The organism is Oceanobacillus sp. FSL W8-0428 (assembly GCF_038004405.1).
Classification (GTDB): Bacteria; Bacillota; Bacilli; order Bacillales; family Amphibacillaceae; genus Oceanobacillus; species Oceanobacillus sojae.
On the sequence record NZ_JBBORB010000001.1, the window covers coordinates 980,413 to 1,211,098 of the forward strand.

The 230,686-nt window shown below is 37.9% G+C and carries 215 protein-coding genes and 2 riboswitches (2 of these 217 running past the window's edge); of the genes, 67 read left to right on the top strand and 148 right to left on the bottom strand.

Going from position 1 to position 230,686, the window contains the following annotated elements:
• The 9 genes from MKY30_RS04310 to MKY30_RS04350 all read left to right on the top strand — a co-directional run.
• A protein-coding gene (locus MKY30_RS04310) for a fructose-specific PTS transporter subunit EIIC (protein WP_341082891.1) crosses the window boundary here: on the top strand, positions 1–957 show its 3' portion. 942 nt of this gene lie to the left of the window's left edge; only the last 957 of its 1,899 coding nucleotides appear in the window; its start codon lies beyond the left edge, outside the window; it ends in the stop codon at positions 955–957.
• Positions 954–1,892 carry a tagatose-bisphosphate aldolase gene (gene lacD / locus MKY30_RS04315; RefSeq protein ID WP_156986138.1) on the top strand — a complete coding sequence of 313 codons (939 nt, stop codon included), beginning with the start codon at positions 954–956 and terminating at the stop codon, positions 1,890–1,892. The genes MKY30_RS04310 and lacD overlap by 4 nt, the downstream gene beginning before the upstream one ends.
• 130 nt (positions 1,893–2,022) lie before the next feature.
• Positions 2,023–2,520, top strand: a complete 498-nt coding sequence (locus MKY30_RS04320; RefSeq protein WP_339283539.1) for a hypothetical protein — start codon at positions 2,023–2,025, stop codon at positions 2,518–2,520.
• A 90-nt stretch (positions 2,521–2,610) separates the two neighbouring features.
• Positions 2,611–3,042 carry a (deoxy)nucleoside triphosphate pyrophosphohydrolase gene (locus MKY30_RS04325; protein WP_339283541.1) on the top strand — a complete coding sequence of 144 codons (432 nt, stop codon included), beginning with the start codon at positions 2,611–2,613 and terminating at the stop codon, positions 3,040–3,042.
• Positions 3,043–3,230: 188 nt separating this feature from the next.
• Positions 3,231–4,883 (top strand): AAA family ATPase, encoded by a 1,653-nt coding sequence (locus MKY30_RS04330; RefSeq protein ID WP_341082893.1) that lies wholly within the window; start codon positions 3,231–3,233, stop codon positions 4,881–4,883.
• Positions 4,884–4,930: 47 nt separating this feature from the next.
• Positions 4,931–5,389: a hypothetical protein gene (locus tag MKY30_RS04335; protein ID WP_156986141.1), complete on the top strand. Its 459-nt coding sequence runs from the start codon at positions 4,931–4,933 to the stop codon at positions 5,387–5,389.
• Positions 5,382–5,591, top strand: a complete 210-nt coding sequence (locus MKY30_RS04340) for a DUF2997 domain-containing protein (RefSeq protein ID WP_156986142.1) — start codon at positions 5,382–5,384, stop codon at positions 5,589–5,591. Before MKY30_RS04335 ends, MKY30_RS04340 begins: the two co-directional genes overlap by 8 nt.
• A 6-nt stretch (positions 5,592–5,597) precedes the next feature.
• Positions 5,598–6,338, top strand: coding sequence for a helix-hairpin-helix domain-containing protein (locus tag MKY30_RS04345; protein WP_156986143.1), 741 nt, complete (start codon positions 5,598–5,600; stop codon positions 6,336–6,338).
• Positions 6,338–6,940: a 4Fe-4S cluster-binding domain-containing protein gene (locus MKY30_RS04350; RefSeq protein WP_156986144.1), complete on the top strand. Its 603-nt coding sequence runs from the start codon at positions 6,338–6,340 to the stop codon at positions 6,938–6,940. The genes MKY30_RS04345 and MKY30_RS04350 overlap by 1 nt, the downstream gene beginning before the upstream one ends.
• 62 nt (positions 6,941–7,002) lie before the next feature.
• On the opposite strand, the gene MKY30_RS04355 is transcribed toward MKY30_RS04350, so the two are convergent.
• From MKY30_RS04355 to MKY30_RS04390, 8 genes are all read right to left on the bottom strand, one after another.
• Positions 7,003–7,881 (bottom strand): GNAT family N-acetyltransferase, encoded by an 879-nt coding sequence (locus tag MKY30_RS04355; protein WP_341082894.1) that lies wholly within the window; start codon positions 7,879–7,881, stop codon positions 7,003–7,005.
• Between the two features lie 259 nt (positions 7,882–8,140).
• Positions 8,141–8,986 (bottom strand): SDR family oxidoreductase, encoded by an 846-nt coding sequence (locus MKY30_RS04360; protein ID WP_341082895.1) that lies wholly within the window; start codon positions 8,984–8,986, stop codon positions 8,141–8,143.
• 3 nt (positions 8,987–8,989) lie between these two features.
• On the bottom strand, positions 8,990–10,063 hold the full coding sequence (uxuA, locus tag MKY30_RS04365) for a mannonate dehydratase (RefSeq protein ID WP_341082896.1): 1,074 nt from the start codon (positions 10,061–10,063) through the stop codon (positions 8,990–8,992).
• Between the two features lie 19 nt (positions 10,064–10,082).
• A complete protein-coding gene (locus MKY30_RS04370) occupies positions 10,083–11,099 on the bottom strand; it encodes a zinc-binding alcohol dehydrogenase family protein (RefSeq protein ID WP_147211859.1) in 1,017 nt (338 codons plus the stop codon).
• A 16-nt stretch (positions 11,100–11,115) separates the two neighbouring features.
• The gene (locus tag MKY30_RS04375; protein ID WP_339283554.1) at positions 11,116–12,390 is read right to left on the bottom strand and encodes a TRAP transporter large permease; all 1,275 of its coding nucleotides are present in this window, start codon (positions 12,388–12,390) and stop codon (positions 11,116–11,118) included.
• A complete protein-coding gene (locus MKY30_RS04380; RefSeq protein ID WP_339283556.1) occupies positions 12,387–12,863 on the bottom strand; it encodes a TRAP transporter small permease in 477 nt (158 codons plus the stop codon). The genes MKY30_RS04375 and MKY30_RS04380 overlap by 4 nt, the downstream gene beginning before the upstream one ends.
• Before the next feature lie 5 nt (positions 12,864–12,868).
• Positions 12,869–13,885, bottom strand: a complete 1,017-nt coding sequence (locus MKY30_RS04385) for a TRAP transporter substrate-binding protein (protein ID WP_147211862.1) — start codon at positions 13,883–13,885, stop codon at positions 12,869–12,871.
• Positions 13,886–13,913: 28 nt separating this feature from the next.
• Positions 13,914–14,588 carry a GntR family transcriptional regulator gene (locus MKY30_RS04390; protein ID WP_147211863.1) on the bottom strand — a complete coding sequence of 225 codons (675 nt, stop codon included), beginning with the start codon at positions 14,586–14,588 and terminating at the stop codon, positions 13,914–13,916.
• 94 nt (positions 14,589–14,682) lie between these two features.
• Between MKY30_RS04390 and allD the strand changes: the two genes are divergently transcribed.
• Complete coding sequence (allD, locus tag MKY30_RS04395) at positions 14,683–15,693, top strand: ureidoglycolate dehydrogenase (RefSeq protein WP_341082897.1); 1,011 nt, start codon at positions 14,683–14,685, stop codon at positions 15,691–15,693.
• A gap of 169 nt (positions 15,694–15,862) precedes the next feature.
• Here the strand turns inward: allD and MKY30_RS04400 are convergent, their stop codons facing one another.
• The 3 genes from MKY30_RS04400 to MKY30_RS24090 all read right to left on the bottom strand — a co-directional run bounded on the left by MKY30_RS04400 (position 15,863) and on the right by MKY30_RS24090 (position 17,200).
• Positions 15,863–16,306 (bottom strand): hypothetical protein, encoded by a 444-nt coding sequence (locus MKY30_RS04400; protein ID WP_341082898.1) that lies wholly within the window; start codon positions 16,304–16,306, stop codon positions 15,863–15,865.
• Positions 16,307–16,314: 8 nt separating this feature from the next.
• Positions 16,315–16,884, bottom strand: a complete 570-nt coding sequence (locus tag MKY30_RS04405; RefSeq protein ID WP_246145216.1) for an MFS transporter — start codon at positions 16,882–16,884, stop codon at positions 16,315–16,317.
• A 190-nt stretch (positions 16,885–17,074) separates the two neighbouring features.
• Positions 17,075–17,200 (bottom strand): hypothetical protein, encoded by a 126-nt coding sequence (locus MKY30_RS24090; protein WP_443093869.1) that lies wholly within the window; start codon positions 17,198–17,200, stop codon positions 17,075–17,077.
• Positions 17,201–17,492: 292 nt separating this feature from the next.
• Between MKY30_RS24090 and MKY30_RS04410 the strand changes: the two genes are divergently transcribed.
• On the top strand, positions 17,493–18,455 hold the full coding sequence (locus MKY30_RS04410) for an L-lactate dehydrogenase (RefSeq protein ID WP_445667730.1): 963 nt from the start codon (positions 17,493–17,495) through the stop codon (positions 18,453–18,455).
• A 64-nt stretch (positions 18,456–18,519) separates the two neighbouring features.
• On the opposite strand, the gene MKY30_RS04415 is transcribed toward MKY30_RS04410, so the two are convergent.
• The 3 genes from MKY30_RS04415 to MKY30_RS04425 all read right to left on the bottom strand — a co-directional run bounded on the left by MKY30_RS04415 (position 18,520) and on the right by MKY30_RS04425 (position 22,312).
• Positions 18,520–19,950, bottom strand: a complete 1,431-nt coding sequence (locus MKY30_RS04415; protein ID WP_341085590.1) for a four-carbon acid sugar kinase family protein — start codon at positions 19,948–19,950, stop codon at positions 18,520–18,522.
• 10 nt (positions 19,951–19,960) lie between these two features.
• Complete coding sequence (garR, locus tag MKY30_RS04420) at positions 19,961–20,863, bottom strand: 2-hydroxy-3-oxopropionate reductase (RefSeq protein WP_156986150.1); 903 nt, start codon at positions 20,861–20,863, stop codon at positions 19,961–19,963.
• 72 nt (positions 20,864–20,935) lie between these two features.
• Complete coding sequence (locus MKY30_RS04425) at positions 20,936–22,312, bottom strand: GntP family permease (RefSeq protein ID WP_147211866.1); 1,377 nt, start codon at positions 22,310–22,312, stop codon at positions 20,936–20,938.
• Positions 22,313–22,970: 658 nt separating this feature from the next.
• On the opposite strand from MKY30_RS04425, the gene MKY30_RS04430 reads away from it, so the two are divergent.
• A complete protein-coding gene (locus MKY30_RS04430) occupies positions 22,971–24,764 on the top strand; it encodes a discoidin domain-containing protein (RefSeq protein WP_341082901.1) in 1,794 nt (597 codons plus the stop codon).
• 249 nt (positions 24,765–25,013) lie between these two features.
• Positions 25,014–25,631, top strand: coding sequence for a GntR family transcriptional regulator (locus MKY30_RS04435; RefSeq protein ID WP_339283566.1), 618 nt, complete (start codon positions 25,014–25,016; stop codon positions 25,629–25,631).
• 101 nt (positions 25,632–25,732) lie between these two features.
• Here the strand turns inward: MKY30_RS04435 and MKY30_RS04440 are convergent, their stop codons facing one another.
• The 13 genes from MKY30_RS04440 to MKY30_RS04500 all read right to left on the bottom strand — a co-directional run bounded on the left by MKY30_RS04440 (position 25,733) and on the right by MKY30_RS04500 (position 36,945).
• Complete coding sequence (locus tag MKY30_RS04440; protein WP_341082902.1) at positions 25,733–26,500, bottom strand: 2OG-Fe dioxygenase family protein; 768 nt, start codon at positions 26,498–26,500, stop codon at positions 25,733–25,735.
• Between the two features lie 271 nt (positions 26,501–26,771).
• Positions 26,772–27,395, bottom strand: a complete 624-nt coding sequence (locus tag MKY30_RS04445) for a class II aldolase/adducin family protein (protein WP_339286345.1) — start codon at positions 27,393–27,395, stop codon at positions 26,772–26,774.
• Positions 27,396–27,428: 33 nt separating this feature from the next.
• Positions 27,429–28,451 carry a zinc-dependent alcohol dehydrogenase gene (locus MKY30_RS04450; protein ID WP_186813700.1) on the bottom strand — a complete coding sequence of 341 codons (1,023 nt, stop codon included), beginning with the start codon at positions 28,449–28,451 and terminating at the stop codon, positions 27,429–27,431.
• Positions 28,452–28,510: 59 nt separating this feature from the next.
• Positions 28,511–29,959: a PTS galactitol transporter subunit IIC gene (locus MKY30_RS04455; RefSeq protein WP_341082903.1), complete on the bottom strand. Its 1,449-nt coding sequence runs from the start codon at positions 29,957–29,959 to the stop codon at positions 28,511–28,513.
• Positions 29,960–29,965: 6 nt separating this feature from the next.
• Positions 29,966–30,253 carry a PTS sugar transporter subunit IIB gene (locus MKY30_RS04460; RefSeq protein ID WP_186813701.1) on the bottom strand — a complete coding sequence of 96 codons (288 nt, stop codon included), beginning with the start codon at positions 30,251–30,253 and terminating at the stop codon, positions 29,966–29,968.
• A gap of 20 nt (positions 30,254–30,273) precedes the next feature.
• Positions 30,274–30,735, bottom strand: a complete 462-nt coding sequence (locus MKY30_RS04465) for a PTS sugar transporter subunit IIA (protein WP_156986151.1) — start codon at positions 30,733–30,735, stop codon at positions 30,274–30,276.
• An 84-nt stretch (positions 30,736–30,819) separates the two neighbouring features.
• Positions 30,820–31,557, bottom strand: a complete 738-nt coding sequence (locus MKY30_RS04470) for a GntR family transcriptional regulator (RefSeq protein WP_147211874.1) — start codon at positions 31,555–31,557, stop codon at positions 30,820–30,822.
• A gap of 225 nt (positions 31,558–31,782) precedes the next feature.
• Positions 31,783–32,136: a PTS glucitol/sorbitol transporter subunit IIA gene (locus MKY30_RS04475; RefSeq protein ID WP_147211875.1), complete on the bottom strand. Its 354-nt coding sequence runs from the start codon at positions 32,134–32,136 to the stop codon at positions 31,783–31,785.
• Positions 32,137–32,180: 44 nt separating this feature from the next.
• Positions 32,181–33,215, bottom strand: coding sequence for a PTS glucitol/sorbitol transporter subunit IIB (gene srlE / locus MKY30_RS04480; protein WP_147211876.1), 1,035 nt, complete (start codon positions 33,213–33,215; stop codon positions 32,181–32,183).
• Positions 33,216–33,224: 9 nt separating this feature from the next.
• Positions 33,225–33,776 carry a PTS glucitol/sorbitol transporter subunit IIC gene (gene srlA / locus MKY30_RS04485; RefSeq protein WP_147211877.1) on the bottom strand — a complete coding sequence of 184 codons (552 nt, stop codon included), beginning with the start codon at positions 33,774–33,776 and terminating at the stop codon, positions 33,225–33,227.
• Complete coding sequence (locus tag MKY30_RS04490; protein WP_341082904.1) at positions 33,760–34,233, bottom strand: transcriptional regulator GutM; 474 nt, start codon at positions 34,231–34,233, stop codon at positions 33,760–33,762. The genes srlA and MKY30_RS04490 overlap by 17 nt, the downstream gene beginning before the upstream one ends.
• A 3-nt stretch (positions 34,234–34,236) precedes the next feature.
• Positions 34,237–36,120: a BglG family transcription antiterminator gene (locus MKY30_RS04495; protein WP_341082905.1), complete on the bottom strand. Its 1,884-nt coding sequence runs from the start codon at positions 36,118–36,120 to the stop codon at positions 34,237–34,239.
• 27 nt (positions 36,121–36,147) lie between these two features.
• Positions 36,148–36,945, bottom strand: a complete 798-nt coding sequence (locus MKY30_RS04500) for an SDR family oxidoreductase (RefSeq protein ID WP_341082906.1) — start codon at positions 36,943–36,945, stop codon at positions 36,148–36,150.
• Between the two features lie 176 nt (positions 36,946–37,121).
• On the opposite strand from MKY30_RS04500, the gene MKY30_RS04505 reads away from it, so the two are divergent.
• Positions 37,122–37,559 (top strand): pyridoxamine 5'-phosphate oxidase family protein, encoded by a 438-nt coding sequence (locus MKY30_RS04505; protein WP_156986153.1) that lies wholly within the window; start codon positions 37,122–37,124, stop codon positions 37,557–37,559.
• Positions 37,560–37,641: 82 nt separating this feature from the next.
• Here the strand turns inward: MKY30_RS04505 and MKY30_RS04510 are convergent, their stop codons facing one another.
• Both MKY30_RS04510 and MKY30_RS04515 read right to left on the bottom strand, forming a co-directional pair.
• A complete protein-coding gene (locus MKY30_RS04510) occupies positions 37,642–37,974 on the bottom strand; it encodes a general stress protein (protein WP_147211882.1) in 333 nt (110 codons plus the stop codon).
• A 167-nt stretch (positions 37,975–38,141) separates the two neighbouring features.
• Positions 38,142–38,984 (bottom strand): aldo/keto reductase, encoded by an 843-nt coding sequence (locus tag MKY30_RS04515; RefSeq protein WP_147211883.1) that lies wholly within the window; start codon positions 38,982–38,984, stop codon positions 38,142–38,144.
• A gap of 563 nt (positions 38,985–39,547) precedes the next feature.
• On the opposite strand from MKY30_RS04515, the gene MKY30_RS04520 reads away from it, so the two are divergent.
• The 6 genes from MKY30_RS04520 (at position 39,548) to MKY30_RS04545 (ending at position 46,320) form a co-directional block, all read left to right on the top strand.
• Positions 39,548–42,334: a sigma 54-interacting transcriptional regulator gene (locus MKY30_RS04520; protein WP_339283576.1), complete on the top strand. Its 2,787-nt coding sequence runs from the start codon at positions 39,548–39,550 to the stop codon at positions 42,332–42,334.
• 113 nt (positions 42,335–42,447) lie between these two features.
• Positions 42,448–42,861 carry a PTS sugar transporter subunit IIA gene (locus tag MKY30_RS04525; RefSeq protein ID WP_147211885.1) on the top strand — a complete coding sequence of 138 codons (414 nt, stop codon included), beginning with the start codon at positions 42,448–42,450 and terminating at the stop codon, positions 42,859–42,861.
• A gap of 109 nt (positions 42,862–42,970) precedes the next feature.
• Complete coding sequence (locus MKY30_RS04530) at positions 42,971–43,471, top strand: PTS sugar transporter subunit IIB (protein ID WP_147211886.1); 501 nt, start codon at positions 42,971–42,973, stop codon at positions 43,469–43,471.
• A gap of 27 nt (positions 43,472–43,498) precedes the next feature.
• Positions 43,499–44,248, top strand: a complete 750-nt coding sequence (locus MKY30_RS04535) for a PTS mannose/fructose/sorbose/N-acetylgalactosamine transporter subunit IIC (RefSeq protein WP_147211887.1) — start codon at positions 43,499–43,501, stop codon at positions 44,246–44,248.
• A gap of 1 nt (position 44,249) precedes the next feature.
• Positions 44,250–45,107 (top strand): PTS system mannose/fructose/sorbose family transporter subunit IID, encoded by an 858-nt coding sequence (locus tag MKY30_RS04540; RefSeq protein WP_147211888.1) that lies wholly within the window; start codon positions 44,250–44,252, stop codon positions 45,105–45,107.
• A 25-nt stretch (positions 45,108–45,132) separates the two neighbouring features.
• A complete protein-coding gene (locus tag MKY30_RS04545; protein ID WP_147211889.1) occupies positions 45,133–46,320 on the top strand; it encodes an amidohydrolase in 1,188 nt (395 codons plus the stop codon).
• A gap of 156 nt (positions 46,321–46,476) precedes the next feature.
• On the opposite strand, the gene MKY30_RS04550 is transcribed toward MKY30_RS04545, so the two are convergent.
• From MKY30_RS04550 to MKY30_RS04585, 8 genes are all read right to left on the bottom strand, one after another.
• Positions 46,477–47,487 carry a TolB family protein gene (locus tag MKY30_RS04550; RefSeq protein WP_341082909.1) on the bottom strand — a complete coding sequence of 337 codons (1,011 nt, stop codon included), beginning with the start codon at positions 47,485–47,487 and terminating at the stop codon, positions 46,477–46,479.
• Positions 47,488–47,491: 4 nt separating this feature from the next.
• Positions 47,492–48,364, bottom strand: coding sequence for a permease prefix domain 1-containing protein (locus MKY30_RS04555; RefSeq protein ID WP_147211891.1), 873 nt, complete (start codon positions 48,362–48,364; stop codon positions 47,492–47,494).
• Positions 48,361–48,684, bottom strand: a complete 324-nt coding sequence (locus tag MKY30_RS04560; protein WP_077602564.1) for a PadR family transcriptional regulator — start codon at positions 48,682–48,684, stop codon at positions 48,361–48,363. The genes MKY30_RS04555 and MKY30_RS04560 overlap by 4 nt, the downstream gene beginning before the upstream one ends.
• Before the next feature lie 183 nt (positions 48,685–48,867).
• Positions 48,868–50,127 (bottom strand): NCS2 family permease, encoded by a 1,260-nt coding sequence (locus tag MKY30_RS04565; protein ID WP_341082910.1) that lies wholly within the window; start codon positions 50,125–50,127, stop codon positions 48,868–48,870.
• A 145-nt stretch (positions 50,128–50,272) separates the two neighbouring features.
• Positions 50,273–51,592: a PTS sugar transporter subunit IIC gene (locus tag MKY30_RS04570; RefSeq protein ID WP_341082911.1), complete on the bottom strand. Its 1,320-nt coding sequence runs from the start codon at positions 51,590–51,592 to the stop codon at positions 50,273–50,275.
• Entirely contained in the window at positions 51,589–51,891 is a 303-nt protein-coding gene (locus MKY30_RS04575) for a PTS sugar transporter subunit IIB (RefSeq protein ID WP_339283583.1), read from the bottom strand. Before MKY30_RS04575 ends, MKY30_RS04570 begins: the two co-directional genes overlap by 4 nt.
• Positions 51,892–51,895: 4 nt before the next feature.
• Positions 51,896–53,293 carry a glycoside hydrolase family 1 protein gene (locus MKY30_RS04580; protein WP_339286347.1) on the bottom strand — a complete coding sequence of 466 codons (1,398 nt, stop codon included), beginning with the start codon at positions 53,291–53,293 and terminating at the stop codon, positions 51,896–51,898.
• The gene (locus MKY30_RS04585) at positions 53,293–53,625 is read right to left on the bottom strand and encodes a PTS lactose/cellobiose transporter subunit IIA (RefSeq protein ID WP_341082912.1); all 333 of its coding nucleotides are present in this window, start codon (positions 53,623–53,625) and stop codon (positions 53,293–53,295) included. The genes MKY30_RS04580 and MKY30_RS04585 overlap by 1 nt, the downstream gene beginning before the upstream one ends.
• 370 nt (positions 53,626–53,995) lie before the next feature.
• Here MKY30_RS04585 and MKY30_RS04590 point away from each other — a divergent pair, with 370 nt between their 5' ends.
• Together MKY30_RS04590 and MKY30_RS04595 are read left to right on the top strand one after the other, a co-directional pair.
• Positions 53,996–55,894, top strand: a complete 1,899-nt coding sequence (locus MKY30_RS04590) for a BglG family transcription antiterminator (RefSeq protein WP_339283587.1) — start codon at positions 53,996–53,998, stop codon at positions 55,892–55,894.
• A 509-nt stretch (positions 55,895–56,403) separates the two neighbouring features.
• On the top strand, positions 56,404–57,387 hold the full coding sequence (locus tag MKY30_RS04595) for a Gfo/Idh/MocA family protein (protein ID WP_339283589.1): 984 nt from the start codon (positions 56,404–56,406) through the stop codon (positions 57,385–57,387).
• A 206-nt stretch (positions 57,388–57,593) separates the two neighbouring features.
• On the opposite strand, the gene MKY30_RS04600 is transcribed toward MKY30_RS04595, so the two are convergent.
• A complete protein-coding gene (locus MKY30_RS04600) occupies positions 57,594–58,490 on the bottom strand; it encodes a macrolide 2'-phosphotransferase (RefSeq protein WP_445667708.1) in 897 nt (298 codons plus the stop codon).
• Between the two features lie 348 nt (positions 58,491–58,838).
• On the opposite strand from MKY30_RS04600, the gene MKY30_RS04605 reads away from it, so the two are divergent.
• The 4 genes from MKY30_RS04605 (at position 58,839) to MKY30_RS04620 (ending at position 62,338) form a co-directional block, all read left to right on the top strand.
• The gene (locus MKY30_RS04605; RefSeq protein ID WP_339283593.1) at positions 58,839–59,213 is read left to right on the top strand and encodes a DUF956 family protein; all 375 of its coding nucleotides are present in this window, start codon (positions 58,839–58,841) and stop codon (positions 59,211–59,213) included.
• Positions 59,214–59,595: 382 nt separating this feature from the next.
• On the top strand, positions 59,596–60,573 hold the full coding sequence (locus tag MKY30_RS04610; protein ID WP_156986167.1) for a mannose/fructose/sorbose PTS transporter subunit IIA: 978 nt from the start codon (positions 59,596–59,598) through the stop codon (positions 60,571–60,573).
• A 36-nt stretch (positions 60,574–60,609) separates the two neighbouring features.
• Positions 60,610–61,407, top strand: a complete 798-nt coding sequence (locus tag MKY30_RS04615; RefSeq protein WP_222595754.1) for a PTS mannose/fructose/sorbose transporter subunit IIC — start codon at positions 60,610–60,612, stop codon at positions 61,405–61,407.
• Between the two features lie 19 nt (positions 61,408–61,426).
• A complete protein-coding gene (locus MKY30_RS04620; RefSeq protein ID WP_156986168.1) occupies positions 61,427–62,338 on the top strand; it encodes a mannose/fructose/sorbose PTS transporter subunit IID in 912 nt (303 codons plus the stop codon).
• Between the two features lie 46 nt (positions 62,339–62,384).
• On the opposite strand, the gene manA is transcribed toward MKY30_RS04620, so the two are convergent.
• Together manA and clpP are read right to left on the bottom strand one after the other, a co-directional pair.
• The gene (gene manA / locus MKY30_RS04625) at positions 62,385–63,341 is read right to left on the bottom strand and encodes a mannose-6-phosphate isomerase, class I (protein ID WP_341082914.1); all 957 of its coding nucleotides are present in this window, start codon (positions 63,339–63,341) and stop codon (positions 62,385–62,387) included.
• A gap of 206 nt (positions 63,342–63,547) precedes the next feature.
• Positions 63,548–64,120, bottom strand: coding sequence for an ATP-dependent Clp endopeptidase proteolytic subunit ClpP (gene clpP, locus MKY30_RS04630; RefSeq protein WP_147211290.1), 573 nt, complete (start codon positions 64,118–64,120; stop codon positions 63,548–63,550).
• A 416-nt stretch (positions 64,121–64,536) separates the two neighbouring features.
• A riboswitch (purine riboswitch) is annotated at positions 64,537–64,638 on the top strand.
• 283 nt (positions 64,639–64,921) lie between these two features.
• Here clpP and MKY30_RS04635 point away from each other — a divergent pair.
• From MKY30_RS04635 to MKY30_RS04650, 4 genes are all read left to right on the top strand, one after another.
• Positions 64,922–65,785 (top strand): DUF3100 domain-containing protein, encoded by an 864-nt coding sequence (locus tag MKY30_RS04635; protein ID WP_147211291.1) that lies wholly within the window; start codon positions 64,922–64,924, stop codon positions 65,783–65,785.
• Positions 65,782–66,231, top strand: coding sequence for a hypothetical protein (locus MKY30_RS04640; RefSeq protein ID WP_341082915.1), 450 nt, complete (start codon positions 65,782–65,784; stop codon positions 66,229–66,231). The genes MKY30_RS04635 and MKY30_RS04640 overlap by 4 nt, the downstream gene beginning before the upstream one ends.
• 74 nt (positions 66,232–66,305) lie before the next feature.
• Positions 66,306–67,634: an amidohydrolase family protein gene (locus MKY30_RS04645; protein WP_341082916.1), complete on the top strand. Its 1,329-nt coding sequence runs from the start codon at positions 66,306–66,308 to the stop codon at positions 67,632–67,634.
• A gap of 119 nt (positions 67,635–67,753) precedes the next feature.
• Positions 67,754–68,530 (top strand): sulfite exporter TauE/SafE family protein, encoded by a 777-nt coding sequence (locus tag MKY30_RS04650; RefSeq protein ID WP_341082917.1) that lies wholly within the window; start codon positions 67,754–67,756, stop codon positions 68,528–68,530.
• Positions 68,531–68,560: 30 nt separating this feature from the next.
• Here MKY30_RS04650 and MKY30_RS04655 read toward each other — a convergent pair whose 3' ends face one another.
• Both MKY30_RS04655 and codB read right to left on the bottom strand, forming a co-directional pair.
• The gene (locus MKY30_RS04655) at positions 68,561–69,829 is read right to left on the bottom strand and encodes a cytosine deaminase (RefSeq protein ID WP_156986171.1); all 1,269 of its coding nucleotides are present in this window, start codon (positions 69,827–69,829) and stop codon (positions 68,561–68,563) included.
• Positions 69,819–71,093 (bottom strand): cytosine permease, encoded by a 1,275-nt coding sequence (gene codB / locus MKY30_RS04660; RefSeq protein WP_147211296.1) that lies wholly within the window; start codon positions 71,091–71,093, stop codon positions 69,819–69,821. Before codB ends, MKY30_RS04655 begins: the two co-directional genes overlap by 11 nt.
• A gap of 480 nt (positions 71,094–71,573) precedes the next feature.
• On the opposite strand from codB, the gene MKY30_RS04665 reads away from it, so the two are divergent.
• The 3 genes from MKY30_RS04665 (at position 71,574) to MKY30_RS04675 (ending at position 75,347) form a co-directional block, all read left to right on the top strand.
• On the top strand, positions 71,574–72,560 hold the full coding sequence (locus tag MKY30_RS04665; RefSeq protein WP_341082918.1) for a LacI family DNA-binding transcriptional regulator: 987 nt from the start codon (positions 71,574–71,576) through the stop codon (positions 72,558–72,560).
• A gap of 150 nt (positions 72,561–72,710) precedes the next feature.
• On the top strand, positions 72,711–73,994 hold the full coding sequence (hisD, locus tag MKY30_RS04670) for a histidinol dehydrogenase (protein ID WP_341082919.1): 1,284 nt from the start codon (positions 72,711–72,713) through the stop codon (positions 73,992–73,994).
• Positions 73,995–74,027: 33 nt separating this feature from the next.
• Entirely contained in the window at positions 74,028–75,347 is a 1,320-nt protein-coding gene (locus MKY30_RS04675; RefSeq protein ID WP_341082920.1) for a GntP family permease, read from the top strand.
• Positions 75,348–75,442: 95 nt separating this feature from the next.
• On the opposite strand, the gene pdxA is transcribed toward MKY30_RS04675, so the two are convergent.
• From pdxA to MKY30_RS04825, 30 genes are all read right to left on the bottom strand, one after another.
• The gene (gene pdxA / locus MKY30_RS04680; protein ID WP_339283607.1) at positions 75,443–76,447 is read right to left on the bottom strand and encodes a 4-hydroxythreonine-4-phosphate dehydrogenase PdxA; all 1,005 of its coding nucleotides are present in this window, start codon (positions 76,445–76,447) and stop codon (positions 75,443–75,445) included.
• Positions 76,448–76,450: 3 nt separating this feature from the next.
• Positions 76,451–77,734: a four-carbon acid sugar kinase family protein gene (locus tag MKY30_RS04685; protein WP_147211300.1), complete on the bottom strand. Its 1,284-nt coding sequence runs from the start codon at positions 77,732–77,734 to the stop codon at positions 76,451–76,453.
• Between the two features lie 55 nt (positions 77,735–77,789).
• Positions 77,790–78,776: a 2-keto-3-deoxygluconate permease gene (locus MKY30_RS04690; protein WP_147211301.1), complete on the bottom strand. Its 987-nt coding sequence runs from the start codon at positions 78,774–78,776 to the stop codon at positions 77,790–77,792.
• A 200-nt stretch (positions 78,777–78,976) separates the two neighbouring features.
• Positions 78,977–80,650, bottom strand: a complete 1,674-nt coding sequence (locus MKY30_RS04695) for a PrpR N-terminal domain-containing protein (RefSeq protein ID WP_341082921.1) — start codon at positions 80,648–80,650, stop codon at positions 78,977–78,979.
• A gap of 213 nt (positions 80,651–80,863) precedes the next feature.
• Positions 80,864–81,550, bottom strand: coding sequence for a copper homeostasis protein CutC (locus tag MKY30_RS04700; RefSeq protein ID WP_341082922.1), 687 nt, complete (start codon positions 81,548–81,550; stop codon positions 80,864–80,866).
• Positions 81,551–81,614: 64 nt separating this feature from the next.
• Positions 81,615–82,613, bottom strand: coding sequence for an asparaginase (locus MKY30_RS04705; RefSeq protein ID WP_341082923.1), 999 nt, complete (start codon positions 82,611–82,613; stop codon positions 81,615–81,617).
• Positions 82,613–83,122, bottom strand: a complete 510-nt coding sequence (locus tag MKY30_RS04710; RefSeq protein WP_246145181.1) for a DinB family protein — start codon at positions 83,120–83,122, stop codon at positions 82,613–82,615. The genes MKY30_RS04705 and MKY30_RS04710 overlap by 1 nt, the downstream gene beginning before the upstream one ends.
• 294 nt (positions 83,123–83,416) lie before the next feature.
• On the bottom strand, positions 83,417–84,430 hold the full coding sequence (locus MKY30_RS04715; RefSeq protein WP_341082924.1) for a sugar kinase: 1,014 nt from the start codon (positions 84,428–84,430) through the stop codon (positions 83,417–83,419).
• A complete protein-coding gene (gene dagF, locus MKY30_RS04720) occupies positions 84,423–85,175 on the bottom strand; it encodes a 2-dehydro-3-deoxy-phosphogluconate aldolase (RefSeq protein WP_445667709.1) in 753 nt (250 codons plus the stop codon). The genes MKY30_RS04715 and dagF overlap by 8 nt, the downstream gene beginning before the upstream one ends.
• Complete coding sequence (locus MKY30_RS04725) at positions 85,175–86,281, bottom strand: DgaE family pyridoxal phosphate-dependent ammonia lyase (RefSeq protein WP_147211308.1); 1,107 nt, start codon at positions 86,279–86,281, stop codon at positions 85,175–85,177. Before MKY30_RS04725 ends, dagF begins: the two co-directional genes overlap by 1 nt.
• Complete coding sequence (locus tag MKY30_RS04730; protein WP_341082926.1) at positions 86,259–87,362, bottom strand: amidohydrolase/deacetylase family metallohydrolase; 1,104 nt, start codon at positions 87,360–87,362, stop codon at positions 86,259–86,261. The genes MKY30_RS04725 and MKY30_RS04730 overlap by 23 nt, the downstream gene beginning before the upstream one ends.
• 252 nt (positions 87,363–87,614) lie before the next feature.
• The gene (locus MKY30_RS04735) at positions 87,615–88,964 is read right to left on the bottom strand and encodes a type VII secretion protein EssB/YukC (protein WP_175637117.1); all 1,350 of its coding nucleotides are present in this window, start codon (positions 88,962–88,964) and stop codon (positions 87,615–87,617) included.
• Between the two features lie 21 nt (positions 88,965–88,985).
• Positions 88,986–89,798: a serine/threonine protein kinase gene (locus MKY30_RS04740; protein WP_077602594.1), complete on the bottom strand. Its 813-nt coding sequence runs from the start codon at positions 89,796–89,798 to the stop codon at positions 88,986–88,988.
• 2 nt (positions 89,799–89,800) lie between these two features.
• Positions 89,801–90,661: a PP2C family protein-serine/threonine phosphatase gene (locus MKY30_RS04745; RefSeq protein ID WP_077602595.1), complete on the bottom strand. Its 861-nt coding sequence runs from the start codon at positions 90,659–90,661 to the stop codon at positions 89,801–89,803.
• The gene (locus MKY30_RS04750) at positions 90,658–92,091 is read right to left on the bottom strand and encodes a DUF6382 domain-containing protein (RefSeq protein WP_341082927.1); all 1,434 of its coding nucleotides are present in this window, start codon (positions 92,089–92,091) and stop codon (positions 90,658–90,660) included. The genes MKY30_RS04745 and MKY30_RS04750 overlap by 4 nt, the downstream gene beginning before the upstream one ends.
• A 37-nt stretch (positions 92,092–92,128) precedes the next feature.
• Complete coding sequence (locus tag MKY30_RS04755) at positions 92,129–92,647, bottom strand: A24 family peptidase (protein WP_339283623.1); 519 nt, start codon at positions 92,645–92,647, stop codon at positions 92,129–92,131.
• Positions 92,648–92,667: 20 nt separating this feature from the next.
• Positions 92,668–93,261 (bottom strand): TadE/TadG family type IV pilus assembly protein, encoded by a 594-nt coding sequence (locus MKY30_RS04760; RefSeq protein WP_147211315.1) that lies wholly within the window; start codon positions 93,259–93,261, stop codon positions 92,668–92,670.
• A 519-nt stretch (positions 93,262–93,780) separates the two neighbouring features.
• The gene (locus MKY30_RS04765) at positions 93,781–94,362 is read right to left on the bottom strand and encodes a DUF4352 domain-containing protein (protein WP_147211316.1); all 582 of its coding nucleotides are present in this window, start codon (positions 94,360–94,362) and stop codon (positions 93,781–93,783) included.
• 16 nt (positions 94,363–94,378) lie between these two features.
• Positions 94,379–96,526 (bottom strand): hypothetical protein, encoded by a 2,148-nt coding sequence (locus MKY30_RS04770; protein ID WP_341082930.1) that lies wholly within the window; start codon positions 96,524–96,526, stop codon positions 94,379–94,381.
• Between the two features lies 1 nt (position 96,527).
• The gene (locus MKY30_RS04775) at positions 96,528–97,151 is read right to left on the bottom strand and encodes a TadE/TadG family type IV pilus assembly protein (protein ID WP_147211318.1); all 624 of its coding nucleotides are present in this window, start codon (positions 97,149–97,151) and stop codon (positions 96,528–96,530) included.
• Between the two features lie 30 nt (positions 97,152–97,181).
• Positions 97,182–97,838, bottom strand: a complete 657-nt coding sequence (locus MKY30_RS04780) for a DUF4352 domain-containing protein (protein ID WP_339283626.1) — start codon at positions 97,836–97,838, stop codon at positions 97,182–97,184.
• Between the two features lie 253 nt (positions 97,839–98,091).
• Positions 98,092–98,268, bottom strand: a complete 177-nt coding sequence (locus tag MKY30_RS04785) for a Flp1 family type IVb pilin (protein WP_147211320.1) — start codon at positions 98,266–98,268, stop codon at positions 98,092–98,094.
• Between the two features lie 23 nt (positions 98,269–98,291).
• Positions 98,292–99,158: a type II secretion system F family protein gene (locus MKY30_RS04790; protein ID WP_147211321.1), complete on the bottom strand. Its 867-nt coding sequence runs from the start codon at positions 99,156–99,158 to the stop codon at positions 98,292–98,294.
• 30 nt (positions 99,159–99,188) lie between these two features.
• Positions 99,189–100,118 carry a type II secretion system F family protein gene (locus tag MKY30_RS04795; protein ID WP_147211322.1) on the bottom strand — a complete coding sequence of 310 codons (930 nt, stop codon included), beginning with the start codon at positions 100,116–100,118 and terminating at the stop codon, positions 99,189–99,191.
• A gap of 18 nt (positions 100,119–100,136) precedes the next feature.
• A complete protein-coding gene (locus MKY30_RS04800; protein WP_341085592.1) occupies positions 100,137–101,324 on the bottom strand; it encodes a CpaF family protein in 1,188 nt (395 codons plus the stop codon).
• A 106-nt stretch (positions 101,325–101,430) separates the two neighbouring features.
• Positions 101,431–102,531 (bottom strand): AAA family ATPase, encoded by a 1,101-nt coding sequence (locus MKY30_RS04805; protein WP_341082931.1) that lies wholly within the window; start codon positions 102,529–102,531, stop codon positions 101,431–101,433.
• Between the two features lie 665 nt (positions 102,532–103,196).
• Positions 103,197–104,321: a M20 peptidase aminoacylase family protein gene (locus MKY30_RS04810; protein ID WP_341082932.1), complete on the bottom strand. Its 1,125-nt coding sequence runs from the start codon at positions 104,319–104,321 to the stop codon at positions 103,197–103,199.
• A 313-nt stretch (positions 104,322–104,634) separates the two neighbouring features.
• Positions 104,635–106,437: an ABC transporter substrate-binding protein gene (locus MKY30_RS04815; protein ID WP_147211325.1), complete on the bottom strand. Its 1,803-nt coding sequence runs from the start codon at positions 106,435–106,437 to the stop codon at positions 104,635–104,637.
• A gap of 319 nt (positions 106,438–106,756) precedes the next feature.
• Positions 106,757–108,250, bottom strand: coding sequence for an ABC transporter permease (locus MKY30_RS04820; RefSeq protein ID WP_147211326.1), 1,494 nt, complete (start codon positions 108,248–108,250; stop codon positions 106,757–106,759).
• A gap of 17 nt (positions 108,251–108,267) precedes the next feature.
• The gene (locus MKY30_RS04825; RefSeq protein ID WP_341082933.1) at positions 108,268–109,680 is read right to left on the bottom strand and encodes an ABC transporter permease; all 1,413 of its coding nucleotides are present in this window, start codon (positions 109,678–109,680) and stop codon (positions 108,268–108,270) included.
• 380 nt (positions 109,681–110,060) lie between these two features.
• On the opposite strand from MKY30_RS04825, the gene MKY30_RS04830 reads away from it, so the two are divergent.
• Positions 110,061–111,770 carry an ABC transporter ATP-binding protein gene (locus MKY30_RS04830; RefSeq protein ID WP_341082934.1) on the top strand — a complete coding sequence of 570 codons (1,710 nt, stop codon included), beginning with the start codon at positions 110,061–110,063 and terminating at the stop codon, positions 111,768–111,770.
• 86 nt (positions 111,771–111,856) lie between these two features.
• On the opposite strand, the gene ltrA is transcribed toward MKY30_RS04830, so the two are convergent.
• Positions 111,857–113,146 carry a group II intron reverse transcriptase/maturase gene (gene ltrA / locus MKY30_RS04835; RefSeq protein WP_341085593.1) on the bottom strand — a complete coding sequence of 430 codons (1,290 nt, stop codon included), beginning with the start codon at positions 113,144–113,146 and terminating at the stop codon, positions 111,857–111,859.
• A 746-nt stretch (positions 113,147–113,892) separates the two neighbouring features.
• Between ltrA and MKY30_RS04840 the strand changes: the two genes are divergently transcribed.
• From MKY30_RS04840 to ade, 10 genes are all read left to right on the top strand, one after another.
• Positions 113,893–114,684 carry a DeoR/GlpR family DNA-binding transcription regulator gene (locus MKY30_RS04840; RefSeq protein WP_147211328.1) on the top strand — a complete coding sequence of 264 codons (792 nt, stop codon included), beginning with the start codon at positions 113,893–113,895 and terminating at the stop codon, positions 114,682–114,684.
• An 18-nt stretch (positions 114,685–114,702) separates the two neighbouring features.
• Positions 114,703–115,524, top strand: a complete 822-nt coding sequence (locus MKY30_RS04845) for a BtpA/SgcQ family protein (protein WP_339283633.1) — start codon at positions 114,703–114,705, stop codon at positions 115,522–115,524.
• 46 nt (positions 115,525–115,570) lie between these two features.
• The gene (locus MKY30_RS04850) at positions 115,571–115,849 is read left to right on the top strand and encodes a PTS sugar transporter subunit IIB (RefSeq protein WP_147211330.1); all 279 of its coding nucleotides are present in this window, start codon (positions 115,571–115,573) and stop codon (positions 115,847–115,849) included.
• Positions 115,850–115,869: 20 nt separating this feature from the next.
• Positions 115,870–117,213: a PTS galactitol transporter subunit IIC gene (locus MKY30_RS04855; RefSeq protein WP_341082935.1), complete on the top strand. Its 1,344-nt coding sequence runs from the start codon at positions 115,870–115,872 to the stop codon at positions 117,211–117,213.
• A 36-nt stretch (positions 117,214–117,249) separates the two neighbouring features.
• Positions 117,250–117,738: a PTS sugar transporter subunit IIA gene (locus MKY30_RS04860; RefSeq protein ID WP_341082936.1), complete on the top strand. Its 489-nt coding sequence runs from the start codon at positions 117,250–117,252 to the stop codon at positions 117,736–117,738.
• 23 nt (positions 117,739–117,761) lie between these two features.
• On the top strand, positions 117,762–118,445 hold the full coding sequence (rpe, locus tag MKY30_RS04865; protein WP_147211333.1) for a ribulose-phosphate 3-epimerase: 684 nt from the start codon (positions 117,762–117,764) through the stop codon (positions 118,443–118,445).
• Entirely contained in the window at positions 118,442–119,536 is a 1,095-nt protein-coding gene (locus MKY30_RS04870; protein ID WP_341082937.1) for a M42 family metallopeptidase, read from the top strand. Before rpe ends, MKY30_RS04870 begins: the two co-directional genes overlap by 4 nt.
• Positions 119,537–119,545: 9 nt before the next feature.
• Entirely contained in the window at positions 119,546–120,337 is a 792-nt protein-coding gene (locus tag MKY30_RS04875) for a Cof-type HAD-IIB family hydrolase (RefSeq protein WP_341082938.1), read from the top strand.
• 375 nt (positions 120,338–120,712) lie between these two features.
• A complete protein-coding gene (locus MKY30_RS04880; protein ID WP_341082939.1) occupies positions 120,713–122,026 on the top strand; it encodes an NCS2 family permease in 1,314 nt (437 codons plus the stop codon).
• 25 nt (positions 122,027–122,051) lie between these two features.
• Positions 122,052–123,818, top strand: a complete 1,767-nt coding sequence (gene ade, locus MKY30_RS04885; RefSeq protein ID WP_341082941.1) for an adenine deaminase — start codon at positions 122,052–122,054, stop codon at positions 123,816–123,818.
• 190 nt (positions 123,819–124,008) lie between these two features.
• On the opposite strand, the gene MKY30_RS04890 is transcribed toward ade, so the two are convergent.
• From MKY30_RS04890 to MKY30_RS04960, 16 genes are all read right to left on the bottom strand, one after another.
• On the bottom strand, positions 124,009–125,388 hold the full coding sequence (locus MKY30_RS04890; protein ID WP_341082942.1) for an Nramp family divalent metal transporter: 1,380 nt from the start codon (positions 125,386–125,388) through the stop codon (positions 124,009–124,011).
• Positions 125,389–125,745: 357 nt separating this feature from the next.
• Positions 125,746–126,846 carry a sialidase family protein gene (locus tag MKY30_RS04895; protein ID WP_341082943.1) on the bottom strand — a complete coding sequence of 367 codons (1,101 nt, stop codon included), beginning with the start codon at positions 126,844–126,846 and terminating at the stop codon, positions 125,746–125,748.
• Between the two features lie 128 nt (positions 126,847–126,974).
• On the bottom strand, positions 126,975–128,303 hold the full coding sequence (locus MKY30_RS04900) for an SLC13 family permease (RefSeq protein WP_341082945.1): 1,329 nt from the start codon (positions 128,301–128,303) through the stop codon (positions 126,975–126,977).
• A gap of 601 nt (positions 128,304–128,904) precedes the next feature.
• A complete protein-coding gene (locus tag MKY30_RS04905) occupies positions 128,905–129,855 on the bottom strand; it encodes a phosphoglycerate dehydrogenase (protein ID WP_341082946.1) in 951 nt (316 codons plus the stop codon).
• Positions 129,856–130,334: 479 nt separating this feature from the next.
• Positions 130,335–130,466: a four-carbon acid sugar kinase family protein gene (locus MKY30_RS24095; RefSeq protein WP_445667731.1), complete on the bottom strand. Its 132-nt coding sequence runs from the start codon at positions 130,464–130,466 to the stop codon at positions 130,335–130,337.
• 239 nt (positions 130,467–130,705) lie between these two features.
• Positions 130,706–131,875 (bottom strand): iron-containing alcohol dehydrogenase, encoded by a 1,170-nt coding sequence (locus MKY30_RS04910; protein WP_341082947.1) that lies wholly within the window; start codon positions 131,873–131,875, stop codon positions 130,706–130,708.
• A gap of 30 nt (positions 131,876–131,905) precedes the next feature.
• Positions 131,906–132,781, bottom strand: a complete 876-nt coding sequence (gene dapA, locus MKY30_RS04915; RefSeq protein ID WP_445667732.1) for a 4-hydroxy-tetrahydrodipicolinate synthase — start codon at positions 132,779–132,781, stop codon at positions 131,906–131,908.
• Positions 132,782–133,043: 262 nt separating this feature from the next.
• Positions 133,044–134,819, bottom strand: a complete 1,776-nt coding sequence (locus tag MKY30_RS04920; RefSeq protein ID WP_341082949.1) for a sigma-54-dependent Fis family transcriptional regulator — start codon at positions 134,817–134,819, stop codon at positions 133,044–133,046.
• Positions 134,820–135,381: 562 nt separating this feature from the next.
• Complete coding sequence (locus MKY30_RS04925) at positions 135,382–136,011, bottom strand: class II aldolase/adducin family protein (protein WP_341082950.1); 630 nt, start codon at positions 136,009–136,011, stop codon at positions 135,382–135,384.
• Between the two features lie 195 nt (positions 136,012–136,206).
• The gene (locus tag MKY30_RS04930; protein ID WP_147211337.1) at positions 136,207–136,854 is read right to left on the bottom strand and encodes a class II aldolase/adducin family protein; all 648 of its coding nucleotides are present in this window, start codon (positions 136,852–136,854) and stop codon (positions 136,207–136,209) included.
• Positions 136,854–137,774: a 1-phosphofructokinase family hexose kinase gene (locus MKY30_RS04935; protein WP_147211338.1), complete on the bottom strand. Its 921-nt coding sequence runs from the start codon at positions 137,772–137,774 to the stop codon at positions 136,854–136,856. The genes MKY30_RS04930 and MKY30_RS04935 overlap by 1 nt, the downstream gene beginning before the upstream one ends.
• A 1-nt stretch (position 137,775) precedes the next feature.
• Positions 137,776–137,994 carry a hypothetical protein gene (locus tag MKY30_RS04940; RefSeq protein ID WP_147211339.1) on the bottom strand — a complete coding sequence of 73 codons (219 nt, stop codon included), beginning with the start codon at positions 137,992–137,994 and terminating at the stop codon, positions 137,776–137,778.
• Between the two features lie 185 nt (positions 137,995–138,179).
• Positions 138,180–139,532, bottom strand: a complete 1,353-nt coding sequence (locus tag MKY30_RS04945) for a PTS galactitol transporter subunit IIC (RefSeq protein WP_147211340.1) — start codon at positions 139,530–139,532, stop codon at positions 138,180–138,182.
• 23 nt (positions 139,533–139,555) lie between these two features.
• Positions 139,556–139,834, bottom strand: a complete 279-nt coding sequence (locus tag MKY30_RS04950) for a PTS sugar transporter subunit IIB (RefSeq protein WP_077602637.1) — start codon at positions 139,832–139,834, stop codon at positions 139,556–139,558.
• A 1-nt stretch (position 139,835) separates the two neighbouring features.
• Positions 139,836–140,309: a PTS sugar transporter subunit IIA gene (locus tag MKY30_RS04955; RefSeq protein ID WP_341082951.1), complete on the bottom strand. Its 474-nt coding sequence runs from the start codon at positions 140,307–140,309 to the stop codon at positions 139,836–139,838.
• Positions 140,287–142,281: a BglG family transcription antiterminator gene (locus MKY30_RS04960; protein ID WP_341082952.1), complete on the bottom strand. Its 1,995-nt coding sequence runs from the start codon at positions 142,279–142,281 to the stop codon at positions 140,287–140,289. Before MKY30_RS04960 ends, MKY30_RS04955 begins: the two co-directional genes overlap by 23 nt.
• A 1,113-nt stretch (positions 142,282–143,394) precedes the next feature.
• Here MKY30_RS04960 and MKY30_RS04970 point away from each other — a divergent pair.
• Positions 143,395–144,723: a 2-hydroxycarboxylate transporter family protein gene (locus MKY30_RS04970; RefSeq protein WP_341082954.1), complete on the top strand. Its 1,329-nt coding sequence runs from the start codon at positions 143,395–143,397 to the stop codon at positions 144,721–144,723.
• 34 nt (positions 144,724–144,757) lie between these two features.
• Here MKY30_RS04970 and MKY30_RS04975 read toward each other — a convergent pair whose 3' ends face one another.
• Positions 144,758–145,621, bottom strand: a complete 864-nt coding sequence (locus tag MKY30_RS04975; RefSeq protein ID WP_341082955.1) for a LysR family transcriptional regulator — start codon at positions 145,619–145,621, stop codon at positions 144,758–144,760.
• A gap of 143 nt (positions 145,622–145,764) precedes the next feature.
• Here MKY30_RS04975 and MKY30_RS04980 point away from each other — a divergent pair, with 143 nt between their 5' ends.
• Both MKY30_RS04980 and MKY30_RS04985 read left to right on the top strand, forming a co-directional pair.
• Positions 145,765–146,697 carry a hydroxyacid dehydrogenase gene (locus MKY30_RS04980; RefSeq protein WP_341082956.1) on the top strand — a complete coding sequence of 311 codons (933 nt, stop codon included), beginning with the start codon at positions 145,765–145,767 and terminating at the stop codon, positions 146,695–146,697.
• Positions 146,698–146,718: 21 nt separating this feature from the next.
• On the top strand, positions 146,719–147,405 hold the full coding sequence (locus MKY30_RS04985; protein ID WP_341082957.1) for an RraA family protein: 687 nt from the start codon (positions 146,719–146,721) through the stop codon (positions 147,403–147,405).
• A gap of 328 nt (positions 147,406–147,733) precedes the next feature.
• Here the strand turns inward: MKY30_RS04985 and MKY30_RS04990 are convergent, their stop codons facing one another.
• Genes MKY30_RS04990 through MKY30_RS05025 form a run of 8 tightly spaced genes read right to left on the bottom strand, consistent with a single transcriptional unit; the run spans position 147,734 to position 154,363 of the window.
• A complete protein-coding gene (locus tag MKY30_RS04990; RefSeq protein ID WP_341082958.1) occupies positions 147,734–148,345 on the bottom strand; it encodes an AAA family ATPase in 612 nt (203 codons plus the stop codon).
• Between the two features lie 16 nt (positions 148,346–148,361).
• Positions 148,362–149,093 (bottom strand): GntR family transcriptional regulator, encoded by a 732-nt coding sequence (locus MKY30_RS04995; protein WP_341082959.1) that lies wholly within the window; start codon positions 149,091–149,093, stop codon positions 148,362–148,364.
• Between the two features lie 23 nt (positions 149,094–149,116).
• Positions 149,117–149,902 (bottom strand): SDR family NAD(P)-dependent oxidoreductase, encoded by a 786-nt coding sequence (locus MKY30_RS05000; protein ID WP_339283655.1) that lies wholly within the window; start codon positions 149,900–149,902, stop codon positions 149,117–149,119.
• Between the two features lie 13 nt (positions 149,903–149,915).
• Positions 149,916–150,389 (bottom strand): PTS system mannose/fructose/N-acetylgalactosamine-transporter subunit IIB, encoded by a 474-nt coding sequence (locus MKY30_RS05005; RefSeq protein WP_341082960.1) that lies wholly within the window; start codon positions 150,387–150,389, stop codon positions 149,916–149,918.
• Positions 150,358–150,804 (bottom strand): PTS sugar transporter subunit IIA, encoded by a 447-nt coding sequence (locus tag MKY30_RS05010; RefSeq protein WP_339283659.1) that lies wholly within the window; start codon positions 150,802–150,804, stop codon positions 150,358–150,360. Before MKY30_RS05010 ends, MKY30_RS05005 begins: the two co-directional genes overlap by 32 nt.
• Positions 150,805–150,819: 15 nt before the next feature.
• On the bottom strand, positions 150,820–152,472 hold the full coding sequence (locus MKY30_RS05015) for a PTS system mannose/fructose/sorbose family transporter subunit IID (RefSeq protein ID WP_147211353.1): 1,653 nt from the start codon (positions 152,470–152,472) through the stop codon (positions 150,820–150,822).
• A 26-nt stretch (positions 152,473–152,498) separates the two neighbouring features.
• Positions 152,499–153,503: a zinc-dependent alcohol dehydrogenase family protein gene (locus MKY30_RS05020; RefSeq protein WP_147211354.1), complete on the bottom strand. Its 1,005-nt coding sequence runs from the start codon at positions 153,501–153,503 to the stop codon at positions 152,499–152,501.
• 11 nt (positions 153,504–153,514) lie between these two features.
• The gene (locus MKY30_RS05025) at positions 153,515–154,363 is read right to left on the bottom strand and encodes a class II fructose-bisphosphate aldolase (RefSeq protein ID WP_147211355.1); all 849 of its coding nucleotides are present in this window, start codon (positions 154,361–154,363) and stop codon (positions 153,515–153,517) included.
• Positions 154,364–154,623: 260 nt separating this feature from the next.
• On the opposite strand from MKY30_RS05025, the gene MKY30_RS05030 reads away from it, so the two are divergent.
• Complete coding sequence (locus MKY30_RS05030) at positions 154,624–155,370, top strand: MurR/RpiR family transcriptional regulator (RefSeq protein WP_147211356.1); 747 nt, start codon at positions 154,624–154,626, stop codon at positions 155,368–155,370.
• Between the two features lie 117 nt (positions 155,371–155,487).
• Positions 155,488–156,402, top strand: a complete 915-nt coding sequence (locus tag MKY30_RS05035) for a carbohydrate kinase family protein (RefSeq protein WP_341082961.1) — start codon at positions 155,488–155,490, stop codon at positions 156,400–156,402.
• A gap of 221 nt (positions 156,403–156,623) precedes the next feature.
• On the opposite strand, the gene MKY30_RS05040 is transcribed toward MKY30_RS05035, so the two are convergent.
• The 6 genes from MKY30_RS05040 to MKY30_RS05065 form a co-directional block, all read right to left on the bottom strand.
• Positions 156,624–157,550 (bottom strand): nucleoside hydrolase, encoded by a 927-nt coding sequence (locus MKY30_RS05040; RefSeq protein WP_147211358.1) that lies wholly within the window; start codon positions 157,548–157,550, stop codon positions 156,624–156,626.
• A complete protein-coding gene (locus tag MKY30_RS05045; RefSeq protein WP_147211359.1) occupies positions 157,531–158,343 on the bottom strand; it encodes an energy-coupling factor ABC transporter ATP-binding protein in 813 nt (270 codons plus the stop codon). Before MKY30_RS05045 ends, MKY30_RS05040 begins: the two co-directional genes overlap by 20 nt.
• Positions 158,344–159,195: an energy-coupling factor ABC transporter ATP-binding protein gene (locus tag MKY30_RS05050; RefSeq protein WP_341082962.1), complete on the bottom strand. Its 852-nt coding sequence runs from the start codon at positions 159,193–159,195 to the stop codon at positions 158,344–158,346.
• Positions 159,192–159,932: an energy-coupling factor transporter transmembrane component T gene (locus MKY30_RS05055; RefSeq protein ID WP_147211361.1), complete on the bottom strand. Its 741-nt coding sequence runs from the start codon at positions 159,930–159,932 to the stop codon at positions 159,192–159,194. Before MKY30_RS05055 ends, MKY30_RS05050 begins: the two co-directional genes overlap by 4 nt.
• Positions 159,925–160,533: an ECF transporter S component gene (locus MKY30_RS05060; RefSeq protein WP_147211362.1), complete on the bottom strand. Its 609-nt coding sequence runs from the start codon at positions 160,531–160,533 to the stop codon at positions 159,925–159,927. The genes MKY30_RS05055 and MKY30_RS05060 overlap by 8 nt, the downstream gene beginning before the upstream one ends.
• Positions 160,534–160,830: 297 nt before the next feature.
• The gene (locus tag MKY30_RS05065) at positions 160,831–161,541 is read right to left on the bottom strand and encodes a Crp/Fnr family transcriptional regulator (RefSeq protein WP_147211363.1); all 711 of its coding nucleotides are present in this window, start codon (positions 161,539–161,541) and stop codon (positions 160,831–160,833) included.
• 431 nt (positions 161,542–161,972) lie between these two features.
• Between MKY30_RS05065 and MKY30_RS05070 the strand changes: the two genes are divergently transcribed.
• Positions 161,973–163,577 (top strand): FMN-binding glutamate synthase family protein, encoded by a 1,605-nt coding sequence (locus MKY30_RS05070; protein ID WP_147211364.1) that lies wholly within the window; start codon positions 161,973–161,975, stop codon positions 163,575–163,577.
• Between the two features lie 276 nt (positions 163,578–163,853).
• Here the strand turns inward: MKY30_RS05070 and MKY30_RS05075 are convergent, their stop codons facing one another.
• Genes MKY30_RS05075 through MKY30_RS05090 form a run of 4 tightly spaced genes read right to left on the bottom strand, consistent with a single transcriptional unit; the run spans position 163,854 to position 167,970 of the window.
• Complete coding sequence (locus MKY30_RS05075; protein WP_341082963.1) at positions 163,854–164,576, bottom strand: hypothetical protein; 723 nt, start codon at positions 164,574–164,576, stop codon at positions 163,854–163,856.
• Positions 164,577–164,593: 17 nt separating this feature from the next.
• Complete coding sequence (locus MKY30_RS05080) at positions 164,594–165,493, bottom strand: ABC transporter ATP-binding protein (protein WP_341082964.1); 900 nt, start codon at positions 165,491–165,493, stop codon at positions 164,594–164,596.
• Positions 165,494–165,520: 27 nt separating this feature from the next.
• On the bottom strand, positions 165,521–166,681 hold the full coding sequence (locus MKY30_RS05085; protein ID WP_339283676.1) for a hypothetical protein: 1,161 nt from the start codon (positions 166,679–166,681) through the stop codon (positions 165,521–165,523).
• Between the two features lie 59 nt (positions 166,682–166,740).
• On the bottom strand, positions 166,741–167,970 hold the full coding sequence (locus tag MKY30_RS05090; protein WP_341082965.1) for an ABC transporter permease subunit: 1,230 nt from the start codon (positions 167,968–167,970) through the stop codon (positions 166,741–166,743).
• 728 nt (positions 167,971–168,698) lie between these two features.
• On the opposite strand from MKY30_RS05090, the gene MKY30_RS05095 reads away from it, so the two are divergent.
• Positions 168,699–170,252 (top strand): histidine kinase N-terminal 7TM domain-containing diguanylate cyclase, encoded by a 1,554-nt coding sequence (locus tag MKY30_RS05095; protein ID WP_341082967.1) that lies wholly within the window; start codon positions 168,699–168,701, stop codon positions 170,250–170,252.
• Positions 170,253–170,365: 113 nt separating this feature from the next.
• Here the strand turns inward: MKY30_RS05095 and phnX are convergent, their stop codons facing one another.
• The 5 genes from phnX to MKY30_RS05120 all read right to left on the bottom strand — a co-directional run bounded on the left by phnX (position 170,366) and on the right by MKY30_RS05120 (position 175,692).
• Entirely contained in the window at positions 170,366–171,160 is a 795-nt protein-coding gene (phnX, locus tag MKY30_RS05100) for a phosphonoacetaldehyde hydrolase (protein WP_341082968.1), read from the bottom strand.
• On the bottom strand, positions 171,157–172,251 hold the full coding sequence (gene phnW / locus MKY30_RS05105) for a 2-aminoethylphosphonate--pyruvate transaminase (RefSeq protein ID WP_341082969.1): 1,095 nt from the start codon (positions 172,249–172,251) through the stop codon (positions 171,157–171,159). Before phnW ends, phnX begins: the two co-directional genes overlap by 4 nt.
• Before the next feature lie 77 nt (positions 172,252–172,328).
• Complete coding sequence (locus MKY30_RS05110) at positions 172,329–173,312, bottom strand: extracellular solute-binding protein (protein ID WP_222595738.1); 984 nt, start codon at positions 173,310–173,312, stop codon at positions 172,329–172,331.
• Between the two features lie 9 nt (positions 173,313–173,321).
• The gene (locus tag MKY30_RS05115; protein ID WP_341082970.1) at positions 173,322–174,947 is read right to left on the bottom strand and encodes an ABC transporter permease subunit; all 1,626 of its coding nucleotides are present in this window, start codon (positions 174,945–174,947) and stop codon (positions 173,322–173,324) included.
• Positions 174,940–175,692, bottom strand: a complete 753-nt coding sequence (locus MKY30_RS05120) for an ABC transporter ATP-binding protein (RefSeq protein ID WP_341082971.1) — start codon at positions 175,690–175,692, stop codon at positions 174,940–174,942. Before MKY30_RS05120 ends, MKY30_RS05115 begins: the two co-directional genes overlap by 8 nt.
• A 248-nt stretch (positions 175,693–175,940) precedes the next feature.
• Here MKY30_RS05120 and MKY30_RS05125 point away from each other — a divergent pair, with 248 nt between their 5' ends.
• Entirely contained in the window at positions 175,941–176,705 is a 765-nt protein-coding gene (locus MKY30_RS05125; protein ID WP_341082972.1) for a DeoR/GlpR family DNA-binding transcription regulator, read from the top strand.
• A 68-nt stretch (positions 176,706–176,773) separates the two neighbouring features.
• Here MKY30_RS05125 and MKY30_RS05130 read toward each other — a convergent pair whose 3' ends face one another.
• From MKY30_RS05130 to MKY30_RS05145, 4 genes are all read right to left on the bottom strand, one after another.
• Positions 176,774–177,340 (bottom strand): hypothetical protein, encoded by a 567-nt coding sequence (locus MKY30_RS05130; protein WP_341082973.1) that lies wholly within the window; start codon positions 177,338–177,340, stop codon positions 176,774–176,776.
• Between the two features lie 266 nt (positions 177,341–177,606).
• Positions 177,607–180,003 carry a penicillin acylase family protein gene (locus tag MKY30_RS05135; protein ID WP_341082974.1) on the bottom strand — a complete coding sequence of 799 codons (2,397 nt, stop codon included), beginning with the start codon at positions 180,001–180,003 and terminating at the stop codon, positions 177,607–177,609.
• Between the two features lie 239 nt (positions 180,004–180,242).
• Positions 180,243–181,568, bottom strand: coding sequence for a 6-phospho-alpha-glucosidase (locus MKY30_RS05140; protein WP_341082975.1), 1,326 nt, complete (start codon positions 181,566–181,568; stop codon positions 180,243–180,245).
• 24 nt (positions 181,569–181,592) lie between these two features.
• The gene (locus MKY30_RS05145; RefSeq protein ID WP_341082976.1) at positions 181,593–183,173 is read right to left on the bottom strand and encodes an alpha-glucoside-specific PTS transporter subunit IIBC; all 1,581 of its coding nucleotides are present in this window, start codon (positions 183,171–183,173) and stop codon (positions 181,593–181,595) included.
• Positions 183,174–183,322: 149 nt separating this feature from the next.
• Between MKY30_RS05145 and MKY30_RS05150 the strand changes: the two genes are divergently transcribed.
• Positions 183,323–184,081, top strand: a complete 759-nt coding sequence (locus MKY30_RS05150) for a MurR/RpiR family transcriptional regulator (protein ID WP_147211377.1) — start codon at positions 183,323–183,325, stop codon at positions 184,079–184,081.
• 174 nt (positions 184,082–184,255) lie between these two features.
• Here MKY30_RS05150 and MKY30_RS05155 read toward each other — a convergent pair whose 3' ends face one another.
• Positions 184,256–185,464 carry a hypothetical protein gene (locus tag MKY30_RS05155; protein WP_341082977.1) on the bottom strand — a complete coding sequence of 403 codons (1,209 nt, stop codon included), beginning with the start codon at positions 185,462–185,464 and terminating at the stop codon, positions 184,256–184,258.
• 361 nt (positions 185,465–185,825) lie between these two features.
• On the opposite strand from MKY30_RS05155, the gene MKY30_RS05160 reads away from it, so the two are divergent.
• The 7 genes from MKY30_RS05160 to MKY30_RS05190 all read left to right on the top strand — a co-directional run bounded on the left by MKY30_RS05160 (position 185,826) and on the right by MKY30_RS05190 (position 192,864).
• Entirely contained in the window at positions 185,826–186,695 is an 870-nt protein-coding gene (locus tag MKY30_RS05160; RefSeq protein ID WP_246145185.1) for a MurR/RpiR family transcriptional regulator, read from the top strand.
• A gap of 5 nt (positions 186,696–186,700) precedes the next feature.
• A complete protein-coding gene (locus MKY30_RS05165) occupies positions 186,701–187,849 on the top strand; it encodes an amidohydrolase (RefSeq protein ID WP_341082978.1) in 1,149 nt (382 codons plus the stop codon).
• Entirely contained in the window at positions 187,836–188,654 is an 819-nt protein-coding gene (locus MKY30_RS05170) for a GNAT family N-acetyltransferase (protein ID WP_147211380.1), read from the top strand. The genes MKY30_RS05165 and MKY30_RS05170 overlap by 14 nt, the downstream gene beginning before the upstream one ends.
• On the top strand, positions 188,651–189,757 hold the full coding sequence (gene menC / locus MKY30_RS05175) for an o-succinylbenzoate synthase (protein ID WP_147211381.1): 1,107 nt from the start codon (positions 188,651–188,653) through the stop codon (positions 189,755–189,757). The genes MKY30_RS05170 and menC overlap by 4 nt, the downstream gene beginning before the upstream one ends.
• Before the next feature lie 13 nt (positions 189,758–189,770).
• Entirely contained in the window at positions 189,771–190,823 is a 1,053-nt protein-coding gene (locus tag MKY30_RS05180) for a YkvI family membrane protein (RefSeq protein ID WP_147211382.1), read from the top strand.
• A 108-nt stretch (positions 190,824–190,931) separates the two neighbouring features.
• Positions 190,932–191,033: riboswitch (purine riboswitch) on the top strand.
• A gap of 208 nt (positions 191,034–191,241) precedes the next feature.
• Positions 191,242–192,312 carry a solute carrier family 23 protein gene (locus MKY30_RS05185; RefSeq protein ID WP_147211383.1) on the top strand — a complete coding sequence of 357 codons (1,071 nt, stop codon included), beginning with the start codon at positions 191,242–191,244 and terminating at the stop codon, positions 192,310–192,312.
• Between the two features lie 18 nt (positions 192,313–192,330).
• Entirely contained in the window at positions 192,331–192,864 is a 534-nt protein-coding gene (locus MKY30_RS05190; RefSeq protein ID WP_147211384.1) for a phosphoribosyltransferase family protein, read from the top strand.
• Between the two features lie 100 nt (positions 192,865–192,964).
• Here the strand turns inward: MKY30_RS05190 and MKY30_RS05195 are convergent, their stop codons facing one another.
• The 8 genes from MKY30_RS05195 to MKY30_RS05230 form a co-directional block, all read right to left on the bottom strand.
• Positions 192,965–194,068 (bottom strand): Gfo/Idh/MocA family protein, encoded by a 1,104-nt coding sequence (locus tag MKY30_RS05195; protein ID WP_147211385.1) that lies wholly within the window; start codon positions 194,066–194,068, stop codon positions 192,965–192,967.
• A gap of 63 nt (positions 194,069–194,131) precedes the next feature.
• Positions 194,132–195,514 carry an MFS transporter gene (locus tag MKY30_RS05200; RefSeq protein WP_147211386.1) on the bottom strand — a complete coding sequence of 461 codons (1,383 nt, stop codon included), beginning with the start codon at positions 195,512–195,514 and terminating at the stop codon, positions 194,132–194,134.
• Between the two features lie 347 nt (positions 195,515–195,861).
• Positions 195,862–196,962, bottom strand: coding sequence for a Gfo/Idh/MocA family protein (locus MKY30_RS05205; RefSeq protein WP_339286352.1), 1,101 nt, complete (start codon positions 196,960–196,962; stop codon positions 195,862–195,864).
• Positions 196,963–196,989: 27 nt separating this feature from the next.
• Positions 196,990–197,835 carry a TIM barrel protein gene (locus MKY30_RS05210; protein ID WP_198048631.1) on the bottom strand — a complete coding sequence of 282 codons (846 nt, stop codon included), beginning with the start codon at positions 197,833–197,835 and terminating at the stop codon, positions 196,990–196,992.
• A gap of 252 nt (positions 197,836–198,087) precedes the next feature.
• The gene (locus tag MKY30_RS05215; protein ID WP_147211388.1) at positions 198,088–199,071 is read right to left on the bottom strand and encodes a LacI family DNA-binding transcriptional regulator; all 984 of its coding nucleotides are present in this window, start codon (positions 199,069–199,071) and stop codon (positions 198,088–198,090) included.
• Positions 199,072–199,420: 349 nt separating this feature from the next.
• Positions 199,421–200,086: an LrgB family protein gene (locus tag MKY30_RS05220; protein WP_339286353.1), complete on the bottom strand. Its 666-nt coding sequence runs from the start codon at positions 200,084–200,086 to the stop codon at positions 199,421–199,423.
• A 5-nt stretch (positions 200,087–200,091) separates the two neighbouring features.
• The gene (locus tag MKY30_RS05225) at positions 200,092–200,460 is read right to left on the bottom strand and encodes a CidA/LrgA family protein (RefSeq protein WP_147211390.1); all 369 of its coding nucleotides are present in this window, start codon (positions 200,458–200,460) and stop codon (positions 200,092–200,094) included.
• A 105-nt stretch (positions 200,461–200,565) separates the two neighbouring features.
• A complete protein-coding gene (locus tag MKY30_RS05230; RefSeq protein ID WP_445667710.1) occupies positions 200,566–201,447 on the bottom strand; it encodes a LysR substrate-binding domain-containing protein in 882 nt (293 codons plus the stop codon).
• 176 nt (positions 201,448–201,623) lie between these two features.
• On the opposite strand from MKY30_RS05230, the gene MKY30_RS05235 reads away from it, so the two are divergent.
• From MKY30_RS05235 to MKY30_RS05260, 6 genes are all read left to right on the top strand, one after another.
• Positions 201,624–202,424 carry a MurR/RpiR family transcriptional regulator gene (locus tag MKY30_RS05235; RefSeq protein ID WP_339283705.1) on the top strand — a complete coding sequence of 267 codons (801 nt, stop codon included), beginning with the start codon at positions 201,624–201,626 and terminating at the stop codon, positions 202,422–202,424.
• Between the two features lie 444 nt (positions 202,425–202,868).
• Complete coding sequence (locus MKY30_RS05240) at positions 202,869–203,954, top strand: tyrosine-protein phosphatase (protein ID WP_341082980.1); 1,086 nt, start codon at positions 202,869–202,871, stop codon at positions 203,952–203,954.
• The gene (locus tag MKY30_RS05245) at positions 203,951–204,385 is read left to right on the top strand and encodes a PTS sugar transporter subunit IIA (RefSeq protein WP_147211394.1); all 435 of its coding nucleotides are present in this window, start codon (positions 203,951–203,953) and stop codon (positions 204,383–204,385) included. Before MKY30_RS05240 ends, MKY30_RS05245 begins: the two co-directional genes overlap by 4 nt.
• Positions 204,366–204,836: a PTS system mannose/fructose/N-acetylgalactosamine-transporter subunit IIB gene (locus MKY30_RS05250; protein WP_341082981.1), complete on the top strand. Its 471-nt coding sequence runs from the start codon at positions 204,366–204,368 to the stop codon at positions 204,834–204,836. The genes MKY30_RS05245 and MKY30_RS05250 overlap by 20 nt, the downstream gene beginning before the upstream one ends.
• Positions 204,837–204,838: 2 nt before the next feature.
• On the top strand, positions 204,839–205,642 hold the full coding sequence (locus MKY30_RS05255) for a PTS mannose/fructose/sorbose/N-acetylgalactosamine transporter subunit IIC (protein WP_222595740.1): 804 nt from the start codon (positions 204,839–204,841) through the stop codon (positions 205,640–205,642).
• Positions 205,642–206,466 carry a PTS system mannose/fructose/sorbose family transporter subunit IID gene (locus tag MKY30_RS05260; RefSeq protein ID WP_156986207.1) on the top strand — a complete coding sequence of 275 codons (825 nt, stop codon included), beginning with the start codon at positions 205,642–205,644 and terminating at the stop codon, positions 206,464–206,466. Before MKY30_RS05255 ends, MKY30_RS05260 begins: the two co-directional genes overlap by 1 nt.
• A 236-nt stretch (positions 206,467–206,702) precedes the next feature.
• On the opposite strand, the gene MKY30_RS05265 is transcribed toward MKY30_RS05260, so the two are convergent.
• From MKY30_RS05265 to MKY30_RS05340, 16 genes are all read right to left on the bottom strand, one after another.
• On the bottom strand, positions 206,703–207,719 hold the full coding sequence (locus MKY30_RS05265; RefSeq protein WP_341082982.1) for an oxidoreductase: 1,017 nt from the start codon (positions 207,717–207,719) through the stop codon (positions 206,703–206,705).
• 182 nt (positions 207,720–207,901) lie between these two features.
• Positions 207,902–209,422: a xylulokinase gene (xylB, locus tag MKY30_RS05270; RefSeq protein ID WP_147211436.1), complete on the bottom strand. Its 1,521-nt coding sequence runs from the start codon at positions 209,420–209,422 to the stop codon at positions 207,902–207,904.
• A 228-nt stretch (positions 209,423–209,650) separates the two neighbouring features.
• Positions 209,651–210,163, bottom strand: a complete 513-nt coding sequence (locus tag MKY30_RS05275; protein ID WP_341085597.1) for a D-lyxose/D-mannose family sugar isomerase — start codon at positions 210,161–210,163, stop codon at positions 209,651–209,653.
• Positions 210,164–210,183: 20 nt separating this feature from the next.
• Positions 210,184–211,281, bottom strand: a complete 1,098-nt coding sequence (locus MKY30_RS05280; protein ID WP_147211399.1) for a PTS fructose transporter subunit IIC — start codon at positions 211,279–211,281, stop codon at positions 210,184–210,186.
• A gap of 47 nt (positions 211,282–211,328) precedes the next feature.
• On the bottom strand, positions 211,329–211,643 hold the full coding sequence (locus MKY30_RS05285) for a PTS fructose transporter subunit IIB (RefSeq protein ID WP_147211400.1): 315 nt from the start codon (positions 211,641–211,643) through the stop codon (positions 211,329–211,331).
• On the bottom strand, positions 211,640–212,539 hold the full coding sequence (locus MKY30_RS05290) for a ketose-bisphosphate aldolase (RefSeq protein ID WP_341082983.1): 900 nt from the start codon (positions 212,537–212,539) through the stop codon (positions 211,640–211,642). Before MKY30_RS05290 ends, MKY30_RS05285 begins: the two co-directional genes overlap by 4 nt.
• Positions 212,540–212,541: 2 nt before the next feature.
• A complete protein-coding gene (locus tag MKY30_RS05295) occupies positions 212,542–213,033 on the bottom strand; it encodes a PTS sugar transporter subunit IIA (RefSeq protein WP_147211402.1) in 492 nt (163 codons plus the stop codon).
• Positions 213,033–214,508, bottom strand: coding sequence for a BglG family transcription antiterminator (locus MKY30_RS05300; RefSeq protein WP_341082984.1), 1,476 nt, complete (start codon positions 214,506–214,508; stop codon positions 213,033–213,035). The genes MKY30_RS05295 and MKY30_RS05300 overlap by 1 nt, the downstream gene beginning before the upstream one ends.
• 244 nt (positions 214,509–214,752) lie before the next feature.
• On the bottom strand, positions 214,753–214,911 hold the full coding sequence (locus MKY30_RS05305) for a hypothetical protein (protein ID WP_186813680.1): 159 nt from the start codon (positions 214,909–214,911) through the stop codon (positions 214,753–214,755).
• Between the two features lie 34 nt (positions 214,912–214,945).
• Positions 214,946–216,877, bottom strand: coding sequence for a BglG family transcription antiterminator (locus MKY30_RS05310; protein WP_341082985.1), 1,932 nt, complete (start codon positions 216,875–216,877; stop codon positions 214,946–214,948).
• 59 nt (positions 216,878–216,936) lie between these two features.
• Positions 216,937–218,397 (bottom strand): glycoside hydrolase family 1 protein, encoded by a 1,461-nt coding sequence (locus MKY30_RS05315; RefSeq protein WP_341082986.1) that lies wholly within the window; start codon positions 218,395–218,397, stop codon positions 216,937–216,939.
• Positions 218,394–219,641 carry a PTS sugar transporter subunit IIC gene (locus MKY30_RS05320; RefSeq protein ID WP_147211406.1) on the bottom strand — a complete coding sequence of 416 codons (1,248 nt, stop codon included), beginning with the start codon at positions 219,639–219,641 and terminating at the stop codon, positions 218,394–218,396. The genes MKY30_RS05315 and MKY30_RS05320 overlap by 4 nt, the downstream gene beginning before the upstream one ends.
• Before the next feature lie 5 nt (positions 219,642–219,646).
• Positions 219,647–219,973, bottom strand: coding sequence for a PTS lactose/cellobiose transporter subunit IIA (locus tag MKY30_RS05325; RefSeq protein WP_147211407.1), 327 nt, complete (start codon positions 219,971–219,973; stop codon positions 219,647–219,649).
• 2 nt (positions 219,974–219,975) lie between these two features.
• A complete protein-coding gene (locus tag MKY30_RS05330; RefSeq protein WP_147211408.1) occupies positions 219,976–220,293 on the bottom strand; it encodes a PTS sugar transporter subunit IIB in 318 nt (105 codons plus the stop codon).
• Positions 220,294–220,520: 227 nt separating this feature from the next.
• A complete protein-coding gene (locus MKY30_RS05335) occupies positions 220,521–221,258 on the bottom strand; it encodes a 6-phosphogluconolactonase (RefSeq protein ID WP_156986223.1) in 738 nt (245 codons plus the stop codon).
• A 70-nt stretch (positions 221,259–221,328) separates the two neighbouring features.
• Positions 221,329–222,924 (bottom strand): PTS transporter subunit EIIC, encoded by a 1,596-nt coding sequence (locus MKY30_RS05340; RefSeq protein WP_341082987.1) that lies wholly within the window; start codon positions 222,922–222,924, stop codon positions 221,329–221,331.
• Between the two features lie 601 nt (positions 222,925–223,525).
• Between MKY30_RS05340 and MKY30_RS05345 the strand changes: the two genes are divergently transcribed.
• Positions 223,526–224,782: a Zn-dependent hydrolase gene (locus MKY30_RS05345; RefSeq protein WP_341082988.1), complete on the top strand. Its 1,257-nt coding sequence runs from the start codon at positions 223,526–223,528 to the stop codon at positions 224,780–224,782.
• An 89-nt stretch (positions 224,783–224,871) separates the two neighbouring features.
• Here MKY30_RS05345 and MKY30_RS05350 read toward each other — a convergent pair whose 3' ends face one another.
• The 6 genes from MKY30_RS05350 to MKY30_RS05375 all read right to left on the bottom strand — a co-directional run.
• Positions 224,872–225,651, bottom strand: a complete 780-nt coding sequence (locus MKY30_RS05350; RefSeq protein ID WP_147211412.1) for a MurR/RpiR family transcriptional regulator — start codon at positions 225,649–225,651, stop codon at positions 224,872–224,874.
• 220 nt (positions 225,652–225,871) lie between these two features.
• Positions 225,872–227,059 carry a M20 family metallopeptidase gene (locus MKY30_RS05355; RefSeq protein ID WP_341082989.1) on the bottom strand — a complete coding sequence of 396 codons (1,188 nt, stop codon included), beginning with the start codon at positions 227,057–227,059 and terminating at the stop codon, positions 225,872–225,874.
• Between the two features lie 45 nt (positions 227,060–227,104).
• Positions 227,105–228,283, bottom strand: coding sequence for a M24 family metallopeptidase (locus tag MKY30_RS05360; RefSeq protein WP_077602695.1), 1,179 nt, complete (start codon positions 228,281–228,283; stop codon positions 227,105–227,107).
• A complete protein-coding gene (locus MKY30_RS05365; RefSeq protein WP_077602696.1) occupies positions 228,264–229,271 on the bottom strand; it encodes an ABC transporter ATP-binding protein in 1,008 nt (335 codons plus the stop codon). The genes MKY30_RS05360 and MKY30_RS05365 overlap by 20 nt, the downstream gene beginning before the upstream one ends.
• On the bottom strand, positions 229,272–230,258 hold the full coding sequence (locus MKY30_RS05370; RefSeq protein ID WP_077602697.1) for an ABC transporter ATP-binding protein: 987 nt from the start codon (positions 230,256–230,258) through the stop codon (positions 229,272–229,274). It lies immediately after the preceding gene.
• 18 nt (positions 230,259–230,276) lie between these two features.
• Positions 230,277–230,686: the 3' end of an ABC transporter permease gene (locus MKY30_RS05375; RefSeq protein ID WP_077602698.1), read on the bottom strand. 499 nt of this gene lie beyond the right edge of the window; only the last 410 of its 909 coding nucleotides appear in the window; its start codon lies off the right edge, out of view — the gene reads right to left on this strand; the stop codon is at positions 230,277–230,279.

Below are 230,686 nucleotides of genomic sequence, written 5' to 3' on the forward strand. Positions count from 1 at the left end.
GGCGGCCCGGTCAACAAGGCTGCTTATGTAACAGGAACAGCGCTACTTGCACAAGGTAACTTCTTATTTATGGCAGGTGTTTCTGCTGCATGTATCGTTCCACCTTTAGCAACAGGTTTCTCTGTATTGTTCGCCCGTCGTCAATACAGTCAGGCTGAAGCAAGTGCCGGTTATGTCAATTTCCTATTAGGTTCTACACACATTACAGAAGGTGCAATTCCTTTTGCAGCTAAAAGACCTTTTACCATTATCCCGATTATTATGGTAGGTTCTTCTATCGCTGCCATGCTGACCTATATGTTTAAAGTAGAAGTACCCGCACCACATGGAGGATTTATTGTTCTTCCTGTTGTAACCCATGCATTCTTATGGGTATTGGCAATTCTAATTGGTGCTGTTATTTCAGGATTCCTAATGGCATTAGAACAAAAAAGACATCAACGGAAAAACAATACTGAACAAGCAACTGCACCAGCGCCAAAAGAACAGCCTGCTTCCAAAGAGCAGGGCAGGCTTTTAGAAACAAATCAAATTCACCTGCAGCAAAAGCTGGGTTCCAAAGATGAAGTTCTGACATTTATAGCAGAAAAAGCGAAAGAATTAAATATTACAACAGATGCAAAAAAAGTAGTAAGTGGATTGCAAAAAAGAGAATCAGAAGGCTCAACAGGTATGGAGAACGGAATTGCTATTCCGCATGTGAAGAGCGATGCAATTCAACAGGCAAAATTAATGGTTGTGCAATTGGCAGAAGGTATCGATTGGCCTGCAATGGACGGAAAACCAACAGATTTTGTCATCAGTATTCTGGTGCCAGATGGAAGCAGCAACGAACACTTAGATATCCTATCGGCTCTTTCCAGAAAACTGATGAATCAGGAGTTTATTGACCAATTAAAGGCTTCTCAATCAGAAGCTGAAATAAAAGAATTATTACTTGGAGGCGTTAAAAAATGAAAAATTTAGATAAACTAATGAATGACCAGGGTATTATTTCCGCACTTGCTATTGATCAGCGTGGTGCACTAAGAAGAATGATGGGCGATGATATTTCCGGTGAGCAGATCTCTGATTTCAAACAGCTTGTATCTGAAAAGCTTACTCCTTATGCTTCTTCTATCCTGCTTGATCCTGAATATGGACTAGCAGCAGCGAAGAAAAGAGATACAAACTGCGGATTAATCCTGGCCTATGAACAAACAGGCTATGATAAGCAGGAGCCTGGACGTTTTCCGGATTTAATTCCAAATTGCTCCGTGAAAAATCTGAAAGCAGAAGGCGCTGATGCCATTAAATTGCTCATCTATATTGACGTAGATGAAAGCAAAGAAATTAATGAAGTCAAAGAAGCCTTTGTAGAGCGTGTCGGCAGTGAGTGTGTTGCAGAAGACATTCCATTGTTCTTAGAAATCCTTACCTATGACGATTCAATTGGCAATGAAAAAGGATTAGAATTTGCCAAAGTAAAACCAAAAAAAGTGATCGAAGCAATGAAACGCTACAGTGAACCAAGATTTAATGTGGATGTATTAAAGGTTGAGGTTCCTGTAAATATGAATTTTGTGGAAGGCTATGCAGAAGGTGAAACAGCTCAAACCCAAGCAGAAGCAAAAGCTGTTTTCAAAGAACAATCTGAGGCGACTGACCTGCCATTTATCTTTTTAAGTGCAGGAGTTACACCGGAATTATTCCAAGAAACATTGCGTTTTGCCAAAGAAGCAGAATCTACCTTTAATGGTGTCCTCTGCGGCAGAGCAACCTGGAGCGGTGCAACATCCGAATTTAAAAATGTTGATGGAGAAGCTGCTGCTAAGTGGCTGCAAACAGAAGGCGTTAAAAATATTCAAGAATTGGATAAAGTAGTTCAAGAAACAGCAACATCTATTTCTTAATAAATACAGAAAAAGCTCAGTGACCGTATTGGGCTTTTTCTGCATATCCTTTCTACTTCTTATTCATAGTATGTTATTATTCATTTTGTTACATGCTAATCATGGGACTATGTTATAAGGAGAGAAACCCATGCCTAAAAAATACATAATTATCGGAAGCACCCTTGCTTTCATTATCATTATTTTGCTCGTTTCTATTTTCTACTTTAAAATCTCCTTCACCTCCCTGCCGACGAATCTGCCAATTGTTCTGGCTGACGAGCTTACCAGTGACGGAGAGCGGAGACATGTTAATTCGATTACTATTATGAAGTCTGATTCCAGTCACATGAATAGTGATGAACCTGTACTTCCCGAAAGTGAGGAAGAAATTGTATTAAATCAATCAAATGACATCACCAGAATGCTTATTGAAGATGTCCGAATTTACAACGGCGGAAGAATCACCAATGATAGTCAGGAATATACCGTCGAAATGAGCCTGTCTGATGACACCCATCTATATCTCTATATCACTAACGAATATATCCGGATTGTTCCTCCTGACCAAAATGGAAAGTTATACAAAGTCCTGGATAAAGAAAATGCAGTTTATGTATACTTCCATTCTTTCTTTGAAGAAAAATAAAGCTCGTTTGCCAGCCTGTATCGTTCCAGAAACCATATAAACATGCTATCCTAGAGAGAGAGCATTATTAGAGGCAGGAGGGGTTTCAGGTTGAAGAAAACGGTACAGGTTGTTGCAGCGGTTATAGAGAATGAGCGCCGTGAGATATTATGTGCACTACGATCCGGCCAGATGTCTCTTTCAAACATGTGGGAATTCCCTGGAGGAAAGGTAAAAGAAGGAGAAAACCTATTTACTGCATTAGAGCGTGAAGTATATGAAGAAATGTCCTGCAGGATTCAAGCTCAGGAGGTTTTCCATGAGAATGTCCACGAATATGATACCTTTATTATTCAGCTTATTGTCATTAAAGCAGAATTAGTTCAAGGCGTCCCTCAAACAAATGAACATGCCAAGCTTATCTGGCTGCAGAGAGAAAATTTGCCTTCTTTACATTGGGCACCTGCTGATATGCCGGCTGTTGAGGCACTTATGAATGAACCTTTAAAAGAACAAACTGGCTCTTTTAAACGACAAAAATGAGAACTTCCGGTTTCGCCACCCAGAATGAAACATCTTGCCGGGAAACCCACATAAGCGATCAGATTGCTTATGTGGGTTTCTTTTTATTTTACGATAGGAGAAAGTATAAGAATCACATATACATTTTTATATACTATGCTAAAATAAGTTTAACTGACTATCTCGTATTGTAGAGGAGCGTTTGTTATATGGAAAAAGGAACTTTCACTGAGAAGCTGGCAAATTATTTACGGGCAAGATTTTCATTTCTGTCCATTTCAACTTGGGAAGAAGACCGTGTCATTCGTGATATTCAAAAAATTTGCTCTGATCCCCAGCTAATCAAAACTGTACGTAAAGTATATACATGGACAGTTACAGAGGGGCTGATGGATAACAACTATACCTCCATCAAAAATACCACACAGCCGATGCGTGCATTAGAACAAATTGAAAAAATAGAAGAACCCTCCGTATTTATATTGAAAGACTTTCATATTTATATGGGAGGAGAAAACAGACAGCCGGACTATACGCTTATCCGGCGTATACGAGACCTGGTATCTATTATCGAAAACAGTCCATTACAGAAAAATGTTATATTCGTCTCACCTGCCTTTTCTATTCCATTAGAATTGCAGAAAGATATTATGATAGTAGATTACGGACTTCCTACATACTCCGAAATAAAAAAAGTACTGCATCAAATGATAAAGATGAATGAAGGCAATTCCAGAATTACCATTGATTTGAATCAGGAGAATGAAGAAAAATTAATCAAGGCTGCACTCGGTCTAACGATACAGGAAGCGGAAAATGCTTTTGCCCTGTCAATGGTTACAGATGGCAGACTGGATATCAACAGTGTGGACCATGTTTTGGAAGAAAAACAGCAAATCATTCAAAAAAATGGCTTATTAGAATATATACCGCACGAACCAAGCATGAAGGATGTTGGCGGTCTGGAAAATATTAAACGCTGGCTGAATCGCAGAAATAATTCCTGGATGGACTCTGCCGGTGAATATGGACTTCCTGCTCCAAAAGGAATATTGCTTACTGGAATACCCGGCTGTGGGAAAAGTCTTATTGCAAAGGCTGTCAGCTCCTTATGGAAGCTCCCGCTCTTAAAACTGGACATGGGAAAAATTTATTCTGGACTTGTAGGAAGCAGTGAAGAAAATATGCGTGAAGCAATTCATACTGCAGAGGCCATCTCTCCTTCTATTCTCTGGATTGATGAACTGGAAAAGGGATTAAGTGGAACAAACGGGACAGGCGACAGCGGTACTTCCACCCGCATTTTTGGTACACTACTCACCTGGATGCAGGAAAAAAAGCAGCCAGTTTTTGTTGTTGCTACAGCAAATAATATCCAGTCCCTTCCACCAGAGCTGCTTCGGAAAGGACGTTTTGATGAAATCTTTTTTGTGGATTTGCCAACCAAAAGAGAACGGGAAGCAATCTTTAAAATTCATCTGAACAAGCGGCTTACATCTGAAAAGGTCAAAGGTGAGATGGCTGCAGACGATACTTTGTTCTCACACCTTGCCACACTATCAGAAGGATTTATCGGTGCAGAGATTGAGCAGGCTATTATTTCCGGTTTATTCGAAGCATATGCGGAACAGCGCGCCTTAAAAGAAACGGATATCGAAAAAGCAATTGAACATACTGTCCCGCTCTCTGTTACACAAGGAGAGCAAATTCGTGCGCTCCGGGAATGGGCGAATGTCAGGGCTGTCGCCGCAACCCCGAAAGACGACCGTGCAGACTACGGCAGTGATGCGGAGGAAAAACAAATCCCTGCTCCATCCAATGATATTCATACTTCTCGTGGAGGGCGAACACTTGACTTTTAATATACACTCAGCGGGAAAATTATCCGCTATAAAAGGAGGAAATACTGATGAGCCTGTCTTTTATATTAGTCCCAATTGCAATAGGAGCAACATCTGCAATCTCTTTAGCTATGTCGGAAAAGATAGAAGAAGGAGAATTTTATAAGATCACAACAAGCATGAAGGACAATACAATGCTGACAGAAGCATTGCAAAATTACGGATGCAACGTGACTATAGAGAACGAACGCATGCAGTCCTCGCTCGGAAATACACAGCTTGCTTTTCAGCAGGAGGAAAACGGAACATTCAGCGCAATATTCGCCGAGGATGTAGCCGTTGAGGATGCTAAAGAGCTACTGACTAATATTCAAAATGAATATACCAGCTTTGTTCAGAAACAAACCTATGATAAACTGCTCCAGCGTGCAGAAAAAGAAGGATTAATGCTTGAATCAGAAAATACCGATGATGAAGATACCATTGTGCTGACTTTCCAAGTAAGGGAGAATCGAAACTATGAGTAAAAAAATCCGTATTGAGATTACATCCGATGGAAAAATCAGAGCAAAAACACTGGGGATGAAGGGTGAAGAATGCTTGGATTATGTCGAGCTTGTAGAACAGCTTGTGGATGCAGAGACAATTGATTCCGAATTTACAGAGGAATATGCAGAAACAGCAATTTATCACCACACCACCCAGCAACAACAATTAAAAAAGGAGTAGGTAAGCATGGGTGATGCGATTACGCCATTGGGAAAGAAGTGGGAGTACCTTCATTCCATATGGATACTATGGCTAATTTTCCCTTTTGGATTTCTTTCTTTCATAAGTTTTTACTATATCAGTTTACGTGTCAGAAAATTAAAGTGGTTTATTGCGGGAAGTATTTATGCTCTGCTTGTTATTCAGTTTTTTGTTGTCGATGAATTTTATCCAAAGGAAAGTTTTATCTATGACGCTTCTGTCATGCTTATACTCGGCGGATGGATAGCAGCTTGGATAAACGCTGTTATTTCACGCAAAACATACTTACAGCTTCTTGTTAAGCAGACCAAATCAGAGGCACGCAGAATGTCTGCTCCTTCCTATGATATACAAGAAACTTATTCTTTGGATCCATCTGCTGAATCATCTCAGTCAGTAGACACCCCAAAACCAGTTGAGGAGCCAATTAACTATAACACGTCTCTTCCTGCTGAAAAAGTGAATATGAATACAGCCGCGCAGGAGGAAATCGCAGCCATTCCTTCACTCGGAAATATCCTGGCTGGGCAGATTGTAGAGATCCGTAAGCGGAGAGGTCCATTTCATAATTTCAGTCATTTTGTGGAACTAATGGATATAAAACCGCATATTCTAGCAAAAGCGAAACCATTTATGGTCTTTTCCAATGAAGATTTAGATGATAGAGAATCAGAACATTCTACAGACCATTCGAAGTATTCATCAGGAAGGGTTGTTGATTATTAATGCATATACAGCTGCATCGATTTTTACCATCTTCCATTGCAGAGGGACCTGGAAAACGGGCTTCTGTATGGGTTCAGGGCTGCCCTATTCATTGCAAGGGCTGCGGTGTCCCCTGGACCTGGAATCCGAGACTCGGAACTCCCTCTGATGTCGATACCATTTGGGAGAAAATTTTAGAGAGTAAAGAGAAAAATGATATTGAAGGAATTACCTTCCTGGGCGGCGAACCCTTTGAACAGGCTGAGTCTCTGGCTATCCTGGCAGAACGCGCACAAAATATCGGCTTAAGTATTATGACATTCAGCGGATACTATTATGAAGAGCTCGAGAAGCTGGATAAACCGGGCTGGAAGGAGCTTCTTGCTCATACGGATATCTTTCTGGAGGGGCCATTCGAATTGGATAAACCGGACTATATCCGTCCATGGATCGGTTCTACCAACCAAATCATTCATTTTTTAACGGATCGTTATATAAATCTGAAAGAAGAATTAGACAAGATTCCAGACCGACTTGAAATTTATATTAAAAAGGATGGGACTGTTGAAGCCAATGGCATGATTCCATCTGAATCCTGGAAGCAAATGTTTAATGGTATTTAAAAAGAAAAGCGGCAGCGGGCATTTTTATAATGTCAGCTGCTGCTTTTTCCCATTATTACTATTTATTTAAGAATATATGAATCCCATGATTTCCTCTTATTTAATTCCAAAAAATCAAATAAACCCATCGCAACAGGATTAGTAGAATCGACCTCTATTCCTACTGTCTGCACGCCATTATCTTTGAGCATCTGCAATTGACTGAATAACAGCTGCTTCAATAGTTTGATATCCTGTTTTGTTTGATCTAAGCCAACCCAGCCGATTTCATAATGATTTTCTGTATCACCAGGATGAAGCATGATATATGCGGCGATTTCTTCCTCTATAAATAAAACAGAACTCCTACTTTCATCCGGACAATCATTTCTTAAAATTTCTTCCCATTCAGTAAGTGTAAAGCATCCAACAGGGTTATCTGCATGTGTCTGTTCATAATCTGTTTTTATTTTGGATAAGAACTGCTGCTTCTTTTTCAAATCGGACATCACTTCTTTTAGAGGAGTTATCTTTTCATCTATAGTCTGGCTATCTAAATGCTGCAGCATCCATGTCACTCCAACTGTTTCTTCAAACGTCCTCCGGAATAGATGAAATCCTTTTTCTTCAACGATGGCAATGTTATCTTTTTCATTGGAGCAGCAGGAGTAGATCCACTTATCCTGGGTGGATCTACTCCCAAGCAGTGGAGTAAGAAGCTCATATATATACACATTTCTATCTTGCTCCTTCCCTGCAAAGAAGCGGATATATTTTGCTGATGGATGAAAAGAATTTAACCAGCTGAGTGCCAGTGCAATTGCATTTCCATCTTTTTCAGCAATAAATAATTCATGATACTTCTCAGATTGAAGGATTGATTGTACTGCCTTCAGCTTATCTTTTAAAGAAGGATGTATATCTATATGGGGAAAGTTTTTTACTTTTTTTATTTCTGCCACGGTTATCACCACGTTTTCTATGTTATTTTCAGTATAGCATTGTATTTGGAAGCAGGAGATTTATAGACAGTTAACTTTGATAAAATCATGCCTGCGCTTTCATTGTTTTATACAATTTTCTTCTAATGTGGATAAATTGAAATAAGACTTCTGCGTAAACATATCGTTGTTTGTTTATGCAGAAGTCTTATATTACTACTCTAGTGCCTTTGAAACAAATATTTTACCTTCATTCTTTTTATAAGTTCTGTACAATAATCTAAACACCTGAATAAGCCATAAATCCACCATCTACAGGTACGGTAATCCCTGTTACAAAGCCAGACATATTGTCGTCTGCCAGCCAAAGCAATGTTCCTAATAAATCTTCCGGCTTTCCAAATCGGCCTTGTGAAGTATGATTGATAATTTTCTCTGCGCGCTCGGATAAAGAACCATCCTCATCAAGCAAAAGTCCCCGATTTTGTTCTGTTAAAAAGAACCCAGGCGCAATCGCATTAATACGAATACCAGCATCAGCAAAATGAACAGATAACCACTTGGTAAGATTATCAATGCCTGCTTTGGCAGCACTATAGGCTGGAACTTTCGTCATTGGGGCTGGAGCTGCCATGGATGAGATATTAATAATATTCCCACCGTATTCAGTCATTTTTTTCGCAAATACTTGTGTTGGTATGAGTGAACCAATTAAATTCAACCGAAAAACATGATCAAAGCCACTCAACTGCAAATCAAAAAAAGATTTTAAAGAAGTATTTTCGATATCCCCTGCTTCAAATATTTCTTTATCCGTAATGGCATCCGGATGATTTCCTCCAGCTCCATTAATCAGCAAATCACATTCTCCTAATTCCTGCTTCACAACCTCATACGCTTCCTTCACATTTTCTTCATTTAATACATCACAAGATACTGCAATCGCCATACCGCCCTGCTCTTTTATTTCATCTGCTACCTTCTGTCCTTTTTCCACATTTCGATTTAATATTGCTACTTTCATCCCTTGGCGGGCTAGCTCCTTTGCCATAACTTGACAAAGAACGCCGCTTCCGCCTGTAACAACCGCTGTTTTTCCAGCTAGATCTTCATGAGTTGGTAACACTGTTTATGCACGCTCCTTTCTCTTCACTAATTCATAAGCATCCCAAAGACCCCAGAGATGCATGATGCCTAAAGCACGGTCATATAAACCATAACCCGGCCGGCATTGTTCATTCCATAAATGTCTACCATGATCTGGACGGGCATATCCTTTAAAACCTGTCTCATGATAAGCTTTGACAATATCATCAATTGGTACTGATCCATCCTTTGTTCGGTGAGATGTTTCGATAAAATCACCATTTTCATAGATTCGTACATTACGAATATGAGCAAAAGCAATACGATTATGAAACCTGCGGATGATAGCCGGAATATCATTATTCGGATTAGCTCCCAATGATCCGCTGCACAAGGTCAAGCAATGTGAGGGGCTGTCTGAAATAGACAGATACCTTTCAATGGCCTGCTCATTCGTAATAATTCGGGGAAGATTAAACACTGGCCAAGGCGGATCATCTGGATGTATAGCCAGTTTAATATCCTCCTCTTCAGCAACAGGAAGAACTTCCTTCAAGAAATACTCTAAGTTCTTCCATAATTGATCCTCGTCTACTTCTTCATACGACTTAAAAGATTCTTTAATTGTTTTCAGGCGTTCTGGTTCCCATCCAGGCATTGTATAGCCCGAATTGGTTATTTGCTCAATCAAATCATTGGGATTCATATCATTCACTTTTGATGTTTCATAAAATAATGCGGTGGAGCCATCCTCTAATTTTTTATATAAGTCTGTTCGTGTCCAATCAAATACGGGCATAAAATTAAAACAAACTACCTTCGCGCCTATTTTGGCAACATTCCTTAGACTCGTTTTATAATTTTCTATATATTCATTTCTTGTTTCCTTGCCTAATTTTATGTCTTCATGTACGTTAATACTTTCTACTACATCTAAATGAAAACCATATGCATCGGCTTGTTTTTTCACTTCCAATACTTCCTCTTCCGGCCAAACTTCACCTGCTGCACGATGGTGTAATGCCCAGACCAATCCTTCTACACCAGGAATCTGCTTTATTTGTTCCAGTGAAACAGAATCGTTATTTTCACCATACCACCTAAATGTCATTCTCATATCCTACCCACTCCTGCTGCTAAAATGTCAACACAATTTTTCTTACTTCCTCAGGTTTGTTTTCCAATAGATCAAATGCATCCTTAACTTGTTCCATCGGAAAACGATGCGAGATAATCTGACTTGGATCCAGTTTCCCTTTTTCCACTTTTTCAATAACGCCTTTAAATTGATGCGTCTGCAGTCTCGAACCTACAACTTTCAATTCCTTTTTTGTTAATAGCAGCGAAGGTATCGCAGAAGGTTGTTCGTTGAAACCTAATGTAACCACTGTCCCTGCAATAGATGCCAATTCAACTGCCTGCTGAAATGTTTGTGGAAGACCTACTGCATCAATCACCACATTTGCAAGTTCTCCGTCTGTTAATCTCTCTATTTCTTTTGCTACATCTGTTTCTTTCGGTTGAATTGTAACATCTGCACCAATTGAAGCAGCGTAATCTAATCTTGTTTGATTGAAATCAGAGATAATCACTTTCGCCCCATGTTCTTTAGCCAGCAAGAGGCAAGCAATTCCAGTTGGTCCGGCCCCGATAATAAATACCGTATCACCTTCCCTGACTTCTCCTCTATAGGTTGCTTGGGCACCGATCGTTAGCGGTTCAATTAAAGACGTTGCTTCTTCGGAAACACAATCCGAGACCTTATGCCAATTCTTTTCTTCAGCCTTAAGCCATTCACTCATACCACCGTCCCGATGGACACCGAAAACCTCTAATGATTTACAGACATTCGGCTGTCCTTTTCGGCAAGCATAGCATTCTCCACAGTAAAGGATTGGCTCTAGAGCCACTAAATCTCCTACCCTTACAGAAGATACTTCTTCACCAACCTCCTCCACAATTCCTGAAACTTCGTGGCCAATAATCCGAGGATAGACAGTAAAAGGGTTGCTGCCATGATAAATATGGACGTCTGAACCACATATACCGACATTTTTCACCTTAACAATAACATCCTGTAAACCTTCCAACTTCGGTTTTTCTATTTCTACAATTTCCAATTCACCAGGGTTTTCCACCTGTATAGCTTTCATAATGTATACACATCCTTTATTCAAATAAACTTGGTAAGAACAACGATAATGAAGGAACATAGGCTACAATAATTAATACCACCATCGCTACTGCAAAAAACGGTAGCAACTCTTTTACAGTTCTGGTAATCGGTACTTTAGCGAATGTCGATGCTACAAATAGACAGACTCCTACTGGAGGAGTAGATAATCCAATCATTAGAGATAATACCATTACCACTCCAAAGTGAATTGGATCCATTCCCACACTTTGTGCAACAGGCAGTAAAACTGGGAATAGAATAACCAATGCTGCAATTGTCTCCATAAACATTCCTACAAGTAAAAGTAATATAATTATTAATAAAATAACAATTATTGGATTTTCTGAAATAGATAAAATTCCGTCCGCAATAAGAAGTGGAACACCTTCACTAACTAAAATCCACCCGAATGTATTTGCAAAACCCACAAGTAAAAGGATAGAAGCAGTAGATCGTAAAGTAGTCAATAAAATACCAGGTATTTCTTTTAACTTCAGTTCTTTATAGACAAATTTGCCAACAATAAAAGCATACACAACACAAACTACTGCTGCTTCAGTTGGAGTAAAATAGCCGCCAAGAATTCCCCACAAGATAATAACAACCATTAACAGTGCCCAAAATGCACCAAAAAATGTCTTTCCAATTACAGAAAATGACTGTTTTTCTCCCTTAGGATACTGACGCTTTACAGAAATGGCATATGTAACAATTAAAAAGCCAATAGCTAGCAGGACACCGGGAATTGCTCCAGCTAAAAATAAGTCCCCAATAGAAATACTCGCCAATGTTCCGATGATAATCATTGGAAGTGAAGGTGGAAGCATTGGTCCAACTGTAGAAGATATGGATGTAACCGCAGCAGAAAACCCGGCGCCATATCCTTGTTTTTTCATTGCTGGAATCATGACAGATCCTATACTCGCTGTATCGGATAAGGCTGTTCCAGAAATTCCTGCAAAGCCTAAGGAGGAAGCCACGTTTGTTAAGCCTAGTCCACCTCTAATATGACCAACAACAGCATTTGCAAAATCAATAATACGATTAGTAATTCCTCCGGCGTTCATCAAATTACCGGCAAGAATAAAAGCAGGGATTGCCAGCATAACAAATGAATCTAGTCCGGCAAACATGGTTTGCGGAATGACTGTCAACGGCACTCCGGCTACAAGCAAATAAACCAAGGATGATATACTTAAACTAAAGGCTATTGGCACGCCGAAAGCGATTAATAACAGGAATAGTCCAAAAAGCAATAAAGCCATCATATTTGCTCACCCTCCTCGTCCTGATTCTTTCCAGTAAATTGATCAATAATGTAAACAACAGAATATATCATTAATAAAACCGCCAGTAAGGGAACCGCTGCATACGTGTAAGACATTGAAAATCCTAACGTGGGAGCATAAAAATCAGAACCTAGACTGACAAGTTGTATTCCATAGATAAATAATACGATAGAAAACAATAAAATCATTGTAGAAATAACACTTTCATATATTTTTCGGACACGGTCAGACAATCGTTCAATCAATAAATCTACCCGGATAAACTCTTGTTTTCTCAATGCCAGCGGAGCTGCTGTAACAATAGAATACACAAATAAATAGCGGGAAAGCTCTTCTGTCCACATAAAGTCATATGGGAAATAGCGACTTAAAATCTGAATAATAACTACTAGCAACAGAGCAGTAAATAACAGCATTGTCACTATTCCAAGAGTCTTATCAACTTTTTTCATTATATTCATTCTTCATCACCGCTTTCTTCCGCTGCATCTAAAATCTCAAGATACAATTCTAACTGCTCCTCATCAAAATACTCTTCTAACGCAGGCAGCATTGCTTCACGAAAAGCGTCTTGATCCACGTCTTCATTAATTTCCATTCCATTATCCAGCAATCTTTGGAGAACCGCTTCTGTTTCTTCTTCCAATAGACCTTGTGCATATTGCTCTGCTTCTGTTGCAGCTTCTTTTACCGCCTCCTGCTGTTCTTCAGGCAGCGCTTCCAATTGTTCTGTACCTACCACTACATAAATCCAGGAACGTACATGTTCTGTTAAATTCAAATAGTTTTGTACTTCATAGAACCCATTACTTTCAATAAGATCATTCGGATTCTCCTGACCATCAATGACACCTTGCTGTAAGCCGGTAAATACTTCATTTAAACTGATTACTTGAGGTTGAGCTCCTGCCGATGACCAGGAATCTAAAAATAATGGCACATTGGGCACACGCATACTAAATCCTCTTAAATCCTCAGGTGTTGAAATTGGATAATTAGATGTTAAATTTCTCGGAGCGCGCTCCATATAAAATAACGGTGTTAATCCAACATCTCTCTCAATATCCTGTTCGATTCTCTCTCCAATCTCCCCCTCAATCACATTACGCATATGCTCCTCACTTTCAAACGCATATGGAACCGCTAACATTACAGCATTAGGAGTCCATACTTCTAATGTCTCACCTGTAATTGTTAGATCCGTTGCTCCAAAACGAATGGAGTTAATATTATCTACCTCACTGCCCAACTGACTGTTGGGAAAAATCTCAATTACTACTTTTCCATTTGTTTTTTCTTCTACCCGATTAGCAAATTCAACAGCTGTACGATGCCAGAGATGACTTGCATCAGAGATATGTGTCATCTTCCAATGTGTAACATCATCTTCCTTTGCGGAACTCTCCTTTGCTGAAGAGCACCCGCTTAGAATAAGGAGAGTCAGCAAGCTGAATACAAACATTCTCTTTAACATGATGTTTAACCCCTTTATAACATTTTATTTAATTAAAATAGTCAGGATACCTATCCTTTAGTGCCTTTTGATCATATATAAGCAATGCCAGGTGCGCCCGAATCAAATCCTCCGCTTTTTTTTGATTCTTTTCCTTTATAGCCTCAACCATTGCCTCATGCTGTTCAACTAACTTCTTCCAGTTCAATTTTAACTCGATACTCAATTTACGAAGCCGCATAGAATGCGTGTCCATTTTTTGAATTGTTTTCCATACACGTCGCTTGTCTGCTCCCTCTGCAAGCAGCCTATGAAATTCTTTATCTAATATATATAAGGTATTTTCATCATCATCATCTCTTGCTTTTTTCTGTTCTATTACATTCATTTCTAATTTATTCAGACATTCATCAGAAAACTGTTCACATGCTAAACGAATAATTCCTGCTTCCGCCTGCTCTCGTAAAAAACGCGCTTCTTCCACATGATCTAAATCAATTAATGCCACAAATGATCCTCTTTGCGGAAGCACCGTTAAAAGTTCATCTTCTTTTAATCTTAGAAAAGCTTCTCTGACAGGGGTCCGGCTAACCTCCAGCTCTTCAGAAATTTCTTTCTCAGAAATAGCCGCACCAGGAGGCAACTCCAAATCCATAATAGATTCTCTCAATGAATCATAAACAAAATCTCTCGTTGAATGTTTAAATTTAGTTCGATTTAACATCTTCTTATCTCCTTTCTGAAATTTATTCTACCACACTACCATACAAGTATGCTAGTATAAATTTAAACGTTTTCAAGGGAAAGGAGAAATTTCTATGATTCCAAAAAAGGAGCTCCAAGATATAACAAAGAAAATATTTTTAAAGTATGGTGTAACAGAAGAGGCTGCCGAAGCAATTGCTGATGTTCTGGTGCACGCAAATTTAAGAGGTGTCGATTCTCACGGTGTTCTAAGGGTAGAACATTATATTAAACGAATTCAATCGGGAGGTATTAATCCTGCTGCTCAACCACGAGTAACCGAGACCTCCGCCTCAACTAGTGTTTTAGATGGGGATAATGGATTTGGACATTACATCTCTAAATCAGCAATGGATATAGCAATTAAACAAGCGGAAGGAGCAGGAGCCGGAGCTGTAGCGGTCAAAAATAGCAGTCACTGTGGCGCACTTTCTTACTTCGTTGAACAAGCTGCTCAAAATAATTTAATTGGTATAGCGATGACTCACACAGATAAAATTGTAGTTCCTTTCGGCGGATCAGAACCCTTCTTCGGTACTAATCCAATCGCTTTTGGCTTTCCAGCAAATAAGGAAGAACCTGTCATATTAGATTTCGCTACAAGCACCGTTGCCTTAGGTAAAATTTTAAATGCAAAAGAAAAAAAAGAAAGTATTCCCCACGGTTGGGGAGTGGACGAAAATGGTGAAGCTACACACGATCCGAATAAAGTAGTTGCATTATCACCTTTTGGCGGTCCAAAAGGATATGGATTAGCAATGGTAGTTGAAATATTCTCTGCTATGCTGACTGGAGCAGCTTTTGGCCCGCATGTCTCTAAAATGTATGGAGAATATGATAAAAATCGAGAACTAGGACACTTTTTTATGGCAATCGATCCAGCAAAATTTGTTTCCATTGATACATTTACATCTCGACTTGATCAAATGATTCAGGAATTAAGAGAAACTACCCCTGGTCCAAATATAGACAAAGTTTATATTCCTGGTGAGCTGGAGATGCTCAATGCCAAAAAAAGAGGGAAAGAAGGGATTCCATTGCCTGATTCAGTCCTTGCATTTTTGAAACAGGAAATTGTAAAATAAGGTTCAAGATTATAAACAAATAGTAGCTTAATCATCTGATAGAGGGAATTAACATAACCTTTCCCTCTATCTTCATTTAAATGATTCAATTTTTAATAGTTTTAATTAGCTTGATAACCCTTTCTTTGATACTTCTTTTGTATCAAAAAATTAAAACCAATTCCCAACCCTAAAAATAAGAAAGAGCCCCCAATCTAATTTCAATCAATTCAGCTGCTATTCCGATCGCCAAAGTAAATAAAACAATGAAAGCTGCTTCCACCAATCCAAAAACAGTAAAGAAACGCCCCATAATCTCCACTGGTATATTATTTTGATAAAAGGTCAGAAAGCCTGTGTTGGCAAAAGAAAGTGCAAATGTCAGCAGATAGAATCCTGTTGCAGCTGCCATAAAATTTGTGGAGAAGGCAAAAATTAAATAACCAATGGGCGTAAATATAACCCCGAATCCCATCAGTATATTAATTTTTAAAAGCTTAGCAAACAACGCATTAATCAAGGAACCAGCTACAATTCCTGCTCCTGCAATACTGACTAAAAATCCATAGGCGCTTTCATCCAGAAGCAGAACCTCTACTGCAAAAGCAGCCTCCATCGAATCAAGCCCTGTCATAAAAACAGTCACTCCACCAAACAAATATAAATCAAGATAATATATTTATGGTCAGCTCCATACTTTAGAATCTTCTTCCAATCCTGAATAACAGACTGCATATTAATCCTGCCATTTATTTGAGATTGCTCATGCAGATTAGGCAGAAAAAGAATAATTATGGCAGAAATACACAATGCTCCTGCATTCGTAAATATAGCAAGCGCAGGACTCCCAACCATAAATAATGCTCCAGCAATAGATGGCCCCAATATAAAAACGCAGGAATTAATAAAATTACGTAAGGCATTAAATCGCTGGCGATTTCCTTTTGGGACTAACTTAGTCATATAGACAACAGACGTCGGCTCGAACATGGCACTTGCAACATTTATTCCAAACACAATAATATAGATTACCAGTAATGAATCCAAAAAAGGAAGAACAAAAATAAGTCCTGTCCGGAATAAGTCCAGTCCAATCATCAGATGCTTTTGATTCAAATGATCAATAAATGAACCTGCCCAAAAGTTAGTGAACATTGCAGCTAATGGCATTAGAATATACAGTATAGAAACCGCAAGCGGGGATCCTGTCATTTCTAAAATAATTAAATTTAATGCAATCAGGTATATCCAGGCTCCTTAGATACGCCTATCCCCGTTAAAAGTAATGAGGTGTTTTTCCACCCTCCCCAATTTTCTTCCATAAAAAAGCCCGCGTCCTAAAAGTTATTTAAACTTTGAGGACGGGACTTCTTATATCACAGAAGATCGTGGTGCCACCTCATTATGTTTCTGCATCTCTGCAAAAACCTCTATAAGCAACAGAATCAATCATTGCTTCTCCCGATAACGGGAGAACCGGCACATCAACATCTGACAATCCTATGTGCAGCTTCGAGGCTTGGTTCAATATAATTTCGCACGCTCCTTCTCAGCTTCTGGAGTTCTCTGTAATGCTTTTCTTATATTTGCTCTTCTCTTCATCGCTTTTTTTTATAATTTTTATCAGCTTTGATTTTGTTTAGAAATACTATACACATTTCCAGTTAAAAGTAAATAGGATATCCTATTTACTTTTCCACTTCCTTCAAGTATTCTGAGCCTAAGAGAAAACTTATTAAAATACTATTGACTTATATTGTGAAATGATTCACAATATAAGAGTGGAGTATTAATTATAAAACCAAGGGGTGGGCAGAATGATGGAAACAAAATATCAAAAAGTAGATAGAGTTGTTTTAATCGGATCAGGGGCAGTTGGAATCAGTTACGCATTTGCTTTAATGAACCAAGGGGTAACGGAAGAGATAGCAATTATTGACTTAAATGCAGATAAAGCACTTGGAGATGTATGGGATTTAAACCATGGCAAGACTTTTGCGCCTTCTCTTACAAATATCTGGCAAGGGGACTACGAAGACTGTAAAGATGCGGATATCGTCTGTCTCTGTGCAGGAGCAAACCAGAAACCAGGTGAAACACGCTTAGATCTCGTTGAAAAAAACATGAAAATCTTTAAAAAAATTGTGGATGACGTCATGGCTTCAGGCTTTGATGGAATTTTCTTAATTGCAACGAATCCTGTGGATGTTCTAACACAGGCAGTAATTGAGTTTAGCGGTCTTCCTGCACATCGTGTTATTGGAAGCGGCACAACATTAGATACAGCACGGCTCCGTTATAAACTGGGAGAGTATTTTAAAATTTCACCTAAAGCTGTCCATGCATACATCATTGGTGAACATGGAGATACAGAGCTGCCGTTATGGAGCAGAGCAACGATTGGTCCTGTGCCGCTTCATACTTATCTTGAAACGCATGAAAACCACAAAGCTGAGGATCTTGATCAAATTTTTGTGGAAGTGCGTGACGCAGCTTATCATATCATTGAGAAAAAAGGAGCTACTTTTTATGGCATTGCCATGAGCCTCGTACGGATTACAGAAGCTATTTTAAAGAACGAGCATACTGTGTTAACTACAAGCAGCTATTTACAAGGGCAATATGGTGTGAAGGATGTATGTATTGGTGTCCCAACTATCATCAGCCGTAAAGGAGTTCAAGAAATCATTGAAGTACCAATGAACGAGGATGAACAGAAGAAATTCATGCATAGTGTACAGACTTTAAAGGACATTTATGAGCCTGCAATCAAGCATCTATAAATTTTAGATAAATATTAAAAGGTAATAGGAAGCAGATCATTCTGCTTCCTATTACTTTTTTCACCTACTCTTTATCTTCCAGCACTGCCACAACGTCTTTTAACGTTTCCGGCTCTCCGACATTTCCCGGGAAAATAATATAAGCAGCATTTGGAAATTTGCTCTCCGGTCCAGTCTTCCAAACAGGAATACCTGGTTTCACCTGTCCTGCTACTTCTGCACGTTTTACAGACAAGCCTTCTGTTCCGATACTGCTGGAAGTAATCCCTCCCTTAGCAACGACATAACTTGGCTGTACTGCCAAATCCTTCACAATACTCGTTACCGCATCTGAAATTTTTACAGATTGCTTTAATTCTTCCTCTTTCTTATTTTCTCCAAGATCCAGACGTTCTCTGCGCGTATAATAAACAACGGATTGACCATTTTTAATCGCTTCTTCACAAGCTAAACGAACCCGTTCTGTTTCTTTTTTAAACTTCTCTTCATCCTGAACAAGATGTACATCAAATTCAATTCCCTGCACCAGCCCGCTATCCAGCAGATGCTGTAATTGTTCTGTTGTTTTTTTCACATGAGAGCCGACTGCAATCAATCCACCATTTTCCCTGCTTTTAGAAATAAGCATTTCTTCTCTGGTTAATAAAGGTTTATCACTGATATCTCCAAGTACTTTCGTTAAAGAAGCGGCGCTGCGGCAAATAAAATACTTCCCGGCACGAATAGCTTTGATTAATGCCGTAGCAAAAACCTCTACATCCTCATAGCCGACTGCGTTCACTACGATTTTTTGAAAATCCTTAGCCAGCAGCAGCTGTTCTTTAATTTTATCTACTTTTTGATCACGTAAATCCTCTAAAGAGATATAAATGGTATTTTCTTTTGTATATCGGCCATTCGTTTTTTCCTCCACCCATTCACCAAGATCAGAAGCAGTAAATCCAAATGTTCTATCCTTCGCAAATTCTGTATCCCCGGCAGGAACCAGGACATCACCATCCTGAACATAATGGATATTATTTATGGTGAATCTTCCGCCCTCTTTAAAAAACGGGATAATAACCTCTCCATCAAAGGAAGCCGCTCCCTTTTCTTCGATAGTTTCTTTCAGAATCTCTGTTTCCAGCGGGTAATGCCCGCGCATCGTAGAATCTGAACGGCTAATTAAGATATATGGAATGTTTTTTTCCTCAGATACTGCCTGCACACGTTCAGCAATGTCTATATGACAGCGAATCGTTTCCTGTTCGGTAAATCCGCGTGAATTTGTTAAAATAAAAAACATGCTTTCTTTTTCTGCAAAACCTGCTTCAATCGAGGCTTTATCCCAATTTGTATATACTGATACACCATGCACCGTCTGAATTCCTGTGGGATCATCATCAAGGACAACAATTTTATACGGAGAATCTGCTAATTCTGCTTGCAGAGCGGATAGCGTTTGCTGTCTATCAACTGCTTTGATGCTTCTCAAAATCTCTTTCGCATTTAGCATTTCTGCCATATTACTCCACCTCTTCTCTTTTCACAGTCACATTTGCTAATTTTTCATAATGCTGCACAATACTTGCGTGGTCTAATGTTTCTTTTCCGTCACTTGCTAATGAATGGAAGATTTCTAATAGCTGACTGGATAAAGGAAGCGGTACATGCAAATCATGTGCTGTATTCATTACATTGGTAATATCCTTCATATTAATATCTACGCGGCCGCCAGCTGTAAAATTACGATCCAGCATCATCGGAACTTTTGCATCTAATACCGCACTTCCAGCCAAGCCGCCCCGAATCGCCTGATACATTTTCTCTATATCAATCCCCGCTTTTGTAGCAAGTGTAACCGCCTCTGATACAGCAGCAATATTTAAATTAACAATAATCTGGTTAGCTAATTTTGCTGTGGATCCGCAACCCGAATCACCAACTAAGACCACATTATTCCCCATTGCTTTTAGAACAGATTTTACATTTTCAAAATTTGCCGAATTTCCTCCGACCATAATAGCAAGTGTTCCATCAACTGCTCCTGTCTCTCCGCCACTTACCGGAGCATCTAAGAAGGCCACGCCTTGTTCTTTTGCATCAAGAGCTAATTGCTTGGACTCTGTTGGTAATACAGAGCTCATATCCACGATAACAGTATCTTCATTAGCACCTTCGATAACACCATTCAGACCAAAAATAGCTGCTCGGACATGATCTCCTTTTGGAAGCATGGTAATAACTACATCACTATTTTCAGCTACTTCTTTTCCAGTTGCTGCAGGTATTGCCCCTTCTGCCGCAACTGCTTTCACAGCCTCTGGATTCAAATCAAAAGCAGTCACTCTGAAGCCAGCTTTTAATAAATTCTTTGTCATTGGCATTCCCATAATTCCTAATCCAATAAATCCAACACTTTGTTTCATTTTTTCTCCACCTTTTCTTCGTATAGATTAAATATGTAAGGGGTATTGAACAACCCCTCTTATTTCTTATTATTAAAGACCTGGCAAGAAACCAGAAATAGCGTTCAATAGGTGTACCATTACCAGTGCTGTCACGCCAGCTGCAAATCCTCCTAAACTCCATATACGAATCGTTTCCGTTACAGATAATCGCCCGAATTTATTTACCACCCAGAACCCAGAATCATTTGGCAAGGATAGTCCAATACCACCTGCCGCTATTGCAAGTCCTAATAGAACTGGAGATGCACCTAAGTCTGCGGCTAGTGGCCCTAAAATCGTAGAAGTTGTAACTAGAGCTACTGTTGCACTTCCTAAAGAAGCCCTTAAAATTTGCGCAAAAACAAAGCCTAAAATCAACGCTGGCATATTAAACCCTGTCATCAAATTTACAAGTAAATCTCCTAGACCAGTTTGCTGAACAACTTGTCCAAAAGCTCCGCCAGCACCAGTAATTAACAATACCATCCCTGAAGATTCAAATGCTTCTTTCATGACCACTTCTGTTTTTTCTTTAATATATGGCTTTAATACGAACATTGCAACAATTACACTGATAAGCAATGCACTATTTTTATCTCCAACAACTGCAAAAATTTTACCAAGTATTGTTTCGGAAGAGTCTTGCAAAATAACATTATTAACGACTGTATTTGATAGAATTAATACAATTGGTAAAGCAAGCATAGCGTAGGCCAGCCATGTTGGCATTTCTTTGCGATTGGGACCTCTTTCCGCTTGCTCAACTGTTTGTAATTCCTCTTTCACATCTTCTAAACGGTTACCATTAGGAATACGTTTCCCAATTATTTTCCCATAAATCACTCCTCCAACTAATGTGGCAGGAATAGCTACGAGTAATCCATATATGAAGAAAACACCAATATCCACACCCATCTGGTCCGCTACTACTAACGGTCCTGGCGTAGGGATGATTAAGCTATGTGAAACAATCAATCCAATCGCAAGAATAGCTACAAATGTTGCTAAAGAAATTTTCGTACGCAACGACAAACTATAAATCAACTTATGTAAGATGATAAAAGCGGCATCAAAAAATACTGGAATAGCAACTGTTGTCGATGTAGCAGCTATAGCATATGGTGAATTTTTCACTCCAAACGTCTTCAACATTGAACTTGCAATCTTTTCTATTGCACCTGAAGCAGCTAAAAATTGTCCAAATATAATTCCTAAACCAATCAGAATTCCCACACCGGCCAGTGTATTACCAAAGCCTTCAGCAATCACCGCGGGTACTTCATTTGCCGGAATAGCAGAGACAATCCCAATACCAATTGCCACCACTAATAATGCAATAAAAGCATCCCATTTAAAACGTATAATAAGTACAAAAAGAATAATTAAAGCAACAACAAAACCAATAATTAATCCATTACCTGTTAACATAATTTATCTTCCCCTTTATGGTTTGCCCATGTACTTCTCCATCCTTGTCACAACTGAACAAAATTACTTTATTATAACTGCATTTGAAACGCTTTCATTAAAATATGTTCTTTCTTTTTGAAATCAATCTGCCCATTGTTTCAAAAACTAAATTTTTATCATTGTATTCCTGTTCCTCATTTTTACCCTGGTTCCTTTTGCTCCTTACCAGATAGCAAGAAATACTTCTCATCCAGCTTTCTAATGTTAAGGATTTTTTTAGTAAGCGATTTCTTTTTGTCAATTAAATATTTTTATCATCTGTACCCCCTCTCCAGTTTCATTACGGCAGTGATATGGTCACAACATAATGTCATATTTTTATTACTTTAAAGTCCTGCCCCATGAAAAATATTCTTTAAAGAACATGATCTTCGCAAATCACTTAAAAATTATTCTAGCATGATAATTAGCCATTGACAACAAATTGTATACAATTTATCATTTTTGGTATACATTATTGGAAAGCGATTACAAAATGATTCTCTAAAATTTATAAATAAAAATATAGAAGGAGATTGATACAAATACACATTCATTCCAATATATACAGGAAAATAAGTTACTAATCAGAAAGTCTATTCACTTTACTTATGTCTTTTTTAAAAGGAGCATTTACATGAAAAATATTTCGAATTATAAAATTATTATGCCGGTGTTAGTTATACTCGTTGCCCTCATTGTGGTACTAATTACAAATAACCAAAATGACGAAACCATTGACAGTGATTCAGAAATTTCTACAGTGAATTTACAAGATGCCCCTGCATTTGATGAACAAAAGATTGATGATATTTCTTACCTTTTATCCCTTCCGGACACTGTTGATGAAGAACTCGTTCCACTAATAATTATTTCCAGCAATAACCAACAGCAAGTTTTAAATGCGTTAGCGGACTCTTCTATTCAGACGGAGAAAAAAGCTGTACTTATCAATATCAGTACCTCCATTAGCAAAGATGATCTTAAAACGGTTGTTGATGAAATAAGAAGCACTTATTCTATAGAAGACTCAAAAGTATTTGGTATCAACATGGGAGATTCTTCAGCAATAACAGATCTAGAAGCTGATTTTAAAAAACTTTTCACCAACGTCATTACCATCTCTCCAGATAATATAGAAACAGAAAAAATTATTGCAGAAGTAGATAACCTGTTAGAACAAAGCAGAGGTATTATTTATAACAGTACTGTAAAACATCAGCATGTCTCAACAAACAGTAATACACCTGTTGTAGATGCCCTGGACGAGTCTCCTGATACAGTATGGGTCCCGGAAGAAAATGGAGAAAAGGAAGTTATTATTGCATTTGATAATGAAATAGTAGTTAGCCGATGGCAAGTAGAAGCCAATCAGCCAATTACATCCATGACTCTGCAAACGAGTTTAGATGGAGAAAAGTGGACAGACATCGACGTAATTCAAAGCAATAATCACAACAGAGTTGATCGAATATTACCTGCAACAAACGCACAATATGTGCGATTTACAACAGATGAAGATGATATTGAAATAGCTGAATTGGAAATATACGCAGAATATGCTGTTGCTGCATCATTTTCCTTTGAAGAATATACGAATGCAGCAGGAAATACCATGCCTTACCGTCTCTTTGTTCCCGATAATATTGACCAGCTAACAGATATACCCGTTATTTTGTCTCTTCATGGAAGTGGACAACGAGGTACTGATAACAATCAGCATTTAGGTATTACAAAAGGGGAGGGCACTATTTTATGGACATTGCCAGAAATTCAAAAAGAACATCCGGCTCTCGTAGTTGCGCCTCAAATTAGTCCTGATCAATTATGGCGTGATGAAGAAGTGATGAACTCCATAGAACATATATTAGAAAGCCTCAAGAAAACATACCCTGATATAGACACAAATAGAATTTACGCTACAGGGGTGTCTATCGGGGCAGAAGGCATCTATAATCTAGCTATTAAAAATCCCGATTTATACGCTGCCTTGCTTCCTGTGGCAGGCGGACCGAATAATCCGGTAGGTGATGCTCCACCAGTAGAAGAAACTGTCATCCCTAATATTTCAAAGTATGCTGACATCCCTGCCTGGCTTATGCAATCTTATGATGATAGTGTAAGAGCTCACACACTTACTAACGAATTAGTAAACGCCTACAGAGAACTAGGCTATAACCCAAAATATACAGTTTATTTACCAGGTGAAACAGAAAAAGTAGCCACAAGCACGCATAGCTCCTGGATATACGCTTATCAAGATGAACGAATTATTGATTGGTTATTCTCTCAATATAAAACAGATCGTGTTGTTCCGGAAAATAAATCTTATCAGCCTGTAGAAGAATATTCCGAAGAAGAAATCACCCAGTTGGAAACAGACAGAAGACACTATATTGATCTTGACGAATTTACCGAACTTGTGGAATGAAATGATATATTATTCTCTTAGAGAGTTATCTATATCTAAACGAAAGTTAATTAAAAAATAACTTTAATGCAATACACTTAAGTTTGTAAATAGGATGTAGAAAGTATGTGCTTTAAAACCTCTTTTGATATAATTATGAAAAGAGGTTTTTTTATTATAGATAAAGTTTCCTCTTTTTATAATTTACAAAGGATAAATGAACCTATACATAACAACACATTTTATTTGATTTAATAAGGAGAACGCGAAATGACAAACAAGAAAGCCAAAACTGCACAAATTTATGCTTATGAAACAGTTAGAGATCGTATCTTACAAGGTAAATACGAAGGACAGACAAAATTAATAGAAGATAAGTTGGCGAAAGAACTACAGATTAGTCGTACACCTGTCAGAGAGGCTATTCGTCGATTGGAGCAAGAAGGATTAATAAAAAATAAACGTATTATCAAACCTTCTCCAACAGATATTCGCCATATGTTTGAAATGCGTATCGTTATTGAGGGTTATGCTGCTTCAAAAGCTGCGAAATTCATGATACCTGATAATATTGCTATCATACGTTCAGCTATTGAAAAAGCAAAGCAATCCGAAGATCCTGAAGAAATTATTAACTTCAATAAACAATTTCATGACTATATCGTCAAAGAATCGCGTAATCCAATTATGATTGAGACAGTCGACCGGATGCAAGCCATTATCTATATGCTCAGCCATGCAGTCGTTTTTTATAACAGACCTTTTTTATTGGATGAACACAGCAACATTTGTGATGCTATTGAAAAACATGATCCAGTAGAAGCAAATAGGCTGATGCAGGAGCATTTACAGGCTGATTTGGAGTTTGTATTGAATATAACCGACTGACCAGCAATACAAACTTGATAATTTTTTGTAAGGACATTGTCTATATAAAAGAAATCTCTTCTTCCCGCTTGAATCCAGGTTGAAGAGTCTTCTTTTCTCGCTTATGATTCATCTACATCGGCTACAACAGTTTGCTGATAATCAATTAAGATTACAGAACGTACACCAGCTTCGTCACCGTCGCCTTTTTCAATAGGGCTGACATAATGCGAAACTGCCGAATCCGCTACACCATAGGATTCTAATGGCTTTGTGATTTCAAAAATCTCTTTCACATCTTCCTGATCAACCGTATCAAAATTCTCTCCTGCTGCTTTTGGAACACCAATGGCGTTGGTACCGCCTTTCACATTCGCTCTTTTAATTAAATGAGCAAAAGTAAACGGCTCTCCATCCTGATGAAAGCAGTTTGGTGAAGAAACAGCTTTATCTGTATCATTTTCCACATAGAGCTTTACAAAATGCACACCAACATGAATCGGCATAATGCGGTCTTCTTCCTTCCAAAATGTTTCATGATAATCAAACAGGATAATTTTTTCTAATAATTTATTTGCTTGTATTTCTTTATCAATACAAGCAAATTCACGATAAGATCCTGGATACTCTGGATTAAATTTACCTTGGAAGTACGCAGAGTACTCCTCTCCGTCTTTTGTCAGTGTTGGAAGCCATTCAATCTGACTAGAGGATGGCAGTACAAGTGCACGTGAATATCTTCTGTAGCGATTTAATCCTTTAGCATATTCGTCGGCAGGAAGGTCCTCAAAATAATTTAATAATGTCTGGTAGTCTGCTTCTATACCTTCATAGTTTAATTGCTGCATTAAATCATACCGCGCATAGCCATTGTTTTTTAAATTGCTCATCTATATTACTCCTTTATTGTGTAAACTTCTTGTTATTCAGGTAAGTTGGGTCTAAAAAATTATAGTCCCAACTTATAATTTTAGATGATTAGAACTGAAAAAACAAATGGGATAGTAGCTAAGTTAAGCAATATAATGATAGCAAATAAAAAGGTCTAAAAGCTATTCACGAATTAAAACACATGCTTACTAAAAAAGAGATAGTACTTTCATTTTTCAAGTAATAAACCGAATGAAATTAACTTACAAACTGATTTCATTCGGTCTATTTTTACCCACTCACATACGTTTTAAACCCTTCTAAAGCATTATCTAAATCCTGTTCAGTCAGAGGGTTCACGCTATTTAACGTGTAACTTCCATATGCCAGCAGCGCAACTTCCTCAATTACTTCTGCTCTACGATATGCATCCTTCAAATTACTTCCAACGGCTACTACACCATGATTAGCCAACAGGACTCCTTGATTATCTCCTAACGTCTCCACTGCATAGTTTGCCAGCTGCTCCGACCCATAAGTAGCATATGGAGCTACCGGAATTTCTCTTCCAATATCAGCAATCATATAATGAACTGGCGGTATCGGCTTATGCGCGCAGGCAAACATCGTAGCATATGTTGAATGTGTGTGGACAATTGCTTTAATCTCTGGACTTTTCGCATAAATATGGCTATGCATTGGTGTTTCTGATGATGGCTTTCGATGGCCATGTACGACTTCACCGCTTCGCAAATCCACCTCAAGTACATCCTCTTCTTTCATCTCATCATACGGTAATGCAGAAGGAGTGATATACATCATATCCCCATGTCTAATACTTACATTTCCCGATGTACCAACTGTCAGCCCGCTATTGGAACACATTTTTGCGTATTTAACTACTTCCTGTTTCATATTCAAGAGATATTCCTCCATTCTATTTTTAAATTACAATAACACCGCATTTTTTATAACTTTTCCTTCCTTATGGTTAATAATCGCCTGCTCCACTTCATCCAGTCCATATTCCCCATTCACAAAAATATCAGCTGTAATTGTTCCTTGTGTAATCAGATCAAAAGCTGCTTTTACATGCCGGGGTGTTGTATGGAATATCCCTTTTAAGGTCAACTGAGAGTAATGCAGTAAATTCGTTTGTGTTGTAATCGTTGTATTCGATTTTGGTCCGCCAAATAAATTAACCAGTCCCCCTTTTCGTGCCATAAGGATGGTATTTTCCCACACTTCAGGCATCCCTACTGCCTCAATGGCCACATCTACACCACGATTATTTTCTGTAAGACTTTTTACTGCTTCTACAATATCCTCTACCTTACTTATATTAATAGTTGCAGATGCCCCCAGCTCCTTTGCAACTTCTAATCTTTCGGAGTTCATATCCGTTGCTATGACATATGCTCCTTTTAAAGATGCTAATTTAATAAAAAACAATCCAATCGGTCCTGCTCCATTAACTACCACTCTATCTCCCAGTTTAATATTCGACTCTTCGATGCCATATACCGCGCATGATAAAGGTTCTGTTAATGCAGCACTTTTAAATGAAACTGAATCAGGTATTAAAAATGTGTTTTGATCTACGATTCGTTTAGGTATTCGTTGATATTCTGCATAAGCACCCCAGTTAATTAGTAAATCCTCACACATTGAATGCTGCCCTTGTTTACAGTAATAGCATTGATTACAAGGTGCAGAATTATGGGCTACTACTCTATCTCCTACTTTGAACTTAATTACATTTTCTCCAACAGCTTCTACCACTCCTGCTGCCTCATGCCCAAATAGTATAGGCGGCTCTAAAAGCGGATACCCTCTCACATACGTTTTTACATCTGTTCCACAGGTAAGAGCTACCTTATTTCTAACAATAATTTCTCCTTCATTTGGAGATGGTTTATCTACTTCTTCAATTCTTATATCCTCTGGTCCGTAAAAAGATGCTGCCTTCATTATATCTCTCCTCATTAGTTTTAAGTTATTGGGTTGTTGGGTCAAGTTATGATGAACTTTCACCCTGTTTTCTTCTCTTGTGACTTATTATCCTCATTTTTTTCAAATTCTTTTTTTCGTAACTTCGGTATAAAGAAGTAAATATAAGAAAAGATGGATACTGCTACTAAGATGACGATTCCAATCACAATTCCTAAAGTCCACTCTGAGCCACTGATAAATGGAAGCATCAATAGCCATGGAAGTAAAAATGAGCCGCCTCCCAGACTCGATATTAGAGAAGCATTTTCAGGTATATTAAAGCTTGCCGCCTCTGCCAATTGTGTTTGCAACGGTGCAATAAATGTAGCAATTAATAAAATCCCTGCCATAAAGAATGAGCCGATGAGCACACCCCTAATTAAATTCCCTCTGCTCCAGACTACTGCCCAAACAGCAAAGAATGGCAGTACAGCTAAATCTGTAAAAGGCAAAAGCTGATTAATTCCGGAAAAGCTTAATACTACAGCAAGTATTAGAGTAATAGGGACTAATAATAATCCGGTTGCTACTACACTGGGATTCCCTACAACAGTAGCTACATCCAAGCCAATAAGAAGCTCTCTTCCTGGAAATTTCTTATTCAGAAACTTCTTTGCTCCATCAGATATAGGGAGCAGCCCCTCCATAAGTAACCGGACCATCCTTGGAAAAATCATCATTACTGCACCTAAAGTTATAGCAGTGGTCAGTAATTGACTAATGCCACTTTCTAATTCTCCCGCCATAATTTGTGGAAAAAAGGCAAGTTCTCCAATTAATGCCCCCAGAACCGTTCCAATAAACAAAGGCTCTCCTAAAATTCCGTATTTCTTTTGAATCTTATCTGGATCAGCATTTAATTTATTTAATCCCGGTATTTTATCTAAAACTTTATCTAGGACCATCCCTACAGGTGCCCAGGCCATTGTTTGCATATGTGGCAATGAAACTCCAGGCAGTCCGAAAAATTCCTGTACCTTTGGTGCTGTCATGTCTGCCAGCTTTAATGTAATGACTAAAGCTACCAGTCCAATGACAATTGATAAAATAAAATTATTCGTAGCTGCGTAGATAAATGCAGCTCCAAAAATAAACTGCCAATAATTCCACATATCGATATTTAATGTTTTAGTGAACTTAGTAATAATCAGTAAAATATTTAACAGGATGCCTAAACCAAAAATCCACGGAAGTATCGTAGTGGCTGAAAATGCTGCCGCAGCAGCGGTCGGCCAGCCTGTATCAAGTATTGTTAAATTTATATTCAAATTACTTACCATTGCTTCAGCTGCCGGTCCCAGCGTTTCCACCATCAAACCAATCACCAGGTTAATCCCTATAAAACCTATACCTACCGTCAATCCCGCTCTTATTGCCTTCCCAATTGGTACTTGAAAAATCATTGCCATAATAAAAATAATAAACGGCATAATAATGCTTGGTCCAAGATTTAAAATAAAATCGATAACCTCGCGAACAGCTCCCATAATTGTTTACCCCCTTTGGAGATAGCTTTTTATTTCTTCATTTACTTCTTCTACACCAAGCCCTGTTAAAAAAGGTACCCCGCGGAGCACTGGAATATCGGTATCTAAATTTACTTCTGCTGTACTGACAATTACATCTGGATTCACCGATTGAATTTGTGAAGCTATTTCAGAAGTGCGGCACTGATAAAATTCAGCCTGATATCCATTAGACTCTAAATATTCTCTTATCTGTTCTATCACCGATGTAGACGTTGCAACTCCTGTACCACAAGCTACGATAATCTTATTCATGATTTTTCTCCCCTTTTCTATTAATTCCATGTGTCTATCAGTGAAACAATTTCTTTTGCCGACTGCGCCTTTAATACCAAATTTTTCTTTTGATTATCCCTGAAAAGCTCCATCACCCCTTTCAATACATTCAAATGTGCTGAACTATCTTTTAAAGCTAATACAAAAACGATATCAGGATATATTGACTTTTGTTTATTTTCCATTAGTTGAAACGTAATATCACTATTTAACTTAATCACGCTAATAATAGAATGATTGATATGTTCTGTTTCTGTATGCGGTATAGCGATAGAACAATCTTCCATCAATAATCCCGTTGGATGTTCCTGCTCTCTTTCTATTAAAGCTTGTTTAAAGGAATCTTTGACATATCCCCCTTGTATCAGTTCATTACTAATACATCCAAATAATTCCTGTTGACTTGAAGCCCCCTCAATATTGCTGGCTATAAATTTATAACTCAGGCCTAGGCTGCTCATTACAATACCACCCCTCAAAATGATTGCGCTTTCATTTCTTTTGTTAAGTATATAGTCAATGGGTTGTTGGGTCAAGTTATTTTTTTATTTAATTAATTCCGTATAAAATCTGCATCTGTCTCCTCGTACAATCGAACGCAGATAGCTTACCGGACGCTTGTCCAAGTCATAATCCACTCTATCCAGTAATAATCCTGGCATTCCTGGCTTAACATCCAAATGCTTACTTTCATAATCACGAATCAGGACTGGTTCAAATACCTCTTTCGATGAAACGACACTTATATTATACTTCTGCTCCATGAAAGTAAATAACGTATTCTTTTCTACATCCTCTTTTGTTAAATGAGGTACAATTTTTTTAGGCAGGAAAGTAGTTTCAAAAATTAAAGGCTCATTATTAGCACATCTGACACGAACTAGTTGAATCACTTTTTCCTCCGTATCAATCTGTAATTGCTTTGCAACACTTTTTTTAGGGGTGACTTCATCAATATCCAAAATAATATCATATGGATTCAGCCCTTTATCCTTCATCACCTTGCTGAAGATATAAAAACTGGTTAAAGACTGTTCCACTTTAGGCTGAGCCACAAAAGTACCCCGTCCCTGCTGACGATAAATCAAGCCTTCATGAACCAAATCGTCAACTGCCTTTTGTACAGTATTTCTGCTGACTTGATATTTTTCCATAAACTGATGCTCCGATGGGATTTTATCATTCGGTCTCCAATTCCCGGAATCTATTTCTTCGCGAATCGTTTCTTTCAGCTGATGATAAAGAGGTACAAATTCTTTATTTAAATCTGGATTATTTTTCATCACATTCACTCCCCAATAAATTATTTGTATAATTTATTATAGAATACTTATTCCAAATAGGAAAATATTACTCTTTTAAAGCAGGTTGTTTTCATCCTTATCTAATAAGTTTATATTATCTTTTTTTAATAGTGGGCAGGGAATATTATTTAAGTGGTTAAAAAATCCCCATAAGCCACAGTTCTTCCTGCTCGCTTACGGGGCATCTTATTTTAAAACTATCTCTTACTTTTCAATCCTAATTGTACTACCTGGCTTCACATCAGCCATCTCTTTCTCTTCTAAATAAAGGGAACCAGATTGTCCTGCCGTAGTACTTCCATCAAATTTCAATGTGATATGACCTAAGTCGTTTAAGTTCTTTCTTACTGCATCACCAACACTTGTGATCTGATAAGAAACATCATCTAATTTTAATGTGTCCCCTGCTGCAATGTCCTCATCCACAGATACTAAATCAATCACGTAGCAGAAATCCGCTAATTCACTTGGTGCATTATCTCCGAATAAAATCATCATTTTTTCTGCTTCAAATGCTTTTGCATCTTTTCCGATACTTTTAATTGTTGTTTGATACATGTTAAAACACTCCTAAATTTATTAATCTCTTTTCTTTTCCTCTATTATTTGTACAGCCCAAAGCTTGCCAGCCAGGCGACAAATACCCTTGGCACACCATTTAAGAATCTGGAATACAGAACAGATGGCACACCGACTTCAATTGTTTTTGTTTCTGCTTCTGCAAGACCTAAACCTACAGGGATAAAGTCCGCAGCATTTTGAGTATTAATTGCAAATAATGCTGGTAATGCCAGATTTGGCGGGATGTTCCCTTTACCAATCTCTACACCAATTAATGTTCCTAATACTTGTCCAATAACTCCGCCAGGTCCGAGTAACGGGCTTAAGAATGGTAAAGAACATACAAAACCGATAACCATTAGTCCCCAAATATTTCCTGCCAGCGGAGACATGATATTAGCAAATAAATCGCCGATTCCAGAACCTTGGATAATACCAATTAACAGAGCAACAAACCCCATAAAAGGGATCACAGTATGCAGCATGGTTTCTACAGCATCACGGGAAGCCTGATAGAAAGTGTTAATTACCTTCCCTGCTCCTAAACCAATTTTAGTAAGTAAGCTTTTATTTTCTTGCTCTGCTCTGGTTTCCATTATCTTCTTATCTTTAGAATAGGTTGCTTCGGACTCTGTCTTTTCTTTCTTTTCTGTTTCTTCAGAAGAAGCCTGCTGAACTGTCTCAGAAGCTTGTTCAGCTCCTTCATCTTCACCAGCAACACTTACTTGATCCACATCTACATTCGATACATAAATTTCTTCTGTAATATACTGTCTTAATGGACCACTTTTCCCTGTCGCCATAATATTAATCGTCGGGATACCTTTTTGAGGATAGATACCACAGCGTAATGTCCCTCCACAATCAATAACAGCAGCCATAATTTCATCTTCTGGAACGGATGTTTCAAAGCCGTTTACCGCGGAGGCGCCGGTAATTTCACAAATTTTATCTACAATGGCAGGCTTATGACCGCCTGTCACATACATTACTTTATCTTTTTTACCATTTATACCGATTACTAAAGGACCACCGAAACCGCCAGAGCCTTTAACTATTTTAACTTTTTTACTCATGGTCTCCACCTACCCTTCTATGTTAACTTTTTTACTTAATTTTACTTTTTGCTGTTTTTCTACATAGCTTGTTGTAAAGTCAGTTACCCAGCCGCCAACAAAGTTCATTACTAAACCAACTAGTAAATAACGAATTGCTAAATCTGTCATAGGTAATCCTAATTGTTGAATCCCGCTTGCAATACCTAAGAAAATAAATAATTCCGCCGGGTTAATATGAGGGAAGATACCATTACTTGTATGTGCGAACTGCCCTGCAGCTGCAAAATAGCTTGGCTTGTACTTTTCCGGTAAGAATCTGCCTAATGAATGGAGCATTGGATTTGCCAGCATAAATGATCCTAAGAAAGGTAACACCATATATCTTAATAATGGGTTCCCTGCTGATTTTTGGGCAATTTTATTAATACGATTTTCCCCAATTAATTGAATTAAGGTATTCATTGCAATAAGTAACATAAGAACTAATGGTACAATGGATCCCATCCAGTCAATAAACGTATCTGCACCTGTTTGGAATAGGTTGATAAACCCTTCTGCTAATTTAACTATGAAGTCCATGTTTCTTAACCCCTTTCTTTGTGAACATTTTATTTACTTTATTTACAGCCTTCATCATTGGTGAAGGGATTCGTTCGATCTCTCCGCCTGCCTGCACCACATTAAATGTATGCTGTGCATCGATAATGGCCCGTGTTAAAAGCTTATTATAATCTGTGAAATCTTCTTCCTTGAGCTTATTCATCTTCTTGCCTTCTAAGCCCTTCAGCTGCTTAAATCTGGAAAACACGGTTACCCCTTGCATATAACGTGCTTCCTCGATTTCGTTTTTATTATTTAATTGAAATAAGACAAGTGTTCCTGATCTGATAATTGCTGGACGTCTTCCAATAGCTACACGGCCCTTTTCCCTGAGCTCTGTGTAATGCTTTGTGAAATGTTTGATTTGTACAAAGCCAAATAAATATTGGACAATAAAACCGACAGCTAAAATAATAATCAGCATGATAAAAAACATAAGCTATTTCCTCATTTCTTGATTCAAAGTATATGCAAACGAAGTATAATCCGTATCCTTTGTTAATTTATTCAGCAGATAACCATTGGTCGTCATTGCCAACACTTCTTCGTACACTCTGATTAAAATGGCTTCATTTCCAGCCTGATCTGGTGTAGCCAGCATAATAACGATATGAACATCCTGATAATCGCGTAACGGTTTATCTAATAAAGCAATCTTCATAAAAATTCCGTTCTGATGATGGCTCACATGAGGAAAGGCTAATTTCCCCGTAACGGTTGACTTCATTTGTTCCCGAGCAATAATACGTTCTGTGAAATCCTCGTCAACTTCTCCCTCCTCGACCAGCTCATCAGATAAAAAGCGAATAACATCTTCGTAGTAATCAAATGTATCGACATGATAAAAATCTTTCTCCTCAATAAAATCTACAAGGACACTTTGATTGAATAGCTTTTTATTCTTCACATCTTTATAAACCAGGAATTGCTCGATTTTTAATTTCAGCAATTGTGTATCCAGTATATTCTCGATATAGACTACCTTATTAAATAGACGGTTTGTCCAAACAGTAGAGACAATCAAATCAAATTGTTTGATATCCTCTGTTTCGAGCACCTCTTCATTAAATACCTCAATGTCAATTTGATTACTAAAGATCTTCTGTAAATTTGTTGTTAATAGCTTCGATGCACTTAAGCCCTGGTTAGTAATAATAGCAACTGATTTAATATCCCGGATTTTCTGTTCTAACTGCTCCAGGTACACACTAAAATATAATGAAAGAAAACCAAGCTCATTAATCGGCACTTTCAAATTTATTTCTTTTTTTATATTTTCAGCTAAAACATTCGATAGCTCATAGGCGAACGGAAAACGCTGCTGCACATCCTCCATCAAGTTGTTATTTACCTTCACACCGAAAATCAAACGATTAATTAAATGTTTGATGTGAAGCTGAATATCTTTACTAAACATTGATTCATCAATTTTAATTGTGTAGTAATAATTGATGTCTTTAATCGTATTCTTTATAATACGATTAAGCATTGAATGCTCATTTTCATTAATTATTTCATCTATAATGGAAGCTCTGCGTCCAAGGAGCTGCAGAACAATAACGAAAATTTCCTCATTCGGCTTTTCTAAAGCATACTTATCAGTAATTGCTTTTTTTAATGCTGCAAAGCTTGTAAAATCTTCTGATTCAAATACCTGCTGATCCATATCTAAATCTGTCTCAATAAAGTATCCTTTTTCAAGCCTTCCCAGTGTCACTTGAACAGCTAATTTTAATCTGTCATAAGAAGACTCATCTAACCTGTATTTCTTTTTCAAATCTAATAAATGCTGTTCGATTTGGTCAGAAATCTGCTGCTCCTGATAACTATCAGGAAACTGTTCAATAATCACCTTGCGAATGGCAATTTCATTACCTTCCAGCTTTAACCCGACATTTTGCGTTCCTTTAATATCCACTGGATAAGATTGCAGTTTGTCTTTTAATTCTGTCACAATATTATTGACAACACTTTTGCTTAAGAATAGCTCTTCAGCAATCTCATCAATTGTGCTCTTCTGATGATCTAATAAATGATGAAAAACAGCGCCAAGTCTATCCTTCAATTCATTCTCATTGCTGCTTATTTCCTGTCGCAAAATTGCCAGCCGGTCAAAAAATTGATTTTCATCGCGGATAAGCATCGACAGAATATTATGCTCTTTCATAATTTGAGAAGTGCCTTCAAAATAATCATTAACTTGCGCTACATAATTGGACAACGTTCGTTGTGATATATTCATTAGATGGGAAAGTTTTTCAGCTGAAATATGATCCGATATAAGCACTTCTACGATTTTCAGATGCTTCTTATTAAGCTCCATAACCTCTCCCCTATTCTAATTTGGGGATTAACCTCTTGATTTACCCCCAGAGATATTGATTGTTGTTCCAGTAATATAGCTTGACTTCTCAGAACCTAAGTAGCATACCAAATCAGCAACCTCTGTTAATTGACCAACACGGCGGATTGGAATTGACTTAGAATAATCTCCATTTAGTTGATCTACTGTGGTATTTCTTGTATAAGCAAGCGCCTCTTCATATTGCTGCGTTCTTAATCCTGTTTCTTCCAAGATTCCTGGTGCAATCGCAACAACACGGATATTGTGTTTCCCTAATTCTTTTGCCCAGCTTCTTGTAAAGCCGATTAATGCTGCCTTCGTTGCTGAATAGATACTTTGTCCCTCAGATCCTTCTTGTCCAGCTTCACTGGCGATGTTGATAATAACACCTTTTTGTGCTTGGATAAAATAACGTGAAACCTCCTGACTAAAAAGGACAGGCCCTTTCAGGTTAACCCCAAGCATAAGATCGAGATCCTTCATATTAATTTCATACTCAGGCTTCTCTCCTTTTGCATCCACTAATAGTCTTGGTAAATTAATACCTGCATTATTCACCAATACATCAATTTGAGACCGCTCTTTTAAAATAGAATCGACCGTTCCGCGAACTGCTTTTTCATCTGTTACATTTGTTTCTTTAAAATGATAGTGCGGATGATCAATCGGATTGTCACGTAAATCCGTGTTGTATACAATAGCATCATTATCCAGGAATGACTGAACAATTTGTCTGCCGATACCAGATGACCCGCCTGTTACAATGACTACTTTATTCTCTATATCTAACCAATTATTTGCCATTATTATGCCTCCTCTTGTTCTTCTCATTTCATTATATTGCTAACCGTTTTCAAAATTAATTTGTTGTTTTGTGCAGATTGGGGAAAAAGGGAAAATAATTATACGGGAAATGGAGAAACTACAAGCTGACGTTATATTTAAACACTGCAGGAATAAGAACAAGATGAGGTGACAACATGGATAAAGCAAAAATATCAGAAGAAATTCAAAAGATTTTAGATGTTTCAAAAGTCGGTGTCTTATCAACTTCACATAATAACGTGCCCAATAGCCGTTATATGGTTTTTTATCATGATGAAGCAATATTGTACACAAAAACAGACGAGGACTCCCCGAAAGTAGAGGAAGTGGAGAGTAATCCGCAAGCGCATATTTTACTAGGATATGAAGAAACAAAAAATAAAAGCTTCGTGGAAATCAGAGCAAAGGCAGAGATTATCGATGATCAGGAAATTATTAACTGGTTATGGGAAACACAGGATAAGACCTACTTTGACTCAAAAAAAGATCCGGATTTAACTGTCCTCAAACTGACTCCAGTTCAAATTAAAATTATGAATAGCGATAAACTTGATACACCTATGACGATTGAAATGAAGGATATTTTAGAATAAGACAACAAAAATCCGGGCAACCTCACTTTGGTCAAGAAAGGGTTGTCCGGATTTTCATCTACCAGCTTATCATGGTTGAAAGTTAACTCAACACACCTTTTGCTGTATCATTTTTTACAATCAGAAATACTTTTCCTTCATCCATATCTTCTTCATATTCATGCGCATCTGCATCAGCTATTCCCAGTTCCCGCAATTTTTCTCTTAATTCATCACCTGGTTTTTCAAAGTTCTGTCCAATATCTTTCTTATTATAATCAATACCAGAGGCTTCCGTATTCTTCACAATACGTGCAGTCCGGTCATCATCATGTGAAAGGATAAAAATATCATTTGAACTGATATTATTATCTTTCAACAGGTTAACATCTTTTTCTAACATTTCATCGTTTGTATAAGATTTTACAAAAGTCATCTCTTATTACCTCCTTAAAATGTTACATTAATTGTTTTCCCGGTTCACATAAAACAAAACTTCCTTTAACGAAAGATTAATATCATAAGGTCATGCGCCTAAAAATATGACTAAAAAACTGCCTCCCTTCGGGGCTCTCCTGGATAAATCAAAACAAAATTTAAAAGCTAAATAATATCCAATGGTTTCTTTTGTTTTGGTGCAGGAAATTCTTTTTCAATCAGCTGCAGTTCTTCTTCTGAAAGTTGGATCGTTTGAGCATCTATATTTTCCTGAATATGCTTTTTATCACTGGATTGCGGGATAGCCAGTACATCATGATGCCGAATTGTCCATGCTAGCATAACCTGAAATACCGTTACATTATGCAGCTCTGCAATTTTTTGAAGTACTTTGTTACCTTTGATGTTATCTCCTCTTGTATCCCCTTGGGCAATTGGAGAATAAGCAATAGTTGGAAGTGCGTTCTCTCTCTGCAATGGCAGTAAATCATATTCAATACCTCTGCTGGCTATATTATATAATACTTGATTCGCAGTACAATTCTCTCCACCTTGCAGCTTCCACATTCCTTTCACATCTGCAATATCAAAATTGGAAACACCCCAATTTCGAATTCTGCCACCCTTCACATACTTTTCTAATGATTCAATGGTTTCTTCCAGTGGTATACTGCTTTTCCAATGCAGCAAGTACAGGTCCAGATAATCTGTACCTAATCGTTCCAGAGAATTCTCAAGCGAACGTTCCAGCTCTGGCTCCTGTGCATGGAACGGATAGAATTTGGAGATCAAGTAAATATCTTCCCTTTTTATATCCTGGATAGCCTCACCGATGAGATTTTCTGAATTTCCTTCTCCGTACATTTCAGCAGTATCAATCACTTCAATCCCATTTTCCAGTCCGTACCTCAGAGCTTCTATTTCCTTATTTCGTTTTGAAGGGTCCTCCCCCATATGCCAGGTTCCCATACCAATCGGGAATAGATTTCTCCCGCCTAATTGAACCATTCTGCAGCACCTCTTTCAAATTTCGTTTATTTTTTACTATTCCCTTGAGAGAATGTAGATAAACGATTGGCTTGAGAGCTTCTAACTGTCTGTTTATTGGAACAGTCATCACAGACTTTAAGACATCAAAAAGTATTATTGACAGTTTACGAATCCATGGTGTTGACGTAATTACTGTTGAATAAATAATATTCCTTCTGCTTCCCTTATAATAGAATGGTAAATTCATCCTTCTGGTATCAAAATGGATTTGCCATTCTCTTTTTATTCACTTAAAAATCACCAATTATCTTCTTACGGATTTACAGTATATCCCTTAATTAATTCCTTCAAATGACATTTTTGCCTCCTGTCCTAAATTTCTATCGAGAACACTACCAAAATAAAAATATTTCAGATACTATAAGTTTAAACTCCTGTTAAATAGTTTGTAACTCTTAATATACAAACGCTCCCACAAAATGTAAGCCCTTCAGCGTGGGGCAATAACTCCTAAGATTGAAGCAGAAAGGCGGTCATCGTATATGCGCAGAATAGATAGAGTGGCTAGAGAGCTTAAAAGAATGTCAAAAAGTATATCCAAAAGTGAATTAATAGAAGGATCCTTTTCAGGATTCACAGCAAAAGAACTTAGTGAAAGCTTGCAAATTGCCAGAAACTCTGTCAGTGAAGATTTAAATGAACTGGTTAAAGAAGGACGGGCAATCAAAATAAAGAGCCGCCCTGTATACTTTTTTGACCTTCAAATATTAGAGTATCGATCCGGGCAGAAAATAGAGGTTCCATCTGATCAGTATTTAAAAATAAAAGACTACTTTAAGTCATCGGAAAATCAGGTAGATACAGTGAAATATTCTCTAGGTGATAATAGTAATCATATTTTCAATGAAATTATTGGCAGTAATGAAAGTATGGAGAAGGTTATTGCCAAGCTCAAAGCAGCGATGCTCTATCCGCCGTTTGGCTTAAATGTATTACTCACAGGTGAAGCCGGTGTGGGGAAAAATAAAGTTGCAGAAACTGTTCATAAATATATGGAAAGCTATCAGCAGCAATCGATCCCTTTTATCTATTTTAATTGCTCCGAATACCATAGCAATCCAGAGCTGCTTACTTCTCATTTATTTGGCCATGTAAAGGGAGCTTTTACTGGAGCTGACGCTGATAAAGCAGGATTGATTGAGAAGGCAAATAATGGATTCCTTTTTCTGGATGAAGTACATCGATTAACATCTGAAGGGCAGGAGAAATTGTTTACTGTTTTAGATCGCAGAAGCTACTCACGAATGGGCGAATCTCTCTATCATCCAGTAAATATACGCATTATCTGCGCAACAACGGAAGATGTCCAATCTGCTCTGCTGCAGACTTTCTTGCGCAGGATCCAAGTAGTTGCACAGATTCCTTCTCTTGCTGAACGGACAGAAAAAGAAAGGTTGGAATTAGCACTGTCCTTCTTCCAGCAAGAAAGTAATCAAATAAAGAAGTCATTAAAGGTTTCTGAAGAAATCTTAAAATTTATTGCCAATCAGAATTACCCGGGGAATGTCGGTCAGATGAAAAGTGATATTCAATTGATTTGTGCAGAAGGGTACCTGCACAGTATGACCAAAAATCTAAAAACCATCTCTATTGATTATAATTTAATAGAAGATAAAAAACTTCTCCCTGCATCAGCAGATGCTGACGAACAACGGGAAGAAATCTTTTTTATTCCCGGGGACCCTTCTATCCCGGCAGACTCATTATTACAGCTGCCGAAATCAAGCAAGCAATTAGACCCTTTCTACTCATTATTGCTCAAGGAATATAAAGAATTACAAAGCAGTAACCTGTCTCATCAGGATATTTCAGCATTTTTACGGGAGAAAATTCAATCTCATTTTGACTATACGTTTCAACAGAAAAACGTAGCCAGAATCCTAGAGTACGACAACCCGATGCATTATAAAATAGATAATGTTGTCTCACATATTGAAAAGTCATTGCAGCTGTCTTTTACAAAGCTAAAGAAAAATATCTTAATCAACCATATTTATTCTCTTATTTCTATTGTAAAGAATACACCGGCAGACAGCTTATTCTTGTTTGATAAAGGGCTCGTTATTAATAAGCTTGATTATTTTGAGGAGGTAAAAAATATATGTACACATATAGAGGAAACCTTTCAACTAAACTGTCCACCGGTGGAATTATCATTTATGTCTTTATTTTTACAAAGGTTATTACATGAAGACAATACGACTGAAAGGAAATATGATAATGACATTATTATTATCGCTCATGGCGAATCCACAGCCTCCAGTTTAGCTGGTTATACAAATAAACTGTTCCAGAAAAATGTTATCCAGGCAATTGATATTCCTTTTGAACAGCCTGTAAATGAAACACTGAATCTTCTTAAGCAATTAGTGGATAAACAAAACATAAAAAAACTGGTGCTTCTCGTTGACGTCGGTTCTCCGATGTATTTTGGCAATATTATATCCAAAGAATTTCAAATCGATGTTTTGATGATTAAAGACATTAATCTATTGTCTATCATTGAGCTGATGAATGTCATCATGTATGAATCTACTGATTTTAATTATCTGCTCTCAGCCATGCATGACAGGGATTTAAAGGTCGTTCTCTATCAAAAAGAGCTGTCCTACGATAGTCAGGTCATTATCATAACCTGTGCCACAGGCATTGGGGCAGCAATAAAAATTAGAAATTTATTACAGGGTACCTTTGGAGATTATTTGCCTTCAAATCTGCGATTACTGACCTTAAGCTATGAAGAAACAAAAAGCATTGATAAACTATCCAGTTATTTGGAAGAGCATGAATACCCATTGGCAATGATCGGCACCTTTGAAACAGATCTTCTCGATGTGCCTTTTATTCCATTGGATATCCTTTTTTCCGAAAAAGGAATTGAAAATTTAATGGTTGTACTTGGATATAATATGGATAGTAAGTCGAGCAAAGTTATTCAGGAAGAAATTTCATCTAATTATATCCAAAATGTATCCTTAGAGGCTATCGCTAATTACATCGATGTTCTAAATCCTCAAAAACTGTTAATAGAAATGAAATCAGTGTATGAACACATTTGCAGGCAATTGGATATACAGCCTTCCATGCTTATTATGCTGCGTTTCTTAATTCATTGCTGTTGTACAGTAGAAAGACTCGTATCAGATGATAGTACTATTCTTAAATCGAAAAACTTCGATCCAGGTTCTTTGGATAACCAAAAAGAAATAAGTGTCATCAAACTGTCACTGCGTCCAATTGAACTGTCATATGATATAAAATTTCCTGCTATTGAAATAAAATATATCTATGAGGTTTTATTTTATTAACTCTATAAAATCTATGCTGCCAGCTATTATCTGGCAGTTTTTTTATGGAATTTAAAAATACGACAGATTATTGGCATGATTTTTGCTAATAAATTGGCAAGGAGGTGAAATGAATGGTAGAAAGGCCAAAAACATACGAGATTTTACTATTAACACATGGCGGCTGGGGAATGACGCTGAAGGAAAAACTGACCATGATCATTGGAGAAATACACGGCGTCAGTGAGGTAGCTTTAGAACCATCTGATACTACAGAAACCTTTCTCCAAAAGGTAAAAGAAAAGGTAACGAAAATGCCTGCTGATTCGCTTATTCTTACTGATATTGCTGGAGGGACAACCTCTAATATCGCATTAACATTCAGTAAAGACTATCAAATAAATATTTTATCCGGATTGAACTCCATGATGTTAATGGAAGCTATTATGCGGCAAAAGCAGCCCTTTACAGCAGAAAGCGTGGCACAAATAAGAGAAGCTGCTTTATTAAGCTGCCAGCACCTGCGGCTGCCTGACCTTAAAAATTAAAAGAAACTTTTTTACCTTTAATTGTAATCGCTTACTTAAATGCAGAAAATAATATTTTTTAAATTACTTAGGATTGCCAATCAAAAATAAACTTTAGGGGGAAATAAAAATGGCAGAAATTCAATTAGTGCGTGTTGATTTCAGATTAATTCATGGGCAGGTAATTACGAAATGGCTCAGACAAACATCTGCAAACCGTATAGTAATCATCAATGATGTTTTAGCTGCAGACGACTTTATGAAAAATATTTATGTAATGGCAGCACCGCCAAGCATTGCAGTAGATGTCTTTTCTGTAGACACTGCTATCGATTTATGGAACAAGGACCAAATGGGCAGCGGTAACTTATTTGTCCTTTTCAAGGATATTGAAACAGTCTACCGTTCTATCCAGAAAGGCCTGCCTATTAAGGATATCCAAATTGGTGGATTGGGAGCAGGACCTGGAAGGGTTGCAGTTTTTGGTCCTATCACATTAAATGAAGAGGATTCCGTTATGTTAAAGGAATTAGACGAGGAAGGCTGTAACATTTACCTGCATCAAGTACCCGATGAACCGAAAATGGAAATTAAAAAGGCTTTAGAAAAATTTCAATCTATTAAAAAATAGACATCCTATAAGAAAGGAGCTGTCCAAATGAATTTATTGGTTTCTATATTATGCGGTTTTTTATACTTTATCGGTACAAGCCGAATCGGATATGGCTTATCAACTGCAACAGGATCTCCACTTTTTTATGGATTGATTCTGGGTCTGGTATATGGAAAGCTGACAGAAGGATTAATTATCGGGGCTACGATACAGTTGATTTATATCGGTATTATCAATACAGGCGGAAATATGCCTGCTGACCAGTCACTTGCAGGAATTATCGCTATTCCAATTGCATTACAGACCGACTTATCGACAGAACTTGCTGTTGGACTTGCAGTTCCCTTTGGTGTACTCGGCGTGTTTTTAGACCAGATAAGAAGGATTTCAAACTCTTACTGGATTTCTCAAGCCGAAAAACATGCTGAAAATTTAAATCAGAGAGGAATTTTCAACTGTGCGATTACTTATCCAACAATCTTGCTCTTTTTTATTACTTTTATACCTGTATTTATTATCACACTGGTCGGCGCAGATACGGTTACCTTTATCATGGACGCTATGCCACAGGGAATCATTGATGGATTTAGTGTAGCAGGCGGTATTCTTCCTGCACTCGGGTTTGCCATTATCCTCTTAATTATTGGAAAAAGAGAGCTTATGCCCTACTTTTTCATCGGCTTTTTTGCGGTAGCTTATCTGGGAATAAATACAATGGCAGCCGCTGTATTCGGTACCTGTGTAGCAGCTATCGTTCTCTTTAATTCTATCAATCAAAAAAAGGAGTTGAGCTAGAATGACTTCAAAGCCTGCAGATCCAATTAAGGAAGCTGAAAAAAGAGCTTTATCGAATAAAGATTTATTTAAAACATTTGCACGCTGGTATTCGGCGGTTGAAGTAAGTAACTCTTATGAACGATTACAAGCCTTATCCTTTTGCTTTGCTTTATCCGGCAGCCTCCGGAAATTATACAAAGGAGATGATGAAGGCTATCGGGAAGCTCTAAAAAGACATATACAGTTTTATAATTCAGAAGGAACATTCGGCTCTATGATTCATGGTGTTACTTTATCTATGGAAGAAGAAAAAGCAAAAGGAAACGAAATTACAGAAGAAGTTGTAACAGGCTTCAAAACGGGTTTAATGGGTCCTATTGCAGGTATTGGCGATACATTAATCTGGGGGACGCTGAAACCTATTATTCTGGCATTAGCCTGTTCCCTTGCGTTAAATGGAGTTTTTGTCGGGGGACTCATTCCTTTCCTCTTTCCGATGGCGATTGTTCTTATTGGATTTGGAATGTTGAAATCCGGATATCTATTAGGTAAAGAATCTGTTATGAAGCTGATGCAAACAGGTTTAATTAATAATATTATTACGAGTGCCAGTATTCTGGGACTGTTCATGATGGGAGCATTATCATCAACCTATATCAAAATTTCTACTCCTATCCAATTTTCCGTTATGGATTCCGATCCAATTGTCTTACAGGATATTTTAGATCAAATTCTAGCAGGGGTATTACCGCTCTGTGCAGTTTTCTCAATTTATTTCTACTTTAAATATAAAGGGCAAAATTATAATAAATTAATTATTATGCTGATTGTTATTTCATTGGTTACTGGGTTCTTCGGGATACTTTCAAGCTCATAAACTATCTATATAAAGGAGTTTTTACATGGTTATTGATAAAAAAAGCTACGATTCTTATTTAGATTCCAGATTAGAAGAGCTCTGGGATATGGCTCAATATATACATGCACGTCCAGAGCTTGCATTTGAAGAAAAAGAAGCTTGTCGTGTACAATGTGAATTTTTGGAGGAAAATGGTTTTGAAGTAGAAAGAAATCTGGGCGGCCTGGAAACTGCTTATAAAGCTACTTTTCAACATAAGCCTGGTGATTTAACTCTGGCTGTTGTGTCAGAATATGATGCCTTGCCAGAAATCGGCCATGCATGCGGCCACAACTTAATTTGCACCTCTGCTTTAGGTACTGCATTAGAAACAAAAAAATTTATGGAAGACAATGAAATTGCCGGTACATTTATCGTCATGGGTACGCCTGCAGAAGAATCCGGCGGTGGGAAAATAAAACTGCTGGAGCAAAATGCTTTTGATGGTATTGATGCAATCGTGTTTATGCACCCCACCAGCGATACAACCAGATTAGCGGGAGAATGCATGTCCTCCAATTCTATCCGGATTGAGTTTGAAGGGAAGTCAGCTCATGCTTCTTCCCATCCTGCTAAAGGGATTAATGCTTTGAACGCGGCCAACTTATATTTTGTAGCGACCGGACTGATGAGACAGCATTGTAATTCTGATCTCCGCTTATCAGGCATTATTGAAGATGGCGGAAAGAGCACTGGTCAAATTCCTGACTTTGTTTCTATTAAAGCATCATTGAGCTGTTTTAAAGCAAAGGATTTAGAGGATTATACAGAAAGAGTCCGTAATTGCGCAGAAGGAGCAGCACTTGCTACTGGGTGTAAAGTAAATATCAAGATTAAACCAGGCTACTTAGGCAGAGTTCCTAATGAAATATTGTCCGAAGTTTGCAGAAAAGAACTCATTGATATTGATGAACCTGTCATGGATGGAATGCCTTTTGATTATGGCGGTGAGGATCTTGGAAACGTATCAAGGGTTATCCCTATTTGTAATCCTTATGTGACCATTTTTCCTGACTATAAAATTTCAAACCATACAGAACAGTTTAGAGATTTAGCTGATTCTCCTGCCGGGAAACGCTGTATACAGGTAAGCAGTAAAGCAATGGCAAGAACGGCAATGGAGTTATTTATGAACCCTGAAATTGTGAACAAGGCAAAAGAAGAATTAAAAGAACGGATGAAGGATGAGTAATGGATTAACCCTATAATTATCTCTTCAGTTAAAATAGCCACCCTCATTCTTAAGGGTGGCTAAAAAAGTATTATTAAGTCAAAATAACTATCACCACAACTATAAGAACACCGGCTACAATGATAGAAAGCCAATCATCCATACAAAAACCTCCGTTTAAGGAATCTCTATCTGAATACGCTCCCGTCCTTCACCATCTGCATTAATCACCCAATAGCTGTAGTCCGGCTCAGAAGTAGCAAACGCCTTATCTACTGTGACAATCAGTTTATCCTGATGATTAAAAAAGACTGGTTTTGTAACATGCTCACCAAATGATGTAATCTGCTCTGCCTGCTTCGACTCTAAGTCCATTCGATATCCTTCGTAAATATAGGTGCCATTTTCACTTGTTCTGGCTACGTCAGAGAAAGCGATATAATTCCCGTCCGATGACAACACAGGGGAATATATCATGGGTACACCGGTAGCAAAATCCCCTATTGGTGTAACAGTTGTTTCGTATCCATCTTCAAGATTATAAAACACTAGCTGATCTCCCCCATCATAGCTTCGATACATTAATGCTTCTCCATCTGGCGTTGAATCTAAGTCAGACATATCATAAGCCGCTTCGTCTGTGATCTGCTCAATCTCTTCTGTATTCAAATCAATGCGGTGAATATCGAAATCATGAGGCTGCTCTGACGCAATTGGCGAGTAATTTGTGTACACACCTGCTTTTAAAAAATATAAAGACTGCCCATCTGGTGAAAAAGCTGCCTCTGTCACTAATCCTTCCTCGTCTGTCAGTTCTTTTACCTCTCCATTTGCACGATTGAGGAGCATTAGTTTTCCAAGCGGGTGTTCCTCCTCTGTTTCCCATTGCTCTACATAGGCAATTTTCTCACCATCCGGGGAGAACGTTGGATTAAGAAGGTAGTTCCCTTCATCCGCTTTCGTTACCAGCTCTGCATTTCCACCGCTGACAAGTGCTGTATAAATTGCGGATTCACCTTTATGTGCATAAACGAAGGTAATCTCTTCATCATCCGGTGAAATATCTGCAGACTCACCGAAACCGGTGTAACCTTCCGGACCTCCTGCTAAATATCCCGTCCCCCATAAAATGAGAAATAACAGGATTATAACAGCGATGAAGCTTATATTTTTTATTGTTAGTGACATTATTTCACCCTCCGTTAGAAAATCTCAGAATGATAAAGGCCAATACAAGAGCCGCTACAGAAACCAATAAACCTGTCGCCAGAGATAAAGCCGGCTTTTTTGCGATAAAATTCATTTGGAATTTATAAAAAATCAACCAGATAAGAATTGGAATCAGCGTAATAAAGGCATCTATACCTATGCCGCCGAAGAAAAGAAATGACCATAGAAAGAACAAGCTCAAAATAATAACAATAACTCCATACAACAGATTCATAATATAACTAAACTTCACAAGCCCCTGTTTTTGGTGTTTACCATCTATCCGGCTGGTGGAATAATAAGAATTTCGAAAAACAAATACGAAACCCATCCCAACCAGAATAAGCAAATAAGCACTGAAAAGTATAGCCTGCCACTGTGATAAACCTTGCATTGACACTATATTGATGCCATTCCAGATAATATTGATTAAAAGCAGAGCATTAAGTAAATAAAAATAGCGCCCGACAATTGAAATATTAATGGCTGCCAACGTAACGATAGTGCCTGACAGCAATTGAACAACCAGCCAGACTGGAGATGGTTCATGAATAACAAAGGAAAGATGCAAATAAAAAAGAACTCCGAATACAATAGTGCAGATACCTATTAAGTACAATAATCCCCGTTGAAATGGATACATCGATTCCTGCAGCTCTTGTCCTATCCGATTCGATTCCCCAAACGCTGCTATTACTTTTTTCTCTGCCTGCTTTTCAGAGAGGCCCTCGCTGATATAATCACTTTTCGCCTCGTGTAAATGACTGAGCAGCTCTTCCCTTATTTCCTCACGTTCGCATTCTGTGCTTTGCATTTGTATCAAGACCTCTTCTACGTACTTTTCAATCCGGTTCATGATAAATCTCCAGACGTTTTCGTGATTAATTTATGAATACTATTCCATTCCTCCAGTTTTTTTTCTAAAATAGCGCTGCCTTCATCTGTTATCTGGTAATACTTCCTTCTGCCCTGCTCCACTTCTGACCAATAAGAATGAAGCCACTGCTTTTTCTCCATTCGCTTTAAAGCAGGATAAAGTGTACCTTCTCCCATGTTGTACAGCTGATCACTTTTATCTTTCAGTACCTTTACCATTTCGTAACCGTACATATCCTTTTCGGATAGCAGGTTTAACAACAAAATATCAATACTGCCCTTCATTATTTCCCGGTCCATTTTGATATCACCTCTTTCCATCATTGTAATACGATGTACATCGTAATGCAATGTAAGAGAGTGAAATATTTGGAAGGAGGAGACTATTACAATTTCCATGAGATCCGTTAGATCGGCTACCTTCAGCATTTTCACTTAATTTCTTTGAACAAAAAAACCGGACAGAGTTTGTCCGGTTTCTTTTCACGATACACCAATTACCTTCAATACAAATTCTATAAAGAACAGCATAGATACAGTAAGCAGCGGTATAGATATTTCTTTTCGTTTTCCCAAAGCTATTTTAACAATGGGATATGCAATAAATCCAAATGCCATACCGTCGCCGATGCTATATGTAAATGGAATCATTACAATAATCAACAGTGCAGGTATACATTCAGCAAATTGCTCCCAGGGCAAGTATTTAATATTTTGGGCCATTAGAAAACCAACGATGATTAATATCGGACTGATTGCAGTTGCCGGAACCATTGATATCCAAGGAATAATAAAAATAGTAGCTAAGAATAATATTCCTGCTGTTATGGCCGCTTTGCCCGTACGTCCGCCAGAAGCAATAACCGCAGCGTTTTCTGCTCCTGATACAGTAGGTGATGTCCCGAATATACCGGATAACAGAGCGGATGTTGCTGTGATACGATAAGACCTGCTATAAGCCTCTGTTTTCTTCAGCATATCTAACTGGCTCGATAAAATACCCATATTCTCAAATATCAGAATCAATGCCAGTGAAAACACAGAAACCCAAAAGGATATTTCAGCAGCGGCTGAAAATGATGGCATAAACAGCATTTCACTAAACTTGAAATGAACCGAAGCTGCTTCTTCTGTCGATACTCCGAACAACACGGCAATAACAGTCCCAATAATCATGGTAAGAAGGAAATTCGCGGGCACCCCTTTTACAAATAAGTAAATGGCAATAAATAAAGTGATTATCCCGGCGATAACGCTTGGTGAGGTAAAATCCCCTATAGCAATGACAGATTGCTCACCTGCAGTTATAATCCCGCTTTTTTCTACACCGATCAGGATGAGAAAAAAGCCTAGCCCGATTGTTATCCCATGTTTTAAGGATTCTGGAATAGCTTCTCTTAAAACGACTCCCATTTTTGTAAATGCTGTCAGCATAAATAAAATTCCTGCCATCCAAACTACAGCCAGACCCTCATTAAAGCTGAACCCATTATTTCCAATAATGGAATAGGCGAATAAAGCATTTATCCCCATACCAGGTATCAGGATAAGAGGAAGTTTCCCCAAAAACCCCATAAGCATTGTTCCTGCAAAGCTCGCCAATATCGTCGCAATCATACCAGCTTCCAAAGAAAGACCTGCCTCATTTAAAATAGAACCGTTCACGACAACAATATAAACCATTGTCAGATAGCCGATTATTCCTGCAACAATGTCTTTTTTTAATTCATTATTTTGCTGCATTACAAACCTCTATAAATTCATATCCCTCTCCCACCCGACAAAGCATAATCACTTTATCCACAAACTTCATTATTTAGTATACCCTGAAAAACCACCAATAATAAACTGTTTGAGCAGTTTATTATTGGTGGTTTACAGTTTGATATCAGGACTTTGCATCTGTTTCAGCCATGCTCTCCAACTCTTTTTTCGTAAGCTGACGATCATACGCTTTCACAAATGGGTAGTAGAGAAGTGCATCAACAATAATAAGTAAAATAACCAAGACAAAGGCTTTCCAATCTAATGTTGAAAAGAAAGCACCTAAGAAGGGTGGCATATTCCACGATAACATTGAAAAAGTCTTCTCTATCAGCCCTATAGACATACAAATATAACTAATTGCAGCATTCAATGTAGAGGTTAATAAGAAAGGAATAAGAAACATTGGATTCAACATCAACGGTATTCCAAAAATCAATGGTTCAGAAATCCCAAAAAATGCTGGTACAATTCCAACCTTGCCTACATTTTTTAATTGTTTTGATTTAGCTAAAAATAGCAATAAAATTGCTAATCCGATAACAGAACCGCAACCTCCAATCACAGTAAAGTATGTCCAAAAGGAGGTCGTAAATATATTTGGCAGCTGTTCTCCCGCCATCTGTGCAGCAGCGTTGATAGATAAATTCCCGTCACGAATCGGCCCCATGACCCCAGCAAGTGCGGCATCATGAATACCAAAAAACCAAAATAAATGCGTTAATGCCGTTATAAAAATAACAAAACCTAGACTATCCGCCGACTTAAAAGTTGGTGATAATACATCAAACAAAGCTCTTCCTAAAGTAGTATCAAAAGAATGAAACACACTAAAAACAACCAGAAAACATGCAATAATAATCATTCCTGGAATCAAAGATGCAAATACATCGCTTAAACTGGCTGGGACACTTGGAGGCATTTTGATTTTACCGAATTCTTTTTGCTTCATAATCCGATATAACTCTGTCGTTCCAATTGCTATCAGGATGGCAGGTAACAGCCCTTTCCCATCGATAAAGCTGAACTCTAAAGTTTTTGTTTCCCAGCCCAATTCCTGGGGTTGTGTAACTAATAGGAAAAAGCCCATGGTCGAGAATAAAATAGGGATAAAAGAATTAATTTTATAGAAACGGCAAAGAAAATGAGTAATCCCTATACAAACGTATAAAGCCATCGCACCCAATGTGAATGAAAACACCCAATTCAGAACAGTTGCATTGTTTAATGCAAAGTTTTCCCATGCAAGCAGGAAGCCATTCGTTGTTTCCTCCGTCACTGGAGGAGAACTTACGATTGCTACAAGCCCTCCTGCCAGTGTAATAGGAAGAAGACTGATAAAAGCATCACGGATTGAGGACAAATGCCGTTGCTGTCCTAATCTATTAGCAACGGGCATTACTTTATTTTCCATCAACGCTGTCACAGAGTTAAATTTACTCATGATGATTTCTCTCCTTCATAAAATTGCAGCGCATCTCTTAATATTCCTTCCGCATCCATGATACCGTATTTTGCTAAATCAATTGTCATAGCAGGCAGTTCTGCATTTTCCTGAATTTCGTTTAATTGAAATCGAATTTGCGGTCCAACCAGAATAACATCCACATTTTCCAATTTATCCTGATATTCACTAACTCCGACAGCTTTTACAACCGCTTCTCCTTTAGAAGAGTCTTCCATTTTACGTGCCAATATTCCTGAAGACATCCCCGCATTACAAACGATTAATATATTTAACATTGTATTAACTCCTCTCGATAGCAGCCCCATTGGACTCACAAACTTTTTTATACCAGTAGTAGGATGATTTAGGCTTTCTTTCAAAGTTGTTTTCAAAATCTACTCCAACTAATCCGTAGCGTTTTTCATGGCCATTCTTCCAGGAATAAAGATCCATCGTTGACCAGATAAAATACCCCAATACCTCTGCTCCGTCATCAATAGCATTTAGAATAGCGTTAATATGTGCATTTAAGAAATGTATACGGCCTTGATCATCAACGGATTTCTCATTTGGCACATCTTCATAGAAAGCAACACCATTTTCCGTAATAAAGATTGGCACCTTGTATTTTTCATATGCCCGCATAATTCCATGATATAAGCCTTGTGGATAAATTTCTGTATCCCATTCGGTATAAGTGGAATCCGGGTTGTCAAACACCTGTTCAAACCAGCCTTTTACAACCACTTTGCTGGATCCTTTTGCTTCTGATCCTTTATTATTAATGCGTAAGATACTCTCTCCGCCGGTATATGGCTTGATAAGCGCTCTTGCATAATAGTTCAACCCGGCAAAATCAACGGTATTATGCTTTATAGCTTCAAAATCCGCTTCTTTCATAAAGCTTAAATCATACTTTTCATTCAGCATACCCAGCATATCAATCGGAATCTCACCTTTAATGGCCGTGTCTAAAATCCAATTATTAAAATAGTTATCTGCTTTCCGCATCGCAATTTTTGTTTCCAGACTGTCATCCACACCAAAAATAGGAGCATAGCTGTGAACGATTCCAATTTGACCTTTCATTTTCATCTCTCTAAATAATTTTACTGTTAAAGCATTGGCAAGCATCATATAGAAAGAAGCCTGAATCGTTTTTTGCGTATCGTCTATCCCAGGAGGATAATTCCCTATTTTATAGCCGCTGAAGACATAGTATCTCGGTTCATTAAAGGTAGACCAGTAGGTTACTTTGTCTCCATATTCCTCGAAGCAGACCTTCGCATATTCTACATAAGCATCACAGATTTCACGTTCAGCCCATCCGCCTTTGTCTTCCAGATATTGAGGCAGATCCCAGTGAAATAGTGTTACAAACGGCTCAATCCCATTTTTCAAACATTCATCAATAATATTATGATAAAACTGAACCCCTTCCGGATTCACTTCACCCTGATCATTTTTGATGATTCTGGGCCAGGCAATCGAAAAACGGTAAGCTTTATGCCCGCCTTCCTTCATTAAGCGAATATCTTCTTTGTATTTATGGTAATGATCAGACGCATCATTTCCATTCTCCAAATTATTTTCATGCAAGTATACGTCCCATAAGGAAGGTACTCGTCCTCCTTCATTCCATCCTCCTTCGCATTGATAGGATGCCGTCGCTGTTCCCCATAAAAAATCTTTATTAATCATTTTTTTACCTCACCTTCTAATTTTTTATAGATATCTATGACCTCATTAGCCAAATCAATTGTAAGTTGTCCCATCATAAAATGATCTTCACTGTGCATTAATAACAGGGACATTTCTGTTTTGTCCCCTCCTGCTTCCTTTTGAATCATGTCTGCATGTTTTTTTTGGGCAAGGAGTAACTCCTCTTTTCCCTTTTCAACGCATTCTTCTGCTTTATCCCATTCTCCAGATTTCGCAAACGAAATTGCTTCCATTCCATAACTGCGAGCATTGCCGCTGTGCAGGATCAATCCAAAAGAAACTGCTTCTGTTCCTTCTCTTAAACTCATCGTGATGACACCTCTCTATCTGTTCTCTACGTAGTCTATCATAGCTCCAATAGGTATTCGCAGTGAAATAATTATTTGCCTATCCAGTTAGGAAAAGCATGACACACCCGGATAGGAAACCGGATGCCGGTTAAGCCATAGATACGTTTTCCATGACAGTTTCCTCAGCTGAATGATAATTAATTAAATGGATGATTCTCTTTTAAAGAGGAATTATAAGACTAGATTGATTAATGTATTGATTTTCAAAATAAGAGTGATTATGATTAAATATAAGAAATGTAAATACAAAAGACTCCTCTCTCTATAGTCAATATTCTCTACAAATAATTGGTGTATAAATCATTTTTTAATGATAAGGGAGGACACTATGAACAAGCGGCAAACGAAACTGGTACAATATCTTATCAATCACAATGATTGGGTAAAAGGAAATCAATTAGCAGCTTACTTAAATGTAAGCTCACGTACGATACGTAATGATATTCAAACCCTGCAGTTGACTGGGTTTAAAATAAGTTCTTCTAAAACTTACGGGTACCGTGTAGAGGAATTATCCGAAGCAGTGCAGAATTTAGAAAAAAAGAATGAATTTCCTGAAAGCGCATATGATCGCATGGTATATATTTTAAAAAGACTCCTTCATGTCTCTGAACAGCAAAATATATTTGATTTAGCGGATGAATTATTTGTAAGCGAGTCCACAATTGAAAAAGACTTATATCGGCTAAAAGATTTTATTACAAATACAGAAAGTAAAGTAAAACTGGTAAGAGTAGAAAATGGCATTTTACTTGAAGGAAGCACACGGGCTAAAAGAACACTCTGGTCGAAACTGATATTCAATGAAATAAAAGAAGATTTATTTGATATTTATGAGCTTGAAAATCATTTTAACGAAATAAATCTAAAAGATATTAAGCATATCCTCTCTGAGGTGCTCTCTGAATACAAAATATATTTAAATGACTTATCCATGATTAACATGGTTATTCATGTTGCAATTATACTCGATACCATCATCCGGAATGAACAGACAATCCCTTCAACAGAAGTTGATTATATCAGTTCCAAAGAAGAGTTGGCCGCCTCTAAAAAAATTTGCAATAAACTGGGGGATTTATACGGCATAATCGTCCCTCTGCCGGAGGTTAAATATATTGCCATATTAATTGGCGGAAAGAAAAGCTATTATAACGATACTTTAAAAGAGCATAAAAGAAAGATAGACAGCCGCTTTACAGAGCTGGCAAAGGAATTAATTGAATCTCTCAGTAATAAATTCTTAATCGATTTAAGTGAGGACGAAAAATTACACATTGATCTTTCCATGCATTTGAAATCACTTTACAACCGTAATCAACGCGGAGTTGAAATCCATAATCCTGTTTTAATGGAAACGCAAAGAAAATTTCCGTTAATTTATGATATGGGTATATTTATGGGGCTGCAATATGAATTAAAAACAAAACAAAAATTAAATGAAGATGAAATTGGTTTGTTGACATTGCACCTGTGTATTGCCTTTGAACGTCTGGCAAAGGAAAGACAAACGAGTAACAGGATTGCCATTATTTGTCCAACAGGCTTTACAACCAGCCGATTATTGAAGGCAAAACTGGAAAATATTTATGGGGAAAAAATTGGCCAATTGGAATTATTCTCTCTTTCCGACAGCTGGGATGCGATTGCCCAATTCAACCCTGACCTTGTTCTTACAACAGCAAGGGTTCCTGAAGATTTTCCTTTTTCTACGTTGGAAGTGACACCATTTCTGTCTGAAAAAGAAATAGAAAAAATTGACGCGTATCTTCAGCCAAAAGAAGAAAATTTAAATAACCAGAATGTCGCATCATACTTTAGTGAAAATTTATTCTTTCCAGACATAACAAAACAAACATCGGATGAAGTGATTGCATTTCTCTCATCTGAACTAGAGGAACAAGGAATCGTGCCGCCAAAATATAACGAACTAATTTTAGCCCGGGAAGCAATCTCATCCACTGCCTATGGAAATTTAATTGCATTGCCGCATCCTATTGAGAAAGTGGCCAGTAAAACAATTATTGCGGTTTGTACACTGAGTCAGCCGATTCAGTGGAATAATCAAAAAGTGCAGCTGGTTCTGTTATTTGCTCTCGCAAATGATAAGAGAGAACTGATGGACAGTTTGTTTAGAGAGATTATTGATATGCTGGACAATCCTAAAAAGGTGAAAAAAATATTACAAGCCAGGGACTTTGAATCCTTTGCTGAGCTAATCAGGTAATATAATTACTGCTTATAAGTAAATGATTAATTAGCGAAGTAATTTCTTAAAGTATGAACAAATAGCTATTACTAAACGAAAAGGAGCTAGGACTAGCCCCTTTTTTGTTATAGCAGCTATACTGTACAAATATTTCCCCCAAAAAAATAAACAGACTCATTTAAGTATCCAAGCTATCTTTATACTCCTAATTTTTAATCTGTAATATATAATTTGAAAAAGGAAGTGTCACTTTGCTGCTTCATAAAATGAAATTTAAATTCATTAAATAGCTTCTTTTTAAGTAATGATGAAAATGATTACCAAAAACTCAAAAATCTATTCTCCATTAAAAGAGAATTTCAGAAATAACCGATTATAAAATTTTGTATAAGATGCTGTACGACAGTATCAGGAACGATACAGACAACCCCATTAAAGATGATGAAGTGCTAACCGTGATGGAAATTTTAAGTAATAGTATTGAAGAAGCTTCCAAAAGCAAGTAATTTAACGAGGAGGGTTACAAAATGAAAATAGGAACAATTGGTTCAGGGTTCATTGTAGACTGGTTTTTAACCGCATTAAATGATATAGAAGGGGCAAGCTGTGAGGCAGTCTATTCCCGCAAAGAGGAGACGGCAAAACCTTTAGCAGATAAATATCAAATAGAAAAAATTTACACCGATTTAAATCAAATGTTTGCCGATCCAAGCATTGAATTTATTTATATTGCTTCCCCAAATAGTCTGCATTTTGAACATGCTTTTCAAGCGTTAAATCATGGGAAACATGTTATTTGTGAGAAGCCTTTTACTTCCACTGCAAAAGAAGCAAAGACATTGATTGAATTAGCGAAACAAAACCAGTTAATGCTCTTTGAAGCTATTTCAAACATTCATTTACCTAATTATCAAGCCATAAAAGAAGAAGTGAAAAAGCTCGGAAAACTAAAATTCGTGCAGTGTAACTACAGTCAATATTCAAGCCGTTATAATAAACTGTTAGATGGGGAAAATCCAAATGTCTTTAATCCCGCTTTTTCCGGTGGAGCGCTGGCTGATATTAATATTTATAATTTACATTTTGTGATGAACTTATTTGGTGTTCCGGATGCTGTAAGCTATACAGCCAATATACATGAAAACGGCATCGACACATCCGGTGTATTAGTGATGAAATACCCTGATTTCATAGCAGAGTGTGTCGGAGCAAAGGATTCGAACAGTATGAATTTTGGGTTAATTCAAGGGGAAAATGGGTACGTTCATGTGCAGGACGGTGCAAATGTATGTAAAAAAGTGATTTCCCATATAGATGATGAAGTAACTGAAATAAACAGCCAGACCAAGAGTAACTGGTTAATCTACGAATTAGCAGTTTTTAAAGATATATTTAACAGCAGCAATCTCGCCCGGTGCTATGAATTATTAGATTATTCTTATGAGGTGATGAAGGTCTTCGAACAAGCTAGAAAAAATGGCGGAATTTATTATCCAGCAGATCAGAAATAGCTGATTTATATAATTCTACTCTCCTCGGCTCCTCTCTCATAGAGGAGCCTTTACCTTTAATAAAATATCATAATCAAAGTTTCTTCAGGGCGAGGAAAGTATCGCTAAATATTGACAATCTCCGAAAAACATTAGTAGACCCAGACAAAAAAGTGTTTAGTCTAGAAGCCGGCAATTCGTTAATAGAGCGTAGAAAATAAATGAGCTTATTTCGTTACTCCCAATGCTCCCCTGGCCATCTGTTCATATTCTTCCATACTGGAAATCATCGCAAATTCTGCAATAGCTACAGCATATGCGGCATCCAGTTCAATAATATGTTCCTTCATCTTCGGCCAATAAATTCCACCGGCTTGTTTATAATAATGAATAAGCTTATCAAGCGCCTCTTCACCAAAAGCTTTATATTGGAAGACAAAATCATTGGAAACATCCGTTACCTTTGCTTCTGTCCAATCAATTAACCCGATAACTTTTGTATCGTCATCAATCATCATATGACCGGCGTGCACGTCTCCATGCATCAACCCTGTTTCCTTTGGCCATAATTCTTCATTATTTAGCCAGTTTTGCCAGCGATTCCAAAGGTCATCCGCAACACCAAAACGTTTCTTTACCTTCTCCATCCGTTCTTTCATCGATACATGTGCTTCTTTTGCTGTATATGCAGGAATACCTGCTTTTTCAGCTTCTTTTTTCGGCACATTGTGCAAAGATGCCAAAACCTCTCCCTGGCTCTGGTGAAATTGTTCTGGTATGTTTTCTATATCCATTTCCCATACATAATTTTGAATTTCCGGATCAATTGTACCAGCAGGAACACCCTTCAGTTTTTTATATGCAATTAAATCGTTTTCGTAAATAGACCAGACAGGAACTTGAAAAGATGCATGCTGATGAACAACTTTTAATACCTTCTGTTCATCAATTGTCCTGTCCATTACATCATCACGTCTCGGTATTCTTAATACCCATTCCTCTCCGTCTGTATCCTTCGCAAAAGCAACCAGAAAATCCAATCCGGATTCATTAAAACGTATAGCGTCTCCCTCCAAATTCAGTCCATATTTACGAGCTAATTCTGACACAGTTTGTTTATCCAAATCTGCCACATCCTTCTTTATTTATTCTGCTTTTATACGCGCAGCCAGTAAAGGATACGTTTAGGATTAAAAAGCAGAGACAAATAAACTCCCCCTCCGCTTATACTTTTCAACCGTATAGGGATTCAAAAATGATAGACCAATCCTTTATCTGGGCACATATCGTGTCTGAAACGTCCGCATTAACGCAAAGATTGGTTATCGATCAACAGAATCCCTCCTCCCTTATAATTACACTCATCCTAGCATAATGGTATTTTATTCGCAACATCACCTTTGTTCCCGTATTTTTTACTTGAAGTGATCAACCGTGTATAATAATAATTAACAGAAATGGGGGTAGATAAAATGGTACAATCAATCAATACCAAAGTTGATTTAGTTATTGATGGAACCTCACATATAAGAATTTCGGATTATGGCAAGATTATGATTGGAGATAAAGGGTTTGAATTTTATAATAAACGAGATGTCCACAAATATATTCAAATTCCTTGGGAGGAAGTTGACTACGTGATTGCTTCTGTCTTGTTCAAGGGTAAATGGATTCCCCGTTATGCTATCCAGACCAAGAAGAATGGAACATATACGTTTTCTTCCAAAGATCCTAAAAAGGTTTTTCGGGCAATTCGTGAATATGTTGATCCGGATCGGATGGTAAAATCATTAACTGTCTTTGATGTAATGAAACGCAATTTGAAGAAGAAATCTAGAAAAGGATAGTTTTTATATACAAGCCAGGGTTAGGACCTTCCTTTTCCTCTTGTAAGGGAAAAATTGGTGTGCTATAATATCTTATGGAAGCTCATTAAAGTAAGCTGATTAATAACTGGTTTAGTAAGTAAAGCGGTTTCATACCAAAATTTAAATAACTATTGCAATTATTTTTTACGTGTTACTGATTCGATCAGGCATGAGTGAAAAGTAGTGATTAAAACGAAGTATATGGGTTCATCTATACTCTGCCTTCATTTTACCTACTTTTTTCTCATGCCTTTTTTTATTGTTTTCACCAGGGGGAAAACGCTTTCCATAAACAAAAAACACTTTAGGAGCTTACCATGTTTATCTAAGCCTTACCAATAAAATAAGAGGAGGTAAAAAGATGGTAGGAATTATCATTGCCAGCCACGGTGAATTTGCTACCGGCATCTTGCAATCTGGAGCAATGATCTTCGGAGAACAGGAGAATGTTAAAGCTGTTACATTGATGCCGAGTGAAGGACCTGAGGATATCAGGGCAAAAATGGAAGAAGCCATTGCTTCTTTTGACAATCAAGATGAAGTATTATTCTTAGTCGATCTTTGGGGCGGAACTCCTTTCAATCAGGCGAGCGGCTTGATGGAAGGCCATGAAGATAAATGGGCTATCGTTGCCGGGTTAAACTTAGCAATGGTGATTGAATCTTATGCTTCACGCATGTCCATGAACACGGCGCATGAAATAGCTGCTCATATTATCGATACAGCGAAAGAAGCAGTTAAAGTAAAACCGGAAGAATTAGAGCCGGCTGATGCTGATACTGCTGAAGTTTCTTCTGGAGCCAGCGCAGGCGCTCCTGGTTCATTTGAATACGTGTTAGCACGAATCGATTCTCGTTTACTGCACGGGCAAGTTGCAACTTCCTGGACAAGAAGTACATCACCTACACGCATCATCGTTGTTTCTGACACAGTAGCAAAGGATGAACTTCGTAAAAGGTTGATTCAACAGGCTGCTCCTTCAGGTATCAAGGCACATACGGTCCCTGTTCAGAAAATGATTGAGCTTGCAAAAGATGATCAACACTTCGGCGGACAACGGGCATTACTTCTTTTTGAGAACCCGCAAGATGCACTCAGAGCCGTTGAAGGCGGTGTTCCACTGGATACCATTAACGTTGGGTCCATGTCACATTCAACTGGTAAAGTTCAGCCAAATAAAGTATTGGCCTTTGACCAGAACGATATTGATACGTTCAAAAAATTAAAAGACTTTGGCGTCGATTTTGACGTACGTAAGGTTCCAGCTGATTCATATGGGAATATGGACGAGATTTTGAGAAGGGCTCAAATGGAATTAGACAGACAGAAAAAATCCTGATCATTAGATAAAAAAGGAGGTTTAATAATCATGGATTTGACGATTATTCAAATAATATTAGTTATTATTGTGGCATTTATAGCTGGTATGGAAGGCATCCTGGATCAATTCCAGTTTCACCAGCCAATTATTGCTTGTACGTTAATCGGCTTAGTTACCGGAGAATTAACGGCATGTCTTATCTTAGGCGGTACCTTGCAGCTGATTGCTTTAGGCTGGGCAAATATTGGTGCAGCTGTAGCGCCGGATGCAGCCTTGGCCTCTGTCGCATCAGCAATTATTCTCGTTTTAGGCGGACAGGGCGCATCAGGTGTATCCTCAGCTATCGCAATTGCAATTCCATTGGCAGTTGCTGGTTTATTATTAACAATCATTGTACGAACCCTCGCTACAGGGATTGTCCATTTAATGGACGCTGCAGCGAAGGAAGGGAATATTAGAAAAATTGAAATATGGCATGTTATTGCTATCTGCATGCAGGGTTTACGTATTGCAATCCCGGCTGCATTAATTATCGCTATTGGTGCAACTCCAGTTAGGGAAATGCTTCAGGCTATGCCGGACTGGCTGACAGATGGTTTGGCAGTCGGCGGTGGAATGGTAGTAGCTGTCGGTTATGCAATGGTTATTAACATGATGGCTACCAAAGAAGTATGGCCATTCTTTGCAATTGGATTCGTACTAGCGACAATCCCGGACATTACACTTGTAGGACTTGGTGGTATCGGTGTGGCTCTTGCGCTTATTTATTTAGCACTTACGAAACAAGGCGGCTCTGGTGGCGGCGGTGGAAACACTGGTGATCCGCTGGGCGATATTATAGAAGATTATTAGAAAGAAGGAGGCTATGAAGATGGCACAAGAAGTGAAATTATCAAAAAGAGATCGTATTTCTATTTGGTGGCGCTCTACTTTCATTCAAGGTTCCTGGAACTATGAACGGATGCAAAATGGCGGCTGGGCATTTTCCATGATTCCCGCAATCAAAAGATTATACCAGACTAAAGAAGATCGTGCTGCAGCACTTCAGCGTCACTTAGAATTCTTTAATACGCACCCTTATGTTGCTTCTCCAATTATTGGTGTAACACTAGCCCTTGAAGAAGAACGTGCAAATGGTGCTCCGGTTGACAATAAAGCAATCCAAGGGGTTAAGGTCGGAATGATGGGACCTTTAGCAGGGATTGGGGATCCTATTTTTTGGTTCACAGTCAGACCAATTCTCGGTGCACTAGCGGCTTCCCTTGCAATGACTGGTAACATACTCGGGCCAATTATTTTCTTTTTAGCATGGAATGCTATCAGGATGGGATTCTTATGGTACACACAGGAACTTGGTTACAAAGCTGGGGAAAAAATCACGGATGACTTGTCAGGCGGATTGCTTCAGGATATTACGAAGGGCGCATCCATACTCGGTATGTTCATCCTTGGAGCACTGGTGAACCGTTGGGTGAATGTGGCCTTTACCCCGACCGTTTCAGAAGTTGAGCTCGGCGAAGGTGCTTATATTGATTGGGATAACTTGCCTGAGGGGTCTGAAGGAATCCAGACCGCGTTGCAACAGCAGGCGGAAGGCAGGGCATTAAGTCAAACGGATGTCACAACCTTACAAGACAACTTAGACAGTTTGATTCCTGGTCTGGCCGGATTACTCCTGACACTACTTTGTATGTGGCTGCTTAGGAAGAAGGTTTCACCAATTGTAATGATTCTTGGATTGTTCGTAGTTGGTGTTGTATTCCACGTAATTCATTTAATGTAATAAATACATTTATCAAAAGACCACCACTAATTGGTGGTCTTTCTTTCTAAGTATGCGATACAATCATCTCCGCATTGCCTTGCAAAGAAAAATCCTTCATCGTATTTGGAATAATAAAATGCACTCCTTTTTCGAGAGGGAACGTTTTATTATCTATCACAATTTCGGCTTTCCCCTTTATAACACTCACCTGCAGGAAATCTCCTTTTCTTTCCAAAATAGCGTTCCCTCGCAAGTCCCAATGATAGACCGTAAAATAAGCTTCTTCAACCAATTTGCGGATAGTCAAATCCTCTATTGTTTCTTGAACAATTTCCCCTTTCGGAGCTTCATGAGGTATATTGGTCACTTCAGCAGCTTGCTTCAGGTGCAAATCTCTTGGATTCCCATTTACATCGGTCCGGTTATAATCATATACACGATAGGTAATGTCTGAGCTCTGCTGTGTCTCTAAAATCACGATTCCTGCCCCAATAGCATGAATCGTTCCGCTTGGCACATAGACAAAATCTCCTGCTGTTACAGGTACACGCTTTAATAAGCTGTCCCATTCTCCGTTCTCCATTGCTTTTTGCAATTCTTTACGGTTCTTGGCATGATGACCTAAAATTAACTCAGCGCCTTCTTCTGCATCCAGCACATACCAGCACTCTGTCTTTCCATAAGGAACACCTTCTTTTTCTTGTGCATAGCTATCATCAGGATGAACCTGTACAGACAAATTTTCATTCGCATCCAAGATCTTTACAAGCAGCGGGTAACTCTCGCTGGCAGCTCCTGCCCGATTAAATAATTTGCCATGTTTTTCCCATGCGTCTTGGAGTGTATTACCTTCCAACGGTCCGTTTTTGATTTTACTTGGACCATTTGGATGAGCAGAAATAACCCATGCTTCTCCTGTGTGCTCATAAGGGGTCTGGTACCCAAATTCCGTAGACAGCTTATTTCCTCCCCAAATCCTTTCCTGCAATACCGGCTCTAAAAAAATAGGTTCATTATACATACAGATCCTCCTAAGAAAACATTCTCTTTCCCTCCATTAACTTTACTACAAATATATAAAGTAATAAAAGAAGAACCTCTATTATCAAAATTTATTTGTCAGAGTAACTTCTCTCCATGAAAAACTCCTCTCTCCCCCTGTCTTGCGCACTTTATTTCCACCATAAAAACAGACTGCCAAATTTGCATGACAGCCCGCTTTTATAGTTAAATGATTTTATCAATTAACCCATATTCTTTTGCCTCTTCTGCACTTAAAAAATAATCACGCTCCGTATCTTCCGCCACCTTTTCAACAGGCTGACCTGAATGCTCCGCAATAATATGATTAATTTTTTCCCGAAGCTTGATAATTCTCTTCGCTGAAATATCAATTTCTGTCGCCTGCCCGCGGGCTCCTCCCAGCGGTTGATGAAGCATAATCTCACTATTTGGAAGCGAAAAACGTTTCCCTTTCGTTCCAGAAAGCAATAGCATAGCTCCAAACGAAGCTGCCAAGCCAGTGCATATAGTACAAACATCAGGTTTAATAAATTGTATCGTATCAAAAATGGCGAAGCCTGCAGAAGTCGAGCCTCCAGGGCTGTTGATATAAATAGAGATATCCTTCTTCTCATCCTCCGCAGCCAAAAATAACAACTGGGCAACAATGCTATTCGCCATCTGATCATTAATTTCATCACTAACCATAATAATCCGGTCTTTTAACAATCTGGAAAAAATATCATAAGACCGCTCTCCGCGATCTGACTGCTCAATAACATAAGGAACTGTATTCATATGCATCCTCCTTGTAAACGCATGAATTTTGACAGTCTATGCTGCCATCGAGAGAGCGTAAGGAAAAGAACGATATATTTGCTGACATAACCTTTATCCCGTTTATTTTGTGACAAGAAAAGCAATAATGCAAAGCTGACTGTAAGTCGTTCGGAAGGTCGTATCTTCTTTATTTTTATTCGTGCCAGGCCCAGCACACATGTCATTCCTTCCTTTTACGCTTCTCTATCACATAAACGATTACTGATCCCAAAAAGATACGGGAGTTTGAAAATTTTAAATCACCTCTTAAATCCAGCGGTTCTATTTCTTATATTATTGTTTCATTATGACAATTCCCGCAAAAAAACCTTTGACATTCTTATAATATTGATGTAAGTTACTAATACACGAACATTTAAATCAAAAAACAATTTAATATTCGTATTTTGATTATCTATATAAATTTGGAAATATGGTCCAAAAGTTTCTACCAAACTACCGTAAATGGTTTGACTATAGAAAATCACAAATGATCAATAGAATAAGATAGAATAACATGTATCTATTTCATCTTTCGGGTGGATGTATCGCTGTTTTTTTGTGACTGAACAATAGATAGCTGTTCAGTTATTTTCACAGCGTATTTAATGGACGCTTCAGCTGAAGTGATATACAAGCGAATGTCGCCCCGTTTACATTGGTCTTTTTTGTGTTTTTCATATGCCAAGCTTGAAACTCTAGTAAAGGAAACTTACTGGAGTTTTTTTATTTGCATCTGACCATTGACTTGGCAATACATCTAAGGAGGAAAAACACAACATGGAAAAAGCACCACAAAAAACAACTATTATTGGACATTTAAAAGAGAATTACCGTCTGTATGCTATCGCATTTGGGATTGTTATTATTGCTGAGCTTATCGGCACAATCCAATTCAGCGTCGGCTCCGCACTAATTGTGCTTTACCCAATGTTATTCGCTATTATTATCAGTATTCTATTCGGAAAAGATGTACTTGGATTTCTAAAAAAGAAGGAAGCCAAAAAAGCATCACAGCTCGTTCTTGTTGCTATCTCCCCATTCATGGCAAAAATAGGCGTTATGGCAGGATCTAACCTTCCTGAGCTTGTCAATGTAGGTCCAGCACTGGTTTTTCAGGAATTTGGAACAATTGGTACGATGCTGTTTGCTCTTCCTATCGCTCTACTGCTCGGTCTTAAACGAGAAGCAATCGGTGCAACCAGCTCTACCAACCGCGATAAAGATTATGGACTAATCTGCAGCAAATACGGAGCAAACTCTCCTGAAGCCCGCGGCTCCCTTTCTATTTATATCATTGGATTTCTGATTGGGACAACTTATCTCGGTTTATTAGCAAGTATTGTCGCATCGTTTGATTTCTTTCATCCGCTGGCTCTGGCAATGGCAAGCGGCATCGGAAGCGGTGTTATGATGGCGGCCGCCTCAAGTACGCTGGCAACAATTTATCCGGCCTATGCAGATCAGATCGTTATGCTTGCCGGAATGAGTGATATGTTATCAGCGATTACCGGTATTTACTTTACACTATTTATTTCACTGCCGCTTGTAAATAAAATGTATACCTGGTTAGAGCCTAAAATCGGACGACGAGGAAAAAACATTTCTCATAATAAATCAACAGAAAGCAGGATTTCACAATGAATATGAGTATGAAAGACTGGACAATCTCTCTTTTATTTACCTCTGTCCTTACAGCGATTATTGCAAACTTTTTTCAAAATGATGTTTCAATTATAGATTCTATCCCTGGTGTATTAATTTTATCCAGTATTGCATTTATCGGGATATTCATAGCGAAGCTCGTTCCTTTTAAAATACCTGCTGTTGTGTATGTTGCTTTAACTGGCTTACTTTTAGCCAGCCCGATTTCACCAATTTCTGATCCAATTATTTACTATACATCTTTGATTTCTTTTACAGCACCGCTCACTGTCGTTGGTACTCTGGCAGGAATAGGATTGGATTTTAAAGCCTTTATGAGCCAAAGCTGGAAAATGATTATTATTGCTGTATTTGTATTTACAGGAACATTCCTGCTTCAGGCAGTCTTTGCACAAGTATTTTTAACAGTGACGAATGCTTTTTAAAATAAGAATAAAATTATGTTGAAAAGAGGCTGATAATACAGTCTTTTTCAACGTGTTCTAAAAGGAGAAATACGATGAATGCAGATTTAATAATTAAAAATTGTTCTATACTAACCCCTGACTTTGAAATTATTCATGATCAAAATATTGTCATCAAGGAACAAACAATCATAGCAATCGAGAAAGAACGCACAGAAACATATGATGTAAAAGAATCTCTGGATGGAAAAGGCAAGCTTGTGATGCCAGGCTTCATTGATGCGCATACACATACCAACCAGCAGCTTTTGCGCGGCAGGATTTCAGATGAATATCCGATGATTTGGACTCGTATAATGGTTCCATTTGAAAGCAATCTCAAGGAAGAAGATGTAGCAATCAGTGCAGAGCTGAGCTGTCTGGAAATGCTGAAGGCTGGAACCACCGGCTTTATTGATGCAGGCGGGAGCTATATGCACAAGGTCGCAGAAGCTGTAGAGACTTCTGGTTTACGCGGTGTGCTTACCTGTTCCACAATGGATACAGGGGCTGCTATCCCAGAATCAATGAAAACAACGATTGAAAATAATATCGAGAGAAATAAAGACCTGTTTGATGCTTATCACGGGAAAGCAGATGGACGAATCAAGGTGTGGTATTCCTTACGATCACTGATTACATGTACTCCTGAACTCATTCAAAAGGTCTATGAAACAGCAAATGCTGCAGGAACAGGTATGCAGACGCATATGAATGAGTATACAAATGAAATCAGCTATTGCTTGGAAAACTTCCAAATGCGCCCATACGAATACCTGGAGTCCTTAGGCGTGCTGGACGAAAATTTCTTAGGTGCTCACAGTATCCTCTTATCCGAGAATGAGATGAATCTCATTCAGAAACACGATAGCAAGGTAGCTCACAGCCCTATCAGCAATGCGGGAAAAGGGGTTACCAAAACTCCCGGTCTTATGCAAAAAGGCGTAAGTATCGGTTTAGGGACAGACGGCTCTGCCCACTCAGGCCTAAGCTTGTTTGATCAAATGAAGGTCTTCAAATCCTTAATGCGTGCCTTCTGGGGAGTACCGATTTTTGATCCTGTTGTAATGCCTTCGAAGAACATCTTAGAAATGGCGACACTTGGCGGGGCAAAAGCTATGCTGCAGGATGAACAGCTTGGAACGATCGAAGTTGGTAAGAAAGCGGATATGATTTTAATAAACACGGATCAGCCGCATATTGCACCGACTCATCAGCTGACAAATACCTTAATTGAATCTGCAAACAGCAACGACGTTTCGGATGTGATTGTTAATGGACGTATTTTGATGAAGGATAGAGAAGTACTTACCTTGGATGAAGAAAGAATTAAATATGAAAGTAAAAAAGCTATGGACGCCCTCATTATTCGTGCTAAAATTTAGATATTGAACAAAGTATACGAGCGATTTAACGCAATGTTGAAGCGCTCTTCTCTTTGTTCAGGACAAATTAACAAACATAGTATTCAGGAAAAAGCACTTAGAAAGTTGAGGTCACTTAGATGTTAACGTTTTTTATTGTATTTATCGCAAATTTAATTATCGGGATATTAGTAGGATTATCAGGCGTCTCAGGCTTTTTGCTACCAATTATTTATGTCGGCTTTCTTGGGCTGCCCATACACGATTCTCTGGCTCTCAGCTTCCTCGCTTTTTTGGTTGCCGGTATCATTGGTGCTTATTCTTATTGGAAGCTGAAATTTATGGATTTAAAATTAGCACTTTATTTAAGCATCGGCAGTCTTCCAGGAGCTTTTCTCGGTGTACAAATTAATGTGCTTATTTCCGAAACATTGGCGAAGCTGCTGCTTTATTTATTTGTTTTGTTCGCGGGACTTTCCATTATACTGAAGAAAAATAAAGCTCCAGCTGATAATGAAACAGAAACTGACCAGTCCGTTATTTTAAAAAAGCCTATATGGATTATGGTTCTCGGGCTGTTTACCGCAGCTATCTGTGCTCTGACTGGTGCAGGAGGTCCAATTTTAATTGTGCCATTACTTGCAGCTCTTGGTGTAAATATCCGGACAGCAGTGGGTGTCGGGCTGTTAAACTCGATTATCATTGCTCTTCCATCTATATTCGGATATTTCACATATGCAAGCATCGACAATATGCATCTGTTTATTCTCTTTAGTTTAATTGGTACAACGATAGGAATCTTAACAGGTTCCCGAGTTGCCAATAAGGTTCCTGTGGAACAATTAAAGATTTTTATTGCAGTGATTACTATTATTTCTTCCATTTACATGCTTATCAGTCTAGCATTAGGAAATTAAAAAAGCGCAGCATGCGGCTGCGCTTTTTCTTTATCTATTAAAGGTTACTCTTTCATCCGTATCATTTAACAAAATGGACGCCTCACTTGGTTTTGTGTGAGCAATCATTTTTCCATTTCTGAAGGAGTGTGTCACAACAGCCTGCTTACGGATTGCATCGTATTCATTATCAGCGGACAAAACGATGAAATTCGCAGGCTTGCCTGCTTCAATGCCGTAATTCTCTTCAATATGCAGTGTTTTGGCACTGTTTTTTGTAATTAAGTCGATGGAGTTAACAATCTGCTCATAGCCCATCAATTGGGACGCATGAATACCCATATGCAGCACCTGCAGCATATTGCCCGTTCCCAGCGGATACCAAGGGTCAAAAATATCATCATGGCCAAAGCAGATATTCATCCCTGCTTCCTGAATCTCTTTCACACGGGTTAAGCCGCGGCGTTTTGGATACGTATCAAATCTGCCCTGAAGATGAATATTTACAAGCGGGTTCGATACAAAATTAATGTTAGACATCTTCAGCAACCGGAACAGCTTCGATGTATACGCATCATTATAAGATCCCATTGCTGTCGTATGGCTGGCTGTCGTACGCTCGCCCCAGCCGCGTTCATAGGCTTCTTTTGCAACTACTTCAACAAAGCGGGACTGTTCATCATCAATTTCATCACAATGAATATCCACTAATTTATCGTATTTCTCCGCAAGATCGAACGCGACTCTCATAGAATCTACGCCGTATTCTCTTGTGAATTCGAAATGCGGGATGCCTCCTACAACATCAGCACCCATTTTCAATGCTTCCTCCAAAAGCTCCTTGCCATTTGGATAAGAATGAATTCCCTCTTGCGGGAAAGCTACCAGCTGAATATCTACATAAGGAGCCATCTCTTCCTTAACTTCCAGCATTGCTTTTAAAGCCGTCAGCTCTGGATCAGTTACGTCCACATGTGTACGGACATTCTGGATTCCCTGAGCAATTTGCCATTTCAATGCTGTTTTGGACCTTTTTTTCACATCTTCCATCGTTAACGTTTCTTTTCTTTCCGACCAGCGCTGAATCCCTTCAAATAAAGTTCCGCTTTGATTCCAGGCAGGTTCTCCTGCTGTTAAAGTCGTATCTAAATGGATATGTGGTTCAATAAAAGGCGGGAGAACCAGCGCGCCATTTACATCCATAATCTCTTTATCTTCAGATGATGGCAACTCCTCTGTTACCGCACTAAACTTACCATTTTCTATAACAATATTCCAAAGGCCATTTTTTCCTCTTAGCTTTGCATTTTTAATAATCACTGACTACCTCATCCTTCTCTTTTAATGGTACGGTGACCGTTTCTTTTTGAGACATTATTTTCATTCCGGCAACATAAATGATAGATGTTCCTACTAATGCATTAATCGGCGGAATTCCCGGCGCAAAGTTTGCAGCTGCTACCCCTCCGGCCCAGGCAATAATTGCTACCCAGTTTACAGCCTTAAACTTCATTGTTTTAAAAGGCTCATACTTTCTGCGGCGGACCAGGAAGTAATCTGCCAGGATAATCGCTCCAATAGACGGCAATGCAGACCCCAGAATGTTTAAGAATCCAACAAAGTTATTGTACAGCCATATCGCGGCAAGTGTCCCGACAATCCCATTGAACACCACAATTTTTTTCTTCGGTAATTTTGTAATATTAGCAAACCCTAAACCGGATGCATATAGAGCACTATCATTCGTTGTCCAAATATTTAAGCCTAACACAATAATAGCAGGAATCATCAGTCCTTGTAAAAACATCACGTCCGAAATATCTGCGATTCCAAAAGCCATCGCACCGACTGCCCCGAATAAAAACATCAATGAATTCCCAAGGAAGAAAGCAATAATATTTGCCCACACTGCTGATTTCGCTGACTTTGCAAAGCGTGCAAAATCAGGGGTCAGTGTTCCCGCACTGATAAATGATCCCACACAAATAGTTAATGCCAATCCCACACTCATTATCTGTGTTGGTTCATAAGCGAATAACCCTTGCAGCCCTCCAATTTCCTGCGCCGAGTTAGACATGGAATAGCTTCCAAAAATAGCAATCGCCGGTACCGCAATAAATCCTAATATGGTTAAAGTTTTCATTCCAAAAATCGCTGAAACAGTCATTAGCAGGCCAAAAACTGCGATAAGCAAGTAGACGTTCCATCCTGTTGCTGTGGCAACTGGAATAGCAAACATCGCCAGCCCTACTCCAAACCAGCACACTTGTGTAGAAGCAAGTAAAAAGGAAGTCAGGTAAGATCCTTTTTCTCCAAATGCATAACGTGCTAATAAATGTGTAGATAATCCGGTTTTGGAAGCAATATAAGCCAGGGAGCCTGTATAAAGTCCAAGGATAAGGTTACCGGCCAGTACAATCCAGATAAATTTAGAAAAGTTTAATCCTGTCCCCAATGTTCCTCCAGACATCATACTGGCTGAGAAAAAGCTGAGCGACAGCATTACCGCTAAAATCTTCCAAAACCCGTTTCGATGTGATTGCGGCACTGCCTGTAATGAAAACTCTTTATCTATTTGTGACATACCAATTCCTCCAGTGTTTTAATATAAGAAACTGGCACCGAAAAACTTATTCTTTCGAGATTATAGACAAGAAAAAAGCTCCCTGTCCAATCCCTGACAAGAAGCTTTTCCCTATATAATGCACACCTGAAGACACCTCACACACAGGGTATCCACAGGTATTCATTATGTTCGCGCTGTCCTTGTCAGCCTCTCTGGACTGATTTAAAGGTACCAGTATGTTTATCAAAATATATTATGGCACAAAATTCTTGATTTGTCATCCTGGAAATTTCAGGTTTGAAGTTATTATTTACAGACTTTAAAATAATTAAAGGCTACGACTAACCAGATATATTTATCAACCCTTTCTATTCCCTCCAAAAAAAGCTTAAAGTCTTCTATTTCTTCATAAAAGAATTGACCTACTCTCTTCCTTACTAATATGCTAAAATAACAAGGTAACAACGAATTATTGAAAAATTTGATTGGGGTAGAACAATGGAAAAGAAATTTGTTTCTGCAAAGGACGTAGCTAAATTAGCAAATGTGTCACAATCCACTGTTTCAAGAGTCTTTACTCCTGGAGCCAGTGTTTCTGAAAAAGTAAGAAGAAAAGTGTTAGAAGTAGCAGAAGAATTAAATTACCGCCCAAACGCCCTTGCAAGAGGATTAATTAACAAAAAAACCAATATTGTCGGTCTAGCAATGAAAGACATTCAAAATCCTTTTTACCATGAAGTGCTTGGGATGTTTTCAATGAAATTAAGAGAAAAAGGATATAATGTATTATTTGTATATACGAAAAATGAGGAAATCCAGCAGGAAGAAATCAATCATTTTCTGGAATACAATGTAGAAGGAATTATTATTACTGATGCGCTTCTTTCTTCTAATGTTGTAGCCAAAATTCATGACAACAATATCCCTATAACTCTATTTAACCGATACCATAAAGATATTCCGTGTAACTCTGTTTCCAGTGATAATATAAACGCCTCAAAAGAAATTGCATCCTATTTCTATGAACAGGGATATCGAGATATTGTCTACATCACAGGAAAAATAAATACATCTACGAATAAGGATAGGCAAAAAGGGTTTACAGAGTATCTAAAAGAAAAAAAAATTGAGGTTACTATTTTAGAAGGGAACTATACTTACGAAAAATCTTATTACCTCACTAAAAAAATGATTGAAGATGGACATCGTCCGGAAGCAATCTTCGGCGCAAATGATATTACTGCTATTGGGGCTTTAGATGCTTTACGCGAAAAAAATATTTCTGTACCAGAGGAAACAGCTGTTATTGGGTTCGATAATATAAAAATGGCCTCCTGGCCTTCATATATGCTATCCACTTGGGTTCAGCCAATAGAAGAAATGGTGGATGAAGCTATTCACTTGCTCTTAAATAATGACAGGGTTAATTCTCCAAAAGCGGTGAAATTAAAAGGAAAATTCATTCATAGGAATACAACAAAATAATAAATATTAAATTCCTCTTGACATTTGAAACCGTTTTCGTTTATTATCTTTTTAAAGCTATTATCCGTAGCTTTTTTATTTTAATATTATTGCATACGTATTCAATATGATGTATTTTGCATACGTATGCAAATAAAGGAGAGGAATTATATGTCAATATATTTAAAAGAAGGAAAAATTACTGCAGATATTCAGCAGGATGACGCTAAGGTTGCTGATATTGTTCGTTCTACTATTAAGGAAATTGAAGATAAAGGAGATAAAGCAATTCGTGAGCTTTCCGAAAAATTTGATAATTGGAGTCCAAAAAGCTTTCAATTAACTAAAAAAGAGATCGAAGAAATTTGCGAATCAATTCCTGAACAAACTGTAAAAGATATTGAATTTGCACAAAATAATATCCGTAACTTTGCTGAACATCAAAGAAACTCCATGAAAGATATCGAAGTTGAAACAATGCCTGGTGTGATTCTTGGTCATAAAAATATTCCCGTAGATAGTGTAGGCTGTTATATTCCCGGAGGACGTTATCCAATGGTCGCTTCGGCACATATGAGTGTTTTAACCGCTAAAGTAGCCGGAGTGAAACGCGTGATTGCTTGTACTCCTCCGATAAATGGAGAAATCCCGGCAACAACTGTTTATGCTATGCACAAGGCTGGAGCTGATGAAATTTATATTCTAGGCGGGATTCAGGCAATGGCTGGAATGGCAATTGGAACAGAAACAATAGAAGCTGTAGATATGATTGTAGGACCAGGAAATGCTTTTGTTGCAGAAGCTAAACGCCAATTATATGGACGAGTTGGAATAGATTTATTCGCTGGGCCAACTGAAACACTCGTGGTTGCAGATGAGACAAGTGATCCAGAAATGATTGCTACAGATATCCTGGGTCAGGGAGAACATGGCCCTACATCGCCGGGAGCTTTAATTACTACTTCTAAAGCGATTGCAGAGGAGACTGTCAAAGAAATTGAGAGACAACTGAAAATCTTGCCTACTGCTGATGTAGCACGTGTTTCCTGGGAGGATTACGGACAAATTATTCTGGTTGACGATGAACAAGAGGCTTTAGAAGAAGCGAATCGATTAGCTTTCGAGCATGTTGAAATCTTGACAAAAAATCCTGATTTCTTCTTAGAAAACATGACGAGTTATGGCTGTTTATTCCTTGGACCAGAAACAAATGTTGCTTACGGAGATAAAGTAATTGGAACAAATCATACCCTGCCGACAAAAGGAGCAGCAAGATACACTGGAGGACTTTGGGTCGGCAAATTCCTAAAAACAGTAACTTATCAAAAGGTTACCTCTAAAGAACAAAGTGCTTACCTTGGAGAATATGCTGCACGGCTTTGTCAATTAGAAAACTTTGCCGGTCATGCAGAACAAGCCTTATTGCGTGTTCGGAAATACGGTAAAAAGTCATGATTTATTCATACCTCAATATAGGCGGGTGAAGATATGATAAGTATGATTGGATTAATTGGCGGGCTGGCACTATTAACCTTTTTAGTGATGAGAGGAATGAATCTGTTAGTTGTTGCTCCACTTTCAGCCCTTTTTGTTGCAGTACTAAATGGATTACCTTTGTTCCCTCAGCTTGCTGCTGAGGGACAAGCAGACTTTGTTACTGGCTATATGGATGGATTTGCCGGCTTTATTACGTCCTGGTATCTTATGTTCTTAGCAGGCGCAATTTTTGGTAAAGTCATGGAAGATAGCGGTGCAGCAGAAAGTGTTTCTAACTGGATTGTATCAAAAATAGGTATGAAGCATGCTGTTCTAGCAGTTGTTCTTGCCTGTGCAGTATTAACCTATGGCGGAGTCAGCCTGTTTGTTGTTGCTTTTGCAGTCTACCCAATGGCTATCAGCTTGTTTAAAGAAGCAAATTTGCCAAGAAGATTTATCCCGGCTGCATTAGCCTTTGGCTCAACTACATTTACGATGACATCAGCTGGTTCGCCGGAAATTCAAAACTGGATTCCCATTCCTTATTTAGGGACGAGCCCTTACGCGGGCTGGCAGGTCAGCTTGATTGTAGCAATTTTCATATTAATCTTGGGCCAATGGCTGCTAATGAAAATGATTCGCAAAGCCGTTGCAAAAGGAGAACATTTTGTTGAAAGAGAGTCGGATAATAAAGAAAAAAGAAACCGTTTACCGCATCCCTTGTTGAGTTTAATTCCTTTGCTGGCAGTTCTTGTTGTATCATTTATTTTCCATGATTCTTTAGAACAATCAGCACTTATTATCGCCTTGCTTAGTGGTATTATCACAACTTGGTTATTAAACCGAAAATATTTCAGAGATTTTTGGTCAGCGGTTGGGGATGGAACAATGGGAGCTTTAATTGCTATTGGAAATACTGCTGCAGTTGTTGGGTTTGGCGGCGTCGCAAAAGTCACACCAGCATTTGAAACAGCTGTTAATTTTATGACAGATATTCCAGGAAGCCCTTTAATTGGCGGTGCTATAGCTGTAATGGTTATCGCCGGCTTAACAGGATCTTCTTCCGGAGGTCAGACGATTGCATTACCTATCTTAGCCCCCCACTATTTAGATATGGGTGTAGATGCTGAAGCTCTTCACCGGACTGTCTCACTTTCATCAGGAACATTGGATTCTCTGCCTCACGGTGGATATGCAGTCACAACGATACGCTCTATTTGTGGTGAAACACATAAAAGCGCCTACCCATCTTTTGGTGTAGTAACTGTGCTCGTTCCACTCATTGGAGTAATTCTGGCAGTTATCCTATTTTCATTAGGGTTGGGAAGTTAATGTATTTCCTTTATTAATTTTACTGAAAAAGCTAGATAATAACAAAACCATCCTTATCACTCCATTTCACATGAGCAACAGGATGGTTTTGTTATTTATTCATATTTTGGCGCTAACTCATATGCAGACCGAATTGCTGCAATCATACTTTTCTCATCAGCAATATTTTTACCTGCAATATCAAATGCTGTACCGTGATCGACAGAGGTACGAACGATACCCCCTTTTAAGCCTACTGTTATATTTACACCTTCTTCAATTCCCATTACTTTAATCGGAGCATGCCCTTGATCATGGTAGCAGGCAACAACCATATCGAAATCTCCGCGGCCAGCTCTGAAAAATAGCGTATCTGCTGGAAGCGGGCCGGTCACGTCGATTCCCTCTTTTTGCGCACGCTGAATACCTGGCTCCAGCTTTTCTTCCTCTTCTCCATTACCAAATAAGCCGTTCTCACCTGCATGCGGATTAATGCCACATACGGCAATTCGTGGATTCTCCATTCCAGCATTACGCAATGTATCGTATGCCAGCTTGACTACCTTATAAGTTCTTTCAGGTGTAATACTTTCAATTGCTTTAATTAAGCCCATATGGGTTGTTAAATGAATCACCCGTAAATTAGGCGTAGTCAGCATCATAGAGAAATCTTCTGTATCTGTTAACTCAGCTAAAATTTCAGTGTGCCCTGGATACATATGACCTCCCTTGTGTAAGGCTTCCTTATTCAATGGAGCCGTGCAAATAGAATTAATGCGTTTTTCCTTTGCAAGCTCAACTGCTTTCGCTAAATATTGATAAGCAGCATTTCCAGCATCTGCTGATACTTTTCCGAAAGGCAGGTCAGCGGATAATAAGTTTAAATCAATCACATCGATTGTTCCATAGCTAAAAATGGCTTGCTCTGGTCCTTCTACGCTATGAATTTTCTGCTTAGATTCAACAATTGGTAAAACTCTTTCAAGAATTTCCTTATCTCCAATTACAATAGGACGACAATTCTTATAAATTTCTTCATGATTTAATGCTTTCACAATAATTTCCGGTCCGACGCCCGCAGCATCCCCCATTGTGATTCCAATAATCGGTTTTTGTTTCATTTTTTACTCTCCTCTCAATTTCTTACTAGCATCAATTAAAACATCATCTTGACCGAATCCACCAGCCTTCGTTATTGCAAATAAATTTTCTATTCCAATAAAGCTTGAAATTGGTACACCAACCTCCAACTCATCGTACAGAGTAAACCCTGTAATATCCCAATGCTCACAAATTTTCTTGGCAGTATCTCCGCCGGTCATAATAATTCCTTGAAAAATACCTTCTTTTAATAGTTGAGCAGCAACTGCGCCAATCATCTTCACAATCTCCCGGCTTGTTTCAGTAAAATTGTAACCATTACTTTCGCCAATTTTTCGTGCATAATCGATGTCGTCACGTTCACCGGAAGAGTATAAAACAATATCATGTCCACTTGCCACTTGTTTTTTCACTTCATTATAAACACGTTGCTCTTCTTCTTTTCTCTCACCCAAAGAAGAAACAGCTTTATACGAATCAATTTCTATCGCATACGCACTCTTATCAGCAAGCAGCTTGTTTAACTGATTTCGAGAATTAACATTGACACTGCCTACGACTGTTAAGATTGGCTTGTTTTGATTAACTATTTGATAGGTCTGTTCTTTCGCTTCTAACCCAAAATAAGCAGGTAAGTAATTAGCCAATCCTGCTGATCCTACTAACCCGGCAGCTGCAGATAATTTTTTTACTTCTGATAGAAATAATTGCAAATCTTCCTCTTTTTCGGAATCAACGATGATATACGTAATCCCCTGCTCTTTTAATACATTTAGCTTCTGAATAAACTTCTCAGAAGAGCGCAATTCTGCAAGACTGATTAAACCAGTCTCTTCACCAATTTGACTCTCCAATAATGCAGGCAGGTAAGATTCTGCAACAGGGGTTACCGGATCAAGTGAGATTTCTGTTTCTCCCAAAAGCTTTCCATTCAAATAGTGGTAGCCGTCGATTACTTTGCGGTTATTTGATGGATAGCCTGGAGCAATAAAAATAAAATCGGCTTGGAGCTCCTGCTGCATCCCTGCTAATTCTGCACCAATACTGCCTCTCATTGTTGAATCAATCTTTTTATAAATATTATTAATTCCTTCATCTAATAAGAAACGAGTAACCTTAGCTACTAATTTCTTCGCCTCAGCTGGAGCCATTGCTCTGCTATCTGTGTCGAATACAATGGCCTCATTACTCTGTACATTGCCTTTATCCATTTTAAAAAACACAGATGTCTGTAATCCATATTTCGCCAGCTGCACACCACTATCATTCGCACCTGTCAAATCATCTGCGATTATTGCTAAATTCATCATACCTCTCCTTCCATCATTAAAAAAGCCATAAGTATATGGCTTTTTTAATTGTTTACATCGTCGGATTTATCTCTTTAATCGGCTTACCCGTTTTCTTCTCTAAACGCTTTGCCAGTATCCCGATAAATATTGGTAATAATATCGCAGTTGTTACAACACTTGCCGCTACTTGTACTGTTGCTAATTCTGCAACTGGCATAAAGGACGCATTCGCAGCTGCAATAGCCATTGGTGTTCCAACAGCATTTCCCGCCGTTGATCCTTCTGAGGCTCCAACAATTGGATTCCAGCCAATCCATTTAAAGAGAAGATACCCGACTCCTCCGGTGATTAATACCGTTATTACTCCTAATAATACACCGCTCAATCCACCTTTAATAATCGCAGTAAAATTAATACTCATTCCCAATGAAAATGCAAAGAATGGAACTAATTTGTCACTTCCTTTATAAAGAAAGTCCCCCATTTCCTTATCCAGGTTCCCAATAGCAATACCTACTGCCAACGGAAGTAATACTGCAATAAAATCTGTTGGCGAGAACATTCCTTCAGCATATCCCATCGTACCAAAAATAGCTAAGGCAACCATGGTTAAGAACGGCCCATCACTTAAAGCTAAAAACGGATAAGCTGCTTTATCATCCTCTTTCCCGTATTGACCTGCAAAGGCAATATAAAGACCTCCATTTGAGTTCGTCATAGCTGCCACAATAGCAATTGGAGCAAGGCCCAAAAATAAACCATTGGAATCAGCTAGCATAATAGCAATTAGACCAATTACTGCTCCAATGCCCCATTTAAACGCTAATAACGTCAAACCTTTTTTAACTGATGTTCCTGCCGTTTTAAACGTGATCTGAGTACCGGCAATTAAAAGAAATAAAGAAATAAGCGCACTGGAGCTATCAACAAATAGCGCCTCTGTAAAACCGCCAATTCTTAATATATTTGGAAAAAATGTATTAATAGTTGCAGCCAATAATAATGGCACAACCATCATTCCACCAGGAATACGATCTAAAGTTGCTTTAATTTTCATTACTATCTCCCCCACATTTTTATAAAGCGTTTTCAGCAACCGCCCTATCATTAGATTAGACCAAATCGATTTATAATGCAACACTTAAATTTAAATTAAATAAAATTGTTTAATATTGCAACAAAAATAATTTCTATTCCTCTTTTGATAAAAAAAGCCTATCAATACCTTATATGATGGCATTAATAGGCTTCTTGTATTCACTCTTTTAATTTTCTCCATAATGTAGCACGATTAATTCCTAATCGTTTCGCCGCTTTCGTTTGATTATTGTCCTCTTCTCGTAAAACTTGTGCAATAATTGCCGCTTCCATTTCTTTCAGAGTTCCGTTAATTGGAAAGATCTGAGGTAATTGATTTTGTTCTGATATGGCTTCGAGTGTTTTTTTATGAAGAATGTAGTCCTTTTCATTTAACGTAGCTTGTTTAATTAAATCTCTAAGGCTGTCTACATGATTTTGATAGGATAATCCTTTTAAATAGGTGAGAGCCTCCTCTGAAATTTTCATCGCAGTAGTCCCGTATTTTTGATGGTAGTCAGCTAAAAAGTAAATAACCAGCTCTTGTAAATCATCTATTCGTTCAACAAGCTTGGGAAGATGAATCTGATGGAGCTTTTCCTGTTCAACAGTCTCATGCGACCAGCTATGCTCCGAGGTAATAAACAGCTGTACATCATTCTGTTCACATAGATTTTTTATATCTCTTATCCACCCCAGCGTTTCCTGGTTAGGAATCACATTGTACAAAATCAAACATTCTGGTTTTAAGAAAAATAAATCATTCGCTTTTTTCGTATTACATAAAGCAGCGTCAATTTCCATTACTAAATCATTTGGTGCGATATCTATATGAACCTGTGTCGCTAAAAACTTTTTTCCCGTGCCCTTTTCTCCCGTTATTAAAATTGGTTTATTCTTTTTATATAAAGCAATCATCGTTTTCATATGTTTTTTTATTTGTTCAGATTGACTGGCAACAGGTTCCTTCTGAAGTTCTGATTTCAGTCTAATCCCCTGCTCTTGAAGCCTGTTTAGAGAGTATTTTTCTAAGAAGTACAGCTTAAATTGCTCTTTTCCCTGATAGCCTGTAATCCGTATCTGCTCCTCACCAAATGGATAATACTTCGTTAACTGATAGTTTTCTGATTGAATCGAGCTATGCAACACATACCAATCCTGCTGAGATAAAGGATTATCAGTAAAATCTTCAAAATGCTTATATACCATTTCATTAAACTGGTTAAATACAATGATATTGCGATGCTCTTTAACTAGTATATCTTCAAATAGGTTTTTAAAATGTGTTTGTTTTTGCAGCTGTTCTGCTAAAAAGGCAGCTTCTTCGATTGCCCGGATGATAGACTCTTTCCCTGATTGCAGCAGCATCCCTCTTAATCCAATCGCTTCAGAGGTCTTAACTGTAATGACATCTCCAAGAATATGGTAATACCCCTCTTCCTTTAAACGTAGTAATAAGGGAGCTACTTCTTCTGACCTGGTAACAGTAAAAACCTTTAATGGCAGGTTCAACAATTCAATAATAGAGCTGGCACCTGTTGTAATATTAGAAAAGCCGACCACAGCTGTTTTCTCATGAATTTGACTAGCTAATGTTAGAGAGCGTGTTAAGTCATAACCAGATAAGTGAATGTCTACAACAGGAAGCGTCATGTGCTCCTTTAATATTCTTGCCGTCCCTCCACGGCTGATAAATATATCGACATCTTCCTTTTCTTTTTGTGCTGCTACCTTTACACCCTCCTGTAAATCTCCAACAGAATAGGTAATTTTAATATTTGAAAACATTTGCTGACATTCTTCTATAATAGGAATCATTGCTTGATAAGGGGCAATAATATGAAAATGTAACATAATCTTCTCCCTTCATGAATCGATTCATGTCATTATTGAATCATATTCCGCAGAAAAAAGGTAGTCGTATAGATTGCTTTAATAACTATTTGAAGTAAGTATCTCTCAAAAAACTTTCACTCCTCTGTAATCTTAATCCTTTTAAACCGCTGCTTGATAATGGTATTTCTTCCGTATTTTAAAGCCCAATGGTTATACAATTTAGATACATTTTTATCCTAAAATATTTCTTATCCCGTCTACTTTGTCTCTATCGATATTTTCTTCAAAAGACTGTTTCCTCCTGACTCCGCTGCCAAAATGATATTCATCTGCTTGGATTGTATTATGTAACGTTTGTATATTATCTACATTCAATCCACTTCCAGGCAAGATACCCGGCCCTTGCAATTTATGCTGTAATTGAACTAGCATACGCAGAGAATCCACTCCTGCCGCACAATTATCCTCACCACCAGAGGTTAAGATTCTTTTAATATTTTTTCGATAAGCCGCTAAAGTCTGATAGGCCTCTGTTTGATCCCTAACCTCATCAAAAGCACGATGAAAAGTAACATTCAATTTAGGAAATTCCCTGAATAAATCATCCAGAAAAGCTGTATCTATCGTTTTATTTTCATTCAACGCTCCAATAACAATTCGATTATGTCTCATTTCGGATAGTAAAGAAATATCCTTCTTCATAACCTCTTTATCATCCTGATTATATATATATCCATAATCATGAGGTCTGATCATTACCTGCACGGGGATTTGAACACTGTCAATGACACTTTTGAAGGTTCCATAAGTCGGCGTTAAGCCGCCTAATTCGATTGCTGAAACCAATTCTAATCTTGTAACTCCTAATTTTTCAGCATCCTTTGCATCTCTTGCATTTTGTACAATACATTCAATCATTCCAAAGTTCCTCCTGTTGAACAACGAATTCATAAAGCAGTTTTGTTTTGCTTTCACGTTAACCCTATAAGATAATTTTTGTTTCTCCTACTACCTCCCCAGCATCACTCAATATCTTTGTAGAACGCAGCTTATATAGATTATCAATTGTTTGCTTATTTTTATAATTTATTTTCTTTAAAATTTCAGCAACAACTAATGGCCATAGCAATTCGGTTCCACTTTGAACCTTTAAAGCAATACTGATTTTTTCTTCTTTCAGAGCAAGACAATATACTCCCTGCGCTCCGCCCTTTGCAATAATATTCTCATCCTCCAGCAATACCGTACATATAAAATCATGAGAGGCAATAATCTCTGGATAAGCCTGCATTGTATCAGAAATTCTCTTCAGTACCTTCTCTTTTTTCTTATCATTAATCATTTCCGGCTTCACAAACTTAAGATAAGATAGAGCCATGTTTCTTAATGGAATGCCGTACACCGGCACTCCACAGCCATCTTTTCCTGCATTCATTTTTTCTTTGGGGTATTCATTTAAAACCTCTATTTCCTCTCTGATTCGTTCTTGAATTGGGTGATTAAACTCTCCATAGTCTGCGATGCTATATCCCAGTTCTCTTGAACAAGCCAGGAATCCAAGATGTTTACCCGCACAATTATGCAGCAGTTTCCGTTTTTCATGCCCTTTACAAATATAATCAATTTTTGGAGATTCATTTAAAGGATAACTCTCATTGCATATAAGTGATTCTTCACTTAAATCTAATTTTTCTATTAAAGATTTCAAACTTTTCTGATGATAGCTTTCTCCTCGCTGAGAGGCGCAAAACAATGCCATTTCATCAGTCGCAAGGTTATATTTTCTTTCAATACCTGTGTCAAATACAGGTATTGCCTGGATCGGCTTCATGGCAGATCGGTAAAAGACAGGTGTATGCTCCACATCTCCCTTTGAATAAATCACTTCTTTCTGTTCATTTAGCACGCATATTATTCCATTATGCTCATTTTCTAAACCTCCGCCACGGTATTCTTCTGCAATAATCGTACTTTTACTCATTAAAAAGACTCCTCCTTATTCTTCTCTCTATACTGACGCTCCCTTTCTGTCACTACCGTATAATGGTGCTCCTCATGAATCCTTAAAAGTTTCACCACCTGTACAACATTCGGATATTTAGGTACAGGGTCCGGATACCTTATCCAGTAGCATTGTTCTTTCGTAAGAGGCTCTACACAGAATTTCATCTTTTCTGTCTCCTCCTCCAGTAAATCCCTTAGCTCCTCAAGCGTATATTCCCGCTTCATCTTCGGTTTTAAAATAAAGGGAGCTTTCATTGTCTTTCCACGATATATATTCTCCATATTATCTATATACCGTTTTATTTCGGGCCGGCGAAGCTGCATATAAAAACAAGCTATAGGCAAATAACAGGCTGACGTAATTCGGGTAAGCTTCAATAATAAATAACAGTGGTAGATTGACTCTGCAACACTCCATTTATCAGGTACTGATCTTGTATGAATCGCTGATTTGAAAATAGCTGTATTAAAATATTTATCTCTCATTATCTGGATTTCTTCAAAAAGAGGGGAAAGACCTTTGTACATTATGATCACCTGGCCAGAATTATTTTTGTTCAGAAAACTGTTTCTTCTACTCTATCACAGAGACGGAGCGGGAAGCTTCTTTTTCTGTTTAATGTTTACTAAATAAATCTATAAAAAAAGAAGGTTTTCTGCATCGTAACTCACCTGATACAGGAAACCTTCTGACATTTTTCGTTGTTTGATATAAGATTATTCAATATCTATTTAATCCAGAAACATAGCAGGGCTTATTTTAACATCTGGCCTCTACAATTAACGCTTTACATCCTCCTTAGCTCCTGAAACAGCAGCTAAAATCTCCGCCTCCGTTGACATTGGCGTATCCCCTGAAACCGTACACGCCAGCATACCTGCTGCAGCTGCAAATTCAACAGTTTTATCGGGTTCATAACCTGATAATTCACCATGCAGAATTCCGCTTGTATACGCATCACCCGCACCAATACGATCATATACAGAAAAGGTAATCCTTTTGGAAAATACAAAGCTATCTTTTTTATACATATAGCCTTCTAAAGAATGCGCGTTACCCTCATTAATATTTCGATGTGTACCCGCAATCGTTTGAATGTTGTACTTCTCAGCAACCTGAGGGATTAACTCCTGAAGCTGTTCTTTTCTTTCCAGCTTCTCTGTTTCCATCCCCAATATATACATGGCATCTTTTTCATTCATCATTACGATATCAGCCAATGAAAACATATCCTCATAATGCGGCTTTGCTTTCTCGTAGTCTCCATCCCATAAAGAAGGGCGGTAATTACAATCAAAGCAGACTATTCCACCGTTCTCTTTTACCTTTTCAGCAATGGCTTTCATATTTGCACGAACTTTATCTGTCATTGCAAGGCTGATTCCGCAAAAATGAATAACATCCGTTGTTGCTGCAATCGATGCCAGATCATAATCGGAAATATCGGCCGTATTAAATGTACTTTCTAAGCGATTTGTATATGTGACCCGGCTTGAACGCTGCCCAAAACCATTTTCTAAAAAATACATCCCGATATATTTACCGTTCCTTACAATAAAATTGCGTTCTATCCCCAAGCGCTGCAGGAAGGACATTGCTGCATCCCCCAGCGGATTGTCCGGCAATTTTGTAATCAGATAACCGTTGTGCCCAAGTTTTGTCATGGCCGAAGCAACATTTACCCCTGTCCCCGAAAAGGAATACTGTAAATTGCTTGCCTGAGTGAGTAATTCATATCCAGGCACCTGCAATCGCATCATTACTTCTCCAAACGCAACAATATTCTTAGGCATATTTATCAACCAGATCTTTACTGATAGTGAGAAGCTTTTTAACATCTTCCTCATTGGTTTTTCCAGTCTGCTTGTTAATAATCGAAGAATACACATGAGGAATCACTTTTGGCACTTTTGCTTCTAATGCTATTTCTAAGATAGTCGCGAAATTGTCCAAATCAATACCGCCTGTTGGTTCTAATGCAAAGCCTTCCTCCCCACAGGCTTTGGCAACTGCACGAAATTCTTTTTCTGTTTGTAACCCTTTCATCGGAAAATATTTCAATGCGTTTCCTCCCATATCACGAACAAGTGCAATGGCAGCCTTAACGGGAACAATAGCCATCTCACCCGCTTCTGCGCTAATTGGACCAGTAGAAATATTAACATATCCCACTTTACCGGCAGGCGATACAAGTGCGTTAATCCAGCTATCTGTTTCTCTCAGATTAGCCCGTGTTGCTCCCACAGCAGGAAAAACCTGATTAATATGAGATCCAGGATAATACTTTGCGATTTCTGCAACAACTGCTGCCTGTCTGTTATCACCTGCACCTAACCCTATGGAAACAGCTTCTTCAATTGCCCCTCCATATTCCTTCATAGCTGTGACAGCTGTATCAACCGTCGGGTAGTCCTTGGAAAGTACACCTACCAGTACATGACCCTCCGCTGCATCAAAAACTTCCTTTGCATTTTCAATACTATTGGCTAACACATTTAACGCGATTCTATTTTTATAAAAACGCTGATCCATATTCATTATCTATTTCCTCCTAAAATGGATTTTAATTCTGATTCAATAATATGAATGTCGTCACCCTGTAATGGGCGAGGATCAATATCAAAGAAACCCTGGCGGATTCCGTAATCACGTGTATAAATTGCTATTTCACCATTGCGGAGTTTGTCATTTACCTCTTTGGCAGTTATCCCTGCTGCTTCAGAATCAATTTGAATCCGGGCTCTGAAAATAGCACGCCCTGCTTCATCCTGCACAACGGTTACAGTTACTCCTTGGAATACATTTAGTGATTCCAACACTTCTAAGCTTCTCTTTTCAGCTTCACTATGATCTGTTTTCACAAAATACTCATCCAATGCCTGCAGCAGGCCAAATGTATTTTCCTTTCCTACCTTCATGCTTCTTCCAATATAGTGCAGCTGTGTTTTTACCCACTCCACATAATCTTTCTTTCCAGCTACTATTCCAGATGTTGGCCCTTCAATGGCCTTCGCTCCACTATAGATGACTAAATCGGAAACCCTTACATATTTTTTCAAATCCTCTTCCGCCGCTGCATCAACAATTAACGGAACATTTTTTGCCTGCGCGACTTCCCAGGCCTCTTCCACAGAAATCATATTTTTTTGGACAGCGTGATGGGATTTTACAAATAAAATTGCTGCGGTATTTTCATTAATAGCATCTGCTATATGCTCTTTTCTTCCTTCATTGGCATAGCCTGTTTCCACAAGCTTTCCTCCGCCAAGAGCAACCATTGTTTCTACTGGAGCGCCATATTGCACATTATGGCCTTTCAGCATCACAATCTCATTTTTGGAGATGCCTTCCTGATGCAGTTTTTCACTTTTTCTCCGGTTTCCTCCTGTTACAACCGCTGCAACAGAAAGTGCGATACCACTCGAAGCAGAATTGACGACTACAGCAGCTTCTGATTGAAGCAGTCCGGCAATATGTTCTCCTGCTTTATCTACCAGATCTGAGATTTCCACATAATTCTGTCCGCCGTATTTCATCGCTTCCATAACGGTATTTGTTGGAGCGGAAACCCCTAAAATACTCATTCTTCCACTGGCATTAATAACCCGCTTCAACCCATACTTAGCATTCATTGTATTCGCCATTAACAACCACTCCTTTTACTTCAATTCTCTGATCAGCCTTCCGCTTCTCGCCGTCTGAGTCAATTAAATCTATTGTCTCATCTTCCACAGAAAATAGGGTAAGATTTGCAATATCTCCTTTCGCAATTCGTCCAAGCTCTGGTTTATTTAACCACGCAGCAGCGTCAGCTGTTACAGCAGAAATAACTTCCTTCAGGGAATAACCTAAACATAAAAATTTATTTAAAACATTTGCCATATTATACACCGGTCCATGCAGCCGATTTTTCCGGTAAATATCTGTGCTGATGGTATTAAAATGGATACCGTGTTTCTTGGCCTGCTCAGCCGTTTTAAAAGAAAAGCTTGCATTACCATGACCAACATCCAAATGTATACCGCGCTCCATTGCTTTTAAAAACTTAGAAAGCGGCTTTCCCTGATTATCAAATAAATTATTCGCCTTTCCGTTCAAAAAATGTGTAATCACATCATTTTTCTCCAATAAATCCAATACATCATTAATATCTGGAGGTCCTGATCCAATATGAACCATTAACGGTAATCCCGTCTCTCTGGAAAACTCACGCGCCATTTTTAAAGGCTCTATATCGTTCGCTCCTACTACACTATTGCTGATTCTTGCTTTTAAACCAACGATAAAGTCTCTATTCTCCCTGACAGCACGCTTTACTTCCTCTTTATTCAACAAAGACAAATCCGATAATTCATCCACTCTCTTTAAGCCAATTCGTGAGATATTCAGGAAAGCAAATACATTTGTCTTAGACTTCCGGGAATTGTCTACCAAATCATGAATCCGGTCAGCTCCCGTACTTCCCGCATCAACTATCGTCGTTACTCCTGTTTTATAGCCAATCTCATCGATATCATCTCCATATGGATCGAACTCTGGAAAGGCATGCACATGCATATCAATCCAGCCGCTGGAAACATACGCTTTATTTTGATAATCAATTACTCTCTCACCAATTGCTGTTCCTGGTGAGGCAATATTTATAATTTTTTTATCTTCCACAACAATATCTACAGAAGTGCCATCCAGCATTTTTATATTCTGCAAAACTACATTGTCTGCCATTCCCATCATCCTTTTTGATCGGCTCTAGTCAATAAAGTAATATTTTTAAATATAACAGTATAAAAGCTCCTTCACGCTCATACTTTTTTTAACCCTATACGAAATAGATTAACATTAATTTTTCACACAGTCAAAATAACGTTATAATGTTTATGATTAATAGAACAATAAACTATATAAATTGATATATATAAATAAGTTGAACTTATATAGATGGATTCACAAAAAAACTGTATCTAATGATACAGTCAATTAACTCTCCTTAATTTCTTTAATCTGTTTATCTATTTTCTTAATTTCATCCTCTTTTTTCTCCTTCTTCATATCTTTAGATTTGACCTCTTCTTTTTTTAGCTCCAAACTGTTAATTTGCATATCCTTATTATTAAGCTCTTCTCCAAGCTTCAGAGCTTCTTTGTGATTATCAAGCTCCAGATAACTTCTTCCGGCGAGATATTTGGCACGATCATTATCAGAAATATCACCATAAATATCTATAACACGCTCAAAATCTTCGTTAATCCACGCCTGTTCAATCGTTACCTCCGGGGCCTCAGATTCAATATCGAGAATAGCTTGTTGTGCTTCCTCTCCATCTATTGATCTCAATTCATTAACCACCTTAACGTTATAGGAAGGATCCGATTTACTAGCCTTGTTTAAGCTGTCGACCGTTCCTAATTTGATATATTGCTCTATTAAGGTATGTTGTGCCTCTTCATCTAACTTCTCTATACTTTCAAAGCTGGCAATAGCTTCTTCGACCTGCCCCGTTACTGCCAAATAATAACTCTCGATTATTTTATCATTTTCCACAATCTCCGCTTCTAATGCTTCTTTTACTTCCGTGAGTTCTTTTTGTTGATCCGCTTCTGCAGTAAAAGCTTCTGTCATCGGTACAACTTTAACTACATAAAGCAGAAGCATCCCTAAAACTATCCCAATCACTAATCCGGCTGGCACAGCTATTTTGGACTTATTATATTTTTGAAAATTTTTCTTTAGTATGCCATCAGTTTTGATAGTATTTGTCGCTGTTGCAAACTGACTAATCACATTTCTTAACTCTTCTATCGTAACAGCTTTCTGTATTTCTCTGATAACTGGCTGTTCCTGTGCTAATTCATCAATGTTACTACTATTTACGGCTGCTGCGCTAAAAATTCCGATTATTATCGGCTTTACTTCATATACCACTTGTTGTCTCGTAAACTCGTCAGTTGATAAAACAAAACGAATACCACGTTGTGCAAATTTTATGTCTCCTTGTTCGTTGACATAGATATTATCTGGATGAATAAGTGTCGTATATTGTGTGCCAACTAATTTTTCTACAGCTAATATATTCAATGCTACTTTAGCTTTCAAATCATTATTTTTTGCCTTAAAGCTGGATAAGGGCATAAACCCTTGTGACTTCTGGTAATAAATGCGAACAACATCACCTTCAAGTGAATACCGCTTGAAATCGAAGAAAAGGTCATCCTGTCTATTCAGCTCTTCCAATTGTTCTGCATCTATTATATTCGTTTGGCTTTTCGGAATTTCATAAATAACTTCATCAGCTATTTCTTTGATAGAGCCGTATTTCTGTTCCTTCATCTTGCTCACCTCCATGACATATTATCTGTTACGGGAATGAATGAACTTTTTTATTCGCTCCCGGCAGGGTCTGTTAACTTTGGCAAATGCAGAGATTACCTTCTCAATATTGGTAAAGCGTTTATCCGGATTTGTCGATGTCAGTTTTATTACTATATTGGCAAAAGCCCTGGGAAGCCGCTTACGAAGAATAATTTCATGGTCACTCGCATAAATATTCCCGCCATTACTCGCTAAATAAAATAAGACCGCACCTAATGAGAATAAATCCGAGCGGAGATCCACTACACCATTCTCGAATTGCTCTGGAGCGGCATAACCAATTGTACCTAATGCATTCACCTGTCCTGCCTGTTCGACAGTGGCGGATATACCAAAATCAACCAGATATACCTTCTGATTCTCAGCAAGCAATATGTTAGATGGTTTAATATCTCTAATCACGATTGTCGGCTTATTCTGATGAAAGACCCGGATAATGTCAGCCAATTGTTTTGCAATACCCAGTATTTCCTCCCAAGTAAATTCCTTTCCTTTCTCCATTAGGTCAGAAAGGTCAGTGGCCGTTAATTTCTCTATTACGATAGCATTATAATATTGATTTATTGTCAATTTATCATATAGTTTCGGGATTCGGTCATGATTTACTGAAGCAAGGATAGCTGCCTCATTATCTACTTGATTGTTCAACAAAGTGTCCGGGCTCTTTACCACCTTCAGCAGGGCATGTTCTCCATGACTCAATTTCACCTCATATAAAAGAGATGTGCCGCCTTCTGCTACATAATCGATAATTTCATATTTATGCTGAATCATCTCATGCTTCTTCCACATAGCTATTCCTCAACTCTTTGGCTAAAATTAACCGCTAGAACTGATGCATCATCAGTACGTTTCTTTGCTTTTGTTAATGCATAAAAGTGAGAAATAATCGCCTCCAGCGACTGCTTTTTCTCTATCTGTGCTGTCCACTCCTTATTTAACTCATTATTTGTAAATAAAGTATGAAATCCATCCGTACACAACAAAAAAGAATCTGAAACGGTAAAAGTACCGGAAGCTGTATATGGTTCCACTTTACCTTTCACTCCCATACATTGTGTTAAATAGTGGGCTTTATCATGAGATTCGGCCTCTTCCACTGTCATCAAACCTTCCTCCACTTGCATCGAAGCAAAGGAATGATCAACCGTTAACTGGAGAAATACCTTCTCTTTATTCAAATCAATCGTGTCACCATTTGACTCTTCCAGCTCGTTGATATTCTCCCGATAACGATATATCCGACTATCACCAACATGGCAGATAAAGTATTGATTCTCGATAAACAAAAGAACACTTAAGGTAGTACCAATTTCTGTCTGTTCTAATTTACTAATCTCAATCAAGCGATCATTAATCTCATGGAAAAGGGTAATTAATTGCTCTTTGCAAGTCGATAGAAAGGATGCAGGTTCTTCATTCATCCAAATGGTGCTGCGCCACCATTGCAATACATAGTCAACAGCAAAACGACTGGCAGCATCACCTAAAGAGTGACCTCCCATCCCATCTGCAATCACTGCCAGATGCACTTCCTGTTCGGACGACAGCCTATCGCTGGAGTAACCAAATGCATCTTGATTCGATTTCTCCAGGGAAGGCGTTAAACTGAATTTCTCCATCTGTATGACATTGCTCAGCTTTGTGTTATTCATTCGGACACCTTATAAGTGTAGACTGTTTTTCCAATTTGGATGGTATCATCACTTGATAGCTCATAAATTTTATAAGGAATGATCTTTTCGTTATTAATATAAGTTCCATTTTTGGCTCCCAAATCTTTAATGCCGTATGTATCCGATAATTTGACCAGCTCTACATGTAAGCGGGAAATACCTACAGCCTTTTCGATAAAGTCGGTTCCTTTTTCTGCACGTCCGATAATAAAGTTATCCTTCTCCAGTTGAATTTCTTCCTCTGCCTCATCACGATTAATCACTAAATAGTTTCTGATTTTCTTCTTGCTTTGCTCTGGAATCATTTCGGTTTCATCTAATAACATTGTTTGGTCATTTGTTTCTTCGCGCCTGTCATCACCTGAGGAAGCTATCGGTTCAAACTCTGTAACCTCCTGATTCTGCACCTGCTGGTTATTTGTGATTACCGTAGCTGATATTTCTTCCACTACTCGTTGCTCTTCTACATTTGTTTCTTTATCATTTTTGCGGAAAGACGCCTGTTTTGTTGGCTTACTTTTTACTTTGACCTCTTTTTCTGTAATAATCGGTTTGACGCCTGGTCTCCAAACAAACCAATACACATACACTCCGGCCATAATGACGAGGGACAAGGCTATAGAGACAACCAGCATAGCGGTATTACCTGCATCCATATATAATCGCCATACTCCTGCCAACAATAGAACACCAATCAAAATAGAGTACGTTTTTATCTTGCTGGCAAGAGGCGGCATTTTTCGTACCTTTTTTATCTTTATAATTTCTTTAGGCTGGGAAACTTCTCTTTGATAGTCTTCCTCTTCCCCCTCTCCTTGGTACCCCTGTTTTTGCAGTTGGCTCAACAACTGCTTAATACCATGCAAGCTAAAACCCGGATCTTTGATATAGTTTAGAATCGTTTTGAATTGCACACCATTCAGGCCTTTAACTTCACTCGCCATATTTAATAATAATTTCTTCAGGCTCTCGTAAAGAGTTGAATTGGTTACTCCCTCTTTTAATGGGACATACATTAAATAAACCTGATGATATCCGTCGCCAATATAGATGTACTCCTCATCAAGGACAAAATGGTCTTCACTTAACATATTATTATTTGAATCTTGTAACGCTTGAATAATATTAATAAACAACGCATAATAGTTTTGCATCGAGAGAGGACGTTCCTTAGCAAAAGGACGTAATTTGCGCAATCCCTCCGTCTTATAAAATACAGTGATTTCTTCATTCATTTCTTCCAAGCTTATTGGTAATAATCTTGGGATATCATTAGATTGAATCATTTTTAATTGCAATTCTTGAAAATCATCCGCGGTGAAACCTTTTTCGCTTGTTTGCTTAAGTTTCATATAACCGCCATTTGATGTTATTTGGTCTATATGGTATAGCTCCAATGGATTAGACACGAGCTATTCCTCCTTTGTTTGATGCTGTTTCTATTCTTTAAGAGATATACATATAATAAAATGCAGTAATTACGCCAGGTACAACTGCATATATAAATGGAAAACGATTAGACACATTTTTTTTAAAAGCTTCTAGTGGCGTTAGTGACCGCTTCTGGATACTCTCTTTGATATGTATAAAAGCCAACAACATGTTAATAAAGATCGTTTTGGTAAACAATAAAATAATAATCCCAATAATACCGGCAAAAACAATGGAATACATCGTCGCATATAAAGTAAATAACACTCCTGTAATCGCACCAATCGCTGCAAACAATTTTACATCTCCCGCGCCGATTGCTTTAAATATATATAATACAAGCATAATTCCGCCGCCAGCTAATACTCCAAACACAGACTGCAATAAACCATCGATTTGATGTACAAACAAGTGATATAAAATGCCCGCCAGAACCCCTGTTACATTAAGCCAATTGGGAATCCGCTGTTTACTGATATCGAAATAAGCTACAACAGACAGAAAGATAATTAATAGAATAAAATTTCCCTGCAATGTTCAGATCACCTTCCTTCCTAATTTCCAACCCAGCCACGCTCCACTGCCACTTTTTTAATTTTAATCTCTTTCTCAAAGAAGGGGAGTACCATTTGCATCGTATTCTCTGCCTCAATCTTGACATCTGCGGCATCCCCGCTTGTACCATGCGGGAAGGAAGAATTGGTTACACGGATATTCTCAGGGCTGAAAAAGCTTGAAGAGGGCACATTTTCTTGATACATTCCTTTTACAATATCTTGATATACACTATCAGAGAAATGGTTAAGTGCTTCTCCAGATGTAGGAATTACATCTTTTCCCACTTCACCTAATTTGTTTAAAATATATTCAGCTACTTCATCATTTCCAAGCTTACCAGCAGCATTATCTGTCAATGAATCAACAAATCCATCTGTCTGACTCTGAATCTGATTTTGTGCCAGCATCGCTAGATAAGAATAATGTGCTACCGACTGTGCTGTCTCATTCACAGCTTCTTGTAAGGCCATCTCAGCGATCGATATTTTCACTAATGAAGTCAGAAATAGTATAAAAGTTAGCAAAAGAGGGATGATTAATGCTGCTTCCACTGTAATGCTTCCATTATCCTTTTTTAGAAATCTCAACATAACTCCCTCCACTTCATCTTTTGGGGCTTGCCTTAGTTAATGTTCATACATTGATTGGGAATCCTCTCATAATTAACTATTTCTTCTATTTCATGTTAATCATTGATTAAAAAATGCTCCTTGTGATTTCCATCACTTGTTTCAAAAAATGTAATAAATCCCCCTGTAAAACTATTGCTTTCCTAGTCTATATGTAATGCTTCACAGACCTCTATATTAACGATATAATTTGCTTGATACGTTCCTTTTACGAAATTCATGTTCAGTGCTTCTTCTATAATTGCTTCCTTAACCTTTGTCTAATCTAAATCTTCTATAAACATTTGTGGTTCGCTGTGACCCTCTGATTTTGTCTCACTCTCTCCTATTCGGCAAGTAATAAAAAGCAAGCATCTAATATTATGAATGTTTTCTTGAATCCAAGCAAATCCTATTTTTGAAACAAAATGATTATGCAAACCTGAATATAATGGAGATTATTTGTGAGGAGAAGTAATTTCTCCTCACCTGATTTATCATTTATTTTTCTGGGTTTGGTAATTCAAAATGTGTTTCTGTATCTGATGTAAACTCATATTTCAATAAAAATGCATCAGCATAATCTGTTGTTGTTGTATAAACCAGATGTCCTTCCACTTCATCACCTGGAGCTAACTCTTCATCTCCTTCAGGGAAGAATTCATCATAGGATGTGTGCCCACCATCTTCATCAATACCTGAAAAATTGGCAGAAAACATTTGGTTAGGAACATAGCTCTCATCACTAATATTTTTAATTGTAATATCCACAACAGCAAATACATCTTCCTCACGAGCTCCCGAAAGATAATCATCAATCGTACTGCCATCAACCTCTTTCGTTAACTGAAAATCGTTTACCGTTACTTCATAATCAAATTCATATAAATCACTTGTAATTACTGCTGTTTCCCCGATTTGATAGACTTTTTTCTGCTCCGCTTCTTCAGAAGTATCTGCGTCAGTTTCATTTTCTGTTGTGTTATCTGTATTTTCTTCCCCAGTATTTTCCGTTGCTTCTCCCTCATCACTACAAGCCGCTAATAACAAGATGGCAAATAATAAAATAAATATTTTCTTCATTTGAAATTCCTCCTAGTTAATACGAATATACTTTTCGTCTATCAAAAATATAATAGCTCCCCTCTACATTGCCTGGCAAGACTTCTGCTAATTGAGGTATAAACCATAGCTTTACTCTGCCTTGTACATTCCCTTCAATATAAGATGGGCTATTATTTAAATGAACACCAGTTTCTTTCGTTACCACTGCCTGCAGCCTTCTCGCTTTTTCGTTATTATATGTTTCATTCGTTGACTTCATTGCCATTATAATACGCAGGAACATCGGCATATTGATTGGAACACCTTTTCCGCCAAACGTTTTAAATGGGTTCCATTGTAAAGTATATTTACCAGTAGTAAGAGTGTTCACGTCCTGCAAAGTGGTTATAAGCGCTCCTGACAGTGCTTTAAAGAAACCTAATGGTCCGGCAAATCCTCCCTGTAAACCTTGACCAATCAAATTTCCCACAAATAAAATCAACGCAATGTCCTTCATAAACATAAAATAATTCATTCCAGCTACATTATAGCCATAGGTGATATATTGTGCTTTTTTGGTAGAAAATGCATAAGATTCCGCACTGGCTAACTCATAAGGTGCTTTAGATCCATAGTTCGCCATAATATATTCATTAATATACAACTCGTTACGAACCGATGTCGGAAAACCTTGCATAAATTCAACAAATTCTTTAAACCGCTCGAATGCGTCTTTGATAAATTGCAGGCGGCTGGATTCTTCATCATCTCCACCTTGACCTGTCACTCCATCATACTCTGCAATAATACTATCCAGTTCGGCATACAATTGATTATCACCTGATATTTGATTTTTAATATCATTGTACTTGTTCAATTCCGCCCATAAACTGCCAAAGCTTTCATCAGCTTTTTCTTCTTCTGCCTGAATATCCACATTCTCTAATGCTTTTTTTACTTTATCATATTTTTGCATTTGATCTTCTATTTTTTTCACTTGCCCTTTTTTCAGATTACCTAATTTATTTTCTATCGACTGAACGATCGCATCAGCAAGCGCTTTGTCACCATCTTCTATCGCTACATAAAAAGCTAAAAATAATTGGCCTACACTGAAATTCCCCAAGTTCCCTTGTTCCGGACTGCCTTCCAAAGACTTGTCAAACCGGATATTTTCATAGATTTGATCCTCATTATCCAGAATATCAGTAAAAAATTCATCGTTTAATGTAAATTCCTCTAATTCTTCTAAGGATTCACTACCTCCCATTAATTCATTAATCTGGTCATTATAATCTTTGGCTGAACCACTTGCCGGATTATTCACATCTCGATTGGAACCAACCAGATGCTTCGGTATGTCCGTATGGTATATTTCCATATCGATAACACTTTTATATGGTTTTTCTTTTACTCCATCTTCATAGCTTGTAATTTCCTTTTCCTCATCAGAGGTCAATTCTTCTTCATTTTCTTTTTTTTCCTTTAATTCTTGATATCTATCAAGATAGAAAACAAGCTGTTGAAATGTTTCAATACCTTCAGGGATGGTTTCCTCATCTGAAGTTACTTTTTTACCAATAACTTCAGCACCTATGTCCTCTTTAATCAGTTTATTATAAGGGGTTAACTGTTCAATTGCCTTATCAATTTCTGCATTTCGTTTTTTCATTAAATCCAGAATCTCTTCATAGTTTTCTACTAGTTCTTCTGCTTTTTCTACATCTTCTACCGAAATATCATTATTTGTCAGTAAATCAAATAAATCTGTACCCATTTGTACCGGTGCCTGATACTTCATACTTTCTACAACCTGATGCCTAAAAACACTATAATCAACCAGGTTTCTTGACGTATCAAAGCTGGCTGTTGCACTTGTAATCATTGGTCTGGATAAGTTCTGCGTACCACTTAGTTCAGAGGAAGAATAAAACTGATTATTCATATATGTAGTAAAGTCAGTTCCTGCATCCTCACCACCGTATGCAAACAAGCCAACATCTGCCAAGTCAGAACTAAAATGCGACATAGTCGAACGTAATGCAGTCTCCATTGCACTATCTATTTGACGCTCAGCACTGAGGATACGCAGTGTATCGATTAGTAGTGCGTTTAGCACAAAGATGGGCAAGATAATTATAATGGCATAAATCGAAACGGATCCTTTATCCTTTAAAAACAACCGTTTTATTTTCTTTTTCAAATTATTCACCACCAAAGAACTTCTTAATGGAGTTCACTGCATCACCTACTGCCCCATCTTTGCCAAACTCACTCCATAAATACTTGGCAAAATTAGCTGTTCTGACTAATTCCGTTGTCTCGGTAACTACATGACTGGATGTTGCTTGTACCTTGCTGCCAATCATATTTTTTAGAAAAGAAGGGATAAATAAGCTCGATTCAGCGCTCACTTCTACCTCACTGTAAATCAGCGTATTATTGTAATCTACACTGAGTGTTATCGCACCATTGTATATGTCTGCTTTTCTTTTTTTGTCACCAACAATATCATCTTGAGTAAAACCGCTTAAATTAAAAAAGCCCAAAATATCATTATCGGTAATTCGCCAATATAATCCATCACCGTCCGGTAAACCGGTGTATTCTTGTACAGCTATATCACCTGTTTTAATATCTTTTTTTGTACTGTTCCATGTATAAGCAAGTTCATCAGATACTTTGTGTGCCATATAGCTTGCTGTACCCATTTGGAAGATAACAATACAAAAGAATACGCCGACTAAGGTAAACATTAGAAGAGCAGGAAAAACCAAGGTAGATTCAAGTGTAAAACTTCCACGATCCTCTTTTAGAAAGGTCTTCATATTAGTTGCTCCTTCTTCTTATGCTGTTGTTTATTGTATTTCATCTTCGCTAAATTCCCATTCCGCTCTCGTCTTAATTTGATCCCCGGCATGACCAAAAGCAAGGTTATATTGCTTTGCTTGTGCTACATCAAATACAAACGTACCCTCAACGGAATCTCCAGGGGCTAACTCACCCTCCACTAATGTTATTTCTGACGTGTTTCCCAAATAATCAGGGCTGATTGCCGGTGTATATTTATTAGAATCCAATTCACCAAGGGCAGGTGTAAAAATATCAGCAGCATTAAATGCCTTTTCATCCACATTTTTTACAGTCACATCAGCTAGGACAAAGGTATCTTCATATAAAGTAACATTTTCAAGTTCATCACGATAGCTCACTTCATTCACTGTCACTTCATACTTATAGTCCTCCTCTGAGCTAACAACGATTGCTGTGTCACCGATACTCAATCCCAATTGATGCTCGATATACTCATCATTACTTGATGATTCATCCTCTTCTTCTGTAGAAGCTTCATCAGCTGATTCTGATTCAGTACCTTCCTCCTGGATATCTGTTTCGGTTTGCTCTGTTTCAGCCGGCTCTGACTCTTCAGGTTGTTCATTGTCATTCGAACAAGCTGCCAGCAGCAAACCTGTGATTAACAATAATAGAATAGCTATTTGTTTATTTTTAATCATTATGGTCCGGTCCTCCTCAGAAATTCACACGTAGCTTATTAAAGTTTTTTCAGCTAACCCAATCTCTTTATTTTCCTTTTATTATGTTTTCAACTCATCATTTTGAATATTTATAATGAGATCTTTCTTCATTGACACTTTTAGAAAAGCTTACGGTATTGGTAAATTGATTTATCTTATGGAATGATGTTCCTCATGGAGAATACATAGCTTGATTGAAAAACTTGTTCAACCAAGCTATTTTCCATTTAAATTAGTTCATAATTTCGGTATCAATATCGTTAAATAATTTATTTGCCCATTCCATAATTTTATCTTTAAACATAATTGCAATAACAATAAGTACAGATAAAATCAATAGAATTTCAATGGTTTCCAATCCTTCTTCGTCATTCCAGAAATTTTTAAAAAATGTTGTTAACTGTTCCATTATAAATCTCTCCTTCTTTTTTCTTAAAATACTGCTATTGCAGGATATATAACAATCAGAAGAACTGCGGCAAATATAAAAATAATCGGAAATACCAACTTAGACGATGCTTCCTCACCTTTTATCCTTGTAACAGTTTTTCGTTTGTCCCATAGTGATACAGATAATTCATTTAATGATTGCACTAATAGTGCCCCGCCTTTGCGGTAATTCATCATTACTGTGGTCGTAAAAATCGATACTTCCTGAATACCGCAGCGGTAATTAAGATCCTTCATAACCTCTTGGAAAGAAGTATTCGCAGACATCTTATTTACAGCCTCATTCAGCTCAAAATATAATGGAGAATCATAAATCTGATTCTTCTTCTGATCGACACTTTTTTTCATAGCTCCCTGAACAGTTTCACCAGCATTTACCAATAAAATAATTTTATTGACAAATTCCGGAAGTTCAATAATAATCGAATCCTTCCTTTGCTTCACTTTTTTTTCCAAATCCTTCACTAGAAAGACGCTTACTACTATCATCAATAGAAATCCATAAATCAGATTACTATTTCCCTCGTCGCTGACCTCTACTAAGACAAAGGTAAAAAAGAGCATCAAGTTAATTAAGGTAATCATTTTTGCTAAATATATTTTCGTATAATCCCCAGATAGTTTACTTCCTCGCAGAATAATCATTTTCTGATGGATAGCATTGATTAATTTCGGCATCCGCTTATAAAGGTTCAATCGATCTATAATGCCAAAAGCAAACGGCGCTAAAGCTGGTAAGGTAATTTCATCTTTATATTGCTCAATAAAAGCAGCATAGACCCTTTTATTCCTTAAAACGCCTAATAATGTTACTATTACAATGCTGAGAATAATGATTTTCAATGTCATAATCGCTGCTCCTTTCTTATCTGCTTACTGCTATACCTTGATATCCATGATTTTCTGACTGATTAACAAACTACAGCCTACACAAATCAATACGACAGTCATAATAATAGGACCAGGTGTGCCAAATTCATATAATGGAGCTACAAAATCTGGCGATGACATTTTCAGAAATAAGGTAATGCCTAAAGGGGCTATCGCCATTATTTTCGACTCAAACTTTTTCTGAGAAACCAAAACTTTGATGTCCTGCTGTATCTCAATTTTATCGGTAATGATATCAGCCGTTCGTTTAATAATCTCTACTAAGTCTCCCCCTGTACGTTTACAGGTAATAAATACATCAGAGAAATTCTTAATATCATCAATATCTGAACGGTTGGCAAAATCTGCAATAGCTCGTTCGACAATCTCTCCATTTTCAATTCTCCGATTAATCAGCTGAAATTCCTTAATGATGTAGGTGTTTTCATCTGGGTAAAGAAGCTTCAAGTCTCTCAACACATCACGGAAGGCATTCTCAATTGACTGCCCCGCCGCTAAAGAAGAGGCAAGAGAGGAAATAGCCTCTTTAAACTGTAAACTTAGTTCATCTTTACGTTTATTTTTTAAATCATTCTTCTTAAATTTCGGATAGATTATCCCCAAACACGCAACTATGAACGAAAGAATGAGATGATCGTAGAATAGATAAGAAATACCGAAAATTACGATACCTGCGATAAGGGAATACTTCACCTTCTCTTGAAAGCTCATCTCATAAACAGCATAGTCAATCAGTGTCTCTCCGCCGATGTTTCTCTTTCGGATCGCTGCTATGCTCTTCTCTCTTATTTCTCCTTCTCTTTTCTCCAGTTCCCGTTCCAACTGTCTGGCCTTTCTTCCTTTGATTACACGACGCCCTACTAATACACCTATCAAGATAACAATTACAACAGAGCCAATTATTTGTTCAACATTCATCCTTTGACCCACTTTCCATTACGCTTTGGTAAACTGTTCTACCACATCATTCTTGCCTGCTAACTTCAATTTGTTAATAGACTGCAAAGAATGCTCTGTTTTCTTCAGTTTACCGATAATTTTACCGCGGTAATCCTCACCGTCCTCTTCAAACACGTAAAGGGGAGCGGTAATAATTTCACCATCCTCCATCCCTAATACTTCGGAGATCTGTACTACTCTTCTGGAATGATCGCGAAATCTTGTTAAATGGACCATGATATCAATCGCAGAACTGATTTGTTTACGAATCACATCAATCGGTAATTCGGCACCACTGAGCACCATTGTCTCTAAACGGCTTAACATATCATTAATTGAGTTCGCATGACCAGTAGATAAAGACCCATCATGACCAGTATTCATGGCCTGCAGCATATCTAACGCCTCTGCTCCACGAACCTCCCCGACAATAATACGTGATGGTCTCATCCGCAATGAGGCCTTGATTAAGTCACGAATTGTAACTTCTCCTTTTCCTTCCGTGTTTTTATTCCTTGTCTCTAAACTAACAAGATTGGGAATATTGACAATTTGTAATTCAGCGGAATCCTCAATAGAGATCAACCGCTCATCTTTCGGGATAAAATTCGATAGGACATTCAAAAATGTTGTTTTTCCTGAACCAGTCCCTCCGCCAATGAAAATATTATACCTGGCTTCTACTAACTGTTGCAGAAAACTGGCAACCTCTTCATCGAGTGCACCAAATCGGATTAAGTCCTCAATCATCAATGGTCGTTCTGGAAACTTTCGGATTGTCATAGCTGGCCCTTTCAATGCAATTGGGGGTAAGACGACATTTACACGAGAGCCGTCCTCCAGCCTTGCATCCACAATAGGGCTTGACTCATTTACCACCCGGTTTACCTTTGATACAATGGTCTGAATGGTATCCTCAAGCTTTTGGCGGCTTTCAAATTTAACTTTTGCATTCAAAACTTGGCCATCGCGCTCAATAAAAATTTCTTCATGATTATTGATCATAATTTCTGTAATTGTAGGGTCATCCAAGATGGGTTGCAGTACGCCCAACCCTCGAAAGGCATGATACATTCTATCGACAATACGCTTAATCATTTGCGAAGTCATTTTATGCTCCTTCGCATACTCTATTACAGTATCCTCCACCATTTCCAAAAGCTCTTCATTCGTAGTGGAATGCATAAAATCTAAAACCTCACGCAATTTTTCAATTAATAAAGCCGTTATCTCATCCTCTGTCTGCGCAGTAACTTCTTCTATTTGTTGATTATTCTTCTGTTCTTTATCACTAACCTTCAACAAGGGACACCTCCATATTGATGTCTATCTCCTCTGCAACAGATTGAAATAACTTCTCACCGATAATAGTATCTTCTAACATCTTGGTCTGTTCATTTTCCAATAACCAGTGAGAATGAAATGGAATATGTATTTCAATACTGAAGTTATAGTTATTAAACCCTGCAAAAGGCCTCGCTCCGACTTTATTCAATACAAAATGAAGCTTATTGTTATCAATATGCTTGTCCAGGATACTTTGATTTAGTTTATATTGCGATCTGGCAAAGCTATTCTGATCAGAGCTTAATAGCCATACAACCTCATCACTAACCCGCATTGCCGCCTGGTTTCGCTCATGCAAGGAATCATCCAGATCGATAATTATATAGTCATAACTTTGCGAATCTTTTAAAGCTTGAATCAACAATTCTACTTCCTCACCCGTGATATGTTCCATTTCCTCCGGTAAGACGGGCAAAGAGAAGTAATCAATATTTGTTAAGCTGTCGGTAGATTTTAAGGATTCAACTTTTGCAACTAATTTATTAATATTATTTTTTAAATAGTAGAATACTTCAACAGAAGACGCCTTTTCTTCTTGAAAAAATAAATAGGTGCTATGTAATTGTTCTAAATTAAGATAGAAGGTTCGTTTACCCTGTTGTGTCAAATATTTCGCCAGACAAAGAGAAGCTAGTGTCTTCCCTGATCCAGCACTACCGCTATAGAAGCTGACTACTTTCTCTTTCTGTTTCTTATTCATTAACGTACTAATCTTGTCATTTGCTTCGAAGTATATCGCCATCACTTGAGACAATGATTCCTTCAATGGTTGATATTTAAAAATGCCCGCCTCTTCCTGGGTCATCTCCTGCCCCTCTGATAGGCGAATAACCATATCGAAATTAGCACCATCCTCTTCCGTCACCTGCATATCTGTTAATAAAATGTGCTGCTTTTGATTACGGATATGCTTATGAAACGCCTCGGAATCTGTGTATATCTTCGCTGAAAATCTCATCCCATTCTCTGGGTTTCTAATATAGTTGGAAAAATAATCAGCATACGATTGATCAGAAGTATAAAGTACGAGATTAATTTTGTGCATCTTGCTCACCTTTTTTCTGCTAATCTTTATTTTTTATAAGAATACTAAATATATGATATATTGTTAACCTTTTAAGAGAAAAACAGTTAATTTCGCCTATTTTTAGGATATGCCTTCATTTTTAATACAAGTTATCCTACTTATGCCTCTCTTCTATACCTTTCATATGAACATTATTAAAAACATTTGGGAAAGACTGAGCTATTTTTTGAAGAAGCATAGATAGCAGGTTTTATTGATAAGACAATACATTCTCGCAGGAAATAAAGCATATAAAAATAAAAAGCAGCTTTTTAAAAAGGTTTGGTAAAATGGGCAGGCCTGAGGAAGTAGATTCTACTAAAATTGTCTTGTCTTTTGATAAATTTATTGAAAAACAGTCTATACAGATACAAATAATAAAAAAGCGATAAGGGTATTTAGCATAGTTGAATACTTCCTTATTACTGGTTTAATATTCCATAAATGGTTCATATTAGATTAAAAATCATACTAAAATTATTTCTTTCACTCTTTCTATAAAAATATCTAAGAGCCGAAGTTTACCCTTGACTTAAGTTCCTCTTTATCCATATCTATCTTATATACCAACCTAAAAAGCCGATTTCTACCGCAAATGCAGTAAAAACCGACTATTTTCATCCTAACAATCTAACTTCCTATCATTAATCCTGATATACTTTCAAAATAGCTTTTGTTAAAATATCTACACCCGTTTGAAGCGCATCCTTATCAAAGGCCATATCTGGATGATGTAATCCAGGCCCTAAATCACATCCTAATCCGAGCATCGTTGCCTTTAATTCTGGTTTTTTCACAGTATAGAAATGGAAGTCATCTCCGCCCGGAGTGAGAAGCGGCTCTACAATATTTTCCTCGCCCAGCACATCCTTCACTGCTGCACGCATAAAGCTTGTTGCTTCCTTATTTGTTTCAGCTGCCGGCACACCATGAAAATCGGAGATATCAATATCAACATCATAAAGATTTCGGACAGAATCTAGAATACCATCTACTTTCTTCACCAGCAGGTCCATCACTTCATTCGTCTGCGCACGTAAATCTAAACTGAACGATGCGTTTCCCGGAATAATATTAGAGCTCTTAGCACCTGCCTGAAATTTCGTCATTTTCGCTGAATGCGGGACTCTTGGGTCCATATGGATCTGCCCCAGCATATTGACAATCTGCATGCCGACTTCAATCGCATTATCATTCAAATGCGGGCGTGCGCCATGTGCATCTTCCCCTTTAATGACCGCTTCATATGTTTTCGTTGCACCATGAACAATAACTGGAGCTGCCTGTCCTGCAGCGGCTTCCTGCTTAGGTCTGAGATGAACGCCAAACAGGTAATCCACGTCTTCTACAACCTTCTCCTCTACCATTTTCAGCGCACCGCCGCCAGCTTCTTCAGCAGGCTGATAAATAAACTTAATTGCAACTTTATCCTGGATCCCCGGGATTTGCTGTAATGTCCATAGCACACCTAATACAATTGACATATGTGCATCATGCCCACAGGAATGGTTTGGCTGAAATTTCCCGTTCACTTCCTGCCATAATGCATCCATATCTGCACGGACGCCTATTACTGGCAAACCTTCATCAAAATTTCCAAGCTTTCCAATGACGCCGGTGTGGTCTGGAAAGGTAATTGTTTCACAGCCTGCTTCTTCTAATCTTTCTTTTATGTATTTGGTAGTCTCTACTTCTTCCCAGCTGATTTCTGCATGTGTATGCAGGTACTGAAAAGTTTCTAACACGCTTTTTTCTATGTTTTCTCCCATTTGTCTTCCCATCCTTCTTGGTATTGAAAGTAAATAAATTACATTTTTTAAGTATTCTTATTATTTCGTATTGATTTGAAGTATAAACGCTACTATAGGCAATTTCAAGTTATTGAAATTCCAAAGAGAGTGCTTTTATCGTACAAATCTTGATGGGGAATTACTTTTTGGTAAAGGGAAAGCAGTTATAAAAAGAAACTATCTTCCGTGAGGACTCATTATAATGGATAAAACATCCTTGTTGTTGCAGTCATAGATCAATAAAAAAGCAAAGTCAGGATGAAGAAAAATCCTGACTTTGCCTCTTTTTATATTACTCTGATAAACCTTCTTGTAACAGGCTCTGCGCCTGCTCAGGATCTGCTTTCAGCTCCAGCCCGGTATCTACTAATGAACTAAGAGTAGAAACAGCCGGTAATTTATTGCCTTCATAGAAGGAGATAAATTCTTCCTGATTAATAGAATATAGTACCGCTTGGCGTAATGCTACATTATCAGCAAGCTCGCTATCTTCCAAATTAAAGCTCAGATAGGAAACACCGTTACTCTCGTTTTGCTGTAAGGTTAAACTATCATCCTCTTCCACTGTGTCATAACGGTTTTCAGCCACACCATTCAGGATGTGAATCTCATTATTACGGAGCGCAGATAATGCACTTTCCGGGTCCTGAATGAATTTCACTACTACTTCGCTGATTTTAGGCTCATATTCTGATCCAGGCATATACCCGGGATTCTTCACGAAATCTGCTTCATAGTCATTTTTAGAAACCATAATGTACGGTCCACTTGCATAAAGCGTGTTTTCTTCATTACTATCTTCCAGCACAGTCCGCTGGTCACCATAAGCAACATCTTCATTGACATCATAGTCTTCTACATCAAACGTATTGATGCTTTCCACCTGATCCTTTGATACAATACCGGCTGACTGATGTGCAAGATAGTTTAGTACCTGCGGGAACGGATCTGCTGTTGTAATTTTTACAACCTGATAGGTTCCTGCATCATTATCCGCCTCTGTTTTATCCGTCGTTAATGAATCAATCTCTGTATCAAGTCCTTCTTCTAAAGCCTGTTTAATTGTATTTCCGTCTATGGAAGCAGTATCCTCTAATTCAGAAAGATCATCTACAATTTCAATCGTTTCCATACTTTCATGCAGACTGTAAGTACGATGATCCGGAACAGAATTTGGATCTTTCGCCCGTTCTAAACTGAATTGAACATCCTCTGCACCTACACGGTCACCTGTATCAACTGCTGTATCGCCGTCTACCTCTGCAAAATTAATATCGTCACGAAGTAAGAAATAAAAATCCTGGCTGCCATCCGCAATCACGTGATTTAAAGAAAGCGAACCATCGGAAACGACCTCATCATCATCTGTTAAATTGACTAAACGAACATACATATTTGTATTTAACGTATTAATAGAACCGTCATTTCCTTTAATTGGATCTAATGAAGTTAAATCACTAATTGCCTGGTGAACAAGTAAAGGCTCACTATCACGTAAGGATGTATCATTATAGTCTACATTTTCCCATACTGCCGCACGTGATTTTGGCAGACGGACTGTTTCTTCATTAATAATATCGTGATTTACACCCTGCGCTTTTAAAGAAATATAAAGCGGTGCAATATACGCCTGATCAAAAACAATTTGTTCCTCTAATTCTTTATATGTTTCTTCATATTCGCCCGGTAATTCGGTACTTGCTTTATCTACAAGCTCATCTGCTTTTTCATCTGCGAATAACGAATTATCACCATCTGAGGTGAACAGAGAACGGACAGCATAATCCGGGTTTCCAGTAACTGTTGTCCAGCTGTTCAGGGCAATATCATAATTCCCTGCATCACGCTGTGTTGTAAAGCTGCCGTAATCCGGCTGAATATTTAATTCTACGTTAAAGCCTGTATTTGTTAATTGATCACGCAGAATATTTACGTCATTTTCCTGCGTACTTGTTGCTAATATCTCAATTGTCGGCTGGTCTGCATCTGCACCACCACCGCCTGAACCTTCTTCCTGAACATCAGATTCTGTACTCACACACCCTGCTAACAGCAGAGCAAGTACGAGTAAAAAAGATAAACTCCATTTCTTCATTTTCTGTATTCCCCCTTATAAGTGTGTGTTCAAAAAGTCCGATAAATAGAACCAAAAAGTTCAAGGCGGCTAGCGTTTCCGAACGGACTTCCACAGGATGTGGTGACTTCTGTATTGTCCACAGGACGTGGACGGTCTTAACAGAAGTTCCTCCATGCTCTTATATACGTGAGTAACGCTTTTGGTGGGGCGAGTAATCGCAAATGTTTTCGATGGGACGAGTAATCGCAGTCCCAGTCCCATCGGAAAAAGCTCGTCAACGCAGAAATTCGCCGTGTCATCTTTATTGGACTTTTTGAATATCCTCTATAATGTAAAATTAATTTATTTTTGGATCTAACGCATCACGCAGGCCATCCCCTAAAAAGTTAAAGGCTAAAACCAGCAAAATAATCGCTATTCCCGGAAAAATCGCTAAATATGGTTCGGTTTCTAAATAAGCACTCCCGATTCGGAGGACATTCCCCCACTCTGGAACATGAGGCTCTACACCGAGTCCCAAAAAGCTTAAACTGCTTGTTGCAATAACTGCTCCGCCGATTGTTAAGGTAGCTTTGACAATCATCGGAGCAAAAGCATTTGGAATAGCATGCTTGGTCAGGATCTTCCAATCCGATTCTCCCAATGCTTTGGCTGCTTCAATATATTCTAAATTCGATACCATTAAAATATTGGCCCGCATCGTTCTTGCATAAATCGGAATCGACCCGATACTTAAGGCAATAATCAAATTGATCGTACTGGATCCAAATGCTGCGATAATAGCAATAGCCAATAAAATCCCCGGAATGGCATACAAAGCATCCATCACACGCATAATCACCTGATCGGTAGCTTTATAATAATAGCCTGCCAGCGCCCCCAGTAACCCGCCGATAATCATTGGAATAATCGTTGTCAATAAACCAATGACCAGGGAAATCCTTGCTCCAAAAATAATTCTGGAAAATACGTCACGGCCGAAGTTATCCGTTCCGAAGGGGTGCACGAAGCTCGGCTCCTGCAGCAGGGAGCTGTAATCATTTGCCGTTGCAAAGCTGGTTACAAACGTACCAAAGCTGGTAATGGATATTGAAAAGGTAAAGATAACAAATAATAAACCAATCATTGCTGTAAAGCTTTTACCCAGCTTTATCCAGAAAAACTGCCATTTATCAATCACGGACTGGTCTTTCTTAGAGATTTTTAACAGGATACTGTAAGCAAGAATAAATCGGAATATATTTCCTGTTAAAGTGGCAATAAATAAAAACACTGCTAGCAATCGCAATGACTTTTTCCCGGCCAATGAGGTATCATATTGCCGATGAAAGAAAATTACCAAAGCTATATCAATAATTAATAATGCCAGTAAAATACCCATAGATAACATGAAATTATTAGATACATAGGCTTTAAATAAATTCAATGATGTAACCGCGATAATAAGAAAATCTGTAATGAGCATATAATATGCAAATGTATATTCAATAGATGTGTTCTTCTTTAAAAGCCGAAAGGCAAATGTTGCTGTAAAAACATTTCCGCAGGCTAACGACAGAACCTGTACTGCAGCCAGCATACGTGTACGATTCCCGATTTCTCCTGTTTTCAATAAATCTTTACGTAATAAAAGCACGATAAAAAGCTGATATAAGCTGTTTATCAAAAAGATAACAGTAAAAATGCTGAAAACGGTGTGAAATGTATTCGTGCCAAAATCATAGCTATTGAATAAAAAAATCAACGTTAATACGAGCGATATAACAAATGCAAAGTGACCGTGCTTATACAGATCGGATCGCTTTAAAGACTGTAGATTAGCATGATTCATGTAAGCCTCTCACCCTCCTAACTATTCTTCATTTGCGAACGGATACGCGGATTCAGCATCGCATAAACAAGATCTACAATTAAATTAACAATTGAAATGGTAATAGCGATATAAACGACACCTGCCAAAATTGCCGGCGTGTCGGGAATAAATTGTTTATCTACAATATAGCTTCCTAAACCGCTGATATTAAAAACTTTTTCCGTTACGGCAGCTCCGCCGAGCATACCGCCAAACTGCAGCCCCATAACCGTTAAAATAGGAATCCAGGCATTTCTCAGCGCATGACCAATAAATGTCTCTCTTCCAGTCAGCCCTTTGGCTTTTGCAGTAATCATATAATCCTCATTCATGACCTCCAGCATAGATGAGCGTGTCATTCTGGCAATCGCTGCAGCCAGCCCTGTTCCTAGTACCACAATTGGCATAATCAGCGATAAAAAGTTTCCTGGTGAATAACTCGACGGCAGGAGATCTCCCTGAATCGAAAAGGTAAGAATGAAAATAAGACCTTGCCAAAAGCTCGGGATAGACAAGCCAATCAAGGCAATGAACATAAACGTATAATCCCAAAAAGAATTAACACGTGCTGCCGAAATCATCCCTACCGGCACAGCGATAATAACTGCCAGAATAAGAGAAGAAATCGCTAAAATCAGTGTCACAGGAAAACGATTTGAAATACTATTCATAATCACTTCATTGCCTGTATAAGAATGCCCTAAATCAAACGTCAGAATGCCGCTTAACGCATGCCATAACTGAACGAAATAAGACTGATCCAGGCCATACTGAATATTAAAAGCATCACGCTGCGCCTGTGTAGCAGACTCACCCAATATATTGGCAGCTGCATCAGACGGCGAAATATACAGAATGGTAAATACAATCACGATAACAGAAATAATTACAAAGAACGTCATAACGACCCGTTCAAATACAAAACGCCGAAAAGCACCTTGATAAATAAAGTACATACTGTAAGCTAAAATTCCAGGAATAAATGTAGGTATGAGGAAACGCTTATCCAGCAAAAGACCATGGAAAAATTCCATATAGTTCATCGGCTTTCTTGTCTCTAATCCCAGTTCTTCCTCCACAATTGCTTCGGAGCGCTTCTTGAGCTGCTGCTGAACAAATTTTTCTTTTTCTGTCTCTTTTATCGGGCGCTGGAAGTATGCCTGCTTTTTATCATATTGCTTTTCATAATCACTTTTTAAAGCTGCATATGCTTCTGATTGTATAAAAGTATGCATTTTTTCCTTAAACAAAGCATCATATGTATTAGACTTTCTTTTACTGAAATAGATACAGAGAGCAATAATATGAATTGGAAACCCGATTAAAAATTGAATCCACCTCAGGAAAACCTGACGATAAACAATCAAAAACCCGCGGGATAACACATTCTCGGATGATGAATTTTGCAATAAGTTTCTTACTCCCTTCTTAAAATCTTGATAATTCCTACCTTTTTAGTATAGAATATGCTTATTAGGAATTATAGAAAGGAATGATGTAATTGTCAAATTAATTTTACTGACTTTGAGTTCCTTACCGTTTTAGATTTCACAGAGTAAGAGTTTACTATATTTTAAAGTCTTAAAATTAATTGTAATAACATTACACACTTCCTGTTATATATATGTATATATTCAGAGTCTTGTTTATTCACCCTGAAAAAATTTATTCTTATATATTTTATTGAAATGACAATTTGTCTTACATTTTTATCAGGTTAAATGTTCTGCTGCTCTGGTGTACAGGAATATATAATAAGTCAAATATATAATTAAATGGAGATATGATAATGAAAGACATATTAAGTGTTAAAAATTTATCTGTTCATTTTCAGACTACGGAGCAGAAGGTTCAGTCCGTTAACCAAATTTCTTTCTCCGTCAAAAAAGGAGAAACCTTAGGGATTGTTGGTGAGTCCGGGTCAGGAAAAAGCGTTACAGCAAAAACAATTATGCAGCTGCTTCCCGGCCAGTCCGCACATATCCAAGCGGAAACAATAGAATATGAAGGAAATAATCTGGCAAATTATTCTGACCATGATATGCAGAAAATTCGCGGTCAGGAAATCAGTATGATATTTCAGGACCCAATGAGCTCTTTTAACCCGACAATGAAAATCGGTAAGCAAATTGATGAAGTAGTCAGCAAACACCGTAGGATTTCTGCACATAAAGCGAAAGAAGAAACGATTGAAATGCTGAAGCTGGTCGGGATAACCTCACCTGAAGAACGGTATCATCAATATCCACATGAATTCTCAGGTGGTATGCTGCAGCGTGCAATGATAGCAATGGCCTTAATCTGCCGGCCAAAGCTATTAATTGCTGATGAACCGACGACTGCATTAGATGTACGTATTCAGGCACAAATTCTGCAATTAATGAAAAACCTGCAGGAGAAATTTAATATGAGCATCATTTTGATTACTCATGATTTTGGGGTTGTTGCAGGTATGTGTGACCGGATTGTTGTCATGAAGGATGGAAAAATTGTTGAACAAAACGACACAACATCCATTTTCACTCATCCTGAGCACCCTTATACACAACGGCTGCTTCATGCCTTGCCGCGAATTGATCAAAAGAAAGCAAACAGACACACGAAATCATTTCAAGATACTGAGGCCTTAATTAACGTGAAGGATTTGAAAAAGATTTTCCCGTTAAAATTAGGCGGCCTTGTGCATGCAGTTGATGATATTGACTTTCACATCAGACCCGGTGAAACATTAGGATTAGTAGGAGAATCCGGCTCTGGAAAATCAACGACTGGACGCCTTATTCTGCAATTACAGCAGGCAACAGAAGGAGAAATTCTTTTCGGTGGAATGGGAATCCATGACTTTAATCGCAAAGAACTCAAAAAGCTCCGCAGAGACGTTCAAATTATTTTCCAGGATCCTCAAGCCTCGTTAAATCCGAGAATGAAGGTACTTGATATTATCGGTCAGCCGCTGGATATTCATAAGCTATGCAAAACAAAAGCTGAGAGGCGAGCCCGAGTCGAGGAATTATTAGAGCTGGTAGGTCTGACAAAGGAACACGCCAACAGGTATCCGCATGAATTTTCAGGAGGACAGCAGCAGCGTATTGGTATCGCCCGGGCGCTGGCTGTAAAACCGAAATTTATTGTTTGCGACGAGCCGTTATCCGCTCTGGACGTTTCCATTCAATCACAGATTGTGGATTTATTAGAGGAATTACAGGAAAAGCTTGGTTTAACCTATCTATTTATTGCACATGACCTGGCAATGGTAAAGCATATATGTGACCGGATTGCAGTCATGTATTCCGGCAAAATTATTGAGGTGGCAGAAAGCGAGGAGCTTTATGAAAATCCACTTCACCCCTATACTAAATCACTGCTGGATGCGGTGCCTATTCCAGATCCGGGAATTGAAGCGAAAAAGATTCGGGAACATAATATCAAGACAGAAACCTATCATTTTGAAAAAAATTGGTTAGAAGAAGTAAGACCGGAGCATTGGATGCTTGTATAAAGACAGATAAATCGAGTAGGAAGCTAACCATTAGTTGATTAGCTGTCCTCTCACACCACCCCGCATACCGTTCGGTACGGGGCGGTTCAATACCTTGCGTAAGCAGACTCTACCAACGTGCTTAGTGAAACCAAGCCCCAGCGGTGGAGTCTTTCGTTTGTAAGCGCCCAATGAACCTCAGGCGTTTTGGATAGTTTCCAATATTTCTTTCTTGAGAAACCAATCCTTTTTGCACTACCTATATCTAAACCATAAGATAATAACTTCGTTATCTTCGTTCGTACCCTTTTCCATCGTTTCAAGATAAGCTGTCTAATACGGTGATGTAACCATGGTTCTATCTCTTTCATGATGAAAGATTTGATAAATCCTAATCCAAAATAGCCAATCCAACCTCTTATCACTTGATTGATTTCTGTTATAATAGTTGGGAAGCTTCCCGAGCGATTACGGCTCGTTTTTCTTTTCAGTGTTGCTTTAAGTTTCTTCTTGGCTTCTTTGGTAGGGATAAAACGATAGGTTCCATTCACTTTCTTCATCAGACAGCTCAAGAACTTTAAACGGGTAGGTGAGCCTACCTTACTCTTGTCCTTATGGACAAGTAATTTAAGGTCTTTCTCAATGTATCGAGTAACACTTTCCATCACTCGTTCTCCTGCTCGTCTTGATTTGACATAGATGACAAAATCATCTGCGTAACGTACGAAACGATGGCCTCGTTTTTCTAATGCTTTATCCAGTTCATGTAAGTATACGTTGCTGAGAAGGGGCGATAATACACCTCCTTGCGGTGCGCCTGTTTTACTTTCTACGAATTCGCCAGACAGGTCTGTTACACCACTCATCAAGAACTTACGGATTACTCGAAGAATCGCTTTATCTGGAATGAATTGTTCCAGGTGGTACATCAATTTATCGTGATTCAGGGTGTCAAAACACTGTTTTAGATCACAATCTACCACTACTTTATATCCTTCCTCATAATATTGCGCACATTGTTTCAGCGCTGTATGGGTTCCTTTATTCGGGCGAAACCCATGACTTTGAGGAAGGAATTGTGGGTCTATGATTGGTTCAATCACTTGTTTGATGGCTTGTTGTACCACACGATCTCGTACACATGGAATACCTAATTTTCGTCTTCCTCCATCAGGTTTTGGGATTTCCACACGTTTGACAGATTGCGGGGTATAGGTACCATCAAGCAGTTTCTTTCTTAATGGTAAATAATAATCTTTGATATGGCTTTCTATCTCCCAAACCGTCATTCCATCTACCCCAGCTGCACCTTTGTTTCGTTTCACTGTTTCTGTTGCTGATAGTAGATTCGATTTACTTACAACGAGCTCCATCAACGATGGAGACTTACGATACATTTCTGTCATATAACCTAGAGGATTACTCTACGCATCTACATACCCTTTCGGTTCCACCTTATCTCTTTGTAGACTGCCAACCTTTCGATTGTTTTCTGTAGTCAACGTATCCTCTAACCTCCAATCTATACTTTGTATGAATATTGTTCGGTCCTTCGGTACCTTTTCCCTACTATGACCTCTGCTGACTTCTGCCTATTCGTTGTTACTACGATAGGATATCGCTAGACAGACCTCCCCAGGTAAGAGCTATAACCTTCCTCCCATGTAACTGCTGTATTTACTGCATGGAATTCGTGCAGTATTGGACTTTGTTTTGTTGAGCAAACTCATCCATTCCAAGTCAGCCTTTTATACAGTTTCTGTTCGTCAGTTCGGGAGTTTGCTTCCAGCTTCCTTCAGATTCTACCTCACGATAGACACCCTTGCCTTCAGCTAACAGTTCCTACTGCCAAGCCTGTAGTGGACTTTCACCACCAAGTTATAGCCCATGCTGGGCGCACTCATAAAAAATCTCCAGCTATTCTGCACAGAATAGCTGGAGATTTTTTTGTTTTCATGGATTTATAAAGCTGATCATGATTTTTTGTGAAGTATTTTTTAATATCATTTAACTTTTTTAGAAAAACAGGCATAAAAAGCATTAACAAAAAATAAAAATTACTATCACGGTACAAAACACCTCATGTTCCTGCCATAAAAAATCATAAACAATCAAATGAAATCATACATTAAACAAGGAGTGGATGGAGATTTTACCAGCAGAAAGATTAGAGTCATTACTGGAGTTTATAGATGATAAAGGAACAGTAAATATCATCGATTTAACAAATAAATTTAATGTTTCCAAACCAACTATCTTACGCGATTTAAAAGAATTAGAGAAACAGAATCTTATTATCCGGATTCATGGAGGAGCTAAAAGTAAAAAATTGAAAGGAACCCGATTTGAGCCCCGTCATGTTATCAAAGAGCAGGAAGCCATCCAGGAGAAAGAAGAAATTGCGGAACTGGCTTTCAAACATATCCAGCCTGGGGAAACCGTTCTTCTGGATTCCGGTACAACAACCTTGCTGCTCGCTAAAAAACTAGCATCACACTGCACTGAAAATATAACAGCCATTACGAATGACATTAAAAACGCCATGGTTCTCAGTGAAAATGACCTCATAGACATCGTTGTTATCGGCGGACAAAAGAGAAAGGGGGTGTATAGCTTAAATGGACCATTTGCAGAAGATATGCTGCGTCAGCTCAATGTAGATAAAGTATTTTTAGGAACAGATGCTATTAACGCGGATAAAGGATTAACCAATTCCAACATTGATGAAACCAACATAAAAAAAACAATGATAGACATTGCCAATGAAATTATCTTACTGGCAGATGACAGAAAGTTCAACCAGGTAGCATTTTCATCCGTCGCCGGAATAGATGCACTAGATAGAATTATAACAAATAAACCTTTATCCGATACAGAAATGAAGGATTACAAAAAAGCGGGGATCTCAATAGATACCCCTAAAGCAAAAAACTGAAGAGAAAGGAAGTTATTGATGACTTGGTTAAAAGAAGTAATTGGAACAGAAAAAGCAATTATCGCAATGTGTCACCTGCAGCCCTTACCCGGAGATCCATCCTATGACTATAAAAAAGGAATGGATTATGTCATTGAAGAAGCACGCAAAGATTTAAAGGCATTACAGGATGGCGGTGTAGATGCTGTTATGTTTTCCAATGAATTCAGTCTTCCTTATTTAACAGAAGTAAAAACCGAAACAGTTTCTGCGATGGCCAGAGTAATCGGAGAACTGATGAATGATATAAGAATACCTTATGGCGTTAACGTATTATGGGATGCAAAACGTTCCCTTGATTTAGCCGCTGCCACCGGGGCTCAATTTGTCCGTGAAATATTTACCGGCGTATATGCCAGTGACTTTGGATTATGGGACACAAATGTCGGTGAAACCATCAGACATCAGTATCACCTGCATGCCCAGGATGTAAAACTGCTGTTTAATATTCTGCCTGAAGCAGCAAAATATGTTGCTGACCGAGATATCAAAGATATTGCCAAATCTACTGTATTTAACAACCGCCCCGATGCACTTTGTGTTTCCGGATTAACTGCTGGAGAACAGACAGATTCTCAAATCTTGAAAAAAGTAAAGGAAACTGTCCCTGATTGCGTGATACTGGCAAATACGGGAGTACGTATTGAGAACTTAGAGCAGCAGCTGGCAATTGCGGATGGTGCAGTAGTTGGAACAGCATTCAAATATGATGGGAAATTTGAAAACAGGGTTGATCAAAAGCGTGTAGAAGAATTTATGAATAGAGTAAAAGCCTTTCGGGAGACAGCTATTCAAGCTTAACAGTAGAGAATAAGAAATCAATCTTAATTAAAGGAGAGGTCAATATATGAAAAAAGTAATCGTAGCATGCGGCGGCGGAATTGCAACTTCAACATTAATAGCGGATAAAGTCCGCCAGACATTGGACGAAGCAGGAATTGATTATCAACTCACACAGACTACCTTATCTGAATTAGTTTATGAGAACAGCGATGCAGATCTAATCGTGACAAGCATGAGGGTAGAATCCGACTTCGGAGTCCCCTCCCTCTCAGGAGCCGGATTCTTAACCGGGATTAACGAGGAAGCTATTAAGGAACAAATTATTAGCGCTTTATCCGACTAAAGCATAAAGGAGAGCTTAACATGCAAAGTGTTGTCGATTATATATTATCCTTAGGAGCAACTATTTTTGTCCCTATTGTTCTTTTTATAGTTGGTTTAGCATTCCGTTTAAGCGTACTGAGGGCAATTAAAGCGGCTGTAACTGTCGGTGTCGGATTTTTAGGTCTCAATTTAGTCGTCAGCTTAATAGGTGATTATCTTTCACCATCTGTACAAACCATGGTTGAGCGGTTCGGCTTAAATTTATCTGTTATTGATTTAGGGTCAGGAACCTCCGCCGGGATTGCTTTTTCAACTACTGTAGGAGCTCTTATCATCCCGGTTATTTTTGGCCTGAACGTTCTTCTATTAATCAGCAAGCTTACCAAAACGATGAATATTGATATTTTCAATTACTCTCATTATGCACTGACGGGATCAGTAGTTGCTCTCATTACCTCAAACTTATTTTATGGTCTTATGGCTGCAATTTCGCACGCTATCTTCTCACTTATCGTTGCTGATTTAACAGCCAAAAAAGTTCAAAAGGTTATTGGCATTGAAGGGATATCCATCAGTCAGGGATTCGCTACTTCTACCGTCCCTTTTTATGCTCTGATGGATAAGATATTCGATAAAATACCGGCTCTAAACAACCGGAAAATGGATACAAACTTTATTCAAAAGAAGTTTGGAATGTTTGGAGATCCAGTGATTATCGGAGTTATCCTGGGCGTAATTATTGCTATATTGGCAGGCACAAGCTTCGTGGATGGCAGTCAGCTGGTCATTGTAATCACAGGTATTATGATCCTTTTCCCGCGTGTTATCCGGATTATTGTAGAAGGGCTGATGCCCATTTCAGATGCTGCGAAAAAATTCTTTCAAACAAAATTTAAAGGCAAAGAATTCTTTATAGGACTAGACTCAGCAGTTACATTAGGCCATCCGACAACCATTACAGTAGGAATCTTAATTATTCCTATTACACTCGTCTTAGCCGCCATCCTGCCGGGCAATAAAGTGCTTCCTCTCGCAGATTTAGCTTTTGCTCCTTTCTTTATCTGTATGGCAACGATCATGCATAAGGGGGATGTTATCAGAACGCTGATCAGCTCTACCTTCAATATGGTATTAGTGCTTTATATAGCTACCTTCTTTTCTTCTTATTATACAGACTTAGCCAGCGCTGGCGGATTTATCGAATCTGTGGGCGGAACAGAAGTATCTGCATTATATATTGGAAATGTGTTTAACTTTATTATTACCATTTTAATGAGAATGGAAGTATTAGGATTTATTATCCTGGCACTATTTATTATCGTGTTGTACTACTTCGTATTTAAAAAGATAAATAGAAAAGAAGAGCCCGAAGAGACATCATAAATATTATTATCTAAAAGCACTACTGGAGGTTCTGGAATGAATCACAATAAAAACGGAGATAAATTAAAATTTGATAAAGATATGATTATGCTGAATATCCGTGCCAGTTCATCGGATGAATTACTGAAGGAAATAAGTCAATTATTCTATGACAAAGATTACGTCCATGATTCTTTTAAACAAGCAATTATAAAACGTGAAGAACAATATCCGACCGGGCTGAAGACAACTTCCATAGGTGTTGCTATTCCACATGCAGATCCAGTCCATGTGAAGCAGGAAAGCTTAGCTGTAGGAATCTTAAAGGATGCAGTTACCTTTAATGAAATGACTTCAGGTGAACCTCTAAACGTGGAAATCGTTTTTATGTTAGGAATTACTGATTCGGGTCAACATTTAATCATGCTGAAGGCAATTTCTGAAATATTGAAAGATAGAGAAAAATTATCGAACATTCGATATGCAGCTACAAAAGAGGAAGTCTATCAATGTATCCTTCCTTATATAAGCGAATTATTAGAATAAACAAGCAGGAGGCTTGAATAAAGTTGAAAAAACAAATCCTGGCTCCGTCCATTTTAAACGCTGATTTTTTACATTTAAGCAGTGAAATTGATATTGCTGAAAAAGGCGGAGCGGAATTTTTACACTTGGATGTGATTGATGGTATATTTGCGCCCAGTATTTCATTTGGAGCTAATATAATCTACTCGATAAGAACCTATACTGATCTGTTTTTGGATGTTCATTTAATGATTAAAAATCCAAGTCAATATATAGCTGATTTTGTCCATGCTGGTGCTGACAGCATTACTGTTCATGCAGAGGGAGCCATTCATCTGCACCGGCTAATCTATCAAATAAAAGAGCACGGTATAAAAGCAGGCGTTGCTTTAAACCCGGCGACACCCATTTCTTTGATAGAACCCATCTTATCAGATATTGATATGGTACTTCTAATGACCGTAAATCCCGGTTTCGGAGGACAGCCCTTTATTAAAGAAGTTTTATCAAAAATAACAATGCTGAGCCATTTAAAATCCAGCAGAGCGTATTCCTTTGCTATCGAAGTTGATGGCGGAATTACACCGCAAGAAGCATTATGGTGCTCTCAACGAGGAGCAAATATCTTTGTTGTCGGATCGTATATCTATTATAAAGCAACCGAAACAGAAAAATTACAGGCAATGAAAAATATAAAAAAGTCTTTAGAAACAGGTGATTCAAAATGAATATGAACGAACATCTGAAGGCATTATCCATGATAAATGCTGTCAGTTCACAAGAAGATGCAGTGATTGATTATATGTATCATTATTTTTCTAAACAAATGGAGTACGTTGAAGTCGATACAATAGGCAATGTGATCGGGTTCTTACCTTCTAACAAGCCAAACAGCAAAAGAATAATGATTTTTGCCCACATGGATGAAGTAGGGTTTATAGTAAGACATATTGATGAAAATGGTTTCTTATTTTTCGAACGAATCGGCGGTGCTAATGTGAATGTTCTTCCAGGTAATCAGCTTCAAGTACTGGGGGATAAAGGAACGGTCACCGGAGTTGTTGGAACAAAAGCATATCACTTCTTAAAACCCGAGGAAAAAGGGAAGTTTCCCGCACAAGATCAGCTATATATTGATATTGGAGCAGTCTCTAAAGAGGAAGCATATCAAAAAGGAATACGGGTTGGAAGCACTATCTGCTTTCAAGCAAGCTATCTGGAAAGAGAGAATGGCCGGGTGACAGGAAAAGCGATGGATAACCGGGTTGCCTGCACAGTCTTATTAGAATTAGCAGAACAATTAAGTTCAGCTCAAGCATCCTTAGAGTGGGATATATATCTGGTTGCATGTGTCCAGGAGGAATTTAATATCAGAGGTGTCCTGCCAGCAGTCAGGAAGATAAAACCCCATGTCTCTATCGGCTTAGATGTGACACCAGCATGTGATACACCCGAACTGACAAATTATTCTGATGTTGGCTTAGATAAAGGCCCTGCACTTACATTTCTTAACTATCATGGAAAAGGAACACTTGCTGGTGTTTTGCCAGATTCCAAAGTAATGCAATCTCTAATAAAAACATGCCAAGCAAATAAAATTAACTATCAGAGAGAGGTAGCAGTAGGCGTCATCACGGAAAATGCTTTTATTGTTTTTGAAGAAGCAGGCATCGCTACTGCCAATATTTCCATCCCGACACGCTATACACATACACCAGTAGAAACAGTCAGTCTTCGGGACGTCAAACAAACCATTCACTTATTATATGAATTTTTGACAAGCTTAACAGAAAAAAGTACTTTCGGAAAAGCAAGGTAGGTTATAAATATGCAGACAAAGAACCGTGATTATAAAGTTTGTTTTTTGGATATTGATGGCACACTGGTTGATAACAATAAGCAAATTTCTAACCAAACCAAGAAATCTCTGGATCAAATAAGAAATAGAGGCGTAGAAGTGATTATCGCTACCGGGCGTCCTCCCTACCACTTTTCCAGCATTGCAGAGGAACTAAAGATTAATTCATTTGTCAGTTTTAACGGTGCTTATTCTGTTTATAAAGGAGAAGTCGTTCATAAGCACGGAATGGATACATCCGCTCTGCAAGAACTTATTGAATATGCCGGCATGAAACAACATCCATTAGTTTTTTCAAGTGAAAAGAAGTCTGTCAGTAATACACTTAATCATCGTGAAATTATACAAACCTTTAAAGACTTACATTTGAATTATACACCAGAATTTCATCCTGATTTTTGGAAACAAGCAACCTTGTTTCAAGCAATGGTATATTGTAAAAACGGAGAAGAAATTGATTATATTCAAAAATTTCCGGAGTTATCTTTTGTCAGATGGCATGAATTCGCTATTGATGTCATGCCCCAATCTATTTCAAAAGCATCTGGCATTAAAGAAATGCTTTCGTTTTTAAATGTAGCTCCCGACGAGGCTATAGCTTTTGGAGACGGACTGAATGATAAGGAAATGCTAGATTTTGTAGGTGTAGGGATTGCTATGGAGAATGCACATGAAGAACTCTATCCTTATGCAGATATCATTACAAAATCAAATGAAAATGAAGGAATCACACATGGTTTAAAGCTTTTAAATCTGCTATAGATATATATAATAATCCCTGTCCGCATCATGGACAGGGATTATTTTTATATTTTCTCTGTTTTTATTAATTATTTGCTTCAAAGAATTATATTAAAGTTTGGAAATTACTTTTTTCAGTTACAATCGCTATAACTCTTCAGTCAAATCCTTCACTAAACACAATACACCTGTGAATATCATTTCCAATTGCAATTCCAATAAGAGATTGCGCTCATTTAAAAATCTATATATTCTTTGGATCCTGTTTAAAATAATATTGACAACCTTCTATTATATTGGTAAGTTTATTTATGAATCACGAACAAAAAACAGTTCCAAACATATAATGTTCGGATTTAGCGAATAAACAAGTGCAACATGAGAGGAGCTTATGAAGTGAAAGGCAAAATCACAGAAAAGTTATTCAAATTAAGTGCTAATCAAACAAATGTCCGAACAGAATTTATAGCAGGACTGACTGTATTTATGACAATGCTGTATGTATTGATTATGGTACCAGGTATGTTGGAGGAAGCGGGGATGCCGAAAGGCCCTGTAACAGTTTCCGTTATTCTGATGACTGGTGTTATTACGATAATAATGGGATTATACAGCAACAGGCCTTTTGCGCTTGCGCCGGGTCTCGGCTCTGTAGCCTTTCTCGCTGTAACCTTGGCTGCTGCCGAAGGAATTCCATGGCAAGTAGGCATGGGAATGGTTTTTATTTCCGGGGTGATATTTGTATTATTTACAGTCCTGGGACTGCGACAGCTTATTGTAAAGTTAATGCCTCCTGCAATTAAACTATCCATTGGTGCAGGTGTAGGATTATTTATTGCCTTAATCGGTTTTCGAAATGCCGGACTAGTTGTGGCAAGCGAAGATGCTAATGCACTCCAGCTTGGAGATATTGGATCACCGAATGCAATCTTAGCTTTAATCGGATTTTTAATTATGAGTGTTCTATTAGCACGAAATGTTCGCGGCCATTTACTGATTGGTATGGTAATTGTCACAATTATCGGTATACCGATGGGAGTTACAACGGTTCCGGATAAGATTTTTTCTTTGCCGGAAAGCGTATCTCCCATTGCGTTTGAATTAGATATTATGGGGGCATTAAAATTAGCATACTTCCCATTAATTTTGGCCTTTTTTATTCCTGATTTCTTCTCAAGTCTGGGCACAATGCTCGGTGTCGGCAGCAAAGGAAATATGCTGGATAAGAACGGAAACCTGCCAAATATTGATAAACCTTTCTCTGTTGATGCTGGCGGTACGGTGCTAGGATCCCTATTCTCTGTACCAGTAATGACAACGTATGTTGAATCAGCTGCAGGAGTAGAAGCAGGCGGACGAACTGGATTAACTTCTGTAACTACAGGATTTTTATTCTTATTAACGTTGTTTATTACACCTGTCATTATGATTATTCCTACAGAAGCTACTGCCCCGGCCTTAATATTAGTTGGTTTGACGATGCTGTCTGCAGTACGCAATATAGATTTCAGTGATGTAACAGAATCACTGCCAGCATTTATGACGATCGTTATTACTATCTTTACCTTTAACTTTGGTAACGGAATTGCTGCCGGCATTATCATCTTTGTTGTACTGAAGCTTCTTTCCGGAAGACATAAAGAATTACATTGGGGTCTATATATTTTACTGATACCGTTAGTTTTATATTTCATATCATTAGCTAATTAATCGATTACGTGAGGGAGTGAATCATTTGTTTATAAGAGAAAAAATTGTATCCGCAGCAAGAGGCGATACAAATATGGATATAGTCATACGTGAAGCAAATCTGGTGAATGTGTTTACTGCAGAAATATACAAAGCAGACATCGGTGTGAAGGAAAACCGTTTTGCAGCTGTAGCACCATATAAAGATAATAAGCCTTCTTTTCAAATGAATGGAGATAAGGAATTTGATGCGAAGGGAAAATATGCGATTCCAGGATTAATCGATTGTCACGTCCATATTGAAAGTACAATGATTACGCCAGACATGTTCGCCCGGGAAGTTCTCAGGCATGGGACAACCGTCGCTGTCATTGATCCGCATGAAATCGGAAATGTAATGGGGACAGAAGGGGTAAAATACATGATAGACGCAAGTAAGGATTTACCCGTAGATATTCTTACTACTATTCCATCTTGTGTACCTGCAGTTTCTGATTTAGAAACAGCCGGAGCTGAATTTCACCCCGAGGATATTGAAGAAATGCTGCAATTGCCTAATGTAGTCGGCATTGCTGAATTAATGGACTATGTCGGTGTGATCAAGCAGCACCCAAGAATGGCCGGGATTATTCAAAAAGGCTTAGAAGCAGGCGTGCGAAATGAAGGCCATCTGCCAAGAGTATACGGCAGTGATCTTGCTGCTTACTTAGCAGCCGGTGTGGATTCTGATCATGAAAGCCGAGCGACAGATGAAATTTTAGAAAAGCTGCGGGCCGGTATGCTTATTTATATCCGGGAATCCAGCATCAGCCAATTTGCCGATATCGCGGCAGAAGCATGGAAGGAAGTACCTTATGTCAGCAACATTGCTATGTGCACGGACGATGTAGAACCAAACGATATGTTAAAAAATGGTCAAATGAACCGTGTTGTCAGACGTTGTATTGAAGAAGGCATTCCGGCACCACTAGCAGTTCGTTACGGGTCTTTGAACGGGGCAATACGCTATGGTTTAAGAGACCGCGGAGCAATTGCTGCCGGATACCGTGCTGATTTTTCATTAGTTGATTCCATAGAAAAAATGGATGTCACAGACGTATTTGTAGAAGGAAAGCAAATGGTGGCAAATGGGGAACTGACAGAGAAAATTACCAGCAGTGTCCCTCCATTATTAAGAAACACTGTACAAATCCCTGCGTTAATTGAGGAAGATTTATTGATCAAGGCACCATTCCAAAATGGCACTGCAACCTTAAATACAATGGAGATGCAGCTTAATGGCACAACTGCAAAAGGAACAGTAAATATCAAAGTGACAGACGGTATAATTCAGGAGCTTCCTGATAATTATGCATTTGTAAGTGTCATCGGCAGACACGGTCAAAATAAGAAACCATTTGTAGGTGTCATTAAAAATTCGGGGCTTCGTCAGGGAGCATATGCAACAACCATTGCTCATGACAGCCATAATTTAGTGGTAGCTGGTACAAATGCAGAAGATATGTTAATTGCAGTCAAGCAGCTTGAGAAATCAGGCGGCGGATTATGCCTTGTAAAGGATACAGAAGTACAAGCACAATTAGATCTTCCATTAGCAGGCCTGATGTCGCCAGAACCTGTAGAAGAAATTGCTGTAAAAGTAGAGCATTTTAATGAAACGGCAAAATCAATGGGAGTAAAAGTTGGAAGACGCTCTCCTGCAATGGCCTTTTCATCACTCACACTGACTGTTATACCTGAAATCCGGATATCTGATGTAGGTTTAGTTGATGTGTACCGTCAGGAATTGCTTCCTTTGTTTGTTGAGGAGTAATTGTTGATGGTTACTAGAAATACTGAACGCCCGGACATTCAGAACTGAATACATTTATATAACCCCTTTAAACGCTATGAACCAAGCTGTTAAAGGGGCTATATTTTGCGGCGCGACTAACATACAAATTTTCCTAAATGATAATTTTAGAATTTCTCCCCTTCAACCATTTTCACATTATATTCAGTCACTACGCATTAAAAAGGGATTGAAACATAGATGGAATGTTTAAAATGGTCTGGAACCCAATTACGAATGCAATGATAATCATGATACCTAACAATATATTTTGCCATGGTTTATTTACTGCATAAGGTTGCATGTGCTTTTTGCTGCTTGTAAGTATGAAAAGTACAACACATATAATTGGCAAGCTAAGTAATGTTGAAATACTTGTACCAACAATATTAAGTGCAACCATTCCTGGTGCATTCGGCAGAGATGCTATAATAGGAATAATGGTAAATGCAATGATCTGAATCTTTTTAAAAAGAGGATCAGCTTCATCATTACCTCTATATTTATTTTTTGATTTAGATAAGTGAATACCATTCACAGCTAATTGAGAAAAACCGCGTGCAGAAGATGGAAAACTAGTAATCCCGGCTCCAAAAATACAAAGCCAGAAAATAATAGGCCCTGTTACACCAAGCAGATCTGTCATCATATTACTCATATCAAATTCATTTGCAATACTAAATCCTGCATTCTTCGAACTGTATTCTGCAGCAACTATCCAGAAGAGTAAATTAATAAACAATAGAGGCAGCATGCCAGAAATCAAATCAAATTGTTGTGTCTTTCTATATTTTGGCCCAACCCAACCTTTATCCTTCATAAAACCAGAGTAAAGCAGGTTTGGCATATTCCCGGCAATGGTACCGATAGTCGCTACCGCAACCACAATCGGTGCAAATCCACCAGTTTGATCTTCAGGTACTTGGAAAGTGAAAATCCCTTTAAAAAACGCTGCTACATCAAATCCTCCCAAAGAAATAACAGCAATGATAAAGCCTCCAATCATTAGAACTGAAGCTGCTCTGGCTATAACTTCCAGCCACTTATATTGTTGGCCAGTATAAATCATCCATATATTAAACAAACATACTAAGACAGCACAGATGAAAACTCCCCATTGTCCTGCCCAATTACCTCCTGTTAGATAATAAAGGCCACTCGCTGTTGCTCTTAAAAAAGTTGATTGTGTTATTATCCCGCTAAATATTACTACAATGGTCATTACCGTCGGCAACCATTTAGCCACTCTGCCGAACCCTTCTAAAATTTGCGTATCTCCGTATTGATTCATCAATGTATATTTAGCTAAAGAGCTTATGATGAATATACGTGCTATCAAAGAAATTACTAATGTCCACAAAAGGATATAACCATAATTGACCCCAGAAACTGATGAACTAACAAGGTCTCCTGTTCCCAAGAAAGACATTGCTAAAACAAGACCAGGTCCAATAGTTGTAAATAGCTGAAATCCTTTAGGTAATGGAATTTGAGAAGGATATTGCGTATTATTCAGTGTGCTATTGCCAGGACTTTCTTTTTTAATTCCCATGATTAATCCCCCTGCTTATTTTAATACTACCTTTTAATTTGTTTATTCCGGGTTACATATAATACTTGTTGTGTAAATCTTAAGAGAACCAACTTTGTATCCGCTTTCAATTTTTCATATAAATATATCGTAGTCTTTTTGAATACCTTTTCTTTAGCTCTTACATTTATTCTGCCCTTTTGTTATCCTATAGTTACTGGGTAAACCTCATTGGAGTGGGTTTATCCAATTGAATGATATCCTCTTCTATTAAGAATCGGGTGCAAATCGAATTTAATAGATCAGAGGATATTTTTGCTGTTTTTTTAGCCTTTTAAATCCTTTTGCCAATTTTTCAAAAGCTGAAACAGATAACAATTAATTTTTAATCGCGTTCTCTTTAATAACAACGTGCTTTATATACTGCCTTAAAAAAGTAAAAGTAATATGAATTTCTCCATTACTTAACTGACTAATAGACGGATAGGAAAATTCCGGCTTCTCCTCTGATACATCTTCCCGGACCATGATTTCTTTTTTATATTTCCATGTTTGTCCATCGTCCTCTGAAATAGCAATAGATAACGGGTTTCTTTCAACACCCCAGATAGACTCTTGCTTTACAACACTTTTATCTACACCCACCTTATCCATATCACTTTTGTCAAACCACGGCGGTCTATTCTCGGCTGGCGGAGCAATTTCAACATTCACATCATCAAACACAATAGCCAGGTTCCCATTTTTTAACTTGACCGCTTGAATAGAAGCATTATTATTCATTAATTCTGTCGGTTTTGGCGTAGTCCAATTCTTTCCTCCATCTGTGGATATTGATCTATAAATATAATCAGATTTTCTGCTTCTAAAGAATCCAATCAAACCTCCATTAGCACCTGGAACAATTGACATATGAACCAGTCCCTCACTATTCCTCACTTCATATTCACCCCAAGTCTTTCCGTGGTCCATGGATATTTTTACAACACTGAAATCATTTCCTAAAAATCCTTTACTTGACTTCAAACTATAATAAGCAGGTAATACTAATACATGGTTTTCTAAAATGACAGGTGGGTTCCTCACAAATGTGCCCAGCTTATCAAATAATGTCTTTATTTCACTCCATGTATAGCCTTGATCACTAGATACTCTGTAGCGCACTACTGATGATTCTTGATGCACATTATGTTGCGCTGTGTAGATTAACCACAGCTCTCCATTTGTATTTTTAAAGAGAACTGGATTCTGCTCTGATCGTCCTGCATCATTGGATAAAACAACAGGTGTACTCCATTTTTGTTTTCCTTTTTTAAGCCTAGAACACACGATAGAAATATCCGGCCTCCCTTCCCGTGATCCGCTAAACCATACACATAACAAATCTCCATTGTCTAACTGATGCAGGTTAGATGCGTGATTATGTGGATGCAGAGTTGGAATATCGGCTTCAAAATCAAAAGCTCTCAATTTTGTCATTTATACCCTCTCCTTTTTCTGTTATTTGGGAGCCAGTCCCTGCTTTTTTTAAACCGAAATACTAGCAAAAGATATTTTTCCTATGTGCCATAATGGACCCACATTAACCGTCTATTCCATACTTCGAATTAAAAAAGAAATAACCTAGTACTGATGCTTACTGTGATTATCAGTAAAATAAGTAATGGGCCACCAATTTTAACAAAATCCATAAACTTGTACCCCGCTGGAAGTATTTGCAGATTAACAGCTGTACCATAAGACGTAGCAATTGCCAAATTAGAACAAGCTGCAACAGCAATAACCCATGGGAGTGGACTAATACCTAGAGAGAAAGCCAAAGAAATTACTATAGGCGTAAGCATTGCGGCTGTTGCATTATTCTGCATGAAGTTTGTTAAGACGCTAGTCAATACTACAATTATTACCGTCAGAGTTATAATTGAGGCTTTCTCTCCTCCAAAAACACGTAAAACGGAATTAGCAATAAGGTCTCCTCCGCCAGAAGCTTCTAATCCTGTTCCGAGTCCTGAAATGGCACCTATCGTAATTAATACATTCCAAGGCAAATTAGAAAAAGCACTTCCGACCTTCACAGTTCCAGTAGCAATAACAATTACTGCTCCGATCATCCCAATTATCCCAATATTTAAGTAGTTATTAAAAGGAGGGAAGCTGCTTATCAAAAAGAGAATAATACACAGAACCATGACATAAAGAGCAACACTTCCTTTCCATTTTGGAACATCACTATATTTATCTTCGTTCAAGTCTTCTGAGGTAGTAACATAAGCATTATCTTTATTAAAGTCGGGGTTCTCAGGCTTCAATGCCCATTTAAGAATTGGGTATCCAATAGTAGCCCAATAGATAACTTGAATAATAGCAGCAGGGAGCATTACTATCGTCATATCAAATACACCCATTCCGGCTTCATAACCTTCGTAACCTTGAAGAATAGCGTTTGCTGAAAGCTGTGAAGTCGATCCAATCAAAGTGCTTCCTCCACCTATAACCGCTGCAGTTCCCGCTACAAAAATTACCATTTTTGAACGAATCGCTCCCATAGAGCCCGCCGCTACAGCTGCAATAATAGGTATCCAAATGGCAACAGTGCCATTATTACTCATAAATGCTGACATTATTGTCACAATTATGGACACGCTTACAATAAAACGTCTCTCCGTTTTAGCCAGGAAACTATTACCTATCTTTTTTCCGATTCTTTCCGCAATTCCTGTTTGAAAAAGAGCATCACTAACTATAAGCATTCCTACTACCATGATCCATCCTGGAGCACTAAAACCAGCATACACAGCCGATAATTCCATTTCAGGAATTAAAATTCCCATTGCTACAGAACCGATCATCGCTGAAATGCTCATTGGTAATTTGTTAGTAATAAACAAAATAATCGTGATAATCGTTATGATTATTGCAATATAACTTGAATCCATATTTTTACCTCCATTAACAGTTATACCAACAACCCTTACTTTTAAATAAATTTTCCTTTCGCTCTATCAATTAATTATCTGTATTCAAGTTTTCAACAAATCCAGCTACGTATCTAACGGGCCAATTTGAAAATAATGTGAAAATATAAATTTATGGTATCCTGTGTATGAAAGATAGATTTTGACCGAGTGCCCGTCTAAAAAACTGGAACTCTCATACACCGGAAGAGGTCTATTAATTTCTGGAAAATCCAATTAAACACGCACAATACTCCAAATATCTCCTGATGACATAAACCTTTCCATCGTGAAATAACACGACTAATCACGAATCTGCTAAGTGCTCGCTATTTCAATAAGGAAGTTTCTCCGTTTGGCGCCTTAACAACCACTGACGATTTATAGCGTTCAAATCGTTTAGTTGAAATAACAACCGAGACAAAGATTTGAGTTTTGCCAGAAACCCAGAGATTATGGTTATTTCTATGAAATCTGTCCCCTCATTGCTTACTAAGTATACTATGCTCATAATTCAATTGATTCTGGACTATGATTACTACGCTTTCCTAAAATCCTTTTAAGCTTCTCTCCCCCAGGCTATTTAAGAACCAGAAACCACATAATCCACATTACCTTCACCTTTTAATATAGCCGTAACCTGGTCAACACAGGTATTACTTAGAATATTTACAGCACCGGGTGTATAGCCTGCTACATGAGGCATAGCTATAAAGTTATCTAAAGAGAATAACGGCGAATTAATTAACGGCTCTGTTTCAAATACATCTAAAGCAGCACCTGCTATTTTATTTGACTGAAGCGCTTTATATAGAGCCGATTCATCTACAATGCCTCCTCTGGAAGCATTGATTAAATACGCACTTTCTTTCATTAAATTTAATTGTGGTGTTGTTATTAAGTGCCTCGTTTCTTCTAAAAGCGGCATATGTAATGTTATAAAATCGCTCTTTTGAAGCAATTCATCAAGAGAAACGGATCGGATATTATTTTCCGTACTATATACCTCATCTATAAAAGGGTCATAGGCAATAACATCCATCGAAAATCCTTCCGCCCTTTTAGCGACTTCTTTTCCAATAGCCCCCAAGCCAATAATACCGATTGTTTTTTTATAAATATCGGCTCCGAAAAGAGATTCCCATACACCATTCTTTGTTTTCGAATTTCCCTCAGGAATTTTTCTGGCTAATGACAGCATTAAGCTAAAACTGTAATCTGCTACAGCATGCTTATTTGCGTTTGGTACATTTGTTACTATTACTCCATATCTGGCGGCAGCTTCCAAATCAATATTATCTACCCCTACCCCATGTTTAGCTACAACTTTTAATTTAGGCAATTGCGATAATACGTTCTCATTAATTTGATTAAAAGCTACTATCGCTGCTTGCGCTCCTTGTGCACGTTTAATAAAATCTTCTTCTGATATATCTGCCGCTACGCGAATCAATTCACACCCTTCTTTTTGTAATCTTTCTAAAGGTTCATTTGAATGCTTAGCAAAAGATGGTGATGTACATATTACTTTCATTTTTCTGGTCCTCCCTGTTGTAACAGAACTAATTCAATAGCTGAAATACCTTTTTTCAGACTAATTACTTTGGTCTCTTTCACATTCTTTCTCTTTTCCTCCTTTTATTATTTCTACAGCATCAGCTCAAACTCTGTAATATTCGTATTTTCTTAAAGATGATTTAATTGTTCTCTTCCCATTTCACTAATGCTTCCTACTACAAATAAAGCCGGAGAATCATAGTATGATAATGTATTTTCACTTTTTTAGTTTATAGCCTAATTTTTTGGCAAGTAATTCATTGATCCTGCTGATCTACATAAAATTACCGAATATTCCGAATCCAAAAACCTTAAATACCCTATTAGAATCTTCACCATTCAAATACTTCACTGTTTTTTCTGCATCTTTCTGGATAATTTTTTTATATTTAATTCGTTTACGGACGTTTTAAGATCTTTAACTGCTTTTGTCTCGATTAATTCCTTTCCACGGAGTTAATGCACACCATCCTGCACACCCCTCCCATTACTTAGATGAGCAGGAGTGATGAATACAAAATCAGGAGTGAATTCATTGTATAGAGCATTTAATTCACTGCCAACATTTCCCTGCATTGTTACATCTATTTTTTATAGATCATATCGAATGATTCTTCCTTAATTTCTTGGCATATTTCTTTCACTTTGAAATATACCTGCTGTTTCTTCATAGATCTGCTATCTGTCTTATAAATAATGGCATCTGCTTGTAATTTTTCTTGCTTTGTATGTAACCGTTACTTATAAATCGAAATTGACTAATTGCACTCCTGTATCGCATGCTCCTGTTAAATCCTATAATGGAAATTTTTATTAAGCTGTCATCTCTACTTCTCTAATAAATTCCTATAAACTTCTTCTATATCATGCAAACTCATTTCTTTAGGATTATTATTTAACAGGCGTGTTACTTTAGAAGCAGCAATAGATATTTCATTTAGATGTGATTCAGAAACACCGTATGTCTTTAAATCTTGGGGAATCTCTAATACTCTCGTCCATTCACGGATTTTATCGATTACAGCTTCAGCTATTTCTTCCTTATCCAACTTAGTAGTAACCAGATTCATTGCATCAGCTACTGAATGCATTTTATTGATTATAGAATCTAAATTAAATTCTGTTACATGCGGAAGCAGCATGGAATTAGCTACACCATGCGGAATATTAAACTTTCCTCCCAAAGGATATGCCAAAGCATGAACTGCAGCTGTACCGGCACTGGTTAATGCCATCCCGCCATACATGGATCCCACAAGCATTTTTTCTCTGGCCACTATATCAGAACCATTTTCATAGGCTTCTACAATACTGTCTGAAATCAGTCTTATTGATTCTAAAGCAAACATATCACTAATAGGATTGGCTTTATTGGAAATAAAAGATTCGAAGGCGTGTGTAAAAGCATCCATTCCTGTTGCTGCCGTAATATGCTTAGGCAGGCTAAGCGTCAATACCGGATCCAAAATAACCAAATTCGGCAATAGGTATTTACTTACCATCCCAATTTTCAATTCTTGATCAGGTAATGTAACAATCGCGTTTGGAGTTACTTCGGAACCTGTTCCGGCTGTTGAAGGTATTAACACAGTCGGAATACCTTTATTATCAACTAAATCTGTTCCTAATTTATCCTCTATTGTCCCAGTATTCGTGATCATAATAGAAAGTATTTTTGTTGCATCCAAAACACTTCCGCCGCCTATTCCAATAAGGACATCATATTTATTTTTTGAAATGCTTTGAAATACTTCGTTAATATTATTTGCAGTCGGTTCAGGAAGAATATCCGTATTAACGTCTGCTTCGATGTTTTCTTTCTCTAACTGTTTCTTTATATTATCTACAAATCCCAATCTAATCATGGACGGTTGAGCTATGATTAGAGCTTTTTTTATTTTAATATCAAGAATCTTTAAATGTTCACCCGTTTGTTGGATAGCATCTTTTCCAGAAATAATATGATTTGCTGTTTGAAATTGATATAATTTACTCATTTTTTATCTTTCCTCTCCTTTCCTTCAAATTTATTTATAGGACCCTATTATTTTTATCAGCTTGCTTTCTACTTCACCAGACACTTCTTTTACAGGTAATCTTGGTGGACCTACTAGCGTACCAGACAGTTCTACCAGCTTTTTCAGCACTGACGGCAGCGTTCCATATTGAAAAGATTTTCTTAATTCGCTTAATCTATTTTGCTGTTCTCTTGCTTCATCTAGTTTTTCATTTTTCCAATTCTTATAAATCGCATTCACTATTTCAGGGACTACATTTGCAGTTGCTGCTACAGCTCCTGTTGCGCCTGCTTCCAAAGCATCCAGAATGAGCGAATCTGTGCCGCATATAATATCAAAGTCTTCATTCAGCGTAGCATCGATGTATCCTTTTATATTTCCAAGGTCCCCGCTACTATCCTTGAGACCTACAATATTTGACACCTTAGCCAGCTCTGCAACAACTTCTTTATCTAGATTAACTCCTGTTTTAGAAGGTATGTTATATAACATGACCGGGAGATTAGTGTTTTCAGCAATTGCTTTATAGTGATCAATCATTTCTGCTTGATCAGGAATAACAAAAAATGGAGTAATTACGGATAAAGCATCTGCCCCGGCTCTTTCTACCTCTTCGGAAAGCGCTATCACTTCTTTGGTACTGTTTCCCCCAACTCCCACAATCACAGGAACCCTGCCATTAACTTCATTTATCACCTTTTTGGTAAATTTGATTTTTTCTTCTTGCGTAAGCAAATGAAACTCACCATTTGTTCCTAAGATAAACAACCCCGAAACTTCTGCAGCAATTAATCTATCCACTAAAGCAGGCACGACTGCTTCATTAACCTGTTGTTCATGATTTAACGGTGTTACCATTGCTGGTATAATTCCTGATAACATCAAATACCCCCATGTGTTTGTTTTTGCAACAATTACTATCATTAAAGCGTTTTCTTAATGAGAGTATATTACAAAGAGTTTTAAAATGCAACTCGAAATTTCATTGTTTTATTTTTAAACATACAGAGCATAGATTTATTTTGGTAATGATAAAAAGAAAATAATTAATAAAGCGAAATTTTCTCAAAGATAAACGGGTATGATTTTGTAATGATCATACCCGTAAGAGGAGTTTATCTCTTGTTAATTTTTTCATACTGAATTCTTAATCTTTTAATTTTCGCCAGAGCGTAGAACGGTTTATACCTAACCTTTTCGCTGTTTGTGAATGATTCTCATCTTCTTCTTTAAAAACTTTTTTGATAATAGCTAATTCTATCTCTTTTAGCGTTTTATCCATAGGAATGTCTGTTATAACAGGAAATTTTAATTCATGCTTTTCTTCTGCACTCGCAACATCTTCTATATTAATGAATGGGCCTTTAGCTAGTAAAATAATTTCTTTCATAAATTGTATTAACTCATCTATATTCCGGGTCCAAACCTTCTTCTGCAATAGCTGCAGTGCCTCTTGACGTATACCAGCTATTTCTCTTCCATACTCATAATTAAATTTATTTATAAACAGCTTGACCAATGTTTCAAAGTCCTCTTTCCTTTCTCGTAACGGCGGAATTTGAATTTTCAACGGACTTAATATTAAATACAATTCATACAAAAATAATTCTGCATTTACTTGTTGGTCTATATTCGCAATAGAGGAAGATATAAAACGAGGTTTGGGCTCATCTCTTTCTAAAAACTCCAATAGCAGCTTCTGATTAGCTATTGATAGCTTATCTATTTTCTTAAGATAAATGGTACCGCTTAAATTATTAAAAATGATTCCTAAATCATTGCTTCGGTACTTAAATATTTGATTCCAGCCATTAGAATCAATCACTTCACAATCAATCACAAGGAAAGGATAGGAAGATCGATTACTGCCAATATGCATAAGGCTGGCAAGCTGCTCTTTACCTGTTCCAGCCTCTCCATAGATTAATACATTTTCATCTTTTAACGTAAAGGTCTTGGCTTTAGAGATAGCATCTTTCATTATATTATTATTTGCAGTAAACCAATTCAGTGTTTGCAAAGAGTTATTACTGGATGTGTTAGTAATCTTTAATCCATTTATTAGAGAAAGTCTCTGCTTGTTCTCAATAGTAATTTCTAAACAAATTAATTCCAAATGATCAAAGGATATGAAATAACCATGTATTAATAGTAAATTTCTTTTATATTTCAATAATGTTTTTAACTCTTTATGAGCTGCAAGTTCCTTTATCCATCTTTTCAGCTTATCATCACTTATTGCTCCCTCTATTTTTTGAGCTTGGTGATTCCTGTAAACAATCTCCCCATATTTATCCATTATAAGGAAAGCCTTCTCATGCTGATCCAGCAGAGCTTTAGGTAGGATCTGTTTATTCTTTTTAGGTACATAAACCTTTTCAAATTTAACAGCATCATCAATGGCCTTCTGAACACTTTCTTTTCCAGATGTAAGAAGAATCCCGTTTAACCCCAGTATTTCGGTATAGTGAACAGTAACGGTGTCTCCAACAATGATTTGATAGCCATTTCTCTGTAATTCCTTTAATTTAGGTACAACATCTTTTTCATGCTCAATCGTATAAGCAGAAATCTCCACGTCAATTAAATTTGAAATGGTTTTTGCACTCTCAATTACATTTCCAAAGCCTACTATCGCTTTCTTTTCGTCACTGTCTTTAATTAAAGTAAATACTCTTAGCAAATCATAAGCCGATACTTCTATTTCAATGACAGGTACCTTCACATTTTTTTGTATTAATCGGGCAGTTCCGCCACGGCTTATAATAATATCCGCTCCATTAGCTTCTGCTTCTTTAGCTAATTTCACACCTTCCTCTAAATCTCCAATTTCTATATCCATATCTATATGATTCATTTTATTTTTCACAGACCGAATTACTTCTTTTAATCCATTATACGGAGCTATAGCCACAACCTTCATACTACCACCACCTGTTGCGAATTTAAACACACAGTTTAATTATAACAAAACTAATCGCTGGCAGGTATTAAATTAGTACTTAAAGCGGCAGCTTAAATATAAAATTAAGTTTAAAACTTAATTTTATCAACCAAAATTCCTACTACCTTTCCTTATGTACAATTTCAAATACCGATGTGTTTCTTCTATATATTTTTAATCAAATTGGCCAAGCAGAAAAGGGTGCTGCGGTCGGAGCTGCTTTATCGAAATGTTGATAAATTCTGCTATGATGAATTAATTCTTCTGCTTTCTCTTGTATGCTTTCACTAATGAATTTAAAACCTATGGAATGAAACGAATGATTCTAATATTCATTATTTTATTCCATAGATTGAAAAGATACTTCTGTCTAAACATTTTTTAAACAACCTCTACATGCATCGATTTTCTCGGTCAATCATCCGTATATATACAACAAGCAACAATTTTTAATGAAGTGAATAATCACAGTCTCATTAAAAAATTGCTGCTTGTAAATGTTTGTCCTTTATATCTGTTTTCAAAATTTGTTTGTCTTCCCTCAGTTACTAGTATACGTTTTAAAACCTTCTAATGCTTCATCAAGCTCTTCTTCCGTCAATGGATTGACACTATTCAATACATGACTTCCATAGGTAAGTAAGGCCAGCTCTTCAATGGCTTCAGCCCTTCTATATGCATCAGCTAATGTATCTCCGACAGCTACAACTCCATGATTAGCTAACAGTACACCGTTTGCATCTCCCAATGTCTCTACAGCATACCCGGCAAGCGATTCAGATCCATATCTGGCGTATGGCGCCACAGAAACTTCTCTGCCAATATCTGCAATGACATAATGGACCGGAGGAATAGCTTTATGTGCACAAGCAAAAATAGTTGCATAAGTAGAATGCGTGTGGACAATCGCTTTTATTTCTTTTTTTTGTAAATAGATATTGGTATGCATTGGTGTTTCAGAGGATGGTTTACGATTGCCCTCTATGACTTTTCCTGTTGTAAGATCTACTTTCAATACATCTTCCTCTGTCATTTCATTATAAGGAAGTGCAGAAGGTGTAATGTACATCATATCTCCTTCTCTCACACTTACATTTCCAGCTGTCCCCACTACCAGTCCTGTTTCATAGCACTGCTTTGCTATTTTTACTATTTCATTTTGAATAGACATTATCTTTTTCACTTCTTTCATTTTTACTTAAATTTGTTTGCTTTTTGAATAGGCTCCTTGAAAATTCCTCCACTTCCACGCGAAATTTCTTTGAATGTAGAGGAATTATTAAAGCTGTAACTCACTAATCTAATGATATCGATAATAAAATCTATTGTTTCATATACAAATGAGTATACAAAAAACGCTTTTGTTTTATTCATCCAAATTATAATGATAGTCCTTCTGAAAATCGATATTCTCGCCAACTTTTGAAAGAAGATACATTTTGTAAGCAACATAAGCATTGTATTCTATTCTTTCAACCATATCGTATGCTTTTTCCAATGACTTATCTGCCACCACCAGACCATGTCTTTCTAATAATAGTCCGGCAGGTATTTTATCTGCATCCCGTTCTGCAATTGTGTCTCTGACTAAAGCTGCTAATTCCGGAGAAGTTGCCGGCCGATAGTCTAAACATGGGATATCACCGATTTTTTGAGTAGCTTCTGTAATATTTGGCATATCTTTCCCCATGCTTGCCCAAACCATAGATTCTTTTGCATGCGCATGAATAACACAGTTAATAGCAGGATTCTCTTCATAACAAGCCATGTGCATATTGATTTCTCTTGTCAGTCTTCCTTCACCCTCGATAATATTTAATTCCTTATCTACTACTAAAATTTGAAATGGACTTAAATCACAGCGGTAGTTTTGAGACATTAAAGTAGGTGTCATAATAAAATGTTTATCACTAACCTTTAAACTGAGATTTCCACCGGCCGCATTCGTTTGAAATCTATCAAACATGGTCTTTACAATCTCACACATTTTCTTTCTCTCTTCTGAATATAGCATTATATCACCTCATGTATTTTTAAATTATTTTCAATAAAATTAAAGTCTTCCTTATTAATTTGACAGCTGCTGTAATGCTGTACTTTGCTGGCAGAACAGAGAATTCCCCACTTAACCCTGTCTGAAATATCATATCCATTGGCAACACCATAAATATAACCGGTCACAAATGCGTCCCCTGCTCCTGTATCACTCTGAACCTCGACTTTAGGAGGGACAGCCTGATAGAATGTGTTCTCGACTTTATACAATGCACCTTCAGAGCCTAAACTGCATACCGCATTTGGCACTTTTTCGCAAATACGGTTAAACTTTTGATGGATCGGCTCATCTCCAGGAAATAAATCATTCATCTCGTGCTTATTTGGTTTAATAAAATCTATCTTTTCCTCGATAGCTACAGTCAAGTACTCACCTGCCACATCACATGCAACATAAGCATTTTGCTCTTTCAACAGGCGAATAAGATACCTGAAATCCTCAACAGAAAATCCTTGTGCCGGCTTTCCAACAACAGCAATATCCTCCGAATGAATGTTTTCTTTGATATATGAATACAGTTTTGCTTTATCGCTATCTGAAACCTTTAATCCTCTTTCTGTTATCATATAGCTGCCGCCGCTGTTATTAATCACAATAATACTTTCCCTGGTTCGTTGATCAGGTATGTTGATAAATTCATGATTCATGTGGTATTTATCAAAGATGGATACTAACTCTGCTTTGTTTAACTCTCCTGAAAATCCGGTGGCCCTATTAGGTGTATCTCCAAGCTGTTCCAATATAGCTGATACATGAGTTGGCTTTCCGCCAAGATCAACATATCTTTCTTTGGTTATATTGTTTTTTTCAGGAGTCAGATCACCCTCAAGGTAAACAATTCTGTCTATTGCCGGATTTGGTGTAATTGTATAAATCAAATTATCCCTCCTTTCTTGCCAGCTTTTCTCTCATCTTCCCTAATCTATTTTTATATGCTGAGAATAAAATATCCTCTGCATATAACTTCACTAGAATGCTAATAATAAAAGCCGTAACCCACATACTTAAATCTTTTGTGAAGAAACCAATTACCATTAGCAGAAACGCTAAGACAACCATAAAGGACCAAAACAGTTTCGATTTTAAAATAAAATTCAATGGTCTCACTCTTTCATGTTTATATTATGGGTTCAAAAAGTCGGTAAATTAGAAGCAAGAAGATCAAGGCGACGTGGTTTTTACGAACGGAGCGTATGCTTCCAAATACGTGAGTATCGGAAAGAACACGTCAACGCAGAGATTCGCCGCTTATCATTTGGTGACTTTTTGAACATCCTCTTATATTATTTTTCTGCTTCATTAAAATATTTTTCATTATCTCTCTTTCTTCCAAAATAGAATATGATGAACAGTCCAAGCCAGACGATGGCCCCTAAGATTCCCCACCATTCTCCAGCCATTGCATTCGCAAACACTAATTTAAATTCACCATTTTCAATTGTGCTCCATGTCAACATACTTCCGGCTTCTACATTTACCGAACCCGTTTCATTTGCCAGCCTTGTTATATAAGGGGCAAAGTATGTGGAAATATATAAGAAAACAGGCGCTGTAATGACCCCGTATATAATGGATCTCACAAGGTTTCCTCTAGTCAGCAGGACTACTGCAACACATACTGAAAGGTTAACGATACCCCCAAACGGCAATACAGCATTTCCCGGTAATATGACGGAGAACAACAGCAATACAGGGATAATAACGATTGCAGATACCCAAATTTCGTTCCTGCCCGCTAGAATCGGCCAATCTAAACCAATAAATATCTCTCTATCACCAAAACGCCTCTTCATAAACTCTGAAATTGCGTCGGAAATAGGTGACAACGCTTGCATAAACAACTTAGAAACCATTGGAAATAAAGTTAAAGCTGTGGCAGCTTGAATACCTAAAACAAGTGAATCCTGTATTCCATAGTTTGCTGCCAGCCCCAATAAGAAGCCTATGAGACCACCCATAATGTGGTTTTCCGCAAATACGCCAAGCTTATCTCTTAATGCCTCTGCATCCATCTTTTTATTTAGGAAAGGTACTTTGTCCATTAATTTATCGATTGGGTAAAGTAACGAAGCAATAATTGTCATATGGTGTGGTACAGTAACTCCTGGTATTCCAGTAAGATCTTCTATTTCCTTTCCCCAGATGTCGCCGATCTTCAGCTCGATAATAACCTGGATGCTGGCAACAACGAAACCTAAAACCACGCTGCCGGAAAGAAACATAACCAAAATGGCAGTGAATATTTTTCCCCATACATTCCACATATCTACATTAAGTGTTTTAGTCAGTTTGAAGGCCAGCATAACAATATTAATCCCTACCGTAATTGGGAACATAAGAAATGCTAAAGGCCACGACCAAGTAATGGCTGCAGCTGTCGTCCATCCACCGTCAACGGCATTTAAATTAATACCTGTATTTTCAGCAAATGATTGCGCAGCAGGACTGATGGAAGCCAGCATAAAATCAACAACTAATGACATACCTGAAAAGGCTACTCCAAAAATGATTGCTGCGCTTAACGCATCTTTAAACTTCATCCGTGCAATGAGTCCGATAACTAGCATAATTAAAGGGACAAACACGGGAGCACCCATGTCTAAAATATATTCAACAATATTTTGCAAAAAGTCCATCTGTCTTCTCCTTCCTTTACATTTTAATTTTTAAGGATTTGAATCAGCTTTTCTGTCTCTTCCTGAATCCCCATACCAGTCAGGAAAGCAATCCCGTTTAACATTGGAATATCATATTCTTTACCACCCTTTGTAATAGAAATATAGACATCCGCCGATTTAATATAGCTGTTTAGAGACTTAATATCGACTGCCTCAACATTTGCTTTGATTTTATTTTCATCTAAAATTCTTTTTACCTTTGAAGCTACTGTCTGACTTGTTGCTACACCACTTCCGCAAGCTACGATAACATTTTTCATTTTAATTTCCTCCTGTTAAAAAAGTATTTAGTTTTTTCTCAAGCTGTTTTGTATCTTTTTCCTCAAAAATTATTTTGGAGAACTCCTCTGTCTGGAAAAGCTCCATTAAGGTTGAAAGCAATACCGTCTGGTTCTTCGGTTCTGTAATTCCAAGGAAGAAAATAAGCTTTACACTTAATTCCTCACTGGCGTTTCCCATGTTTTGAAATTTCAGCTCATCCTGCAGTTGAACAAGGTAAATAAAAGGAGTTTTTACATGAACAGCATCCGTATGCGGGATAGCAATATTACAGTAATTTGTTCTTAAACCGGTAGGAAAACTACGCTCTCTTTGAATCAGGGCATCCTGATAAGAACCTTTTACATATCCCTGTGACACTAGGTCCTGAGCTACCTCTTCAAAAAGCTTTTCCCTGCTTGGATAAGGGTGATTCAATTTCATTAATCTGGAGCTAAATAAGCTCTTGAATTCCATCTTTGCATCTCCTTTCGATGAGCTTAAATGCGTCTTTATCGGTAGAATTATATAAAGTATCCATAAACTCAATATCCATAAAAAGACTATTTAACTGTAATAATTTTTTCACATGAGAGTTATCTTTATTAGGAGATAAACATAAAACACAAGTTTTTATCCTGGGATTGACCACAAGCTGAAAGTCTTCACAATATGCACCATCGTTATGATGTGCATGAGGCAAGTAGACTTCCGGACCAATCAGCATAGATTCATATTTCTGTTTGAAGATGTGCAAGGCTGCACCTGTATACGCAGGTGCAATGGATTTTCGTTCCTGCATTTTCTCCAAGCCAATTTGCGCCATTTCAAAAATATTATTCACGTGGACAATGCTGACCTGTTCCTGTCTTAAAATTGAATAGCTTGTATCTGTATTTTCTTTGTCATCCTGAAAGAAACGATGTGCTTTCTCCTTGATATCCTCAAACTTTTCTTCTGGTATGACGTCACGCAGAAAATTCATTAATTGTTTTGTTTTAATACTTGGATTGGCAACAATATGGTTTTCTACCTTATTGATAAATTCTTTTCGCTTTTTTTCATCGAAAAGATTGACCATAACAAAAATTTTCTTATCTGTCTGAAGCGGAGCGGTAGTAAAAACAATATCGATATCTGGATTCTCCTGATAAAATCGCCGCTCGCTATATGTTCCCAGGAAATTGATATTTGGGAACATATCCTTCAGCTGTACATTCATTAATTCAGATATGGAGTGACCACTCTGACATACGACAATTGCTGTGACTTCTTTATTATTCTGATAAGCATCATTGTTGACCTGATACATATGTCCAAGCACAATCATAGAAAGGTAAACAATTTCAGCTTCACTAAGAGTTATCTTTTTATACTCATCTACAATTTCCTTAATTACTTCATATACGGGATAATATCGATTAATAAAGTCCTTTTGTATAGGATTTTCAAGGGTTAAACCCAATCGTTTCCTGATTAAAGCAGGGCTTAGATGCTGCATTAATTTTTTCTTAAATTGATTATCCTGGAAGTTGAATGCCAGCCTGTCCTCCAGCTTTTTAATAATAAAGAAAACAAATTCTTCTACTTCCGTTTCACTTGCGAGACTTGAATCCAGGTCAATTCGATTAGCTCCCAGGAAGATTAAAGATAAATAGGTCAAATCCTGCATTGATAAATTGGGATATTCCCAAAATAATTCTTGAATTTTTTTGAACTCACTCGTCTGATTCAATTCTTGATACTTAATAGACAGGCTCCATTCTTCTTTTATAACGCTTGCCCGTTTAATCATGATCAGAATAATATAGGGCAGCTTTGAAAGATATTCATCACTGAGCGTAATGTTTATCTTTCTTTCGAGCTTTCTGATTCTCTCCGTGAGCAGAAAATATTCACCTTTGGCATGAATTGCTTTATCTTCTAAAAGACTCCTTCCGTTTGGATATAAAAATAATCTGTCTATAATATTAATCAGCTCAGCTCGGATTCTGACTTCATCTCCCGCTAAATAAAAACCATCTTTTCTTGTGTATTGAATAGAAATTCCATCATCTTTTATATCACTGTTAATTGCTTTGATATCATTCGTTAGAGTATTTTTGCTGGCCAAGCAATGATCTGATAGCTCTAATAAAGATAAATATTCACTGTCATCCAGCGCAATCTTTAAAAATGCTATATCTCTCCTTACTTCTGGTTTGAATATTGGAGTCATTTCATCAATGGGAATATGATAATGACTGGCAATATTTTTACTGTGTTTGTGGGGAATATAGATAATTTCGTCATTGCTTAAAATAATATCTTGATGGAACTGTGAATTGATTTTACTTTTCAGCTGCTTCAATTCTTCATAGGTTAAATTATAAGAAGTTAAAAGCTGTCGGATGCTGAGATGGTTCTCTTTTAACAAGTCACTTATAATTTGTTTCTCTGAGTACTTCATTCCGCCACCTCCCATTTGTGCACAACCTCATTATAAGACAGAATATTTCGCCATACGTGACTATTCATCACAACTTTGATTTTGGCTGTTTTATTTTTGTGATGAAGTCTGGACTTTTGTTTCTTCATAGAGAATAGCTTATTAGCTTCTGATGCCCTGTAATTATGCCAACTGAACTAGCAGATTGATAGCAAAGATTTTTTTCAATCCATCAGGTTTCCATTCATGACTATAGCTCAGGTAAAGTAGTTCCCCACAAATATACAGGTTAGAAGAAAGCTCTACTTTCTTCTTTACACAAAAGAAAAACCGGGCAGCCCGCCCGGTTTATTTCTAGTAATAATTTAATTGATAGTCTCATAGAAACCATAATAACTTATACGGTATTTACTTTAACCTAGTACTATATAAAAAAGGATAAAGTAACGGAGCAGGAAGCAATTGCTTTAGAAGGAATTAGACGCTTTGAGAAGTTCTTAAGTGAAATTGGTATGCCGACAAATCTGTCACAATTAGATATTCCTGATGATAGATTTAACGAAATGGCAAAGAAATGTGTTGAATTTGGCCCAGTTGGCATCCTGTAATCTTCCCATTTTTTATCTTCCTTTCTAATAGAAGAATTATTTTTTACAAATAAGCTGCATCTAAGTTGTATATTGTAATTACATCAGTAAATAATGCGCTTACATAAAATTGTGCTTCTAGTAACATTGTGTAATACAGATACTTGCAAAAACATTCTACTTTTCATTGCCAATGGTTTTTCTGTTAAACAACTCTTATCATTATTAATGTATAAAGTTATTCTTCATATTAACTTAGCATTACCCCGGATTATGATTGACACTTTTCTCATTTTTAGTATAGACCAGCATCTCTAGCTTAAATAATACATTCCAAACTTAAAAATATATTAACTTCAACTTCTATATAGCAATAAAAGTGCTATTAAATACAATTTTTATTCGTTTTACATTATTAATTTTAATATTATGATTAATAGTATGAATAATCTTTCATTTAGTAATCAGCTGATCAACCTAAAGAAAGCGTTATCATTTAAATGGATATCTAATCAACTATTTGTTTCAGACAGAAGGAGATGAAGAAATGACAGAGACTAAGAAAATAAATAATACTCTGGAAAAGAAAAGTATTTTCCATGAGGAAATCTACGGGATTAAATTTCCATTATTCTTGATTATATTATTACCAGCTTTTACAGCTCTTTATATGGACCTCATACCGATAAATATTGTTACATCCTTAATGATTATGATGGGGTTAGGTGGATTATTGATTTGGATAGGTAATGTCATCCCTATTTTTTCTGACTTTGGCGGCGGTACTATTCTCTGTATTCTGCTTCCTGCCGTCTTAGTATATGCAGGTATTCTGCCAGAAAATACATCGGAGCTGGCAGAAAGCTTTTACAGCCAATTTGGTTTCTCAGATTTCATTGTAGCTGGCTTAATCGTAGGGAGTATATTAGGGATTAAGAAGGAAGTTCTGATTACTGTAGCGGTTAAAATGCTCATTCCTTTATTAGCAACTATATTACTGGGAGCATTAGTTGCAGGTATTTTAGGACAAGTATTCGGATTTGGATTTAAATACACTATTCTGATGATGGTTGCGCCAATTATGGCCAGTGGTATAACAACAGGTGCTATCCCATTATCAGAGATATATGCCAGTAACTTAGGCGGAACTCCAGCAGATTATTTTGATATTTTGGCTCCAGCTGTGATGGTCTCTAATATTATTTGTATCCTTCTTGCTGCAGTATTAAATTATTTAGGAAAAAGAAATAAAAATATGTTCGTAAAAGGTTTTTCCGGGGAAGGAAATCCACTACGAAAAAGCGCAAATAATTTCCAGCATAACAAAGAAAAAAATCTGATAGAATCTCTCCGTAATGTCGGCATAGGGATGATGATAGCTGGGGGATTATATGTATCAGGCTCTCTTTTAAGTGAATTAATCCCTACATTCCATACTTTTGTTTGGATTATTATCATAGCTGCCATCCTAAAAGTAACGAACATTCTTCCGGAATATATTAATATCGGGGCAGAAGTCTGGTTTAACTTGATCACTAAACTTTGGGTACCAGCTATACTTGTAGCAATAAGCGCAAGTTTAATAGATATTAATCGTGTTATTTCTTTGATACTGAATCCATCTCATATGTTCTTAGTTACTATCATTGTTATTGTTTTAGCTACTATTGCCGGATTTGCCGGCTGGCTAATTGGCTTTTACTTTATTGAATCCTCCATTATTTCTGGGCTTGCTCTAGCCGATATGGGAGGAACCGGAGATATAGCTGTATTAAAAGCAAGCGATCGAATTCAGCTATATCCATTTTTACAAGTAACGACTCGTATCGGGGGTGTACTAACGCTTATTGTGATGGGGATTGTAGCTTCTATTTAGTAGAAAAGAGATGCTGCAGGAACAGCATCTCCCTTTATTTCACATTTTGAAAATAGGTATGAAAATGATCGATAGCAGAACGTTTGGATGAGCTTGGATTTTTATGAGTAAGCTCATAGCAAGTATACGGTGGAGGAGATTCAGAAAAATGTTGAATAGATACATCATGATTGCGGCTGGATGTTTTGGCAATCCATTCAGGTACAATAGCCCAATAAACTGGATTCTTTAAAATATCTAACAGCAAATGAATATCGTCTATTCTGATTTTTTGAATACTTAAAGGATCCCACCAATAATTATGCCATCCTTTAAATTCTTCGCCCCATGGCATAAATAATTCATATTGCGGATCTAACTCTAAAGGATGTACTGTTGCATTTTTAATAGAACCAGAACGAATAAGTACCAAATCAGATTCAAAGCATTTCTTGACATGTACATTTTCAAAGTTTCTATGAATCAAAGCATAACCGATATCCAATGTTTTATTATCAACACCAGCATAAATTTCACTGGAATGGAGGGTATGACAATTAAGATATATGGAAGGCGTATTATTAATCTCTTTATAGATATTATGCAAAAAGAATGTATTAAAGCTATCTATAGATCCTATATTGAGATCTAACTTTGGACCATCTTTTTTCAATATTTGCAGGTCATTATAAATGTTTTCCCATTGTTCAGCTAACCTTAAAAACTCTTCACCGGCAGGAGTCAAAACAACATTCTTCACTCCTTTGCCGCGTTCGATTAATTTAAAGCCCAGCTCTTTTTCGGCAACATTTAATCGTTGACTTACAGTTGTCTGAGCAACATACATATGCTCAGCTGCTGCACTGATAGACTTTTTTCGGACAATGGTCAAGAACGTCGGGATAAAATTCAAATTCATTTTTAATGCCTCCTTAATATCAAAAAAAATGCTATTTAATAATCTATATATCTATTTTACATTATAAATATAATATTTACACTAATCTTATGATTCGAATAATTAGATATAACAACTAACATGATGGAAGGGAAGTGTGTCTATTGGCAAAATATAAGGTCTTTCTTAATGAATATATTGATGAAGAAGCTATAGAACTTCTAGAAAAACACGCTGATATTACAAATAATTTAGAGAAAATAAGTGAGGTTGATGCAATTATTCTGCGTACCTTCCCTGTTTCTCGCAAGCTTATTGAAAACGCTCCAAAATTAAAGGTAATCGGAAAACACGGGGTCGGCTATGATTCCATAGATATAGAAGCCGCTAAAGAACACGGAGTCAAAGTAGTCTACACCCCGGAAGCGAATATTCAATCCGTATCTGAATTAATTATTGCATTGATGACAAATGCAGCACGCCGAATTAGCTTAAGTTTTGAAAAAGGAAAAAATAATCAATTAACATCGATTGGTCCCAAAAATCTTATAGGCTATCAATTAAACAAAAAAATATTAGGATTAGTTGGTGCTGGAAAAATTGGATTAAATACAGCCAGAATAGCTAAAAATGGTTTTAACATGAAAATTATTGCATTCGATCCACTCATCAGTAGAGAACAATGCGAGGAACTAGGCATTGAGAAAATAGATAATCTGAATGATCTCTTAAAATTATCAGATTTTGTATCTATCAGTGTCCCATTAAACAAAGGTACAAAGCATTTAATAAATAAAGATAATCTCAGTTATATGAAATCAAATGCCATTTTAATAAATACTTCCAGAGGAGGAGTTGTTGACGAGACAGCTCTATACGATGCGCTGAAAGAGAATAAAATCTTTGCTGCTGCCAGCGATGTTTTTGTAAATGAACCCCCAACGGGTGCCAATCCTCTACTTCATTTAGAAAATTTTATTGGTACCCCCCATATTGGAGCAAACACTAAAGAAGCGGCAAAATTAGTAGGGTTAACTATTGTTCAAGAAGTACTGTTAGTTTTAGAAAATAAAGAACCGAAATATAGAGTAATTTAAGCCAAAGAAAGGAAGCATATTATGAAAATTGGAAAACGTATCATAAATCATAAGCAAAGAAAGGAAGAAAGTTTAATAGAAGCATTCCGACATTGTAATAGCGCAAATGTATCTGATTGCATGGAGCGCTTATACAGTATGAACGCTTATATCAGACCAATAGGTACAGGGAGAAAAATAGTTGGACAGGCTGTAACTATCAAGGCAGCCCTTGCCGATAATCTATTATTCCACCAAGCCCTGTTAATGGCTGAGCCAGGTGATGTGATTGTGGTAGATTCTGGCAGAGATATGAATTATAGTGTCTGTGGAGAAATTATGTATTCCTATGCCAAAAGCAAAAAAATAGCCGGATTTATTGTGGATGGTTGTGTACGTGATGTGGATTATCTGTTAGCAGAAGATTTCCCTGTATTTGCAGCTGGAATTACAGGTAGAGGTCCCTACAAAAAAGGGCCTGGTGAGATCAATGTTGATATTTCATGCGGAGGCCAAGTCGTACATCCAGGCGATATTATATTAGGTGATGAGGACGGGATAGTTGTAATTCCTCCAAATGAAGCTGGTCAGATTCTTGAAAAGGTAGCCATTTTAAAAACCAATGAAGAGAATTCTTTAGCCCAAATAAAAAATGGTCAATGGGAGAGCAGTAAGCTGGCTACGCAAGTTGGTGAACAATTAAAAGAGGATGGGTACTTGTTTTTATAATTTTGTAAGATTCTCTCTCCTTTTCTTTTAAAACTATACGGTATATTGTGTGATGATATCTGTATTTTCTTCAATAATAAGGAACGGGGCTATTTATATTATCTACAGCCTCATTCCTTATTTTTTGTTAGGAGTGAAGAGCATAAATAGGATTTTTCCTATACAGCTTATTAAACTTAAATCTCGATAGTTGTGATAAAAAAAGACAAGGGCTTTTTTTTATAGAATATGCGTTTATAACACGCAATTACAGACGAAAACAATCTTTTACATCGTTGCTTTCCATCTCTCTATCAATATTTAAGATATTACATGGTAAATCCAAAAATTATTCATCTGCTTGAATGCACCCCGAAATCCTTGAAAACAATCCTGCATAATCAATATCCGCAAAATCAGTAACATCCATCTCATATAAATATCCAAGAGAGAAACAATCATATCCTCTCGTTTTACATCTTTCTACAAACTCGCTATACTCCAGCAAATTATCTCTTCGCAGACCCTCAGAAAGCACATCTCCTTTATGGTATACCGTCAGTAAATGCCCCGGGTGCCTGTCATCCTCCAGATCTCTTTTTTTCTGTCTGTCGAATAAAACATTTAAATCCGCTGTCAGACGAATGGTCATTACTTGGTAATTATAATGTTGAACCAGATATTCCAAACGGTTCTTTTGCTTTTTACTGAACGGATAATCTGATAACACATAATCCCTCTGTTGAAAATGTTCCTCCATTTTTGTGTAATAGTCATCAACACTTTTTTTATTAAGTACTTCTTTTTCCTCCAGGTTATTAAACCCGAACAAATCCCAATTCTCCTCCTTCATTTCATCCAATGATAACATTTGAAAAATAGGAAACCTCTGTTGTATTTTTTTTGATAAATAGGTCTTCCCTGTTCCAGGATAACCGCCTATTAAAATAAGTTGACTCATTTTATCTATCCTTTACTCATATAGATAGCTCGATTTCTAGGTGATGCCTGTCTGCTCTGTAAAATGTGGAAACAAATTCTCTGGGCACATTATTAATATCATAGGAGACACGTTTTATTTGAATGATAGGGCTGCCTATATCTACCTGAAGAAGATCGGCCAGCTTCTCTTCAGCCAGAATAGAATAAATTTCCTGTTGAGCATAGGACCATTGTATATTATAAAAGTTTTTCAAGAATGCTCTCAATGACTCTTTTGAAAAGTCCCGATTATATACTTCTGGAACAAAGTTATACTCGTAATAATTTAATTCCAGATAGGACGGTTCTTTGTCTGCGCACCGTAACCTCTTCAAGCAAATTAAAGGAGTATTTACCTCAACCTTCAGTCTTAATGCAAGTTCATCATCTGCCGGCTGAATATTCACATCAATCGTATGCTTACTTACTATTGTTGAATCCGCCTGATTCTTCTTACTGTAGCTGATTACTCTGTTCAAATCATTTTTAGGTTTCAAAGCTGTAACAAATGTTCCTATTCCTCTTCTTTTTTTGACTAATCCGTCGTTTACCAGCATCTCCATTGCTTTTCTGGCAGTTGCTCTGCTCACATGGTAGCTTTCCATCAGTTCACTTTCAGCAGGAATCATATCACCGACACGATATTTCCCATTCATGATATCCTGAAATAATAAACTGTATATTTGATAATATAATTGTTCTCTTCCACTGAAATCTAATTTATTCATATTCCAACCTCCCTGGCCATCTACTAATCCATCCATTCACCACCTGCCAGATTAATAGATTGACCAGTTAAATAACTTGAATTATCCGTTAAAAGAAATATGGCAGCGTTTATTACATCTTTTATTTCTACCAGTCGATGCATCGGAATATTTTTCTTAAAATAATCCATTACTTCATCTGGTTCAATATCCCTTTTTTTTGCATAATCATATTTTAATTTTTCCCACATCTCTGTATGAACAATACCTGGACAGAGGGAATTTATACGAATGCCTTTGTCGGCGAATTCTTTTGCAATAGACTGTGTTAATCCTATGACTCCAAATTTACTTGCGCAATATACCGTCTGCCAGGAGCTGGCTTTTTTCCCGGACAGGGAAGCCATATTCAGGATTTCCCCGCCCCCGTTTTCCAACATTTTTTCTACTGCAACCTGGCAGCATAAAAATGTCGCTTTCAGATTTACATTTAAGGTTAAGTCCCAAAATTCCTCTTCACTTTCAAGAAATGGTTTCATTTGAGAGACTCCAGCAGAGTTAATCCACGAAGTAATCAATCCCAGTTTCTCCTCCACTTCATTCGCCCGCTCATGAATCTGCTTTTTACTTGTCACATCGCACGGAAAAAACTCGGCACTTCCTCCTGAAGCTCTTATCTCTTCAACGACTTCTGTTCCTTTTGCTTCATCTAGATCAAAGATTGCTGCCTTTGCACCTCTATTACAAAAATCTTTAGCCAGTGCTGCTCCCATGCCACTGCTTCCACCAGTGATTACAAATACTTTTCCGTCTAATCTCTCTGTATTCATATGCTCACACTGCCTATCTCAAGTACTCGGAAATACTGACAGGATTATCCTGCGGCATCACCTGTATATATACATTTACCTTTTTGTCCAGGAGCTCATTAAATTGTTCCTTTTCTTCACCGTTTGTTGAAATATTTTTATATAAAACGGTCCTATCCTTTCTTGCTCCCATTCCTCCTACGTCTATTTCATCAATATTAATACCGTTATCCACTAAATAATTTAATACTTTCGGGCCTTTTACCAGCAGGATAGTGGGTGCATCTAAACCCTGCTCAAAAAATCGGACGCCATCCTCTTTTGTAAAAATGCCGATTGCTATTTCTTCCGGCACAGCCATTTCAAGCACTTCAATCATGTATTCATCATTAGCCGTGTCATCGTCTACAATAACTACTTGATCTGCTCCTCTGTTTTTTATCCAGGCTGTCATAACCTGCCCATGGATAAGCCTATCATCGATTCTTGTCAACACTAAGTTTTTCACGTTTACTTTTCTCCCCTTCTTTAAATAATTTCGCCTGAACACCTAATGAGCTTTCACTTGTTACTTTATTAACCAATTCTTCTAAGCTTTTATCTCGTGATTTTTCAAAACACAGCGTCAGCAGCATCGGTAAATTCATCCCTGAAATTAAACCGATCTTATACTGCTTCGCCAAATATGCCGCACTTTGAAAAGGAGTGCCTCCTGGAATATCAGATAATATAATTGTTTCTTGTTCACTATCTGTATGATTCTCTTTGATGGCCTCCGCCAGCTTTATCCTAAACTCTTCCGGCGCTTCTCCTTCATTTAAAGAGACCGCTTTAACGCCAAAGTCCTCTCCTGCCACCATTTTTAAGCTTTGTAATAAACCTTGGCAAAAAGCTCCATGACTGATTAATATAACATTGACCATACATTCACCTCATTGTTATCCGTTATATCCTAAAATCCCTAAATAATAGCCGGCAATCCCCAGTACGAATATTGCCAGTATAATCCAGCCAGTATTGACTTTTCTTTTCAACATCCACCAGACAAATAGTGTAATTCCTAACGGGATCAATCCCGGTGCAAGGGAATCTAAAACACTTTGAAAGGTGGTCGTTCCTTCTCCAATATCTATTGATAAAGGTGTCATCACTTTGACCAGACTGGCTGCTAAAGCTCCGACTACCATTAATCCCACTATGCTGAAGGAATTAATGATACGATCAATCGTCCCGCTTTTCAGTATTTTAAGCAATGATGTCTTTCCTTGCTTATATCCAGTGAAGAACATCATGTAACCGCATCCATAAATGAGTAATTCAAAAATTAACACTGCCAGAATTGGACCTAGATAACTTCCTTCCAAGGCCAGCGAAACGCCAATCCCGAAGATAACAGGGAAAAGAATTCCTTGCATCACCGTGTCTCCAATACCAGCTACAGGTCCCATTAGTCCTGTCCGCACTGAATTAATATCATTTTCACCTATATCCTGCCCATTGGCACGTGCTTCCTCCATCGAACAAGCTATACCGTTAATAATCGGGCCAATTGTATGAGGCTCCGTATTATAAAAGATCATATACTTTTTCAGCTCTTCTACTTGCTCATCCTTGGTATCATATAATTTTCGTATCGGTGTTAACATGAGATTGGCAGATCCCAAGGCTTGTAATCTCTCATAATTATAACAAGATTCTGCAGAGGTAGACCATAACCATGTTTTAACCAAGGTCGCTTTCGATAACCTCTTCGTATATTCCTCTGCCGGCTGTATCGCATTTGCATCGCCAGTAACGGTAACTGGATTGATTTTTTTATCTACAGTCAGCCGTTTTACTGTTTTTCCTTTCTTTTCTTCTGCAGGCTTGCTGCTATTATAATATAAGATAATAGCTATAACCGCTGCGAATATTGAGACTCCCGTTATTCCCAGGCCGGAGTATACAGTAAGGAAGAAACCGCCGATAAACCATGGAAGAAGCTTTTTCTTTCCTAAATAATTCAAAAGCATGGCAATACCAAGAGCTGGCATGATTCCCCCGACAACCTCTAAAGCACTGATAACACTTTCGGGAACAGTTTCTATTAAATTCTGTGCCCAGCTGCTTCCTGAAACAACCAATAAGTATGCCGGCACACCATATAATATAAAAGCTACAAAAAACGAAGGTACATAATTCATCAGCCGCACTCCACGCAGATTACCTTTTTCCAGCAATTTATCTGCCCGATGAATCCATGCAGCATTTACAGTCATATACACCTGGTTTAACAATAAGCCAAACATACTGAATGGTATAGCAAATGTAATAGCCAGTGTAGGCTCTGCTCCAGATAATAATGTCATAGCTGTACCGAATACACCTGCAACGATTGTATTGCTGGGCATTGTCCCGCCTGCGGAAATCCAGCCCAGATAAATCAATTGTATATTTGCTCCGGCTAACATTCCCACCATCGGATCGCCCATAAATACTCCGACAAGCGTCCCTGTTACTAATGGATATACCAGACATTTTGTGATAGGCCCGAAAAACCACCATTGTCCTAATGTTGCCAGTAAAGCTATCAATATCCCCGATAAAACCATTTGATTCACCCCTCTAATGGATTAATTTAATATTCTCCGCTCAGATAAACCATTACTTTACCTTTTTTTGAATGTGTCAGGTTCTGTAATTCGGTTCCAATTTCATCTAAGTTAAGCTCGGCACTAATAATTTTCTTTGTATCAATTTTTCCTTCTTCCAATAAATTAATTGCTCTTTGCGAGGTATGAGGATTTAAATAGGAAGTATAAATACTTACCTCTTTTTTATAAGCTTCAAATTGATTAAAACTTACGAATTCATCTGGATTACCTAATCCAAATAGGAGTACCTTCCCTTTCTTACCTGCTATTCTTATCGCCTGCTCCATTGTCTTTTTCAAGCCGATACATTCAATGACATAATCAACATTTATCTCTTGACTGATATCTTCAATTTCCATATCATTTACTGCTTCTGAAGCTCCTAACTCGATTGCCAGCTTTCGCTTCTCTGCTTCTTTCTCCACTACAATAATTTTTGCTGCCCCAGAAAGGGAGAGCAACTGCAGCATTAAAGAGCCTATTGCGCCCATACCATACATGACAACTGTTTTCCCGCTTTCCATTTCTATTAGATCCAGTCCATGGACAGCGCATGATAGCGGCTCTGTAAAAGCAGCACTTTTCAAATCAAGCGAATCTGATATAAGGTAGACATTTTTCTCAGGAGGGTATACATACTCACTAAACCCCTTTGCTACCCCGTGCCGTTCATGGCAAAAGTTAGGGAATCCCTGCTTGCACCAATTACATTTTCCACATCCATAGCTCGGATCACAGGCTACACGATCTCCCGGTTTAAATAAAGTACAATCAGGTCCAACTGCTTCAACGACGCCTGAGCATTCGTGCCCCAGGATAATGGGAGGGATGACCACACTTGCACCGTTCATCCCCTGGAATTTATGAATATCCGTGCCACAGAGTCCGCACCAGGCGACTTTGATTTTCACCTCAGACTCTTTTGGTTCCCGATTTGGAATATCTCTTACTTCATATTTATAATCTCCAATATAAAATCCAGCCTTCACGATGTATTACCTCACCCTTCTATATTTTTGAATAGCTGTATCTTCCTCTCAACAATTTCTTCAATCACTTCTAATCCGGGAATAATATTATTTCTGCTCGATACATTTTCTTTATTCTTATCGTACAATTCCTTTGATTTTTGATTCCATCCAACTAATAATTCGGTTCCTACATTAAATTTTCTAATACCTAAATCAATGACTTTTTTAACGTCTTCATCTTTAACTCCTGTTCCTCCATGAATAACTAATGGGATACTTACTGCATCTTTTATCATTTCAAGCTGCTCAAAATGGATAGATGTTTTTGATTTGTATTGCCCGTGATTGGTGCCGATAGCGACAGCAAGTGCATCAATCCCTGTCAGTTTGACAAAGTCAGCTGCGTCCTTAGGATTCGTTAATTGCACCTCATCCTGATTAACGATAATGCCCTCCTCTGCGCCACCAATCGTTCCTAATTCGGCTTCCACACTTACGCCAAATCTTTTAGCATACTCTACCACGCGCTTTGTCCCCAGAATATTTTCTTTTAAGGGAAAGGAAGAACCATCATACATTACAGAGCTGAATCCCGAATCAATTGCCTTACGAATATCATCAAATTCTTTAGCATGATCCAGATGCAATACTGCATCGACACCATATTCTTCTGTCATCGATTTACATACAGCCACCAAATTTTGATAGCCGATATAATTGGCAGTTCCGCTGCTGACTTGAACAATGACTGGTGATTTCTGTCTATATGCAGCCTTGATAATTGATGGAAACATTTCTAAATTATGCGTGTTAAAAGCCCCTATTGCCATATTTAAGTCATCAGCTTCTTGTAAAACTTCTTTTAATGTGACATACATGATTTATAATCCTCCAACCTGCTTATTTACTTCAGATACTCTCTAAATCCCGGATAGACCTAAACATCCGGATGTTATAATATTTAAATATACGTATATTTATTAATTTCATTATATAGTAATAAAAATGCTTTCAGTCGCTGATTAAGTGAAAATGTTTCCCGAAAAATCAGCTAAAGCAGGCAATTTTGAAAACTTATTCATCATATAGCATCTTTGTTTTTCATAGATTGCTGATTACAGAATTAGGAGGATTTAAGATGATTATCCAGCTGGATAAAGAAATTTACGAAAGACTTTCAGAATCTGAAGCTCTTGTAATAGATTATATAAATCAAAATGAAGATAAAATTCCTGTAATGTCGATTACCAGTATTGCTGAAAAATCGTTCACCTCTTCGGCTACCGTTTCCAGAACCATACAAAAATGCGGCTTTTCAGGAATTTCAGAGTTAAAGTTCAAAATTTCAGAACAAAAACAAAAAAAAGGAGAAAACCATTCTCCTTATGAAGTCAATAAAATTTTGGCAAAGTCTTTTCGTGAATGTACTTATACGATAGACAATATAAGCACCACTGCCATACTCGATACGATTAAATTCATAGAAAACGCCAATCGTGTATATATTTTTTCAAGAGGATTTACAGCTCTGGTAGCAGAAGAGTTCCAAATGTATTTACAGCTGGTAGGATTTAATACGGTAATTGTCAAGGATGTTATGTGGATGCTTAATGCAGGAAAAATTGTCAAAGAAGGAGATTTAGCCATTTTTATTACGATTCAAAGTACCACTCCTGAATTAGCACGTGCTGCAAAGGCTATTAAGACTAATAATGCCAAAATAGTTACTATCTGTTGTAAACCGGGAACAAAATTAGAGGAACTATCAGATATAACCATTCTTGGACATACCGAAAATATTATGAAGATTAAAGGATTAGATGTTTATTCCAGAATCCCTTTAAACATCATTACCCGGACAATTATAGAATATATCAGTAAATGAATAGATTTTCATAATGCTTTCTTATTCCTTCTATTTATGGAACCATTTACATTGCAAAATTGAGTACAATTATATTAGTAATGAAATTCTCAATATGAATGGCAAGGAGGTAATCAAATGAGTATTCTTTCTATCGGCCAGGCAGTTTACGATATAACATTCCCTGCCGATACACCGATTGTTGAAAATCAAAAATACCGTATTCCGCAAAGAGTAGAATGTATGGGAGGACCTGCTGCAAATGCAGCTTATCTGTGCGCACTGTGGGGAAGCAGGACTTCACTTATAGCACGTATTGGAGAGGATTTATTCGGCCAGAAAATAATGGGGCAATTAAGGACTGCCGGAGTTGATACTGGCTCATTAAAAATCGATAATCAACTGGCTACCAGTATCAGCTGTATCATTGTTAATCAGCAAAATGGTCACCGGACCATTCTAAATAATCCTTTGCCTCAGGAAAATTTTGAGATAAAATGGCCGGATCACTCACCAGACGTCATTCTCATTGACGGGCATGAAAAAGAAAGTATTCTTAAAGCAGTCGAAAGATACCCGCAGGCAATTACGCTAATGGACGCCGGAACTTTTAAACCGGAACTTTTAGATATTATTAAAGCTGTTGATTATCTGGTCTGTTCCAAAGACTTCGCCTATCAATATTCCGAAGTAACTATCGATATGAATGATGATCAAACCTGGAAGGACACCTTTTCCAGACTGGAGGAAATAAACGCAAATACGATCGTAATTACCCTTGGGAGTTATGGGTCTATCTACAAAAAGGGAGAAAATATTTATCATATTCCACCTTTTACTACAGAGGCTGTTGATACTACGGGGGCAGGAGATATATTCCATGGGGCTTTTGCCTATTGCTTAGATAATAATTATTCTTTAGAAGATACTATACTGATTTCTTCACTAACCTCTTCCATTTCTGTGGAAACGCTTGGGGGACAGCTCTCCATTCCAACTTTAGAGAATGTTCGGAATCGAAAAAGAGAAAGGGGAATAGAAATAAATATTTGATAAACTTCCATTTATCAAGGTAAAATGTTGAAAGGGTTATATTGACCAAGAATTACAATAAAAACTGCATGAGCAAGAAAGTGTTTATATTTAGTAGAAATGGCTATTTTTTATAATGAAAATTATTAGTATAGAAACTCAAAGTTCAAACGCCCTCATAAAAATCACAGAAAAACAATGAAAATACACTGTTTTCCTGTGATTTTCCATTTATCTATCTACTAATTCTTATCCAACACTGCTAAGGCCTCTATCAGCAAATCTACAAACTTATCTCTATCTACTTCGTCCAATACCAAAGTATTTTTTGTTTTATCGGAAACGAATCTTTTATCAGCAAAGGTCAAACCTCTTGCGGTTCCATCTGTCACAACATCAACTGAATAGAAGCATCCAGAAAATATGTCCGGATTTAATATATATGCGATAGCACATAGATCATGTATCGGACTGTTAGTAAAGCCAAATTGTCTCCCAGATTGATTATAGAAATGGAGCAGTTCATAGGCCAGATGACTCACTCTGCCTTTATGCTGCAATGATTCAATTTCATCTACTGTTATTTCTGCTTTCTCGGTAACATCCAATCCAGACATGACAATGGGAAGATCTGATTGAAATATAATCCTCGCTGCTTCCGGATCTACATAGATATTAAATTCAGCAAGGGGGGTTATATTACCATGATCCAGCCCTCCCCCCATAATGCTGATATATTCTATTTTATTTTTTATCTGAGGAAACACTTTTAGCAGCAATGCTATATTTGTCAAAGGACCTAACCCGACTAAAATCACCTTGTGATCACATTCCATAATTTTATTGTACATAAATAGAACAGCATTGTCGGAAGCAATCGGGTATTTTTCACCATGAAAGTAAGGGCCATCCATTCCGCTGTCTCCATGTGCTTCCGGAGCAATACGTAAACTTTTCGTTAGAGGTTCTGCTTGCCCGGTCGCTAAAGGGATACTAGAATCAACATACTCCAATATATTTTTTGCATTAGCAGTGACTTTTTCTAATGTCTGATTTCCACCAATGGTTGTCACACCTAGAATATTTATTTTCTTTTTATTAGCAATCGCAGTTATGATGGCTAATGCGTCATCGTGTCCCGGGTCGCAATCAATTATAATATGTTTCATTTTTATCCCTTTCCAGCAGTTCTTCTATCGTGAGAATTCCTTTATATCCCAAGGTATCTGCTAATTGACATATAAACGGTTGTTTTAAATCACTTAATTTCAGAAGTTCTTTATCCCAGAAAATTTCTCTTGGCGAAGCATCTCTTCTTTTTTGCTTATTTGCCAAAACAATAACTCGCTTAAATTCACGAACAACAAATTCCATATCATGTGTAATTGTAATAACTGTCTTGTTTTGATTTGCTAAATGACTAATCAGCTTGCCTAAGCGTTCTATTGATTCTCTATCCTGCCCTGCCGTGGGTTCATCTAAAATAATTACATTTGGATCAGTAGCCAACACTGCTGCAATGGTAATGAATTTCCTTTTAGAATATGGCAGATTATATGGATGTTCATTTAAGGATTCTTTCAATCCGCAAATTTCGGCTGCAGCCTCCACTTTGTTCTTCATCACAGCTGATTCCAGCTTTTGATTTTTCAGGCCATACGCAATTTCTTTATAAATAGTATCTTGAAAAATTTGATCATCCGGGTTTTGGAATACATAACCGATCATTTTAGAAATCTCTGCTGTTGTCGCTTTTTTTGTAGAAAGGTTATTGACGAATACCTCGCCTTCTGTTGGTATCAGCAGCCTGTTCATTAATTTAACTGCTGTTGTTTTACCAGCACCATTCTGTCCGATAATAGCGGCTGATTCACCTAAATCAAAATCTAAATTCATATTTTGGACAGCTTCATACCCATTCGCATAAGAATACGATACATTTTTTAGAGAAAGGTAGGACATTTATGCTTCACCATCCTTATTTAAATGATCATAAACTTCTTGAACCGTTAATGGTACCTGACTTGCTGATAAACCATTCGCCTCTGCTTTTTTGATAAAATATAAAGCCACTTGAGGTAATTGTCCCCCATACTCTACTACTTTGGGATCCGATAGTATCTCTTTCACCGGCCCCTGCATAACAAGTTCTCCACAACTAATTAATAAAATTTCATCACAATATGCAGCCAGTAAATCTACCTTATGTTCTACCAGTAAGATTGTTTTACCTTGTTTTTTTAATAACTGAATGATTTCAAAAATATCTTCGGTACTTTTAGGATCCAATTGTGAAGTTGGTTCATCTAAAATAATTATTTCTGGATCAAGTGCAACAACTGATGCAATAGCTACCCTTTGTTTCTGTCCTCCGGATAGTTCAAAAGGGTTTTTATCTATTAAGTCTTCTAATTGGAACATTTTCAAAATCTCATTAACTTTCTGGATCATCTTGTCACGTGAGACACCTATATTCTCCATGCCATAGGCGATTTCTTCATAGACAGTATCTTTTACTCCGGATAATTGTGTGAAAGGGTTTTGGAATGAATAACCAATAATAGTTGCCAGATCACCAATGTTATAATCATTGATATTTTTCCCCTTTATCATAACCTCTCCAGTCAATTCCCCTTTATATAACTCAGGTATAAACCCTCTGATGATATTGCATATTGTTGTTTTTCCGGATTCATTTGCCCCTGTTAAACCGTAAACACATCCTTTTTCCAAGTCCAGAGAAAAGGAATGGATGGTCTGTTTTTCTTCTAAGGGATAAGTGTAGTTAATATTTTTTAATGATATAATACTCATAATTTTATCCTCCAAACAATATACACGATGAGAACAAGTATACAAAATATCATGATAATATAATCGAATTTTTGTTTTTTCAACTCATAAATCGATGTCTTTTTGGCTTTTGAAGAAAATGCACGTGACTCTAAAGCAAGTACTCTTTCTTCGATTTGCTGAATAGAAGACAGAACTAGAGGGCCAATCATAGGAATAAATGCCTTCGCTCTGACGAACAGGTTTCCTTCCGTTTCAATTCCCCGTGATTTCTGAGCATCTGCAATGGTTCTAGATAAGTTCAGCATCTGAGGAATAAGTTGAATCGTAGAAGCAATCACAAAGGTTACCTTTTGCGAAACACCTGATTGCTCTAAAGCATAAACGATATCTTTAACTCGTGTGACCTGGAAAAACCAAATGATGCTTGAACTGATGGCAACGATTTTGGATGTCATCGTTAAACTTGTCATTAAGCCTATTTGAGAGAAATGGATAAATGCCCATATTTGTTGAGAATCCTCATTCACAATAAGAAAAACCTGAAAGATAAAAATAAATATTATAAGAATTGGAATAGATTTCATAAACGTTGCTAAAAATTTTATCGCTGTCCCTGAAAAGAGACTTATTAGAAAGATGAATAGAAAAATCATATACTGAAATATAAATCCGGGTACAAACATGCTCAACAGAATAATCAGTATTATAAAAGTAAATTTGGAAGAAGGATACAAATTCCCTATGCGGCTATCCATTTACGTTCACCTCTTTCTTAATATAAGGTGCACCGTAATTTAATTTAATTAAAAATCTGTCTGGTACTTTTCTGATAATCAGCCAGCTGATTCCAAAATTAATAATGGTATTGACTGCTCCTGAAATGAGATTTGTAGATACAACGGAATTCCATAATTCCCTGCCTGTTGCAAGAAATGTTGCTGTAATTAAATCTGTTCCCGCACCGGTCACACCACCAAAAAGAAAAACAGTTACAATAGCTGCAGAAAATGCCTGTACAATGGTCAAAAGAACACAGGCTATAATGATTCCGAAAATATTTGTATAGAATCTCCATTTGGAAAAGTATCCTGATACAAGGCCAACACTTACTGACACAATGCTAAAGCCTATTGCAATTGGATTCAGCATTCCATTAACAACATTCCCTAAAAGTCCCGCTAAAAGTCCAATCCATGGACCTGCAATCATTGATACCATGATAGTTCCGATTTGATCAATAAACACAGGCAGCTTAAGAATGGTTGATAGTTGATACCCTACCACATTCAATGAAACACCTACTGGAATTAATAACAGTGCCAGTAACGAGAAATCATGCTTTATCCCTCTTTTCATCATCCTGCTCCTTTTTTATTAGATTTTATAATGTATATCCATCAATGGCATCCAGGATAATCTCCTTGCCAAAGATTTGTAATTGAATATACTTAAAGCGCTCTCATTTCCTGGAAGGTTCTCTATGTTTAACCCCAGTATATCCTCCTATAGAAAAAAACTGAAAGGTCAAATGTCCTTTCAGATGTAACTTTTATCTTCACTATTCAAGTAAAATGGCATTGGGATAAGCAGGAAATATGCCCTGCCAATTTGTGAATCGTCTGTATTTAATCCTGATATAAGTATTTGTTAATGTTATAACTTATCTTCGCTAACCCAAATATGCTGTTTCATCTTAATATACTGCTGTTTTGTCATCATTAATTTTCTATTTAAACCAGTTATCTCATCAAGTGCTTTTAATTTTTGTATACTTCTCCCCACAGTGCGAAGACTTATCCCTGTTTGGCTGGCAATATCTTTATAATAATCACCGATATAAATGCTATCCGTTGCTTGTTTCATCGCTTTATCTTCATAATATCGGGTTAAATAATACCGGACTCGATCAATCCCCTGATAATGATAAAACAGACCATCATTTCCAGATCTGCTATATAAATCTTCCGCCAGCAGGACAGAACACCTTCGCAATAGTGAAATATCAGACATTATTAATTGATAGACCATTGCAGAATCAACCTTGATTAATGTAACTTTGGTTAAACATGTAATGGTAGCAATATACTTTTCCCTCCTGGAAATGACTTCAAGCAATCCTATATTCCCGTTCGTCTGGTCCACCTGAAAATAATTATAGTCCTTTCCATCCTCATAATCTCTTAAACCGGTAGCTACTCCCTCTTTAATAAAGTAAACATGTGTCGGGAAATCACCCCTGGAGACAATGACAGTATCTGGTTTCAAAACCATCTCCTTGCCAAACTCATCAAGGAATTCCGAGATAATTGAAAAATTAAACTTGGTTTCGTCTGCGTACTTATCCCACACTCTCTTTAATTTCATTCGATATCTCTCCTGTACTCTATACTAAATGGTTTTATGTTTATATCAGTGGGTCGACACTAATAAATGAATAATTATATTACAAGAGTATACGCTTGATGGAACATTGGCCAATTTCGATCCAGAAAAAAATACACTAAGATGCGTATACCTATCTTAGGATATATATCGCATATTAATTTTAGTTTTTTATTTTATCATACTCTTTTTTGGTTGTACTGCAATTTTCCTGGTAAAGTGGGCTTTTATTCAATGGGATTTTTTCTCTTTATCCTCCTGTGAATGGGCCTGAAACTACGATTACCTGTCCTCTAAAATATACGTGTAATCCTTCTCAAAAAGGGTATCAAGATACTATAGCACTTTAGAAAATTTCCATATTCATTAACATCTTTATCTTTTTAGCAAAGCAAGTAAAGGAGGTATTCAACATGGAATTTTCTTCTCTGATATTTATTCTGCTTTCTTTAGCCGTTTTGGTTTTTGCTATTATTTTTGTTCCAATCGTCTTATTTATCTACATATACTGGAAGGATCGAAAGCAAAAACAACATGCCATTTTGCGCAATTTCCCGCTGCTTGGCAAGATACGATATGTACTGGAAAAAGCAGGTCCAGAGCTCAGACAGTATTTATTTGATGCGGACACCTCTGGTAAACCATTCTCCCGTGATGATTATCGCGATATTATTATGCCTGCCAAATATCATAAAAATATGATCGGCTTTGGTTCCCGGCGTGATTTTGAGAAGGCGGATTTTTATGTAAAAAATGCTGTGTTTCCTAAACAGCAGGAGGAATTAGATGTAGATAATACAAAACAGATTGATTCAAAAATTTACGCCGTACAAGAAGATAATTTATTAAGCCGCAAAGAAAAATTAGAGAATAAACAAATTCAGCCCTGGCTTTTAAACGACAAACATGCAGTAGTTATTGGCCCACACTGTAGAGAACCTTTTCGCGTAAAGGGACTGATTGGTATGTCTGCGATGAGCTATGGCGCATTAGGTGAAAATGCAATTTCTGCCTTGTCTAAAGGGATTGGAATGGCTGGGGGCTCCTGGATGAATACTGGTGAAGGGGGTTTGTCTGATTATCATTTAGCCGGTAATACAGATATCATTGCCCAAATTGGTCCCGGGCTTTTTGGTGTCCGTACAAGAGCAGGCGATTTCAGCTGGGATTTACTAAAGGAAAAGAGCGAAATCACGCAGGTCAAAGCTTTTGAGCTTAAGCTTGCGCAAGGAGCAAAAACCCGTGGAGGGCATGTCGATGCAGAAAAAGTAACAGAAAAAATTGCTGCTATACGTAATGTTGCGCCCTATCAGGAGATAAACAGTCCGAATCGCTTCCATGAATTTGATGATGTTCCGTCTATGTTCTCTTTTATCGAGCAGATTCGTAATCATACTGGGTTACCCGTTGGCATTAAATTAGTTATCGGCAGCCCGGACGCATTAGAAGACATTGCCAGTTATATGAGAGAATCCGGTACAGGTCCTGATTTTATTACGGTAGATGGTTCAGAAGGAGGAACAGGTGCAACCTTTCAGGAACTGGCAGACCGGGTTGGTCTTCCCATTAAATCTGCGGTTATCATTGCAGACCAGACATTGAAAAAGTACGGGATTCGCGACCGCGTTAAATTAATCGCTTCCGGAAAGCTTTTTACGGCAGATCGGATCGCCGTCATTCTTGGTATGGGCGCAGATCTCGTTCAGATTGCGCGTGCATTCATGATTACAGTCGGCTGTATTATGGCGCAAATCTGTCATACCAATCGCTGTCCTGTCGGTGTAGCCACCACAGACCCAAAGCTACAAAAAGCACTTGTTGTCGATGAAAAGGCTTACCGGGCATTGAACTATCTCGTTACTCTCCGTGAAAGCCTGTTTCGTATATCGGCAGCTGCGGGTGTCACTTCACCAATACTGATTCAATCATCACATATTCAATATAAAGATGACTATCAGCGCGTTTGTTCATTGGATGATTTAATTGCGAAAGATTTTCCCGTTTCGGTTTCTAGTTAGTCAGGCTTTTTTCATGTAGAGCTTTTAGCGCAGCCTTCTTTTATTATTATAAAACGAAAATTCCTTTTTGTAGGAATGATTGCTTTTCTCTCACAAAGTCTCGTGATTTTTTCACTTCATTAAGGTTTTTGTTAGTTGAAAGGCTCATAGGATTAGTGTTCAATATCTCCCGGCTTCATAAATTTATTATCAGTCACTCTTTTTAGCCGGGAGAGTTTCAAATAATTCTCTATGAAAAAAGAACTTCGAATACATTCAAATCCCCATAATATTTCTTTAAAACTGCGGTTCAAACTGCAGAGTATACAAACCATTCCAACCGGTAATCTTCACCTTCTGTCCTTCCTTCAATTCCACATCAATATCCGGCTCCAGCGGATCAATCAAAACTTCAAAAACCTGCGGCTGCTCTCCTTCTTCAAAAATCTCCAGGTAGCCCATTCCATACTCCCAGTCTGTTACAACAGAATAATTTCCAGGTTCAATATCTTTCCCGACTTCCGAAATACCCGCTGTTAATTCATTGGAACTATTTGTCTCTTCTGGAATCAGGATAAGCTCGTCAATTCCATCTGCATAGACAGTATGAGAACCATTTAAATCTACAGTTATGCTGCTCACTCCATAATAACCATCCACCAACGCCTCTATCAGAAGCATATCCTCCTCATCATATACAAGCACGCGGCCAGATTGATAATAATCTTCGGGGCTTATACCAATGCTGTATCTGCCTTCCGGTGGAGTAATTTCTTCTCCCTCTCTTGGGAGTGGACCGATGACAATTTCTTCTGCTTCTGCATTACTGCGGTCAATAGATTCATACATCGTATCACTGATTTCTCCAATAATCTCTTCCTTTTCTTCTCCAATAATTTCACTATTTTCCTGATAGCTTAATACCTTCTTTGATTTAGGGGAGTTTTGACTGCATCCAGCCAGCACAAACAAACAAATTAGAACAATAATGAGGAAATACATCTGTTTCACTACATCCACGCTCCTTCCTCATAGCATTACAGCTTACTATCTTCATGATAGTATTTTTTGTAGTATTCAGCTGTTCCGAGCGGTCCAATTGTTAATTCTTTATCTTCATAAGAAGACAGTCTGGTAATCCAGGCATTCTTTTCAGCTTCATCCAATTTTGCAAGAGGAATACAGCATAGATGGTTCGCAATATAAAGATGGTCCTCCGGCAAAGATTCCTTTAATGCTCCATACTCCTCAGAGGATAGATCTATTTTGATAAATTTCTCATCTGCACGGCTGAAATCCTGCTGATGAATAATATTACCATCTTTTAAATAAAGAACACGATCTGCATATAAATCTAGGTTGGAAAGCAAATGCGATGCTACAAATATCAGCTTTCCTTCTTTTTTCATCTCCATCAGATACTCTGAAATAAGGGCAACATTCGCTACATCCAGCCCATTCATTAATTCATCCATCAGCATAACAGGTGTATCTGCAGCAGCAACCATAGCAAAACATAATCGCTGACGCATCCCCAGGGAATATGTTTTTACCTTCTTTTTTACGTACCCTTCCATATGGAGCTGTTTACAAATCTTCTGAACATTCCCCGTGCTTCCCTTCCACATATTTGCATACAGCTTCATATGATCTATACCGCTCAGCTCTTCAAATAAATCTCTCTGTTCCGGAAAGGTCGTCAGCTGCTTATGAATCGCTATTTCATTTCTTTCCGTTTTATATTGCAGCTTGTCATGAAAGATAACTGTACCATTATTGGGCTTTAAGAAGTTAGAAATCACATGAAATAAGGTTGTCTTCCCAGTTCCATTTGGAGCTACTAAACCGATGATTTCTCCGCTTTCTGCCGTAAGTGAAAGGTTATCTAATACTACTTTATCTTTATAGCTTACAGAAATATTTTTCAGCTTCAGCATGATAAACCTCTTTTCTCTTTGTTTATTTTAGAATGTTTTTTCCAGCGGCATATCCTTAGGCACTCTCTGGTAATTAATTTTATTAATAGCATAAATTACACCGATTAAGAGTAGACTGAGACCACCTAATACAGCCATTGCATTCCAATAATCAATAAAGCTGTTCTCCAGTTCAACAGCAAGTTCACCGGACAGGACCTTGCTCATATCAATAAATTTAACTGGATGCAAGAAGTTCCAATTGAACCCGGCAGCCATTGCAATATCAGGTAATAGATAAATACCGAGGCCGACCAGTATATTTGCAAAAGCATTCTTGAAAAGCATGTTTAACAAAATAGATAGCAATAATAAGAGAATGATAACCAGAGCCATCCCTAAAAAGAGATAAAGAAGGTACTGGCTGGCTGAAATCGCTGTATATTCCTCATTTTGATAGATAAGTATGGGAAAGGAGAATTCATTTCCTTCCATTTTCGACGATAGATACAGACTGCCTATCGAAAATCCGAGGAGAAGAAGCAAGTAAATAAATATGCCATAAACCATAATCTTGCTTGTTACCTTCCGCATAAATGCTAAAGGTAAGCCGCGCATCACTGACTGGTGCTTCAGCTCATAAACAAGTAATTCATTCCCGCTTATTAACATAATAACCAAAAACACCAGACCGGACACCATTGCAAAGGCATCTGCAAAATAATTGTTGGTCATAAATGATTCTGAATCAATTGGTAAATCGTTCTGTTTAATATACTCCAGCAATGCATTTTCCTTTAATATTTCTTCCTCTGGAATGATTAAATAATCTGGGATACCTTCATTTCCTAACTCATGCACCTTCAGTCTTAATTGATTAATCTCAAGCCCGTCTTCAACGTATTGCTCTCCATCTTTTCCGCTGCCAATATTCCACACCTGCATACCGAGCAGACTTTGAATTTGTGTATGATAATCATATACCTCCGCTACCTCTGGCATATCATGACGCTTTTGATCGAGATGATAAAAAATGGCATAGGAGGCCTGTGTTTCTGCTCTTTTCTGCTCTGTTAAGGTTTCCGGCTCCTCCTGACTATAGTACATAAAAAACAAAGGGAAGAAGAGCAGCAGAAATAGAGCGATAAAGGCGCTTTTCCGATTTCTCAATAATAGCTTGATTTCAAAAAGGCTAAATTTCCAAAACATATGAATTATCCTCTCCGGCTAGTGTGATCTCATCATTGTCCAATGAACATATCTTCCAATTATGCCGCTTTGCGGTAAAATTTACGTTTGTTTATCGCTCGGGAAATTACAAACAGAATGATTTCCAGTACGACAATGCTGCTTAACAAGACAATAATCCCCTGCTGATAGGTAATGGACTCTAAATGTATCAAGTAATATTTTTCACCGGAAATGACCCGTCCAAAATCAAAATAGGTCTGCGGGAAATAACTCAGATCGATTCCAAAAAGCTCTGTTGTTGTCCTGGAATAGTAGATTCTCTCCACAAACAGAAGAACTGTACTGACCATGATAACAATCCAGGGGTTCTTAAATAATAGACTGAAAATAGCATTTAACCGGATGAACAGGTAAATAAGAACCGGGATAATGCCCAGTGACAAAAGTAGAAATTTTGCAATCGTCATGTTATCAAATTCACTGAACCGGTAGCCCATATAATCATCCGGCTGTGAGCTCGGCAATGTAATCGGCACCGGCAGCTTGAACGAACCAAAGCCATTCTGGATAGCAATCAGAAGCATTGCCAGCAGGAATAATCCAAGCAAAATGACAAGTGTATACAGGAAAGCAACGAATGACTTCACATTAATCAGACGATACCAGCCAACCGGTACTCCCTGCAAGACACTGCGATGTTCTTTATTCCTCGTTATCATGTCACTGCTGAAATAAATTGCACAAAATAGTAGGATAGCAGCAGTCGTATCAAGGATAAATTTCACAGACGTCTGCAAGGCTGTTTTTTGTTCAATCATTTCATATGTAATCGATACATCTGCATCTAAATAACCTTGATAACGAAGCTTTGTTAATTCAATATTACGTTCCATATCCAGACTTGGATAAGGCGCATCGGCAATCAGATTCCAATCCAGACTTGCTATACGCGTGTCATAATCGTTTTCTTTCATTTTCAATTGAACAAAACGGTGGAAATTCTGGTCTTTGAAAGCATGCACCAGCCGGCTTTTCACTTGAAATTCATATGTATTTTGGGCATATGGGGTTCCGGTCATACGATTGAAGCCGGTTCCTCCTCTATCAATCATCCCCTGCCGCATAGCTTCCAAGTTCTCCATTTCAGCCTCCTTCTCTTCTATATCAAAGGAATCAGCTGTTTCCATATTAGGTAAAATTAAAAAACAATAAGCAACGATAAGACTAATCAATGCGATAATAAATAAAACATTCTTTTTGCTTCGGAGCATCATTTTAAATTCATGTATTATCATGGATATAGTCATTCATAATTCCCCTTTTGATACAAATTAATGAATGCATTTTAATATGCGTTTAAAAAGTACTGAATGATAAATGGTGAGGTAATAGCTTTCTGTTAAAACCGCTCACGTCGTGGAGTGCAGCAACCTGGCAGTCACCACAATTTATGGAGTCTGGGTGGCAGGCTTTTTCTGGTAAGACTGGAGCTTGAATCATAATTACCCGCTTTGCTAAAAATCATTATAACTTCAACTAGCTGCTTCTAATTCGATCCTTTCTGCATACTATTTTTATGTAAAAATTTCAAATTATAGAAATTTTAATTATCTTCTATAGTGTAGCTTAATGCCTATTAATTGTAAATAGGATTGAAAAAACTCTAAATTTTTACATAATTTCCACGAGAAACTAAAGCGTATTTAACATTCCTTAGAAAAAACAGGTAATACTATCTGATATTTTTCGAAATATTCTCTATAAACAAATATAAAATCCTCCTCCTTTCCGCACATTTATGCTACATTATATAAAGTGAAACTTCCCTCAGTAGGGTTTTCTTTCATCCTCCACTGAGGGTTAGTTGAACCAATCGGGCTGTTACTGGCTGTTGGATCTCCCACTTAGAAATAACATGTTTCCTTCATTTCTTGAAGCGGGAGTCTTACAAAAGCTCTTCGATGGGGCGAGTAATCGCAGTCCCAGTCCCAGCCAGTTACACTGCGATAAATAAAAGCAAAAACGGGGGAAGCCTATGGGAGCAACAGTCACAGCTTATATCGCTATTATGTCAGCTTCAGGTGTTTTTAATTTATATCTGGCTATATTCTCCTACGTCCGAAGACATTATTACAAACGCATCGCTCCCATATTTATTCTTTATACCGGCACGGTGACAGTTTATTGCTTCGCAGCTGCATTTGGTCTGCTTGCAACAAGCCTTGAACAAATAAAAATATGGACCGTTATTCAATATATCGGGATTGCTTTTGCCCCATTACTCGGACTTCTATTTATTCTGCGCTATTTTGGAATGGAGAAGGCTTTTAAGCGGACAAGTCTTTTACTTACTATCCCGGCTGTTACAGTTGCGATGGTAGCTACCAACGATTTCCATCATCTTCATTACCGTTCAATAGATACCCACCCTGTTTTAGGCGCACCCTATATTGAGCTGGTTATTGGTCCATGGTATATCATACATGGCATGTTCATCTTTGCCTGTATGTTCATGGCGCTTTGTCTGACTCTATTACAGCTTCGGTCTGCAGCTCCGATTTACCGTAAACAAATTATTATTTTAGCATTTGGTCAATGTATACCGATTTTGCTTGCTTTTTTCTATTTAACTGGGCTGTCTCCTGCAGGAATTGACTCCGTTCCACTATATTTATGGCTGACATCCATACTATATTTCTGGGCAATCAACAGTTCTTCTATGTTTACCCTTGTCCCCGTTGCCAAAGATGTTATTTTTCAAAGAATAGCAGATGCTGTTATTGTTCTGGATGACTCCCAGCGGTTAATCGAATTTAATCAGGCTGCTAAACACTTGTTTACGAATATTCATAAAAACATGTATGGACAGGACTTTTATTCTTTTTGGAAAGGACTTACAGATACAGATTTTTCATATGATCTTTCCAGCGCTCCGTTTACTGTGGAAATGACGCAAACACTTCATCATAAAAACTATGTTTTTCATTTACGCATATCCAACTTATCTATTTCTCAGAAAAATGGTGGAGTCTTACTTATTTTCACAGATATTACAGAGATGAAAAAACTGCAGAATCAACTGGAGTATTTTGCTTACTATGATGAATTAACAAATATATTTAACCGCAGAGCATTTTTCAAGTATACGAAAGATGCTTTCAGAAAGGCGGAAAAGCAGTTTACGGTGATTCTCTTTGATATTGATTATTTTAAATATGTTAATGATACGTATGGTCACTATAGCGGTGATTTGGTTTTAAGCGAACTCAGCCAGCTGGTTCAGGAAATAACACCTGCACACAATATTTTTGCCCGTTATGGCGGGGAAGAATTTGTCCTTGCCCTACCTGGAAGCAGTGTAGAAGAAGGCCTCCAATTAGCTGAAATAATCCGCAAAAAAATTGAAGTACATCTATTTCCTATTGAAAAAGGGTCCATCACTATTACTATCAGCATGGGAGCAGCTGGAGCTGACTTACCAGATGAAGAATTAACGTTGGAAGAACTCCTGAATAGAGCTGATAAAGCGTTGTATATCGCTAAAGAGAGCGGCCGCAATCAAGTACAGGTTGATAAAGATGTGTTTTAAAAGGCTGATGCTTAAAACAAATAAATAGCTGTACCTGATACTTTGTAAAAAGTACAGCACAGCTATTTTCATCATAAAATACAAATACATTATTTTGCAAAAAAAGAATGTACTTATTTCTCAAGCCGCTGGTTAATTTCCTCAATAATTCCAGGCAGCTCCCCAAGAGTCCGGATCGTAAAATCAGCTCCATGCTCTATAAAAGTCCTCTCTATTCCACTAATCAATTCCTCCTGCTCTGGTTCTGATAACGCATGAAATTCTTCTTCACTTAATCCCATTTCCGAGCTGCCGATAACGACCGCTACAGACCAGACTTCTGCGTTTAGTGCTTCATCTATATCTGGAACAGTATCTCCAATCTTAACCACATAGCGGGCAGCTGTGAGTTTCAAAGCTTCCATATTCCGATAAATCATATATGGATATGGCCGTCCCAATCCACTTGTTCCGTCAGCGGTAATATAAAAGTCCGGCCGATATCCTTTTTTCTCCGCTTCTGGAACAACCACTTCCATCATCTTTTGCGTATAGCCTGAGCTGGAGCCAATTTTCAAGCCTTGCTTCCTTAACTGCTCTATCGTTTCCAATACCTCTGGCTTTGGATCTGTATATGCTGCCAATGTTTCCAGGAGAGCTGTTTCAAAATCAGCATTTAAGTTCTCTACATCCTGCTCCGTAAACTCTCGTCCATATTCCTTTTTCCATAAAGCTGAAATTCTCGGCATAGACAGCATTGTCCGGATATGATCAATCTTCGTCAGTCCCATCGGCTCTCTTGCTTCTTCAATAGTTACTTCTATTCCTGCCTTTTTAAATACCGTAACAAATGCATTTACCGGGGCGAAACAGCCAAAATCAACTGTTGTTCCTGCCCAATCAAAGATGACGCCTTCTACTTTACTCATTTAACCACCACTCCTATATATTCTTGGATTACATTGCATAATCTTTCTATATCTTCTTCATAGACTTCTCCAATATTGCCGATCCGGAACGTATCGATTTCTGTCAGCTTGCCTGGGTAAAGAACAAAGCCTCTTTCCTTCACATAATGATAAAAATCTTCAAATACAAACGTGTCTTCCGGGAACAGGAATGTCGTAATAATCGGCGACTGTCTCTTATTCGTTATATAAGCTCGGAATCCCAGCTTTTCCAAGCCCTCCCGCAGCAGCTGATTATTACGCTGATAACGCTGAAATCTTGCCGGAATCCCTCCTTCTGCAATTAATTCATCAATTGCTTTAGAAAATGCTGCTACCACATGAGTCGGCGAAGTATAACGCCATTTCCCATCCTTATTCATTGTCTTCCACTGATCATATAAATCTAAGGAAAGACTGCTTGCATTTCCCTCACAAGCCTGCAGTTTGTTCAGCCTTGCAATGACAAAACCGAAGCCCGGCACCCCCTGGATGCATTTATTCGCATTGCTGATTAAATAATCGATGCCCAGATCTGGAATATCCATTTCTACACCGCCGAAACTGCTCATTGCATCAACAATCAGTGTCTTCTGATAGGCCTTAGCAAGTCGGGAAATCATTTCAACCGGGTTCAATATACCTGTTGTTGTTTCACAATGCACCATTACCAGGTGGGTAATCGCAGAATCATTTTCTAAAATATACCTTAATTCCAATTCATCAGGATAAGCATTATATGCCACACTGTAATGCTTATAATTTAAACCGATATAATCAGCCATTTCTACAATTCGTTCCCCATAGGTACCATTCGTGATAATTAATGCTTTTTCCTTCTTACTTATTGCAGTTGTCATGACAGATTCAACAGTAAATGTACCGCTTCCCTGCATCAGTACAGCTGTATAATCCTCTGGGGAAGCTTTCGCCAAATCAAGCAGCTGCGCCCGGATTTTCTGGGTAATCTTCTTGTAATCCTGATCCCATGTACAGCGATCAAAGAGCATTTCCTCCTTCACTGCGGCCGTTGTTGTTAATGGACCTGGTGTTAATAGTTTATATTGTTCCAAAATATATCGCTCCTTTTTATAAAATAGGAAGGTTTAAAGATTCCGATAAAAACATTTTAATAGCCTCATCCTGCCACTTATTTTGCTGAATGAAAGAATTCCTGGTGCTGTTCCAATAACTCTACATCTAGCGGCTGTTCAAATGTTTTGGAATGTGCGGGTTTATGTGCCTCGTCAACTGTTTCTCCTTCATAAAGAGCGACAGGATAGTAGGTTAACAGCTCTTCTCTTGCGTCTGTCGAGATAACCTCTGCCATATCCATTGCCTTCTGCGTTTTTTCATCATTATCCTTTTTCACTACTGCTACTGCTTCCATTAGTGAGAAGTTCCCTTCTGTCGGATCAACAAAGGCAATTGGTGCTCCTGATTCTTTTGCTACAACTGCCTGATGCCTAAGCCCGAAACCGGCAGCCGCTTCTCCGGCCTGCACCTTGCTGATTGGACCGGAACCAGAGCTCTCCAGATGCGGTCCTACATTCGCGATTAGCTTTTGGAAAATTTCTTTCCCTTCTTCTTCTCCATACTCACTGATTACTGCCTGTACCATCAGCCATGCTGTCGAAGAATCATCAATATTTGGAATCGATACAAGTCCTTCGTATTCAGGCTTTGCTAAGTCAGCAATGCTTTCTGGAGTTGCTAATCCATGCTGCTTCAGTACCTCGGTATTTACAAAAATGGCACCTGTATTTCCCAAAATCGGGGTATAATATGGAGGATGTTCTTCGAGTGCACTTGTTTCATAAGTTAAATCTTCAAACATATCATTCTGTTCCTGGGCGCTGTCCAGGAAATAAGAGCTCATGGTTACTACATCTGCTTCAATTTTGTCTCCTTCTGCCAGCAGTTTACCTCCTAATTCAGATGTCCCCTGAGACTGCAAAATATATTCCCCTTCATAGCCTGCATCATCTAATGCAGCCTCCATTGCTGACGTTGCTTCTTCATCTGCATTGGTATAAATGACGACATCATCACTGCTTTGAGTACCGCATCCTGCTAAGACAAACGCTAAACCAATTCCTGCTCCTATGATTGACTTTTTCATTGATTTCAACATGTTTTTCCCTCACTTTTTATAGATTGCAGCTCTTTTCTGAAGAGCATCACACACAGCTCTGACCAATAAATTGGTTAAGAAAATCAGTACGGACAAAACAAATATTTCATTGAACTTTGCAAAATGCTGCAGTTCATTAATTTTGCTTGCTACAACAGTGGTCTGGGCAGATACCAGGAAGATAACGCCGCTGATTGTTACCATCGCATTGATGAAATAGTAGCTGAACATCTCTAAAACCGTAGATACAGAGTTCGGTAAAATAACACGATAGACCGTTTTAATCCAGTTATCCCCCAGTAATTCCCCTGAAGTTTCCCAGTCCGGATTCATCTTTGTTAAAGCATTTTTTGCCATTAAATATGGTGTTGTAAAGTAATGCATGATATTACATAAAACAATAATGATAAAGGTTCCCTTTAAAATGCTGTCATTAAAAAGCAGTAGATAGGATAATCCCAGCACCATACCAGGAACTGTATTGGTAATCATCGAAAAAATATCTACAGTTTGTTTCCCTTTTATCGGTGTACGTGCATTAAGAAGCGCTGATCCGTACGTAATAATCGTTCCTAACACAGCAGTTAATACCGCCACAATAAGTGAATTTCTGTAAACCGATACCAGATCATTCGATTGGAAGATACCTGTAATATGCTGCCATGTAAAGCTTAAATCGTAAGGGAAAGCCGTCACAAATGGCGCAATGAACATTACCACAAACACAGAAAGCATTGCCAGCAGAACAACAGCAGAGGTAACTCCAAAAAAACTGTCTCTGAATTTACTTGGTGTCAGTTCTGTTTCACTGAACTTATCATAATGAAAATTAAATCTTTCGAGATAGTTCAATAGAATAACACCTGCGACTGCCGGAAATAACATCATTACAGCAATCACAGCACCCTGACTGAAGTCCGGAATCGAACCAAGCATTGCCTGATAAAGCTGCGTTGCAACAACGTCATATGTCCCGCCTACGGATGCTGGTATCCCAAAATCTGTGAAGCTGAGGATAAAGGATAAAACAAATGCTCCTCCCAAAGCTCCTAATAATGGACGGACAACGGTGTTCAGAAAACTCCTTAATGTCCTGTCCCCCATCAGCTTAGACACAATGATAAATTTCTTATCAATATATTTGAAAGAATTATGGATTAGCAGGAACGCTGCCGGCAACGTATAGATAACATATCCAATCAGCAGTCCGTTAAATCCATAGATTTCAAATAAATTTCTCCCAAAAAGCTTTGTCAATAATCCCTGATTTCCAAAGGTGTACATAATTGCAAACCCGTAAGTAATTGTGGGAATCAGCATCGGGATGAGAATTCCAACTTTCACAGCACTTTTTAAAGGCTGATAAATTCTTGTAAAATTGACGGCATATGCTAAAGTAAATGCCAGCATCGTAGTAATAATGGCTGTAGCCCCTGAAACCTTGATGCTATTGCCTATTGCACTGATTAATGTGTTATTTGACAAAGCTTCCATATAATTTGAAAACCCTGCTCCTCCATCGTGGGTGACAAATGAGCGGAAAAATAAGACAAGCAGCGGAGCTATCAGAAAGGCAAAAAACAGTATTAAGATAATGATAAAGATAACCCGCATTTCCGGTTTTGCATTACGCATATTTTTCACCAAATAAATTATAGATATTTTGCCGTTTAATCTGCAGCTGTCTTAAAATAAATTCCTTTACAAAATCATTTTTTGGCTGATTAATAATTTCAAATGGTGTGCCAAACTGCGAAATATTTCCCTGATTAATAATCAAGATTTTATCCGATATGGTTAAAGCTTCCTCCGGGTCATGTGTCACAATAATCGTTGTCAGGTTAAACTCCTTGGCAATCGACTTAATTCTTTCTTTTATCGATTCCTTAATCACACCGTCTAATGCACTTAACGGTTCATCCAAAAGCAGCAGCTTTGGTTTCGTAACTAAGGTTCTAGCCAAGGCAACCCGCTGCTTCTGTCCGCCTGACAACTCGCCAATTCTCTTTTTCAAATGCGGCTTTAGCTCCAGAAATTCAATATATTCCCTGACTTCCTCTGCCGATGCAGTATCTTTTTTATTTCGCAGTCCATAAACAATATTTTCATATGCATTTAAATGGGGAAACAGCGCATAATCTTGAAATACTATATTAAATCCACGATTTTTCATATCTACATTACTCAAATCCTCGTTATTAAAGATAACTTTTCCCTGTTCAATCCTGGTCAGTCCCAAGATAATATTCAATAAGGTTGTCTTCCCGCTTCCGCTGGGTCCAAGCAGCGATACAATTTCACCACTGTTAATCTTAAGATCAATATTTTCTAAAACAACTTTCTGGTCGAATTGTTTACTAATATTTTGCAGCTCCAACAAACTGACCACCTCCTCCTGAATTACCTCCATCATATAAAACGAATATTAAGATAAATCACTTATCGTGTTAAGAATATGTAAATTATGAATATATTAAGCATAACTTATGCACAAAATATAATTTTATATACTTGCATTTATGCATGATTCATTCTAAATTTTATGTAAATAGATTGATTATACTGCAAATTGTCTGTAAACTTGGTATAAAGAATAATCCAATCAAAACTTTATATGAGGAGGATAAAATGCTTCCAGTTGAGAGACAGAAGAAAATGATTGATTTATTAACGATTAAAAAAGTGATGAAGATGCCAGAGCTTCGGGAAGAATTAGGTATCTCAATAGACACACTGCGCAGAGATATAAATGCTCTTGCTGAACAAGGAAAACTTAAAAAGATATATGGAGGCGTTAAATTGGTCGAGCCTAAGTTTGGCGAAGCATCCATGGAAGAGCGGATGATCACCCATTTGGACGAGAAAACTGCCATTGCAAAAAAATGTGATGCATTTATTGAGGATGGAGACTGCATTTATTTAGACAGTGGCTCGACGACTTATCAAATTGCAAAATATATTAAGGAAAAAAGGAATCTGACAGTCATTACAAACTCAGTTCCTGTCATCCTGGAATTAATGAACAGTGCTATTGAACTCATTGTAATAGGCGGAAAGGTCAGAAAAAAGGAGCGATCTGTTGTAACCTATGATTACTTATTTAACTTTCATCAATTAAACATCCAGAAAGCCTTTATCTGTGCAAGCGGAATTACGATGGATAAGGGGATTTCGGATTATAACGTGGAGGAGGCCCTTGCCCGCAAAAAGATTGTTGCGCTTTCCCATGAGGTCTATGTTGCTGCGGACAGCTCCAAATTTGGAAGGAATGTTACGGTGAATATTGCCGGGCTGGATGAGATTGATTATGTTATAACAGATCAAAAGGTGGATCAAGAGGTTATCAAGCAATTTGATGAGGTGGAGACGGACCTGGTTGTTTCAGAGGAATAATTGAGATTACATATCAGAATGCATATAGAATGCATATACAGATCATTCTGATATGTAATCCTCGATAACTATTCCATTTCATCAGCTTCAGATAAACAAGACTTAAGAGCATCTTTATCCAGCATATCAAGCTCAGATTGTTCCGCAGGAAATCCTTCGAAGCTTTCCATTATGATAAAATCGTCCTCCCCTAAAGAAAACCTGGCTAATATATTTGATTCTGTAAATAGGCTATCTTTCTGATCTTCCAATTCTTCTAACAAAGAAACATCTATTATTTGGAAAGGGGATTCTTCAAAAAGCATATCTGTTCTTTCACTTTGCAGACACGCCTCTAACGAATCCGCTTTCATTTTATTGTTACCACTTGTCAGCTCCTGTATCTTTCTCCCATCTGCATCCAGTTGCTCCGCTTTAGACAAAACCATGTTCTCAATTGGAAAAACGCCATTTTTCTCTGTCAAAACCATATAAAAACTGCTCGCTACCAAAATAAAACTAATGAATAATAAACTTGCTGTACCAAATGTAATTGCTTCTTTTTTTATAAAAAATAACCTGTTGACCACTACGAATAAATAAACAAGAAATGCCACCAGACCTGCCGCGAGCAAAAATATTGGCCAAATCTCCATTCTTCTCTCCTTTCTCCCTATAAAAGCAATAGGGTAATTATTTATATCAGTTCATAAACCGAAACTAATGACCTGATACAATTATACTACAAAGTATGTAATTTATTTCATCACTTTTATAAATCGAGCCAATATAACTATACCGTTATCTAATAAACAAGGTATTAAAAACCACAAACGTTTTTTGGTCTATATCTGAAAATAAAAAATAATGACTCCCGCCTTAAACTGCATGCGGAAAACCATTATTTTTCATCCTCATCTATTCATTTCTGCGGCATCAGCTTCAATTCCAAACCTTCCGCCTTATCCATCCTCGTTTCATGATAATTCCCATCAACCCAATCACTCATCTGGTCATGATACCACTCACTTCTGTAATGACCGTCCTGCCCAGGCCCGACAATATGATATCCTGCATTCATATCTCCGGCATCTATCACAAAGCGCCAGGAAGCGCCGTGATCTACTACACCTGTTTTTGAATTATAACTGGCAGCCATTGGTGTCACACTACTTCCTCCAACTGGTATAGCATCTTCATTATTAAAGAAAAATGCTAAAAATGGGCTGACTCCTGATAGTGGATGATTGAAATGAACCTGATGATAATCACCCCATGTCCAAGCAGACATATCCTCTCCATAACCTTCTGCCAGCTTTTCTAAGGCTGCTTGCAAAGATCCATGCAATACATTTTCTACCCCGCCATTTTCATCCAGCCAGATCGACTGCTCTCCATCTCTAGCCAATCGCAGCATATTATCTATCGATTGGGACTCTGTTGAAAATAAGCTTCTCATCGTATCAGGGATTTTCCCTTCATAGATTTCATTTTGAATCTCCTGCATCCAATGCTCAAAAATCAGCGGCTGCGGCTTATCTTTATCTGCTGTAAAGTTCCAATCTGCCAGCAGCTTTAGAGCTTCTTGTTCCTGTTCTGTCAATTCCGCATCATTCAAAGCTTCCTGAAAGAAAGGAACAAATTCCCGTGCTCTTAAATCCGTCTGATCCATTTGCAGATTCTGCATATCTTCCACTGTAAAATTATCTCCGGATTCCAGCACTTCCTCAATCCGTTCATAGCGATATGGCTGCGCCCACACATTGCTGATATGATAAGGGTAGCTATCCGGCGCAATTTTGTTATTGGCAGTTGCAATGAAGCCTTTCTCCGGGTTCACAACAGCAGGAAGCTCATCAAATGGGATAAAATCCTGCCATTCATTCTCTGCTTCCCAGCCGTTTAACGGTAATAGAGCATCTTTTCCATCCTCATAAATCGGAATTTTACCATTTGCTTTATAGGCAATGGTTCCATCCTGAGATGCAAACACGAAATTTTGTGCCGGAACTAGAAACTTCTCCAGACCTTCTTCAAATTCCTCCCAATCAGCTGCACGATTCATCTCCATAATCGCCTCTAATTCCGTACTCGCATCCAGCGCTGTCCATCTTAAAGAAAGTACCGTCTCTTTCCCGGCATCTTCAGCAAACTCTGAAATAACAGGTCCATGGCGCGTTTCTGTCACTTCATAATGAATCGTTTCTCCATCCTTTACTTTAATCGGCTCCTCAATGATTTCAGCCTCTTCCCACTCATCCTCATATAAAAACTCATTAGCATTATCCGGATTCCGCTTCTCAATATATAATTGCTGTACATCTGGACCCGTATTGGTTACGCCCCATGCTATCTGATCATTATGACCAAGAATAATCCCCGGCACACCGGCGAAAATAACCCCGCTCACATTCAGCTCCTCCTCTGATTCCAAATGCATTTGCAGCCAAATGGATGGAGTAGCCAGTCCAAGATGCGGATCATCTGCCAAAAGAGGCATCCCTGACGCTGTTTTATCACCACTGACAACCCAGTTATTACTGCCATTAAAAGGATGAGGAATAATTGCATCCTCAAAGCTTGCCGCAATATCCAGCAGCTCCTCCTCTTTAATAATTGCCGGTCTATTTTCTGGGTATGCCGGGAATAATTCATATGCTTTTTCCTCATCATATTCATTGAGCAGATAATAATTAAATGCCTGCTGTTCCCAATGTCCGCCAAGATCAAATGCCATAAATTTTCCTATCGTCAATGAATCCACCGGCGTCCATTCCTCCGGCTCAAACCCCATTAATTTAAATTCAATTGGTAAGCTGTTATTTGCCTTCGCTTCCTCTATATAAGCATTTACACCTGTAGCAAAGTCCTCCAGAACTTCTATGGATTCTTCAGAATAAACCTCATAGGATTCCTCTGCAGCACGTCTTAAACCGAGTGTCCGGAAATATTTGTCCTGATTGACAGCATCCTCGCCAATCACTTCACTCAACATTCCCGAAGCCTGTCTTCGCGAGAGCTCCATTTGAAACATCCGCCGGTCTGCCTGGATGTATCCCTGCGCAATATACAAATCCCGGGCATTATCCGCCTGAATATGCGGTACTCCGTCTTCATCCGTTATAACCGTAACTTCATTCTCAAGTACAGAAAGCTCTACTGTTCCTTCTGTTATCGGAAGGGATTTATTTATGTACCCGTTTACAAACAAAAACGCAGCAAGTCCAAGAATAACAATAAATCCAAATATGCTGAGCAGGATTTTCTTTTTACTGAATCTATTTTTCTTAGGCGATGTTTCATAGACTTTCTTTCCCAATTACAAAATCCCCCTTAGTAACTCTCTTTTTAATGTCTGTCTCTAATGAGAAGCATAGCATGTTGGATTGGGATGTCAAGATTGCTATATTATGGAATATATGCTGCCTGATTCATTTTTATATCCCGGAAACTGGTTAAAAAGGTAAGAGACGCACAGCTTCATTTAAAGGTATATCTGAAAATCAAACAAACAGTGCAATATGAGCAGTTTCGCCCATATTGCACTGTTTAAAAAATCTATTTCAGCTCCGGCCAGAATGCTTTATTCACCTCGATTAAGTCATCTAAAATATCTTTTGCTACTTTTGCACTCGGCACAGTTTTAGATAAAGTGATAGCCTGCCATAATTTTTGATAAGAGCCTTCTTCAAACGCTTCTACTACTAATTTTTCCACGCCAACCTGCTGTTCCATCAGGCTTTTTTGGAATCTCGGTATTTCACCTACAACCAGCTTTTCCGGCCCTTTGCTGCCGACGATACAAGGAACCTCCACCATTGCTGTCGGGTCAAAGTTAATAATTGCCCCATTGTTCTCTACAATCATCAGCATACGTTCTTTTGTATTAAAGGCAATCGCTTTTGCCAAGTCAACAATGTAAGAAGCATGCTCATCGATGGTCAGCTTTGTTTCCTCCGCTGAACCTTTCTCGATAATATCCCGGCACTCACCAAAAATAAATTTCTCACGGCCTGCCATTACTTCATTAGCACGTGTATATTCTTTATTGGAATGAGCAACTTCATAGTCTGGATACAGATAGTATTTTAAATACGTGTTTGGTACTGTTGAAGGATCAAGCACTTGAACATCCCTTGCTTTTTTAAGTGTACTGTTCCAGCTCTCCTGCTGTTCCAATTCAGACGTTCCATCCGTTGCGTAACCATGCTGACTCACATGCTCTGTCACTTTGGACATCAGGCTGTTTCCTTGCTTGTCACGGATATCTGTCCACCAGCCAAAGTGATTCAATCCGTAGTAATCTACTTCCATCTCTTTACGTGATGATAACCCTAAGTTTTTCGCAATCAATTCTTCAATACCAATCGGCATATCACAAATATTTAAGATCTTAGAGTTTGGTCTTAATTTACGTGTTGCCTCTGCAACAATAGCTGCCGGGTTAGAATAATTTAACATCCAGGCTTCTGGGGAATACTTTTCCATGTAGTCTACCAATTCCAGCACTCCCGGGATGGAACGCATACCATAAGCAATTCCGCCTGGACCGCATGTTTCCTGCCCTACAACCCCATGCTTCAATGGGATTTTCTCATCCTGTTCACGCATGGCATATTTGCCGACACGAATATGTGCCATGACAAAGTCTACGTTAGTAAATGCTTCTTCAGGATTTGTGCTGGCCAGTAAGCTTATTTCCGGTGCACGTTCTTTTAATAAAATCTCACAAGCATCTGCAATCGTTTTTTGTCTGTCCCCATCATTATCATAGAGTTTAATCGTATCAATCGGGAACTCATCCAGATAATCCAACAGCATCAAAATAATTCCCGGTGTAAATGTACTTCCGCCTCCAGCAATGGTAATGTTAAACTTTTTCATAATAAAACTCCTCCTCATATATGTTTAAAGTTTCGCTTCAAAATAATCTCTTACTTGCGGTACACTCAGGCCAACAATCACCTGTATACTTTGACCGCTTTGAGCTATTCCGTGCGCCATTTGATTATTTGTAAAGTAATCATTTCCTTTGACCAAATCAGGGTCATTGACTGTCACACGCAGTCGTGTTGCACAGTTTGTAACATCTTTAATATTTTCTTTGCCGCCAAGTCCTTCTAAGTAATAGACCGCCTTCTCTTCATACTCAGAATCATATTTAGGAGCTTCCTCTGCATGGTTACCATCATGTTTCGCATTTTGATAATCCTGTTTTGTGTATAATTTAACCTCCTTCTCGTTTTTACGGCCTGGCAATGGAATATCGAATTTAACAATAAGCCATCTGAATATGACAAAGTACAATGCTACAAAAATAAACCCTATAATAGCTTGGACTATATAAATTCCTCCATGATTGGAAGAGAGCGGAATCCAGTTCAATGCAGCTATCTCAATAAAGCCGGAGCCCATCATGCCAACGACACCAAATATGTTCATAATCGTCACCATTGTCGCTCCAAGAAGCGCATGGATAACAAATAGGTATGGTGCAATAAATAAGAATGTAAATTCAAGCGGTTCGGTAATGCCTGCAAATACTGCTGTTAATGTAGCCGGCAATATTAACGCAAGTACTTTCTTTCTGTTTTCTTTAGGTGTTGAATAGTACATGGCGAGGGCAATACCTAAACAGCCAAACATTTTAATGTTTCCATGCATTAAAAATCCATATGGATAGAGATCCTTTAAGGCTGCTGTTGAGTTAGCAAATTCATTTAAATGGGTAATCCAGTATGGCTTTAACCCTTCATTGACAGCTGCCGGTCCATATTCAAACGGTGTATAGATAAAATGATGCAGACCCGTTGGAATTAAAACTCGTTCCAGGAAATGAAATAGCCAGACACCGAGATAACCAGCCTGTGTAATGAATCCTTGTAATGAGCCGATTCCCTGCTGCACATACGGCCATACAAATGCAATAAGAAAAGCAAAAGGGATCATTACAAAAAAGCCAATAATGGTAACGAATACAAGGCCTTGGAAAATTCCCAGCATTTCAGGCAATTTTTTATCATAAAAATGATTGTGAATCCAAATGACAATGCCTGATATTGCAATAGCACCAATAATATTTGTATCCAAAGTCGGGATACCTGCAATCTCTTTTACACCTGTTAAGTTTTCAACTCCCTGGGATAAATCTACTCCAAAGGTAGATGGCCAAAGGGTTAAAATAGCATTGATATAATTGTTAAAAACCAGATAAACCATCAACGCCGCAAGTGTTGCACGTGCTTGCGCTTTCTTAGCAAGTGAAATGGGCAGCCCAATAACAAAAGCCAGCTCCATATGATCAAAAATTGTCCATCCTCCACTTTCAATAAGCGACCAGATGTTATACCACATCGTACCCTCTTCAGCGATGCTCCCCATGATAGCCGGATTTTTAAATAAAGTTGCAAGTCCGACAACAATACCAAAGAACGCAAATAAAAGAACAGGAACAATCATCGCACTGCCAAACCGCTTAATTGCATTCATAAACAAAAACTCCTTCGTCTTAATCTGTAATTCCAATATATAGGCAGCGCTTACAAATTCCAATAGGTTTGACGTGTTTAGAAATAGCATAGTAACATTAGATTATATTTTCATAGAACGAAAATATTTTCAGCAGAAGGGTGAACGAGATGATTTTAGATAAACTGGTAAACCAATACTTTGATGATTTAAATGAGAACGACTTACATATTATTAAAACGATTCATGAACATATTGATGAAATGAAGACGATGAAAATTCAGGATCTGGCTAACTATGCTCATACTTCCATCTCTTCCATCCATCGCCTTACCAGAAAGATAGGTTTAGATGGCTATAGTGATTTAAAATCTTATATTAAATTAAATAGTTTCACCGAAGAGACAACTCAGGATTTAATGGAGCTGCTCAACCAGGATATACAGCAGACAATGAAGTACATGGAGCAGCTGGACTTTTACCAGCTAAATCAGCTGATTGATCGCGCTCCTTATATCTATATTTACGGCACAGGAACGGCACAGCTGGATTTAGCCAATGATGTACAGAGGCAATTATGGTCGCTCCATAAGAAATCCCAGGTAATGCGAAGTGAGCGGGACTTTACAGATGGACTTGGGGAAATTGATAAGGACGATCTGTTATTTATTATTTCTTTATCTGGAGAATCGAAAAACCTGGATGAAATCATTCATATGATTAAAACAAGAAATATTAAATATATCAGCGTAACAACATTGCGTAATAATTTACTTGCTCAAAACGCAATGTTTAATATCTATGTAAACAGCACACCATTTTATCTGTATAATAAAGTGGACAACTCGAGCTTTCTGCCGTTCTATATTGTTTTTGATATTATTCTCAGAAAGTTTAGTGAGTGGAAGATGGAACAGCTGAAGAAATAAAAATTAATTAACAAGCAGCGCTTAGGAGGAGCCCTGTATCCTCCTTATTTAAACCAAAGAACCTCCTGCATAATAAATTTGCACTGCTGATGTGCTCCATTATTATGCAGGAGGTCAATTATTAGAAAGAAATAGAAGAACAGCATGACAGAAAAGCTGTTCTTCCTTTTTATGTTAGTTGGTAAATGATTCTTTCTCCTTATTCTCCTCCTCTTCCTTCTCCCTTTCCTTTTTCAACCGCTCCTGGCGCTGACGCTGCCGATAGCCATAAGTCGCATTCAGCACAACATCTTCATCCTCTAACGCTGTACCCAGCGCACCAATAACTGTAGCCACACTGGCAGCAATCCAGGCAATATAGAAATAATTACTTAGCCCTGGGGTCCCCGTAAGCTGATCCTCCAGCATCCCCATTGGAATAAAAACAAATACACCGACAAGGAATAAACCAAACAGCATGACATAGTAAATACACACCGTAATCAATAAAGTAAAAAATGTCGTCGCATTATACAGCCTTCGCACATAGCTGATATTCTGATCCCGCTTCCTCTCCCATAACCGATGAATCAAAATAATCCATACTGTCATCGCCAATATAGAAAAGACAGTAAGCAAACACATTCTGAAAATCGTATAATGCTCGCTTAATAGCCACAGGGTTGGAAAAACAAGTGCATAAGAACCCGTAGCAAAAGCAATGATCAGGATTTTCATAAACGACGGAAACAGAGACCAGGGCCGATTGGCTCGTACCATTCCAGCCAATAAACGGATAGAAATACTTCCTCTGCGTCCGACTGTAAAACGCACATCCAGGTATTCCTCTTCCCCATCATTTGGTGTTTCACGCTTAAGCGGAGACAGCCAGCCAAGAAATCTGCTCGTCATTAGATTTTTCGAATCATCCACATCAATCCCTTTATGCTTGCTTCTCTTTGACTCAATACGCAATGCAGAACGCTCCCGGCTCTCCTCTGAGCTCCCATAGTACATTTCATTAACGAGCTGCATGATAGATTCCCGCAAACGCCTGATCATAAAGGTAGAGCCAAAGCTGGGCATGCTAATCAGCGCTATATTTTCATCCTCATTTGCCTCAGCCACAATCATTCGATTTTCTATAAACAATGGAATGTCCGTCAGACAGACCGCATAATCCCATTCCTTCTCCTCTTTCTTTTCCTTTGTTGCCTCCAGTATTTCTTTAGAATTTGCTCCCACGCCGAGCAAGGGATCTTCTATATAATCAATTTTCCATTCTACTTCTTCTTTTACATAATAATCCAGCAATGATGGCAATTCATTTTGCAGCCTTGCTCCTATTTCTTTTGGATAACCAGGTGCAGTTATTAGACCGATATATTCTGTTGTTTCACTCAAATTAGTTTCACCTCTATTTTTTTGTCTGCTATCTTCTGGTATAACTATGTTCCTTTAACCGAAAAACGGAAAGATTAAACACTTCACTCCTAGAATTAAAATGAATCTGACTTCTGTCTAACCTTACCCATCATGTAATAAATATTAATTAACCTTGAAAAAATACATCTTTATTAAAAATAAAACTTCTACTAACCTGAATTTGCCCTTTTCCTCATAATTCATCAGCATCTGGATACGCTGTCATAATAATAACTCTATATTATTTTTTCTGAAAATTACTTGTTATCCCTCTATATTTATGTTAAAGTTTTAAAAAGTTTAAACTTCTTTTTCTTAAAAATGAAGGAGGGACTTCTTTTTGGAAAATGACCAACCAATTAAAGAATTAATTGAAATGCATTTTAATACCTTATCAAAAAAACAGCAAAAGGTAGCGAATTTCGTATTAAATAATCCAACCTTTGTTGGTACACATTCCGCAGCTGAGGTTGGAAAGAAGGCCGACACAAGTGAAACAACAGTTATTCGCTTCTGTTATGCACTTGGGCTTGAGGGCTACGCGCAGCTGCAAAAGAAAATCACCTTATTTGTTTTTAACCAAAATAGTGTCAGTACACTGGGGAATTATTTTTCAGCTAAAAGGAAGCTGTTTAATGATCACCATCTGATTGAGAAAGCAATGGAAAAAGATATAGCGCAAATTGACAGAATTGCTAAACAAATAGATAAAGAATTATTCTATAAAGCCACTCATCAATTACATCAAGCAAAAAAAATATATATTATCGGAGCCGGTGCATCACAGTTCCCTGTCCAGTGGCTCCATTTTACATTAAATATCCTGAGGCCAAATGTATCAATTATTCAAACAGATACACCGGAGCTTATTCGGACAATGCAGGAAATAGATGAGGACTCTGTCGTCATCGTTATTTCCTTACACCGCTACTTTAAAGAACCGATTCATATCGCAGAAGCCCTTCATAATCAGGGAGTAACTGTGCTTGCCATAACTGATTCCAAGCTGGCGCCGATTCAAAAACACTGTACCCATGCTTTTATATTGGAGCAAACCGAAAAATCAACAATTGATTTAATGCCATCACTTATTTCCTTCCTTAATTTAATGGTAACAGGAATGATGACATTTGATCCGGATTATTATGATAAGCAGCGCGTGAACTTCGATGATTTTAACAATAGTTTTATTTCTGACAGATGGAGTTGAGAGTAATGACAAATCAACAATTAGCAGAACGATTACAGCCAATCTTTGAGCATTTTCATAAGAACCCGGAAATAAGCTGGAACGAAGTAGAAACAACAGCATATCTGGTGCGTTTTTTGCGCCAGCAGGGTTTAGAACCGCATACATTTGATAATATGACAGGATTATATGTAGACATCGGGAAAGGGACTCCCAAGGTTGGGTTCAGAACCGATATAGATGCTTTATGGCAAGAGGTCGATGGAGCATTCCAGGCAAACCATTCATGCGGTCATGATGGTCATATGACCGTAGCTCTCGGTGCTGTCCTTTTATTAAAAGAGCTCGAGCCTACCTTGCCAGGAGCTGTTCGCATCCTTTTCCAACCGGCCGAAGAAAAGGCACAGGGGGCAAAGGCTTTTGTTGATCAGGGTGTTATCGATCCGCTCCAGTTTTTATTCGGTACACATGTCCGCCCTCTCATAGAATTAGAAGATGGAACCTACGCACCAGCACTGCATCATGGCGCAGCTAAGCTTTTCACTGGAGAGATCCATGGTGCAGAAGCACACGGTGCAAGACCGGAGCAGGGAGCAAATGCTATTGAGGCTGCAGCAGCGCTGATTGACGGCCTTAAGCGTATTTGGATCAGCCCTGCTGAATCTGCTTCTATCAAAATGACACAAATACAGGCAGGCGGAACATCAACAAATATCATTCCGGGCAGTGCAGCATTCAGTATTGATGCACGGGCACAAACAAATGAAACAATGGATGCTTTGACCGCAGGCTTTGAAAAGGCTGTTAAAGCTGTCAGTACACTGTATGATGTTTCCATTGATTACAAAGTAGATGCACATATTGCTGCAGCTCAAGTGGACGCCACAGCCAAATCCATTATGAAGCAGGCAATTATCGATGTGGCAGGAGAAGAAAATTGCGCGCCGGAAGTCATTACACCAGGTGGAGAAGATTTTCATTTTTATACGTATTCCAAGCCGCAGCTGCAAACAACGATGCTTGGTCTCGGATGCGGGGTTACACCAGGACTCCATCATCCAAAAATGACATTTAATCGAAAACGCCTGCCGACCGGAGCTGAAATTATTACACGGGCACTTGTTCTGGCATTACAACAGACAAAGAAAGAAGCGATCCAAAATGATTCAATATAAAGAACTGAAAACAATGGCAGAAATGGAACAAATGCAAGAGCTTGAAGGAAGAGTGTGGGGAATGGCAACTCTCCCCACCCACCAGACGCTTACCGCAGTCAAAAACGGAGGCATCATTGTCGGAGCTTATGCAGACAGCAAACTAGTCGGCTTCAGCTATGGATTTGCAGGCTTCGATAACGGCAAAAGCTATCTATGCTCTCATATGCTTGGTATTGACTCGGCATACCGTTCCCAGGGTATCGGAGAAACGCTGAAGCAAAGACAACGGGAAATCGCCATCCAGAAAGGTTATGACATGATGAAGTGGACATATGATCCGCTGGAAACACGTAATGCCTATCTTAATCTCACCAAGCTGAACGGTATTTGCAACACCTATATTGAAAATTGTTACGGCGAAATGCAGGATGGCTTTAATAAAGGGCTTCCTTCAGACCGCTTTGAAATCCATTGGCATCTGAAAAGCCCATACGTGGTTGAAAAACAATTGGTAAACCCAGAAAACCCGATAGCTTTAAATACACTAACCTATAATCAGGCAGGCTTACCCGCCTTTCACAAAGGAAAACAACCACCTGAATTAACTGAATATTCCTATTCCATCAATATACCTAAGGATTTTCAAGGTCTAAAAGCAGCAAGTCAAGATTTAGCGATGGATTGGAGACTGCAGACAAGGGAATTGTTTCAGAAACTTTTTAAGGCTGGCTACGCAGCTGTACGACTGAAAGCCCTTGAAAACTACGGAAAATATATTTTTGTAAGGAAAGAAAACTTAGACCTTGGAGGAGATCAATCATGAAAATAAAAGAAATTACTATTCGTCATTTGCAAATGAAATTAAAAGCACCTTTCACTACAAGCTTTGGCACATTTACGAACCGGGACTTTTTATTACTGGAAGCAAAAGATGAGGATGGCACCATCGGCTGGGGGGAATCTGTTGCATTTCACGCACCTTGGTATAATGAGGAAACATTGCAAACCAACTGGCACATGCTGGAGGATTTTCTAATCCCGCTTATTTTAAATAAAGAATTAAAACACCCTGATGAAGTAAATGAAATCTTTTCAGCCATCCGGAAAAATAACATGGCAAAATCAACACTCGAAGGAGCCGTCTGGGACATTTATGCACAGCAGACCAACCAGCCTCTCGCAAAAGTATTAGGCGGAGCAAAAGAAAAAATTGAGGTCGGTATCAGTATCGGCATTCAAAAATCCATTAATGATCTCGTCAAATTAGTAGATGGCTACATTCAAGAAGGCTATAAACGCATGAAAGTAAAAATTAAGCCCGGCTGGGATGTAGATGTGATGCGTACATTACGTGAAAAATTCCCGGACACAGCCATTATGGCAGATGCTAATTCTGCCTATCGTTTAGCGGATATTGACCTGTTAAAACAGTTAGATGACTTTGACCTGACTATGATTGAACAGCCATTAGCATCCGACGATATTATTGATCATGCAAAATTGCAAAAGGAACTCAAAACACCAATCTGCCTAGACGAAAGCATTCACTCATTAGAAGATGCACGTAAAGCAGTCGAGCTCGGAAGCACAAAAATTATTAATATTAAAATCGGCCGGGTCGGCGGATTAACTGAAGCGAAGAAAATCCACGATTACTGTGCAGAAAACGGTATTCCAGTGTGGTGCGGCGGTATGCTGGAATCAGGAATCGGCCGTTCACATAATGTTGCCTTAACAACTCTGCCAAACTTTATTTTACCTGGTGATACTGCCGGATCCAGCCGCTACTGGGAAAAAGATATTATTACACCGGAAGTTGTTGCAGAAAATGGTTATATTACCGTTCCAACAGAAGCTGGAATTGGTTATGAAGTAGACCGGGAAGCTGTAGAGGCTTACACCGTAGCAAAGAAAGATTACAGATAAGGGAGATAGTCAGATGAAAAAGAGTTTTCAAATAGGAAGCGCCTTTGTTGGTCTTATTGTCGGAGCTGGATTTGCATCAGGGCAGGAAGTTATGCAATACTTTACCAGTTTTGGTATTTGGGGAACAGTCGGCGGAATTATCGCCACCCTTCTCTTCGTCTTTTTAGGCTACACCTTTGCCCAGCTGGGAACCGACCTGCAGGCAGCCTCCCATAAAGGCGTTATTTATTATATAGGCGGACGTTATATCGGAGCAATATTGGATATCTTGATTACCTTTTTCTTATTCGGTGTAGCCGTCGTTATGTTTGCTGGCTCCGGATCCACCTTTGAGCAAATGTTTGGAATTAATACAATGGCAGGAAGCATCATTATGGTGGCATTGACTATTCTGACATTACTATTAAATACACAAAAGATTATCGGCATCATCGCAGCCATTACACCTTATTTAATTGCGATTATCTTTATCATTTTAATCTATTCTATTTTCACAATGGATTTATCCCTTACTGAAGCAGATGCCATAGCAAAAGAACAAACTTCTGCAGCATCGAACTGGCTGTTAAGTGCTTTTCTCTATGTATCTTACAACCTGGCAGCAGGTGCAGCATTGCTAATCGTTATGAGCGGCGGCGAGAAAGACCGTAAAATTGCCGGTCTTGGAGGTATTTTAGGAGGCGTTATGCTTGGCGGTTTAATTATCCTGATTCACATCGGTATGTTCGTAAAAATAGATGTAGTTGCGGGAATGGACATGCCAACCCTTGCATTAGCGGAACAAATTCACCCTATTGTTGGTATTCTGATGGCCATTGCCCTGCTTGGTATGATGTATAATACGGCAGTTGGTATGTTTTACTCCTTTACCGTACGATTTATCGCACCTGATAGAAAAGCCTATAAGCCTGCTGTGGTTATTATTGGGTTACTTGGATTTGTGGCAAGTTTTGCCGGATTTACAACACTTGTCGGAAAGGTATATTCTACGATGGGTTATCTGGGATTTGCTTTGATTATTGCAGCGATTATTGCCTGGTTCAGAAGAGGTAAGGCCAAGGTATAAATATTTGAAGCGGCATTCTCAAAACAAAGCTATTTAAAATATCTTCTTTTAAAGTAATTATCAATTCTTATTGTCTTTATCATTTTATTGTGATAAATTTTATTCGTAATCAAAAAATAAATAGCACCCCGTATATTCCTGGTAATATGGTCCGGGAGTCTCTACAGAGTAACCGATAATTACTCTACTATGGACGGTTAATTATAATAGAACACACTGACTGAGCAAGTACACACGGAGTGTACTGATTTTTTGTTGTTGATTCTAGTTATCTGGTCGTCTATCTAAAATAGGCGGCTTTTTCTATATACAACCTGATTACATCTAATTGGCGGCTGGGATCATTCTATTATAATTACTGATAAAACCAACCTCTATTTAATTAATGCAGATATGCGGGTGCAAATGGAGGAAATGCATGGATATTTTAAAGGATATTCTGGCAGCATTAAGCGGTGTGCTGAATGGACTGCCTCAAGGCCTGTTAGCATTAGCATTCGGCTTTGCTTCAGTCCCTACTGCTTTAGCATTTATTGTCGGAGCTGTGGGAAATGCCTTTACTGGAACAGTAGCAGTCATTTCATTTCAAGCAGAGTCTATTACTGTTGCCGGTACGTTAGGGAAAAATATGAAGGAAAGGCTGTCTATGCTTTTCTTTGGAGCCTGTTTCATGGTGATCATTGGTGCCTTCGGTTTACTGGAGCGCATCGTGGAATGGATTGGCCCCGTTGTTACAACAGGTATGATGGCAGGAGTTGGTCTGATGCTGACAAAGGTAGCCTGGGATATGGCTAAGAAAGATAGACTGGCTGGAATTATCTCCTTTGCCAGTGCACTGGTTACTTATATTGCGACGCAGGATCTCGTTTATACCATCGCCGTTTCAGTGATTCTTTCCAGCTTGATTTACTATTTTGTTCACAAAAATGATACTGCCGGCGCAGCTCAATCTCTTCCTAAAGAGAAGATAGCACTCCAGCCCTTTGTTTTTAATCCAGCTGTTATCCGTGGAGCTCTGGCATTGGCCTGTTTAAACATTGGTGCTAATATCGCCTTTGGTAATATTAATAGTGCGATTGCTGAAAAAAGCTTAAATCTTGATGTTCTTACTGTCATCAGCGGTGTTGCTTCTATGGTCTCTGCTCTATTCGGCGGCGGTCCTGTTGAAGTTGTTATTTCTGCCACAGCCAGCGCTCCTCATGCCGTCTGGTCAGGCGTCTTAATGATGGTTATCATGGCAATTATTCTTCTTTTTGGCATCCTGCCGAAAATAGGGAAATACATACCGACCGCATCGATTGCAGGCTTCTTGTTTGTTCTGGGAGCAATCGTTACATTACCGGGTAATGCAATCGAATCTTTAACAGCAGATGGTTCTGGCGGCATCGTCGGAGCAACTACGATTGTGGTAACATCCATCACCGATCCTTTTGTCGGTATGGTCGCAGGTGTCGTCATGCAGTTCTTAATTAATTTATTCGGATTCTAATAAAACGAGGTGGACAGAATGAAAACATTTGAGATTGATATAAAAGGCTTGAAAAGAGTATTGCCAATAGTTGCTGTAGCAGAGGATTTAAAGATTGCCAGTTTTGATATTCTGGGAGATACGGAATTAGTCACTTATCTTGCTCCATTATTAGCAGAAAAGCTGCCGGAAATTGACTATATCGTAACAGCTGAAGCAAAAGGTATCCCGTTAATTCATGAAATTTCAAAAGTGTTAAAAATGGATAAATACATTGTTGCGAGAAAAAGCATTAAACCTTATATGCAGAACCCGCTGATTAAAAAGGTAACCTCCATTACAACACAAAAGGAACAGACCTTGTGTCTTGATGGAAAAGATGCTGATTTACTTCATGGAAAAAGAGTTGCCATTATCGATGATGTAATCAGTACAGGTGAATCTGTACGTGCTCTGGAGGAGCTTTTGGAAGGAGCAGGTGCAAATGTTACAGCAAAAGCTGCTCTTTTAGCAGAGGGCAGTGCTGCCGAAAGGAAAGATATTATCTTTTTAGAGGAATTGCCTTTATTTTAGGTAAGAATATAAAAACATCCGAATCCTAAAACGAAATTTTGTTTTAGATCCGGATGTTTTTGATTAGAATGATAAGCCTGAATTATTTGCCGGCTTGCCTTTAGATACCTTTCCCGCTCTTTAAAATATCCATTGGTAAAGTAGAAGGCGTCTCAAAATTCGATTTCATATTATAATATTTCTGATCCTTGCTGGAAGTATATAATCCCTGCATTGCTTCTAATACATGAAGGCCAAGTAAACCATCTGCCCGATGCTGCCTTTGCCTGAGGATAGCATCAGCCATGTCTAAAACTCCTATTCCCCTGCTATTTCCTCTGAAGCTATGTGTAAGCGGTACTTCTTCAAAATCTAATTGGCCCTGTTTTTTCACGTAAACTGAACCAGAAAAATTATTAGGATCCGGAACGATAAGACTGCCGGTGGTACCATGAATTTCAATATTAGAGCTTCTCGTTCCCCACACATCAAAACTCGTAATAAGTGTACCTATCGCTCCGTTTTGGAAATCCAATAAACCTGCTACATGTGTCGGTACATCGACATCGATTTCTTCACCGTAGTTAATTTCTCCAGTAATTACCCGCTTAGGAGAGGATATCTTTGCCATACCTGCCACACTCTTTATCGGCCCTAACAAAGCAGCTAGTGCAGTTAAATAATAAGGTCCCATATCAAATAGCGGTCCCGCCCCTTGCTGATATAAAAATCCCGGGCTTGGATGAAAGCTTTCCGGTCCACGGTACATCATAAATGCAGTAGCAGCAAGGGGAGCGCCTATCCATCCGTCATCAATTAATTTACGTGCTGTTTGAATTCCGGCACCTAAAAAAGTATCTGGAGCTACCCCAACTAACAGATTCTTTTCTTTTGCCAAACGCATAATCTCTTCGCCATCTTTTAATTCTGTTGCTAAAGGTTTTTCACTATAGCTATGCTTGCCAGCATCAAGTGTTTTAAGATGAATTTCCGCATGTGAATTCGGATTGGTCAAATTAACTACTAATTCAATATCCGGATTAGCTAAGAGCTCTTCAACCGTACAAGCTGCCGGTATACTAAATTCCTGTGCTTTCTCCTCAGCTCTGGAAATATCTAAATCAGCACAAGCTAATACCTCTATGTTATAAAACGCTTTCAAATTCTCAAAATAAATAGAACTAATATTTCCACAACCGATAATTCCCACATTTATTTTTTGCATATTTAAGATCCTTTCTTTCTACTTTTAAAAAGCCTATTTTAAACTCTTCATAATCTAATTATTTTAGTCCCTGTTCCTTAAATCAGCAACAATAGAAGCGTGAAATTTATCCAATTTGTAAAAAAAGAGAGCTATAATTTGAGCAATAGTCAGGACAATCAAACCAGCATACATAATAACTCTTATCATATCCTGAGCAGAAGCAGTAATAGCGTCAGGGTTATATCCTGCCCACGCCAGAGCATATGCCACTGCAGCCGATCCAATGGCAATACCAAATTTAGTGGCAAAACTATAAGCAGAGTACAGTAATCCATCTGTTCTTTGCCCATATTTCCACTCCTGATAGTCGATAGAATCTGCTAATAAAGCAAAGTTTGCAGCACCATTAACACCAATAAAAGTAAATGCGATGAAAAAGACTGTTGTAAAAACAGTAAATGATCCATTTTCCAATAAGAGCATGGCAATAAATAACGGAACACAAAGTGTCAGTAAAATAATACTCCCATTTCTATTGCCCAATCGTTTAAGAATAAAAGGGGCAATGGCTCCTCCTACAAAATTCGCGACATTTGCCAGAGTTAAATATAGCGGAACCATTTGCGGCTGTTCTAATACATAAGTTACATAGTATATTAACACCCCAAAGAATAGACCGATACGCAGAAAATAAATCAAAGAATTGACTGCCACCATCAACCAGGGTTGGTTTTTAAACATGTTGACCGCAGCTTTTCTAAACACTATCGGATTATTTTTATCAACAGGTTCCGTAAAACGTTCCTTGCAAAACTTAAAAGTAAACATAAATAAAACAACGCCAACTACTGAATAAAGAGCCATCGTAATAGGGAACCCCAGCTGCTGGTTACCATTTCCCAATAAATCAACCAGCGGAAGTGTAAGAGCAGAGACCGCAATTGATCCGGCAGCGAGTCCCATCATTCGAAAACTGCCTAATTTGGACTTCTCAATGGAATCCCTGGTCATAAGAGGCAATAATGCTCCATAAGGCAAATTGATCCCTGTATAAATCATACCTAATAGAAAATAAGTAACATACGCATAAATTATTTTTCCTGTATTTGAAAAATCAGGAGTTATAAATGTCAGAACACTCAAAATCGCGAACGGAACTGCTAAGTATAATATATAGGGCCTGGCTTTTCCATGTTTTGAATTTGTTTTATCTACAATAATACCCATAATAGGGTCATTCACAGCATCCCAAATTCTTGTAATTAGAAAAAGCGTCCCAACCACTGCAGCTGATATCCCAAAAACGTCTGTATAAAAGAAGAGCAGATAACTTGTTGTCATTCCCCAAACAAAATTTGAAGCTAAATCGCCAAAACCATAACTGACTTTTTCCAGCATTCCTAATTTTTCCGGTTTTCCTTTTTTTATTTCCGGCACTGCAGGACTAACATTTAATTCTGCCAATACGTCTCTCCACCTCTCCTAAAATTATTTTTCCATCTGAAATTTATCTGCTTAAGAACAAGTTTTTCATATAAAATGCGTGTTTAAAAAGTAGTCAAATTAGAAGCAAGAAGATCCAGGCGACGTGACTTTTCCGAACGGAGCGTATGCTTTTAAATACGTGAGTAACGGAAAAGTCACGTCAACGCAGAGATTCGCCGCTTATCATTTGGGAACTTTTTGAACATCCTCATAAAGATAGCCCGAGTAACGATTAAATGAACCTTTTCTCGGGCTGCCCTCTGCTTCGTTTCTTCTTTTTCTACGTACAGTTATCACAATACATTCTTGGGTACAATAAATAATGTTTAATTTAATTCAACAACTTGTCCAGTCTCTGCAGACTTATAAATTGCTTCTAAAATTTGTGTAACAACGAAAGCTTCTTCTGGTTTTACCAAAGGCTCCGTATCATTTAAAATACTATCAATCCATTGGGTTGCTTCTGCATCTCTCTGCTCAAGAGTCTCCCCTGAAAAACCGTATATTCCTCCAGCTCCCGACGGCGTTGTCTCCACTAATTGATTATGAGCAACATGATTAAATACAACGTAACCTTTATCTAAAAATGCTTCACCAAACATTTCTGCACCGCCTTTTGTACCACAAAGGGTTACTTGCGCTTCTTTTGTATTTACCATATTGAGAGCCCATGCAGATTCCAGAAAGATTGTTGCACCATTTTCCATTTTTATAAAACCAAAAGCCGAATCTTCAGTCTCAAATGACTCTGGGTCCCAATGACCAAACATGTTTCCTTCAGGTCTATCTTTCAGTTTCTGATAAGTCGAACCAAATACACTTTTAGGCTTATAATTGTTCATACACCATAGTGCTAGATCTAATGCATGTGTTCCAATATCGATCAGCGGCCCTCCTCCCTGTTTTTCCTTATCAGGGAAAACGCCCCATGTCGGTACACCTCTTCTTCTTACCGCATGTGCTTTTGTTAAATATATATCACCCAGTTCATCATTCTTACACGCCTCATGCAGCATAATGGAGTCCTGACGGAAACGATTTTGATAACCTATGGTTAGTTTTTTACCTGTCCGCCGTGCCGTTTCCAGCATTTGTTCCGCTTCTTTAGAATTAATAGCCATGGGTTTTTCGCACATAACATGCTTTCCGGCTTCCAATGAATAAATTGTAATTTCTGCATGAGATATATTAGGTGTACACACATGAACTACATCAATATCTATTTCTTCCAGCATGTTCTTGTAATCTGTGTATGCTTTTGCTTCACTACTTCCATATTCCTTTAATGCTTGTTCAGCTCTTTCTTTTATGACATCACAAAAACCAACCAGTTCTGTTTTATCCGTAAGCTTTACAAGAGCAGGAAGATGCTTCTGCAGAGCGATACCTCCACATCCAATAATGGCTATTTTCAACTTATTATCTATATTCAAATGTATCAGCCTCCAAAATAACTATTCATTTAGCATGTTTTTTAAATTTTTGTAACTGATTTCAATACTCTCTAGTTGATTTCTAGTTGTTAAATCCTGTTCTACTAAGATATATTCTGCACTTCCAATATCCTCCGCCGTTTTAATAATTTCTGGAATTTCCATCATTCCATCTCCAATTTCTGTGAAATACTCTGGCTGGGAGAATGGAATGAAAGCATCAAAATCAATGACCGCATTCTCATCTATGCTTTCAAAAGCGTTCACCGGATTCGTTGATGACGGCATATCCTTCTGATGAATAATTTTACATCTCTCTTTTACTTTTTTAAGATAGTCTACAGGGTCTACGCCGCCCCTTAATGTCCAATAAGTATCAAATTCCAGTTTAACCAGCTCAGGATCGGTGTTTTTCAGTATAATATCAAGAACGTATTCTCCATCGAATTTTTGAAACTCTTGAAAATGGTTATGGTAATAAAAGTCAAGACCCTTCTCCTTACACTTTTGTCCATATTTGTTTAGTGTTTTACTGAACTCTAAAACCTCTTGTTTATTACTGAAAAATGCAATTGAACAGCCTATGCCTCCACTTCCCAGCTCTAAATTATAAGTTATTGCCTCTTCTATAATTTCATCAGTAAGAGGTGATACATGCATAGAAATCGCCTTAAGTCCCAGCTCTTCTAATCTATTTTTTAAATCTTTCGCTTCCAGGCCTTCTATCTTCATCTCTTTATCAGCATCATGGATAAAAAATTCTAAATTCCGATAGCCAATATCAGCAATCTTTTTTAATGTAGAGAAATAATCCTTTGCCAACTCATCACGTACTGAAAACAACTGCAATCCCATAGATAATGTCATATGCATCCCCTTTTCCTTTTTTGTAATCGATTACATTTTTATTTTTAATTAATCGCAACCATCCAGGCTATACTACCTTTTTTCAAAGATTGATATTAGTATTCTTAAACATTAAAGATAGTTTACACTCAAATTTCAGCAAATGTAATCGATTACTCAAAAGTCTATAGCTCCTTAAAAATAATGTCAAGCTAAAATTCAAATTTATCAGTTTTTTCATTATTTACCAATATTTATTATTAATAAGTCCCTTCAGGTGGTCTCACGAATTATTAAATGGTGGTCCAAAACTAGGCTTTCTACTTCTTCTCCTCTAATCTTACTCATAAGCATCTGAACTGAAATACTGCCCATATCATACATTGGTTGTGCTACCGTAGTTAAGGGAGGATATACTACATTCGAAAATTCAATATTATCAAAGCCAAACAAAGCCATTTCTTCCGGTACCCTCAACTGATTAATATGTAACTCTTTCAACGCTCCTACTGCTAATACGTCTGAAACAGCAAAAACAGCAGTTGGCCGATCGGCCTGGTTCAACAGGACCCTCATTGCCTGCTGTCCCGACTCAAAATTTAGATGCTTTGTATTATAAATCCAATCATCTTTAATTTCCAAGTCAAATTCCTTTAGCGCTTTTTCATATCCTCTGTATCGTTCTGATGCATAAAGAAATTTTTTATCAAAATTGATAAGCCCTATTTTTTTATGTCCCAGCTTGATTAAATGCTTAACAGCTTGATATGCTGCCCGCTCACTGTCAATCGTTACATAAGACAGGGTATTATCTTTAGCATATTCACTACACTGCACAATTGGATATTTAGTGGAAAGCTCAATTAATCTCTCCTTATTCACTGTAGGATCCATTGAAATTATGCCGTCAGCCAGTTTATTTTTAATCATATTAAAGAATATAACTTCTCTAGCAGGATCTGAGTCTGTTTCACACAAAAGAATATTATATCCAGATTCGATTGCTTTATTTTGAATACCATTTATTATTTGCGCGTAAAACGGGTTGGAAATACTGGGTAAAAGCACCAAGAAAAGCCTGGTTTGAGATGTTCTTAAGCTTCTTCCCAAAACACTGGGTTCATAATTTAACTCTCTGATTGCATTTTGAACTTTAAACTGCGTATGTTTTCTAACTTTATCCGGGGTATTAATCACACGTGAAACTGTAGCAACAGAAACACCTGCATATTTGGCAACCTCCTGTATAGTAGCCATTAGTATCTCCTCCATTCTTAAAAGTAATCGATTACATAATATTTTTCATCTGCCATTGAAATTTTTGAATATAGTTGATTTTTCTTATCTTTATTATCATACAATCAATTTTATATAATTGAAAGAGCATCTGTTCAATATAGCCTGAGACATTAAACATTTTTCATTTTAGTTTTTTTGTTGTACATATAAAGAACTTGGATAATCCCATCAAGTATGAAAAAAGTACCTCCTTCCATAGATAGATTTATCCTGTCGGCAGAGGTACTTCTTCATTTGTATATTAATTCGTTGAAAAATCTCAGAACATAATAGCTTTAAATGTATGAAAATGACAATATTTTTTACTCTAAATAAAGGTAGTTAACAATGTCCCCCAAACCAGTGTAATCAGGGCTGCAAAAATCATGGCTAACGAAGAAAAAACGGATTCCTGTTTTCCATATTCCAATGCTTTACTCGTACCGACACCATGTGCCCCCATTCCTAAAGCCAGTCCCTTCGCAATCGGTGTCTTGATGGATAGCCACTTCAGCACTTTAGGACCAACAATCCCTCCTGCTATCCCAGTTATAATAACAAAAACTGTTGTCAATGCCGGCAGCCCTCCAATTTCTTTAGATACCTCCATTGCAATAGGGGTTGTAATTGATCTCGGAAGAATAGATACAATAAAATCATCACTCAAATGAATTAACTTTGATAACAAAAAAGTCGAAATCATAGCCACAAGCGTACCAACCGTAATGCTGACAGCAATTGTTCCTATATATTTTTTTATAATAGCTAAATTCTTATAAATTGGAACGGCAAATGCAACTGTAGCTGGTGCCAGCATATGCGACAATAATTTCGAGCCCTGCAAATATTGATTGGCAGACACATGTGTGATAGTAATTAACACAATCAATAGGATTGGCGCCAGCAGCAATGGATGAAAGGCAGCTATGGTTATTTTTTTATAAATCTTTTTGGAAAGTAAATAAATCAAATACGTTACAATAGTAAATACCACAATGATCAATGCCCTTCCTCCTTTCTTTTAGCAGATACTTTTTCTGCAGTTAAGGCCGTGACACCCATGACAATCATCGTACTGATAAGAATCAAAAATACAATTCCTATCCCCTGCAAACTGAAAATCTGTTGGTAATTCACAATTCCTACTGCCGAAGGGATGAAGAAGAGCAGCAGCTCGGCCATTAGCCATTTAGCACCCTGCTCTACCCATTCCAGCTTGATTATATTGCAGCACAACGCCACAAACAATAGAAACAATCCAAGCATAGAAGACGGGATTGGCAAAGGAATAAAGTATTTTAATGCTATTCCTAAGAAGAGAAAAACATGTAAAAAGCCTATTTGTAAAATAACCCCTATTATTTTCATCCACTTCCCCTTCTTTTCCTTCATTTCAAATTAACTAATAACCATATTACGCTGCTTTACTCTATTCGTAAAATACATATTAATCATACTTTTCATAACTTAAAGTTATAATGAATCGGTTAAAATAAAATCAATGAATTTCCTTCCTGCATTGGAAATGTATTTCCCTTTTTTTGTAATGACAGCCAGTTTCCACAGGATAGTCGGTTTAAGACTGATAATATTAATATCCTTCGTAAACAGACGGTTACAGATTGATTGCGGTAAAATGGCTATTCCCAAATTAGCTGCTACCATCTCAGACATTAGATCCCACTGCATACTCTTAAATAAAATTTTAGGTTCAAAACCTGCCGTAATAAAGAAATGATTTCGTACAATTTGGTTTAAGGCAAAGTCCTCATGGTAAAAAATAAATTCTTCATCCCTTAGATCCTTTACATCCACTTCTTTAAAAGAAGCCAGTGGATGATTTTTATGGACAATCAGCTTCATTTCTTCCTCCACGATGGGATAAACATCGAAAATCTGCTCATCTATAGGAAGTACTGCCACACCAAGCTCAAACTCTCCCTCTTCTACACTTTTTACAACCCTCGCTCCCCCATATTCGGTAATATCTAATTTGATGTTGGGATAACTGCGATGAAAATTCTTCATAACCTTCGGGAAAAACAGACTCCCGATAAACGGAGGCAGTCCAATATTGAGCTGACCCACCGAAAAATTAGTTAAATCGTTTAACGTCAATTTCATTTCATCTACTAATCCTGTTATTTCCTTTGTGTATTCTAACACCATATTTCCCGCATCTGTTAAGTCTATCTTCTTGTTAGTCCGGATAATCAGAATCGCCTCAAGCTCCTCCTCCAAAGCCTTGATAGACTTGCTTAGTGCCGGTTGAGAAATATGTATTTGCTGTGCAGCTTTTGTAATGCTTTTATGCTTCGCTACTTCCTTGAAATAAAGTAATTGTTTTAATTCCAAAATTGTCACCTCCGTTTTTTTACTATAACCAATATATCATTTTTCAAAAAACGATTAATGCCATACTTATCCTGTTCTCAATTAAATGAAATATTTCATTAATCCTTCCTGCAAATATCCACTCACGTTATAATGATAACTAAAGCATTTTACGCATCTGTTGAAAGGAGACAACCATGGATATTTTAATGAAGATTCAAGAAGACTATCTGAACTTTTCCAAACAAGAAAAGAAAATTGCTGATTATATACTGCGCTGCAGCCATGAGATTAACAATATGAAAATTGGAGAACTGGCAAACAGAACAGGTACTTCTAATGCATCCATTACAAGATTTGTAAAAAGAATTGGCTGTAATAATTATTCGGATATGAAATTTCTTATCAATGCTAAAGCAGATCCTGAAGAGAACCAGGAAACACATGGAATCGCTGACGAAGTGCTTGTATACTACCAAAATGTCATAAAAAATACACAGCGGTTAATTGACATAAATAAGATTAAAGAGTTCCTGAGCTTAATAAAAAAGGCAGCCAATATTAATATCATCGGCATTAGCAGCTCTGGTGTTACCGCAGACCTTTTCAGCATCCGATTAATGCGGATGGGGTTAACGGCCAAAAGTTATTCAGACCCTTTATGGATGCTTATGCAGGCAAGTATAGCCAAGCCGGGAGACTTATATATAGCTATTTCAAACAGCGGTACTACCCATTCCATTGTAGAAACTCTTACGGAAGCCAAAAAAAATGGAGCAACCATTGTCTCTATCACCGGTTATTTCGAAAACCCCGTTTCTAAATTAAGTGATCTGGTATTTTATGTATATAACACCCGTTTTGTCCATGATGAAAAATTTTCTAACTCGCAATTTTCCATGGTTTATTTAATGGATGTTATTACCACCTTTCTTCTGGAGGATGAAGAATTTAAAGATAAAACACTCAAAACAAGAGAAATTGTTGGAGATTTATAAAAAAATATTAAAAAATATTGCGCGGGAACTTGAGAAAAGGAAAATTATTTTCAAGTTCTTTTTTTATCGCAGTGTAACTGGCTGTAAGACTCCCACTTCATGAATAGAGTAAAATTAAATATTCTATATAGGAGGTCAACAGCCAGTAACGGCCCGATTGGTTCGGGCCTATAGGACGTAGGTCATAAAGGCGTTGCGACACGACGTCGCGAATTTAGCCTTTGTTCCTTATGTCAAGTGGAGGATGAAAAGAAAACCTCCACTGAATGAAGTTTCACTTTATATTTCTTAAATAAATAGGAGCCTCTTTTGCAAAAAGAATTGTAAAAACGCTAATTCCACGCACATTTTTGGTAATTATTATCGTAAATTACATATTGAAATAATAATTATCATAGTTTATGATATGTATAAATTCAAGAGCAGCACTAAAGGAGGTATTTTGTGGGGGAATACAAACAACCATACACAATTTCAAATATAGAAATACAGAGGAACGATAATCAGCTAACAATACGATTAGCAAACGCATCAAAATCAGAGTATCAATTATATGTCGGCAGAGGACCGGAAGCAGAAAAAATCAATAAATTACTCGTTACCAGCTCAACAGGCGAGTTTACAGTTTCGTTACCTGTAGCGGAAGGACCGTATTATTTTTTAATTAAATCCGGTGAGTTTAAGACTAATATCTTTTCAGAGCGTGTCATCCAATTACATGGAGCGATTAACATCCGGGATATGGGCGGCTATGAAACGAATGATGGCAAAGTTACAAAATGGGGACTGCTATTTCGGGGCGATCAATTATCAAAATTAGATACAGATGATGTAAAGCTGCTGGAACGAATGAATTTGAAAACCATTGTCGATTATCGTTCGGATCATGAACGCAACATAAATCCAAATGTAGAAATACCAAGTGTAGCAAACACTTATCATTGCGATCCACATTCAAGCTTCTCGGAAGCAGCAGCCAATGCGATCGATTTGCATAGCGAAAACGTTAAACTTGTAAGCGCTTTAGAAAAAGGGGAAATTGATCCTGAATATATTAATGGCAATGGTGAAAATGTCATTGAAGATTACCGTAAATTAATTGATTCCGACGAAGCCAAAAATGCTTACGGAAAATTTCTTCGTATCTGTGCAGACAGTGAAAATATCCCGCTGGTTCATCATTGCAGAGGAGGAAAAGACCGGACAGGCTTAGGCTCTATGTTCTTACTACTGCTGTTAAATGTGAAAGAAGAAGAAATCATACGAGATTATGTTCTTACAGGAATTATCAGAAGAGAAAGAAATCAGCTGAAATATCAGCACTACAGTGCACTAACATCGAATCAAAACTATTTAGATTATCTCATGGCGATGATTGAAACTAGAGAAGAATATGTGAAGGCCAGTATTGATAGATTGAAAGAGCTTTATGAATCAGTAGATGCCTATATGATTCAACATTTTGGACTGACAGAGGAACAAATAGAAAGAATGAGAGAGATATATCTGGAGGAGAGTGTTGCAAAATGAGTCAAGTAGCAGTACTTGTTGCGAGTCACGGAGAGTTTGCCAAGCATGCATTGAAAAGCGCAGAAATGATTGTTGGAGAGCAGGATAATTGTGGTGTTGTCATAGTAAGTATGGACTTAACATTGGCAGATGCTGAAAAGGAGCTTGCGGAAGAATTAAATAAATTAGACCGCAGCGCAGGAACCGTTATTTTAGTAGATATTTTTGGAGGGACTCCCTCTAATATGAGCGGGAGAATCGTGCTTTCTGAAGAGAATGTCTTAGCTGTCAGCGGTTTAAACCTGCCAATGCTGCTTGATTTATTTAGTAACAGGGACAGAAGCCTGGATGAAATTGCAGAATCCTTGAAAAGCACCTATCAGGATGGTTTTACAAATATAACAGAACAATTAAATAAAGGAGAAGATGAAGATGAGTGTGAAATTTTGTAGAATTGATGACCGGTTAATTCATGGCCAAGTCGTAACCACATGGGTGAATGTTCACAGTATTGAACAGGTAATTATTTTAAACGAAACCGTTGCACAGGATAAAATTCAATCAAATGTGTTGAAAATGAGTGCACCGAGCAATATTAAACTGCATATTTTTTCACCTGAAAAATTCCTGGAGGTTATTCAAAAAAACCCGCTTTCCCGGAACACCATGCTGCTGTTTTCTTCACCATTTGATGTAGAGAAGCTGGTTAATGCAGACTATGAGATTCCAAGCCTGAATGTTGGCGGAATGCGTGGAAACGTAGAACGTACCCAATATACAAAAGCAGTATCACTGACTCCGGAAGAAAAAGCTTCCTTTGAAAGATTACTTGCGAAGGATATAGATATTACGATTCAAATGGTACCTAGTGAAGCACGTGTAAAAATGAATGAGGTGATTTAGTCATGACCATGACTATTATTGTAATTACCTTAATAGCTTTTATTCTCGGAATTGATGATGTAAGTACAAAAATGTTTCGAAGACCATTATTAATCGCACCAATTATCGGGTTTATTTTAGGAGATGTTCAAGCTGGGCTGGCAATCGGCGCGACTCTTGAAATAATGTGGATGGGTATTGGAAATGTAGGCGCATATATGGCACCTGACCTGATTACAGGGACAATTATCAGTACTTCATTAGCTATTATGAGTACAAATGGAAGTATCGAAACAGCGGTTGCAACTGCGATTACTCTAGCTATCCCGACTTCTATTTTAGCTCAGCAATTACTGGTATTAATACAGACAATCAACGTTTCATTAAATAGCTGGGCAAAACGGCTGGCCGACAACGCCGATGTGAAAGGGACCTTCTGGTTAATCTATCCACCAGCATTGTTAACTGGTGCAGCTCGTGCTGTCCCTACATTTATAGCTCTTTATTTCGGCGCTGGGGCAATTCAGTCGGCTGTAGATGCTTTGCCAACCTTTGTCATTAACGGATTGGAAACCGCCGGCAGTATCATTCCGGCTGTAGGTATTGCCTTATTAATGCTTGCAATGCTTAAAAAGTTTGAGCTTTGGATGTTCTTAATTCTCGGATTTGTTTTTTCTTCCTACTTAGGATTAGATATTCTTCCAATGACTTTAATCGCGATTGTGTTTGCATATTTCTATGAAATGATTACACGCAAAACGGCAGCAGGCGCAAATGGAGCGAATGAATCATCCAAAAATACAGGAGAAGAGGAGTATGATCTGTAATGGAACAAAAACTGACTAAAAGAGATTTATGGAAGTTGTTCATGCGATTAAACACCATGCGAATCACATTGAACTATGAAACATTACAGGGTGTCGGATTTATGCGTGCCATTGCTCCTGTATTAGAAAAAACATATACCGATAAAGAAGAATTATCCGATGCAATGAGACGACACGCTCAATTTTATAATTCTCATGTAAACGGTGATGCAGTAATCTTAGCAGTTACGGCTGCTATGGAGGAATCAACAGGACCAGATGAAAAAGAAGGAATTAATTCATTGAAAACTGGTCTCATGGGTCCATTGGCGGGACTGGGTGACAGTCTGATTAAATTCACATGGGTACCAATCATCGGCAGTATCGGAGCATCCTTAGCTTTCAGCGGAAGTATTATTGGACCTATTCTGATGTTTATTCTTTATAATATCGTGAACATTGGCCTTAGATATTATGCTATTGTATATGGATACAAAAAGGGTATTGGCTTTTTGAATGACAACCAGGAAAGCAATTTAATTCAAAGAATTTCCACGATGGCTAATGTCGTTGGACTGATGGTCGTCGGCGCACTTATTTCAACGATAATCAAGGTGCAGACCCCCTTAGAAATATCAACGGGGTCCAGTGTCACCGGTGAAGTTGGAGAGAACGTCATTGCTATCCAGGAAATGCTTGATCAAATTATGCCATCTGTTTTAAGTCTGGCAGTTACGATTACTGTTTACCATGTTCTCAAGAAAACAAAAGGCTCTCACGCGGCCATGATTATTGTCATTATGATGCTTCTGACAATAGCCTTAACTTATTTTGGAATCTTATAGAGGATGGCTTACAGATAATTGGATAAAATATGGCGTCATTAACATTTTAAAAATATTAGTGAAGCTCAAAGCCTGAAACGTTGGAAAATCTTCGTTTCAGGCTTTTTTTACTGTCATCGCGGTTCCTTGCTAAGAATCGCACGGTTATATGTTTTACACATCCAAAAACCTGGATAAACAATTTAGTTTGTTCACCCAGGTTCTATCAGTCTGCATTACCCCATCATTCTTCTTTTTTACTTTAAATTTTTTACCCCGTTTTCTAACATTTCCATTTGCAGCAGCGTTTGCTCATCTGTAATAGTTTTATCCTTCCCATTTATCACAGCTTCGTACACATCATCGTATACTCTTCCGTAATCTCCATTGACGGATGGCACCTTTTCTTCATGAATGGTCCCTTCTTCATCAATATAAGTCAGTACACCGTAATGATGGATGGTATCTATACCAAAATCCTTATTATCAGGCATATAAAATAGCTTTAAGTGCTCTTCCTGACGATCCTTTGTTTCTTTGATAAAGCACCCTTTGTTACCATGGACAACAAAGCTCGGTCTTTCTTTCAGCCTGAAATAACTGGATTTCACAGATACTTTTAACCTGCCGTAATATAGATCGAGATCGAAATAGTCATTCATTCTTCCCTGCCCCAGCAATTGTTTCACCTCATAACGGATATCATCCGGTTTGCCGAAATAGCTGATAACCTGATCCAGCGTATGACAGCCATGTCCATATAGAAATGATGAATTGGGGTCAAAGGAATCGGCAGACTCCGGCACTTCAGGGCGGTAATAGTCATAGTGCATTTCCACCTCCAGCAAGTCCCCGATTTTCCCTTCTTCTATCACTTTTTGAACAGTTAAAAAATCACTATCAAAACGTCTGTTTTGATATGCCTGTACAATTAACCCTTTCTCTTTTGCCAACGCAAATATTTCTTTTGCCTGTTCGGAGGTTTCCATAAAAGGCTTTTCGACCAGACAGTGCTTATTATGTTCTAATACAAGTTTTGCGTATTCATAGTGACTGTCGTGTTTTGTGCAAATCACAATGAGTTGAATTTCCTCATCCTGTAATAGTTCATTTAAATCAGAAGTATAATGAACCCCTTTAATCTTATCCCAGTTATCATGGTCAGGGTTTCTCCGATAAATTGTTTTCACCTTTATATTCTCTCTTTGCAGTACGAATGGCAAATGGTATCTGTTTGTGCTTTTTCCATTTCCTATATAACCGATTGTAAGCATAGCGGCCTCCTAAAATAGATTTATATGCATTTTCTTCTATTATTACTTATAACCGGGTTTGGGTCAAAGACTTCATACAGCATGACAAAAAGTACCTCCTTCAATTGATAGATTATCTTGAAAGCAGGCACTTCTTTTATTGCATATCAATTTGTTAAAAAAGCCTGGATAAATATCTTTTCTCAATCATGTTTATTAACTGTTCCGCTTCGATATACCATCAGCTCATGATTGATCTGCTTGGTATTTGCATAGATAGATTGGTAGAGTGTAAATAATTTGCTGTACATTGTTACATTATCTCTGATTGGCTTTACTATTTGTTTTTCTTCTAAAAATTCATTTGCACAGCTCGCCAATGAAGGAAACCATCCTAGCCCATAAGCTGCCAGCATTGCTGCTCCTAATCCAGGACCTTGTTCACTGTTTAACTTAATTACATCTACACCAAAAATATCTGCTTGAATTTGCAGCCATAGATTGCTTTTCGCTCCACCACCAACAGATACAACAGTATCTATTTTCTTACCTTCCTGTCTAAACAGCTCCAGAGATTCATTCAAAGAGAATGTAATTCCTTCTATGACTGCTCTGGTAAAATTACTGCGTTCATGTGACCGGTCTATGCCAATAAAACTGCCGCGTATCGTTGAATCTACATGCGGAGTGCGCTCCCCTACTATATATGGTGTAAAAAGTAGTCCATTTGCTCCTATCGGCACATCTTCCGCTTCTTGTAACAGTTTTTCAAAAGCCGTTTCTGCTGCAAATTCATTTCTAAACCAAGATAAGCTATCACCCGCTCCCAATGTCACGCCCATTGTGTAATATGCATTGTCTGCAGCATGATTAAAATAATGTACAGCTCCATTAAAATTTTTGTCTCCAGACCCTTCATACGATAAAACAACGCCAGATGTCCCGATACTCACCATTGTCCTGTTCCCGGATAGAATACCAGATCCTACTGCACCGCAGGCATTATCTGCTCCTCCTGCAAAAACCTTTGTTTCTACACGCAAGCCTGTTCGTTCCGAAACTGTTTCATGGATCATCCCCACCATCTCATGCGAGGATACAAGAGATGGACATAAATTTATATTTACATTCAATAGTTCACAGATTTCTCTGCTCCAAGATCTGTTCTCTACGTCTAATAAAAGGGTTCCCGCAGCATCTGAATAGTCTGTATGTAACTTCCCCGTTAACCGAAAGCGCAAATAATCCTTTGGAAGTAAAAACAAGCTGGAGTTCTGATAATTTTCAGGCTCATTCTTTTTTACCCATAACAATTTCGGCAAAGTAAATCCTTCCAGTGCTATGTTTTTCGTTGCCTTGAGAAGTCTGCTTTTACCTAGTTTCTCCGTTATTTCCTGACATTCTGCCGTTGTCCGCGTATCATTCCATAGAATAGCTGGGCGGACTACCTCATGATTTGAGTTAAGTAAGATAAGCCCGTGCATCTGTCCTGAGAAACTTATCCCTTCAATATCCTCTACGTCACCGGAGAAATCAGCAACAAGCTCTGATAAACCAGCTATTGTTTGTTCAACCCAATCTTCCGGATTCTGTTCACTATAGCCGGGTTTTTCCTGTAATAACGGATATTCTTTAGATACTACCTGTTCTATCTCCCCTTGCTGGTTCACTAAAAGAAGCTTTACAGCACTTGTTCCCAAATCCACTCCAATGGCATATTTCACTTTTTCCACGCTCCCTGCCGATCCTGATAATTATTTGATAACAGTAAAGAAGCTAAGATAGAACCGTATTGCACATATGCCGTTTGCATTGATTTCCATTCTATATGCATACACGTTTCCTAACCTTAGCATCTCTCTCTTGATCGAAATTGCTGCTCATGTCTAATCCTATCTTTCACAAAAAGGGGAATCTCCTTCTATCTTAGCTGCTATGACTACCGTTTTTAACTATACTCTTTGAACAGAAGGGTCAGAAAAGATATCACTGGCATCATCACTGGTTGTCGAAAACTCACTGATTACCGCTCCCTTTGGCCCTGCCTGAAACCAATGCAAAACATTAGGAGAAATCGTGAACTGATCGCCTGGATAGAGGATATGTTCTTCCCGCGCTGTATAAAAATCTTCTTTTCCTTCAGGTACAGTTGCCTGAATAGCAGAAGATTTATCTCCTTCTACATAGAGATAGACTTTTCCATAACGGCATCGAAATGTCTCCAATTTCCCTTTCCTACCTTTAACAGGTGGATGACGATGCTCAGGACACGTCTGATTTGGCAACAGGACCATTTCTTTTGCGCAATAATTTGCATTGTTTTCATATACAACAAGATTCAGCGCTTCTTCTCGCAAATTTCTCAACCCAAAATCCGCTATCTCTAAATTTTTTACTTCCAGCGGGGTCAGAACGATACCCGCTTTTTGAAAATATTCCAAGACCTGTTTTTGATAATCTTTCATTTCCATTATTACACCCACTCTTAAGAAATTCTCAAATCGGATATATCTATATCTGCTTCTTCATGTTCTTTCACTTTATTTTCCTGAGCATCTGTAACCGGCTTTTTCAGAATGATTAGTGCAATCGCAGTTGCCAATGATCCAATGAGTAATGCAGCAATAAAACCAATTGGATTTTCCATTGTCGGTAATGCAAACATTCCTCCTGCAGGAATGCGTGAATCTGCTGCCCAAAGCATACTCAGACCACCACCGATGCCGCCACCAATTCCTGTAGCGACCACACAGCGGATAATATCATTCATAACAATCGGGAAACATCCCTCTGTAATTTGACAAATCCCCATTGGAAAAGCCGTTTTAAGTGTTTCCACTTCCAGTTTTGTATATATTTTTTTCCGAAATAGCTTAGAAATAAAATATGCCATCGTCATTCCAAATGGTGTTACCATAGATGCCAGAATTAAAACGGTAATAGGTTCATAGATTCCTTCACTGAATAAGGTAAACACGAATGAAAAGACAATTTTATTAATAGGTCCACCATAATCAATCGATGACAAGACACCTATAATCACTCCATAAAGAAATAGAGAAGATGTGTTCAAATTACCAAGATAAGCAGTTAAATACTCTGTAAAAACAGAAATAGGTGTACCTATGATATAAAACATTATCAGTCCCGCAAGCGCTGCTCCCAGAAACGGTATGATCAATGTTGGCATCAAGCCTTCCATCCATTTCGGTACTTTCACATATTTCTTGATAAATTGAACAAGATACCCTGCAATATAACCACCCAGCAATCCTCCTAAAAATCCAGCTCCAATACTGCTGGATACCATCCCTACAATAATCCCAGGAGCAATCCCCGGTTTATCCGCGATAGAGAAGGATATCGCCGTAGCTGCAACCATCGGCAGCAGACCTAAGCCCAAATTCCCCATAGTAGTTAATGTATCAGCAAAAGTAAATCCCGCACTAAAGTCTTCTATATTTTGTCCGCCTAATATATTTCCTATTGCCAACAGGAAACCTGCTCCCACAACGACAGGTAAGAAAAAAGAAATCGCTGTCATCATATGTTTTTTCAATTCCATTTTTTTTAACATCGACATAAAGCTAACCTCTCTTCTTTTTGAAGCTAGTGAAGTTGTGTGGCACCTTAAGCAGGAGCCACAACTTCTTCTACTTTTTTGATAAATTTATTTGGAGATTTAATAACTAAGTCTGTCGGTACTTCAATGGTTTTCTTTCCTTTAAAACGATTTTTACCGTTAATTTTGACATCTGCAGCGATAACCACTACGTCAGCCTCTTTAATTTGCTCTTCTGTCAAATTATCCTGTGTTCCAATCGTCCCCTGTGTTTCTACAAAAATAGAATGTCCGGCTTCTTGTGCTGCTTTCATTAACTTTTCTTTCGCAATATACGTATGAGCAATTCCAGCTGTACAAGCTGCTACACCTACAATATTCATACAAGTACCCCCTTTATGGCAGCTTCAGACTGATAAAACGGAACGGTATTTTCTGCCTTAAATAATTTAATTTTTTGTTCTGCCACTTTCTTTGTTTCTTCCATGCAAGGCGGGAATAATACATTAGGTTCACGAATCTCATTGTTACCACTATTCAAAATTTCCCGCAGCTTATTTGCAAATACAATTTTTATATCACTGGAGATATTTATCTTGCAAATCCCCATTTCAACTGAACGAACAAGCTCCTGGTCTGGATTACTGGAGCCACCATGCAACACGAGAGGAATATCTACACGTTTGGCTGTCTCTTCTAAAATATCTAAACGAAGCTTAGGGTCCACATTTTTCGGATAGATTCCATGGGCAGTACCTATTGCAATGGCCAAGGAATCCACCCCTGTACGTTCAACAAATTCTTTGGCAGTTTCAGGATCTGTATAAACAACTTCTGAGACTCCACCTTCTACTGTATTTCCAGTGTCACCAATCGTTCCTAATTCTGCCTCTACTGCCACACCAGCTGCATGCGCTGCCTCTACTACCTTTTGTGTGATTTCGATATTTTCTTCAAAAGGCAGGTGGGAAGCGTCAATCATGACAGAGGTAAAACCTAATCGAATCGCTTTCATGACTTGTTCAAAAGAAGCCCCATGATCCAGATGGATACAAACTGGAATAGTTGTCTTATTGGCAGCCGCTTTCACCTGACCAATAAAACTGTCTGTTAAAAAGGCTAATTCATCTGGATGTATTGCCATCATTAGTGGTGCATTCAGTTTTTCACAGCTTTCCAGAGCTGCATTAAAAAGTTGACCTGATCCTGCGTTAAAAGCTGGTACTGCGAAATGATGTTTTTGCGCTACCTCTAATAGTTCTTTTCCATTGATTAACATATTCAATACTCCCCATTTCTTTTTTTATTTTTTGTAAACAGTTCAATAACTTCTTCTTCAGACCTTGCATTTTTTAAGCGTTCTAAAAAGTCTTCATCTGCCAAGAAAATAGCTACTTGCTGCAACAGCAAAATATGTGTTGTGTTTGCATCGCTGTCTTGAACGGCGAATAAAATTATCGCGTTCACCGGTTTATCATCAAGTGATTCCCACGAGATATTATTTTTACTAATTCCAACTGCAATTCGTGTTTTGAGAACACTGCCAGATTTGCCATGCGGAATCGCAATGCCATTTCCCAGCCCAGTTGCTCCCTCTTTTTCTCTTAGAAATACATCCTTTATAAATGCCTCTTGATCCGTTAAACACCCCCCTTCATATAAAAGATCTGTTAGCTCATAAATTACACCTTCCTTTGTCGTTGCCTCTAAATCTACTGTAATAAGCTCTTTCTTTATTACTTTTTGCAAGTCGATGGTTTCTAATTGTTCCATTACGACATCTCCCCTAACATTTGTTTGACTCTTCCCTCATCCTGTTTGGTAAATACAGCATTAACTAAAATGGACGGCGTTGGCAACTCCTCATTTAAATGAATGGTCGTCAGAATCAGATCAATATTTTTATACTTATCGATATTTTTTACGAATTGCCGCTGTGATAGCACCGCTACAATTTCCAGGTCCGGGAAGGCTTTATTTACTTTGACCTTCAGTAATTCTGAGGTTCCGACCCCGCTGCTGCACATAATCAATACTCTACGTTTCACTTCTAATAACTCTTTATATTTCACAAAGTAAACAGTTAGAAATCCTATTTCATCTTCCGAAATTTTGTTTAGGTGAAACTTTCTGCAAGCTTTTTGCGCAGCCTCCTTAACCTTCTGAAATGTATCTGTATACTCTACTTTGATATCCTCTAACAAATCATTCTGAATCATGATTTCATTCTTCAAACGATATAATAACGGTCCCATATGCTTGTATAAATCCTTCTTATTAATTTCTCCAAGCTGCTGAATACCTATATTTCTTCCGGCTTCCAGCGAAAAAAAACCTGTCACTTCTTTTATAAGATCTCCACTGATTGGTGTAAGGATAGATTGTCCAGCTATACGGGATGAAATCAGATATTGAAATAAATAAAATATCTCTATATCTGGCAGACTCGTACACAGATAGTTTTCTATTTTTTGAATGAACTTTTTAGAAATATGATAGAACTCTTTATAATCCTCCGTTAATTTCTGCTCTTCCTCATCCAGGAATCCATCCTCACTTTCCCGCGGCCTCCCTCCATCTCGAAAGCGTTTCACAAGAATATAAATATGTGACAGTATGTTCATTTTATATGGATAAGGGATTCCTCCTTCAAAGCACGCCTCCAGCTTTTCTAACAGTGACGTAATAAAGTTGATATCTACTGGACTGATTTGGTGTTCGACAGTAGTAAATTGATCATCTATCAAATCATTACTGCTGATAAGCATATTCACTACTTTGCGTATTGTTTTTTCATGGCCTTCAATAGAAATATATTTACCGTTTCTAATCAGATTCAGATCGTTTTGCTTTAAAAAGCTTTCTATTCTGGATAAATCATTACTAATTACGGAATCGCTTACAAAATAAGCACCAAAAGCTTCATCTATCCTGATTCGCTTCGGTGATCTAAACAGTAAAGATACAATAATATTATTTCTTCGGCTCAAAGGTTCACTAGCAGCTGTTCTTATTCCATTATTCTCTACAACCTGCTCTAAATATCTATCATAAATTAAGTCGAAACCTTTTCCGGAGCTGGATATAATAATATCTCCTTCTAAAGATGCTTCATTAATCTTTCGAATCGTCCGGTAAACAGTCTTCGTTGAGATATCACAAAATCCAGCTATTTCTTGAGCTGTCAGCGTTGTTCCTTGCTTAATAAAAACTTCTATTAATTGGCGCTCTCTTTTGCTTAGCTGCATATTTGTTAACCTCCTTGATTAATACTATATCTTAAATTAAAGAGCATGCATTTCATTAGGTGTCCATTATGACAGACATTTTTAAAACGCTTGCAAAATATAGCTTTAAACCAATGAAGTACAGAAATCCTCTTTGAAATGTATTCTATCTTTCACTTATAAAAATAAAAAATGCCATTCAATTCTCAGCTCGAATCGAACAGCATTTTCATAGCCCTATATTACACATATAATTATCTTTAACTTAAACCTGGATCTCTTTCTCATTCTCCAATACATAATCTTCCGCTTCTTTCGACCAGAGACCATCATATTTTTTCACAATCTCATGAAGCGGCTTAATTGTATCCTCCATTATTCTATTCAATGACTTAATTGGCATCTCTTTATGCACACAGTTCAATTTCTTTCCTCTAGATTATATTGTTTTTACTTTCTTATTCCAAAAAATATCCCCCGGCTCCCATCAGCTCAATCAAACGGTCAATAAATACCTCCCGATTTTTAGCCCCGGCCAGGTAATTCACATGATAAGATTCGGCAACCAGCTCAATAATGCGCGGAAAGATTTGATTAAACATATGGGTGTCCTGTTTATTCACAGCCATCCCAATAATTAATTTTACTTCATTGCTGTCCCAATCAACTGGTGCATCTGGTATCAATATAATTAAACCTGTCTTATCCGCTTCATACTTCATTGTATGTGGAATAGCCACCCCACTTGGATAAGAAGTAGCAGAAATTTTTTCTCTCTGATTTAATTTCTCAAGATAATCTGCCGGCACATAGCTATTTTGCTGAAATACGTCTGAGATTGTCTGCATGATTTGTTTCTTTAATAACTTTTCATTTAAATGGATTAAAAATTCCTCTTTAATAAGCTCCGGAATTTTCTTTTTTATAAAGCGGACATATTTGTGATGTTTGATTTCTTCGATTTGTCTTCGGATTAATGCGATATCATGCTTTGTTATAAATTCATGTATATTTACGATCTCTGCATTAATCGTGGCAAAAGCGTTCTCTACCTGCTTAGCATCCAGTGTTGTAATAATGAATTCTGGCGAAAGGAGTGCATTTATCTCACTGACATCTTCATAGACTCCCGCCACTTCTAAATCCCCATCAAAATTTCTTTCAATAACCTGTTTAATATCTGACTGCTGCGACAGATAGGAAGGAGTAATAATAATCGTTTTAATTTTTTGTTCTTCCTCCGGCTGGCTATTCAGGTAAGAGCCGATATGCAGCGCGAGAAAAGCAATCTCATCATCATTGATTTCAACATCCAGATCATTGGACAAGACGGATGCCAGATAGACTGCAATATCAAAGATAATCGGATACTTGATACGTATATTCAGAACACTTAAGTTTCTCGTATATTTATTTTGTAATAAACGATTATAGAGATTTTGAATATGAATCAGCAGCCGATTTCTAAATGAATCATTATCAAAATCAACCATATAAACACCGCTTATTTCCTGAATAGCATGATCTAAAGCTTTAGCGATATCATTACTGGTATAGTTATTTACCAGTGTCTTATCCGGGTTAGATTGTCCGTCAAATAAGATAGAGAGTTCGTCTTTATCTGCTTGAGAAAGGCGAATCTGATGATTTTTATACAACCGCTCCGCTATTTCTTCCACTACCTGAAAGCTGACAGCAGTCCGGTTTTCAACTTGATAAGAGCTCTTCTCTAATTGCTCATCGTCTGAAGCACGGTCTACAGCTATCGCTAAATGCAGAATAAAATTTTTGAAAAAATACGTATTTGGATGCACATCATATTTTTCAAAGCTTTCTTTACTCAATTTCATTAACATTTGCAGGGATATATCTCCTAAAAACATCTGGATTTCCTGTTCTAAAGAGGTACTGGTCGGCTTCGAATAATCAATTAAATCAATCATCAGCTTTCTCCGGCTCTTTTCATTTCCTTTCAACAAATACCGATGATGCTGTTGAGTAATCTGCAACCCATGCTTATTTACTAACTGATTAAGCTGAGCCATATCCGAACGTATCGTTGCATCAGAAACGTATAACGTATCTGCTAAATCAAATAAATCCAAACCGCGTTCAGACCTTTTAATCAGGCGCCTCAATATATAAAAACGTCTGCTCTCCGCATGACTTGTAGTGTTTGTACCTTTATGAACCTGTTTGTTTTCTTCTCCGATGCGATAGCCTGCTCTGCTGGATTCAATCAGGTTGGGATGCTTTTCATTGATTGCTTTCACATAATTCCGAACCGTACGATCACTTACACTTAAAGCCTCTGCCAACGTTTTGGAAGATACATAATGTTCTCCTGCCTGTTTTCTTAAATAATCTAAGAGCATTTCTGTGTTGTTCATAATAATCATTCCTTATAGAGAAAAAAGGGGTGCCTGCCACCCCTTTTTTCTATTACTGCTTATATTTCAGAACCATTTGTTGCGATGACCTGTTTGTACCAATCAAAGCTGTCCTTTTTAATTCGTTTTCCAGTTCCATTTCCTTCATCATCCAAATCGACATAGATAAAACCGTAGCGCTTGGACATTTGCTGAGAAGAACAGCTGACGATATCAATTGGTCCCCATGCACAATAGCCGATAACATTTGCCCCATTTTGAATGGCACGTCCAATCTGTTCAATATGATCTCCTAAATAGGCAATACGATAGTCATCATGAACTTTGCCATCTACTAACTCATCATACATGCCAAAACCATTTTCAGCGATAACAATAGGTTTTTCATAACGGTCCCAATATTGGGAAAGCGAATTGTATAAGCCTTGTGGATCGACATTCCAGCCCCATGGGTTCGCATCTAAATGTGGATTTGGCGTAATAGAATCTGCTTTGTTCACATTCTTTTCTGCATCCACCATTTGTGAAAAATAATAGGAAATACCAAGATAATCCATTGTGTTTTCTTTTAGTATTGCCCGCTCTTCATCTGTGATATCCAAATGAATATTATTTTCTGTAAAATACCTTTCTGCGTAAACTGGAATATCTCCTCGGAACTGTACATCCGTAAAGAAATACTGCATACGGTTATGCTCCATAGCAAGAATAATATCACTAGGCTTGCAGGAATATGGATAAACTGTACAATCAGCTACCATCGTGCCAATTTGTAAATCATACGGCAAGGTTTTTGCGTATTTCCGAATCTTCGCTGAAGCTACCAATTGATTGTAGACACCCTGGTATTCCGCTTCTTCCTTGCGTTTATATTGATCACTGCATACGCCAAGCGAAAGAAATGGCTCAATCTGCACCATATTGACCTGATTAATGACAATCCAATATTTCACCCGATCGCCGAAACGTTCTAATAACACTTTTCCATATCGTTCAAACATCTCAATAACAGCTTTATTCGTCCAGCCTCCATACTCCAATGTGATATGAATCGGCGTTTCATAATGAAGCATAGTGATAATTGGCTCGATACCTAAAGACTTCATTTTATCAATCATTTTTCCATAATGAGCCAGTGCTGCTTCGTTTGGCTCCTTCTCATCTCCGTTTGGAAATACTCTTGCCCAATCTATTGACGTACGGAAGGATTTAAAGCCCATCTCTGCTAAGAGCTCCAGATCTGATTCATACGTATGATAGAAATCAATTCCAAAACGTTTCGGAAAATACTGCCCGGTATCTGCTACATTTTTCTTTACTTCTTCCAACGTCATCCCCAGTTTTTCTAATTGTTGAATTTCATCATTTGATTTTCCTTTTAAATAAGGCTGCACATCTGAGCTGTTTAACTTTTTGCCATCAGCTTGCCAGGCACCATCTGCCTGACTTGCAGCAATTGCACCTCCCCAAAGAAAATCTTCTGGAAAGCTTGCGTAGTTATTTTTTCTCAATTTAATCATTCCCCTTCCTCTAATAATTCTTTATCTTGCTCTATAGCTTGTTTATCGTAAATTTTGAAAAATGGATAGTAAATAACCCATGAAGCTGCAAAAATCACAAAGAAGTAAATCAACCCAGTAATCGATGCTGTCACAAGCCAGTTTAAAATCGGTCCAGGTAAATACCAGAGCTGGAACGGTTCATGCGGAATTGGAACCAGACCAACCTTCAAAACAATCCAGGTTAATATTGGACCTACCAGTCCATTAATCCACATAGGTATCATTAAAACCGGGTTAAATGCAATTGGTGCACCAAATACAATTGGTTCATTAATATTGAAAATAGATGGAATAAGCGATGCCTTTCCAATCATTTTTAACCGCTGTGACTTAGCCATAAAGGCAAGCATAATACATAGCGCTAAAGTAGCTCCGCCCCCGCCGATCAAAAATAATTGACCAGCCTCAGCTGTGAAAATATTCGTTACTTCTTGGCCAGCTGCAAAATTAGCCTGGTTCTCTGCAATAGCCGGTAAAGCAATAGCCGATTGAACAGGATAAATAACCCATGTTGAAATCCCAAAAGTGTACAAAAAGGCAAAACCGATAAAGAAAATAATCACAAATCCCCAAAAGCTTTGTCCCAGATTAACTAATGGTAAAAAGATGGAATTAACCACACTGTATAAGCTGATTTCTAATTGGAAAGTAAATAGCCATCCAATTAATAGAATTACGATAATCGGGATTAACGTATTGAACCAGACAGCAACAAAATCCGGAATAGCTGAATCCTCACCGATGAATTTCCATTTGGAAAACAGATTCATAATAAACCCTACGAATATCCCCGAAACCAGCGCTGCAATCATTCCACCAGTTCCCAACGTATTAAAATCAAATTGAATCATACCCTCCGCTGTAAACTGCGGAAATACGAGTAATAGGAAAAAAGCGATACCAGCGAGTCCAGCCTGCTTCGAAACCTCTGCATGACCTTTACGCTTCATGATAGCTTCCGGAATAAGATAAGCTAAAAATAGAGAAAACAATCCGAAAGAAAAAGAGCTGATCATCGAGAAATCTGGAAACCCTTCCCAAAAGTCTTTTACAATCGATAGAATCGTTGCAAAGGACCCGATAAATACCATTGGCATGGCAGCTAGAATAGAATCCTGAATTGCTGCGACCCACGGATTCTTTGCAATTTTATTAACCTTTGGTGAAAAACTGTCCGTCATCCAAGCTGTAAAACGTTCCATTTGTTTCACCCCTTCAGTTCTTTATAAAGCTTAATTATTTCCTGCATCATATTTATTTCTGTTTTCACCGTCATTAACGTATCCTGCGCATGTCCAAATAATGGGGAGTAAGGAATATCAATACCTTCCGCCTCTTTTTGCAGCATATTTGTCTGCGCCTGATGAGCAGTTCCTACTTCGTCATTTGCCTCTTTTATTAATCGATCTGCTTCTTCAAATTTAGCTTCTGAAGCTTTATTCACCGCCTGAAATACCAATTCGCGCGCATTTCCTGCATGCAGAATCACCTGCATAGAAATGGATACTAATTCATCTTTGCTTACTTCTTCCATAATTACTCGCCGCCTTCAAGATAATCTTTTGCTACTTTAACCAATCCCTTGCCATCCAGGGCACCGTAAACCCGCTGTGGAATAATTCCTGCTTTAACTCCTGCTTCCTCACAGGCTCCCTGCACTTCTTCAATCATATATTTTAAATGTGGTGCCACTAATAATAAGTCAATTTCATTTAAGTGGTTATGCACCTCAGATTCACTTTTTGCTTTAAATTCAATATCTGCTTTCTCTTTCTTCGCAGCTTTTCTTGCTGCCGCAGCCATAAATCCTGAAGATGCTCCTGCACCGCAGATTAATAATACTTTTTTAGTCATAATCAACTTCCCCTTTCTTTTATAATTCAAGTTTATCAACGAGAGGAAGCGATTACATTTAAATCTATTTCCTCGTATTAGGAAGAGTGGTTAAACCGAAAAGCAGGTACATATACAAACATGTTTGCACCACCTTCAAAAAACCAAATAAGGCACATTCTGCTTCGTTAATAAGCAGAATGTGCCTCATTGTATTTTTTTATAAATAATTATCTTTTCAATCTACCTTATTTTTTCGTCTCTTCATCCAGCAAGGAAGCTGCTTCCTCATCAATAATAACAATTACATTATCCTTATCCCTGAGTGCAGTTGCAGGGCAGTCTGTAGAAACTTCCCCTTCCAGAAGGTTTTTCACTGCTTCACTTTTACGTTTTCCAGATACAAGCAGGATAACTTTCTCTGCTTCCAGAATCTCAGTAAATCCCAATGTTATCATTTCTGTCGGGGCTTCATCTCTTTCAATATTGTATTCTCTCATGGTACTTTCAATGGTAGAATCATCATGTTCTGCCAGGAAAATAGTCGAATCAAAAGGCGTCCCGGGTTCATTGGCTCCAATATGCCCATTGGTTCCTAATCCAAGCACCTGAACATCTCTCGGATAAGCATTTAACACTTCTTTATATCTGTTGATTTCTTCCTCTTTATTATCGGCTTCTCCATTGATTAAAAAGATTTCTTTCGGCTGCGTATTAATTTTGTTATAAAAATTTTCATACATAAAGGTGTTTACTGTATAAACGGCATTCTTCGGACCAATATATTCATCCAGATTCATCATCACCGTATTACTTATATCCAGCCCGTTATTTACTCCTTCTACAAGCAAAGTAAATAGTCCTCTTGGTGAACCGCCAGTTGTCATTGATATTACCGGCTGTTCCTTTGTTTCAATCACATCTTTAATAATTTCATACCCTTTTTCCGACATTTCCTCATAGTTTTTCACAAAAATAGTTTTCATCTTTTTTATCATTAAAACAATTCTGTTTTAATGAATGTCCCTCCTTTATTACAATCCTTTTTTACATCGATTATTTCTTTACTTCCTGCTTCAAGGCTCGAGCAGCCTGTTCAACTTTGCCGCCATAAACAACCTGAATATTTTTTTGATCAATTTTTACAATTCCCATAGATCCTGTTTCTTTTAATAAGGCTTCATTAACTACAGAGGTATCATTTAGTATCAATCGTAACCTGGAAATACAATTATCGATCTCAACAATATTTTCTTTTCCTCCAAGTGCAGTCATAATTTGTGCACCTAAATTATCTCCTTCCTTTGTTGAAGCCCCCAGCTTTGTATCTTCAATTGTTTCCTCAGAATCTGATGTTCTGCCTGGAGTCTTGACATCCATCTTTTCAATAACGAATTTGAATACAAAGTAATAAGCAACAGCGTAGAAAATACCGACAAGTACAATTAAATACCATCTCGTATAGGTACCTTGTAAAATACCGAAAATCGTTAAATCAATCAAGCCGCCGCCAGCATTCCCAACTGCTACACCCATTACTGTCATCAAGAAGAATGAGAGGCCGGCCATAAATGCATGAAACACCCATAAAATTGGTGAAATAAAGATAAAAGCAAACTCAATCGGCTCTGTAATACCTGTCAGAAAAGCTGTTAATGCTGCAGCAAGAAGCATTCCTTTTACTTTTGGACGATTTTTTAAATAAGCCGTTTTATACATCGCATAACATGCAGCTGGGAGACCAAATACCATAAAAGCATGTGTCCCTTGTGTTAAGAAGCGCGTTGCTGCTCTTAATGTTTCCATGTCCGGCTGTGCAGAAGCAAGCGATGCGTTAAATATAGATAATGCTCCGGATACAGTCTGTCCGTCTACAACTGCCGTACCACCTATTGGAGTGAAACGGATTAATTGGTTTAATACATGATGGAGCCCCGTAGGAATAAGCAATCTCTCGGAAAAGCCGTATAAAAATGTCCCAATTGCACCCGACCGCCCGATTAATCCGCCTAAACCATTGATAGCTGTATTAAAGTATGGCCAGATTAAATAAGCAGCAAATGAAACAAATGGGATCGTTACAATAATCATAATCGGAACAAAACGGTTCCCGCTAAAAAAGCTGAAAGCAGTAGGCAATTGTTTCGTATGGTATCGATTATGAATAAAGGCAGTCCATAATCCTACAAGAATACCTCCAAAAACACCCATCCGATAGGTAAATACACCAAGCATTAATTCATAGGCATTGGATATTTCCACTGCCCGGACCTGATTCATGCCTTCTTGTAACAGATACTCCACAGATGTTGTTTCTGCGGTTATACCATTCAGCTTCAGGAAATAACCGATAACTACATGAAAGATAACAAATGCAATGACTACAGAAAAACCGGCTATCTCTTTATCTTCTCTTGCCATTCCGATAGCTACCGAAATAGCAAATAGAATTGGCAGCAGTGCAAACATCATGGAAACAATCGCCTGTACCCCGCCAATAATATTTTGAATGATGACAGCATTAGCAAACGTTTCACCAACAAGTGATGGATTTTGCAAAATGGAAACAATACCTAGTAATAATCCTGAAGCAATAATAATGGATAATGGACCCATTAATGTCTTACCAAACTTTTGAATTTTTGTTCTCACATTACACACCTCCGTTTATCTGGCTGGCACTTGCAAAATCATATTATCTATTTTAATTGATTTAACGTAATTAACCGCCTCCAAATAAGTAATTAATTTGTATAATATCTTCTCTAGAGAAACTGCGCTTACAGAAAGCCTTTTCATCGCGATTTAAGAGGATTGTATCACCGTCGAATGACCTGAACAATATCCTTTCCCTTTTTTAAATTCATAACCTGTTTCTGATTTTTCATTCAAATTCGGATTAAATATTCAGGCAGCCTTAAAAATTGGATTTATGATGTTAAAAAGTCCGGCTGAATACAGATTGAGAAGGATATAGTGAAAAATTTCATCCGATCAACAATATGTAACCCTGATAAATTTCTGCGAGATCAGAACTTGAAATAAATCTGTAAATCAGCTTTATCGAGCAGGAATTAATCTTAAAAAATACTGTTATATCAATGCTTAAGCTCTCCGTATTATTTTTCCAGACCTAAATGATTATTCAAAATGTGATTATTCCATCTTCTTCGCTTCCAAATATTGTACTGCCTATTTTCAAGTGATACGATTAGCGCGAATATAGCTCAATAATTTTAAGGGAGAAGATACAATGAAAGTAAACCTAGATAGAATCATTAGAGATATTGAGACATTAGCTGCTTTTACATCTACACCGGGGCAAGGGGTTACCCGCTCCTCCTATTCAAAGGAAGATAAGCTGGCAAAAGCGTATATAAAAAACGAAATGGAGAAGATTGGCTTAAACGTATGGGAGGATGGATTTTCCACACTTTTCGGACGCAGGGAAGGAAAAAATCCAGACGCTCCTGTCATTATGATCGGTTCCCACTACGATTCTGTTGTTAACGGAGGAGCATTCGATGGAACAGCAGGCACCATCGCTGCATTAGAGGTTTTACGTGTTTTCCATGAAAACAATATTGAAAATGAATTTCCGATTGAAATGATTGCCATGAATGCTGAAGAAGGAGAAACATTCGGACCGAGCACCGGTGTATCCAACTCAAGAGCACTTGTCGGCACGCTAACGGAAGAGGAACTGGATAAAGTAAAAAACAGGCATGGTCTAACGAAAAGAGAAGCCATGAAGGAATACGGCTTGATTCCAGATTTAAAAAGCGCAAAGAGGGACAAAGAATCCATCAGAAATTTTATTGAACTGCATATTGAACAAGGACCTATTCTCGACAGTACGGATACACCTGTCGGACTTATTGAATATATTCCAGGGATAGGAAGATACAAAGTCAATTTTCATGGAGAGCTGGCTGATTCCACTGCACCAATGGCCAATCGGAAGGATGCCCTGCTTGCAGCATCACAGTTTGTTTCAGCTGTAAATCAGATTATCGACGGACTGGGAGAAGGCATTACTGGAATGGTCGGGGAATTGGATATTTCACCTAATTCGCATCAATTTGTTCCGGATTTTGTACAGGCAAAGGTGGAGGTTAGAACCTTTGATGCAGAAATGCTTCAGGGGATTAACTTACGTGATCAATTGACAGAAGTATTAAACGAAATTACTAAACGGACAAACGTAAAAACAGAACTAATCGAAATGGCCAGAATTGGCTATAGTAATCCTACACCGCCAAGTGTTATGTTAAAAGAAAATGTAGATATCATGAAGGAAATATGTGAAAAACTGAATTACAAATATACGATTATTAATAACGGCACCGGGCATGATGCTATGATTACGGCCGATTTTATTCCAACAAATATGATTTATGTTCCAAGCAAGGATGGAGTCTCTCATCATCCAGATGAATGGACAGATTATGAGGATTTAGAAAAAGGCATTAATGTAATGCTCCATTTAGTAATGGAAATATGTAAATAGCCCTGTCAAAACAGGGTGAATGATGCTTATACAGGGGTGAATACTTTTCCTGCATAAGCATCTCTTTTTTATATGGAAGAAGATTGAAATTATGATACATGCGTTTTCTTATAATTTGTAAATCCTTCGTACAGCAGACTGAGAATTAGATTTAATGTGCAGAAGGATGAATCATTCAATTGATTGACTTTATTGATATTCGAGACCTGATAATACAAATTATAGTCAGCAATATAGGCTAATTCATTCCGTGAAAATACGGTAACAGAAATCATCGGCACATTTTTTACTGCTATATTTTTAATCATGGAATCAATTGACTTCATATTTCCGGAAAGGGATACAACCAGGATTAAGTCATCTGAATTGATTGTATGAGAAAGTAATTCAAGCTCCGTTTTACTTGGAATTATATTAAGATAAATGTTGTGATTCCACAGACATCTCGAGAATTCTTTTAACATTAAATCCTGTCCATAACCTGTTCCATAAGCAAAAATACGCTTTGCATTTAATAAACGATGATAAATCTCCTCTAAGCTCTTATCTTCCTCAAAAAGCTTGATTGTTTCTGTCACATCCTTCAGCAAATTAGAGCTGTTAAAATAGTGGCTGTTACTTTGCAGATTTGCCTTGCTCATTCGTTCAGCCTCTTCTTTTAAGAAGTAACGAAATTCGCTGTAGCCATGAAATCCAAGCTTTTTAGTTGTACGTATAACCGTCGAAGAGGAAACATTGCAGTACTTCGCGACTTCCGTGACAGTTTTATCCTTGCACACGTCAATATTCTGACTGATAAAGCTGACAACATGTAAATCATTATCATTTAATTCTTCATAATGCTTATTAATCAGTGCCTCCAGATTCATTTGCTGTCTCTCCTTAAAGTATGTTTTTATTAAAATCTCAGCACTATCTATCCTATGGAATTGCATCCTGTTTCTTTTGAATAGTATAACACAATCTTTTTGTGTAAAAAGCGGCTAATAAATACCATGTCTCCTACAGCTAAGGACGAGGATTTCCTAGTAAATTCTTAGTAATAAGAAAAGCACTTAGAAAGGTTGTTCACCCGTCTAAGTGCTTTACTCATCTATTTATTCTCAGCATATAATCTAACACCGCGGTACCCAATACCTTAGCTGCAATAAGCAATCCTCTTTCATCAATATCAAATTTCGGATGATGATGCGGATACGTCGGCTTGCCGGTAACCTCAGCACCTGTAAAGAAAAATGTACCCTTCACATGCTGGAGATAATAAGAAAAGTCCTCTCCACCCATGATTTTCGGTGATTCCGTTACCTTTTCAACTCCCGGTACTCCTTTTGCCAGTTCAGCAACAAAGGCTGTTTCCTCTGCATGATTGACAAGAGCCGGATAGCCTCTCTGATAATTTAAAACACCTTCTGCACCAGATAATGCACAGGTAGAAGCAACAATTGTCTCCATCTCGTTTTCAATCAAATCTTGTACTTTTTTATCAAAAGTACGGACAGTTCCTTTTAAGAGTGCTGTATCAGCAATCACATTATTCGCATTTTTTGCTTCAAAGGATCCTACAGAAACAACCGCCAGATCTAATGGGTCTACCTTTCTGCTGACTATTTGCTGTAAATTCGTTACAAGCTGGCTCCCTATTAAAATACTATCCTTTGTCTGATGAGGTGATGCTCCATGACCGCCTTTTCCCTGAATATGAATATCAAAGAAATCTGCTGCAGCCTGGAGAGGACCTACCCGGTAACGAATTTCACCAAGAGGAACCTGAGCTTGCAGATGTGTACCAAAAATCACGTCGACTCCATCTAAGCAGCCATCCTCAATCATTGGTTTTGCACCGCCTGGAATCATTTCTTCTGCATGCTGATGAATAAACACAACAGTTCCTGCTAAATCTTCTTTCATTCCATTTAATACTTTCGCTAAACCAAGCAGTGTTGCTGTATGCCCATCATGTCCACAAGCATGCATTACCCCTGGATTTTCAGATTTAAAAGGGAGATCCGTTTCTTCCTGAATAGGTAAGGCATCAAAATCAGCACGCAGCGCTATAGTAGGTCCTGGATTTTCTCCCTCTAAATAGGCTACAACTCCGTTTCCTCCTACATTGGTTCGTACGCGATGCCCCAGCTTTTCATGAAATGCTGCGATATATTCCGGTGTCTCCTTCTCTTGAAACGACAATTCTGGATGCCGATGCAGATGCCTTCTAATAGCTACAATTTCTTCATAAGTATCATCTAAATTCCCATACAATAAGTCCTTTTCCTTCATGCTCCCTTACCTCCGCGTTTTAAATTTTATAACATAAATACTATTCTAACAAATTAATGAATTTAAGTCTCTTGGGTAGTAGGTGAGCATTTCTATGCCATTTTCCGTTATCAAAACAGTATCCGAATGTCTGAATCCGCCTAACCCCGGTACATAAACTCCCGGTTCAACTGTAACAACCATTCCCGGTTTCATTTCCCGATGATCTCCTAAATCAAAGAAAGGAGCTTCATGTCCAAGTATACCAATATTATGCCCTGTATGGTGTCTGGTCAGTTCCGCAATACCTTCCTGTTTAAAGAATTCCTGTACCTGCTCCTCTACAAAGGAGAAAGGTTTTCCTGGCTGAATAGCTTTAAAAGCAACCTCTTGTGCTCTATACATATAATCAAAATGCTTTTCCTGCTCTGGAGAAAATTCTTCCACAAACATAACTCTTTCCAGCTCACTGTTATAGCCAAAAACACTTGCTCCCGCTCCTGTTACTAAGGTATCCCCTTTTGATAGAATAATATTTTGTGTCACAGCATGCGGGAAAGCAGATTCAGGTCCAATCTGGCCTCTAAAAATGGCATGTGCTGTTCCGCCGTGCGGCTTATATTCTGGACCTAAGGTTTCAATCATAGCCAAAGTGGCTTCGTTAGACGCTTTTGTTGTAATTTCGATTTCACTTACTCCGGCTTTCGTGTACTTTTGCAATAAACGATGCGCTAAATTCCCCCAGCGGCAAGACTCTTTAATAAGCTCTATTTCATTTCGTGATTTTACAAATCGCAATTCTTCTATAACTCCTCGCAGAGATTGAAACGATTTTGCTGTAATAAGCTGATCAATACTCGGTCCTTCATATCCCATGGAAGACCCGTAGCCGATAGAATCATACCCAACTGTTTTCCCTTCAAATCCATTATCAATAAGGACTTCTTTAAAATATTCCATAGAATGCTTGATACCTGGGTATTCAGGATATGAATGAACATGGTCGACAACAGAATACTCTTCTGCATGCTCATGCTCCAATTGAGGTACAAACAAATGGAATTGATGGTTGGAATCAACGGCTAGCCCAATCGGTCTTTCCGTGGGATGAAAATGGAAACCTGTTAAATAAAAAATATCGGCAACTGCAAATATAACAGCCACATCACAGCTTCTCCCTTCCACCTTTTCAATGAATTTCTGCTGGCGTTCTTTAAATTCAGACTTAGGAATTTCTAATAACATCTTTTATTTCCTCCTTTGAATTTGTATATAGATGACAAGTCGCCTTATGTCCATCCGTAAAGAAAACTTCCTCAGGAGCTTTTTCACTGCAAATGTCCATAGCAAAAGGACACCTTGTATGGAACGGACAACCTTTGGGCGGATTGGCGGGACTTGGGACATCACCTTTTAAAATAATTCTTTTCCTCTCTTCTCGTGGATGAGCAACTGGAACTGCAGAAATTAACGCCTGGGTATAAGGGTGCTTGGGATTTTCAAATAGCTCCTCAGTCTCCGCTACCTCCACAATTTTCCCTAAATACATGACTGCTACTCTATCTGTCATGTGCTCAATAACACTTAAATCATGAGAAATAAATAGATACGTTAATCCGAATTCCTTCTGTAAATCAAGCATTAGATTGATGACCTGAGATTGTACAGAGACATCCAATGCAGAAACTGGCTCATCGGCAATAATAAAGTCCGGCTGTAAAATGACAGCTCTGGCTATGCCGATTCTCTGCCGCTGTCCTCCAGAAAATTCATGAGGATATCTATGCAAATGAGATTTAGATAGTCCCACAATTTCTAAAATCTCATGTATTTTCTTTTCACGCTCCTTTCCTTCAAACTTTTTGTGGATTCGCAGAGGCTCCATTAAGATTTCCCGCACAGTCTTCTTAGGATTCAAGGAAGCATACGGATCCTGAAAAATCATTTGAAAATCTTTTCTGAGCTTCCTCATATCGCTGTAGCTGATCTTTGTAATGTCTTTTCCCTGGAAATAAATTTCCCCGGCAGTTGCATCCGTTAAACCTAAAATTGTCTTCCCTGTCGTTGACTTTCCGCATCCCGATTCACCAACTAAAGCGTATGTTTCTCCACGCTTAATCGAAAAACTCACATCATCAACAGCTCGAATGATTGTTTTTTGTTTAAACATTCCCTTAGAAACCTCATAATATTTCTTCAGGTTTTGGACTTTTACTAGATAATCCTCTGCCATTTACCTCACCACACCTTCATCAGAGCTTTGTAACCAGCACTTACTAAGATGTCCATCTTCCTGAAATGCAGGCGGCGATTCTTGAAAACACTTTTCCATTGCTAACGGACAACGGTTAGCGAAAATGCATCCCTGTTTTACCTGCTCCGGCTTGGGAACCTGCCCTTGAATAGCGTATAGCTTACTTTTCCGCTCATTATTTGAAGGCAGTGATTGAATCAGTCCTCTAGTGTAAGGATGCAAAGGACGATCAAATAATTCATTGACTTCTGCCGATTCTACGATTTCTCCTGCATACATGACAACCACCCAGTCACACATTTCCGCAACAACACCTAAGTCATGCGTAATTAACATTAGGCTCCTATCCTTCTTACTCGTTATCTTTTTCAACAGCGATAAGATTTGTGCCTGTATCGTTACATCCAGTGCCGTTGTCGGCTCATCAGCAATCATAAGCTTCGGTTCGCATAATAATGCCATAGATATCATTACACGCTGTCTCATTCCTCCAGACAGCTGATGCGGATATTCATGAATAATTTGTTCCGGACGAGGAATGCCGACCTGTTTCAGTACTTTTATAATCGCTGCTTTTTGTTCTTTATTTGATAATTGGCGATGCCTTTTTAGCGGTTCACTTAATTGCTGTCCAATTGTAAATACAGGATTCAATGATGTCATCGGTTCTTGAAAAATCATTGAAATTTCATTCCCGCGTATTTTACGCCATTCTTTTTCCTTCAACTTTGTTAATTCTTTTCCATCAAATAATATTTCTCCTGAAGGAATACTGCTTATTCTGTCCGGAAGTAACCCCATCACGGCCAGAGAGGTAACACTTTTTCCACTTCCAGACTCACCTACAATCCCAACTGTTTGCCCTGCCTTGATTTGAAAGCTCACTTCTCGAATCGGCTGCACAATGTGCTTCCCATTTTGAAACTGAATCTTTAAGTCCTTAATTTCTAAAATGGATTCTGCCACTGGTAAAACACCTCCCTGCTATTTCCCTTTGATCTTCGGATCTAACGTATCTCTCAGCCAATCCCCGAACAAATTAATGCCAAGTGCAGTGATAATAATAGCTAACCCGGGAAATGTAATTAACCACCAGGCACTAAATATAAAATCTTTCCCCTCGCTTAACATATTCCCCCAAGCAGGCGTCGGAGGCTGCACGCCGAATCCAAGAAAGCTGACAGAAGCTTCCGCAATAATAAACGAACTTATCTGCAAAGAAGCCAGAATAATCATTGGTGTAAATAGATTCGGAACAATATGCTTTATCAGGATTTCAAATCGGGAAACGCCGGTCGCTACAGCAGCCTGGATAAAATCCTTCTCACGCAAAGCAAGAACTTCACTTCTAATTACCCGTGCAAAAATGACCCAGCCTCCAATAGCAAGCGAGA

What these genes read in the sequence shown, in the direction of transcription:
- MKY30_RS04715 (WP_341082924.1), bottom strand. Translation starts at nt 84,430, where the DNA reads ATGCCTAAGAATATTGTTGCGTTTGGAGAAGTAATGATGCGATTGCAG.
- MKY30_RS05085 (WP_339283676.1), bottom strand. Translation starts at nt 166,681, where the DNA reads ATGTTTTGGAAATTTAGCCTTTTTGAAATCAAGCTATTATTGAGAAAT.
- MKY30_RS04575 (WP_339283583.1), bottom strand. Translation starts at nt 51,891, where the DNA reads ATGTTAAATATATTAATCGTTTGTAATGCGGGGATGTCTTCAGGAATA.
- MKY30_RS04930 (WP_147211337.1), bottom strand. Translation starts at nt 136,854, where the DNA reads ATGCTATATTCAGAAGAGAGAAAGAAAATGTGTGAGATTGTAAAGACC.
- MKY30_RS04910 (WP_341082947.1), bottom strand. Translation starts at nt 131,875, where the DNA reads ATGAGTAAATTATATCAATTTCAAACAGCAAATCATATTATTTCTGGA.
- MKY30_RS04425 (WP_147211866.1), bottom strand. Translation starts at nt 22,312, where the DNA reads ATGTTAACAGGTAATGGATTAATTATTGGTTTTGTTGTTGCTTTAATT.
- MKY30_RS05025 (WP_147211355.1), bottom strand. Translation starts at nt 154,363, where the DNA reads ATGTATGTCACATTAAAAGAAGTTTTACAAGAAGCTGATGACTTAAAT.
- MKY30_RS04455 (WP_341082903.1), bottom strand. Translation starts at nt 29,959, where the DNA reads ATGGGAGCTGTTCGCGAGGTTATCGATTTTATTTTAAATCTTGGACCA.
- MKY30_RS05265 (WP_341082982.1), bottom strand. Translation starts at nt 207,719, where the DNA reads ATGCTTACAATCGGTTATATAGGAAATGGAAAAAGCACAAACAGATAC.
- MKY30_RS05285 (WP_147211400.1), bottom strand. Translation starts at nt 211,643, where the DNA reads ATGAATATTGTAGGTGTAGCAGCTTGTACAGCTGGAATTGCTCATACG.
- MKY30_RS04900 (WP_341082945.1), bottom strand. Translation starts at nt 128,303, where the DNA reads ATGGATTCAAGTTATATTGCAATAATCATAACGATTATCACGATTATT.
- MKY30_RS05080 (WP_341082964.1), bottom strand. Translation starts at nt 165,493, where the DNA reads ATGCTGAAGCTGAAAAATATTTCTGTAAGCTATAAAGATAAAGTAGTA.
- MKY30_RS04710 (WP_246145181.1), bottom strand. Translation starts at nt 83,122, where the DNA reads ATGAGAGATAAATATTTTAATACAGCTATTTTCAAATCAGCGATTCAT.
- MKY30_RS05300 (WP_341082984.1), bottom strand. Translation starts at nt 214,508, where the DNA reads ATGCAGCTAAGCAAAAGAGAGCGCCAATTAATAGAAGTTTTTATTAAG.
- MKY30_RS04895 (WP_341082943.1), bottom strand. Translation starts at nt 126,846, where the DNA reads ATGACAAAATTGAGAGCTTTTGATTTTGAAGCCGATATTCCAACTCTG.
- MKY30_RS04475 (WP_147211875.1), bottom strand. Translation starts at nt 32,136, where the DNA reads ATGTATCAAACAACAATTAAAAGTATCGGAAAAGATGCAAAAGCATTT.
- MKY30_RS04435 (WP_339283566.1), top strand. Translation starts at nt 25,014, where the DNA reads ATGACAAACAAGAAAGCCAAAACTGCACAAATTTATGCTTATGAAACA.
- MKY30_RS05070 (WP_147211364.1), top strand. Translation starts at nt 161,973, where the DNA reads ATGGAATTTTCTTCTCTGATATTTATTCTGCTTTCTTTAGCCGTTTTG.
- MKY30_RS04540 (WP_147211888.1), top strand. Translation starts at nt 44,250, where the DNA reads ATGACTTCAAAGCCTGCAGATCCAATTAAGGAAGCTGAAAAAAGAGCT.
- MKY30_RS05015 (WP_147211353.1), bottom strand. Translation starts at nt 152,472, where the DNA reads ATGGTTTTATCGGGGATATTGATAGCTTTACTGGCAACATTAGGACAA.
- MKY30_RS05295 (WP_147211402.1), bottom strand. Translation starts at nt 213,033, where the DNA reads ATGGAACAATTAGAAACCATCGACTTGCAAAAAGTAATAAAGAAAGAG.
- MKY30_RS04405 (WP_246145216.1), bottom strand. Translation starts at nt 16,884, where the DNA reads ATGACAGGATCCCCGCTTGCGGTTTCTATACTGTATATTCTAATGCCA.
- MKY30_RS04960 (WP_341082952.1), bottom strand. Translation starts at nt 142,281, where the DNA reads ATGAAGTACTCAGAGAAACAAATTATAAGTGACTTGTTAAAAGAGAAC.
- MKY30_RS04925 (WP_341082950.1), bottom strand. Translation starts at nt 136,011, where the DNA reads ATGTCTATTCAAAATGAAATAGTAAAAATAGCAAAGCAGTGCTATGAA.
- MKY30_RS04490 (WP_341082904.1), bottom strand. Translation starts at nt 34,233, where the DNA reads ATGTTTTTTATCATGCTGATTATTATTTTAGCTGTCGGTTTTATTGTC.
- MKY30_RS04570 (WP_341082911.1), bottom strand. Translation starts at nt 51,592, where the DNA reads ATGAGTAAATTTAACTCTGTGACAGCGTTGATGGAAAATAAAGTAATG.
- MKY30_RS04560 (WP_077602564.1), bottom strand. Translation starts at nt 48,684, where the DNA reads ATGGACCGGGAAATAATGAAGGGCAGTATTGATATTTTGTTGTTAAAC.
- MKY30_RS05045 (WP_147211359.1), bottom strand. Translation starts at nt 158,343, where the DNA reads ATGTCCTACCTTTCTCTAAAAAATGTATCGTATTCTTATGCGAATGGG.
- MKY30_RS04470 (WP_147211874.1), bottom strand. Translation starts at nt 31,557, where the DNA reads ATGAAAAATAATCCAGATTTAAATAAAGAATTTGTACCTCTTTATCAT.
- clpP (WP_147211290.1), bottom strand. Translation starts at nt 64,120, where the DNA reads ATGAATACAGTTCCTTATGTTATTGAGCAGTCAGATCGCGGAGAGCGG.
- MKY30_RS04525 (WP_147211885.1), top strand. Translation starts at nt 42,448, where the DNA reads ATGGTAGAAAGGCCAAAAACATACGAGATTTTACTATTAACACATGGC.
- MKY30_RS04740 (WP_077602594.1), bottom strand. Translation starts at nt 89,798, where the DNA reads ATGTGGAAGAAGCATGAGATGATTCAGCATAAATATGAAATTATCGAT.
- MKY30_RS04410 (WP_445667730.1), top strand. Translation starts at nt 17,493, where the DNA reads ATGGAAACAAAATATCAAAAAGTAGATAGAGTTGTTTTAATCGGATCA.
- MKY30_RS04775 (WP_147211318.1), bottom strand. Translation starts at nt 97,151, where the DNA reads ATGAAGACCTTTCTAAAAGAGGATCGTGGAAGTTTTACACTTGAATCT.
- MKY30_RS04990 (WP_341082958.1), bottom strand. Translation starts at nt 148,345, where the DNA reads ATGAGTCAACTTATTTTAATAGGCGGTTATCCTGGAACAGGGAAGACC.
- MKY30_RS05050 (WP_341082962.1), bottom strand. Translation starts at nt 159,195, where the DNA reads ATGAGTATTATATCATTAAAAAATATTAACTACACTTATCCCTTAGAA.
- MKY30_RS04465 (WP_156986151.1), bottom strand. Translation starts at nt 30,735, where the DNA reads ATGAGCAGCCTAGGCCTGAGTTATAAATTTATAGCCAGCAATATTGAG.
- MKY30_RS05310 (WP_341082985.1), bottom strand. Translation starts at nt 216,877, where the DNA reads ATGAACAACACAGAAATGCTCTTAGATTATTTAAGAAAACAGGCAGGA.
- MKY30_RS05140 (WP_341082975.1), bottom strand. Translation starts at nt 181,568, where the DNA reads ATGAAAAAGTTTAACATTACCATTGCTGGAGGCGGAAGTACATTTACA.
- MKY30_RS04690 (WP_147211301.1), bottom strand. Translation starts at nt 78,776, where the DNA reads ATGAAAATTAAAGCAACTTTAGATCGTATTCCTGGTGGAATGATGGTT.
- MKY30_RS04350 (WP_156986144.1), top strand. Translation starts at nt 6,338, where the DNA reads ATGCATATACAGCTGCATCGATTTTTACCATCTTCCATTGCAGAGGGA.
- MKY30_RS04495 (WP_341082905.1), bottom strand. Translation starts at nt 36,120, where the DNA reads ATGGAGCTTAATAAGAAGCATCTGAAAATCGTAGAAGTGCTTATATCG.
- MKY30_RS04810 (WP_341082932.1), bottom strand. Translation starts at nt 104,321, where the DNA reads ATGGGAGAAAACATAGAAAAAAGCGTGTTAGAAACTTTTCAGTACCTG.
- MKY30_RS04335 (WP_156986141.1), top strand. Translation starts at nt 4,931, where the DNA reads ATGAGCCTGTCTTTTATATTAGTCCCAATTGCAATAGGAGCAACATCT.
- MKY30_RS04855 (WP_341082935.1), top strand. Translation starts at nt 115,870, where the DNA reads ATGCAAAGTGTTGTCGATTATATATTATCCTTAGGAGCAACTATTTTT.
- MKY30_RS04820 (WP_147211326.1), bottom strand. Translation starts at nt 108,250, where the DNA reads ATGAATCATGCTAATCTACAGTCTTTAAAGCGATCCGATCTGTATAAG.
- MKY30_RS04870 (WP_341082937.1), top strand. Translation starts at nt 118,442, where the DNA reads ATGAATATGAACGAACATCTGAAGGCATTATCCATGATAAATGCTGTC.
- MKY30_RS04685 (WP_147211300.1), bottom strand. Translation starts at nt 77,734, where the DNA reads ATGAATTTAGCAATAATCGCAGATGATTTGACAGGTGCGAATGATAGT.
- menC (WP_147211381.1), top strand. Translation starts at nt 188,651, where the DNA reads ATGAAAATAAAAGAAATTACTATTCGTCATTTGCAAATGAAATTAAAA.
- MKY30_RS04860 (WP_341082936.1), top strand. Translation starts at nt 117,250, where the DNA reads ATGAATCACAATAAAAACGGAGATAAATTAAAATTTGATAAAGATATG.
- MKY30_RS05145 (WP_341082976.1), bottom strand. Translation starts at nt 183,173, where the DNA reads ATGAATGCAATTAAGCGGTTTGGCAGTGCGATGATTGTTCCTGTTCTT.
- MKY30_RS04955 (WP_341082951.1), bottom strand. Translation starts at nt 140,309, where the DNA reads ATGGAATTCAAGAGCTTATTTAGCTCCAGATTAATGAAATTGAATCAC.
- MKY30_RS04920 (WP_341082949.1), bottom strand. Translation starts at nt 134,819, where the DNA reads ATGAAGGTTGTGGCTATAGCTCCGTATAATGGATTAAAAGAAGTAATT.
- MKY30_RS04650 (WP_341082917.1), top strand. Translation starts at nt 67,754, where the DNA reads ATGTTAACGTTTTTTATTGTATTTATCGCAAATTTAATTATCGGGATA.
- MKY30_RS04345 (WP_156986143.1), top strand. Translation starts at nt 5,598, where the DNA reads ATGGGTGATGCGATTACGCCATTGGGAAAGAAGTGGGAGTACCTTCAT.
- MKY30_RS04500 (WP_341082906.1), bottom strand. Translation starts at nt 36,945, where the DNA reads ATGGCAAATAATTGGTTAGATATAGAGAATAAAGTAGTCATTGTAACA.
- MKY30_RS04460 (WP_186813701.1), bottom strand. Translation starts at nt 30,253, where the DNA reads ATGAATAAGATTATCGTAGCTTGTGGTACAGGAGTTGCAACGTCTACA.
- MKY30_RS04815 (WP_147211325.1), bottom strand. Translation starts at nt 106,437, where the DNA reads ATGAAGAAATGGAGTTTATCTTTTTTACTCGTACTTGCTCTGCTGTTA.
- MKY30_RS05110 (WP_222595738.1), bottom strand. Translation starts at nt 173,312, where the DNA reads ATGTTGAAATCAATGAAAAAGTCAATCATAGGAGCAGGAATTGGTTTA.
- MKY30_RS04995 (WP_341082959.1), bottom strand. Translation starts at nt 149,093, where the DNA reads ATGAATAAATTAGATTTCAGTGGAAGAGAACAATTATATTATCAAATA.
- MKY30_RS04830 (WP_341082934.1), top strand. Translation starts at nt 110,061, where the DNA reads ATGAAAGACATATTAAGTGTTAAAAATTTATCTGTTCATTTTCAGACT.
- ltrA (WP_341085593.1), bottom strand. Translation starts at nt 113,146, where the DNA reads ATGTATCGTAAGTCTCCATCGTTGATGGAGCTCGTTGTAAGTAAATCG.
- MKY30_RS05095 (WP_341082967.1), top strand. Translation starts at nt 168,699, where the DNA reads ATGGGAGCAACAGTCACAGCTTATATCGCTATTATGTCAGCTTCAGGT.
- MKY30_RS04415 (WP_341085590.1), bottom strand. Translation starts at nt 19,950, where the DNA reads ATGCTAAATGCGAAAGAGATTTTGAGAAGCATCAAAGCAGTTGATAGA.
- MKY30_RS05180 (WP_147211382.1), top strand. Translation starts at nt 189,771, where the DNA reads ATGAAAAAGAGTTTTCAAATAGGAAGCGCCTTTGTTGGTCTTATTGTC.
- codB (WP_147211296.1), bottom strand. Translation starts at nt 71,093, where the DNA reads ATGTCACAAATAGATAAAGAGTTTTCATTACAGGCAGTGCCGCAATCA.
- MKY30_RS05355 (WP_341082989.1), bottom strand. Translation starts at nt 227,059, where the DNA reads ATGAAGGAAAAGGACTTATTGTATGGGAATTTAGATGATACTTATGAA.
- uxuA (WP_341082896.1), bottom strand. Translation starts at nt 10,063, where the DNA reads ATGAGAATGACATTTAGGTGGTATGGTGAAAATAACGATTCTGTTTCA.
- MKY30_RS05130 (WP_341082973.1), bottom strand. Translation starts at nt 177,340, where the DNA reads ATGGAGATTTGGCCAATATTTTTGCTCGCGGCAGGTCTGGTGGCATTT.
- MKY30_RS05360 (WP_077602695.1), bottom strand. Translation starts at nt 228,283, where the DNA reads ATGTTATTAGAAATTCCTAAGTCTGAATTTAAAGAACGCCAGCAGAAA.
- MKY30_RS05170 (WP_147211380.1), top strand. Translation starts at nt 187,836, where the DNA reads ATGATTCAATATAAAGAACTGAAAACAATGGCAGAAATGGAACAAATG.
- MKY30_RS04370 (WP_147211859.1), bottom strand. Translation starts at nt 11,099, where the DNA reads ATGAAAGCTATACAGGTGGAAAACCCTGGTGAATTGGAAATTGTAGAA.
- MKY30_RS04640 (WP_341082915.1), top strand. Translation starts at nt 65,782, where the DNA reads ATGAATATGAGTATGAAAGACTGGACAATCTCTCTTTTATTTACCTCT.
- MKY30_RS05000 (WP_339283655.1), bottom strand. Translation starts at nt 149,902, where the DNA reads ATGAATACAGAGAGATTAGACGGAAAAGTATTTGTAATCACTGGTGGA.
- MKY30_RS05115 (WP_341082970.1), bottom strand. Translation starts at nt 174,947, where the DNA reads ATGCGTAATGCAAAACCGGAAATGCGGGTTATCTTTATCATTATCTTA.
- MKY30_RS04390 (WP_147211863.1), bottom strand. Translation starts at nt 14,588, where the DNA reads ATGTTAAATCGAACTAAATTTAAACATTCAACGAGAGATTTTGTTTAT.
- MKY30_RS05365 (WP_077602696.1), bottom strand. Translation starts at nt 229,271, where the DNA reads ATGGCAGAGGATTATCTAGTAAAAGTCCAAAACCTGAAGAAATATTAT.
- MKY30_RS04605 (WP_339283593.1), top strand. Translation starts at nt 58,839, where the DNA reads ATGGTACAATCAATCAATACCAAAGTTGATTTAGTTATTGATGGAACC.
- MKY30_RS04970 (WP_341082954.1), top strand. Translation starts at nt 143,395, where the DNA reads ATGACAGAGACTAAGAAAATAAATAATACTCTGGAAAAGAAAAGTATT.
- MKY30_RS04430 (WP_341082901.1), top strand. Translation starts at nt 22,971, where the DNA reads ATGAAAAATATTTCGAATTATAAAATTATTATGCCGGTGTTAGTTATA.
- MKY30_RS04520 (WP_339283576.1), top strand. Translation starts at nt 39,548, where the DNA reads ATGTCAAAAAGTATATCCAAAAGTGAATTAATAGAAGGATCCTTTTCA.
- MKY30_RS04550 (WP_341082909.1), bottom strand. Translation starts at nt 47,487, where the DNA reads ATGTCACTAACAATAAAAAATATAAGCTTCATCGCTGTTATAATCCTG.
- MKY30_RS04595 (WP_339283589.1), top strand. Translation starts at nt 56,404, where the DNA reads ATGAAAATAGGAACAATTGGTTCAGGGTTCATTGTAGACTGGTTTTTA.
- MKY30_RS05330 (WP_147211408.1), bottom strand. Translation starts at nt 220,293, where the DNA reads ATGACTAAAAAAGTATTATTAATCTGCGGTGCAGGAGCATCTTCAGGA.
- MKY30_RS04675 (WP_341082920.1), top strand. Translation starts at nt 74,028, where the DNA reads ATGATAAGTATGATTGGATTAATTGGCGGGCTGGCACTATTAACCTTT.
- MKY30_RS04385 (WP_147211862.1), bottom strand. Translation starts at nt 13,885, where the DNA reads ATGTTAAAGAGAATGTTTGTATTCAGCTTGCTGACTCTCCTTATTCTA.
- MKY30_RS04445 (WP_339286345.1), bottom strand. Translation starts at nt 27,395, where the DNA reads ATGAAACAGGAAGTAGTTAAATACGCAAAAATGTGTTCCAATAGCGGG.
- MKY30_RS04735 (WP_175637117.1), bottom strand. Translation starts at nt 88,964, where the DNA reads ATGAAGGAACAGAAATACGGCTCTATCAAAGAAATAGCTGATGAAGTT.
- MKY30_RS04800 (WP_341085592.1), bottom strand. Translation starts at nt 101,324, where the DNA reads ATGCATTCCACTACGAATGAAGAGCTTTTGGAAATGGTGGAGGATACT.
- MKY30_RS04745 (WP_077602595.1), bottom strand. Translation starts at nt 90,661, where the DNA reads ATGAATAACACAAAGCTGAGCAATGTCATACAGATGGAGAAATTCAGT.
- MKY30_RS04840 (WP_147211328.1), top strand. Translation starts at nt 113,893, where the DNA reads ATGGAGATTTTACCAGCAGAAAGATTAGAGTCATTACTGGAGTTTATA.
- MKY30_RS04875 (WP_341082938.1), top strand. Translation starts at nt 119,546, where the DNA reads ATGCAGACAAAGAACCGTGATTATAAAGTTTGTTTTTTGGATATTGAT.
- MKY30_RS04730 (WP_341082926.1), bottom strand. Translation starts at nt 87,362, where the DNA reads ATGGCAGACAATGTAGTTTTGCAGAATATAAAAATGCTGGATGGCACT.
- srlA (WP_147211877.1), bottom strand. Translation starts at nt 33,776, where the DNA reads ATGGACTTCATAGTTAAATTAGCAGAAGGGTTTATCAACCTATTCCAA.
- MKY30_RS04795 (WP_147211322.1), bottom strand. Translation starts at nt 100,118, where the DNA reads ATGAATGTTGAACAAATAATTGGCTCTGTTGTAATTGTTATCTTGATA.
- MKY30_RS05260 (WP_156986207.1), top strand. Translation starts at nt 205,642, where the DNA reads ATGGAACAAAAACTGACTAAAAGAGATTTATGGAAGTTGTTCATGCGA.
- MKY30_RS05185 (WP_147211383.1), top strand. Translation starts at nt 191,242, where the DNA reads ATGGATATTTTAAAGGATATTCTGGCAGCATTAAGCGGTGTGCTGAAT.
- MKY30_RS05035 (WP_341082961.1), top strand. Translation starts at nt 155,488, where the DNA reads ATGAGTATTCTTTCTATCGGCCAGGCAGTTTACGATATAACATTCCCT.
- MKY30_RS04805 (WP_341082931.1), bottom strand. Translation starts at nt 102,531, where the DNA reads ATGCACAAAATTAATCTCGTACTTTATACTTCTGATCAATCGTATGCT.
- MKY30_RS05315 (WP_341082986.1), bottom strand. Translation starts at nt 218,397, where the DNA reads ATGATTAAATTGAGAAAAAATAACTACGCAAGCTTTCCAGAAGATTTT.
- manA (WP_341082914.1), bottom strand. Translation starts at nt 63,341, where the DNA reads ATGTATAATGAACCTATTTTTTTAGAGCCGGTATTGCAGGAAAGGATT.
- MKY30_RS05320 (WP_147211406.1), bottom strand. Translation starts at nt 219,641, where the DNA reads ATGGAACGTTTTACAGCTTGGATGACGGACAGTTTTTCACCAAAGGTT.
- MKY30_RS05195 (WP_147211385.1), bottom strand. Translation starts at nt 194,068, where the DNA reads ATGCAAAAAATAAATGTGGGAATTATCGGTTGTGGAAATATTAGTTCT.
- allD (WP_341082897.1), top strand. Translation starts at nt 14,683, where the DNA reads ATGATTCCAAAAAAGGAGCTCCAAGATATAACAAAGAAAATATTTTTA.
- MKY30_RS04790 (WP_147211321.1), bottom strand. Translation starts at nt 99,158, where the DNA reads ATGACATTGAAAATCATTATTCTCAGCATTGTAATAGTAACATTATTA.
- MKY30_RS04400 (WP_341082898.1), bottom strand. Translation starts at nt 16,306, where the DNA reads ATGACAGGGCTTGATTCGATGGAGGCTGCTTTTGCAGTAGAGGTTCTG.
- MKY30_RS04785 (WP_147211320.1), bottom strand. Translation starts at nt 98,268, where the DNA reads ATGGAACAGTTAACAACATTTTTTAAAAATTTCTGGAATGACGAAGAA.
- MKY30_RS05235 (WP_339283705.1), top strand. Translation starts at nt 201,624, where the DNA reads ATGGATATTTTAATGAAGATTCAAGAAGACTATCTGAACTTTTCCAAA.
- MKY30_RS04585 (WP_341082912.1), bottom strand. Translation starts at nt 53,625, where the DNA reads ATGAGTTTAAGAGAAGGAACAGAAGCAGTTTCTTTTGGATTGATCCTG.
- MKY30_RS05290 (WP_341082983.1), bottom strand. Translation starts at nt 212,539, where the DNA reads ATGTTAATCAATGGAAAAGAACTATTAGAGGTAGCGCAAAAACATCAT.
- MKY30_RS04975 (WP_341082955.1), bottom strand. Translation starts at nt 145,621, where the DNA reads ATGAATTTGAATTTTATCCCGACGTTCTTGACCATTGTCCGAAAAAAG.
- MKY30_RS04780 (WP_339283626.1), bottom strand. Translation starts at nt 97,838, where the DNA reads ATGATTAAAAATAAACAAATAGCTATTCTATTATTGTTAATCACAGGT.
- MKY30_RS04905 (WP_341082946.1), bottom strand. Translation starts at nt 129,855, where the DNA reads ATGAAAGTAATATGTACATCACCATCTTTTGCTAAGCATTCAAATGAA.
- MKY30_RS04440 (WP_341082902.1), bottom strand. Translation starts at nt 26,500, where the DNA reads ATGAGCAATTTAAAAAACAATGGCTATGCGCGGTATGATTTAATGCAG.
- MKY30_RS04535 (WP_147211887.1), top strand. Translation starts at nt 43,499, where the DNA reads ATGAATTTATTGGTTTCTATATTATGCGGTTTTTTATACTTTATCGGT.
- MKY30_RS04760 (WP_147211315.1), bottom strand. Translation starts at nt 93,261, where the DNA reads ATGTTGAGATTTCTAAAAAAGGATAATGGAAGCATTACAGTGGAAGCA.
- MKY30_RS05190 (WP_147211384.1), top strand. Translation starts at nt 192,331, where the DNA reads ATGAAAACATTTGAGATTGATATAAAAGGCTTGAAAAGAGTATTGCCA.
- MKY30_RS04505 (WP_156986153.1), top strand. Translation starts at nt 37,122, where the DNA reads ATGGATAAAGCAAAAATATCAGAAGAAATTCAAAAGATTTTAGATGTT.
- MKY30_RS05040 (WP_147211358.1), bottom strand. Translation starts at nt 157,550, where the DNA reads ATGAAACATATTATAATTGATTGCGACCCGGGACACGATGACGCATTA.
- MKY30_RS05335 (WP_156986223.1), bottom strand. Translation starts at nt 221,258, where the DNA reads ATGAAAACTATTTTTGTGAAAAACTATGAGGAAATGTCGGAAAAAGGG.
- MKY30_RS04645 (WP_341082916.1), top strand. Translation starts at nt 66,306, where the DNA reads ATGAATGCAGATTTAATAATTAAAAATTGTTCTATACTAACCCCTGAC.
- MKY30_RS04515 (WP_147211883.1), bottom strand. Translation starts at nt 38,984, where the DNA reads ATGGTTCAATTAGGCGGGAGAAATCTATTCCCGATTGGTATGGGAACC.
- hisD (WP_341082919.1), top strand. Translation starts at nt 72,711, where the DNA reads ATGTCAATATATTTAAAAGAAGGAAAAATTACTGCAGATATTCAGCAG.
- dagF (WP_445667709.1), bottom strand. Translation starts at nt 85,175, where the DNA reads ATGAATATGGATCAGCGTTTTTATAAAAATAGAATCGCGTTAAATGTG.
- MKY30_RS04330 (WP_341082893.1), top strand. Translation starts at nt 3,231, where the DNA reads ATGGAAAAAGGAACTTTCACTGAGAAGCTGGCAAATTATTTACGGGCA.
- MKY30_RS05345 (WP_341082988.1), top strand. Translation starts at nt 223,526, where the DNA reads ATGAAAGTAAACCTAGATAGAATCATTAGAGATATTGAGACATTAGCT.
- MKY30_RS04530 (WP_147211886.1), top strand. Translation starts at nt 42,971, where the DNA reads ATGGCAGAAATTCAATTAGTGCGTGTTGATTTCAGATTAATTCATGGG.
- MKY30_RS04555 (WP_147211891.1), bottom strand. Translation starts at nt 48,364, where the DNA reads ATGAACCGGATTGAAAAGTACGTAGAAGAGGTCTTGATACAAATGCAA.
- MKY30_RS04890 (WP_341082942.1), bottom strand. Translation starts at nt 125,388, where the DNA reads ATGGGAATTAAAAAAGAAAGTCCTGGCAATAGCACACTGAATAATACG.
- MKY30_RS04320 (WP_339283539.1), top strand. Translation starts at nt 2,023, where the DNA reads ATGCCTAAAAAATACATAATTATCGGAAGCACCCTTGCTTTCATTATC.
- MKY30_RS04545 (WP_147211889.1), top strand. Translation starts at nt 45,133, where the DNA reads ATGGTTATTGATAAAAAAAGCTACGATTCTTATTTAGATTCCAGATTA.
- MKY30_RS05055 (WP_147211361.1), bottom strand. Translation starts at nt 159,932, where the DNA reads ATGGATAGCCGCATAGGGAATTTGTATCCTTCTTCCAAATTTACTTTT.
- MKY30_RS05250 (WP_341082981.1), top strand. Translation starts at nt 204,366, where the DNA reads ATGAGTGTGAAATTTTGTAGAATTGATGACCGGTTAATTCATGGCCAA.
- lacD (WP_156986138.1), top strand. Translation starts at nt 954, where the DNA reads ATGAAAAATTTAGATAAACTAATGAATGACCAGGGTATTATTTCCGCA.
- MKY30_RS04620 (WP_156986168.1), top strand. Translation starts at nt 61,427, where the DNA reads ATGGCACAAGAAGTGAAATTATCAAAAAGAGATCGTATTTCTATTTGG.
- phnX (WP_341082968.1), bottom strand. Translation starts at nt 171,160, where the DNA reads ATGAGTAAAGTAGAAGGCGTCATCTTTGATTGGGCAGGAACAACAGTT.
- MKY30_RS04565 (WP_341082910.1), bottom strand. Translation starts at nt 50,127, where the DNA reads ATGCAGCAAAATAATGAATTAAAAAAAGACATTGTTGCAGGAATAATC.
- MKY30_RS04985 (WP_341082957.1), top strand. Translation starts at nt 146,719, where the DNA reads ATGAAAATTGGAAAACGTATCATAAATCATAAGCAAAGAAAGGAAGAA.
- MKY30_RS04510 (WP_147211882.1), bottom strand. Translation starts at nt 37,974, where the DNA reads ATGACTTTTGTAAAATCTTATACAAACGATGAAATGTTAGAAAAAGAT.
- MKY30_RS05125 (WP_341082972.1), top strand. Translation starts at nt 175,941, where the DNA reads ATGCTTCCAGTTGAGAGACAGAAGAAAATGATTGATTTATTAACGATT.
- MKY30_RS05245 (WP_147211394.1), top strand. Translation starts at nt 203,951, where the DNA reads ATGAGTCAAGTAGCAGTACTTGTTGCGAGTCACGGAGAGTTTGCCAAG.
- MKY30_RS04765 (WP_147211316.1), bottom strand. Translation starts at nt 94,362, where the DNA reads ATGAAGAAAATATTTATTTTATTATTTGCCATCTTGTTATTAGCGGCT.
- MKY30_RS04340 (WP_156986142.1), top strand. Translation starts at nt 5,382, where the DNA reads ATGAGTAAAAAAATCCGTATTGAGATTACATCCGATGGAAAAATCAGA.
- MKY30_RS05210 (WP_198048631.1), bottom strand. Translation starts at nt 197,835, where the DNA reads ATGACATTATCTATGGGATTGCAGTTGTTTTCAGTACGTGATGAGTTG.
- MKY30_RS04590 (WP_339283587.1), top strand. Translation starts at nt 53,996, where the DNA reads ATGAACAAGCGGCAAACGAAACTGGTACAATATCTTATCAATCACAAT.
- garR (WP_156986150.1), bottom strand. Translation starts at nt 20,863, where the DNA reads ATGAAACAAAGTGTTGGATTTATTGGATTAGGAATTATGGGAATGCCA.
- MKY30_RS05225 (WP_147211390.1), bottom strand. Translation starts at nt 200,460, where the DNA reads ATGAAAATAATAGGGGTTATTTTACAAATAGGCTTTTTACATGTTTTT.
- MKY30_RS04375 (WP_339283554.1), bottom strand. Translation starts at nt 12,390, where the DNA reads ATGATGGCTTTATTGCTTTTTGGACTATTCCTGTTATTAATCGCTTTC.
- MKY30_RS05350 (WP_147211412.1), bottom strand. Translation starts at nt 225,651, where the DNA reads ATGAATCTGGAGGCACTGATTAATAAGCATTATGAAGAATTAAATGAT.
- MKY30_RS04850 (WP_147211330.1), top strand. Translation starts at nt 115,571, where the DNA reads ATGAAAAAAGTAATCGTAGCATGCGGCGGCGGAATTGCAACTTCAACA.
- MKY30_RS05275 (WP_341085597.1), bottom strand. Translation starts at nt 210,163, where the DNA reads ATGAAAGATTATCAAAAACAGGTCTTGGAATATTTTCAAAAAGCGGGT.
- MKY30_RS04695 (WP_341082921.1), bottom strand. Translation starts at nt 80,650, where the DNA reads ATGTTACATTTTCATATTATTGCCCCTTATCAAGCAATGATTCCTATT.
- srlE (WP_147211876.1), bottom strand. Translation starts at nt 33,215, where the DNA reads ATGAGTAAAAAAGTTAAAATAGTTAAAGGCTCTGGCGGTTTCGGTGGT.
- MKY30_RS04380 (WP_339283556.1), bottom strand. Translation starts at nt 12,863, where the DNA reads ATGAAAAAAGTTGATAAGACTCTTGGAATAGTGACAATGCTGTTATTT.
- MKY30_RS05010 (WP_339283659.1), bottom strand. Translation starts at nt 150,804, where the DNA reads ATGGTCAATGTTATATTAATCAGTCATGGAGCTTTTTGCCAAGGTTTA.
- MKY30_RS05030 (WP_147211356.1), top strand. Translation starts at nt 154,624, where the DNA reads ATGATTATCCAGCTGGATAAAGAAATTTACGAAAGACTTTCAGAATCT.
- MKY30_RS04945 (WP_147211340.1), bottom strand. Translation starts at nt 139,532, where the DNA reads ATGGACTTTTTGCAAAATATTGTTGAATATATTTTAGACATGGGTGCT.
- MKY30_RS05325 (WP_147211407.1), bottom strand. Translation starts at nt 219,973, where the DNA reads ATGGAAGAAGTAAGCAAAGATGAATTAGTATCCATTTCTATGCAGGTG.
- MKY30_RS05090 (WP_341082965.1), bottom strand. Translation starts at nt 167,970, where the DNA reads ATGACTATATCCATGATAATACATGAATTTAAAATGATGCTCCGAAGC.
- MKY30_RS04450 (WP_186813700.1), bottom strand. Translation starts at nt 28,451, where the DNA reads ATGAAGGCAGCATCTTTTTACGGACCAGAGGATATAAGAATTGAAGAA.
- MKY30_RS04705 (WP_341082923.1), bottom strand. Translation starts at nt 82,613, where the DNA reads ATGAGTAAAAGTACGATTATTGCAGAAGAATACCGTGGCGGAGGTTTA.
- MKY30_RS04950 (WP_077602637.1), bottom strand. Translation starts at nt 139,834, where the DNA reads ATGAAAAATGTTATCGTAGCTTGCGGAAGTGGTGTAGCAACAAGTCAG.
- MKY30_RS04635 (WP_147211291.1), top strand. Translation starts at nt 64,922, where the DNA reads ATGGAAAAAGCACCACAAAAAACAACTATTATTGGACATTTAAAAGAG.
- MKY30_RS05060 (WP_147211362.1), bottom strand. Translation starts at nt 160,533, where the DNA reads ATGAAAAGAGGGATAAAGCATGATTTCTCGTTACTGGCACTGTTATTA.
- MKY30_RS05215 (WP_147211388.1), bottom strand. Translation starts at nt 199,071, where the DNA reads ATGGCTACTATACAGGAGGTTGCCAAATATGCAGGTGTTTCTGTTGCT.
- MKY30_RS05255 (WP_222595740.1), top strand. Translation starts at nt 204,839, where the DNA reads ATGACCATGACTATTATTGTAATTACCTTAATAGCTTTTATTCTCGGA.
- pdxA (WP_339283607.1), bottom strand. Translation starts at nt 76,447, where the DNA reads ATGAAACAAAAACCGATTATTGGAATCACAATGGGGGATGCTGCGGGC.
- MKY30_RS04665 (WP_341082918.1), top strand. Translation starts at nt 71,574, where the DNA reads ATGGAAAAGAAATTTGTTTCTGCAAAGGACGTAGCTAAATTAGCAAAT.
- MKY30_RS04725 (WP_147211308.1), bottom strand. Translation starts at nt 86,281, where the DNA reads ATGGCGAATACAATGAATGCTAAGTATGGGTTGAAGCGGGTTATTAAT.
- MKY30_RS05165 (WP_341082978.1), top strand. Translation starts at nt 186,701, where the DNA reads ATGACAAATCAACAATTAGCAGAACGATTACAGCCAATCTTTGAGCAT.
- MKY30_RS05150 (WP_147211377.1), top strand. Translation starts at nt 183,323, where the DNA reads ATGATTTTAGATAAACTGGTAAACCAATACTTTGATGATTTAAATGAG.
- MKY30_RS04845 (WP_339283633.1), top strand. Translation starts at nt 114,703, where the DNA reads ATGACTTGGTTAAAAGAAGTAATTGGAACAGAAAAAGCAATTATCGCA.
- MKY30_RS05065 (WP_147211363.1), bottom strand. Translation starts at nt 161,541, where the DNA reads ATGAAATTAAAGAGAGTGTGGGATAAGTACGCAGACGAAACCAAGTTT.
- MKY30_RS04700 (WP_341082922.1), bottom strand. Translation starts at nt 81,550, where the DNA reads ATGATTGAATGTATTGTACAAAATGCAAGAGATGCAAAGGATGCTGAA.
- MKY30_RS05280 (WP_147211399.1), bottom strand. Translation starts at nt 211,281, where the DNA reads ATGTCGATGTTAAAAAAAATGGAATTGAAAAAACATATGATGACAGCG.
- MKY30_RS04610 (WP_156986167.1), top strand. Translation starts at nt 59,596, where the DNA reads ATGGTAGGAATTATCATTGCCAGCCACGGTGAATTTGCTACCGGCATC.